General features: G+C 57.9%; 200 protein-coding genes, 2 tRNA genes, 8 pseudogenes and 2 riboswitches (1 of these 212 running past the window's edge). Of the genes and pseudogenes, 99 read left to right on the plus strand and 111 right to left on the minus strand.

The genetic code is table 11. From position 1 onward, the window contains the following. Nucleotides 1-1,056, minus strand: partial view of an MFS transporter gene (locus K3727_18150; protein UWQ90663.1) — the 5' portion only. Its footprint begins 141 nt before the window's first position; only the first 1,056 of its 1,197 coding nucleotides appear in the window; it begins with the start codon at nucleotides 1,054-1,056; the stop codon falls past the left edge of the window. Nucleotides 1,057-1,171: 115 nt separating this feature from the next. On the opposite strand from K3727_18150, the gene K3727_18155 reads away from it, so the two are divergent. Continuing rightward, on the plus strand, nucleotides 1,172-1,753 hold the full coding sequence (locus tag K3727_18155) for an XRE family transcriptional regulator (protein ID UWQ90664.1): 582 nt from the start codon (nucleotides 1,172-1,174) through the stop codon (nucleotides 1,751-1,753). A 13-nt stretch (nucleotides 1,754-1,766) separates the two neighbouring features. Here the strand turns inward: K3727_18155 and K3727_18160 are convergent, their stop codons facing one another. Continuing rightward, nucleotides 1,767-2,219: an Lrp/AsnC family transcriptional regulator gene (locus K3727_18160; GenBank protein ID UWQ90665.1), complete on the minus strand. Its 453-nt coding sequence runs from the start codon at nucleotides 2,217-2,219 to the stop codon at nucleotides 1,767-1,769. Further along, nucleotides 2,216-2,848 (minus strand): LysE family translocator, encoded by a 633-nt coding sequence (locus K3727_18165; GenBank protein ID UWQ90666.1) that lies wholly within the window; start codon nucleotides 2,846-2,848, stop codon nucleotides 2,216-2,218. Before K3727_18165 ends, K3727_18160 begins: the two co-directional genes overlap by 4 nt. A gap of 401 nt (nucleotides 2,849-3,249) precedes the next feature. On the opposite strand from K3727_18165, the gene K3727_18170 reads away from it, so the two are divergent. Next, nucleotides 3,250-4,824 carry a 2-isopropylmalate synthase gene (locus K3727_18170; GenBank protein UWQ90667.1) on the plus strand — a complete coding sequence of 525 codons (1,575 nt, stop codon included), beginning with the start codon at nucleotides 3,250-3,252 and terminating at the stop codon, nucleotides 4,822-4,824. Between the two features lie 77 nt (nucleotides 4,825-4,901). On the opposite strand, the gene rlmJ is transcribed toward K3727_18170, so the two are convergent. Continuing rightward, nucleotides 4,902-5,678: a 23S rRNA (adenine(2030)-N(6))-methyltransferase RlmJ gene (gene rlmJ / locus K3727_18175; GenBank protein ID UWQ90668.1), complete on the minus strand. Its 777-nt coding sequence runs from the start codon at nucleotides 5,676-5,678 to the stop codon at nucleotides 4,902-4,904. Between the two features lie 231 nt (nucleotides 5,679-5,909). Here rlmJ and K3727_18180 point away from each other — a divergent pair, with 231 nt between their 5' ends. Genes K3727_18180 through K3727_18205 form a run of 6 tightly spaced genes read left to right on the plus strand, consistent with a single transcriptional unit; the run spans nucleotide 5,910 to nucleotide 12,504 of the window. Then, the gene (locus K3727_18180; protein UWQ90669.1) at nucleotides 5,910-6,950 is read left to right on the plus strand and encodes a rod shape-determining protein; all 1,041 of its coding nucleotides are present in this window, start codon (nucleotides 5,910-5,912) and stop codon (nucleotides 6,948-6,950) included. 44 nt (nucleotides 6,951-6,994) lie between these two features. Continuing rightward, nucleotides 6,995-7,924 carry a rod shape-determining protein MreC gene (gene mreC / locus K3727_18185; GenBank protein UWQ90670.1) on the plus strand — a complete coding sequence of 310 codons (930 nt, stop codon included), beginning with the start codon at nucleotides 6,995-6,997 and terminating at the stop codon, nucleotides 7,922-7,924. Continuing rightward, nucleotides 7,917-8,456 carry a rod shape-determining protein MreD gene (locus K3727_18190; GenBank protein ID UWQ90671.1) on the plus strand — a complete coding sequence of 180 codons (540 nt, stop codon included), beginning with the start codon at nucleotides 7,917-7,919 and terminating at the stop codon, nucleotides 8,454-8,456. The genes mreC and K3727_18190 overlap by 8 nt, the downstream gene beginning before the upstream one ends. Nucleotides 8,457-8,466: 10 nt before the next feature. Further along, a complete protein-coding gene (gene mrdA, locus K3727_18195) occupies nucleotides 8,467-10,410 on the plus strand; it encodes a penicillin-binding protein 2 (GenBank protein ID UWQ90672.1) in 1,944 nt (647 codons plus the stop codon). Continuing rightward, nucleotides 10,407-11,546 carry a rod shape-determining protein RodA gene (gene rodA / locus K3727_18200; protein UWQ90673.1) on the plus strand — a complete coding sequence of 380 codons (1,140 nt, stop codon included), beginning with the start codon at nucleotides 10,407-10,409 and terminating at the stop codon, nucleotides 11,544-11,546. The genes mrdA and rodA overlap by 4 nt, the downstream gene beginning before the upstream one ends. A 25-nt stretch (nucleotides 11,547-11,571) precedes the next feature. Continuing rightward, nucleotides 11,572-12,504 carry a glyoxylate/hydroxypyruvate reductase A gene (locus tag K3727_18205; protein ID UWQ90674.1) on the plus strand — a complete coding sequence of 311 codons (933 nt, stop codon included), beginning with the start codon at nucleotides 11,572-11,574 and terminating at the stop codon, nucleotides 12,502-12,504. A 159-nt stretch (nucleotides 12,505-12,663) separates the two neighbouring features. On the opposite strand, the gene K3727_18210 is transcribed toward K3727_18205, so the two are convergent. Beyond that, nucleotides 12,664-14,676 (minus strand): M3 family metallopeptidase, encoded by a 2,013-nt coding sequence (locus tag K3727_18210; protein UWQ90675.1) that lies wholly within the window; start codon nucleotides 14,674-14,676, stop codon nucleotides 12,664-12,666. A 126-nt stretch (nucleotides 14,677-14,802) separates the two neighbouring features. Here K3727_18210 and K3727_18215 point away from each other — a divergent pair, with 126 nt between their 5' ends. Further along, the gene (locus K3727_18215) at nucleotides 14,803-16,011 is read left to right on the plus strand and encodes an aminotransferase class I/II-fold pyridoxal phosphate-dependent enzyme (protein UWQ90676.1); all 1,209 of its coding nucleotides are present in this window, start codon (nucleotides 14,803-14,805) and stop codon (nucleotides 16,009-16,011) included. A 147-nt stretch (nucleotides 16,012-16,158) separates the two neighbouring features. On the opposite strand, the gene K3727_18220 is transcribed toward K3727_18215, so the two are convergent. Next, the gene (locus K3727_18220; GenBank protein UWQ90677.1) at nucleotides 16,159-17,199 is read right to left on the minus strand and encodes a HesA/MoeB/ThiF family protein; all 1,041 of its coding nucleotides are present in this window, start codon (nucleotides 17,197-17,199) and stop codon (nucleotides 16,159-16,161) included. Between the two features lie 627 nt (nucleotides 17,200-17,826). Here K3727_18220 and K3727_18225 point away from each other — a divergent pair. The 4 genes from K3727_18225 to ccmI all read left to right on the plus strand — a co-directional run bounded on the left by K3727_18225 (nucleotide 17,827) and on the right by ccmI (nucleotide 22,487). Next, complete coding sequence (locus K3727_18225; GenBank protein ID UWQ90678.1) at nucleotides 17,827-18,411, plus strand: 3'-5' exonuclease; 585 nt, start codon at nucleotides 17,827-17,829, stop codon at nucleotides 18,409-18,411. A 202-nt stretch (nucleotides 18,412-18,613) separates the two neighbouring features. Further along, entirely contained in the window at nucleotides 18,614-20,605 is a 1,992-nt protein-coding gene (locus tag K3727_18230) for a heme lyase CcmF/NrfE family subunit (GenBank protein UWQ90679.1), read from the plus strand. Nucleotides 20,606-20,613: 8 nt separating this feature from the next. Continuing rightward, entirely contained in the window at nucleotides 20,614-21,081 is a 468-nt protein-coding gene (locus K3727_18235) for a cytochrome c-type biogenesis protein CcmH (protein ID UWQ90680.1), read from the plus strand. Continuing rightward, nucleotides 21,078-22,487 carry a c-type cytochrome biogenesis protein CcmI gene (gene ccmI, locus K3727_18240; GenBank protein ID UWQ90681.1) on the plus strand — a complete coding sequence of 470 codons (1,410 nt, stop codon included), beginning with the start codon at nucleotides 21,078-21,080 and terminating at the stop codon, nucleotides 22,485-22,487. The genes K3727_18235 and ccmI overlap by 4 nt, the downstream gene beginning before the upstream one ends. Before the next feature lie 129 nt (nucleotides 22,488-22,616). Here ccmI and K3727_18245 read toward each other — a convergent pair whose 3' ends face one another. The 4 genes from K3727_18245 to K3727_18260 all read right to left on the minus strand — a co-directional run bounded on the left by K3727_18245 (nucleotide 22,617) and on the right by K3727_18260 (nucleotide 27,370). Then, entirely contained in the window at nucleotides 22,617-23,885 is a 1,269-nt protein-coding gene (locus K3727_18245; GenBank protein ID UWQ90682.1) for an ABC transporter permease subunit, read from the minus strand. Then, complete coding sequence (locus K3727_18250; GenBank protein ID UWQ90683.1) at nucleotides 23,882-24,688, minus strand: ABC transporter ATP-binding protein; 807 nt, start codon at nucleotides 24,686-24,688, stop codon at nucleotides 23,882-23,884. The genes K3727_18245 and K3727_18250 overlap by 4 nt, the downstream gene beginning before the upstream one ends. Before the next feature lie 133 nt (nucleotides 24,689-24,821). Then, nucleotides 24,822-25,811, minus strand: coding sequence for an ABC transporter substrate-binding protein (locus tag K3727_18255; GenBank protein ID UWQ90684.1), 990 nt, complete (start codon nucleotides 25,809-25,811; stop codon nucleotides 24,822-24,824). 278 nt (nucleotides 25,812-26,089) lie between these two features. Further along, a complete protein-coding gene (locus K3727_18260) occupies nucleotides 26,090-27,370 on the minus strand; it encodes an FAD-binding oxidoreductase (protein UWQ90685.1) in 1,281 nt (426 codons plus the stop codon). Nucleotides 27,371-27,642: 272 nt separating this feature from the next. On the opposite strand from K3727_18260, the gene K3727_18265 reads away from it, so the two are divergent. Further along, nucleotides 27,643-29,040 (plus strand): aminotransferase class III-fold pyridoxal phosphate-dependent enzyme, encoded by a 1,398-nt coding sequence (locus K3727_18265; GenBank protein UWQ90686.1) that lies wholly within the window; start codon nucleotides 27,643-27,645, stop codon nucleotides 29,038-29,040. Between the two features lie 322 nt (nucleotides 29,041-29,362). Here the strand turns inward: K3727_18265 and K3727_18270 are convergent, their stop codons facing one another. Together K3727_18270 and K3727_18275 are read right to left on the minus strand one after the other, a co-directional pair. Further along, nucleotides 29,363-30,391 (minus strand): permease, encoded by a 1,029-nt coding sequence (locus K3727_18270; GenBank protein ID UWQ90687.1) that lies wholly within the window; start codon nucleotides 30,389-30,391, stop codon nucleotides 29,363-29,365. Further along, nucleotides 30,384-30,695, minus strand: a complete 312-nt coding sequence (locus K3727_18275; protein UWQ90688.1) for a metalloregulator ArsR/SmtB family transcription factor — start codon at nucleotides 30,693-30,695, stop codon at nucleotides 30,384-30,386. Before K3727_18275 ends, K3727_18270 begins: the two co-directional genes overlap by 8 nt. Before the next feature lie 174 nt (nucleotides 30,696-30,869). Here K3727_18275 and K3727_18280 point away from each other — a divergent pair, with 174 nt between their 5' ends. From K3727_18280 to K3727_18305, 6 genes are all read left to right on the plus strand, one after another. Further along, nucleotides 30,870-32,330, plus strand: coding sequence for a PLP-dependent aminotransferase family protein (locus K3727_18280; GenBank protein UWQ90689.1), 1,461 nt, complete (start codon nucleotides 30,870-30,872; stop codon nucleotides 32,328-32,330). 119 nt (nucleotides 32,331-32,449) lie between these two features. Continuing rightward, the gene (gene xsc, locus K3727_18285) at nucleotides 32,450-34,222 is read left to right on the plus strand and encodes a sulfoacetaldehyde acetyltransferase (protein ID UWQ90690.1); all 1,773 of its coding nucleotides are present in this window, start codon (nucleotides 32,450-32,452) and stop codon (nucleotides 34,220-34,222) included. 3 nt (nucleotides 34,223-34,225) lie between these two features. After that, entirely contained in the window at nucleotides 34,226-34,972 is a 747-nt protein-coding gene (locus K3727_18290; protein UWQ90691.1) for a TSUP family transporter, read from the plus strand. 254 nt (nucleotides 34,973-35,226) lie between these two features. Beyond that, nucleotides 35,227-38,061, plus strand: a complete 2,835-nt coding sequence (locus tag K3727_18295; protein ID UWQ90692.1) for a molybdopterin oxidoreductase family protein — start codon at nucleotides 35,227-35,229, stop codon at nucleotides 38,059-38,061. Between the two features lie 82 nt (nucleotides 38,062-38,143). Then, the gene (locus tag K3727_18300) at nucleotides 38,144-38,908 is read left to right on the plus strand and encodes a 4Fe-4S dicluster domain-containing protein (GenBank protein UWQ90693.1); all 765 of its coding nucleotides are present in this window, start codon (nucleotides 38,144-38,146) and stop codon (nucleotides 38,906-38,908) included. Next, entirely contained in the window at nucleotides 38,908-39,795 is an 888-nt protein-coding gene (locus K3727_18305) for a dimethyl sulfoxide reductase anchor subunit (GenBank protein UWQ90694.1), read from the plus strand. The genes K3727_18300 and K3727_18305 overlap by 1 nt, the downstream gene beginning before the upstream one ends. 134 nt (nucleotides 39,796-39,929) lie before the next feature. Here K3727_18305 and dapA read toward each other — a convergent pair whose 3' ends face one another. After that, on the minus strand, nucleotides 39,930-40,802 hold the full coding sequence (gene dapA / locus K3727_18310) for a 4-hydroxy-tetrahydrodipicolinate synthase (GenBank protein ID UWQ90695.1): 873 nt from the start codon (nucleotides 40,800-40,802) through the stop codon (nucleotides 39,930-39,932). A 144-nt stretch (nucleotides 40,803-40,946) separates the two neighbouring features. On the opposite strand from dapA, the gene K3727_18315 reads away from it, so the two are divergent. Continuing rightward, nucleotides 40,947-42,911 carry a lytic transglycosylase domain-containing protein gene (locus tag K3727_18315; protein ID UWQ90696.1) on the plus strand — a complete coding sequence of 655 codons (1,965 nt, stop codon included), beginning with the start codon at nucleotides 40,947-40,949 and terminating at the stop codon, nucleotides 42,909-42,911. Here K3727_18315 and K3727_18320 read toward each other — a convergent pair. Next, nucleotides 42,885-43,775 carry a DMT family transporter gene (locus K3727_18320; protein ID UWQ90697.1) on the minus strand — a complete coding sequence of 297 codons (891 nt, stop codon included), beginning with the start codon at nucleotides 43,773-43,775 and terminating at the stop codon, nucleotides 42,885-42,887. The genes K3727_18315 and K3727_18320 overlap by 27 nt on opposite strands. Further along, a complete protein-coding gene (gene mnmD / locus K3727_18325) occupies nucleotides 43,772-44,440 on the minus strand; it encodes a tRNA (5-methylaminomethyl-2-thiouridine)(34)-methyltransferase MnmD (protein ID UWQ90698.1) in 669 nt (222 codons plus the stop codon). The genes K3727_18320 and mnmD overlap by 4 nt, the downstream gene beginning before the upstream one ends. Nucleotides 44,441-44,498: 58 nt before the next feature. On the opposite strand from mnmD, the gene K3727_18330 reads away from it, so the two are divergent. Further along, nucleotides 44,499-45,539, plus strand: a complete 1,041-nt coding sequence (locus tag K3727_18330; GenBank protein ID UWQ90699.1) for an FAD-binding oxidoreductase — start codon at nucleotides 44,499-44,501, stop codon at nucleotides 45,537-45,539. A 72-nt stretch (nucleotides 45,540-45,611) separates the two neighbouring features. Here the strand turns inward: K3727_18330 and K3727_18335 are convergent, their stop codons facing one another. After that, on the minus strand, nucleotides 45,612-46,418 hold the full coding sequence (locus K3727_18335; protein UWQ90700.1) for an acyl dehydratase: 807 nt from the start codon (nucleotides 46,416-46,418) through the stop codon (nucleotides 45,612-45,614). A 51-nt stretch (nucleotides 46,419-46,469) separates the two neighbouring features. On the opposite strand from K3727_18335, the gene K3727_18340 reads away from it, so the two are divergent. Beyond that, a complete protein-coding gene (locus K3727_18340; protein ID UWQ90701.1) occupies nucleotides 46,470-46,871 on the plus strand; it encodes a VOC family protein in 402 nt (133 codons plus the stop codon). Between the two features lie 54 nt (nucleotides 46,872-46,925). Here the strand turns inward: K3727_18340 and K3727_18345 are convergent, their stop codons facing one another. From K3727_18345 to K3727_18355, 3 genes are all read right to left on the minus strand, one after another. Further along, nucleotides 46,926-47,468, minus strand: a complete 543-nt coding sequence (locus K3727_18345) for an NAD(P)H-dependent oxidoreductase (protein ID UWQ90702.1) — start codon at nucleotides 47,466-47,468, stop codon at nucleotides 46,926-46,928. A 223-nt stretch (nucleotides 47,469-47,691) separates the two neighbouring features. Next, nucleotides 47,692-48,354, minus strand: coding sequence for an OmpA family protein (locus K3727_18350; protein UWQ90703.1), 663 nt, complete (start codon nucleotides 48,352-48,354; stop codon nucleotides 47,692-47,694). A 139-nt stretch (nucleotides 48,355-48,493) separates the two neighbouring features. Further along, complete coding sequence (locus K3727_18355; protein ID UWQ90704.1) at nucleotides 48,494-49,189, minus strand: YafY family transcriptional regulator; 696 nt, start codon at nucleotides 49,187-49,189, stop codon at nucleotides 48,494-48,496. Between the two features lie 105 nt (nucleotides 49,190-49,294). Here K3727_18355 and K3727_18360 point away from each other — a divergent pair, with 105 nt between their 5' ends. Beyond that, a complete protein-coding gene (locus tag K3727_18360) occupies nucleotides 49,295-49,483 on the plus strand; it encodes a hypothetical protein (GenBank protein ID UWQ90705.1) in 189 nt (62 codons plus the stop codon). A gap of 12 nt (nucleotides 49,484-49,495) precedes the next feature. Here K3727_18360 and K3727_18365 read toward each other — a convergent pair whose 3' ends face one another. After that, nucleotides 49,496-50,350 carry a bifunctional helix-turn-helix domain-containing protein/methylated-DNA--[protein]-cysteine S-methyltransferase gene (locus tag K3727_18365; protein ID UWQ90706.1) on the minus strand — a complete coding sequence of 285 codons (855 nt, stop codon included), beginning with the start codon at nucleotides 50,348-50,350 and terminating at the stop codon, nucleotides 49,496-49,498. Nucleotides 50,351-50,496: 146 nt separating this feature from the next. Between K3727_18365 and nth the strand changes: the two genes are divergently transcribed. Continuing rightward, nucleotides 50,497-51,141: an endonuclease III gene (nth, locus tag K3727_18370; GenBank protein ID UWQ90707.1), complete on the plus strand. Its 645-nt coding sequence runs from the start codon at nucleotides 50,497-50,499 to the stop codon at nucleotides 51,139-51,141. Continuing rightward, nucleotides 51,138-52,127 (plus strand): adenosine kinase, encoded by a 990-nt coding sequence (locus tag K3727_18375; protein UWQ90708.1) that lies wholly within the window; start codon nucleotides 51,138-51,140, stop codon nucleotides 52,125-52,127. Before nth ends, K3727_18375 begins: the two co-directional genes overlap by 4 nt. A 219-nt stretch (nucleotides 52,128-52,346) precedes the next feature. Here K3727_18375 and K3727_18380 read toward each other — a convergent pair whose 3' ends face one another. After that, nucleotides 52,347-52,841 (minus strand): hypothetical protein, encoded by a 495-nt coding sequence (locus K3727_18380; GenBank protein ID UWQ90709.1) that lies wholly within the window; start codon nucleotides 52,839-52,841, stop codon nucleotides 52,347-52,349. Beyond that, the gene (locus tag K3727_18385) at nucleotides 52,838-53,323 is read right to left on the minus strand and encodes an RNA pyrophosphohydrolase (protein UWQ90710.1); all 486 of its coding nucleotides are present in this window, start codon (nucleotides 53,321-53,323) and stop codon (nucleotides 52,838-52,840) included. Before K3727_18385 ends, K3727_18380 begins: the two co-directional genes overlap by 4 nt. 130 nt (nucleotides 53,324-53,453) lie before the next feature. On the opposite strand from K3727_18385, the gene K3727_18390 reads away from it, so the two are divergent. Beyond that, nucleotides 53,454-55,481, plus strand: a complete 2,028-nt coding sequence (locus K3727_18390; GenBank protein ID UWQ90711.1) for an NADPH-dependent 2,4-dienoyl-CoA reductase — start codon at nucleotides 53,454-53,456, stop codon at nucleotides 55,479-55,481. A 39-nt stretch (nucleotides 55,482-55,520) separates the two neighbouring features. Here the strand turns inward: K3727_18390 and K3727_18395 are convergent, their stop codons facing one another. Further along, nucleotides 55,521-55,961 (minus strand): DUF4399 domain-containing protein, encoded by a 441-nt coding sequence (locus K3727_18395; GenBank protein UWQ90712.1) that lies wholly within the window; start codon nucleotides 55,959-55,961, stop codon nucleotides 55,521-55,523. A gap of 252 nt (nucleotides 55,962-56,213) precedes the next feature. On the opposite strand from K3727_18395, the gene K3727_18400 reads away from it, so the two are divergent. Then, nucleotides 56,214-57,119 carry a LysR family transcriptional regulator gene (locus tag K3727_18400; GenBank protein UWQ90713.1) on the plus strand — a complete coding sequence of 302 codons (906 nt, stop codon included), beginning with the start codon at nucleotides 56,214-56,216 and terminating at the stop codon, nucleotides 57,117-57,119. A gap of 103 nt (nucleotides 57,120-57,222) precedes the next feature. Here the strand turns inward: K3727_18400 and K3727_18405 are convergent, their stop codons facing one another. From K3727_18405 to K3727_18420, 4 genes are read right to left on the minus strand one after another with little or no spacing between them, the layout of a single operon-like run. Then, entirely contained in the window at nucleotides 57,223-58,146 is a 924-nt protein-coding gene (locus tag K3727_18405) for an OmpA family protein (protein ID UWQ90714.1), read from the minus strand. A 29-nt stretch (nucleotides 58,147-58,175) separates the two neighbouring features. After that, nucleotides 58,176-58,748 carry a peroxidase-related enzyme gene (locus K3727_18410; protein UWQ90715.1) on the minus strand — a complete coding sequence of 191 codons (573 nt, stop codon included), beginning with the start codon at nucleotides 58,746-58,748 and terminating at the stop codon, nucleotides 58,176-58,178. An 11-nt stretch (nucleotides 58,749-58,759) separates the two neighbouring features. Then, nucleotides 58,760-59,419, minus strand: coding sequence for a GNAT family N-acetyltransferase (locus tag K3727_18415; GenBank protein ID UWQ93449.1), 660 nt, complete (start codon nucleotides 59,417-59,419; stop codon nucleotides 58,760-58,762). Between the two features lie 59 nt (nucleotides 59,420-59,478). Then, on the minus strand, nucleotides 59,479-60,216 hold the full coding sequence (locus K3727_18420; GenBank protein UWQ93448.1) for a competence/damage-inducible protein A: 738 nt from the start codon (nucleotides 60,214-60,216) through the stop codon (nucleotides 59,479-59,481). A gap of 92 nt (nucleotides 60,217-60,308) precedes the next feature. Between K3727_18420 and sfsA the strand changes: the two genes are divergently transcribed. Next, entirely contained in the window at nucleotides 60,309-61,010 is a 702-nt protein-coding gene (sfsA, locus tag K3727_18425) for a DNA/RNA nuclease SfsA (GenBank protein ID UWQ90716.1), read from the plus strand. A gap of 102 nt (nucleotides 61,011-61,112) precedes the next feature. Continuing rightward, complete coding sequence (gene map, locus K3727_18430; GenBank protein UWQ90717.1) at nucleotides 61,113-61,937, plus strand: type I methionyl aminopeptidase; 825 nt, start codon at nucleotides 61,113-61,115, stop codon at nucleotides 61,935-61,937. Nucleotides 61,938-62,016: 79 nt separating this feature from the next. Here the strand turns inward: map and K3727_18435 are convergent, their stop codons facing one another. From K3727_18435 to K3727_18445, 3 genes are all read right to left on the minus strand, one after another. After that, nucleotides 62,017-62,676, minus strand: coding sequence for an HAD family phosphatase (locus K3727_18435; protein UWQ90718.1), 660 nt, complete (start codon nucleotides 62,674-62,676; stop codon nucleotides 62,017-62,019). A gap of 100 nt (nucleotides 62,677-62,776) precedes the next feature. Then, entirely contained in the window at nucleotides 62,777-63,337 is a 561-nt protein-coding gene (gene rsmD / locus K3727_18440; protein ID UWQ90719.1) for a 16S rRNA (guanine(966)-N(2))-methyltransferase RsmD, read from the minus strand. Further along, a complete protein-coding gene (locus K3727_18445; GenBank protein UWQ90720.1) occupies nucleotides 63,334-64,545 on the minus strand; it encodes an FAD-dependent oxidoreductase in 1,212 nt (403 codons plus the stop codon). Before K3727_18445 ends, rsmD begins: the two co-directional genes overlap by 4 nt. A 95-nt stretch (nucleotides 64,546-64,640) precedes the next feature. On the opposite strand from K3727_18445, the gene K3727_18450 reads away from it, so the two are divergent. Next, on the plus strand, nucleotides 64,641-65,126 hold the full coding sequence (locus K3727_18450; GenBank protein ID UWQ90721.1) for a peroxiredoxin: 486 nt from the start codon (nucleotides 64,641-64,643) through the stop codon (nucleotides 65,124-65,126). 126 nt (nucleotides 65,127-65,252) lie between these two features. Here K3727_18450 and K3727_18455 read toward each other — a convergent pair whose 3' ends face one another. The 6 genes from K3727_18455 to K3727_18480 form a co-directional block, all read right to left on the minus strand. Continuing rightward, entirely contained in the window at nucleotides 65,253-65,546 is a 294-nt protein-coding gene (locus tag K3727_18455; GenBank protein ID UWQ90722.1) for a 4a-hydroxytetrahydrobiopterin dehydratase, read from the minus strand. Continuing rightward, on the minus strand, nucleotides 65,543-66,730 hold the full coding sequence (locus K3727_18460; GenBank protein UWQ90723.1) for a GNAT family N-acetyltransferase: 1,188 nt from the start codon (nucleotides 66,728-66,730) through the stop codon (nucleotides 65,543-65,545). The genes K3727_18455 and K3727_18460 overlap by 4 nt, the downstream gene beginning before the upstream one ends. 48 nt (nucleotides 66,731-66,778) lie before the next feature. Beyond that, nucleotides 66,779-67,549 (minus strand): phosphodiesterase, encoded by a 771-nt coding sequence (locus K3727_18465; protein ID UWQ90724.1) that lies wholly within the window; start codon nucleotides 67,547-67,549, stop codon nucleotides 66,779-66,781. Further along, nucleotides 67,546-68,004: a RidA family protein gene (locus tag K3727_18470; protein ID UWQ90725.1), complete on the minus strand. Its 459-nt coding sequence runs from the start codon at nucleotides 68,002-68,004 to the stop codon at nucleotides 67,546-67,548. The genes K3727_18465 and K3727_18470 overlap by 4 nt, the downstream gene beginning before the upstream one ends. A 68-nt stretch (nucleotides 68,005-68,072) precedes the next feature. Continuing rightward, nucleotides 68,073-69,377, minus strand: coding sequence for an HlyD family type I secretion periplasmic adaptor subunit (locus K3727_18475; GenBank protein UWQ90726.1), 1,305 nt, complete (start codon nucleotides 69,375-69,377; stop codon nucleotides 68,073-68,075). After that, nucleotides 69,374-71,107, minus strand: a complete 1,734-nt coding sequence (locus tag K3727_18480; protein ID UWQ90727.1) for a type I secretion system permease/ATPase — start codon at nucleotides 71,105-71,107, stop codon at nucleotides 69,374-69,376. Before K3727_18480 ends, K3727_18475 begins: the two co-directional genes overlap by 4 nt. Nucleotides 71,108-71,299: 192 nt before the next feature. Here K3727_18480 and K3727_18485 point away from each other — a divergent pair, with 192 nt between their 5' ends. Together K3727_18485 and K3727_18490 are read left to right on the plus strand one after the other, a co-directional pair. Next, entirely contained in the window at nucleotides 71,300-72,061 is a 762-nt protein-coding gene (locus K3727_18485) for a VacJ family lipoprotein (GenBank protein UWQ90728.1), read from the plus strand. A 3-nt stretch (nucleotides 72,062-72,064) separates the two neighbouring features. Next, nucleotides 72,065-72,652 carry an ABC transporter substrate-binding protein gene (locus K3727_18490; GenBank protein ID UWQ90729.1) on the plus strand — a complete coding sequence of 196 codons (588 nt, stop codon included), beginning with the start codon at nucleotides 72,065-72,067 and terminating at the stop codon, nucleotides 72,650-72,652. A gap of 131 nt (nucleotides 72,653-72,783) precedes the next feature. Here the strand turns inward: K3727_18490 and K3727_18495 are convergent, their stop codons facing one another. Then, nucleotides 72,784-75,075 (minus strand): PBP1A family penicillin-binding protein, encoded by a 2,292-nt coding sequence (locus K3727_18495; GenBank protein UWQ90730.1) that lies wholly within the window; start codon nucleotides 75,073-75,075, stop codon nucleotides 72,784-72,786. Between the two features lie 268 nt (nucleotides 75,076-75,343). On the opposite strand from K3727_18495, the gene K3727_18500 reads away from it, so the two are divergent. Next, the gene (locus K3727_18500; protein ID UWQ90731.1) at nucleotides 75,344-75,682 is read left to right on the plus strand and encodes a P-II family nitrogen regulator; all 339 of its coding nucleotides are present in this window, start codon (nucleotides 75,344-75,346) and stop codon (nucleotides 75,680-75,682) included. Nucleotides 75,683-75,738: 56 nt separating this feature from the next. After that, complete coding sequence (locus tag K3727_18505; GenBank protein UWQ90732.1) at nucleotides 75,739-77,076, plus strand: ammonium transporter; 1,338 nt, start codon at nucleotides 75,739-75,741, stop codon at nucleotides 77,074-77,076. An 85-nt stretch (nucleotides 77,077-77,161) separates the two neighbouring features. Here the strand turns inward: K3727_18505 and K3727_18510 are convergent, their stop codons facing one another. The 5 genes from K3727_18510 to K3727_18530 form a co-directional block, all read right to left on the minus strand. Beyond that, complete coding sequence (locus K3727_18510; GenBank protein ID UWQ90733.1) at nucleotides 77,162-77,782, minus strand: MliC family protein; 621 nt, start codon at nucleotides 77,780-77,782, stop codon at nucleotides 77,162-77,164. Nucleotides 77,783-77,895: 113 nt separating this feature from the next. Further along, nucleotides 77,896-79,080 (minus strand): aspartate/tyrosine/aromatic aminotransferase, encoded by a 1,185-nt coding sequence (locus tag K3727_18515; protein ID UWQ90734.1) that lies wholly within the window; start codon nucleotides 79,078-79,080, stop codon nucleotides 77,896-77,898. Further along, on the minus strand, nucleotides 79,080-79,934 hold the full coding sequence (sseA, locus tag K3727_18520) for a 3-mercaptopyruvate sulfurtransferase (protein ID UWQ90735.1): 855 nt from the start codon (nucleotides 79,932-79,934) through the stop codon (nucleotides 79,080-79,082). The genes K3727_18515 and sseA overlap by 1 nt, the downstream gene beginning before the upstream one ends. Before the next feature lie 223 nt (nucleotides 79,935-80,157). Continuing rightward, complete coding sequence (smpB, locus tag K3727_18525; GenBank protein UWQ90736.1) at nucleotides 80,158-80,634, minus strand: SsrA-binding protein SmpB; 477 nt, start codon at nucleotides 80,632-80,634, stop codon at nucleotides 80,158-80,160. Nucleotides 80,635-80,697: 63 nt separating this feature from the next. Continuing rightward, nucleotides 80,698-81,261 (minus strand): XRE family transcriptional regulator, encoded by a 564-nt coding sequence (locus tag K3727_18530; protein UWQ90737.1) that lies wholly within the window; start codon nucleotides 81,259-81,261, stop codon nucleotides 80,698-80,700. A gap of 208 nt (nucleotides 81,262-81,469) precedes the next feature. On the opposite strand from K3727_18530, the gene ilvD reads away from it, so the two are divergent. Next, complete coding sequence (gene ilvD / locus K3727_18535) at nucleotides 81,470-83,302, plus strand: dihydroxy-acid dehydratase (protein ID UWQ93450.1); 1,833 nt, start codon at nucleotides 81,470-81,472, stop codon at nucleotides 83,300-83,302. 104 nt (nucleotides 83,303-83,406) lie between these two features. On the opposite strand, the gene K3727_18540 is transcribed toward ilvD, so the two are convergent. Then, on the minus strand, nucleotides 83,407-84,225 hold the full coding sequence (locus tag K3727_18540) for a sulfotransferase family protein (protein UWQ90738.1): 819 nt from the start codon (nucleotides 84,223-84,225) through the stop codon (nucleotides 83,407-83,409). A 147-nt stretch (nucleotides 84,226-84,372) separates the two neighbouring features. Between K3727_18540 and K3727_18545 the strand changes: the two genes are divergently transcribed. From K3727_18545 to K3727_18560, 4 genes are all read left to right on the plus strand, one after another. Further along, entirely contained in the window at nucleotides 84,373-85,950 is a 1,578-nt protein-coding gene (locus K3727_18545; protein UWQ90739.1) for a beta-1,6-N-acetylglucosaminyltransferase, read from the plus strand. Between the two features lie 173 nt (nucleotides 85,951-86,123). Then, nucleotides 86,124-86,329, plus strand: a riboswitch (cobalamin riboswitch). A 32-nt stretch (nucleotides 86,330-86,361) separates the two neighbouring features. Then, a complete protein-coding gene (locus tag K3727_18550; GenBank protein ID UWQ90740.1) occupies nucleotides 86,362-86,538 on the plus strand; it encodes a CbtB-domain containing protein in 177 nt (58 codons plus the stop codon). Nucleotides 86,539-86,542: 4 nt separating this feature from the next. Then, complete coding sequence (locus K3727_18555; protein UWQ90741.1) at nucleotides 86,543-87,244, plus strand: CbtA family protein; 702 nt, start codon at nucleotides 86,543-86,545, stop codon at nucleotides 87,242-87,244. Nucleotides 87,245-87,339: 95 nt separating this feature from the next. Then, complete coding sequence (locus K3727_18560; protein ID UWQ90742.1) at nucleotides 87,340-87,879, plus strand: hypothetical protein; 540 nt, start codon at nucleotides 87,340-87,342, stop codon at nucleotides 87,877-87,879. A gap of 171 nt (nucleotides 87,880-88,050) precedes the next feature. On the opposite strand, the gene K3727_18565 is transcribed toward K3727_18560, so the two are convergent. The 10 genes from K3727_18565 to K3727_18610 all read right to left on the minus strand — a co-directional run bounded on the left by K3727_18565 (nucleotide 88,051) and on the right by K3727_18610 (nucleotide 101,115). Beyond that, nucleotides 88,051-88,404: a DUF1636 family protein gene (locus K3727_18565; GenBank protein UWQ93451.1), complete on the minus strand. Its 354-nt coding sequence runs from the start codon at nucleotides 88,402-88,404 to the stop codon at nucleotides 88,051-88,053. 8 nt (nucleotides 88,405-88,412) lie between these two features. After that, nucleotides 88,413-89,057: a DUF1523 family protein gene (locus K3727_18570; protein ID UWQ90743.1), complete on the minus strand. Its 645-nt coding sequence runs from the start codon at nucleotides 89,055-89,057 to the stop codon at nucleotides 88,413-88,415. A gap of 12 nt (nucleotides 89,058-89,069) precedes the next feature. Beyond that, nucleotides 89,070-89,339: a hypothetical protein gene (locus K3727_18575; protein UWQ90744.1), complete on the minus strand. Its 270-nt coding sequence runs from the start codon at nucleotides 89,337-89,339 to the stop codon at nucleotides 89,070-89,072. A gap of 1 nt (nucleotide 89,340) precedes the next feature. Beyond that, on the minus strand, nucleotides 89,341-90,702 hold the full coding sequence (locus tag K3727_18580) for a hypothetical protein (protein ID UWQ90745.1): 1,362 nt from the start codon (nucleotides 90,700-90,702) through the stop codon (nucleotides 89,341-89,343). 466 nt (nucleotides 90,703-91,168) lie between these two features. Then, entirely contained in the window at nucleotides 91,169-95,113 is a 3,945-nt protein-coding gene (locus tag K3727_18585; GenBank protein UWQ90746.1) for a right-handed parallel beta-helix repeat-containing protein, read from the minus strand. A 312-nt stretch (nucleotides 95,114-95,425) separates the two neighbouring features. After that, nucleotides 95,426-96,334: a sulfotransferase gene (locus K3727_18590; protein ID UWQ90747.1), complete on the minus strand. Its 909-nt coding sequence runs from the start codon at nucleotides 96,332-96,334 to the stop codon at nucleotides 95,426-95,428. Between the two features lie 282 nt (nucleotides 96,335-96,616). After that, nucleotides 96,617-98,554: an ATP-binding protein gene (locus K3727_18595; protein ID UWQ90748.1), complete on the minus strand. Its 1,938-nt coding sequence runs from the start codon at nucleotides 98,552-98,554 to the stop codon at nucleotides 96,617-96,619. A 67-nt stretch (nucleotides 98,555-98,621) separates the two neighbouring features. Beyond that, complete coding sequence (locus K3727_18600; GenBank protein UWQ90749.1) at nucleotides 98,622-99,749, minus strand: hypothetical protein; 1,128 nt, start codon at nucleotides 99,747-99,749, stop codon at nucleotides 98,622-98,624. Continuing rightward, entirely contained in the window at nucleotides 99,746-100,030 is a 285-nt protein-coding gene (locus tag K3727_18605) for a hypothetical protein (GenBank protein ID UWQ90750.1), read from the minus strand. Before K3727_18605 ends, K3727_18600 begins: the two co-directional genes overlap by 4 nt. A 2-nt stretch (nucleotides 100,031-100,032) precedes the next feature. Continuing rightward, the gene (locus K3727_18610; GenBank protein ID UWQ90751.1) at nucleotides 100,033-101,115 is read right to left on the minus strand and encodes a hypothetical protein; all 1,083 of its coding nucleotides are present in this window, start codon (nucleotides 101,113-101,115) and stop codon (nucleotides 100,033-100,035) included. Nucleotides 101,116-101,357: 242 nt separating this feature from the next. Here K3727_18610 and K3727_18615 point away from each other — a divergent pair, with 242 nt between their 5' ends. Continuing rightward, the gene (locus tag K3727_18615) at nucleotides 101,358-102,173 is read left to right on the plus strand and encodes a cyclase family protein (GenBank protein ID UWQ90752.1); all 816 of its coding nucleotides are present in this window, start codon (nucleotides 101,358-101,360) and stop codon (nucleotides 102,171-102,173) included. Nucleotides 102,174-102,396: 223 nt separating this feature from the next. Beyond that, nucleotides 102,397-103,518, plus strand: a complete 1,122-nt coding sequence (locus K3727_18620; protein UWQ90753.1) for a serine/threonine protein kinase — start codon at nucleotides 102,397-102,399, stop codon at nucleotides 103,516-103,518. 135 nt (nucleotides 103,519-103,653) lie between these two features. Here the strand turns inward: K3727_18620 and K3727_18625 are convergent, their stop codons facing one another. Continuing rightward, nucleotides 103,654-104,898: an aminopeptidase P family protein gene (locus K3727_18625; GenBank protein ID UWQ90754.1), complete on the minus strand. Its 1,245-nt coding sequence runs from the start codon at nucleotides 104,896-104,898 to the stop codon at nucleotides 103,654-103,656. A 153-nt stretch (nucleotides 104,899-105,051) separates the two neighbouring features. Then, nucleotides 105,052-105,843, minus strand: a complete 792-nt coding sequence (locus K3727_18630) for an alpha/beta hydrolase (GenBank protein UWQ90755.1) — start codon at nucleotides 105,841-105,843, stop codon at nucleotides 105,052-105,054. 104 nt (nucleotides 105,844-105,947) lie between these two features. On the opposite strand from K3727_18630, the gene K3727_18635 reads away from it, so the two are divergent. Further along, nucleotides 105,948-107,420: an NAD-dependent succinate-semialdehyde dehydrogenase gene (locus tag K3727_18635; GenBank protein ID UWQ90756.1), complete on the plus strand. Its 1,473-nt coding sequence runs from the start codon at nucleotides 105,948-105,950 to the stop codon at nucleotides 107,418-107,420. A gap of 89 nt (nucleotides 107,421-107,509) precedes the next feature. On the opposite strand, the gene K3727_18640 is transcribed toward K3727_18635, so the two are convergent. The 8 genes from K3727_18640 to K3727_18675 form a co-directional block, all read right to left on the minus strand. Next, the gene (locus K3727_18640; protein ID UWQ90757.1) at nucleotides 107,510-107,914 is read right to left on the minus strand and encodes a globin domain protein; all 405 of its coding nucleotides are present in this window, start codon (nucleotides 107,912-107,914) and stop codon (nucleotides 107,510-107,512) included. Nucleotides 107,915-108,130: 216 nt separating this feature from the next. Continuing rightward, on the minus strand, nucleotides 108,131-108,595 hold the full coding sequence (locus tag K3727_18645; GenBank protein ID UWQ93452.1) for an Hsp20 family protein: 465 nt from the start codon (nucleotides 108,593-108,595) through the stop codon (nucleotides 108,131-108,133). Nucleotides 108,596-108,715: 120 nt separating this feature from the next. Then, complete coding sequence (locus tag K3727_18650; protein UWQ93453.1) at nucleotides 108,716-109,531, minus strand: trypsin-like serine protease; 816 nt, start codon at nucleotides 109,529-109,531, stop codon at nucleotides 108,716-108,718. Nucleotides 109,532-109,587: 56 nt separating this feature from the next. After that, the gene (locus tag K3727_18655) at nucleotides 109,588-110,334 is read right to left on the minus strand and encodes a trypsin-like serine protease (protein UWQ93454.1); all 747 of its coding nucleotides are present in this window, start codon (nucleotides 110,332-110,334) and stop codon (nucleotides 109,588-109,590) included. 256 nt (nucleotides 110,335-110,590) lie between these two features. After that, the gene (glcF, locus tag K3727_18660; GenBank protein ID UWQ90758.1) at nucleotides 110,591-111,913 is read right to left on the minus strand and encodes a glycolate oxidase subunit GlcF; all 1,323 of its coding nucleotides are present in this window, start codon (nucleotides 111,911-111,913) and stop codon (nucleotides 110,591-110,593) included. A 10-nt stretch (nucleotides 111,914-111,923) separates the two neighbouring features. Continuing rightward, nucleotides 111,924-112,274: a hypothetical protein gene (locus K3727_18665; GenBank protein UWQ90759.1), complete on the minus strand. Its 351-nt coding sequence runs from the start codon at nucleotides 112,272-112,274 to the stop codon at nucleotides 111,924-111,926. A gap of 6 nt (nucleotides 112,275-112,280) precedes the next feature. Then, a complete protein-coding gene (locus K3727_18670) occupies nucleotides 112,281-113,402 on the minus strand; it encodes an FAD-binding protein (GenBank protein ID UWQ90760.1) in 1,122 nt (373 codons plus the stop codon). 59 nt (nucleotides 113,403-113,461) lie between these two features. Then, nucleotides 113,462-114,910: an FAD-binding protein gene (locus tag K3727_18675; GenBank protein UWQ90761.1), complete on the minus strand. Its 1,449-nt coding sequence runs from the start codon at nucleotides 114,908-114,910 to the stop codon at nucleotides 113,462-113,464. A gap of 82 nt (nucleotides 114,911-114,992) precedes the next feature. On the opposite strand from K3727_18675, the gene K3727_18680 reads away from it, so the two are divergent. Beyond that, nucleotides 114,993-115,703 carry a DUF599 domain-containing protein gene (locus K3727_18680; protein ID UWQ90762.1) on the plus strand — a complete coding sequence of 237 codons (711 nt, stop codon included), beginning with the start codon at nucleotides 114,993-114,995 and terminating at the stop codon, nucleotides 115,701-115,703. Between the two features lie 37 nt (nucleotides 115,704-115,740). Beyond that, nucleotides 115,741-116,094: a hypothetical protein gene (locus K3727_18685; protein UWQ90763.1), complete on the plus strand. Its 354-nt coding sequence runs from the start codon at nucleotides 115,741-115,743 to the stop codon at nucleotides 116,092-116,094. Nucleotides 116,095-116,217: 123 nt separating this feature from the next. On the opposite strand, the gene rlmH is transcribed toward K3727_18685, so the two are convergent. The 3 genes from rlmH to K3727_18700 form a co-directional block, all read right to left on the minus strand. Further along, nucleotides 116,218-116,688 carry a 23S rRNA (pseudouridine(1915)-N(3))-methyltransferase RlmH gene (rlmH, locus tag K3727_18690; GenBank protein UWQ90764.1) on the minus strand — a complete coding sequence of 157 codons (471 nt, stop codon included), beginning with the start codon at nucleotides 116,686-116,688 and terminating at the stop codon, nucleotides 116,218-116,220. Between the two features lie 59 nt (nucleotides 116,689-116,747). Beyond that, nucleotides 116,748-117,107, minus strand: coding sequence for a ribosome silencing factor (gene rsfS / locus K3727_18695; GenBank protein ID UWQ90765.1), 360 nt, complete (start codon nucleotides 117,105-117,107; stop codon nucleotides 116,748-116,750). 225 nt (nucleotides 117,108-117,332) lie between these two features. After that, complete coding sequence (locus tag K3727_18700) at nucleotides 117,333-118,733, minus strand: mechanosensitive ion channel (GenBank protein UWQ90766.1); 1,401 nt, start codon at nucleotides 118,731-118,733, stop codon at nucleotides 117,333-117,335. 258 nt (nucleotides 118,734-118,991) lie between these two features. Here K3727_18700 and leuC point away from each other — a divergent pair, with 258 nt between their 5' ends. The 5 genes from leuC (at nucleotide 118,992) to K3727_18725 (ending at nucleotide 123,978) form a co-directional block, all read left to right on the plus strand. Further along, complete coding sequence (gene leuC, locus K3727_18705) at nucleotides 118,992-120,398, plus strand: 3-isopropylmalate dehydratase large subunit (GenBank protein ID UWQ90767.1); 1,407 nt, start codon at nucleotides 118,992-118,994, stop codon at nucleotides 120,396-120,398. A gap of 37 nt (nucleotides 120,399-120,435) precedes the next feature. Further along, the gene (locus tag K3727_18710) at nucleotides 120,436-120,978 is read left to right on the plus strand and encodes a DUF308 domain-containing protein (protein UWQ90768.1); all 543 of its coding nucleotides are present in this window, start codon (nucleotides 120,436-120,438) and stop codon (nucleotides 120,976-120,978) included. Between the two features lie 151 nt (nucleotides 120,979-121,129). Continuing rightward, nucleotides 121,130-121,735 (plus strand): 3-isopropylmalate dehydratase small subunit, encoded by a 606-nt coding sequence (gene leuD, locus K3727_18715; GenBank protein UWQ90769.1) that lies wholly within the window; start codon nucleotides 121,130-121,132, stop codon nucleotides 121,733-121,735. Nucleotides 121,736-122,059: 324 nt separating this feature from the next. Continuing rightward, nucleotides 122,060-122,893 (plus strand): hypothetical protein, encoded by an 834-nt coding sequence (locus K3727_18720; protein UWQ90770.1) that lies wholly within the window; start codon nucleotides 122,060-122,062, stop codon nucleotides 122,891-122,893. Then, complete coding sequence (locus K3727_18725) at nucleotides 122,890-123,978, plus strand: endonuclease/exonuclease/phosphatase family protein (protein UWQ90771.1); 1,089 nt, start codon at nucleotides 122,890-122,892, stop codon at nucleotides 123,976-123,978. Before K3727_18720 ends, K3727_18725 begins: the two co-directional genes overlap by 4 nt. On the opposite strand, the gene K3727_18730 is transcribed toward K3727_18725, so the two are convergent. Beyond that, complete coding sequence (locus K3727_18730) at nucleotides 123,975-124,880, minus strand: sugar nucleotide-binding protein (protein ID UWQ90772.1); 906 nt, start codon at nucleotides 124,878-124,880, stop codon at nucleotides 123,975-123,977. The genes K3727_18725 and K3727_18730 overlap by 4 nt on opposite strands. 96 nt (nucleotides 124,881-124,976) lie before the next feature. Between K3727_18730 and K3727_18735 the strand changes: the two genes are divergently transcribed. The 4 genes from K3727_18735 (at nucleotide 124,977) to K3727_18750 (ending at nucleotide 128,851) form a co-directional block, all read left to right on the plus strand. Next, a complete protein-coding gene (locus K3727_18735; protein UWQ90773.1) occupies nucleotides 124,977-125,882 on the plus strand; it encodes a LysR family transcriptional regulator in 906 nt (301 codons plus the stop codon). 142 nt (nucleotides 125,883-126,024) lie between these two features. Then, on the plus strand, nucleotides 126,025-127,128 hold the full coding sequence (gene leuB / locus K3727_18740) for a 3-isopropylmalate dehydrogenase (GenBank protein ID UWQ90774.1): 1,104 nt from the start codon (nucleotides 126,025-126,027) through the stop codon (nucleotides 127,126-127,128). Between the two features lie 339 nt (nucleotides 127,129-127,467). Next, nucleotides 127,468-127,544, plus strand: a tRNA-Pro gene (locus tag K3727_18745). Between the two features lie 458 nt (nucleotides 127,545-128,002). Beyond that, the gene (locus tag K3727_18750; GenBank protein UWQ90775.1) at nucleotides 128,003-128,851 is read left to right on the plus strand and encodes a hypothetical protein; all 849 of its coding nucleotides are present in this window, start codon (nucleotides 128,003-128,005) and stop codon (nucleotides 128,849-128,851) included. A gap of 114 nt (nucleotides 128,852-128,965) precedes the next feature. Here the strand turns inward: K3727_18750 and K3727_18755 are convergent, their stop codons facing one another. Next, nucleotides 128,966-129,085: a hypothetical protein gene (locus tag K3727_18755; GenBank protein ID UWQ90776.1), complete on the minus strand. Its 120-nt coding sequence runs from the start codon at nucleotides 129,083-129,085 to the stop codon at nucleotides 128,966-128,968. 535 nt (nucleotides 129,086-129,620) lie between these two features. Continuing rightward, complete coding sequence (locus K3727_18760) at nucleotides 129,621-130,181, minus strand: recombinase family protein (GenBank protein UWQ90777.1); 561 nt, start codon at nucleotides 130,179-130,181, stop codon at nucleotides 129,621-129,623. Between the two features lie 200 nt (nucleotides 130,182-130,381). Between K3727_18760 and K3727_18765 the strand changes: the two are divergent. Together K3727_18765 and K3727_18770 are read left to right on the plus strand one after the other, a co-directional pair. Then, nucleotides 130,382-131,166, plus strand: a pseudogene (locus K3727_18765) (hypothetical protein). Continuing rightward, nucleotides 131,151-131,315: a hypothetical protein gene (locus K3727_18770; protein ID UWQ90778.1), complete on the plus strand. Its 165-nt coding sequence runs from the start codon at nucleotides 131,151-131,153 to the stop codon at nucleotides 131,313-131,315. Before K3727_18765 ends, K3727_18770 begins: the two are co-directional and overlap by 16 nt. A gap of 78 nt (nucleotides 131,316-131,393) precedes the next feature. On the opposite strand, the pseudogene K3727_18775 reads toward K3727_18770, so the two are convergent. The 10 genes and pseudogenes from K3727_18775 to K3727_18820 form a co-directional block, all read right to left on the minus strand. Beyond that, nucleotides 131,394-132,421 (minus strand): annotated as a pseudogene (locus K3727_18775) (sulfatase-like hydrolase/transferase). 27 nt (nucleotides 132,422-132,448) lie between these two features. Next, on the minus strand, nucleotides 132,449-133,294 hold the full coding sequence (locus K3727_18780; GenBank protein UWQ90779.1) for an inositol monophosphatase: 846 nt from the start codon (nucleotides 133,292-133,294) through the stop codon (nucleotides 132,449-132,451). Then, entirely contained in the window at nucleotides 133,245-135,191 is a 1,947-nt protein-coding gene (locus K3727_18785; GenBank protein ID UWQ90780.1) for an ABC transporter ATP-binding protein, read from the minus strand. The genes K3727_18780 and K3727_18785 overlap by 50 nt, the downstream gene beginning before the upstream one ends. Continuing rightward, the gene (locus K3727_18790; protein ID UWQ90781.1) at nucleotides 135,191-136,354 is read right to left on the minus strand and encodes an ABC transporter permease; all 1,164 of its coding nucleotides are present in this window, start codon (nucleotides 136,352-136,354) and stop codon (nucleotides 135,191-135,193) included. The genes K3727_18785 and K3727_18790 overlap by 1 nt, the downstream gene beginning before the upstream one ends. Nucleotides 136,355-136,357: 3 nt before the next feature. Continuing rightward, nucleotides 136,358-137,359: pseudogene (locus tag K3727_18795) on the minus strand (ABC transporter permease). A 69-nt stretch (nucleotides 137,360-137,428) separates the two neighbouring features. Continuing rightward, entirely contained in the window at nucleotides 137,429-139,477 is a 2,049-nt protein-coding gene (locus tag K3727_18800) for an ABC transporter substrate-binding protein (protein ID UWQ93455.1), read from the minus strand. 117 nt (nucleotides 139,478-139,594) lie between these two features. Then, complete coding sequence (locus K3727_18805; GenBank protein UWQ90782.1) at nucleotides 139,595-140,476, minus strand: LysR family transcriptional regulator; 882 nt, start codon at nucleotides 140,474-140,476, stop codon at nucleotides 139,595-139,597. A 304-nt stretch (nucleotides 140,477-140,780) separates the two neighbouring features. Continuing rightward, a pseudogene (locus tag K3727_18810) lies at nucleotides 140,781-141,413 on the minus strand (tyrosine-type recombinase/integrase). A 354-nt stretch (nucleotides 141,414-141,767) separates the two neighbouring features. Further along, on the minus strand, nucleotides 141,768-141,995 hold the full coding sequence (locus tag K3727_18815) for a hypothetical protein (GenBank protein ID UWQ90783.1): 228 nt from the start codon (nucleotides 141,993-141,995) through the stop codon (nucleotides 141,768-141,770). Nucleotides 141,996-142,597: 602 nt separating this feature from the next. Continuing rightward, nucleotides 142,598-145,108, minus strand: coding sequence for a TIR domain-containing protein (locus K3727_18820; GenBank protein UWQ90784.1), 2,511 nt, complete (start codon nucleotides 145,106-145,108; stop codon nucleotides 142,598-142,600). A gap of 393 nt (nucleotides 145,109-145,501) precedes the next feature. On the opposite strand from K3727_18820, the pseudogene K3727_18825 reads away from it, so the two are divergent. Next, nucleotides 145,502-145,693: pseudogene (locus tag K3727_18825) on the plus strand (XRE family transcriptional regulator). 5 nt (nucleotides 145,694-145,698) lie between these two features. Further along, entirely contained in the window at nucleotides 145,699-145,845 is a 147-nt protein-coding gene (locus K3727_18830; protein ID UWQ93486.1) for a hypothetical protein, read from the plus strand. Between the two features lie 785 nt (nucleotides 145,846-146,630). On the opposite strand, the gene K3727_18835 is transcribed toward K3727_18830, so the two are convergent. Next, entirely contained in the window at nucleotides 146,631-147,464 is an 834-nt protein-coding gene (locus tag K3727_18835; GenBank protein UWQ90785.1) for a hypothetical protein, read from the minus strand. Between the two features lie 466 nt (nucleotides 147,465-147,930). Here K3727_18835 and K3727_18840 point away from each other — a divergent pair, with 466 nt between their 5' ends. From K3727_18840 to K3727_18875, 8 genes and pseudogenes are all read left to right on the plus strand, one after another. Beyond that, nucleotides 147,931-148,818, plus strand: a complete 888-nt coding sequence (locus tag K3727_18840) for a LysR family transcriptional regulator (protein UWQ90786.1) — start codon at nucleotides 147,931-147,933, stop codon at nucleotides 148,816-148,818. 107 nt (nucleotides 148,819-148,925) lie between these two features. Continuing rightward, a complete protein-coding gene (gene wrbA / locus K3727_18845; GenBank protein UWQ90787.1) occupies nucleotides 148,926-149,549 on the plus strand; it encodes an NAD(P)H:quinone oxidoreductase in 624 nt (207 codons plus the stop codon). Next, nucleotides 149,549-150,187, plus strand: coding sequence for a DsbA family protein (locus K3727_18850; protein ID UWQ90788.1), 639 nt, complete (start codon nucleotides 149,549-149,551; stop codon nucleotides 150,185-150,187). Before wrbA ends, K3727_18850 begins: the two co-directional genes overlap by 1 nt. 12 nt (nucleotides 150,188-150,199) lie before the next feature. After that, entirely contained in the window at nucleotides 150,200-150,343 is a 144-nt protein-coding gene (locus K3727_18855) for a hypothetical protein (GenBank protein ID UWQ90789.1), read from the plus strand. A gap of 22 nt (nucleotides 150,344-150,365) precedes the next feature. Then, the gene (locus K3727_18860; GenBank protein UWQ90790.1) at nucleotides 150,366-151,265 is read left to right on the plus strand and encodes a DMT family transporter; all 900 of its coding nucleotides are present in this window, start codon (nucleotides 150,366-150,368) and stop codon (nucleotides 151,263-151,265) included. A gap of 80 nt (nucleotides 151,266-151,345) precedes the next feature. Further along, nucleotides 151,346-151,977: pseudogene (locus K3727_18865) on the plus strand (DUF4386 domain-containing protein). Nucleotides 151,978-152,069: 92 nt separating this feature from the next. Continuing rightward, nucleotides 152,070-152,945, plus strand: coding sequence for a recombinase family protein (locus K3727_18870; GenBank protein UWQ90791.1), 876 nt, complete (start codon nucleotides 152,070-152,072; stop codon nucleotides 152,943-152,945). A gap of 145 nt (nucleotides 152,946-153,090) precedes the next feature. Continuing rightward, nucleotides 153,091-153,258 (plus strand): annotated as a pseudogene (locus K3727_18875) (transposase). Nucleotides 153,259-153,340: 82 nt separating this feature from the next. Here the strand turns inward: K3727_18875 and K3727_18880 are convergent. Beyond that, nucleotides 153,341-160,204 carry a VWD domain-containing protein gene (locus K3727_18880; GenBank protein UWQ90792.1) on the minus strand — a complete coding sequence of 2,288 codons (6,864 nt, stop codon included), beginning with the start codon at nucleotides 160,202-160,204 and terminating at the stop codon, nucleotides 153,341-153,343. 328 nt (nucleotides 160,205-160,532) lie between these two features. Beyond that, nucleotides 160,533-161,032: pseudogene (locus K3727_18885) on the minus strand (DUF2924 domain-containing protein). Here K3727_18885 and K3727_18890 point away from each other — a divergent pair. Then, nucleotides 161,022-161,375, plus strand: a complete 354-nt coding sequence (locus tag K3727_18890) for a hypothetical protein (protein UWQ90793.1) — start codon at nucleotides 161,022-161,024, stop codon at nucleotides 161,373-161,375. The pseudogene K3727_18885 and the gene K3727_18890 overlap by 11 nt on opposite strands. A 379-nt stretch (nucleotides 161,376-161,754) precedes the next feature. On the opposite strand, the gene K3727_18895 is transcribed toward K3727_18890, so the two are convergent. The 6 genes from K3727_18895 to K3727_18920 all read right to left on the minus strand — a co-directional run bounded on the left by K3727_18895 (nucleotide 161,755) and on the right by K3727_18920 (nucleotide 168,648). Further along, nucleotides 161,755-162,555, minus strand: a complete 801-nt coding sequence (locus K3727_18895) for a metallophosphoesterase (GenBank protein UWQ90794.1) — start codon at nucleotides 162,553-162,555, stop codon at nucleotides 161,755-161,757. Beyond that, nucleotides 162,552-163,184 carry an HAD-IA family hydrolase gene (locus K3727_18900; GenBank protein ID UWQ90795.1) on the minus strand — a complete coding sequence of 211 codons (633 nt, stop codon included), beginning with the start codon at nucleotides 163,182-163,184 and terminating at the stop codon, nucleotides 162,552-162,554. Before K3727_18900 ends, K3727_18895 begins: the two co-directional genes overlap by 4 nt. Before the next feature lie 16 nt (nucleotides 163,185-163,200). Next, nucleotides 163,201-165,252, minus strand: a complete 2,052-nt coding sequence (locus K3727_18905; protein UWQ90796.1) for an ABC transporter ATP-binding protein — start codon at nucleotides 165,250-165,252, stop codon at nucleotides 163,201-163,203. Nucleotides 165,253-165,262: 10 nt separating this feature from the next. Further along, nucleotides 165,263-166,105, minus strand: coding sequence for an ABC transporter permease (locus tag K3727_18910; protein UWQ90797.1), 843 nt, complete (start codon nucleotides 166,103-166,105; stop codon nucleotides 165,263-165,265). 1 nt (nucleotide 166,106) lies between these two features. Further along, entirely contained in the window at nucleotides 166,107-167,057 is a 951-nt protein-coding gene (locus K3727_18915) for an ABC transporter permease (GenBank protein ID UWQ90798.1), read from the minus strand. Nucleotides 167,058-167,151: 94 nt separating this feature from the next. Beyond that, complete coding sequence (locus tag K3727_18920; protein UWQ90799.1) at nucleotides 167,152-168,648, minus strand: ABC transporter substrate-binding protein; 1,497 nt, start codon at nucleotides 168,646-168,648, stop codon at nucleotides 167,152-167,154. Between the two features lie 705 nt (nucleotides 168,649-169,353). Here K3727_18920 and K3727_18925 point away from each other — a divergent pair. From K3727_18925 to K3727_18985, 13 genes are all read left to right on the plus strand, one after another. Beyond that, nucleotides 169,354-172,344 (plus strand): hypothetical protein, encoded by a 2,991-nt coding sequence (locus K3727_18925; protein UWQ90800.1) that lies wholly within the window; start codon nucleotides 169,354-169,356, stop codon nucleotides 172,342-172,344. Nucleotides 172,345-172,489: 145 nt separating this feature from the next. Continuing rightward, nucleotides 172,490-173,737, plus strand: coding sequence for a polysaccharide pyruvyl transferase family protein (locus K3727_18930; protein ID UWQ90801.1), 1,248 nt, complete (start codon nucleotides 172,490-172,492; stop codon nucleotides 173,735-173,737). A gap of 4 nt (nucleotides 173,738-173,741) precedes the next feature. Next, nucleotides 173,742-174,980: a lipopolysaccharide biosynthesis protein gene (locus tag K3727_18935; GenBank protein UWQ90802.1), complete on the plus strand. Its 1,239-nt coding sequence runs from the start codon at nucleotides 173,742-173,744 to the stop codon at nucleotides 174,978-174,980. After that, entirely contained in the window at nucleotides 174,977-176,236 is a 1,260-nt protein-coding gene (locus K3727_18940) for a Coenzyme F420 hydrogenase/dehydrogenase, beta subunit C-terminal domain (protein ID UWQ90803.1), read from the plus strand. Before K3727_18935 ends, K3727_18940 begins: the two co-directional genes overlap by 4 nt. Next, complete coding sequence (locus tag K3727_18945; GenBank protein UWQ90804.1) at nucleotides 176,233-177,210, plus strand: acyltransferase; 978 nt, start codon at nucleotides 176,233-176,235, stop codon at nucleotides 177,208-177,210. The genes K3727_18940 and K3727_18945 overlap by 4 nt, the downstream gene beginning before the upstream one ends. Before the next feature lie 75 nt (nucleotides 177,211-177,285). Next, complete coding sequence (locus K3727_18950) at nucleotides 177,286-178,521, plus strand: hypothetical protein (GenBank protein ID UWQ90805.1); 1,236 nt, start codon at nucleotides 177,286-177,288, stop codon at nucleotides 178,519-178,521. Between the two features lie 22 nt (nucleotides 178,522-178,543). Continuing rightward, nucleotides 178,544-179,479, plus strand: coding sequence for a glycosyltransferase family 2 protein (locus tag K3727_18955; GenBank protein UWQ90806.1), 936 nt, complete (start codon nucleotides 178,544-178,546; stop codon nucleotides 179,477-179,479). Continuing rightward, nucleotides 179,476-180,726, plus strand: coding sequence for a glycosyltransferase family 4 protein (locus tag K3727_18960; protein ID UWQ90807.1), 1,251 nt, complete (start codon nucleotides 179,476-179,478; stop codon nucleotides 180,724-180,726). The genes K3727_18955 and K3727_18960 overlap by 4 nt, the downstream gene beginning before the upstream one ends. A gap of 160 nt (nucleotides 180,727-180,886) precedes the next feature. Further along, a complete protein-coding gene (locus K3727_18965; GenBank protein ID UWQ90808.1) occupies nucleotides 180,887-181,285 on the plus strand; it encodes a UDP-N-acetylglucosamine--LPS N-acetylglucosamine transferase in 399 nt (132 codons plus the stop codon). A gap of 26 nt (nucleotides 181,286-181,311) precedes the next feature. Further along, a complete protein-coding gene (locus tag K3727_18970) occupies nucleotides 181,312-181,854 on the plus strand; it encodes a glycosyltransferase family 28 protein (protein UWQ90809.1) in 543 nt (180 codons plus the stop codon). Beyond that, nucleotides 181,851-182,696: a glycosyltransferase gene (locus tag K3727_18975; protein ID UWQ90810.1), complete on the plus strand. Its 846-nt coding sequence runs from the start codon at nucleotides 181,851-181,853 to the stop codon at nucleotides 182,694-182,696. Before K3727_18970 ends, K3727_18975 begins: the two co-directional genes overlap by 4 nt. A gap of 4 nt (nucleotides 182,697-182,700) precedes the next feature. Continuing rightward, nucleotides 182,701-184,758, plus strand: a complete 2,058-nt coding sequence (locus tag K3727_18980; GenBank protein UWQ90811.1) for a hypothetical protein — start codon at nucleotides 182,701-182,703, stop codon at nucleotides 184,756-184,758. Nucleotides 184,759-184,783: 25 nt separating this feature from the next. Next, nucleotides 184,784-185,428: a sugar transferase gene (locus K3727_18985; protein ID UWQ90812.1), complete on the plus strand. Its 645-nt coding sequence runs from the start codon at nucleotides 184,784-184,786 to the stop codon at nucleotides 185,426-185,428. Nucleotides 185,429-185,485: 57 nt separating this feature from the next. Here the strand turns inward: K3727_18985 and K3727_18990 are convergent, their stop codons facing one another. Beyond that, nucleotides 185,486-186,085 carry a response regulator transcription factor gene (locus tag K3727_18990; protein ID UWQ90813.1) on the minus strand — a complete coding sequence of 200 codons (600 nt, stop codon included), beginning with the start codon at nucleotides 186,083-186,085 and terminating at the stop codon, nucleotides 185,486-185,488. Nucleotides 186,086-186,383: 298 nt separating this feature from the next. Between K3727_18990 and K3727_18995 the strand changes: the two genes are divergently transcribed. Both K3727_18995 and K3727_19000 read left to right on the plus strand, forming a co-directional pair. Next, on the plus strand, nucleotides 186,384-186,875 hold the full coding sequence (locus tag K3727_18995; protein ID UWQ90814.1) for an oxidoreductase: 492 nt from the start codon (nucleotides 186,384-186,386) through the stop codon (nucleotides 186,873-186,875). A 38-nt stretch (nucleotides 186,876-186,913) separates the two neighbouring features. Further along, nucleotides 186,914-189,499, plus strand: a complete 2,586-nt coding sequence (locus K3727_19000) for a PAS domain S-box protein (protein ID UWQ90815.1) — start codon at nucleotides 186,914-186,916, stop codon at nucleotides 189,497-189,499. A 214-nt stretch (nucleotides 189,500-189,713) separates the two neighbouring features. Here K3727_19000 and K3727_19005 read toward each other — a convergent pair whose 3' ends face one another. From K3727_19005 to K3727_19015, 3 genes are read right to left on the minus strand one after another with little or no spacing between them, the layout of a single operon-like run. Beyond that, a complete protein-coding gene (locus K3727_19005; protein ID UWQ90816.1) occupies nucleotides 189,714-192,098 on the minus strand; it encodes a transketolase in 2,385 nt (794 codons plus the stop codon). 18 nt (nucleotides 192,099-192,116) lie between these two features. Further along, nucleotides 192,117-193,229 carry a glycine cleavage system protein T gene (locus K3727_19010; GenBank protein ID UWQ90817.1) on the minus strand — a complete coding sequence of 371 codons (1,113 nt, stop codon included), beginning with the start codon at nucleotides 193,227-193,229 and terminating at the stop codon, nucleotides 192,117-192,119. A gap of 52 nt (nucleotides 193,230-193,281) precedes the next feature. Continuing rightward, nucleotides 193,282-194,478 (minus strand): methionine gamma-lyase, encoded by a 1,197-nt coding sequence (locus tag K3727_19015; GenBank protein UWQ90818.1) that lies wholly within the window; start codon nucleotides 194,476-194,478, stop codon nucleotides 193,282-193,284. A gap of 90 nt (nucleotides 194,479-194,568) precedes the next feature. On the opposite strand from K3727_19015, the gene K3727_19020 reads away from it, so the two are divergent. Further along, the gene (locus K3727_19020; GenBank protein UWQ90819.1) at nucleotides 194,569-195,039 is read left to right on the plus strand and encodes an Lrp/AsnC family transcriptional regulator; all 471 of its coding nucleotides are present in this window, start codon (nucleotides 194,569-194,571) and stop codon (nucleotides 195,037-195,039) included. Between the two features lie 568 nt (nucleotides 195,040-195,607). On the opposite strand, the gene K3727_19025 is transcribed toward K3727_19020, so the two are convergent. Beyond that, nucleotides 195,608-196,474: an alpha/beta fold hydrolase gene (locus K3727_19025; GenBank protein UWQ90820.1), complete on the minus strand. Its 867-nt coding sequence runs from the start codon at nucleotides 196,472-196,474 to the stop codon at nucleotides 195,608-195,610. Nucleotides 196,475-196,554: 80 nt separating this feature from the next. Here K3727_19025 and K3727_19030 point away from each other — a divergent pair, with 80 nt between their 5' ends. Both K3727_19030 and K3727_19035 read left to right on the plus strand, forming a co-directional pair. Beyond that, on the plus strand, nucleotides 196,555-197,136 hold the full coding sequence (locus K3727_19030; protein ID UWQ90821.1) for a TetR/AcrR family transcriptional regulator: 582 nt from the start codon (nucleotides 196,555-196,557) through the stop codon (nucleotides 197,134-197,136). Between the two features lie 18 nt (nucleotides 197,137-197,154). Then, a riboswitch (cobalamin riboswitch) is annotated at nucleotides 197,155-197,371 on the plus strand. A gap of 102 nt (nucleotides 197,372-197,473) precedes the next feature. Next, on the plus strand, nucleotides 197,474-197,878 hold the full coding sequence (locus tag K3727_19035; GenBank protein UWQ90822.1) for a hypothetical protein: 405 nt from the start codon (nucleotides 197,474-197,476) through the stop codon (nucleotides 197,876-197,878). A gap of 6 nt (nucleotides 197,879-197,884) precedes the next feature. Here K3727_19035 and K3727_19040 read toward each other — a convergent pair whose 3' ends face one another. Continuing rightward, complete coding sequence (locus K3727_19040) at nucleotides 197,885-198,433, minus strand: protein phosphatase (GenBank protein ID UWQ90823.1); 549 nt, start codon at nucleotides 198,431-198,433, stop codon at nucleotides 197,885-197,887. Between the two features lie 177 nt (nucleotides 198,434-198,610). On the opposite strand from K3727_19040, the gene K3727_19045 reads away from it, so the two are divergent. The 4 genes from K3727_19045 (at nucleotide 198,611) to recR (ending at nucleotide 202,995) form a co-directional block, all read left to right on the plus strand. Continuing rightward, nucleotides 198,611-200,392 carry a DNA polymerase III subunit gamma/tau gene (locus K3727_19045; GenBank protein UWQ90824.1) on the plus strand — a complete coding sequence of 594 codons (1,782 nt, stop codon included), beginning with the start codon at nucleotides 198,611-198,613 and terminating at the stop codon, nucleotides 200,390-200,392. 108 nt (nucleotides 200,393-200,500) lie between these two features. Then, on the plus strand, nucleotides 200,501-201,370 hold the full coding sequence (locus K3727_19050; GenBank protein UWQ90825.1) for a TauD/TfdA family dioxygenase: 870 nt from the start codon (nucleotides 200,501-200,503) through the stop codon (nucleotides 201,368-201,370). A 208-nt stretch (nucleotides 201,371-201,578) separates the two neighbouring features. Continuing rightward, complete coding sequence (locus K3727_19055) at nucleotides 201,579-201,923, plus strand: YbaB/EbfC family nucleoid-associated protein (GenBank protein ID UWQ90826.1); 345 nt, start codon at nucleotides 201,579-201,581, stop codon at nucleotides 201,921-201,923. 475 nt (nucleotides 201,924-202,398) lie between these two features. Further along, on the plus strand, nucleotides 202,399-202,995 hold the full coding sequence (gene recR, locus K3727_19060) for a recombination mediator RecR (protein UWQ90827.1): 597 nt from the start codon (nucleotides 202,399-202,401) through the stop codon (nucleotides 202,993-202,995). Nucleotides 202,996-203,285: 290 nt separating this feature from the next. Here recR and ltaE read toward each other — a convergent pair whose 3' ends face one another. Then, nucleotides 203,286-204,338, minus strand: coding sequence for a low-specificity L-threonine aldolase (gene ltaE / locus K3727_19065; GenBank protein UWQ90828.1), 1,053 nt, complete (start codon nucleotides 204,336-204,338; stop codon nucleotides 203,286-203,288). Beyond that, on the minus strand, nucleotides 204,335-205,012 hold the full coding sequence (locus tag K3727_19070; protein ID UWQ90829.1) for a hypothetical protein: 678 nt from the start codon (nucleotides 205,010-205,012) through the stop codon (nucleotides 204,335-204,337). Before K3727_19070 ends, ltaE begins: the two co-directional genes overlap by 4 nt. Nucleotides 205,013-205,133: 121 nt before the next feature. Here K3727_19070 and K3727_19075 point away from each other — a divergent pair, with 121 nt between their 5' ends. Next, nucleotides 205,134-206,024: a LysR family transcriptional regulator gene (locus K3727_19075; protein ID UWQ90830.1), complete on the plus strand. Its 891-nt coding sequence runs from the start codon at nucleotides 205,134-205,136 to the stop codon at nucleotides 206,022-206,024. On the opposite strand, the gene K3727_19080 is transcribed toward K3727_19075, so the two are convergent. Further along, entirely contained in the window at nucleotides 206,019-206,576 is a 558-nt protein-coding gene (locus tag K3727_19080; protein ID UWQ93456.1) for a UbiX family flavin prenyltransferase, read from the minus strand. The two genes, K3727_19075 and K3727_19080, sit on opposite strands and share 6 nt — an antisense overlap. A 5-nt stretch (nucleotides 206,577-206,581) precedes the next feature. Beyond that, nucleotides 206,582-208,090: a UbiD family decarboxylase gene (locus K3727_19085; GenBank protein UWQ90831.1), complete on the minus strand. Its 1,509-nt coding sequence runs from the start codon at nucleotides 208,088-208,090 to the stop codon at nucleotides 206,582-206,584. 153 nt (nucleotides 208,091-208,243) lie between these two features. Between K3727_19085 and K3727_19090 the strand changes: the two genes are divergently transcribed. The 5 genes from K3727_19090 to K3727_19110 are packed head-to-tail and all read left to right on the plus strand — an operon-like array spanning nucleotide 208,244 to nucleotide 212,389. Continuing rightward, nucleotides 208,244-208,771 carry an SCP2 sterol-binding domain-containing protein gene (locus K3727_19090; GenBank protein ID UWQ93458.1) on the plus strand — a complete coding sequence of 176 codons (528 nt, stop codon included), beginning with the start codon at nucleotides 208,244-208,246 and terminating at the stop codon, nucleotides 208,769-208,771. Next, a complete protein-coding gene (locus tag K3727_19095; protein UWQ93457.1) occupies nucleotides 208,771-209,748 on the plus strand; it encodes a U32 family peptidase in 978 nt (325 codons plus the stop codon). The genes K3727_19090 and K3727_19095 overlap by 1 nt, the downstream gene beginning before the upstream one ends. Nucleotides 209,749-209,752: 4 nt before the next feature. Then, entirely contained in the window at nucleotides 209,753-210,649 is an 897-nt protein-coding gene (locus tag K3727_19100) for a U32 family peptidase (GenBank protein UWQ90832.1), read from the plus strand. 6 nt (nucleotides 210,650-210,655) lie between these two features. Then, nucleotides 210,656-211,879, plus strand: a complete 1,224-nt coding sequence (locus K3727_19105; GenBank protein UWQ90833.1) for an NnrS family protein — start codon at nucleotides 210,656-210,658, stop codon at nucleotides 211,877-211,879. A gap of 12 nt (nucleotides 211,880-211,891) precedes the next feature. Continuing rightward, entirely contained in the window at nucleotides 211,892-212,389 is a 498-nt protein-coding gene (locus K3727_19110; protein ID UWQ90834.1) for a DUF2478 domain-containing protein, read from the plus strand. 25 nt (nucleotides 212,390-212,414) lie between these two features. Here K3727_19110 and cadA read toward each other — a convergent pair whose 3' ends face one another. The 4 genes from cadA to gmd all read right to left on the minus strand — a co-directional run bounded on the left by cadA (nucleotide 212,415) and on the right by gmd (nucleotide 218,334). Beyond that, the gene (gene cadA / locus K3727_19115; protein ID UWQ90835.1) at nucleotides 212,415-214,661 is read right to left on the minus strand and encodes a cadmium-translocating P-type ATPase; all 2,247 of its coding nucleotides are present in this window, start codon (nucleotides 214,659-214,661) and stop codon (nucleotides 212,415-212,417) included. A gap of 159 nt (nucleotides 214,662-214,820) precedes the next feature. After that, nucleotides 214,821-216,143 carry a CoA transferase gene (locus K3727_19120; protein ID UWQ90836.1) on the minus strand — a complete coding sequence of 441 codons (1,323 nt, stop codon included), beginning with the start codon at nucleotides 216,141-216,143 and terminating at the stop codon, nucleotides 214,821-214,823. Between the two features lie 88 nt (nucleotides 216,144-216,231). Continuing rightward, entirely contained in the window at nucleotides 216,232-217,206 is a 975-nt protein-coding gene (locus tag K3727_19125; GenBank protein UWQ90837.1) for a GDP-L-fucose synthase, read from the minus strand. A 6-nt stretch (nucleotides 217,207-217,212) separates the two neighbouring features. After that, nucleotides 217,213-218,334 (minus strand): GDP-mannose 4,6-dehydratase, encoded by a 1,122-nt coding sequence (gmd, locus tag K3727_19130; protein ID UWQ90838.1) that lies wholly within the window; start codon nucleotides 218,332-218,334, stop codon nucleotides 217,213-217,215. A gap of 207 nt (nucleotides 218,335-218,541) precedes the next feature. On the opposite strand from gmd, the gene K3727_19135 reads away from it, so the two are divergent. Beyond that, nucleotides 218,542-218,688: a hypothetical protein gene (locus K3727_19135; protein UWQ90839.1), complete on the plus strand. Its 147-nt coding sequence runs from the start codon at nucleotides 218,542-218,544 to the stop codon at nucleotides 218,686-218,688. Between the two features lie 9 nt (nucleotides 218,689-218,697). Here K3727_19135 and trpA read toward each other — a convergent pair whose 3' ends face one another. Continuing rightward, a complete protein-coding gene (gene trpA, locus K3727_19140) occupies nucleotides 218,698-219,489 on the minus strand; it encodes a tryptophan synthase subunit alpha (GenBank protein ID UWQ90840.1) in 792 nt (263 codons plus the stop codon). A 232-nt stretch (nucleotides 219,490-219,721) separates the two neighbouring features. Here trpA and ychF point away from each other — a divergent pair, with 232 nt between their 5' ends. From ychF to K3727_19155, 3 genes are all read left to right on the plus strand, one after another. Next, entirely contained in the window at nucleotides 219,722-220,819 is a 1,098-nt protein-coding gene (gene ychF, locus K3727_19145) for a redox-regulated ATPase YchF (protein ID UWQ90841.1), read from the plus strand. A 54-nt stretch (nucleotides 220,820-220,873) separates the two neighbouring features. After that, nucleotides 220,874-221,749, plus strand: coding sequence for a nucleoside hydrolase (locus tag K3727_19150; protein ID UWQ93459.1), 876 nt, complete (start codon nucleotides 220,874-220,876; stop codon nucleotides 221,747-221,749). A gap of 550 nt (nucleotides 221,750-222,299) precedes the next feature. Then, nucleotides 222,300-222,389 (plus strand) — tRNA-Ser (locus K3727_19155). 229 nt (nucleotides 222,390-222,618) lie between these two features. Here the strand turns inward: K3727_19155 and K3727_19160 are convergent. The 8 genes from K3727_19160 to K3727_19195 form a co-directional block, all read right to left on the minus strand. Next, entirely contained in the window at nucleotides 222,619-223,494 is an 876-nt protein-coding gene (locus K3727_19160; protein UWQ90842.1) for a hypothetical protein, read from the minus strand. After that, the gene (locus K3727_19165; protein UWQ90843.1) at nucleotides 223,491-226,430 is read right to left on the minus strand and encodes a class I SAM-dependent DNA methyltransferase; all 2,940 of its coding nucleotides are present in this window, start codon (nucleotides 226,428-226,430) and stop codon (nucleotides 223,491-223,493) included. The genes K3727_19160 and K3727_19165 overlap by 4 nt, the downstream gene beginning before the upstream one ends. A 70-nt stretch (nucleotides 226,431-226,500) precedes the next feature. Then, complete coding sequence (locus tag K3727_19170) at nucleotides 226,501-227,160, minus strand: hypothetical protein (protein UWQ90844.1); 660 nt, start codon at nucleotides 227,158-227,160, stop codon at nucleotides 226,501-226,503. Nucleotides 227,161-227,288: 128 nt separating this feature from the next. After that, nucleotides 227,289-227,804 carry a helix-turn-helix domain-containing protein gene (locus tag K3727_19175; protein UWQ90845.1) on the minus strand — a complete coding sequence of 172 codons (516 nt, stop codon included), beginning with the start codon at nucleotides 227,802-227,804 and terminating at the stop codon, nucleotides 227,289-227,291. Between the two features lie 175 nt (nucleotides 227,805-227,979). Beyond that, nucleotides 227,980-228,216, minus strand: a complete 237-nt coding sequence (locus tag K3727_19180) for a helix-turn-helix domain-containing protein (protein UWQ90846.1) — start codon at nucleotides 228,214-228,216, stop codon at nucleotides 227,980-227,982. 97 nt (nucleotides 228,217-228,313) lie between these two features. Then, nucleotides 228,314-228,508, minus strand: a complete 195-nt coding sequence (locus K3727_19185; GenBank protein UWQ90847.1) for an AlpA family transcriptional regulator — start codon at nucleotides 228,506-228,508, stop codon at nucleotides 228,314-228,316. A gap of 97 nt (nucleotides 228,509-228,605) precedes the next feature. Beyond that, on the minus strand, nucleotides 228,606-229,295 hold the full coding sequence (locus K3727_19190; GenBank protein UWQ90848.1) for a hypothetical protein: 690 nt from the start codon (nucleotides 229,293-229,295) through the stop codon (nucleotides 228,606-228,608). Further along, complete coding sequence (locus K3727_19195; protein UWQ90849.1) at nucleotides 229,295-230,515, minus strand: tyrosine-type recombinase/integrase; 1,221 nt, start codon at nucleotides 230,513-230,515, stop codon at nucleotides 229,295-229,297. Before K3727_19195 ends, K3727_19190 begins: the two co-directional genes overlap by 1 nt. Nucleotides 230,516-230,686: the final 171 nt, after the last annotated feature.

Genomic DNA, 230,686 nt, shown 5'->3' on the forward strand with positions numbered 1-230,686 from the left:
CGCCAGCCCCCAAAACGCTGTCTGATCGACCGAGATCAGCAATGCCCGATCCGGCACCGGACTGTTTTCAAGGTAATGACCATAGACCATCGCCTTGCCCAACTTGACTCCGCCCATCAGCATCACGATCAGGCACATGGCGACAAAGCTGCCAACCAGACACAGTGCCGCCAACAGCAGCGCATAGGCAAACCACACCAGCAACGAAACCTGCCCGGGTCGCCGGGTCGTTCCCAAATAGCGGCGTGCCAGAGCCGTACAGGTGATTGCGCCGATCCAGCTGGAGACATTGATCAGAGCGATCAGATCTCCGTGTTCGGGAAACCGCTCTCGCAGGATCAAGGGCCACAGGATGTAACCCGCTGGCACCAGCAGCAGCCCCAGCATCGCGCTGGACAGCAGAATGTCAAAATTCTGCGGGCAGTCACGATAATGATGAACAAGCCGGCGCAGGGTCCGCCCCCGGACCCCATCCTGGTTCCTTGGGGCCGGGCCACGCCCGACGGGTGACGCACGCAGAAACAGGATCAGAAACACCACGCTCAGCGCCATCAGCCCACCATTCAGCCCAAACCCGCCGACAGCCAACACCACCGGAAGCAGCAACCCGGTCAGCGTGCCACACAATTTGGCAATGTTGTGGGCATTGGCAGCCAATAGGCTGTTTTGCTGAGCCGACAGCGGCGTCGCACCCGGGATAAAGGTATCAATGGCAGGGTTCGAAATTGCGCTCAGTATGCCGGCCGCCACACAATAAAGAAAAAACAGCTCTGGCACAAAACCGACGTGATGATCCACAGCCCCATAGCAGATCAGAACCGCCGCAAACACGGCCGTGGACACCACATAGCTGCGACCCGGCCCGATCCGATCGCTCAGCGCGCCGCCTGCGATGGCAAAGATCAGGAAAGGCGACAAAACCAACGCCTGATAGAACCCGATTTCGCTGGCTGACAGGTTGGCGTGAAAGGTCATGTACCAGGTGAACAACACCGTCTGCAGCCCCTCGCCCCAATGCCAAAAGGCATAGGATTGGAAATACCGGCTTCGCAACATGACAAAACTCCTGAATTCCCCGCCGAAACACCGAAACGGGGCTTTATCTGAAAACCAATGCAGAATACTCTCTTCATCTGAATTTCTGACGAAAAATTATGATGAGTCAAGCGAAATGGCACAACCCTCGGTCCGTGAGACCCAAACCATCGTTGGCGCCCGGATGCGCGAATTGCGCAAGGCGCGCAAACTGACTCTCAAAGGTCTGGCCGAAAGGACAGGATTGTCTGTGGGTTACCTGTCTCAACTGGAACGCCAGGACGCGGACCCGTCGATCCGGGCGCTGAATGTGATCGGCAAAGCGTTGGGTGTAGGTATCAACTGGTTCTTTCCCGCGCCCCCCGAACAGGACGACCCGGACGCCGATCTGGTGGTGCGCGCCGAACACCGCCGCGCTTTGCGGTTTGACTCAGGGCTCAAGGATGAACTGATCAGCCCCTCATTGTCCGGGCAACTGGAAATGGTGTTGACCACCTTTGAACCCGGCGCTGGATCCGGGGACGAGCTGTATTCCCACACCGGTGAAGAGGCGGGTTATATCGCCGAAGGACAGCTGGAGGTCACTGTTGGTGAACGTGTCATCCACCTTAGGGCAGGAGATACAGTGCAATTCCCGTCAACCGAACCGCATCGCTATTATAATCCTGGCCCGGGCAAGACAATCATGGTTTGGGCGGTGACACCGCCACACTACTAATCCTGCAGACGTCTCATACCGAAATCCGAACCGCTGACGTTTCCTTGAGCGTATCCAGAGAGATCAGAGTTTCGGTCCCGATCACTGCGGGCAACGGCTTTACGGTGTTCTTGAGAAACGCCTGAAACGCGGGCATGTCCCGCACGCGCAGCTTCATCAGATAGGAATGCGGGCCACTGATATGGTGCAACTCTTGCACCTCAGGGCAGGACCTTAGCGCCGCACAGGCCTGTTCCTCGCCTTCATACTTCATATCGATCAGTACAAAGATACAGACGCCTGCGCCAACCCGCGCAGGATCCAGAACGCCGCGCCATTCGGTAACGATACCAACAGTATGCAATCGTCGGATCCGGTCATTGGCAGTCGACACGGAAACACCAACGGCTTGGGCGACCTCGGCACTGGAAACGCGCCCATTGGTCTGCAAGATCTCAGCGATCTGTTGGTCGATCGCGTCCATCATGCAGCCCCCCGCCGCAGGGCCGCGACAGCGCCGCCCATCGCCACCAGAACACCGCCCCCAATCCGGGTCAGCCAAGGCAGGACCGCTGGGCGCACCAGCTTTTGCCGCAAGACATCCGCCAGAAATGCATAGGCCAACGCATTCAACGCAGCGAGCCCGACAAAGGTCGCGATCAGCACGCTGAATTGCGGCAGCAGCGGTACGGTTGTGTCGATGAACTGTGGGACAAAGGCAATAAAGAACACGATTGATTTGGGGTTCAACGCCGTCACCGCCGCCGCATGGCCAAAGATGCCCCGTGCAGGCAATACCGCCGCTTCCATAGGCTCCCCAAAGGTTGCAGAGGGCGCGCTGCGGAACAGCTTCACTCCCAGATAAACCAAATAGATCGCCCCGACCCATTTCAAAACAAGGAACATCTTGGCAGAGGTCAACACAACCGCGCCCAATCCCGCCAACGACGCCGACATAGCGATGAAATCACCCAAGGCAACCCCCGCCGCCGAAGCAACGGCCACCCGACGACCCTGGCTGAGCGCATAGCTTATGACCAACAGAATCGTGGGCCCCGGAATGATCAACAAGGCCATTGCAGCAGCAACAAACGCCAACCAAAGACTCAGATCCACCAGCTTCTCCCGGTTTGCAATACCACTTCAGCTATACCAACATTTTTGCGGGTTATAACACAAATATCTGCAATTTTTCCCTCCTATTTCCACATCTACAGGAAAAATCACAAATTCCCTGCAAAAATTGCACCCCTACCTTCCAGTCCATCACAAGGTCGCCAACCAACCCGACCCGGAAACCAGCCCAAATTCGCCCTTTCCATTCCCGCCAACGCATGTATAAATCCGCTCCATGATCACCTGCGCGCATATCCCTGCCACAAACGCCGCTATTCGCGGCGCGGCTTTGCGCGGCCTACTGATCCTAACCCGCCTCTGAGCGTGCCCTTTCGGCGCGCCCGCTCAGAGGAGACGCTCGCGCGCCAAGAGGTTTTAGGACAGCTACGAAAGACACCAAAATGACCAATTCAATTGAAAAAGATCGCGTCGTGATCTTCGATACCACCCTGCGTGACGGCGAACAAAGCCCGGGCGCAACCATGACCCATGACGAAAAGCTCGAAATTGCCGGGCTGCTCGATGACATGGGTGTGGACATTATCGAAGCGGGTTTCCCGATCGCCTCCGAAGGCGATTTCCGCGCGGTATCCGAGATCGCAGCACAAGCAGTACACAGCCGGATCTGTGGCCTGGCCCGCGCCAATATCGCCGACATTGATCGCTGCTGGGACGCGATAAAACACGCGGAAAAGAACCGCATTCATACCTTCATCGGCACCTCACCGCTGCACCGCGCCATTCCCAACCTGACCAAGGATGAGATGGCCGACAAAATCCACGAAACCGTAACCCATGCGCGCAACCTGTGTGAAAACGTGCAGTGGTCACCCATGGACGCGACCCGCACCGAATGGGATTACCTGTGCCGTGTGGTGGAAATCGCCATCAAGGCGGGTGCCAGCACCATCAACATCCCGGACACCGTCGGCTATACCGCCCCGGTCGAAAGCGCCGATCTGATCAAACGATTGATCGAAACCGTGCCTGGTGCCGACGACGTGATTTTTGCCACCCATTGTCACAACGACCTGGGCATGGCGACAGCGAATTCGCTGGCGGCCGTGGCCGGGGGCGCGCGTCAGATCGAATGCACCATCAACGGGCTTGGCGAACGCGCCGGCAATACCGCGCTCGAAGAGGTGGTGATGGCGCTGAAGGTCCGCAATGACATCATGCCGTGGCACACAAATATCGACACGCGCAAGATCATGCATATCTCGCGGCGAGTGGCGACCGTGTCCGGTTTCAACGTCCAGTTCAACAAGGCAATTGTGGGAAAGAATGCCTTTGCCCATGAATCCGGCATCCACCAGGACGGGATGCTGAAGAACCCCGAGAACTTTGAGATCATGCGCCCCGAGGACGTGGGCCTTTCGGGCACCTCGCTTCCGCTGGGCAAACATTCTGGACGCGCAGCGCTGCGCGACAAGCTGAACCATCTCGGATACGAGGTCGGCGACAACCAGCTCAAGGACGTGTTCATCCGGTTCAAAGAGCTGGCTGACCGAAAAAAGGAAGTGTTTGACGACGATATCATCGCTCTGATGCATTCGGGTGAAAACGCCGAAGCCGACAGGCTGCAAGTTGTGTCGATGAAAGTGGTCTGTGGCACTGGCGGTCCTGCCGAATCCACCGTGGAAATGGAAATTGACGGCGCAGATGTCACGGCAACCGCCCATGGTGACGGCCCGGTGGACGCGACCTTCAAGGCAATCCGCGAACTGCACCCGAACAAGGCGCGCCTGCAGCTGTACCAGGTACAGGCCGTCACCGAAGGCACCGACGCACAGGCCACCGTGTCTGTCCGGCTGGAAGAAGACGGCATGATCGCCACCGGACAATCCGCCAACACCGACACGGTCGTTGCGTCGGCCAAGGCCTATGTCAACGCATTGAACCGCCTGTTGGTGCGCCGGGAAAAGGCAGGTCCGGGTGCCGATACGCGTGAGATTTCCTACAAGGATGTCACCTGACGATCCTCGCAGATCTTGAAGCTAAAAGAGAGGCACCACTGGGTGCCTCTTTTGCATTTCGCCCAAACAGCAGGGACTTAGAGGGTTTTGAACAACCCTGACAGCCGCTTGGCCTCGGCCTCCAGCCCATAGGGGGCATTGACGACGAACAGCCCCGATCCCACCATCCGATGCCCATCGCGCGCCGGTGGAAAGCGGACCTGAGAATGCAGGACTTTGGGCAGGTTCAGCGCAGTGAGCGCATCGATCATCCCGTCATGTGCCGCAGAGGACAGCACAGGATACCACAAGGCGATAACACCCACATTCCATTTGCGATGCAGTTTCGCGATGATCCCCGGAATGCGATCATAGTCGCTTTTGATCTCGTAACTGGGGTCAATCAGCAAAACCCCACGACGCGGATCCGGGGGACAGATCGCGTGGGCCATGTCGAACCCGTCCTGCAAATGAACTTTGGCCTGGCGGGCCATCGCCCGGGTCAATGCTGCGTTTTCCCCGGGGTGCAATTCGGCCAGATGCAACCGGTCGATGTCACGCAACAGATACCGCGCCAACATCGGTGACCCAGGATAGGCAGCCTCTCCATGCGTCGCGCTCACCTGGGTCAATGCCCGTCGGTAGGGATGGTCAATATCGAACCAGTCGCGAACCGCAGCGATCCCGCCAGCAGCCTCGCCGGTTTTTAATGCCTCGGGCGCATCCAGAAAATACAAGCCCCGCCCCGCGTGGGTCTCGATATAGCTGAGAGGTTTGGGTTTGGCCGTCAGATACTGCAGCATCACGCACAACAGCGCATGTTTGTGCACATCTGCAAGATTTCCGGCATGGAAAATATGTTGATAACTCAGCATGGCCGCCCCGCTGTTCCGTCCTAACGGGGGTCATCGCCCGGGACTGGAGATGACGCAAGGGTGAAGATGTCCCTCGGGGCGAACAACCGGCCCGTTTTCCGGCGGATTGACGCCGATTTACGTCCGCCAAGGCCTTCCCCATTTCCCCTCTGGTGCCTATAAGGACGACGGACCGCTTCGTGGGGACAGAATCGCGGGCCCAAACCTAACATCTCTGGGATCGGAAACCTCATGCTGGGAAAACTGGGCGGTCTTTTTACGTCTGACATGGCCATTGACCTTGGGACTGCAAACACCCTCGTATATGTCAAAGGCCGGGGTATCATTCTGTCTGAACCATCGGTTGTTGCCTACCACGTCAAGGACGGCGTCAAAAAGGTTCTAGCTGTTGGTGAAGATGCCAAGATGATGCTGGGGCGCACCCCCGGTTCCATCGAAGCCATCCGCCCAATGCGCGAAGGTGTGATTGCCGATTTCGATACCGCCGAAGAGATGATCAAGCATTTCATTCGCAAGGTGCATAAACGGTCGACCTTTTCCAAACCTAAGATCATCGTCTGCGTCCCCCACGGCGCGACTCCCGTTGAAAAACGTGCAATCCGTCAATCGGTTCTCTCGGCAGGTGCGCGTCGCGCCGGTTTGATCGCAGAACCCATTGCTGCTGCAATTGGTGCCGGCATGCCAATCACCGATCCAACCGGTAACATGGTTGTAGATATCGGCGGCGGGACCACCGAAGTTGCGGTTCTGTCGCTGGGCGACATCGTTTACGCCCGGTCAGTCCGCGTTGGCGGCGACCGTATGGACGAAGCAATCATTTCCTATCTGCGCCGTCAACAGAACCTGTTGGTTGGGGAATCTACCGCCGAACGCATCAAGACCTCGATCGGCACCGCGCGGATGCCCGATGATGGCCGTGGCCAATCGATGCAGATCCGTGGCCGTGACCTGTTGAACGGCGTACCCAAGGAAATCGAAATTTCCCAGGCCCAGGTCGCCGAAGCGCTGGCCGAACCGGTTCAACAGATCTGCGAAGCCGTTATGACCGCGCTGGAAACCACACCGCCCGATCTGGCCGCCGACATCGTGGATCGCGGCGTCATGTTGACAGGCGGGGGCGCGTTGCTGGGGGATCTGGATCTGGCCCTGCGCGAGTCAACCGGTTTGGCCGTTTCGATTGCTGATGAATCGCTGAACTGTGTGGCGCTTGGCACTGGCAAAGCGCTGGAGTACGAAAAGCAGCTGCGCCACGCAATTGACTACGACAGCTAAGACGCGCACCCTTCGGGCTGACTGATCGCGTCGAAAGGAGCCTCGTGGCCAAGGACCGCTCACAGCGAGAAGACTATGCAACCCCGCTGCGCCGTTTGCTGATCGGGGTGCTTTGCTTGTGTCTTGCCGCGATCTTTGTCGTGTGGCGGATTGATAGCCCACGGGTTGAACGGTTCCGCGCACAGGTCATCGACACAGTCGTGCCCAATATGGATTGGGCCATGGCCCCGGTCACCGGGATCATAAATCTGATTCGTGATTTTCAGTCCTATCAACGGCTTGCCGAACAGAACCGCGAATTGCGGTCCGAGTTGCGTCAAATGCGGGCATGGAAAGAAGCGGCGCTTCAGTTGGAACAGGAAAACGCGCGCCTGCTGGATCTGAACAACGTGCGCCTGGATCCACGGCTGACATTTATCACCGGGGTGGTGATGGCCGACAGCGGCTCTCCCTTCCGTCAATCCGTTCTCCTGAACGTCGGGGCCCGCGATGGCATCCGGGATGGGTGGGCCGCGATGGATGGGATCGGGTTGGTTGGTCGGATTTCCGGCACAGGGCGCGATACGGCCAGGGTCGTATTGTTGACCGATGCAGCCAGCTCTGTTCCTGCGCTCATTCAGCCCTCCGGGCAAACAGCCTTGATCGCCGGGGACAATACTGCGGCACCAGTCATAGACTTCCTGGAAAACAAGGATCTGGTGCGCCCCGGTGACAGGGTCACGACATCAGGCGACGGTGATGTCTTTCCCGCCGGCCTTTTGATTGGCCAGGTGGCTGCCGATCCCTCAGGGCGGTTGCGGGTGCGCCTGTCGGCCGATTTCGAGCGGCTCGAATTCCTGCGCGTTCTGCGTCATCACGGTATCGAATCCGTCACCGACCCTGGCAATGTGGTTGCGCCTGACACCGCAGTTCCATCACCGGAGCAACGCCCTGAAACAACCGGTGATGCGCCCACGGGAACCGGAAATGGCTGAGCTGATGACATCACGCAACTGGCTGATGCAAAGCGTTTTTCTGACCCTGTGCATGTTGGTGATCTTCTTTCATCTGTTGCCTCTGACCACCCTGCCCGCCCGTTGGCCTGCACCTGATCTGCTGATCTGCCTGGTCTTTGCCTGGGGAATGCGGCGACCTGATTATGTGCCCGTTCTGCTCGTGGCTGGTGTGATGTTGATGGCCGACCTTTTGTTTCATCGCCCACCCGGCCTGTTGGCCATGCTGGTGGTGTTGGGCAGCGAATACCTGCGTCGTCAAACTGCGGGGCTGCGCGATGCCAGTTTTGTCGGCGAATGGCTGTCCGTGGCATTGGCTATCGCGGCGATCACCGTGCTCAACCGCCTGATCCTGACCTTAATGGGGGTGGATCAGGCCGCGTTGGGTCCTATTTTGATCCAGATGTTGATGAGTATCGCGGCCTATCCCGGCGTGGTTCTGTTCAGTCACTTCCTGTTGGGTGTTCGCAAGCTAAGCCCGTCGGAAACAGATGCTCAGGGCGGATTGAGATGAGAGGCCAGAGATGAAACGTAATCCCCGTGATCTGGAGCATTCTCACAAGATTCTGAATCGGCGCTCGCTGGTGCTGGGCGGCCTGCAATTGGCCTTTGTCGGTGGTCTGGCGGCACGGATGCGGCACCTGCAGGTGGATCAGGCCGACCAGTTTCGCCTGCTGGCCGAAGAGAACCGGATCAACATCCGGTTGATCCCTCCTGCGCGCGGCGAAATTTTCGACCGCAACGGAGCAGTGTTGGCGCAAAATACACCATCCTACAGGATCACCATGGTGCGCGAAGACGCCGGTGACGTTGAAAAGGTTATCGCCAATCTGCAAAAACTGGTGCCGCTGGACCCCGAAGATCTGGAACGGGCCATGGCCGAAATGCGTCGCAGCCCCCCGTTTCTGCCAATCACAATCGCAGACCAGATCGGCTGGCACGACATTTCCCGCGTCGCGGTCAATGCGCCAGCCCTGCCCGGGGTCACCCCCGAAGTCGGCCTGACACGGGTCTATCCGCAGATGGAAGATCTGGCACATGTGGTCGGCTATGTCGGCCCCGTATCCGATTACGATCTGTCCAAGATCGAAGACCCGGAACCGATCCTTCGCATCCCGCGGTTTCAGATCGGCAAGGTCGGGTTCGAAGCCAAGAGCGAAGACATGCTGCGCGGCAAGGCCGGTGCCAAACGGGTCGAGGTCAACGCCACCGGGCGGGTCATGCGCGAACTCGACCGCCGCGAAGGCCAGCCCGGTGCCGACATGCAGTTGACCATCGACACGGATTTGCAATTCTATCTTCAGGCCCGGTTGGGCAACGAAAGCGCCGCAGCCGTTGTCGTCGATTGCGAAAGCGGCGATTTGCGTGCCATTGCCTCTTCGCCCAGCTTTGATCCCAATCTGTTCGTACGCGGCATTTCTGTCGCTGACTACCGCGGCCTGACCGAAGACCCCTATCGCCCGTTGGCCAACAAGACGGTTCAGGGCACCTATCCACCCGGATCAACCTTTAAGATGATCACTGCGTTGGCCGCATTGGAGGCTGGCATCACAGGCACCGAAGAAACCGTTTGGTGTCCTGGCCACCTGGAGGTATCGGGCCGCAGGTTTCATTGCTGGAAGCGCGCCGGACATGGTCACGTTGACCTGTTGAACTCGCTCAAGCAAAGCTGTGATGTCTACTATTATGATCTTGCGCTCAGGGTCGGGATCGACAAGATTTCGGATATGGCCAAACGGTTCGGACTGGGCGTAAAGCACAACCTGCCGATGTCTGCCGTCGCGCGGGGGTTGGCCCCGAACAAAGCATGGAAAGAGCGTGTGCATGGTCAGGACTGGCTGATCGGGGATACCGCCAACGCGTCAATCGGACAGGGCTACATGCTGGCATCCCCCCTGCAGCTGGCCGTGATGACCGCGCGGCTCGCGACCGGGCGCAGTGTCACACCGCGTCTTGTGAAATCCATCAATGGCGTCGAACAACCAGACGGCGCAGGCGAATCTTTGGGGGTCAACGAAAACAACCTGCGCACCCTGCGTCGGGCCATGTATGCCGTCAGCAATGACCGACGTGGCACCGCCTATCGGTCACGCATCATTGCTGATGGTTTGCGCATGGCGGGCAAAACCGGCACCAGCCAGGTCCGCAACATCACGGCCGCCGAACGCGCCGCCGGGGTGATCCGGAACAAAGATCTGCCGTGGGAACGCCGGGACCACGCGCTCTTTGTCGGCTTTGCGCCGTTTGACGATCCGAAATACGCGGTCAGCGTGGTTGTCGAACATGGCGGCGGTGGATCCACGGCAGCCGCCCCCATTGCCCGCGATATCATGCTTCAGGCTTTGTACGGCGAAACCCCGCCCCTGTCAGCCTATCCCAAAAAGGACCGCAGCCACATTCAGGCGCAACAGGAACGCCTGCAACGCGAAAGCCCGCCGCGAAAAGCAGACGGAAGCGACCGCGCATGAGTTATCTCGAGTATAACGCCAAATATACACCCAGCGGGCTGCGCAAGATCCTGTATCTGAACTGGGCATTGCTGTTGTTGTTGGCTTCGGTGGCCGGTGTCGGTTTCCTGATGCTCTATTCCGTAGCTGGCGGTTCATTCAGCCCCTGGGTCGAGCCCCAAGTAAAACGGTTTGCATTGGGAATGTTCGTCATGCTGTTCGTGGCGATGATCCCGATCTGGTTTTGGCGCAATGTTTCAGTGGTGGCCTATCTGGGATCACTGCTTTTGCTGTTGGCTGTTGAATTCTTTGGCACAGTCGGCATGGGGGCCCAACGCTGGATCGACGTCGGTTTCATGCGATTGCAACCGTCTGAGTTGACCAAGATCACATTGGTGATGTTGCTGGCCGCCTATTACGATTGGCTCCCCCCGAACAAGACATCACGGCCGCTGTGGGTTCTGTTGCCGGTTCTGATGATCCTGCTACCGACCTTCATGGTGCTGCGCCAACCGGACCTGGGGACCTCGATCCTGTTGCTGGCGGCTGGCGGAGGGATCATGTTTCTGGCCGGGGTGCATTGGGCCTATTTCACGGCCGTTATCGGCGCGGGCATCGGGCTGATCACTGCCGTGTTCAAAAGCCGTGGCACCGATTGGCAGCTGCTCAAGGATTACCAATACCGCCGCATCGACACCTTTCTGGACCCCTCAACGGATCCTCTGGGTGCCGGCTATCACATCACCCAATCCAAGATCGCGCTGGGTTCAGGCGGCTGGACCGGGCGCGGGTTCATGCAAGGCACCCAATCGCGGCTGAACTTTCTCCCTGAAAAACACACGGACTTCATCTTTACCACCCTGGCCGAAGAATTCGGCTTTCTCGGCGGGATTTCCCTGTTGTCACTCTATACGCTGATTATCGTTTTCTGCGTCGCCGGTGCCCTGGCTGCGCGGGACCGGTTTTCGTCGCTGGTGACCTGGGGGGTGGCGATAACTTTTTTCCTTTTCTTTGCCGTGAATATGTCCATGGTCATGGGGCTGGCCCCAGTGGTTGGCGTGCCATTGCCAATGGTGTCCTATGGCGGGTCGGCAATGCTGGTTCTGCTTGCAGCCTTTGGACTGGTCCAAAGCGCGCATGTTCACCGTCCTCGCTGACCCTCACTTTCGGAGCAATCTCCCCATGACTGCCAACATCCTGTTCTCGGCGCGCGCCGCCCTCTGGCCCATTTATGAACCGCTGATCACCCGCTACCTGACCAAAGCCGGGATCTCTTTCAATCTCGCCACGGATTTTCCAGCCGACCAGGTCGATTACGTCATTTATGCGCCTGATGGGGGGATCGCGGACTTTACGCCATTCACCCGGCTCAAGGCTGTGCTCAGCCTTTGGGCCGGAGTGGAAAAGATCGTTGGCAACAAAACCCTGACCATGCCACTGGCTCGGATGGTCGATCACGGTCTTGCCGATGGCATGACGGAATGGGTTACCGGCCATGTGCTGCGCTATCATCTGGGGATGGATGCGCAAATCGTCAATCCGAACCACGATTGGGTCTTTGCCCCTGCACCCCTGGCAAAAGATCGCAAGATCGCCATCCTGGGCCTAGGTGCTCTGGGCGAAGCATCGGCCCGTGCCTTGCGGACACTAAATTTCCAGGTTTCGGGTTGGAGCCGCTCGCCAAAGGAGATTGAGGGTGTGACCTGCCATCATGGGGCCGACGGCCTGAGCCTGGCGTTGAACGGAGCGGACATCGTTGTTCTGCTGCTTCCCGATACACCGGCAACGGAAAACATTCTGAACGCTGACACTTTGGCATTGCTGCCCCGTGGCGCGCGGATCATCAACCCCGGGCGCGGCCCGCTGATCGACGACGACGCCCTCCTTGCGGCTTTGGAGAGTGGACAGGTCGGCCATGCGACGCTTGATGTCTTCCGGGTCGAACCGCTGCCTTCGGAACATCCGTACTGGGCACACCCCAATGTAACAGTGACACCCCATATTGCGTCGGAAACCCGCCCGGTCACTGCTGCACAAGTGATCTGCGAAAACATCCGGCGCGGCGAGAACGGCGAACCTTTTGTTCACCTTGTTGATCCCGATCTGGGCTACTGAGCCTCGACGGCGCGTGACAAGACCAGGGGCGTTGCCCCCTCTGGCCTTTCAGGCCATTCACCCCCAAGGTATTTTTACCAGAAAGAAGCAGCCGCGTGTTCCGCTTCTTTCTGGTTCAAAATACCTCCGCCGGAGGCAGCGCCCGAAACGGGCGCTTTTTCATGCGACCAAGCCACGCCCTTTGAGCAAGGCCTGAACACCGGGAAGACGGCCACGGAAGGCGACGTACAAGTCGGCAGGATCGCGTGATCCTCCAGTGGATAGAATGTTATTCTCCAGCGCTTGGGCCCGTTCCGCGTCAAATGGGCCACCGGCCTCTTCGAAGGCGGAAAAAGCATCGGCGTCCATCACTTCGGACCACATGTAGCTATAGTATCCCGAACTATAGCCATCCCCGGCAAAGACATGCGCGAAATGCGGGGTGGCGTGGCGCATTGTGATCGCATGAGGCATGCCAATCTCTCTGAGAACCTGAGCCTGTTTGAGCATTGGATCATCCGGCGCAGGTCCGCGATGAAAGGCCAGATCGACCAAGGCCGAGGCAACATATTCCACCGTCTGAAATCCCATATCAAACGTCGAAGCGCCCAGAACCTTGTCCAGCATGTCTTGTGGCATCGGCGCGCCTGTGACGGCATGGGTGGCGAATTCCCTCAGGACCTCCGGCACCTCCAGCCAATGTTCGTACAGTTGGCTGGGCAGCTCGACAAAATCACGCGCGACCGACGTTCCGGAAATGCTCTCGTAGGTCACATTCGAGAGCATTTGATGCAACGCGTGGCCAAATTCGTGAAACAGGGTGCGCGCATCATCATAGGAGAGCAACGCCGGTTCGCCCTTGGCAAAGTTGCACACGTTTATCACCACGGGCGTTTGCGGTTGCGGAAATTTGGCCTGTTGGCGCATTGCCGAACACCAGGCGCCGGACCTTTTCGAACCGCGTGCAAAATAGTCGCCTATAAAAACAGCCACGTGTTCACCATGGCGTGTCACCTCCCAGGCGCGGCAGTCGGCGTGATATAGAGACACGTCAAGTGGCGCAAATTCCAACCCAAAGAGCCGATTGGCGCACGCAAAACATGCCTCGATCATCCGATCGAGTTGCAGATAGGGTTTCAGTTCGGCTTCATCCAGATCATGTTCCGCCTTGCGCCGTTTTTCAGCGTAGTAGCGCCAATCCCAGGGTTCCAGTTCGCCGTTGATCCCATCGGCATGCATCATTTCGGTCAGGACCTGCGCATCCCGGTCGGCCTGCGTCTTGGCCGGGCCCCAGACATCCATCAACAGTTGCTCGACCGCCGACGGTGTCTTGGCCATTTCGGTTTCCAACTTGTAGTCTGCAAAGCTGTCATAACCCAGCAGTTGCGCCCGTTCCTGGCGCAAGGTCAGGATTTCTGCAGCAATCGCACGATTATCGGTCTTTCCCCCATTTGCCCCACGCGCAGCCCAGGCATTGTAGGCGGTTTCCCGCAGGTCCCGTCGGGATGAAAACTGTAGGAAGGGGGTGATCAGGGACCGAGACAAGGTGATCACAGGCCCGCCCACATCCTTGTCTGTTCCAGCTGCACGGGCTGCATCGACAACAAACTGCGGCAGACCTTCGAGATCGCTTTCCGACAACGCCATGAACCAATCACGCTCGTCTGCCAGCAAGTTTTGCGTGAACTCGGTGCCCAACGTCGCGAGTCGGCCCTTGATCTCTTGCATACGGGTGTCATCGTTTCCCGTCAGCGCCGCACCACCCCGGATAAAGCTGCGATGGGTCAGCATCAAAACCCGCTGCTGTTCGTCGGTCAGATCCAGTGTCCCACGCTGATCCCAAACCGCCTGAACCCGGGTGAACAGCGTCTTGTTTGCAGTGATCTCCGAAAAATGCGCCGCGAGTTTGGGGGAGAAGTCCCGTTGCAATGCTTGGCGGGCCGGGTTGCTGTCAGCCCCTGCAACCGTGAAAAATACCGACAGGGTCTGGTCCAGCCCCTGAGACGGAGTTTCCAGCGCTTCGATCACATTGGCAAAGGTTGGCGGTTCAGGATTCTCTGCAATGGCGGAAATCTGGATCTTGTGATCGGCAAGAGCCTGATCCAGCGCCGGGGCGAAATCATCATCTGAAATCTGGTCGAATGGAGCGATCTGAAATGGGGTGTCCCAGTCGGACAACAGCGGGTTGGTCATGCAGAAAAATCTCCTTTGGCCCCTGACATTGTGGGCGACGCTAACGGCAAAGGTGGGGGGTCGCAATCAGGCTTGCAAGGGTGATCAGAGATGACCAGTGTATCGCGAAATAGTGAGGAGGGTTTCATGGCCAAGGGCAACGTTTTTCAAGGCATTCAAACAACGGCGATTCACGCGGGTGAAGGCCCCGATCCGACGACTGGTGCTTCGGCACCTCCGCTGCATATGTCATCGACCTTTGTGACAGAAAATGTCGCTGGGTTTTCCGCCCATGACCTGGCGGAAGACAGTGCCTTTCTTTATGCCCGCTGGTCCAATCCGAATGTCGCGTCGCTGGAGGCAAAAATCGCCGCGCTTCAAGGAACTCAAGCCTGCCTTTGCACCGCGTCGGGCATGGCAGCAGCGACAGCGATTTTCCTGACCTTCCTGTCGGCCGGGGATCATGTGATCGTGTCGGATGTGTCCTATGCGGGCGTGGCCGAGCTGGCGCGCGATACCCTGCCCCGACTGGGCATTGAAGTGAGCACCGTGAACCTGTCAGATCTGGCTGCGGTCACGGCGGCGGTACGCCCAAACACGCGGCTCATTCATTCGGAATGCCCGGTGAACCCGATTCTGCGGCTGACTGATCTGGCCGCTGTGTCCAGGATTGCCCATTCGGCAGGGGCGTTGCATTCATGCGATGCGACCTTTGCCTCGCCGCTTGGTATGGATTCCCAAGCTCTGGGGATTGATTTGGTGATGCATTCGATCACCAAATACATCGGGGGTCATGGCGATGCAGTTGGCGGTGCGGTGGCAGGGTCCGCCGAGCTGATTGCAAAGATGCGGTTGGAATCAGCGATACACCACGGTGGTATCCTGTCCCCCTTTAACGCCTGGCTGATTGCCCGAGGGATGGCGACACTGCCGCTCAGGATGAAAGCCCACGCATCCGGCGCTCAGGCCGTGGCCGAATTTCTGGAAACACATCCCAAAGTAACCCAGGTCATGTATCCAGGCTTGTCCTCGCATCCTCAGGCTGAACTGGCCCAGGCGCAGATGTCAAACACCTCGGGTATGATCAGCTTTCAGGTTGGAAGTGCAGCCGTCGGCCGGGCCACTGCCCAGCGGATGATCGACGACCTGCAGGTGATCCACTATGCCGTATCATTGGGCCACCATCGGTCATTGGTGTTCTGGATGGAAACCGCAGGGCTGATGGAGACGTCCTTTCGTCTGGATCCAACCCAGGAGGAAAGCTATCGGAGTTTTGCTGGAGATGGTATTTTCAGGCTGTCCATTGGTCTCGAAGATGCCGAAGACCTGATCGCTGACCTTGACCGTGTTCTTTGAGAACCCAGCGTAGGGTGCGTGCTTGCACGCACCGATCAGACGATGGGCTCCCGCCCCCGGTCAGGCATCAAAGATGCCTTTCCCGGTGTTGGGCCACGCCGCGCGCCATCGGCGCGCGGTGCCAGTTCCGCCGTCAGCGCCCTCTTCTCAACCGCTGCCACATACAGGGCAATCCGCGCGCGGGGCCAGGCGGATCTTGCGGGTTTCTCCATACAGTCCGTCATAAATCAGCATCTCGGCCCTCAGCACCGCTCCTGCCCCTGTGATCTGCTTGATCGTCTCGACGGCCATCATCGACCCTATCACTCCGGGTAGTGGACCGATCACGCCTGCCTCGGAACAGGATGGTGCCAAACCGGGTGCCGGTGCTTCTGGGAAGATACATTGATAGCAGGGGCCGCCCGCACCGGGATGGAACACTGACAATTGCCCTTCCCACTGGGACAATGCCCCGGATATCAAAGGCTTACCCAAATTCACCGCTACCCTGTTCGCCAAATATCGGGTTTCGAAATTATCCGTCCCATCCAGAATCAGATCATACTCCGCAAACAGCTCTGCCGCGATCTCTTCACTCAGACGCCGGTGATAGGGTTTGACTTCCACATTTGGGTTTTGCGCTTCCATGGCGGCTTTTGCCGAAAACACCTTTGGTACGCCGATATCAGCGTCGCGATGAATGACCTGTCGTTGCAGGTTGGCGTTTTCGACCTCATCGTCGTCAATGACCCCAATGGTACCGACCCCGGCCGCAGCCAGATACTGCAAGGCTGGCGCGCCCAAACCACCTGCTCCGATCACCAAGACGCGCGCCTGTTTCAGCTTTTTCTGTCCCGGGCCGCCAATTTCGCGCAGCACGATATGGCGGGCATAACGGTTGAGCTCTGTTTCCGAAAAGGTGCCTGTTTTTTGTGTCACGGTCTGTTCCTTTGGCTGTGCCCGGGCCCTCAGCGCAGCAACCAGCCGCGCGTATCCGCCGGCCACAATGCCACAGCCCCCCAGGATCAGCCAGAGCGCTGCCGATCCCCCGGTGGCCTGACGCAAACCGCTTTCGGGCGGCAAAACCAGATGGATAGACACCACTGCAAAAAACAGCACGATCAACAGCAACACGCGCACAACCCGGCCAAAACCGGCAAAGGCTCCACCCCACCAGATCAGCGCAGCAGTCCCCAAAACCAGTATCATCGACGTCCTCCAGCCAAGCCGAAACCAGCCGCGATGTGCTCGGCACCCCCCGATATATCAGCCGCGTCGAACGGGGCCTGTTCGGCAGGGTATGCAATCAGCCCCGCACACCCATCTCCCTGTGCGATCCCACAGGTCTCGTGTTTGGCATTCGGTTCGATCCGCCCAGAACGAGCTGTATTACATGGCGACACCAGGAGATCTGCTGTGCGACTGATGGGGTAATCCACGTGGTTGCGCCTTTTCTGTCTGTTTCACTCCCGCACGACACGACTGTGCCCAATGCTGTCTAAACGGTCTGCTCCTTATCTAGAAGAGAACACATGGTATGCAACGTGCAAATATGGAGCCATTTGGAGAGGGCCGTGTCCTGCCACAAAAAGAGCTCCGCCCGGCATCGCAGCCCATCGCTCTTGTCAAAGGATCACAGCCATCAATCCATACAAGCAAGCAAGCTTTGAGCCTGCACGAACCGGATCTCCCTTTTGGTGCCCAACCTCGCTATTCGGGTCTTGTCTTTGTGGGCACCCAACGGCAGGCTTCTATCACCCTCAGCGCAAGGCAGGACATGTCCGGACCCGACGTACAACTTGGCCGCGCTATCGTGGCAGCAGCAAAGGCAATGCAATGACCACCCCGATTCCTGACGGCGACTTTCGGTTCATCGCGCTGGACGTGGAAACCTCCTGTGCGGACAGTGCCAGCATTTGTCAGATCGGGCTGGCCTGCGTCGGAGCGCTCGGGACCATCCAGAGCTATACGACCCTGGTCGACCCACAGCTGCCCTTTGCTCCGTTCAATGTCGAACTGCACGGAATCGGCGCAGACACGGTGTGCGGGGCACCGACCTTTGCCCAGATCTGGCCGCAGCTGCTGCCGCTCCTGACCCGTCATCCACTGGTTCAACACAGCCGATTTGACGAAAAGGCAATCGCGGCGGCCTGCAAGATGCACGGGCTGGCCAGCCCCCGCCTTCAGTGGAGCAACAGTGTGACCATTGCGCGAAAGGCCTGGCCCGAGCTCAAGGGCAGCGGTGGTCACGGGTTGGCCAACCTCAAAGAGGTTCTGGGTCTTGTGTTCAAACACCATGATGCCGGCGAAGATGCCCGCGCTGCGGCGCTGGTCACCCTGCAGGCCGAACAAAAAATTGGTCGGTCGTTTGCTGAAATCACCGGCCACCGGCATGGGTTTCAGCTGTCCTTTCAGTTTTGAGACCTGAAATCCCGGCGGCGCTTCCCATCCGATTTCCAGCGGCCTTGGGCACAGGAAAGACCTGAATCCTTCCCCGCTCGAATAAACAGGCGGCTTGACTCATCTCAAGGCCCCCTTTGCTCGCTCCAGATATGACCGCTGCCAACGAAGACCTCCGTCAGGCTGCGGCCGACGCATAATCTGACCATTCGGAGCAACGACCATGATCGTCGAATTTGGCCATTTTGCCCTGTGTGTGGCGTTGATCGCCGCCATCGTGCAATCGGTGATCCCCCTTTGGGGCGCACAACGGGGCAATACCGCAGCCATGCGGGTTGCCGACACTGCCGCCCAGATCCAATTTCTGGGCGTTGCCATTGCCTTTGGGGTTTTAACACACGCATTTGTGACGTCGGATTTCTCTGTCCTGACCACAGCGTTGAATTCCCATTCCGGCAAACCGATGCTGTACAAGATCACAGGTGTCTGGGCCAACCACGAAGGGTCGATGTTGCTGTGGGTGCTGATGCTGGCGCTGTTCGGTGTTCTTATTTCTGTCTTTGGGCGCATAATACCCGTGGCGATGCGCGCCACGGTTCTGGCGGTTCAGGCGATGATCGGTGTGGGGTTCTACGCGTTTATCCTGCTGACATCGAACCCGTTTGAACGCCTGCCTATGCCGCCGATGGATGGACAGGGGATGAATCCGTTGCTGCAGGATCCCGGCGTCGCTTTTCATCCGCCGCTTTTGTATCTGGGTTACGTTGGTTTCTCGACGGCCTTTTCCTTTGCCGTAGCTGCGCTGATCACCGGCCGGGTCGATCCGGCCTGGGCCCGTTGGATGCGGCCCTGGGTGTTGCTGGCCTGGTCCGGGCTGACCGCTGGCATCGCTCTGGGGTCCTGGTGGGCCTACTATGAACTCGGCTGGGGCGGGTTCTGGTTTTGGGACCCGGTCGAAAACGCATCCTTCATGCCGTGGCTGATCGGAACTGCTCTGTTGCATTCCGCCATCGTGGTGGAAAAGCGAAATGCCCTGCTGAAATGGACCATCTTGTTGGCCATCCTGACGTTTTCGCTGTCGTTGATCGGCACGTTCCTGGTGCGCTCGGGCATTTTGACCTCGGTTCATGCTTTTGCCACTGACCCCGAACGCGGTGTGTTCATCCTGTTGCTGCTGGCCATTGCCATCGGCGGCGCGCTCAGCCTGTTTGCCTGGCGCGCACCCGCGATGGAAGATGGCGGTGTCTTTGCCATCTGGTCGCGGGAAACCGGCCTGCTGGTCAACAATCTGCTTCTGTCGGCGGGCTGTGGCATCGTCTTTGTCGGGACCATGTACCCCCTGGTGCTGGAAGTGGTGACCGGCAACAAGATTTCGGTCGGGGCACCCTATTTCAATCAGGCATTCCTGCCGGTGTTCGGTGTCGTGATGCTGGGAGCAGGAATTGGGCCATTTTTGTCATGGAAACGGGCGCGAAAGCACGATGTTTTCCGTCGCGTTGCCATGACCACTGTCCTTTCGGCCGCTCTGACGGGTCTATTGGCCGTCGTTCTCGGTCTGTTGGACCCTGCAGGCCTGTTCGGTGCCTTTGTGGCGTTGTGGCTGGCTATTGCGACCTGTCAGGACCTCCTGCATCGTTCCGGCTTTCCCGGCGTGCCGCTCGGCATTCTGTTGCGCCGAATGATCGGATTGCCCCGTTCGGCCTGGGGAATGTACCTGGGGCATCTGGGGCTTGCCATAGCAGCAGCCGGTGTTGTTGCGGTGTCTGTGTGGAAGGTTGAAGTCATCCAATCAGTAGAACCCGGCGTGCCTATGCCTGTCGGAGCCTATGAATTCACCCTCCAAGGGGTCTCGGAAACCCTGGGACCGAATTATGAGGCGCTCACGGCCACGATTATCGTCACCCAAGACGGTGCTCCTGTCACCACTTTGCACCCGGAACGGCGCTGGTATCCGATTGAACAAAAGCCATCGACCGAGGCCGGAATTGTGACGCTTTGGCACGGTGACCTCTATGGTGTGCTGGGGGATCCCGACGGTCAGGGCGGTTGGGTCACACGGTACTATTATAATCCAGGGGTACCTTGGATGTGGTTGGGCGCTCTGCTGATCACCTTTGCCGCACTTGTGTCCCTGACCGACCGGCGGCTGCGTATCGGAGCTCCATCCGGCAAACGCAACCGGCCCGCCCCCCCTGCTGTACAACCTGCCGAATGAGGCCCGCAATGACCCGCTTTCTGACCTTCATTGCCCTGATACTGTCCCTCGCCACCGGCGCGCTGGCGCTGGATTCCGAGGAGATGTTCACCGACCCCGCACAAGAGGCCCGCGCCCGAGATATCGGTCGCCAGCTGCGGTGTCTGAAATGCCGGAACCAATCAATTTTTGACTCCAATGCCGGCCTGGCGCGGGACCTGCGCATCGTGGTGCGCGAACGGATGGATGCAGGGGACAGTGATCAACAGGTGCTGGATTACGTTCACGAACGCTTTGGTGACTTTGTGCTGCTGAATCCTCCGGTCTCGCCCAAGACATACGCGCTGTGGGCCGCGCCGGTGCTGTTGGTGCTGATGTCCATCGCCGGGGCCGCTGTCTACCTGCGCCAACGCCCGACACTGCGAACCTCTAGCGGGGCCTTGTCTGACGCAGACCGCGCCGAAGCCCGCAAGCTGTTGAAGGGGGATCAGGCATGATGTTCTGGATCGTCATTACCACGACTGCCATCGCCGCCGGGTTTTGGATCGCATGGCCATTTCTGCGCGCCAAGCCGGGCGAACTGTCTGGCGTGGACGGCGCGCTGTCGATCTATCGGGATCAGATGAAAGAAGTCGATCGAGATCGTGCGTCCGGCTTGATCAGCGCCACTGAGGCCGAAGCCGCAACATTGGAAATCGAACGCCGGGCGCTGCATGTGTCACGACAGAATGAACGAGCTCTGGTTGCGTCACGCGGCGCACCTATGGCAACGCTGGGCCTGACCGCCGTCACAGCGATTTTGGGCTTGGCGCTGTATGCCGGATTGGGCGCGCCCGACGCCCCCGACCAACCATTGGCGGCGCGGGCCGACGACATCCTGCACCAAAAAGCCGAAGCCGGCGACCTGCGCAGCAGCATTCAATTATTGGCGCAAAAGGCCGAACAGGATCCTGAGAATCTGGACGCCTGGGTTCTGTTGGCACAGTCCTATGCTGTGATCGGGGATTACGCCAAATCGCGCGACGCCTATGGCAAAGCTTCCGATCTCGCCACTGATCAACCCGAAATCCAATCGGCCTATGCCGAAGCCATCGTCTCTGCCAACAACGACGTGGTTTCCGCCGAGGCCAGGGAGCTGTTTTTGCAACTGGCCCAGGATTTCAACGACCCACGGGCCCATTATTATCTGTCTTTGGCCAAGGCACAGGCACAGGATTATCAGGGCGCATTGGTTGGCTGGGTCACCTTGCTCGACTCCTCTGATCCATCTGCACCCTGGGTGCCTTTGGTCCGTCGCGACATCGTTGATGTGGCCCGGACCATCGGAGCGGATCTGCGTCAGATCCTGCCCGATGCAACCCCTGCCGAAATCAAAACCGCCCAAAACAATGTGGCGTCCGGACCGGCTCTGAGTTCTTCGGCAGATATCGCCAATCTCGTGAACCGTCTTGCCAAAACCCCCAGGGATTTCAAAGGCTGGATCGAGCTCGCCCGCCTGTATGTCGACAGCAATGATCCGGATGCGGCCCGGGACGCGTTGAACACCGCACGGGTGGAATATGCCAATGCCCCGTTCGTCAGCCGCAAGATTGACGAGGCCGAGCAAGCCCTGGGTCTTGCACTTAACAAGGGGCCGGACGCAGCCGCAGTGGCTGCGATGTCAGAGTTGAGCCAGGGTGAACGTGATCAGATGATCGACGATATGGTCGCGGGGCTGGCCGACCGCTTGCAGGATGATCCCATGGATCTGGACGGTTGGGTCATGCTGGTGCGCTCCTATGCGACATTGGGTCGGGATGAACAGGCAAAACAGGCGTATAAAACCGCATTGGCTGTTTTCGAAACTGACACGGTTTCCCTGGCCACATTGAAAGAGGCTGCCGGACAGTTGGTCCAGCGCTGAATACGCAATCGGGGCCCGACACGTATCGAAAGTCAAATGTCATGCGCTTTGGCCGATCATGGGGCCAGGCGAAAAGTAAACAGGCCGGGGAAACCCCGGCCTGTTGTCATTTCTATGGTATAGCGGCTGTTACGCTTTGCCTTTCCACGGCACCATGAGACGCTCCATCCAGCGCATCAGCATATCGATGCCGAACCCGATGACACCAATCAGGATTATCCCCATGATGACGATATCGGTGTTCTGGAACTTGGAAGCGACCATGATCATCATGCCAGCCCCCTTTTCGGCGGCCACCAGTTCAGCAGCCACAACTGTCCCCCAACAAACGCCCATGGCGACGCGGGCTCCGGTAAAGATTTCCGGCAGCGAGTTTGGCATGATCACATAGCGCATGATCTGCACTTTGCTGGCACCCAGGCTATAGGCCGCGTGGACCTTGGAAATATTCACGCCGGACACACCCGAACGGGCAGCAATCGCCATGATCCACAATGCGGCCAGGAACAACAGGATGATCTTGCCCGCTTCACCGATCCCGGCCCAGATGATGACCAGCGGGATCAACGCAAGCGGTGGCACCGGGCGCATGAATTCGACGATCGGGTCGAACCATCCACGGAACCAATTGGACAACCCCATGGCATATCCCAATGGGATACCGACCAAAGCCCCCAGAACGAAACCCATCACAACGCGCATCAACGAAAAGCCGAGATGTTCCAGAAGGGTGGTATCGCGGAAACCCTCGGAGGCAATTTCAGCCAGCCGGACGGCCACGTCTTCGGGGGCCGGCAACCAGATCGGCTCCATTTGCCAGCCTTTGTTCGGTTCAAAGTTCAATGTCCCCTTGGGCGACATTCCAACCCGTCCAAAATCGGTTTCGACCGACCCACCCGGTGCAATTGGTGTTCCGTTGACAGCGACGACTTTTGCGCCTTCGCTGCGGCCAATTTCGTCATTCTTGTCGACCCGGATCAAACCACTGCGCCACATTCCAATGGTGGCACTGTCGTTCTTGGCCCAGCCGTCACCGGGGTCGACTTCGGGTTTGTCCACCTGCTGATCGACGGGATGCACCAACACCGTCACCGTGGCGGTGTCGCGGTCACCATTTTCTGCCTGCGCGGTATATTCAAAGGACGCTTCGCCCTCGAACGGACCCGGAGCATGCAAAAAGCCAGGCAGCAGGGTTGAGCCGGTAAAGATCCCCCACATGACAAAGATGGTCACGACCGAAATGACACTGGCCACCCGGTCAGAGACAACCGCGCTTTCATCACCAAAGGTCACGGTCTTGAGCGACGTGTAGTCGTGTTTGGCGGTGCGATGCACCAGGAACTTCACAATATAGAACGCACCGATAAAAATCGCAGCATAAAGGAGAAACGGTATCATTGTGCGGCCTCCGTGCGTCCCATGATTTCTTCTTCCATGTCCCAGATCATGCCCAGGATCTCATCGCGTTTGACGGCAAAATCAGGATGTTTCTTGACTTCACGCAGATCCTGCCCGACGCCCATATCAGCAAACGGCAGGTTATATTCCTTGTGAATGCGCCCCGGGCGTGGCGCCATGACCAACAGGCGTTCGCCCAACAACAGCGCCTCTTCGACCGAATGGGTGATCAGGATAATGGTCTTGCCGGTTTCCTTCCACAGTTTCAAAACGAGCGATTGCATCTTTTCCCGGGTCAGCGCATCCAATGCGCCCAACGGTTCGTCCATCAGGATCACATCGGGATCATTGGCCAGGCAACGCGCCAACGCCACCCGCTGCTGCATCCCGCCAGACAGTTCGTAAACGGCCTTTTCCTTGAAGTCCTGAAGCCCGACCACATCCAACAGGTGATCGACAATTTCGACCTTGTCGAGTTTCGGCATTCCCTTCATCGACGGGCCGAAACCCACGTTTTCACGCACGCTCATCCATTCAAACAGGGCACCTTTTTGAAACACCATGCCGCGTTCGGCATCCGGGCCGATCACGCGGTGGCCGTTCATGACGATCTGACCTTCGGTCGGTGCCAGGAAACCGGCCAGAATATTCAATAATGTCGTCTTGCCGCAGCCCGAAGGGCCGAGCACGCTCATCAATTCACCTTCTTTGAGATGCAGGGAGACATCTTTCAGCGCCTGAACCGATCCGCCATTGGGCAGATCGAAACGCATCGAGATGTTTTCTATGGAAAGTCCAGACATACGGGCGACCTCGCGCGTTGTATGTTATCATTTTCGGACAGCTGGGAACGGCGGTGTGCCCCGGCTGTGCAGGGAAGTGGTGACAAAAAGGGCGGGGTTCGTCGCGAACGCCCGCCCAATGTGCAATCAGCGATTACTGAGCCGCGCCCAGAGGACCGGCGTTCACAGCGTTTTCATAGCTATCCAGCGCCGAATCAATCGACCCGGCGGTCACGAACACGTCAGCCACACCCTTCATGAATGTCTGAGCGTTGCCACCCAGCCACGTCTGCGACAACTGCTCTTCGACGCCCGGGAATTTCATGGTCGAAATCGCGCTGCGCGCCGAGTCGATGTCCATGCCGGATTCCTTGGCAATCACGGCCAGCATCTCGTCGCCACCGGCACCCGAGTTCCACTTTTCGTTGGCAGCCGCTGTGACGCTGAGGAATGTGGAAACAACGTCGCTGCTTTCGGCGACAAACCCTGCAGGGGCCGATGTCACGTCAAACACCAGGATACCCAGTTCTTCTTTTTCCGCACCAGTCAAAAGCGTGTTGCCATGCTCCTTCATGCGGCCCAATCCGCCGCCATAGCCACAGGCAAAATCGACGGCACCCTGGGCCAGCGCAGCTGCGCCTTCTGGGGGTGCCATGTCAACGATGTCCAGCGACGCCAGATCAATTCCAAAGTGGTCCATCTGGCGCAGGAAGCCATAGTGGGCCGCAGTTCCCATTGGAACAGCCACTTTCTTGCCCGCCAGTTCGCTGGCCGAATCTTTATCCACTTCCAAATCGGCACGTACGACACAGTTGTCATTTTCCGAGTAAGACACCGCAACGTCGAGAACCTGGATGTCCTGACCAGCGCTGGCCGCGACGACGAAAGGCGGCACACCTTGGCTGACCGAAATCTGAACGTCGCCCGACGCCATGGCCGCGCTCATTGCTGTGCCGGTTTCAAAGCTGACCCAGTTCACTGTCATTCCCAGAGCTTCGTCATAGGATTTGTCGGCTTTTGCCGCCAGGAAAGGCATGGGCCATTCCAGGAAATACCCAACAGTCAGCTCTTCGGCGACGGCCGCCTGCGCCGTGACGGCTGCGGCGGCTGCAAATGCGAAGCTCTTGATTTTGTTTTTGATCATCTTTTTCTCCCAGTTGATCATTTTGGACAGCCCCTTTCGAGCCCTGCCCAGTCGTGTTTTTTAGGATTAAGACCCCGTGAGATCCAGTTCCCTTTATTTTTTTGACGGTTATCCCGCTCTTAGGCTGCGACACCCTGACTTTGGAGTCCAGAGACTTGATTGAATTCAAACTGCATGGCAGCTGCTCAATTTGCTCCGGGCCAAGGGTTGACCCAAACAATGTTCATGGTTGGGCTGCTACGATACTCCCAGTTTCACTCCCCGACTAAGTCCAGATTTCAATCTGCTTCCAGTTTATCCCGAACCCGCATCAATCCCATAGCCAAACCAGCGCCTCTGACCTGGATGTCACGGAACCGATAATTGCGCATGCCGGTAACCGGGAACGGCAGGCTTTCGGCACCTGCGCCCAACGCCCGCTGGGCAAGAACCTTGCCCATGACAAGAGACATCGCGACACCACGGCCATTATAGCCCAGCCCCGCAAAGATCCCCGGTTCCGGTTCGTGCAGATGCGGGACATGATCCGATGTCAGCGCAATTTCACCCCCCCAGCGATATGTCCATTTGACCCCCTTGAGGCTGGGAAAGATCCTGGGGGCATCTTGCAGCAGCCACCTGAAGCCGCCTGTGCCACCGAAAGGTTTACGAAACCCGATGCCCCCGAACACCATTTGGTTACCAGTTTCGCGACGGGCGTACATGATCAGACGCCGGGTATCGGAAATCGTATGTCCTTGGGCCAGAATCGGACCGATTTGATCGTCGCTCAAAGGTTCGGTCGCGATCTGAACCGGTGTCAGCGGCAGGATTGAACGTTTCAATCCCGGGATCAGATCATCGGTATACCCATTGGTTGCAACAATGATTGATTGCGCGCGCACCTGACCCTGATCAATATTGAGTACCCAATCAGCACCTTCACGGCGTGGCTGGCTGGCTCTGGCCCCCTCTATGATGCGCGCTCCGGCGGCAACGGCGGCGGCGGCAAGCCCGTATACCAGAGACAGCGGTTGGACTGCACCGCCTTTGGGTGACAACACAGCCGAGCCATATCCGGACGCTCCGGTCAGACGCTGTACATCCGTTTGCCCCAGAAATTCGAATCCAGCACCGAAAGCGTTCCACAAACGCGCGGCCTTTTCCCAGGCTGTTCGGGCCTTGTCGCAGTGATTACACCGAACCCATCCATTTTGGCGCGCATCACATGCAATTTGATATTTCCGCACCAGATCAAACAGATCATCAGCCGAGCGCAAAGACACGTCTGCCATCCGGTCAAAATAAACATCTCCCACGGCGCGGCGCAAATCTGCGGGATAGGTCACTGGCAACATCGGATTGACTTGCCCTCCGCTGCGCCCGGATGCACCATATCCCAAGGTTTCCGCCTCGAGCACGATCACATCGGTTCCGGCTTCGGCCAATTCCAACGCCGCGCGCAGACCTGTAAAGCCGCCACCAACAACCAGAACGTCACAGCACAGATCTCCACTGGCTCCCAGACCGATTGGGGGTTTGGGAGCCGTGACCCGCCACAGTGAATTGACGTCCATCATTCTCACCCTCATCGCAGTTTTATCTAACCTGTCGCCCGTTTGCTGGTCTGCCAAGCTCACACTCTGTCCAGGTGGTCATGAAATTTGATCATTTTTATCAAACCTATTTATTTTCAGCATCTTATGATTTTCCACCCTCGCTCTGGCGTTACGGGATTTGGGAATCTGGCCCTATATTCCACCACGGTTTCCATGTGTGGTGACTTATCGCAAATAGCCCCGGTCAGCGGGGGCGCGCGCAAAGCGTCTCATATAGAATGAAAGGACATGTCATGGACGGCACGTTCAACGAAAACGATCTTTCCCGCGTGGTCGAAGCCGACAAGGCTCACCTGTGGCACCACCTGTTCCAGCACAAGGCGCTGGAAACATCGGATCCCCGCATCATTGTCGAAGGCAAGGACATGCGCGTCTGGGATCAGAACGGCAAGGAATTCCTGGATGCCGTTTCAGGTGGCGTCTGGACCGTCAATGTTGGCTATGGCCGTGAATCCATTGCCAAGGCCGTCTACGAGCAATTGATGAAAGTGTGCTATTTCGCCAACTCGGCCGGTTCGATACCCGGATCGCTGTTTGCGCAAAAGCTGATCAGCAAAATGCCCGGCATGAGCCGCGTCTATTACACCAACTCCGGGTCCGAAGCGAACGAGAAGGTGTTCAAGATGGTGCGCCAGATCGCGCACAAGCGTTATGGCGGCAAGAAAACCAAGATCCTGTATCGCGACCGCGATTATCATGGTTCGACTCTGGCGACCATGTCGGCCGGTGGGCAGGACGAGCGCACCGCACAATATGGCCCGTTTGCGCCCGATTTCGTGCGCGTGCCCCACTGCATGGAATACCGCAAGCACGAATTGGGCCTGGAAGACCTATCCGGCGAAGCCTTTGGCCAGGCCTGTGCCGATGCCATCGAAGAGGTGATCCTGCGCGAAGGTCCGGAAACTGTCGGCCTGCTGTGTCTGGAACCGGTGACGGCCGGTGGTGGCGTGATCGAAGCGCCCGAAGGGTATTGGGAGCGGGTCCAGGAGATCTGCAAGAAGTACGACGTGCTGCTGCATATCGACGAAGTGGTCTGTGGTGTCGGCCGCACCGGCACTTGGTTTGGTTATCAACAGTACGGTATCAAACCCGACTTTGTGACCATGGCCAAAGGTGTGGCGTCCGGTTACGCCGCGATTGCCTGCATGACCACCACCGAAGACGTCTTTGACCTGTTCAAGGATGACGCCTCGGATCCGATGAACTACTTCCGTGACATCTCGACGTTTGGGGGCTGCACTGCCGGCCCTGCGGCTGCTTTGGAAAACATGCGCATCATCGAAGACGAAGACCTGTTGGGCAATTGTGCCAACATGGGTGATCGGATGATGGGCAATCTTCAGGCGCTCATGGAAAAGCACAAGGTGATCGGTGACGTGCGTGGCAAGGGCCTGTTCCTGGGGGCCGAGCTGGTCGCAGACCGGTCAACAAAAGAACCTGTCGCAGAAAAGCTGGCCCAGCAGGTTGTGGCCGAATGTGGTGCCCAAGGCGTCATCATCGGTGTGACCAACCGCTCGATCCCGAGCCGCAACAACACCCTGTGCTTCAGCCCCGCGCTGATCGCGACGGCTGATGACATCGACAAGATCACGGATTCCGTTGATGTCGCCCTGACCCGCGTCTTCGGGTAACCAAGACGTTGCCCTCACCCTGGTTTCTTCCCCTGGGGTGAGGGCGCTTCCGCGCCGCAAGCGCAAAAGAAAATTCACGAATTTTCTTACCAAAATTCTTTCTCCAAGAATTTTGCGCCCTTCAAACGCCGCAGCTTCAACCAGATACGGACGTCTTGCCAAAGGGCGAGTTGTGTCACCGCGCCGTTGACCAAACAGGTCCACCTACTTTCCGCCCGGCGACTGATCACAAAATAGCGGCACCGGTTCAGCACCGGCACCGCTTGTTCCGTCTGTGTTTGACCGCCCCTCACGCAAAGCCAGGCGACGCTGATGCGATCTGCTAGACCATCTGAAACAGGATCCCGCTGACAATTGCGCCAGCGATCCCCAGTCCCAGATAAGTAAAGAACACCTGCGGCTTCACCAGTGACCAGACGGCCGCCATCGCCGGGATCGAGCTGATCGCGCCAGCAACCATGAACGCCATTGCAGCACCAGCGCTCATGCCCTGCTCCATCAGCCCGGCCAACAGCGGCGGTGCAACGTAGGAGTTCAGATAGGCAGGCATCCCGACCAGGGCCGCAACTGCGATCGGAACAACCCCTTCGCCACCAACAGCCTGAGCAATCAGGTCTGCAGGGACATAATTCACCAGCAGCGCTTCCAGAACATACGCCAAGGCCAGCCACTTTAGCAAAAACAGACCATTGCTGACAAACTCGGCCTTGAACACTGCGCGACGCGGCTCTTCCTGCCAGAACGCCCAATGGGGTTTGGGGTCCTCCACCTTGGTGCCGCCGCAGCAACCAGATGGCTTGTACACCTTGAGCGGTGCCGCAAAGGCTCCATGCCCTTTCAACGCGCGAATGGCAAACCCGCCGAATAGGCCCAGGCCGACGGCCGCCACGGCCTTGCCAATGGCAAACGGCCACCCCAGAGCACCGGCCGTGATCAGCAATGTGGGTGGGTCAATCAACGGAGAGCTCAGCCAGAACGCCATGACTGCCGACAAAGGAGCCCCAAGCGCCAACAAACCGGCAATGAATGGGATGACTTCACAGGAACAGAACGGAGCCAGGCCTCCGAAAAGAGCCGCCAAAAGGATCATGCGGGTTTCGCGCCCCTCAAAGGCCCGCGCCACCAAAACTTCGGCCCCCGTCGCCTTGAGATACGCCAACAGCAAAACGGCAAACAGGATGTATCGGGCCGTATGGGCCAGAGCGGCCAGCGCAAATCCCACAACCTCCCGAACGTTGCCGGGATCCAAAACCGCAACCGCGATCAACAGCACGACACTCACGGTCCAGGGCGTTTTCACCCACCCCGTCCAATCCCGCCGCGCAGAGGTACTTTGTGCAATATCAGCCATCGTTTGCAGCCTTTTTATCTTCATCCTGACAGCATTCGTTCAAAATGAACCCCGCCAACGCTTCCAATTGTGTGAACCTGGCCCGATTGATGACCTGACGCCCGGATTTCTCCTGATCAACCAGATCCGCCCCGGACAGGAATTTGAGATGATGCGCCAATGTAGATGGCGCAATGCCTGTGCGGTCCTGAATCTCTCCGACGGTCAACCCCGCATGACCGGCGCGGATCAATGTGCGCAATACCTTGAGCCTTGCTTCGGACCCCATAGCCGCGAATCCCTGCGCTGCCATTTCCCATTGCATGTTGATTCTCCTAAAATCTATTAAACTAATTTTATAGTTTCTTTTGCGAAATTCAACCCACTTGTTCCACAAAAGCGGCCCGCCACACCGAACGCTCAAAGAAAAACGATCACTATTGGCTTTTTCCAATATGTCCAGATTGCACCTGGATTAAGTCCAAACTAGTCTGCCCTCATGGCAATCTCAGTCGATACCTTCTTTCTCAATCCCGACGTACAGGGCACCCTGCAATCCCAAATTCAGCAAATGATTGCTGAGGGGATTCTTTCAGGGCGGTTTCATGTCGGGGAAAAACTTCCCTCCTCACGCAAATTGGCGGCCCACTTGGGGATCAGCCGGATTACCGTGACCTTGGCCTATACGGAACTTTTGGCCAATGACTACATCACCTCGCGCGGCCGCTCGGGATATTATGTTTCCGAAAACGCACCGATTCCGCCCACCTATGCGCCGACGACCAGAACCCAGGATCGCGTTGATTGGTCCCGGGCCTTGGCCCGAACCTTCACCGGCGGAGACACGCCGCGCAAGCCGTTGGATTGGCATCAGCTGAAGTATCCGTTCATCTATGGTCAGGCCGATCCCACATTGTTTGATCACGCAAACTGGCGCCTGTGCGCCATGCGGGCTTTGGGGCACAAGGATTTCACCCCGATGACTGTCGATTATTTCGACCAGGACGATCCGTTGTTGGTGGAATACATCGCCCGACACACCTTGCCACGGCGCGGTGTCACCGCACGCCCCGAAGAGATTCTCATCACTTTGGGAGCCCAGAACGCGCTTTGGCTTGCTTCTCAGATTCTGCTGGGCCCGGATCGCAAGGCCGCCATCGAAGACCCTTGCTATTATTCGCTGCGCGATCTGTTGGTTCAATCGCGCTGTCAGCTGGACCCGATAGCCGTGGATCGCGATGGCCTGCGCCCCGAAGCGATTACAGCCAACACAGATGTCATCTTTACCACGCCCAGCCACCATGCACCTACGACCGCGACAATGCCGGTCGAGCGCAGAAAGCGTTTGTTGGAGCGCGCCAGGCAACTGGATGCTCTGATCGTCGAAGACGACTATGATTTCGAGATGGCATTTCTGGCCGCGCCATCGCCCGCTCTCAAATCCATGGATGAAGACGGGCGTGTCATCTATACGGGCAGCTTTTCGAAATCTTTGTTTCCCGGCTTGCGCCTTGGATATCTGGTGGGGTCCGAACCCTTTATTCGTCAGGCGCGCGCCCTGCGGGCCAGCGTCCTGCGCCACCCGCCTGGCCACGTCCAACGTACGGCGGCCTATTTTCTGTCATTGGGTCACTACGACGCTCAGATCAGGCGGACAGCCACGGCTTTACACGAACGCCGGCGAACTCTCGAAGATGCTGTCGCCAAACACAAGCTCACCATTGCCGGGCGCGGCGTCTATGGCGGGTCTTCCTTGTGGATGCAGGCTCCGGACCGGATCGACACCACCAAGCTGGCCGAAATCCTGCGCGAAGAGGACGTGTTGATCGAACCAGGCGCACCGTTTTTTCACGCATCGAACCGCAAACACAATTTCTATCGGCTCGGGTATTCGTCGATTGCGCCGTCTCGCATCGAACCCGGCGTCGAAAAAATAGCGAGCGCGATTCGCAAAATGTAGCATCTGGCGTTAACCGGCCAGTTAATCTGGCCCTAACCCCTTTTCCAGTGACTCCCTAAACCAGAAACATCCCGGCATCCCGCCGGCCGTTTTTGATTACCCATGGGGAGTGCTCGCACATGAAAATGACCACTGAAGAGGCGTTTGTCAAAACGTTGCAGTTGCATGGCATTGAACATGCCTTTGGGATCATCGGTTCTGCGATGATGCCGATTTCTGATATTTTTGAGCCTGCGGGTATCACTTTCTGGGATTGTGCCCACGAAGGGTCCGGTGGGATGATGGCGGATGGCTATACGCGCGCCACCGGCAAGATGTCGATGATGATCGCCCAGAACGGCCCCGGCATCACCAACTTTGTGACCGCCGTCAAAACCGCCTATTGGAACCACACACCGCTGCTGCTGGTCACCCCGCAGGCCGCCAACAAGACCATGGGTCAGGGTGGTTTCCAGGAAATGGAACAGATGCGCATGTTCGCCGACTGCGTCTGCTATCAGGAAGAGGTCCGCGACCCGACCCGCATGGCCGAAGTCCTGAACCGCGTCATCATGCAGGCGAAACGCAATTCGGCCCCCGCCCAGATCAACGTGCCGCGCGATTATTTCACCCAAGTGGTCGACATTGACCTGCCCGCAGTTGTCGACTTTGAACTGCCCGCAGGCGGTGCCGATGCCGTGAGCCAGGCCGCCGAGCTGCTGTCAGGTGCCAAATTCCCGGTCATCCTGAACGGTGCTGGTGTTGTCATCGGCGGCGCGATCCCGGCCTCGATGGCTCTGGCCGAACGCCTGGATGCGCCGGTCTGTGTTGGCTATCAGCACAACGACGCCTTCCCCGGGTCGCACCCGCTGTTTGCCGGTCCGCTGGGCTATAACGGCTCCAAGGCCGGAATGGAGCTGATCTCCAAGGCTGACGTCGTGCTGGCTCTGGGCACCCGTCTGAACCCGTTCTCGACCCTGCCCGGCTATGGCATCGACTATTGGCCGACGGATGCCAAAATCATCCAGGTCGACATCAACCCCGACCGTATCGGCCTGACCAAGAAAGTCAGCGTCGGCATCGTGGGCGACGCCAAGGCCGTGGCCAACACCATCCTGGAAAAGCTGGCTGACACGGCCGGTGACGAAGGCCGCGCCGCGCGCAAGGACCTGATCGCCACCACCAAATCGGCCTGGGCCCAGGAACTGTCGTCGATGGACAGCGAGCAGGACGATCCCGGCACCACCTGGAACCAGCGCGCCCGCGACGCCAAACCCGACTGGCTGTCCCCGCGCCGCGCATGGCGGGCGATCCAGGCCGCTCTGCCGGGCGATGCGATCATCTCTTCGGACATCGGCAACAACTGTGCCATCGGCAACGCCTACCCCAGCTTCGAAGACGGCCGCAAATACCTGGCCCCGGGCCTGTTCGGTCCCTGTGGCTATGGTCTGCCTGCGGTTGTTGGTGCGAAAATCGGCTGCCCGGACGTTCCGGTTGTCGGCTTCTCGGGGGATGGCGCATTTGGCATCGCCGTGACCGAACTGACCGCGATTGGCCGCGAAGAATGGCCCGCCGTGACCCAGGTGGTGTTCCGCAACTATCAGTGGGGCGCGGAAAAGCGCAACTCGACCCTGTGGTTTGACGACAACTTTGTCGGCACCGAGCTGGACACCCAGGTGTCCTATGCCGGCATCGCCAACGCCTGTGGTCTCAAAGGCGTGATCGCCCGCACCATGGACGAATTGACCGACGCCCTGCGCCAGGCCTGCGAAGACCAGAAAAAAGGCATCACCACCCTGATCGAAGCCATGATCAACCAGGAACTCGGTGAACCCTTCCGCCGCGACGCTATGAAAAAACCCGTCGCAGTCGCTGGTATCAGCAAAAACGACATGAAACCGCAGCAGGTTTGATAGGTGTCCTTGCCCTTTGACCTTACTACAGGCCAAGGGGCCTACCTGGCCGCCGCACTTGTTGCGGCGGCCTTTATCCGGGGCTTTTCCGGCTTTGGCTTTTCCGCCATTTTTATCATTCTGGCGGCGTTAACCACCAATCCGCTGCCACTGATCCCAGTGGTGTTCTCTTGTGAGATCGCCATGACCACCTTTCAGGCCCGAGGCATTCGCCCCCATATCGACTGGCGTCGTGCGATCTTTTTGCTGGTGGGTGCGGGGTTGGCCACCGTGCCTTCCATTGCAGTCATGTCCCAACTGGGAGAGAACGAAGCCCGTCTTGCCATTTCGTCAATGATCCTGGTGCTTTCTCTGGTTCTTCTCAGCGGGTGGAAGTTGCGCCAACCGGTGGTAGGCAAGGGCAATATTGGCATAGGCATGATCGCCGGGATCGCCAATAGCGCCGGTGTCGGCGGCCTGCCAGTGGCGGCGTTCCTGGCCGCTCAACCGATTCAGGCCGCTGTTTTTCGCGCCACGATGATCGTTTTTCTGACCGGAATCGATGTCATGGCACTGCCGGTGATGGCCGCCAATGGTTTGGTCAGGTCAGATACGTTTGTCGGAATTGTCCTGGCCTTTCCCTTGTTGGGACTGGGCATCTGGGCCGGGAGCAAACAGTTTGCCACCGCATCACCGGATCTGTTTCGCCGCGCCATTGTGCTCCTGTTGTGCGTGCTGTCCTGTCTGAACCTCGCAAAGGTCATGGCATGACCAATGCGCCCCGCCTGACCCACCGTCGCAGGTTTCTGTCGATCACAGAAACTTTGCGGTCGCGTAAAACGCCAATCAACATCTTGCACTACGTGCAAAACTAGGACCAAATCCCGATCACGACCTGACCCACGTAAAACTATCCCGAATTCTCGGGCAAAAAACAAAGAAACGACCGCATCTGTTTGCCCATCCGGCAGGAGGTGCATCCAACATTCCGACGCTCCGCGCGAACAACAACAAAGGAACAGGGAATGAGCTTCCAGCAACCCAAGATCGACCTTTCCCCAAAAGTGTCGTCAGAGGTCCGCCAGACCACCTGTTACATGTGCGCTTGCCGCTGCGGCATCAACGTGCACATGAAAGACGGCCCCGATGGCAAGAAACAGGTCGCCTATATCGAAGGCAATCGCGATCACCCGGTAAACAAGGGCGTTCTGTGCGCCAAGGGCAGCGCCGGCATCATGCAGGTCAATGCGCCGTCCCGGCTGCGGTCACCATTGAAACGCGTTGGACCCCGCGGATCGGGCCAATTCGAAGAGATCAGTTGGGACGAAGCGCTGGACATGGCCGTTGGCCTGCTCAAACCCATCCGCGAGAAAAACCCCGAAAAGCTGGCGTTCTTTACCGGTCGCGACCAGTCACAGTCCTTTACAGGGTTCTGGGCGCAGAATTTCGGCACGCCCAATTTCGCCGCGCATGGCGGATTTTGTTCGGTAAATATGGCCGCAGGTGGCATCTACACCATGGGCGGCGCGTTCTGGGAGTTCGGCCAACCCGATTGGGATTACACCAAACTGTTCATGCTGTTTGGCGTGGCCGAGGATCACGATTCCAATCCGATCAAGGCCGGCATTGGCAAGATCAAGGGCAGAGGTGCCCGCGTCATTGGGGTGAACCCGATCCGGTCCGGGTATAACGCGGTGGCCGACGATTGGGTCGGCATTACTCCAGGCACAGACGGGTTGTTCATCCTGGCGCTGATCCACGTGTTGATGAAAGCCGGCAGGATCGATCTGGATTATCTGTCGCGCTATACCAATGCGCCCGTGCTGGTGAACGCGGCCGAAGGTCCGGAGAAGGGTCTGTTCCTGCGGGATGCAAACGGCAAGGAATTGGTGATTGACCGCACTACCGGAAAACTCACTCCATTTGATCAGCCCGGTGTGCGCCCGGACCTGTCCGCCACCTACCACGCCGACGGTATCACCCACCGCCCCGTGTTCCACCAGATGGCTGAACGGTATCTGGCAGATGAATTCGCCCCCGAAGCCGTCGCTGACCGCTGTGGTATCCCGGCCAAACGTATTCGCGCCATTGCCGCCGAACTGGCCCGCGTCGCCTTTGACGAGGCGTTTGAGCTGGACCGGGAGTGGACTGATTTCCGTGGCGAAAAACACACCAAGATGATTGGCCGACCGGTGTCCTTCCATTCCATGCGCGGCGTCAGCGCCCATGCCAACGGGTTCCAGACCTGCCGGTCGCTACATGTGCTGCAGATCCTGTTGGGGACAGTCGAAGTCCCCGGTGGGTTCCGGTTCAAACCGCCCTACCCCAAGCCCGTCGAAGCGCACCCGGCACCACATGCCAAACCCACGCCCAATACGCCGCTGGAAGGTCCGCATCTGGGGTTCGTTCGTGGCCCTGAACACCTGGCGCTCAAGGAAGACGGTAGCCCGGCACGGATTGACAAGGCCTTTACCTGGGAAAACCCGATGAGCTCGCACGGGCTCATGCATATGGTGATCTCGAACGCACATGCCGGCGATCCCTACAAAATCGACACGTTGTTCATGTATATGGCGAACATGTCGTGGAACTCCTCCATGAACACCAAAGGTGTGATGGAGATGCTTACCGACACGGACGAAAACGGCGACTATGTGATCCCCAACATCATCTATTCGGATGCCTACAGCTCGGAAATGGTGGCCTATGCGGATCTGGTGCTGCCCGATACCACATATCTGGAACGTCACGATTGCATTTCACTGCTGGACCGCCCGATCTGCGAAGCGGATGCGGCGGCCGATGCAATCCGCTGGCCGGTGATCGAACCGGACCGCGAAGTCCGCGGGTTCCAGACCGTGCTGATCCAACTTGCCAACAAGCTGGGTATGCAAGGGTTCACCCATGAGGACGGGTCGGCCAAATGGGAAGATTATGCCGATTATATCGTCAATCATGAACGCAAACCCGGAATCGGCCCGCTCGCCGGGTTCCGTGGCGACGGCACCCAGGTCGGCCGCGGTGCCGTAAATCCCGAACAGCTTGATCGCTATATTGAAAATGGCGGGTTCTTTGTCGAACACATCCCGGTCGAAGCGAGCTATTACAAACCCTGGAACGCACAATATCAGGATTGGGCCGTGGGGATGGGGATTTATGACAGTCCACAACCCTATCTGTTCCAGCTTTATGTGGAACCAATGCGCAAATTCCAGCTTGCCGCCGAAGGTCATGGTGAGCGCCAACCACCCGAGCATCTACGCCAGCGGATCCTGGACACAATGGACCCTCTGCCGATCTGGTATGAAACCGATCAGCACGGCAACGAAGGGTTTACCATCAACGCCCTGACACAGCGCCCGATGGCGATGTATCACAGTTGGGGCACCCAAAACGCCTGGTTGCGCCAGTTGCACGGACGCAACCCACTGTATGTGCCGACCAAACTGATGCGCGAACACGGATTGAAAGATGGGGATTGGGCCAAGGTCACGTCGCCCCACGGCTCCATCACTGTGCCGGTCATGGAAATGGCGGCGCTGAACGAAAACACCATCTGGACCTGGAACGCCATCGGCAAACGCAAAGGCACCTGGGCGCTGGAAGAGGATGCTCCCGAGGCCACGAAAGGGTTCCTGTTGAACCATCTGATCCACGAACTTCTCCCTGCCAAGGGCGATGGCATGCGATGGGCCAATTCGGACCCGATTACCGGGCAAGCTGCCTGGTTTGACCTCAAGGTCAAAATCGAGAAAGCCGCGGGCCCGGATGCACAGACAGAATGCGACCCCAGCTTTGCGCCAATCACCTCTCCAGTGGGCACAGGCCCCAAGGAACTGAAGTGGAAGGTCGGCAAATGAGCGGGCAAAATTTTTGTGAAAAATTTTACCAAGACTTTTCCCAAAAGTCTTGGCTCGAGAACTCCAAGCGGAGGGCAAAGACATGACTGAACTTCCTGGATCAACCGACCGCAAAATGGGTCTGGTTATTGACCTGGACACCTGTGTGGGCTGCCATGCCTGTGTGATTTCCTGCAAAGGGTGGAACACGGAAAACTATGGGGCACCGCTGTCTGATCAAAATCCCTACGGTGCAGATCCGTCGGGCACCTTCCTGAACCGGGTACATTCGTTCGAAGTTCAGCCGGAAGACGGCCATGCCCAATTGGTCCACTTCCCCAAATCCTGTTTGCATTGCGAAGATGCGCCCTGTGTCACCGTCTGCCCGACGGGTGCGAGCTACAAGCGGGTCGAAGATGGCATTGTGCTGGTCAATGAAAGCAATTGCATCGGTTGCGGCCTGTGCGCCTGGTCCTGCCCCTATGGTGCACGCGAACTGGATCTGGCCGAGGGCGTGATGAAAAAATGCACGCTCTGCGTCGACCGGATCTACAATGAGAACCTGCCCGAGGTGGACCGCATCCCCTCGTGCGTGCGCACTTGCCCTGCCGGCGCGCGTCATTTCGGAGACCTGGGCGACCCCAACAGCGATGTTTCCCAGCTGGTCGCAGAACGCGGTGGCATGGACCTGATGCCTGAAATGGGCACCAAACCGGTCAACAAATATCTGCCACCACGGCCCAAGGACCAGATCGAAGATCAAATCGACATCCTCGCCCCCCTGCTCGCTCCGGTGTCCGAGACACCCCAGGGCTTTTTGGGGTGGCTCGACAAGGCGCTCGACAAACTGCCCGGAGGATCTGCCTGATGCATCCCGCACCTTCTGTTATCATTTTTACCACCCTGTCCGGGCTTGGCTTCGGGCTGTTGTTTTTCCTCGGACTGGGAAAACCCGACGTGACGGGCATGACCGCCTTTGTCTTTTATGCCATCGCGTATGGTCTGGCCTGTGGCGGGCTGCTGGCCTCGACCTTTCACCTGGGTCATCCTGAACGGGCCTGGCGTGCCTTTACCCAATGGAAAACCAGTTGGCTCAGCCGCGAAGGCGTCTGTGCCGTCCTGGCGCTGCTGGTTATGGGGCTGTACGCGATCGGCACCATTTTCCTGGATGCGCAATGGCGTGTTCTGGGTTTGGCAGGCAGCGCTTTGAGCCTGCTCACCGTCTTTACCACCTCGATGATCTACACCCAACTCAAGACCATCCCGCGTTGGCACACCGGACTGACCCCGGCGTTATTCCTGTCTCTGTCACTGGCTGGGGGGGCGTTGCTGGCCGGTCAGGTCCGGATAGCAACCTTGTTGCTGGTCGTCGCGGCCGTCATCCAATTGGCCTATTGGCATCAGGGCGACACCGCGTTGGAACGGTCAGGCACCAACCTGGGCACTGCCACAGGCCTGGGAGACCGCGGTAAGGTGCGCGCCTTTGAACCTCCCCACACGGGCACCAATTATCTGCTGCGGGAATTCGTGCATGTGGTCGGGCGCAAACATGCACAAAAACTGCGAATGATTGCCTTTGCATTTGGGTTCTTGTTGCCCTTCGTTCTGTTGCTCTACCCGTTCGAAAGCGTCGCGCTCAAACATATGGTCGCCGCATTGGCGGTCGCATCCCACCTCGCAGGTATCGCGACCTCGCGGTGGTTGTTCTTTGCACAGGCCGAACATGTGGTGGGGCTGTATTACGGCAAACGCTGACACACGGCGCAAGGCACCCAAAAATACTGGTGTCTTCCCGCAGAGACTTTTGCCCAAATTCAGGGCAGGTCCGGAACAATAAAAAAGGGCGGCACTCCAGATGGAGGCCGCCCTTTGTTTCTAGCGAGGATGCCTTACAGGATGCCTGCGTGGTCCATGGCCGCGTCAATCGCCGCTTTGGTGCTGTCTTCCAGCCCGGTCAAAGGCGACCGGACTTCTTCTGAACACATGCCCAGTTTGCTGAGCGCATATTTCGCGCCGACCAGACCTGGTTCGATAAAGATCGCCTCGTGCAGAGGCATCAGCTTGTCCTGATAGGCCAGCGCCTTGGCGTAATCTCCTGCCAAAGTCGCCTGCTGGAATTCGGCACACAGCTTTGGCGCGACATTGGCGGTCACGGAAATACAACCCACACCACCATGCGCATTAAAGCCCAGCGCCGTGGCGTCTTCGCCCGACAGCTGAATGAAATCGGCTCCGCAGGACCCGCGTTGCTGGCTGACCCGCGCCAAATCTCCGGTGGCATCCTTGACCCCCACAATGCGCGGGAGTTTTGCCAGCTCACCCATCGTGGCCGGTGTCATATCGACCACAGACCGGCCTGGGATATTGTAGATAAAGATCGGCAGGTCGGCGCAATCATGCAGCGCCGTAAAATGCGCCATCATGCCGCGCTGGGTCGGCTTGTTGTAATAGGGGGTTACCACCAGAGCAGCATCGGCACCGACACGCTGGGCGAATTCGACAAACCGAATCGCTTCGATGGTATTGTTGGATCCAGCTCCCGCAATGACCGGCACACGGCCAGCGGCTGTCTTGACCACTTCTTCGACCACGGTTTCGTGCTCTTCGTGGGTCAGGGTCGGGCTTTCGCCGGTGGTTCCGACCGGCACCAGACCGGTGGACCCTTCGGCGATATGCCACTCAACAAGACGTTTGAGCGTTTCCAGATCCAGCTCGCCGTTGCGGAACGGGGTGACGAGGGCAGGCATCGAGCCTTTGAACATGGGTACGCTCCCTTTGCAGTGCAGTTCATGTGACGGGCAGTCACCCGCCTGTTTTGCGACGTTGCCAGGAAATTGAGTTTGATCCCGACACGCCACGGACTATCGTCAAAGGCTCTAGCCCCTGATCCCAATGAATTGCAAGTGATGAGACGATTTCTGAGCCTGGTTGCCCTGATTTATTCGCTATGTGTGCTTCCTGTATCCGCCCAACCCGGCGTTACCATGGGCAAAGCCATGGATTTGATGCGCGCGGAGAAATGGAACGACGCCCTGCGTACCGCCGGGCGGCCCAACAGTGTTGGGCGCGACATCATCGAATGGCACCGCCTGCGGGCATCGATGGGATCCCCCGACGAAGTCCTGGATTTTTTGAAACGACGGCCGGATTGGCCTGGGTTGGCCTGGCTGCGCAAAAAAAGCGAAACCGCCATGGTCAACGCAGGCACCGCCGACGTTTTGCAGTTTTACGCCGATCACCCACCGCAAAGCGCGGAAGGCGCATTAAATCTGGGCAAGGCGCTGATTGCATCGGGGCAGCGCGGGGATGGCGAAGCGGGTCTGGTGATCGCATGGCGGACAATGCCGATGGGCGACGGGCTGCAACGCCTCTACCTGAAGGATTTCTCCAAGTTACTAAAACCCCATCATGTGGCCCGGCTGGACAGGATGCTGTGGGACGGACATCTGGTCAGTTCACGGCGCATGTTAAATCTGGTGCCCGAAGCCGAACGCAAGCTGGCCGAGGCACGGATCGCCCTGCAGGACAAAGCCCCTGGGGTTGATGCCAAAATCAAGGCCGTACCGGGATCGCTGCAGAACGCACCCGGATTGGCCTATGATCGATTCGTCTGGCGCGATCAAAAACGCCGCCGCGAAGACGCCATCACCCTAATGGCGGAACGCAGCGTGTCGGCCGATGCCCTGGGCGAACCAACGAATTGGGCCCGAAGGCGACGCGACCTGTCACGTCAGGACATGCGTGACGGCAACAACCGGCGCGCCTATCGGCTGGCCGCCAATCACTATCTGACACCCGAAGCAGGATATGCCTTTTCTGACCTGGAATGGATCGCCGGTTACATCGCGTTGCGCAAGCTGAACGACCCGGAACGGGCGGTGCAACACTTTGAACGGTTTAGTGCCTCGGTTGCGACACCGATCTCACTGGGGCGTGGCGGATACTGGTTGGGCCGGGCGTATGAAGCGTTGGGGGACGTCGACAAGGCCCATGCCGCATATGCGCGTGGCGCGGCGCATCAGACATCATTCTACGGAATTCTGGCGGCTGAAAAGATCGGGCGCCCCTTTGACCCTGCGCTGACGCAGCCACCGGATTTGCCGCCCTGGCGACAGGCACCTTTCATGAAATCCAGCGTCACCGAGGCCGGCTTGCTGTTGCTGGCGGCCGGAGAACTGGATCTGGCCGAACGTTTTCTGACCCATTTGGTGGAAACGCTGGATGACACCGCCGCAGCCCAATTGGGGAAAATGGCGGTCGACATGGACCGCCCGCATTTGGCCGTCATGATCTCCAAACGCGCGGCCCGCAGGGGACAGGTGCTGCATGATGCCTATTACCCGCTCCACCCGGTGGCTGGGCAAAAGTTGCCAATGGCCAAGGAAATGACCCTGGCAATCGCCCGACGCGAAAGCGAGTTTGACGCCAAGGTCATCAGTCATGCAGGCGCGCGCGGGTTGATGCAGGTCATGCCCGCCACCGCCCGTCTGGTGGCGGGGGATCTGGGTATCCTGACCAATCATTCTACCGGACGTCTGACGGCAGAATGGACATACAACGCCCGCCTTGGTGCCAATTATCTGGCCGGTCTGGCGGGTGAGTTTCAGGGCAATGTGGTGATGATGGCAGCGGGATATAATGCGGGTCCCAAACGTCCCATCGCCTGGATGGAGCGGTATGGCGATCCACGCAGCGGATCACCCGACATCATCGACTGGATCGAACACATCCCGTTCAACGAGACCCGCAATTACGTCATGCGTGTATCCGAAAGCCTGCCCGTCTATCGCGCCCGTTTGGGCAAGGATCCCCTGCCCGTCCCGTTCAGCCGTGAACTGGCCGGGTCAACGCTTCATGCGTTCGCGCCATAGGGTGAACAGGCCCGCGGCCATGATGATCCCCGCACCGATGGCGACATTGGTGCGGACCACTTCTCCGAACACCGCAATTCCCAGCATTGCCGCCCAGACCAGATGGAAATAGGCAAATGGCTGCACTGCGCTGGCTTCGGCCATCTCATAGCATTTGATCAGCAGCCAATGCCCGGAAACCCCCGACAGGCACAACAGGCCCATCCAGAACCAATCGGATTGGCTCATCGGTTCCCAATACCAGATACCGACCGCTGTCATGGCAACCGATCCGGCAATCCCGGTCCAGAAAAAGCTGGTGGCGGTGGTGTCGCGCCGCGCGGCATATCGTGTGAGCAACCCGTAGACCGCAAACATAAGAGCCGACAAAAAGGGAATGATGGCCACCGGATTGAACACACCCATACCCGGTTGCAGAATGATCAGCACTCCGATCAAACCGACACCAATCGCCACCCAGCGCCGCCAGCCAACACGTTCGCCCAGCACCGGCCCGCTCAACGCCGCAACCAGCAACGGGTAGACGATGAACACCGCCTGGCTTTCAATCAACCCAAGCAGGGTAAAGCCATAGACTGCGACACAGATTTCGGCCACCAACAGAACCCCACGGAAGATCTGTAGAAACGGCTGACTGGTGCGGGCCGTCGCGCGAATACCGCCCGCCGACCGTGTCGCCAGAAACACCACAAAGGCAGCAAAGAACCAGTAGCGGATCATCACCACCATATACGTGTTGTACGTCCCGGCCAGATGGCGGGAAATCCCATCCTGCAACGCAAAGACAACCGTGGCGGCAATCATCAGCAGAATGCCTGCGGACACATTGTTGGTTTGCGGCTGTACCGCTGTTGGCTGGGTCATGCCAGATGTGCCCTTGTCATATGCCGCTTGCGCCCGAAACCGGGGGTGCGGATCACGTCGAAACCAGCGGCCTGCAATCCTCGCCGCACGAACCCTGCCGCCGTATAGGTCGCAGCCGTTCCGCCCGGCGCCGTATGGCACGCCACCTGTTCCATGAGAGCCGGATCCCACAATTCTGGGTTCTTGGCCGGTGAAAACCCGTCCAGAAACCACGCGTCCGCCTGCCCCGTCCACTCTGGCAGCGACGTTCGGGCGTCGCCAATGACGACTTCGAGACGCAAATTCCCAAGATCACACGAACCGGCACCGGTCCAGACCTGCAGAAACCGGTCAGCCCAAGGGGTTACGGCCGGAAACGCCCGCAAGGCGCGCGCCATGTCTTCATGCGCCATGGGAAAGGCTTCAAAACTGGTGAAATGCAGGCATCCCTGTTGCCCGCTTTGCTCCCACGCGGCCCAGGTCGCCAGCATGTTCAACCCCGTGCCAAAGCCCAATTCGGCGATGTGAAACCCATCACGGAACCGTCCGGGCAGGTCGTTGCCTCCCAGAAACACATGGTTGGTCTCGGCCAACCCGTTTTCAAGCGAGAAATACGGGTCGTCAAATTGATCCGACACCGGGATGACGTCATCACGCCAACTCAGATGGGCCTGCTGGTCTGCCATGCTGTTTTCCCCTAAGTGCTACGGTAGCTTCCCGGATAAGTGGCGAAAGGCGGTCGAAATGACAATGGTGGATGTGACTGTACGCGGCGCAGGGGCCTTTGGCCTGTCTATTGCCTGGATCTGTGCCCGGCGCGGCGCACGGGTGCAGGTTGTAGATCCGTTTGGGCCAGGCGCAGGTTCCAGCGGCGGTCTGGTGGGCGCACTGGCCCCGCATGTGCCCGAAAACTGGAACCCGAAAAAGGCGTTCCAATTCGAAAGCCTGATCCTGGCAGAACCATTTTGGGCCGACGTCGAACAGATCGGTGGTGTCTCACCGGGGTATGGCCGCACCGGCCGATTACAGCCGATCCAGGACGACCGCACGCTGGCCTTGGCCCACGCGCGCGCCGAAACAGCCAAGGATCTGTGGCAGGGACAGGCAGAATGGCGGGTTCGCCCGATTGACGACGTTGGACCCTGGGCACCGCCCAGCGCCACCGGGTTTGTCATTCACGACACGCTCAGCGCCCGGATGCACCCGCGTCGGGCCTGTTCGGCCCTGGTTGCCGCGCTGGAGACGGTTGGCGTTCACGTTGTCAGCGAGGCACCGGATCGCGGTTTGGTTATCCACGCCACCGGCGCGGCAGGTCTGACAGAATTGGGGGCCGCTTTGGGCAAACCCATCGGCAACGGGGTCAAGGGACAGGCCGCTCTGTTGCGGTTTGACGCCGGAGACGTGCCTCAGCTGTTTGCCGACAGCCTGCATTTCATCCCCCATGCGGATGGCACGCTGGCCATCGGGTCGACGAGCGAACGCGAGTTCGAAACCGCGGATACCACCGATGATCAGCTGGACGACATTCTGGAGCGCGCCCGCATTGCAGTTCCCATCCTGCACAGCGCCGAAGTGATCGAACGCTGGGCCGGGGTGCGCCCCCGGGCGCGCACGCGGGCTCCCATGCTGGGGGCCTGGCCAAACCGCCCTGGTCATTTCATCGCCAATGGCGGGTTCAAGATCGGCTTTGGCGTAGCCCCCAAGATTGCCCATGTCATGGCTGATCTGGTGCTCGACAATCACGACACCATCCCCCAGGGGTTCCGGGTCCTTGATAATCTTTAGACACCAGTCACGGGTGCCAGCGAGACGCTTGCACACGCCTTGAACCGGTTACAGGCGGCTTCCACCGCTGTCTCAGAGGTCAGCTTTGATCTTGGCAACAGCGCTCATGCATTGTCGCCCGTCCGCTCCTCTGACCCACAAGTCATTGCCGTTCCGGCACAGGGTTGCGGTTTCAAAATGCATCAACGGAGAGGATGCTCTGAAACTGAACGTCTCCAATGGTCCCATCACATCTTCGGCCATCAACATCAGATGTTGCGCCAACAGCGGCCCATGGACCACCAACCCTGTATAGCCTTCGACGTCTTTGGCATAATCCAGATCATAGTGGATCCTGTGCCCGTTAAAGGTCAGTGCCGAATACCGAAACAGCAACGTCGAAGAAAACGCCACGTCGCGCCGGTCGGTTTCGTCCGACCGCGCATCAGGGGCAACGGGTCGGGGTGCGTCGGGAGCCGGGTCTTCGCGATAGACCAGATCCTGCCATTCGGTCAGACAGCGCACGCCCCCCTGCCAGATCTCGTGACGCAGCACCACAAATCCCAACGGCCCAGTCCGCCCGACCTTGCGGTCAGCACGCTCCAGCACGCTGCGTTTCTCTGCCTCTATTCCGGCCTTGAGCGGATGGTCGAACGCCAATCGCCCACCTGCCCACATCCGACGCGGAAGACCCAGGTCCGGGATCAACCCACCGCCGACTTTGGGGTGCCCGTCCCGTCCCAACGCCGAGGGCGGCAAAGGAGTCCAGAAATACAATTGATGGAAAAACGGCGGCAGATCCGATCCGCGCGTGATGTCTCCTGCCTGTCCCAGCGCCACCTGGAACGCTGCGGCACGAGCGGGATCCAGCCCATCACTTTGACATTCCATTTTGGACATATAAGTAATCTCCGGTTAGACTGCGCCGCATGACCAAAGGACACTGCAAAAATGACCTTGTCACTGACATCTCTTGATCACTTGGTTCTGACAGTCAAGGATATAGACCGCACGATTGCATTCTATACGGAAACGCTTGGTATGACTGCCGAAATCTTTCATCCTCTGGATGGAACCACCCGCCATGCGCTGCGGTTTGGCTCGCAAAAGATAAACCTGCACCCGCACCGGCATGAGTTCTCTCCTAAGGCTGCAACACCCTGCCCTGGCACCGCGGATTTGTGCTTTTTGTCTACAGCACCGTTGCAGGATTGGCTGGACCACCTCGCCAAGTTGGACATTTCCATCATCGAAGGCCCGGTGCCGCGGACCGGAGCCGCGGGCGGTTTGCAGTCGATCTATATCCGCGACCCCGACGGAAATCTTCTCGAAATCAGCAACCGTCGCTGCTGATCCGGTTGCTGATCCGGTCGGGACCACGTCGCAACAGAGCGGCGTTGAACGGCCTTACCCAGTCGCGTCGTCGCGCAGAATTTGCATCAACCGGGTCAGCGTTGCGGTGTATTGCGCGCTGATCAATTGGCCGTTGTCATCAAACTGGCTGGCAGCCCCCGCCAGATGAACCTGCGGGCCAGACACGAGCCGGGGTTGAAAGGGCACCATGAACCCGCGCAATACCGCCTGTGCCTGTTCACCGCCTGCGCGCCCCGCCGCCGACGACATCACGGCCACCGGCTTGCCCATCCAGGGCGAACCGTCTGTGCGGCTGACCCAATCCAGGGCGTTTTTCAGAACACCGGATGGTCCTTTGTTGTATTCAGGCGTCGACAGGATCACGGCATCCGCAGCTGCAATCTGATCGGCCAGAACCTGAACCTCAGACGGGATCCCGTCTGACGCTTCTGCGTCGCCGTCATACAAAGGCAGGCGCAGATCCGCTTCGTCATAGGTACACGGGCCAAACAAACGCGCCGCTTCGCGCAACAATTTCCGGTTTGTGGCCTGTGCCCGCAGCGACCCAGATACCCCCAGAAGAACAAAATCGGACATGGTGGCGCTCCCTTGTTTTCACCTCACCTGACCTGTCTAAGCCAAGCGTGAAACATGAAAAAGCCGACCACCGCGCATTGGCTGTTCGGGAATGCACCAAAGGAAGCGCACAGCCTCAGCAACCGGAAACCCGGCCGTGAACACTGATAGGAACACGGCGCACTGGTTGGCTCACCAGCGCGCCCATCATAGCCTGACGTGACCTGGATGATAGAATCTCAGATCAACTCTGGCTGGGAATCACCACGATTTCGACCCGGCGGTTGCGTGCCTTTCCCGCCTCGTCCAGATTTGAGGCAACGGGTTCATCCTCACCACGGCCAGAGGTGCGAATGCGCGTATAGGACACGCCACCGGCCTGCAGCTCGTCGGCAACTGCATTGGCGCGACGCTGGGACAAAGTCAGGTTGTACGATGCCTCGCCGTCACTATCTGTATGGCCAATCACCTGAACGGTCGAATTCGGGTATCTCTGCAGGTTGGCGGCAACCTTGGACAGATCCGTTTTCAACACAGGGCGCACCGCATAGCTGTCAGTGTCAAACGTCAGATCATTGGGCAGAGACACCACCAACCGGTCGCCTTCATTAACGACCGAAATCCCATCGTCCAGCTCCTGACGCAGCTCGGCCGCCTGCTTGTCCAGCTCATTGCCGATCAGACCACCCGCCGCTGCGCCCAGGATGGCGCTCCCGGCGATGGTCGCGCCCTTGTCATCATCCGAAGTCAGCGCCCCAATTCCGGCCCCCAGAAGGCCACCAATAAGCGCGCCCTGCTTGGCCTTGGAATGCGGGTCATCGGGGTCCAGATACGCTGGATTGGTACAGGCCCCCATCACCAGAATGGACCCCATGGCCAGAACCGAAGTTGCTTTTGCGAATGTCATGACTGTGCCTTTTCTGCTCGCCCCGGTGATACCTGCCGGGTTTTACCTGAATATATCGGTGTTGCGCTGCCTCGGCTCAAGCCTTTGATCCGGATAATCGGCAATTCCCCGCCCAAGCTCTTCCCTTTGGCCCACCGCATCAGCTGTGCGCCGGCGCGGTCTCCTCCCACCGGTTCAGATCCTGCCAGACCATGCGCAAGGCATTGCCTTGCCCAATGAACTGTTCCTCCATCGGCTCACATCCCCAGATCCTGTCCGTGCGAAAATGGCGAAAGCCCCCGCGCAGCTCACACCATGCTGCCAACATGGTGCACTCCAGATGGTAAATCACGGCAACCGGACGAACGATGCGCTGGCTTTCCTGCTCTTGCCCATTGCGATAGGTCAGGCGCAGCTTGCGTTCGTCTCGCACCGCGTCACGCAAGGCAGCGATCGACACACAGCCCCGCGCCGGGTCGTCCGGTGGTGCCCCCCAGGGCGCAACCTGCAACCAACTGCTATCCTCGTGCAGGGCTTCGATCTTGCGACAGATCCGGCTGGCGGCCTCTTGCAGGGCGCTGTCCCCCGTGCGCGCCAGCATCGACAACCCCACATGCAGGGCTTCGACCTCTTCGGAATCAAAATTCAACGGCGGCAGATCATAGCCACGCCGCATCATGTACCCAATCCCGGCCTCGCCTTCGATCGGGGTTCGCATGGCCTGAAGCGCCGAGATATCGCGGTAAATCGTGCGCGTCGAAACCTCCAGCCCTTCGGCCAGAGCATCCGCCGTCACCGGGCCGGGTGCCCCGCGCAGGATCTGGATGATTTCAAACAATCGGCTGGAACGGCGCATCTGATCCTCTGGTGCTGATTTCCTGCTGACACACTAGCACAGGCTCCTGACAACACCCTGTCAGGGGAGACCTGCGAGTGTCCTTTTATCAGAAAGGATCAAACCATGAGCTATTTCAACACCAAGACAATGATGAAACTGCAACTGGGCTGCTGGCAGGACGACCGCCCGCTGAAAGCCTATGAACGCGAACGTGAATTGCTCCGTCAGGTACACCAACCAAAGAGCAAACCGATGACTGTTGCACCAGCCGGGTGGCGGTTGTTTGGATGGCTGCGACGGCGGATGGCCTGACACCGCATGGGCTCAGGCCGCATCGGACCGACCATCGGCCTGCGCCGCCTCATAGGCCAGCATCGCCCGTTTCACCGGCAGCCCCCAATGATAGCCGCCCAAGGCACCGGATTTGCGCAGGGCCCGGTGACAGGGAATCAGGAAGCTGACCGGATTGCGCCCCACCGCAGTCCCAACCGCGCGCACCGCCTTGGGCGCTCCGACGGATTTGGCGATTTCGGAATAGGTGGTGACCTGCCCCGACGGGATCCGCAACAACGCTTCCCACACTTTGATCTGCATCGGTGCCCCGATCATGAACAGCGCCGTTTCGCCCCGCCCTGTGAACACCGCCTCGACCAGTGGGCGCAATTGATCTGGGGCCTGGACATACGTCGCCTTGGGCCATCGGGCAATCATATCGCCCCAGGTCGCTTCAGTCCCGGTCTCTTCGGCAAAGGCCAGACCACAGATGCCCTTGGTCGTGCCCATGGCCAGCGCCTGACCAAAGGGGCTGTCAAACCATCCCCAGTTGATCACCAACCCGTCGCCTTTGCGGGCAAAGTCACCGGGGCTCATGGCTTCCCACCGCACAAACAGATCATGCAACCGCCCACTACCGGACAGCCCGACCGAATGCGCCGTGTCCAATGTTGAAAAGTGATCACGCAACAGGGTTTTGGCATGGCCCAGGCGCAGATATTGCTGATAGCGTTTGGGCGACACCCCGACCCAGGCGGAGAACAAACGCTGGAAATGGGCCGGGCTCATCCCCATCTGATCTGCCAATTCTTCCAGAGACAAATCCTCTTCGCTCTGATCGATCAGGTCAATCGCACGTCGCATGACGCCATAATGATAGCTGTTTTCGCTGGTCTCGACAGTCATGGACGACCCTCTCAAATTCGGATGTCTCTACTTTACGCCCGGCCTCCCGGTGCAATCGACCCGAAACTTGCGACTTTTTCCTGCACCTTGGGTCAACCGGTTTTTACCCGTTGCGGGAACCTGCGCGGCACGGCATTAAAGCAGCCATGGCAAAGCAACTCGATTATCATACCTTGCGCGAGATTTTCACGCGGTTTCAGGCAGCAGAGCCAGAGCCCAAAGGGGAACTGGATCACGTCAATGTCTATACGCTGGTGGTGGCGGTCGCCCTGTCGGCACAGGCCACCGACGCAGGCGTCAACAAGGCAACCAAGGATCTGTTCCAAATCGCTGACACGCCGCAGAAGATGCTGGATCTGGGCGAAGAGGGATTGATCGAACACATCAAAACCATTGGCCTGTTCCGCCAAAAAGCCAAGAATGTGATCAAGCTGAGCCGCATTCTGGTCGAAGAACACGGCGGTGTCGTCCCCAATTCCCGCGCGGCGCTGCAGGCGCTGCCCGGCGTCGGGCGCAAGACTGCCAATGTGGTGCTGAACATGTGGTGGCATCATCCCGCACAGGCGGTGGACACCCATATCTTTCGCGTGGGCAACCGGTCCGGGATTTGTCCGGGCAAGGATGTAGACGCGGTCGAACGCGCCATCGAAGATCATATTCCGGTCGATTTCCAGCATCACGCCCATCATTGGCTGATCCTGCACGGCCGGTACCATTGCAAAGCGCGCAAACCCCAATGTGGCACCTGCCTGATCCGGGACCTGTGCAAATTCGAGGACAAGAACCTATGAAAACCTACCAGCTTGCCGGCATCGGAAATGCCGTTGTTGACGTCATCAGCCACGGCGATGACAGCTTTCTGGAACTGATGGGCATTGAAAAAGGCATCATGCAGCTGATTGACCAGGAGCGCGGCGAGCTGTTGTATGCGGCGATGAACGAACGCATCCAGACCCCGGGCGGGTCCGTGGCCAATACAATCGCTGGTGCCGGAGCGCTGGGACTGGATACGGCCTTCATCGGACGTGTGCACGATGATGCGCTGGGGCGTTTTTATGCGGATGCCATGAACGAGGATGGCGTGGATTTCGTCAACCCGCCTGTTGCGGGTGGAGAATTGCCGACCTCGCGGTCAATGATCTTTGTGTCGCCCGATGGCGAGCGGTCCATGAACACCTATCTGGGGATTTCCACCGGACTGACCTCGGCGGATGTGCCCGAGGATGTGGCGGGCAAGACCCAGATCATGTTTCTGGAGGGGTATCTGTTTGATCACGACGCAGGCAAAACTGCCTTTCGCAAGGCGGCGCGGGCCTGCAAGGTTGGAGGCGGCCGCCCTGGAATTTCGATCTCGGATCCTTTCTGCGTCGAGCGCCACCGCGCGGATTTCCTGTCTCTGATTGAAAACGAACTGGATTTTGTGATCGGTAACGAGGCCGAAATCAAATCCCTGTGGGAAACCGACGATCTGGATGACGCGCTGCACAAGACAGTCGCCATCTGTCCGCTGGTGGTCTGCACCCGATCCGGTGATGGGGTGACGGTGATGGGTGAAGGCACCCGTATCGACGTGGCCGTCGAAAAAATCGTGCCGGTGGATGCCACAGGCGCGGGTGACCAATTCGCCGCCGGGTTCCTGTTTGGGCTGGCCAGTGGCCGGGATCTTGAAACCTGTGCCAAAATCGGCGGTGTCTGTGCGGCTGAGGTCATCCGACATGTTGGCCCGCGCCCGGAGGTCAGCGTCATGGACCTGTTGCGCGACGCCGGATTGGTCTGAGCAAGAACGGCGTTCTCCCGCCCGTCGTCAAGGCCCCTGAACGGGGCCTTTCCTCCCGTTGGGCGTGGCAGCGCATCCGCGCTGCCTGCTTGGCTTTGGTTGAGCTTTTCCGAGGGTTGGGGCGCTGGTTTGAACGCTCCGAGCCTCCGGCGGGGATATTTCTGGCCAGATGAAGGCCGGATCCTGATCCTGCCCCACGGCGCGCCGACCTGGAGCGGGTCAGTTTCCCGCGCGCGGGGCGCAACGACCGCCCTGATGGCATTGCAGCACCTGTTTCGCTGCCTCGCCCTTGCCTGCGTCAAAGGCAAAACCACCGCATGGGTTGACCTGAAGCACATAGCCGTCGGGGCGTTGTTCGAGGAACATGACATATCGCGCCCCGTCCGTTGCCCCTGCACACCAGGGGCCATAACACAGCACTTCGAGGGTAATGTCTGAGGCAAACGGGGTCAGATAGCCAGCACGGCTGAGCGACTGGCCTTGGATACGGGCCGGAATGCGGCTTTGTTCCGGCGTTTGCTGCTGGTTCTCCCAGTCCGTTGTGGGCAGCAGGCTGTCATCAAAGGTCAGTTGCCCATCCACCACCACGAAATTGGATTTGGAGGCTGCGGCTTCGAGGTAAGCATCGGTTGCCCCCCAAGGCAGGCAGCTGAGCGCCACGGCCGGGCCGGCCAAAACCACACCAATCAATGCAGAAGACAACCGGCAGATCATGACAGGTGATCCTGAAAGGCCGCCAGAACCTGTTCATAGACCGCGCGTTTAAAGGGAACGATTTCGGCGACCAGACGATTGGGGTGTTGCCATTTCCAAGTGGTGAATTCCGGGTGTTCGGTGGCGATATTCACCTGATCATCCGTGCCGGTAAAGCGCATCAGGAACCATTTCTGCTCTTGCCCGCGAAATTGCCCGCCCCAGATCACTGGAACAATATCGTGGGGCAGATCATAGGGCAGCCAACCATCGGTTTCGGCGACAATTTCAACCAGATCGGCGCGCACTCCGGTTTCTTCCCACAACTCGCGCAGCGCTGCATCCCTGGGGGCTTCGCCCGGATCCACGCCGCCCTGAGGCATCTGCCAGGCCTCTGCATGGCGGTCATTGCGTTGCCCCACAAAAATCCCCCCTCCTGCGTTCATCAGCATCACACCGACACAGGGGCGATAGGGCAGGTTGGTGATCTCTTCGGGGGTCATCGCGGGCTCCTGGCATGGTTGCCTGTCCTGTGTAACGCTGCCCCGGCGTCGCGCAAGGGGGTGACGCTGCGTATGAGATGACAAGCCGCCGCAGTGCGGCAATTCTAATGGGCAAATCAGGGAGAGTAATATGACTGCGTACCCAAACATGCTGGCCCCGCTGGATCTGGGATTCACCACATTAAAAAACAGGGTTCTCATGGGGTCGATGCATACCGGTCTCGAAGAAACACGGGACTGGAACCGGGTCGCAGAATTTTATGCCGAACGGGCCCGCGGCGACGTCGGGCTGATGGTCACCGGCGGCATTGGCCCCAACCTGGAAGGATCGGTGCTTCCTGGCGCGTCGATGATGACCAATGACGACGATGTGGCAAACCATGCGATCGTCACCGACCGGGTACATGCGGCAGGCGGCAAGATCGCCATGCAAATTCTGCACGCAGGACGCTATGCCTATGGGCCAAAATGCGTCGCTCCCAGCCCGGTGAAGTCTCCGATTTCCCCGTTTCCGCCAGCAGAGTTGGACGAAGACGGAATCGAGAAACAGATCAGCGACATCGTCAATGCCGCGCAGCTGGCCCAAAAGGCGGGCTATGACGGGGTCGAAATCATGGGGTCCGAAGGGTATTTCCTGAACCAGTTTCTGGTGACCCATACAAACAAACGCACCGACCGTTGGGGCGGCTCCTACGAGAACCGGATGCGCCTGCCCATCGACGTGGTGCGACGCACCCGCGCGGCCGTGGGCAGCGATTTCATCATCATCTACCGCCTGTCGATGATTGACCTGGTGCCTAATGGCTCCACCCATGACGAGGTCGTTCAACTGGCGGTCGAAATCGAAAAGGCCGGTGCCACCATTCTGAACACCGGCATTGGCTGGCACGAGGCCCGCATTCCCACCATCGCCACATCGGTACCGCGCGCGGCATTCGCCTGGGTCACCAAGAAGCTGATGGGCAAAGTGTCGATTCCGATCATCACATCCAACCGGATCAACACGCCCGAGGTGGCTGAACAGGTGCTGGCCGATGGCTGTGCCGATATGGTGTCAATGGCCCGGCCCATGTTGGCCGACGCGCATTTCGTGAGAAAGGCGATGGAGGGCCGCGGGGATCGCATCGCCCCCTGCATCGCTTGCAACCAGGCCTGTCTGGACCACACGTTCAGCGGCAAGTTGACCACCTGTTTGGTGAACCCGCTGGCCTGCAACGAGACCGAATTGGTGATTGCCCCGGCGGACGCGCGTAAGTCGGTGGCCATTGTTGGTGCCGGACCGGCCGGGTTGGCTACGGCGCTCACGGCGGCGGATCGGGGTCATTCAGTCACATTGTTTGATCGGGCGGACGAGATTGGCGGCCAGCTGAACATGGCCAAACAGGTGCCCGGCAAGGAAGAATTCTGGGGGTTGGTCGATTGGTACCGTACCATGGTCGCGGATGCCGGCGTGGACGTGCGACTGGGAGCCGAAGTTGGTCCGGATGACCTGACCGGGTTTGACGAGGTGGTGATTGCCACCGGCGTCACCCCCCGCGATCCGCAGATCCCAGGGCAAGACCGCGACAATGTCCTGAATTATATCGATGTGCTGCGTCACAAGGCACCAGTGGGCAAACATGTGGCAGTGATCGGCGCTGGTGGGATCGGGTTCGATGTTTCCGAATTTCTGCTGCACGAAGGCACCAGCCTGACCGAAGACCTGCCTGCCTGGATGAAGGAGTGGGGCGTGACTGATCCCTCCGAACACCGATCTGGTCTGGCTCCCGAAGGACCACAACCCCACGCGCCCGCCCGCGCGGTCACATTGTTGCAACGAAAGACAAAGGCCCATGGCAAAGGGCTGGGCAAGACCACCGGGTGGATCCACCGGGCCGCGTTGAAGATGAAAGACGTAAATTTTGTCGGCGGGGTGAACTATGAACGCATTGACGATGATGGTCTGCATGTCTCGTTTGGAGAGGCGCGCGAAAACCCGACCGTGATCCCGGCGGACACGATCGTCCTGTGTTCGGGGCAGGTTTCGGAGCGATCACTGGCGGACGCGTTGGCGGATCGGGGCGTGACCCCACATGTCATCGGTGGCGCAGATGTCGCCGCCGAACTGGATGCCAAACGCGCGATCAATCAAGGCACGCGGCTGGCCGCTTCGTTCTGATCAAACAGATGGTGCCCGTGCAAAACGGGCACCAGGGGATCAATCCACCGTGATGGTGATCTGTTCGGAATAGATCGGATTGACGTGCGGGACATGGAACATATCCCCCACCAGCAATTGCAAGGTATGTGTCCCCTTGCTCAGATCCAATGTGACTTCGGTCTGCCCACCCCCAAAATGCTTGTGGTGATCATCCCCCGGGATCCCATCGTCGAATGTGTCCACAGTGTCCGCCCCGTAGGCCGTGGTATCAATCAACAAATGGTGGTGTCCGGTATTGTCCCGCTCGGTTCCGGCCGGGGCCACCCCCAACCCTCTCAGGCCAAATTGCACTGTGACCGGCGATGAAACAGTATCGCCATCCTTGAGTGTAACAAAATAGACGGCAGCCCCATCAGGTGCGGCGGTGTCCCGAGCCAGCGCTGGCACTGCGGTCGACAACATGACCAGGGTGGCAACAATCGTGGATCTGATCTTCATGAGCTTCGTGTCCCTCTGTACGCGTTACTAACAGAGGTTCAGAATGCAGGAAGACCGGGGCAAACCCCACCCCAAACAACGGCGTCCTCACCGGGAAGTGAAGCCGTGATAGCCCCAATGTATCACGCCACGCTTGTTTCCAAGTCGCAAACGATCCTCGACAAAACCTTTGTATTATCCAACCTGTGCCCCCTTCTTGCCCAGATTTGAGGTCAAACAAGACCCAGATCAGAAGAAATCGAGGACGTGCAGATGGACCGACTGACTGAAATGGAAGCCTTTGCCAATGTGGTGGACCAAGGTGGATTCACCGACGCGGCAAAAAAGATGGGGATTTCCAAATCCGCAGTCTCCAAACATGTGTCGTCACTCGAAGCTCGACTGGGTGCCCGCCTGCTGAACCGAACCACCCGCCGGGTAAGCCCGACTGAAATCGGTCTGGCCTATTATGACCGGGCGCGTCGGGTGTTGAACGACGCCGGAGAAGCAGATGCCCTGGTCACATCGATGCAATCCGCACCTTCGGGATTGTTGCGGATTTCGGTCGCCACCGACTTTGGTGTCAATCATCTGTCCCCGGTGCTGTCCGAATTCCTGTCAGACTTCCCCGATATTACCGTCAACATGGTATTGAACAATCGCTACGTCGAACTGATTTCCGAAGGGTTCGATATGGCTGTGCGGATCGGTGAGCTGGAAGACAGCTCGTTGAGAGCGCGCAAGCTGACAGAAACCAACAAACGGATGATCGCCAGCCCGGCCTATTTCGAAAAATACGGACGTCCACAAAAGATCGACGACCTGAATGAACACAAGCTTCTGCATTATTCGAACCAGTCCAGCGGCAACGTCTGGAAACTGACCGCCCCATCGGGCGAGAAACGCCAGGTTCGAACGGCCGGATGGCTTAGCGTCAACGACGGTCAATCGCTTCTCAACGCGGCGATTTCCGGCCTCGGGATCGCGTATCTGCCGAGCTATCTCTACGCCGACGCGCTGGAACAAGGGCTGGTTGAAGACGCAATGCCGTCTTTGCCGCTGGAGACCCAAGGGATCTATGCCGTGTACCCGCCGGGCCGGTTTACCCAGCCAAAGGTTCGCGCCTTTATCGATTTTCTCATACACGCTTTTGCCGAAAAGGGTCCGACCGATTGGTAAGGTCGCTCCCATCTGTTTCCCTCGGCAAACACCTGCCCCCGAATGCATGTTCGGGGGTTTTTTCTTGCCCGGCATTCACCAGGCCAAGGGCGTTCCAACGGCCTTATTGCTCCAACAGAACCGCTTCGACTCGGCGATTTGTCTTCTGCCCATCCGGAATCAGATTCGACGCCACCGGAGCCAGATAACCGACCCCTTCAGCTTCAAGCCGACCGTCATCAATCGCATATTGACGAACCAACCTGTCCTTGACCGCCGCCGCCCGCTTGCGGGACAAGACGATATTGTCCTGCAGGCTGCCGACATTGTCCGTATGTCCAACCAGATACAGACGGTACTGTTCATTCTCCTTCAGGAACGCAGCCAACAGCGACAGCGACGTCGGATTGCCGTCTGCCAATTGCGTCGCCCCGGTCCCAAAGTCCAGATCGTCCAGCACCACATGCCCGTCCGCCAACAAACGCGCGACCAGATCACCGATCTGCGCCTCGGGTTGCGGTGTGGTGTCCCCGGCGGATGGACCAGATTGGGCTGCGGTCTGAGTACCAACAGCGGGCTTTGCCACACTGTCCCGGTGGCGGGGGCCGACTTCTATGATCTGAACATAGTTCGACGACCCTGCCCGGCTGACCAGGATGGTAACAGTCTCCTCGTCACCCCGCGCTGCGGACACAAATCGATAATCGCCGATATCGACGATCATGTCCGGCGCTGGGATCACTTCGATTCCAAAACGGAAATCAAATCCGCCACAGGCCCGGTCCGCGCAGTCAAGAACAATGCGATACCCATCGGCCTGCAGCTGACGGCGCAACGGATCCAACAACTGCAACGTCGTGCTGGCCGCGCCATCCACCCGCCAACTGCGACGTTCAACGCGGCCTTCCAAAGTCCGGCTTGGCACCTGCCCGGATGCAAAGACATCAATCGGCAACGCGTAACTGTCAAAAACGCTGATCCGTTCGCTGACATCCTGTGCATTGTCCGGCAACATCCAGTCTGCCGCCAGAACAGGTCCGGCCAACATCACCGAACAGGCTATTCCCAGCGCGCCCCTCACCGGTGTTGGGCGTGATATTCGTCGTTGGGGACCATGGCTGTCGCGCTCGCCACCCGGTTCGACATGTTGTAGAAACCAGCCACATTCGCAATGTCCCAGATATCACGATCGCTGAACCCCACGTCGCGCAAACCCTGGCGATGGTGTTCTTCGATCTCGGCGCTGGCAACGGTCATTTTGGCGGCAAAATCCAACATCGCACGCTGGCGCGCATCCAGAGGCGCAACGCGGTAATTCATCACCAGCATTTCGCCCAGCTTGGGATCGCCTGACAATTGCCGCACAGCCGCCCCATGCGCCACAAGGCAATAAAAGCATTTGTTGATGGACGACACCACCACGGCGATCATCTCGCGCTCCAGCTTGCTCAACCCGCTGGGTGCCAGCATCAGGTCGTTGTACATCCCGGTAAAGGCGTTCAGCTTGGCAATATCAAACGCGTTCGCCTTGAGCACATTGGGCACCATGCCCAGCTTTTCCACGCAGATATCAAAATACTTTTGTGTCTCTTCGGGCAGCGGATCCACCATAGGCAGGTCCAGGGCAGTCGGCCGGGTCTGATCAGTCATCTTGGTCACTTTCAATTGGATTTATGACGATAGTGATACTGTCCCACGCAGGTCATCCCCAGGGAAGTGTAAAGCCCATTGGCCCCATCGTTACGTTTCGTACAAATCACCGACAGTGTCTGTGCGCCATTGTCCACAGCCCAAATGGCCGCCTGACGCATCATCCAGACCCCCATGCCCTGTCGGCGTTGATGCGGCAGGATTTCCAGAGCGTGCACCATCGCAATATCGCCATGAATGGCGCAAAACCCGGTCCCCGCCGGTTTGTCACGATGACGCCCCAGCAACGCGATCTTGGGGCCCTGGGCACGGTCCATGATTGCCTGACGTTCAGCGCCGATACCACCGCTGTTCCAGATTTCCCGACAGATCTGCAACGGCTCCCAGACCGCAAAGGTCGTGACCCGCGGAATCACGACATCGGTCAGCTGAGCGGCTGGGCAGGCCCAGATATTGACCGGATCAAGAACCGCATACCCCAGCGTCTCCAACTGTGTGTCAAACCCATCCTGACCGTCGCGGATCATGAACTTTGGGGATTGTCCCATGTCCCGCATGGCCTGTTCGGCCTCGGCAATCTCCTGGTCGCTCGCCTGTTCAGCCTCAAGCGTTGCCGCCGATACCCGTGAACCACCGCCCTGCCCTTCACGCAGGCGAAACGGGCCTGACATTGAAAACCTGGCTGCGGGCCATGTGGCATCTACCACTTCGTAATAACGCGGATCGGTGGTCACTGGTCGATCTCCTTGGCCAATTGGGTCATGGCGGCATCAATGCGGGTCCCATCCGTGCCGCGCACGACGATGTTCGCCCCATAGGCCCCGTCTTTCTGGAACGGGTAGCACCCAATGGAAAGGTCCGAAAACGTCGCGGCCAGCGCCGAAAGCGTTGCAGCAATATCCCCTTCGCCCCGCATCACGCGCAGCGTCTGGGACAGCACCGGTTGCCCCCCGGCCAATCCCGGCAACACACTGGCCACCATGGCCTGAAACACAGACGGCACTCCGGCCATGACATGCACATTGGCGATGGTGAACCCCGGAGCCGCCGAAACCGGGTTGTCGATCAGCACAGCCCCATCCGGAATGCGCGCCATGCGCAGACGGGCTTCGTTCAGCTCGGTGCCCATGGTGTCGTAATGGGCCTGAAGGATCGCGCGCGCATCGTCACGCACGTCAAGACGCGCATCAAAAGCCTGGGCAATACAATCGGCGGTAATGTCGTCATGGGTCGGCCCGATACCGCCGCTGGTAAAGACATGATTGTATCCCTGCGACAAGGCCCGCGTCGCCGCAATGATCGCCGCTGCGTCATCGCTGACAATCCGGACTTCCTTTAACTCGATACCGTGTTTGGTCAATTCGCCAGCCAAAAAATGCATATTGGCATCCCGGGTGCGCCCCGACAGGATTTCATCCCCGATAACCAACATGGCTGCGGTCGGGTTTGTCTCCGTCGGGTTTGTCATCATCGGGTTTGTCATCATCGCGTTTGTCATGGCAAAACTCCATTCAAATGCAGGTCTTGAACCCGCGTTTCAGCAGGTATAGGCCAGTGCACATGCGCTTTGAAACCCCTCTTGTCCCCGCCCGGCTGATCCGCCGCTATAAACGGTTTCTGGCCGATTGCACGCTGGAAGACGGGCGAGAGATCACCGCCCATTGTGCCAATCCCGGATCCATGATGGGGCTGGCCGCGCCGCACACCAAAGTATGGCTGGAACCCAATGACGACCCCAAGAAGAAGCTGAAATTCGGCTGGCGGCTGGTGGATCACGAAAACGGTCATTTTACCGGGGTCGATACATCCGTGCCCAACCGGGCACTCAAAGCTGCGTTGGAGGCGCGCCAAATTCCGACATTGGCCGCCTATCCCCATGTGCGGGCCGAGGTCAAATACGGAGAGAACAGCCGGATCGACTTTCTGCTGAGCGCCGATGGCCTGCCTGATTGTTATGTCGAAGTCAAAAGCGTCACCCTGTCGCGACAGCCCGGCCTGGCCGAATTTCCCGACAGCGTCACTGCGCGCGGCACCAAACACCTGGGCGAATTGGCGGCCATGGTGGACCAGGGCCACAGGGCCATGATGCTGTATCTGGTGCAGCGCACGGACTGCGAGCGCTTTGCTCTGGCCGCAGATATCGACCCGGCCTATGCGCGGGCGTTTGACACCGCGGCCTCGCACGGAGTCGAACGGCTGATCCACACCACCCGCATAACGCCCGAAGGTGTCGAGGTCGGTCCGGAACTGCCTGCGGCCTGACTTCGCGCTGGCCTCACCCCCTCTGGCCCTTTTGATCAAGACGCCTTACATATGGCCCGAAACACAACGCGAGCTTGACCCCCCGTGATCTTGACCCCAGTGATGGAGCGTATCTTGAAAAAAGCAGACCGTGGCCGCATGACCAAGGACGGCATCCGCATTTACGAGCAGGCCGATTTTGAAGGCATGCAAGTGGCGGGTGCCCTGGCGGCACAAATCCTGGATGACATTGCGCCGCATGTGTTTGTCGGACAAACCACGGGTGAAATCGACCGGATCATCACCCAGATGGTCGAGGACGCGGGTGCGACATCTGCCACCATCGGCTATAAAGGCTATCAACACGGCAGCTGCATTTCGCTCAACCATGTGGTTTGCCACGGCATTCCCGGCGAGAAAAAGCTGAAGGATGGCGACATTCTGAACATCGATGTCACCGTGATTGTCGATGGCTGGTTCGGCGATACCAGCCGCATGTATGTGGCAGGAAAGCTGCCGCGCAAAGCCGAACGGCTGATTCAGATCACCCATGATGCGCTGATGAAGGGCATCGAGGTGGTCAAGCCGGGCAACACCTTTGGCGACATTGGCCATGCGATCCAGGCCTATGTCGAATCGCATCGTATGAGCGTTGTCCGCGATTTCTGCGGCCACGGATTGGGTCGGGTGTTCCATGCCCCCCCCAATGTCCTGCATTATGGTCGGCCGGGCACCGGGCCGGTTCTGGAAGAGGGCATGTTCTTTACCATCGAACCGATGGTAAATCTGGGCCGTCCGGAAACCAAGGTTCTGGCCGACGACTGGACCGCTGTTACCCGCGACAAGTCTCTGTCAGCGCAGTTTGAACATTCGGTTGGCGTCACCAGCGATGGTGTCGACATCTTTACCCTGTCTCCAGGCGGGCGGTTTCATCCAACCTATGGGTGAAACCGGGTTGAGATCGCCGGGGGCGCTGCCCCCGGACCCCCGAGGTATTTTTGACCAGAAAGAAGCAGGAGACGTGGCGTTAAAGTCCGATGAGGCGCGCAACGTCTGACATGTCCCGGATCACTTCGGCCCCTTGGTCGCTGAGTGTTTCGGCCGGCGTGATCGCAGCATAGCCGAGACACCGCATCCCCGCGCGCGCCGCGGCCAGAGCGCCGGTCGGGCTGTCTTCGATCACCAGGCAGTCCCGCGCCTGAACATTGAAATGACTGGCCGCAGCAAGAAACAGACCTGGGTCCGGCTTGGACATGCCCAGCGCATGAGCCGAGAACATAGCGTGATGGAACCGCTGCCACAGACCATTCTGTCCCAGGGTGATCTGCATCTTGTGCTCGCTGCCATTGGACGCCACGCAAGTCGGTATACCGGCCCGGTCCAAGGTCTGAAGCAAGTCCACAATGCCCGGGATCAGATCGACGCCGTTTTCCAGTGCCGCATAGGTTTCCTGATAGACTTCGTCGATCCAACCGTCGTGCAGATCAGCACCAAGGTTTCTGGCCTTGTCCATCACCCCGGTCATTGTCGAGCCAACAAACAGGGACATGCAGCCAGCCAGATCAAGGTTCAGACCATACCGCGCCAAATTGTCAACAAGCGCCTGATTTGAAATGGTTTCGCTATCGACCAGCACCCCGTCACAGTCAAAGATCACCAGCGCAGGGGTCGGGGTGGTTTGTGGCATCGCGGAGGTGTCCTGAAGATGGGGTGATCGAAAAACCCAGCATGACATCAGCCCTGGTCAGACACAAACCCCGGATCGGCGGCCTGCCGCGCGCCACGTTTCAATCCGAAATAGTGCGCCACATCAGCGTGATATGGGTATCGCCATATTTACGGCTGTCATGCGGTTCGAACCCTGGAGGGGCAACCATCGGTGCGTTTTCCTCCCATACCACCAACGCGTCATCGCCGATCCAGCCCCCTGTCATTGCCGCTTGCAGGGCTTTTTGCCCCATCCCTTTGCCATAGGGGGGATCAAGGAAGACCAGATCATAGGACGCATCCGGATTCGGCCCCAGCCGGGTGGCATCCCTGCGGGCCAACTCTGTCTGATCGCCAGCGCGACAGACGTCGATATTCTTGCGGATCAATCCGGTTGCAGCCCGCCCATCATCGACAAAGGTGACTGATTCTGCCCCCCGCGACAACGCTTCGAGTCCAAGCGCCCCGGTTCCGGCAAACAGATCCAGAACCCGGGCACCGGGAATGGCCCCGGTGTGCATCAGCACGTTGAACAGGCTTTCGCGGACCCGGTCGGTGGTGGGACGCAGATGTGCACCTGCATCCCCCTTGCCCACCGAGGCCAACGCGCGGCCGCGGAACTGACCGGCAATGATCCTCACGCGCGCAGGAGCGGCTTTAGATCAGCCGAAGGGTCTGCGACCACGGTCTTGTCTGCGGTTTTACCAGTGTCGATCAGACGTTTGGCCACCATATAGGCGCGCGGATCGTTCATCGCATCCACAGCGACCAGCTTGTCCCCGGTGTAATACCAGAACGAAACCGTCTGACCTTCGCCCTGACGGGTGATCACATTGTCATAGCCGGTGTTCAGCCCCGCGATCTGCAGTTTGACGTCATACTGATCTGACCAGAACCAGGGAGTTGCAACATAGTCCTTGTCAGCACCCAGCATGTTGGCGGCCACGATTTCAGCCTGGTCGATGGCGTTGGGCACGCTCTCCAGACGGATCCGACCGCCCTGATATGGGAAAGATGCACAATCGCCGGCTGCCCAGATCGACGCATCCGAGGTCCGCCCCCGAGAATCCGTCTGAATGCCGTTTTCCAGCGTGACGCCAGCCAGTTCTGCCAGCTGTGTGGCCGGCATAATACCGACACCTGCAATGACAAAATCCACATCCAGCTCAGACCCGTCGCTCAGAACGGCACCCGTGACTTTGCCATCTGTGCCAACCAGATGGCCCAGCCCCACGCCTTCGCGGATGGTCACACCGCGGTCGCTGTGCAGCGCACGAAAGTAATCCGAGGTTTCAGGCGCGGCCACCCGCTGCAGAATGCGGTCAGCCATTTCCACCAACGTCACCTGCACGCCACGTTTGGCACAAACGGCGGCCGCTTCCAGTCCGATATAGCCGCCACCGACGATCAGCGCCCGGGCCCCTTCGGTCACGGCCGGGGCCATGGCATCGACATCCCCCAACCCGCGCACCACATGAACGCCGTTCAGATCGCCACCGATGGCTGCCGGCAGATGGCGCGGATCCGACCCGGTGGTCAGAGCCAGCTGATCATAGTTGATCACTTCGTCCCCGACGCTCACGGTTTTGGCAGCAGCGTCAATTGCGGTTACCGGCTGACCCAGCTTCAGAGTGATGTTGTTGTCGTCATAAAAGCTTTGCGGACGGAGATAGAGACGCTCGACCTCCATTTCGCCCAGCAGATACGCCTTGGACAACGGTGGTCGCTGATAGGGCAGCGCAGTTTCTGCTCCGATCAGGGTAATCTCTCCGTCAAATCCGTCTTTGCGCAGCTTGGCGACCAAAGAAGATCCTGCCTGCCCGGCTCCGATCACGACGATGTGGCTCATGTCCTTCTTGCCTCCCAACAAAAATGTGGTCACGGTTTCGCCGGACCCTATATGCGGCTTGTACCAAAACGCAATTGTTAGAAGGACGACATGCGATGATTTCTGTGGGAAACTCCCTTCCGGATGCCGAATTGACCGTAATGGGCAGCTCAGGCCCCGAGACGGTGCGGATTTCGGAAAAGACCAGCGGTAGAAAGGTGGCGATTTTCGCGGTCCCAGGTGCATTTACCCCCACCTGTCATTCCGCACATGTACCCAGTTTCATCAGAACCAAGGATCAATTTACCGCAAAGGGTGTGGACGAGATCATCTGTGTGTCGGTCAATGACCCCTTCGTTATGGCAACCTGGGGAGAGGTCACAGGCGCGACAGCCGCCGGAATCACCATGTTGGCGGACGCCGGCAGCAGTTTTACCGAAGCACTGGGTATGCGATTCGACGCACCGCCTGCCGGGTTGATCGGGCGGTCTCAGCGGTTTGCGATGCTGGTCGAGGACGGTGTCGTGACGGTGCTGAACATGGAGAAAGGCCCGGGTGTATGTGACCTGACCGCCGGAGAAGGCCTGTTGGACGCGATATAACCGGGACCGGGGTACTCCCGCCCGTTTTCAGTGCCCCTGACGGGACACGGAAACCCGTTGGGCCGGGCCGCGCGCGGGGTTCCCCCACGCGCGGGACGCCCTGGTTCCCGGTCAAGGCACAAGATCCTATCGCAGGCTGTCCATCTTGCGGGCCAGCTTGGCGTCCAGGGCGCTCAGCCCGTTTACGTCATGGGTGGTCAAAACCACATCGACCCGATTGTAGACATTGCTCCATTCCGGGTGGTGGTCCCATTTCTCGGACCAGATCGCCACTTTGGTCATCCAGGCGAAGGCGTCTACAAAACTCTTGAACTTGAACTGTTTCCAGAGCGCGTCCCGCCCATCAACCATGGCCCAGCCACTGTCAAAAAGTGGACCCAACAGGGGGCCACGGGTTTCTTCGCTTAGCCGTTCGGTCATTCCTGTTCCTCCACTTGCGCTTTTCTGAACGGACCATAGTCGGTCAGGATTTCGATCTCTTCGCTGACCGCGGCGGATTCCGCACGCAGGTATTCAGCGATGGCATCGGCAAATCCGGGGTCCCCGACCCAGTGCAGGCTGTGTGTCTGGGTTGGCAGGTACCCGCGCGCCAGCTTGTGTTCACCTTGCGCACCCGCCTCAACACGGCCCAACCCCAATCGGATCGCCAAATCTATGGCCTGATAATAGCACAATTCAAAGTGCAGGAAGGGATGATGTTCAATGCACCCCCAATATCGCCCAAACAGCGTCTCGCGCCCGATGAAATTCAACGCCCCCGCCACGTATTCTCCGTTGCGGCGCGCCAGTACCAACGCCATATTGTCCGCCATCGTCTCCTGAGCCAGATCAAAGAAATCCCGACTCAGATAGGGCGAGCCCCATTTGCGTGCGCCCGTGTCCTGATAGAACACCCAGAAAGCATCCCAATGTTCGGGGCGCAGATCAGCCCCGCTCAGCACCTGGATTTCACCACCAAACCCCTGTGCCTGGGCCCGTTCCTTGCGGATGTTCTTGCGCTTGCGCGACGACAGGCTGGCCAGGAAATCGTCAAAGTGATCATAGCCGTCGTTTAGCCAGTGAAACTGTTGGCTGATCCGATCCATCAACCCCATCTGCTGGCCGATCTCGGCCTCCTTGGGAGTGCAAAACGTGATGTGCAGCGAGGAGATACGGTTATCAGCAGCCAGCTGTACCGCCCCCTGTACCAGCGCCGACTGGCCAATACCTTCGTACCCCGGACGCACCAGGAACCGCCGCCCTGTCGCCGGGGTAAAGGGCACGGCAATTTGCAGCTTGGGATAATATCGCCCCCCGGCCCGCTCATAGGCATGGGCCCAGGAATGATCAAAAATATATTCCCCCTGGCTGTGGCTTTTGGCGTACATGGGCGCGCAGGCGATCAGCATCCCGTCCAGATAGGCCGTCAGATACTGTGGTTGCCAACCGGTGCCACGTCCCACGGATCCGCTGTTTTCCAACGCGCTCAGAAAACGATGGGTTGTGAACGGATCAAACGGACGCCCGCCATCGACGGTTTCGGGACAGGCACAGGCATCCCATTCATCGGCCGGGATCTGATCCAGCGATCCCAGTATCTGAATTTCGATCTGCGCCTGATCCATGTCTGCCCCTATGTGTTCCAAGAGTATCTGGGACCAATGCGGTCGGGATCAAGGGTGCTGTTGGGGCACATAGCCCTCAAATGTGATATTGTCGGCCCGTTGGCGCGCTGTGGCTTCGGCCGCAGGGGATTTGACTGTCCAGCACAGAATCGGCACACCGGCCCCGCGCAAGGTTTGAACCCGTTCACGGTCCAGATCCTCGACCTCGTGACTGATAAAACAGGCCCCGACCCGGTCGAAATCCGGGATCTGACGCAAATGATCACAGACCTCGGGTGACAGCGGCCAATCACCGGGGATATAGGCGCTGGTGACGATGCCGCGTGGCACATCCGGCAGCAGTTCGGCCATACATGCGACGCTGTGCGGGTTGAATGACATGACGGCCACATCCCCGTCATAGCCGCGCAGCGCGGCGGCCGTAGCGGCCTCCAGCGGGCCCACATCGGACCCCATGGCCCCATCCTGATCCTTGAGCTCGACCAGCAGGGGTACCTGACCAGAAACCAGTTCTAGCACTTCGTCAAAGCTGGGAATGCCTTCGCCGTCACCGCCAGAAAGGGCAATACGCGCGGCCTGTTCAGCCGTATGTTGGCGGATCACCCCATCAGCACCTGTCAGACGCCCCAGACCATAGTCATGAAAGACCATGGCCTGGTTGTCTGCAGTCAGCTGCAAATCAATCTCGATTCCATAGCCAGCCGCGATCGCCGCGCGGATGGCCGCGCGGCTGTTTTCAGGTCGCCCCTGCGCCACATCATAAAAGGCGCGATGCGCGATCGGAGCCGCCAGAAAAGACGCAGGGAGAACCTGGGTCATTTGACCTGGAACACACCGTCGATTTCAACAGCCACGCCCAACGGCAGTGACGGAGAACTGACCGCCGACCGCGCGTGACGGCCCGCGTCCCCAAGAGCTTCGACCAGAAAATCGGACGCCCCGTTGATCACCATAGGCTGTTGGGTGAAATCGGCCGTCGAGTTGACGAAACCACCCAGTTTGACCACCTTGACCAGCCGATCCAGATCGCCATCACAGGCGGCCTTGACCTGGGCCAGCAACGCAATGGCACAGCGCTTGGCCGCGGCGGCACCTGTCTGGACGTCCATGTCATCGCCCAACGTGCCGGTGATCAATCCGTTTTCGTCCGCGGAAATCTGACCAGAGACATAGACGGTATCCCCAACCTTGACCCACGGTACATAATTGGCCGCAGGTGCGGGCGCATCGGGCAATGTGACACCCAGTTCCTTCAGTTTCGCTTCAAAGCCCATAAGAGATCCTCCATCTCGCGTTTCGGCGCGGACGCTAACCGGGACATCACCCCGCGAAAAGCAAAAAATCAGCTCTCGCGGAATGCCTTGGTGAAATAATCCGCGAGCGGTTTGACCAGATAAGTGATCGGGGACCGGTCATCCGTGCGGATAAAGCTTTCAACCGGCATGCCCGGAATGAGCGTTGTTCCCTCGGGCAGGCGATTGACCTCGCCTTCGTTCAACACGATCTCAGCGCGATAAAACGACACCTGACTGGCCTGATCTTCGAACGCATCGGCCGAAACCTGTGTCACGGTACCGAACAGCTCGGGTGTCTCGCGCTGGTCCAGCGCCGAAAACCGCAGGCTGACCGTCTGCCCGACAAAGATCTTGTCGATATGGATCGGATCCACGCGTGACGCGATCACCAGCGGGCGATCCTGGGGCACGAGAAACAGAACCGGATCAGCGGGACGGATCACAGAGCGCGGCGTATGCACCTGCAACCCATAAACGATCCCCGACACCGGGGCCGTGATGTCCAGACGATCCAATCGCTCTTGTAAACTGCGGCGCTGTTCTGCCAGTTCCAGCTCGCGGTATTGCAGATCGCGCAGGCGCGTGATCGCATCTTCGCGCTGGCGCGTGCCGAGTTTCAGAATCTCAATCTCGATCTCTGTTATCCGCCCTTCGGCCTGGGCCTCGGACGCGGTCAGCTCTCCCAATGACCCATCCAGATTGGCCGCTGTCCGTCGCAAATTCAAAACCGTGGCCGCCTGTGCCAGACCGCGATCCAGCAGCGATTGCTGGTTTTCCAGTTCTTCGTTGATCAACTCCAACTGCACCACAAGTGACGCCTGCTGGGCCTTGATCCCGATAATCTGATCGGTGATCTGGCCCCGTCTCTTGCCCAATTGTTCGATTTCACGCGCGGTGGAATCCGCCCGCGCCTGAAACAGACGTTCCTGTCCCGCCACCAGCTCTGCGACCATGCCGCGTTCGGCGGCAATCGCAAGCAGTTCAAGGTCAAAGGCGATAAAGTCATTCCCATCCCGCTCGGCTTCGAGCCGACCCCGCCGGGCCATCAGTTCGAACAGCTGTCCTTCGACGATCAGCTTTTGCGATTGCAGCAAATTGGAATCCAACCGAATGAGCGGCTGCCCCAGTTCTACCGTGTCGCCTTCCTCGACCAGGATTTCAGCGACAACGCCGCCGTCCAGGTGTTGAACGATCTGGCGGTTTCGATCCACTTCCAGCCGGCCTGGCGCAATAATGGCCCCGGCAATCGTGGCCTGGACGGCCCAGAATCCGAACCCCCCGACCAGCGTGATCAGTGCCAGAACCCCGATAATAATCGGTCGCTTGGCGGACCATGCGCTTTGTTCGCTCATTGTACGCCTCCCATGGCAGCAGATTTCTTCAGTTCCTTGTGGTTGGCGACCATTTCGCGCATGACCTGATCCTTGGGACCAAAGGCCGAGCGCATGCCGCCCTCCAATACCAATAGGGTGTCACACTCCTGAATGGCCGCGGGTCTGTGGGCCATGATCAGCACCGATTTTCCCGCCTCCTTCAGGGCCCGGATCGCCGAGTTCAAAGCCTGCGACCCTTCGTTGTCGAGGTTCGAATTGGGTTCGTCCAGAATCACGATGACCGGGCTGTCGTACAACGCCCGCGCCAGGGCGATGCGCTGCATCTGTCCCCCGCTCAATCGTCCGCCACCGGCGCTGACACGGGTGTCGTAGCCATCAGGCAGTTTGACGATCATGTCATGGGCCGCGGCCAGTTTGGCGGCGGCCACGACCTTTTGCGCGTCCGGTTGTTGGGCCAGGCGGGCAATATTCTGGGCAATTGTGCCCTCAAACAGCTGAACCCGCTGTGGCAGATACCCAATGTGCCGCCCCAGAACATCTGGTGCATATTGATCCAATGCGGCCCCATCCAGACGGACGCTTCCGCCTGCCGGACGCCACACCCCGGTCAATGCCCGGGCCAATGTGGATTTTCCCGCCCCGGACGGGCCGATCACGCCAACAGCCTGACCGGGTTCGACCCGGAAACTGACGGTGCGCAGCTGGGCTCGGGTATCGCCGGGTGGCACCACGGTCAGCGACTGCACATCGAGTTTCGCCTTGGGTTTGGGCAGATCGGTTCGCGGATCTTCGGGTGGCATCTTGGACAGCAACTCTCCCAGCGAACTCCAACCTTTGGTCGCGCGCTGTACCATCGCCCACTGACCAATGGCCAACTCGATCGGGGCCAACGCCCGTCCCAACAGAATCGACCCTGCGATCATTGCACCAGGTGTGATTTCGTTCAGCAGCACCAGATAGGCACCCAACCCCAACATCGCAGATTGCAAAAGCATCCGCAGTGTTTTGGTCAATGACGTGAACGAGCCACCGACATCCGTCGCCGCCACAGTTTCCATCAACGACGCATCCCGCGCCAGCTTCCAGCGTTCAAAGGCCGCGCTGCGCATCCCCATGGCCTGGATCAGCTCGGCTTCGGTGCGAATTTCTTCGCTCATCAGGTTGGCATGGTGGGACGAAATATTCGCCTTGGTGGTGGGGCCACGCGACAGGGCCTGGTTCACAAAGGTGATCATGACCAGCAACACGCCGCCCGCGATCGCCAACATTCCCAACCAGGGGTGAAACAACGCAATTCCGGCCAAAAAGAACGGTGTCCACGGAATGTCGAACCCGGCCAGCAGAACCGGCGAGGAAATCAGGCGCTGAATCGATTCCAGATCGGCCAACCCGGTTTGGGCCGTTGGATCAGGTGCCTGGGACGATCGACGAATCATCGCATCAAAAACACGTTTGTCCAATGTGGCCTGAAACCGTGCGCCAACCCGCGCCATCACGCGCCCGCGTGTATAGTCCAGGACCCCCATGGTGCCATAAAGAAACACCACAAGCAGCGTCAACGCGACCAGAGTTTCCTCGGACCGGCTGCCCAGAACCCGATCATAGACTTGCAACATATATATAGGACCTGTGAGCATCAGCAGATTAGCAAAAAAGCTGAATACTCCCACGATCCAAAAAAGAGTGCGGCTTTGACGCCGTGCTGAACGTAATTCTTCCAGCCCTTTGTTTTGCAGATGCCCTGCCATTATTCTATTTCTTCCATCCTGCGTTTGAGCTAGTTCACCATAATATGGCTAGTAAACCGAGACTCGAATATCGCCTGTTTCCAAATTGCCACAACTTTATTAAGTCAGGGCCTCCGCACTGGGAAAAGCCCTCAATGCCTATAGATGTTGCCGATCTGCTGACAACACCTGAACAACTGGACTAATAGACCAATGAGTCTGACGCCGCGACCATTTTTGTTTATCTGCGCCACACTTCTGTGCGGTCTGTTGTCCGCCTGTGCAAAACCGACACCAGAGCAAAAAGCCTCGGGTGTGGTTTTTGATCCTTACGAAGAAACCAATCGGTCGCTGCACGAATTCAACCTTGGTGTGGACAAGGCGCTGTTTCGCCCCGCGTCCAAAGGATATGTGTCAATTGTCCCTGAACCTTTGGTCACGAGCTTCAGCTATTTTACTGAAAACCTGTCGATGCCCGGTCAGATGGTCAACGCGTTGCTGCAGGGGGATCTAAGAACTGCGGGCAGCGCCGTTTCCCGCTTTCTCATCAATACCACTGTGGGGTTTGCCGGGTTGGCAGATCCGGCCAGCGATTTTGAGATCCCCGAAGTAGACACCGATTTTGGCGAAACATTGCACGTCTGGGGGGCCGGAGAGGGCTTCTACCTAGAAATTCCCCTATATGGTCCTTCGACCTCGCGCGATGCGGTTGGGTTGGTTGTCGATCTCTTTACCAACCCGATGGGCTATGCCACGCATAATCCCGTCGACAACATCACGGTATACGCGGAAATCGTCCGACGGATGGGGGATCGCGGAAATTACTCGGATACGATCGACGCAATCCTGTATGAAAGCGCCGATAGCTATTCCCAGCTGCGCCTGCTCTATATGCAGAACCGCCGGTTTGAGCTGGGACAAACGGATGAAGCAAACGAGATCGACCCGTTCGAACTGGACACAGAGGGATTCTGAGACATGTACCGCCGCACTTTCCTGATGGGCCTTGGGGCCACCATTGCATCGGTTCCACAAAAACTGTGGGCTTTGAACGAAGCTGGTGCCCGCACGCTGATTGATACGCTGGTCAAAGACATCAACAAGGTGATCGCGTCAGGAAAATCCGAACCCGCCATGTATCGCGAGTTCGAGCGGATTTTCAAACGGTACAGCGACACATCCTATATTTCGGCCTATGCCATGGGCGTCGATGCCCGCCGGGCCTCCAGCTCCCAGAAACGGGCGTTCTCCAAAGCATTCCAAGGGTATATCGCCCGAAAATATGGACGTCGGTTTCGCGAATTCATTGGCGGCCGCCTGGAGGTTACAGGCGTGAAAAAGGTCAAGAAGTGGTACGAAGTCAGCACCATTGCCTATCTCCAGGGTGAATCTCCCTTTGAAGTCACATTCCTGGTGTCGGACAGATCTGGCAAGAACCTGTTCTTTAACATGTTCATCGAAGGCGTGAACCTGCTGTTGACCGAACGCACCGAAGTCGGCGCGCTGCTGGACAAACGAAAAGGCAATATTGATCAGATGATTTCGGACCTGTCAAAAGCCGGATAATCTGCGGTTTTTGTGTTTTGAGGATTGCGGGAAGACGCTTTGGGTGTCTTCCCGTTTTTGTTTTCGGCAGCGCCGGTGAGGCACCAAGCCCGTCAATACGGCCTTGGCACATGTGGTCTCACCAGGGTGGCTCAGTTACCAAAGATATCTTTCAGGATCTGATCCACAACCCCGCCAATACCCCCATTCTGCCCGCCGCTGCGCGATGGGCTACGCTTTGGTGTAAACTTGGGTGGCAAAGGTTTGGGAGCTTTCAAGGGCAGTGGAACCGGGGTTAACCCCTCATGAACCCGTGTCATGACCTCATTCCAGATTTCGGCTGGAAGCCCGCCGCCCGTGACACCGGTCAATGGTGTGTTGTCATCATATCCCATCCAGACGCCGGCCACATATTCCGCGGTGAACCCGATGAACCAGGCATCGCGCGCGGCCTGGGTTGTGCCTGTCTTGCCCGCGACCTGCCATCCCGGCAATTGGGCCCGGGCCCCGGTGCCTTCGGAAACGACTTTTTCCATCATCCACATCAGTTCCTGCGCGGCCTGTGTCTGGATCACGCGTTCGCCGATGCCGCCCTGAGATCCCATCAACGCCGTCTGATCCCCCTGCAACCGCAGTTCGATCAGACCATAGGGCGTCACCGAAGACCCGCCGTTCAGAATCCCGGCATAGGCACCGGTCATTTCGATCAGCGTGCTTTCTGATGCCCCCAGCGCCAAGGCCGGACCCAACGCCAGATCATTATCAATGCCAAATTCGCTGGCCACCCGCCGGACCTTGTCCCGCCCAACCGATTCCGACACTTTGATCGCCGGAATGTTCAGGGAATCCCGCAGTGCCTGCCACAACGGCACCTCACCCTGGAATTTTTTGGTATAGTTCTTTGGGCAGTATTCGCCGGACCCGGGGATGTTCATGCAATAGGGCGCATCCAGAACCAGATCATAAGGCGAATAGCCCAATTCCAATGCCGTCGCATAGACAAAGGGTTTAAACGACGACCCGGTCTGGCGTTTGGCCTGCGTTGCCCGATTGAACACGCCAGAGACCTGCGCCTTGCGCCCACCGACCATCGCCCGCACAGCTCCATCCGCGCTCATCACCACGATGGCGGCCTGCGCCTTGGATCCCTCGCGCACCTTTTCCTGAAAGATAAAGGCCAACGCCTCTTCGGCGGATTTTTGCAGCCGTTGGTCCAACGTCGTCCGGATGATCACGTCTTCGGTTGTGTTGGTGCCCAGAAAATCGGGCATGACATCCATCACCCAATCCGCAAAATACCCACCGGCCCGTGCCGAGGCCGCCTCGCTCAACTCTGCCGGATAATCCTGGGCCGCCTTGGCCTGGGCTGCGGTCAGATACTCCTGTTCTTCCATCAGACCGACGATCACATTGGCCCGGTTCTGCGCGCGGGTCAGGTTGTTGGTCGGGGCATAGCGCGTCGGCGCAACCAGCAGTCCGGCCAACATGGCCGCTTCGGACGGGTTCACCTCGGCTGCGGATTTGCCGAAATACCGCTGGCTGGCGGCTTCGAACCCACGGGCCCCAGCCCCCAGAAATGCCCGGTTCATATAAATGGTCAGGATTTCGTCCTTGGTGTATTTCACCTCCATCGCCATCGAGAAGATGGCTTCCTTGACCTTGCGCCACAGCGTGCCACGCCGACAGTCCGCTTCATATTCCCGTTCGCTCATCCCGGATTTGGGATTGTAAGGTTCGCCCAGACACAACAGCTTGGCCGTTTGCTGTGTGATGGTCGATCCACCGTGGCCGGACAAAGGCCCGCGGCCTTCACGCAGGTTGATGCGCACGGCGCTGGCCACACCGCGCGGCGAAATGCCAAAGTGGCTGTAGAACCGTTTGTCTTCGGTGGCGACAATCGCGTTTTTCAGATGCGGTGACACGCTTTGTGTCGTGACCACCCCCCCGAATTGATCACCGCGCCAGGCAAAAACCTGACCGTTGCGATCCAGCATGGTCACCGACCCGCGCGCCCGGCCATCCAACAGGGCGGTCACATCAGGCAACCCGATATAGATATAGCCGACAGCCATCGCGATCAGCAGGGCAACCACCATGCCCATGCGCCAGACAAATCCCCAGATCAACCCAAAGATCCAACCAAAGAATCTGGTGATCGCCCCCCGGATCCGGCCGGGTCCCCGCCCCTTGCCGCCGCCCTTGGTCCTGCGTGAGGAGGCCGGTTTGGAACTGGTTTTGGCGTTTGCCCGTTTCGGCTTGCTCCCGCCCCAGAATTTCAGCCGCGCCATTATCCCCGTGCGTTTGGTGCGCGAAGACCGCGTGCGCGCCGCTGGTTTGGGACGCGATTTGGGCTTGGGTTTGGCTTTTGCCTTGGGCTTTGACTGCCCGGATGGGTATCGCCGTTCCGCCACCAGGGGAGGTTTGCGCCGTGGAGAATCTGTCATGCTGGAACGCTGCTCGGTTTTTGTGTTTGCCACACAATACAGTGGTCGGGCCGCTTTGTTGAGGGGCGGTTGCCAGTGTTTTTCCCTTCTTATTGCGTCCAGTAATTAGGCATACCCGATGATTCCCGCCATTTTTGCGCGCAAATGCGGCAAACCCAGATCGGATTTGCACCGGAATTGTTCCCTTGCTGCACCGCAGCCGTTTTGCTGCAGGTGCGAAAAGAATGGCAAGACGCCTGACTTACTCGGCCAAAACTGGGGACATGACGTGAAACTCATCATTGCAACAATCAAACCGTTCAAGCTCGAAGAGGTGCGTCTCGCGCTGACCGATATTGGCATTCGCGGCTTGATGGTGACCGAAATCAAAGGGTTTGGATCACAGTCCGGACATACCGAAATCTACCGCGGTGCAGAATATGCGGTGAATTTCGTGCCCAAGATCAAGCTGGAGCTGGTCGTCGCCTCGGATCAGGTCGATCAGGTTCTCGAAGCAATCACCAAAAGCGCCCGTACCGGCAAGATCGGCGATGGCAAGATCTTTGTTCTGGACGTTCTCCAGGCCATGCGGGTGCGCACCGGCGAAACCGATCAGGACGCGCTGTAACACTGCCGCACCTGCGCGCCTCAACAGACAATCAAGGATAGACCAAGATGGACAACATGAAACTCATGCCCGCCCTGGGTGCGGTCGCAACGGTCGCGCTGCTGCCGGGGCTGGCCTTTGCCGAAGAAGCTGGCCCGACGGCTGGCGTAAACCCATCGACCGACACCGTTTTCATTCTCAATTCGCTGCTGTTTCTGGTCGGCGGCTTTCTGGTGTTCTTCATGGCCGCCGGATTTGCCATGCTCGAAGCCGGGCTGGTGCGGGCCAAGAATGTGACCATGCAGCTGACCAAGAACATGGCCCTGTTTTCCCTGGCCGCGATCTTTTATTGGCTGATCGGATACAACCTGATGTACCCACTGGGCAGCTGGTCGGTCGAAGGCGTTCTGTCGGGTGTATTCGGACCCGGCGTGCTCGAAGCTGTCGGGATCACCGCCGATCAGGCGGATGACTATTCCTATGCCTCGACTGGGTCGGACTTTTTCTTTCAGCTGATGTTCTGTGCGGCCACCGCATCGATCGTGTCGGGCACTGTGGCCGAACGGATCAAACTGTGGCCCTTCCTGATCTTTACCATTGTTCTGACAGCCGTAATCTACCCGCTGCAGGCATCGTGGAAATGGGGCGGAGGTTTTCTGGATCAGGCCGGGTTCCTGGATTTTGCCGGATCAACCGTTGTGCATTCGGTGGGCGGCTGGGCCGCGCTGACAGGTGCCATCATTCTGGGTCCGCGTCTGGGCAAATACAAAGACGGTCGCACCCATCCGATCCCGGGTTCAAATCTGGCGCTGGCCACATTGGGTACCTTTATCTTGTGGATGGGCTGGTTCGGGTTCAATGGCGGGTCGCAACTGGCCATGGGCTCCATTGGCGATGTTGCTGACGTGTCGCGCATCTTCTCGAACACCAATGCTGCCGCTGCCGGCGGGGCTGTTGCCGCGCTGATCCTGACCCAACTGCTGTTCAAGAAGCCGGACCTGACCATGATCCTGAACGGCGCATTGGCCGGTTTGGTGGCGATCACCGCCGAACCTCTGACTCCCGGTCTGGGCCTTGCCACATTGATCGGTGCCATTGGCGGTGTAATCGTGGTCTTTACCGTTCCCTTCCTGGACCGTCTGAAGATTGACGATGTTGTCGGTGCCATTCCTGTGCACCTGGTGTGCGGCATCTGGGGAACGATCGCCGTTGTCCTGTCCAACCCCGAAGCCAGCGTCATGACCCAGCTTTACGGGATCGCAGTGGTCGGTGCCTTTGTGATCGTGACATCGTCGGCTCTGTGGTACGTGCTCAAGATTACTCTGGGTATCCGCGTCAGCGAAGAAGAAGAGATCAACGGATTGGACATGGCCGAACTGGGCATGGAAGCGTATCCCGAGTTCTCGCGCAGCTAAGATCTGCCCGGCCCAGGCCGAGCATATTATGACGCCCTTCGCACTGCGGGGGGCGTTTTCCGTTGGGACAGGCTGATTGCTGCGATCAATTCATCGCGTCTTGTGTACAGGTCACCTCTTGCCCGTCCGCCTGGATCAATGTTGCGTCATCCCCCTGGACCCAGAACGTCGTGTTTGCATGGGTATACTTGCTGCCGGACCCCGCAGGCGTCCCGGTCAGAACGGCACCGCCACCCAGCCAAGTCAAACCGGCGATTGCTTCGGGAGCCGAGATAAAGACAACGCTCACAGGCACGTCCATGCCCTCACAGACGTAGGGAAACGGACCGGTCGAAGCTCCGTCTTCGCTGCGGGCATCTGCGAATTCCGTTCGGATTTCACCAATCCGCAGCACGTACTCTTGCAAAACACAATGCTCGACGCCCAAACTGGACTTCCAACAGTCGTTGCGACCCTTGACCCAACCGCGTTGAAACGCCCGCAGGTCGTGCACTCTGTCATCCGTCATATTGGGGCCTTTGACGGCCAGGCTGTACACACGCGTCAGCTCCCGGTCCAAAGCGCTGAGAGTTTCAGAAGCACAGACGGCATCTTCCGCGGTGCTGTCTGCCTTGGAGCAGTCAAAAGATGGCCCCTGCGCCCAGGCAGGGCCGATGCCAGCCCCAATCCATGCAAGGCTTGCAATCAAAGGTATCATCCGCGCCATTCAAACGTCCTTTCCGAACCAACTCCACTGTCTGAGCGATATAGGTCCAATCCCCAAAAAGAAAACGCGCGCCGGTTGTGGCGCGCGCTTCTATTCAGCAGTGATGGCTGGCTTCAGACGCCGGCATCGACAATCGCCTGGGCCAGGATCGGCACGGTCTTGGCATTCAGACCAGCAATATTCAGACGGCTGTCGCCGACCATGTAGATGCCGTTGTCTACCCGCATCTTCTCGACCAGATCCGGCGTGGTCCCAAGCAGCGAGAACATGCCGCGGTGCTGCGCAATAAAGCTGAAGCGGTCCGATCCGGTCAGGCGCTGCAGCTCATCGGCCAGACCCTGACGCAGTGTCAGCATCCCCAGCCGGGTCTCTTCCAGCTCGGCTGCCCAATCGGCCCGCAGGGCTTCGTCGTTCAGAATCATCGTCACCAGCCGGGCACCGTGATCCGGCGGGAAGGAATAGTTCTGGCGATTCAGGAACGCCAACGTCTGTTGGTTCAATGCCTGACCACCGGCGTCATTGGCCACGGCCATCAACAGACCCGTCCGTTCGCGATAGATGCCAAAGTTCTTCGAGCAGCTGGCCGCGATCAGCGTTTCGGGACAATTCGCAGCGACCAGACGCACGCCCAGCGCGTCCTCTTCCAGACCGTCGCCAAAGCCCTGATAGGCGATGTCGATCATCGGGATCAAACCGCGTTCGTTCAACAGGTTGATCACCTCCTGCCACTGAACCGCGTTCAGATTGGCACCGGTCGGATTGTGACAGCAGCCGTGCAACAGGATCACGTCACCCTTTTGCGCGGTCTTCAGATCTTCGATCATACCGTCAAAATTCACACCCCGGGTTTCCCGGTCGAAATACCGATACACGACTGTTTCGATGTTCAGGTAATTCAGGATCGACACATGGTTGGGCCAGGTCGGGTCGGACACGAACACGCGCGCATCGGGATTGGCCATCTTGATCAGCTCAAACGCCTGACGCACAGCACCGGTACCGCCGGGCGTGGCAGCTGCGGCCACATTGCCGCGTTCGACCGCATCGCCCAGAATCAGTTTGATCATCGCATCCGAATAGGCCGGGTCACCGGCCAGCCCCACATAGGCCTTGGTCGTTTGCTCTTCCCACAGCTTGTGCTCGGCTGCCTTGATGGCGCGCATCACCGGGGTGACGCCTTCGGCATTCTTGTAGACACCGACTCCCAGGTCGATCTTGTTCTCACGCGGGTCTTCGCGGAATGCCTGCATCAGCATCAGGATCTTGTCAGCAGGCTGGGATTTGAGATTTTCGAACATCAGTTCTCTCCGGTTGCAACGGGAAGTGTCGGGAAGGCACCCCATTCGGACCAGGACCCGTCATACAACGCATGATCGGTCTTGCCGATGCGCTCCATGGCGAGGCTGAGAATGGCAGCGGTGACACCCGATCCACAGGTGGTAATCGCGGGTTTGGACAGATCCACGCCAGCGGCATCAAAGGCCGCGCGGATACCGTCAGCATCCTTCATTGTGCCATCAGCGTTCAACACGTTCTGAAACGGCACATTCCGAGAACCGGGAATATGACCGCCGCGCAGCCCTTCGCGCGGTTCAGGATCAATCCCGGCAAAACGCCCGGCCGATCGGGCATCAATGATTTCGTGATCGCCCAGCTTGGTTGCGGCCGACACCTGCGTCACGTCCCGCACCATATGGTTCTGAACCCGGACCGTCATGTGGCGGTCGCGGACGATGGGCGGCATATCCTCGGTCGGATGACCTTCGGCCTGCCACTTTGGCAACCCACCATCCAGCACCGCGACGTTGGTCTGACCCATCAGGCGGAACAGCCACCACACGCGCGCTGCCGAACGCACCCCAGACCCATCATAAATCACCACCTGATGGCCATCTCCGACACCCATCGCGCGCAAACGGGACATGAATTTTTCGACCGGCGGGACCATGTGCGGCAATTCCGACCGATGATCGCTGATGTCGTCGATATCGAAAAAACGGGCACCGGGGATATGGGCCGCGTCATACTCGGCTTTGCCGTCTCGCCCCTCCTGGGGCAGATACCATGATCCATCCAGAAGCCGAAGATCCGGGTCCTTCAGGTGAGCAGCCAGCCAATCTGTGGATACCAATGTTTTCGGATCATCAAACATGCGAGCGTCCCCTTCCTATGCGCGTTCACAGGCCTACTACCGGCAGGCCAGAGTCGCAAGGGAAAGGGGCCGAAATCGGGCCAGATCGGGCTGTTCACTCCGATATGAGGATCACTTTCACCCTTGCCGCCCAGCCCCCTGGCCGCTCGTACCATATGCGGTTCGTGCCAACGCACAGCCGCCCCCAAAGAGATCGCCCAACCAACCGTCGGTCTGCCCGACCTTAACGCGCGTCCTTGAGCAACCGCTGCTTTTGGCGTCCCCAATCCCGTTTGGCTTCGGTTTCGCGTTTGTCGTGGTTCTTCTTGCCTTTGGCGATGCCGATCTTGAGTTTCACAAACCCCTTGTGATTGAAGTACATCACCAATGGCACCAGGGTCATCCCCTTGCGCTGGGTCGCATTCCACAGATTCGATAATTCCTTGCGCGAAACCAACAGCTTACGACGACGACGTTCTTCGTGTTTGAACATCTTGGCCTGCTCGTAAGGCGCGATATAGGAATTCACCAGCCACAGCTCACCGTCTTCCACCGCAGCATAGCTTTCTGCGATGTTCGAACCACCTTTGCGCAGGGATTTGACTTCCGACCCTTCGAGTATGATCCCACACTCGATATCGTCATCGATTGCGTAATCGTAACGTGCGCGGCGGTTCTCCGCGATGACTTTGTAATTCGGATCAGATTTCGTTTGGGCCATAGGGCGCAGATGTAAGCGCGTTATGGCCGCCTTGCAAGCCACCCGCTGGGCAATTCCCGACGCTCAGACATCGCCTGTGGGGGTCGTTTGCTGGGAATAGTGATGCATGTTCAAAAAAGCCGCCCCCGACTCGCCCGTGCGATATCCATGCGGCAGATCAGCAGCGAACCTCAGACCCTGCCCCGCCAGCAATGGCACCCATTCCCCGTTCTTCAACACATCGACCGCCCCCTGAAGCACAAACACCTCTTCTGTCACACCATTGGCGTGGGCGTCCGACTCGTAACTCTGCCCCGGACGCAATGCCACGTGAAAGGTCTCAGCCCCCAGCTGTGGGTCAAAGGGAAAGACAATCTTGACCTCGATACTGCCCGGAAAGGTCACCGTCTGAAAGACACCTGCGCGGGATCCGTCCACCGGGGTTGCCGTGCCTATCAATGCACTGAGCGGCAGTTGGAACCCTTTGGCGATCTTCCACAGCGTCGAAATGGTCGGGCTTGATTCGCCGCGCTCGATCTGGCCCAGCATGGCCTTGCTGACGCCGGTCTGCTCCGCCGCCTTGGACAGGCTCAGACCTGCCGCCGCGCGAACATCCCGAAGATTGAGCGTTATCTCGTCCGTTTCCATCCGTGTACCCTGCGAATTATCTTGTGCGTTATAACGCACATGATGTAGCGTGCGTTATAACGTCCGCAACCCTACCGCATGGTCAGACCGAGAGAAACCCGGATCTTGCGTTTGGACAGGACAGACCTGACAACCAGCAGAAACGGCCCTAATGTCGGCCGCAATCGACTCGACAACAGCCCGTCGCGGCCACAAGGGAACCAGCGAAATGCCAATGTACCGATCAAGAACCTCCACCCACGGCCGCAACATGGCCGGTGCGCGCGGCCTGTGGCGGGCCACCGGCATGAAGGATGACGACTTCGGCAAACCGATCATCGCCATCGTCAATTCGTTCACCCAATTCGTTCCGGGCCACGTGCACCTGAAGGATCTGGGCCAGATGGTCGCCCGCGAGGTCGAAGCCGCAGGCGGTGTCGCCAAGGAATTCAATACCATCGCCGTAGACGACGGTATCGCCATGGGCCACGACGGGATGCTCTACTCCCTGCCGTCGCGCGAAGTGATCGCGGATTCAGTCGAATACATGGTCAACGCCCATTGCGCTGACGCCATGGTCTGTATCTCGAACTGTGACAAGATCACGCCCGGAATGCTGATGGCTGCCATGCGCCTGAACATCCCGGCAATCTTTGTCTCCGGCGGCCCGATGGAAGCCGGCAAGATCGACATGGCTGATCTTGACCTGAAAAAAGTCGACCTGGTCGACGCCATGGTGGCCGCAGCCAGCGACACCTATACCGACGAACAGGTGCAACATATCGAAGAGAACGCCTGCCCGACCTGCGGGTCGTGCTCGGGCATGTTCACTGCGAACTCGATGAACTGCCTGGCCGAGGCGCTGGGTCTGGCGCTGCCCGGCAATGGCTCGACCCTGGCGACGCATTCCGATCGCAAGCATCTGTTCCTGGAAGCCGGTCGCAAGATCGTCGAGATCACCAAACGCCATTATGTGGGCGAAGAAAAAGGCCTGCTGCCGCGCGAGATCGCGACATTCGAAGCCTTTGAAAACGCCATGAGCCTGGACATCGCCATGGGCGGATCCACCAATACGGTTCTGCACCTTTTGGCCATCGCCCATGAAGGCGAAATTGATTTCACCATGACCGACATGGACCGACTGAGCCGCCAGGTCCCCTGCCTGTGCAAGGTCGCCCCCAATACCGCCAACGTCCATATGGAAGACGTGCACCGGGCGGGTGGCATCTTCTCGATCCTGGGCGAATTGTCCCGCGCTGGCCTGTTGCATGGAGATGTGCCCACGGTTCACACCAGCTCGATGGCCGAAGCGATTGCCAAATGGGACATCAAGGTCGCCAACAACCCCGAAGCCGAAGAGCTGTTCAAGGCAGCACCCGGCGGCGTGCGCACCACCCAGGCGTTCAGCCAATCCAACAGGTTCAAGGAATTGGACACCGATCGCGAAACCGGGATTATCCGAACCAAGGAACACGCGTTCAGCCAGGACGGCGGCCTCGCGGTACTGTTCGGCAATATCGCTTTGGACGGGTGCATCGTGAAAACAGCTGGCGTGGATGACAGCATTCTGAAATTCACCGGCACGGCGCATGTCTGCGAAAGTCAGGACGCCGCTGTCAGCGATATCCTCACTGGCAAGGTCAAGGAAGGCGCCGTGGTGGTCATCCGCTATGAAGGCCCCCGCGGCGGTCCCGGCATGCAGGAAATGCTGTATCCAACCAGCTACCTGAAATCCAAAGGCCTGGGCAAAGCCTGTGCCCTGTTGACCGACGGACGGTTCTCAGGTGGCACATCGGGGCTGTCGATTGGCCATGTGTCTCCCGAAGCGGCCGAAGGCGGTACAATCGGTCTCGTCGAGCAGGGCGATGTCATCGAAATCGACATTCCGAACCGGACAATTCATCTGGCTGTTGACGATGAAACGCTGGCCACCCGCCGGAGCGCACAGGACGCCAAAGGGTGGGAACCCGCCGAACCACGCAAACGCAAAGTGTCTACCGCGCTAAAGGCCTATGCCAAACTGGCCACCAGCGCCGCCAAAGGCGCTGTACGCCAAGTGTGACGCACGCACTCCGGCCCGTTTTCCAGCGGGCCGGAGCCGCCGGGCCAAAAACTTTTCGGGAAAAGTTTTGGCCAAAGTTTTGCTAAAACTTTGGCACCGCGGCATCAATCGCCGAGCTTTGCATGCACTTCGTTCAAATCGATTTCTCCTATCGGCATCTTGTTGCCAGGATTCTCGACATCATATTTGAACAGTTCAAAGTCCCGTTTGAAGATCTCATAAACCAGATGCATTGACAGATCGTCGAAATAATCTTCGACCGGGTGCAACCGCTTGGGCCCATGCCCCTCGCTTTCGTTGAACCGCGGAATATCTCCCAGATCGACCGGATGTTGGGTTTCGATCGAATCCAGAACCTCCTGCATGCCTTCATTGAACTGTTCGGTCCAAATGATCTTGTCATAGGTTCCGCCGTTCCAGATAAAGGTCGAGACATGCCCTGACATGGCCGACCAGTGGATATCAGGCTCCATCGGCCGGCGAAACCGAATGCTGTCGCGAACAAACAACAGAAACCGGCGAAAGCTCTTGATCTGGTCGAACTCCTGCTTGCCGTCGTCGCCGCCAACCTCGATCCCGTAATCATAAATCAGCTTGGGCACCAGATTGCCACGGTACCGTTTGCCGTTGCGTTGAATGCCACAGATCTTGTCGAAAAACGAACTCAGGATCCGGGTATAGGGGTTGCGCACACAGGTGAACGCATAGGACCGGTGCCCCTGTACGTTGCGGGTGATCGGCCCCTGGCTGCCTTCCAGCGCCCATTTGTGAAGCCCGGTCTTGGCATCATGAATATCGCCATCAAAAAAGACACCATGATCCGAATAATGCAGGATTTGTCCAATGGTGGAACAGGCACATTTGGGCACCACCCGATACACAACACTTTCGCTTTCGGTCATCCAGGTCCCGGGAAATCCCATATGCGCGCTCTCCTCTGATGCCCCTGCCCCATAACGTGGGGTCAATTGGGTTGCTTGTTTGTCTGACAAATTATCTTGTTTATTCAATCACTCTCAACCTTTATCAAGGTAAACAATGACAAGAAACCGGAGTGCTTCGTTTCCGAGATGGCAAAAATCGCCTATATCCTGCTTTGCCACAAGGACCCTGAGGCCATTGTGAAGCAAGCCGAACGCCTGACGGCGGCCGGTGACTACATGGCAATTCACTTCGATGCCCGTGCCAAACCCGAAGCTTACAAGCTGATCCGCGAGGCTCTGGCAGACAACCCCAATGTCACCTTTTCCCGCAAGCGGATCAAATGCGGCTGGGGGGCATGGTCCCTGGTTCAAGCGACGCTTTATGCCGTAGAGGCGGCCGTCGAGGAATTCCCCCGCGCGACCCATTTCTACATGTTGTCCGGCGATTGCATGGCAATCAAGACCGCTGAATATGCGCATCATTTTCTGGACAGCAACGATTACGACTTTATCGAGAGTTTCGATTTTTTCGAAAGCGACTGGATCAAGACCGGGATCAAGGAAGAACGGCTGACCTATCGCCATTACTTCAATGAACGCACGCACAAGAAACTGTTCTATGCCGCATTCAATCTGCAAAAACGGTTGGGTGTTTCGCGCGAGATCCCGCATGATATCCAGGTGCAAATCGGATCCCAATGGTGGTGCCTGCGTCGGCGCACGGTCGAATGGATTCTCGAATTCACCCGCACCAGAAAAGACGTCATGCGTTTCTTTCGCACAACCTGGATTCCGGATGAGACGTTTTTTCAGACGCTTGTACGCCATCTGGTACCAGAAACCGAAATCCAGGCGCGCACACTGACGTTCCTGATGTTCACCGACTATGGAATGCCGGTGAATTTCCATAATGATCACTATGACTTGCTGCTCAGCCAGGATTTCCTGTTCGCGCGCAAGATCAGCCCCGAAGCGGTCGAGCTCAAGGCCCGGCTCGGGCGGCTGTATGCGGCGCATGATGTCGATTTCCAGATTTCGAACGAAGGCCGCAGCCTGTATAAATTCCTGTCCGGCAAGGGGCGGATCGGACGCCGGTTTGCCATGCGGTTCTGGGAAACGGAAAGCACCCTTGGGCGTGAACGCGAACTGCTGATCGTCGTGTGCAAGAAATGGCATGTCTCAAAACGGATCCTGGAACAAATCCGTCATGTGACCAACATTCCCTGCATTGAATACCTTTTCAACGAAGAAGGCACCCCTCTCCCCGATCTTGGGGGTATCCAGTCGTCGCTGGAAAAACGGACCCGGCATCGGCGCGCCCTGATGCGCATGTTATTTGAATATTATGAAACTGATCGGTTGCTGGTCTGCATGGACCCGTCCAATCTGGACTTGCTGCACGACTTCTTTTCGGACCGCTCCGTCACCCGGATGCTGCACGTGGAATGTGAATTCACCGATGAATATCTGATCGGGCATGCGCACCGTGTGGGGTTGGCAGGCGAACGCACGCCGCAGGCCACGCTGGAACGGCTGCTTCCCACAATCCGCAATGACATCGTGCACGAGGCCGATCGCATCCGCGATGCCGGCTTTGCCCGCCATTATCGGGTTCACCAGTCCGACAGCCCGGAAGAGAATGCGGGCAAATTCCAGGACTTCCTGACCATCCCGCCCGATCAGGCCCTGCGCCTGGCCCAAACCGACCATTTGTTCGCGGATTGACCGGCGGATTTCTTGCCCGCGGGGGCAGAATCGCCCGCCCTCGCCCGCCGCAAAACCCGCTCCACGTCGCAAAACATCCGGCGGAATCGGCTTTGCGGCACGGCCAACAACCGCTTGGTCGCTTCCCGACCCGGAGTCTTCGCAATTGGACTTTGCAAGGGACAGGAGGATACGCTAACACTGAATGATCCGGCGCCGGATTTCGGCTGCCAAAGGGAATCCGGTGTCACGGCCGCAACGCTGTCATTCCGGAGCCGCCCCCGCGACTGTAAGCGGTGAGCGCCTGTCCAATTGCCACTTGATCCTTTTGGATCGGGGAAGGCGGGCAAAGCGCCATGATCCGCGAGCCAGGAGACCTGCCGGGTAACGAACGTACAACACCGTCGGGTGCGACGGCAAGGAGAAGACAAAATGAACGCGCAAGCGACCACCGTTTCCCAGTCCCACAGCAAAGCCGGTTTTGGCATTGCTGTTTTTGCAGCTCTGATCGGTTTGGCCATCGTGTCGATCACCGGCCACGTTCAGGCGTCGACCCTGCACGATGCAGCCCATGACGTGCGTCACGCGACCGGCTTCCCCTGCCACTAAGCTGATGTTCACACGGATTTTGACCAGCGCGTTGTTCGCTGGTGCTGCAGCAGGGCTGATAACCGCCCTGCTGCAGTTGTATTTTGTACAGCCTGTTCTGCTGCATGCCGAGCTGTACGAAGGGGGGGATCTGGTTCATTTCGGGTCGTCATCAACGGTGTCGGCGCATCAGGACGTGGGCGGTTTTGAGGCCGTGCGCGACGGGTTGAGCGTGGTCTTTACCATGCTTGTCTACTCCGGCTATGCAATGGTTCTGGTGGCGCTGATGTCCCAGGCCGAAGAGCGCGGTGCCACCATCAATGGGCGCACAGGTCTGATCTGGGGTGTCGCGGGCTTTGTCGCTGTGCATTTCGCACCCGGGTTTTCGCTTGCCCCAGAAGTTCCCGGTGTTGCCGCCGCCGACGTTGGTGACCGCCAGATCTGGTGGTTCGCCACGGTGCTGACTGCGACCCTGGCCATGTGGTTGATTGCCTTTGGCAAATCCTGGACCGCCTGGGGGGCTGCTGCGATCCTGTTGCTGGCACCGCATGTGATCGGCGCACCGGAACCTGCGGTGTTTACCGGTCCTGTCCCAACGGAAATCGGGGCCCATTTTGCCGCACGCGCCTTTGGCGTTGGCATGGTTGCCTGGGTTCTGCTCGGATGTCTGGCCGGATACTTCTGGCAACGCGAAGGCACAGGCTCGGCCAATGGTCAGGCCGCCTAAATCGCGGATTTGACCGTCGGTCCCTATCGCTCTGCGAGCGTCGCCACTCTTGGGGGCGCTCGTCTCATTTTTTCGGACCCCAAGGACCAGATACCATGGATCGCTCCATTCCCCTCCTGCTGATCGGCCTCGTTTTTGGTGGCGGCATCGGCTTCACCATTGCCGCCGGAAATGGGATCACTTTTGACGGCCACGACCATGGCGACCCCGGCCAGCACGGTGGCTCAACAGCACAACATGCCGACGCGACCTCTGGGCACGGGGCTGGGAACGGATCTGGGCACGGATCCGGCCACGACCACGACGAAATGGTGTCTGTCGCGGACGACGGCGCAGCACCAACGCTGACGCTCGCCGTGCACAAGGATCCTGCCGCTGGCTGGAATCTCAACATCCAGACAGAAAATTTCCGCTTTGCACCTGAAAACGCCTCGACCGCACATGTAGAGGGCGAAGGGCATGCCCACGTTTACATAAATGGCGTCAAACTGGGCCGCTATTACTCAGATTGGCTGCATCTGTCTGCCCTGCCCAAAGGCCAGGTCGAGGTCAAAGTGACCCTGAACAGCAATGATCACAAGATGCTTGCCGTGGGTGCCACACCTTTGAGCCAGGCGCTGACAATCGAGAACTGATCACTCCGCAACGCTGCCGCCCCTGTGCTGCTACCCCGTGCTGCCGTCTGTCGCGCGCGATCAGGCACCGCCTGGGCCGGTTTACCGGGTCAGGCGGTGCCTGGCCCAACGGGTCCTGGCGTATCTCTGATGCGTGTGGACCGGGCGGGAGCCCCCCGGGGCTGCCCAGTCTCAGCACAGGGCCGCGATCCGCCCCTTCAGGCAAAAGCGCAACCGACCACAAGGGCGCGCATCCTCGATCCACCCCTGGGGGGCGTCCAGATAGACCCCGACCGTTTCCAGAATATCCGACCGATCCGTCTCGGGCTGAACACCTGCAAAGAAATAGGTGGCCCGCCCTGCCCCCTGCAACGCCATCGTGGTCGGGTTGGCACATCCATTCAGACACGCCTGATCGCACAGCTGAACCTGTCCCGGCCAACGCAGGTCCAGCGCCGCCTGCAACCCGTCGCGAAACGACCGGTCCGCTGCCGACTTGCAGGTCGTGCACAGCACCAATTGCACCTGAGTTCGGATCTCTGTCATCGGGTTGCTTACTTCGACTTCCAGCTGTCCAGCCACCGACGGATCCGGCCCCGGCGTTCCGAAATCGCATCCCCCGCCGCATAAAGACTGTCTTCGACATCCTCGATCATCGGATCAATACGGGCCTGCCGGAACCGGCGCCACCGCACCCAGATCGCCCAGACAATGCCAGCGAGAATCGTCAGAAAGACGATATTGAACCAGTTGACCGGGCTGTGATCGGGCCCCGCCACAGGTTTGATCGAAATCGCATTCGGAAAGATCGACAGGAATTCATTGCGCCAGCCATAATGCATGACCGACACCCACTCGGGATCCGATTTGGTCGAAATCCGGTCATTCGCTTCGGTATACAGGTTGGCGGTGTCGAACTTGAAATAGAACGGCCAGCCCCACCCGGTATCTTCATTGCGATAGACAATTGCCCGGTTGCTGGGTCTCACCGCCTGAATGAATTGAACGTCGCGGCTGATCAGGTTCACCGACTGATCATCCGGAACCGCCCAAAACATCCGGGTCCAGTCGTTCAGCTCCTGTCGTTCTTCATAGGTATTGACGATCCGCACCGTGTCATGACTGGGCAGCGCATAATGCAGGACTGACCCGACGGTGCCCCAGAAGAGCAGAATGATCGCCCATTTGATATAGACCATGGTTTGAGGTCCTCACATAAAATTCCGAATATAGATCAAGGCCACGATACCCGCCCACGGCACGATATAGACCCCGAGAATAAGCTTGCGGCGAAACGAGGCATCATAGCGTTTCAACCCGCGTTCAACAAAGATATCCTTGTCGCCCTTCATGGCGTCCTTCTTGTCCCAATGCGCCTCAAGCTTGCCTTTGCGCACCGACCGGGAATAGAGCGACAACCCGATATAGGCAATCGTCTGAATGAACAGCAGGACAACAAGCAGGCGAAACAGCGCAAACATCTCAACGTCTCCTTACAGCACCCCAGGGACCGACGCGGTCGATCAGGTCATCGCGACGTCCCGGCTTTGGGGGCGGCTCCGGGGTGCGGCCGCTCATGTCGGGTTCATGTCCAAACAGTGCCGCGCGTGCCCCCGCCTTGTCCACCGCATATTCCGAGGCCAGAAACTCTGCAACATAGGCTTTCTTGGGCTCGGGCCAGGTGCTGTAGGATTCATAGAACAGGGGTTTGTGGCAAATGAACAATTGGCGGATGTCCAACGGACACAGCTCTGCCAAAAGCATATTGACCAGATCCCGATCCGGCGTGTCCGCAGCGCGTAACGTATAAAAATACCCGGGGTGATCCGAACTGACCCGCGGCCACCCGCCGCCGGTTTCCGCCCAACGAACCATGGCAGCCAACAGATCGTATTCGACCGGCAATTCCCCAACATGCGCCCGCGCCAGCCGCCGCAAATCCGATCGCGACCGCCCGGCCAGATCCAGGCCCTTGCGGCCCAGCGTATCCGCGACAATGAAATCCATCTTTTGGCGCAGGATCGCCGCACCATCCACACCGCGCGCCTTGACCACCGGTTCGGCCAACCCATTATAGTCCAGAAATTTGGCAATCCGGTTTCGGTCGCTCATGTCAAAGACGTATTTGATCGGCAGCTCCTCTGTCGGCCGTGGCCCGCTGGTGATCATCGCGGGGTGGTCCACCCCCTGGAACAGATAGATCCCGCCGAAATGCGCCGTCCAGAAATTGCGCTGCTCGAATGTTTCATGCTTCAGGTGCACAGGGTTGCGGGACACATCACCGGTCTGCTTGGCCGTTTCGATCATTTCGGCGATCAATACATCGTCAAACCAGCCATCCTCCTCGGTCTTGAACCGTTCGACCAGCCCGGCAAGGTGATCGGCCTGGGCAATGGTTCCCCTGGTCGTGTCGGCCTCGACCCGGATCTGACGGATGTCGAACAGGCGCGCAGGTGTCTCAACGCTGAACACCGAATTGACCAGTTCGCCCGCCACGGCATCTGTGGCGGTCAGGGCAAACAGCTGCGCCAGATTGCGCGCGATGAACTGCTGCAGGATATCCCGGCTGGTCGAAAATTTCGCGTCCAGCAGCGGCGCATTCTTCTGTTCGGGTGTGAGCAGAATGAACTGCCGATTGACCCCATTGGGATTGAGATACAGCGGATCGCCCAGCTCCTGCGCGATCTCGGGCGAAAACCCGGAGATGTCGATGTGAAAATCGCCAAGCCCGGTTTGCCTGCCAGACAAATGCTCCAGCGCCCGGTTGTAACGGTCAATCAGGGCAGGGCTTGAGACATGGATCAGGTTACCAAACATCAACCCGTTCTGGATGAGACGTTTCACTTTGCTTTCCCTTCAGAAATGTCCCTGTGCAGAATGATCACAGGCCTGTCCTCCAATTCAACCAGACCCTGAAAAGGGACCGCTGGTGTGCCCAATCTACCACCAGCCCAGTCTAAACGAACCACAGACCCAAATGATACATCACAGTCTGGCGCTCAATCCCAATTTTACACCACCCCAATTTTACACCACGCAAACCTTCTCAGAACGCGGCAACGCGGGTTGGACGTTCGGGGCAACATCTCTGTCCGGTCGCCGCATCTGACGTTTCATGTTCCTGAAATAAATGAATTCAAAGAGTGGATTACAAGGCAACGCATCTTTTCGCCGCAGGCTTTGCCCTATGGCTTGGCACTGCAGTTCCTGCTTTGCGCGCCGTATTGAGGCAAGGCAGCCCACCCAGGGACGCGCAGTGGTGGCGGTGGTGGGGTGAATTACTGGGGGCCAGAGGTGACAGGTTACATCCTCAGATCAACAGATCGAATGTGTCCGTTCCGATCTGGATGTTGATCGCGCTTTGGCCGCCGCCATCGACCAGCGCCCAGATGATCTGTTCGGTGGGTTTGTAGATCACGAACGCCTCTTGCACCGTGTCATCGCCTGACCGTTCGCCCACGTCATTGGCGGTATGGGCCAGGTTGACCTGGAAATCGCTGGCCGTGGCGGGGACACCGCCCCAAAACAGCACGTCGCCTTCGGTGGACAGGTAATCCTGCAGCCAGTCCGATCCGTGGCCCTCGACACCGGCATGGAAGAACTTGTCCGCGCCAGAGCCGCCATTGATCCGGTCGCTGCCAAAGCCGCCATTGACAAAATCATTGCCCGCACCGCCAAACACCAGATCGGAAAACGCCGAGCCGGTGATCACGTCGTCGCCGTCCTGACCCTGCAGGTCATCAACACCCGCGCCACCGGCGATGGTATCGTTGCCCGCCTGACCAAACACCTGGTCGTTGCCCGCGCCCGCGTCCACGCTGTCATCGCCCGCTCCGGCAAAGACCACATCGCGCAGGTCAGCATCCGTGGCCCCGCCCTGAATGGTGTCATTGCCTTCGCCACCGTTCAGCGTATCGGCGCCATCGCCCCCGTTGATGATGTCATTGCCGGCGTTCCCGACCAGACGGTCGTTGTCGCCCAGACCGGTGATCGTGTCGTTGCCTTCGGCCCCGATCAGAACATCGCGCCCCGGTGTCCCCGTCAGGTTCAACGCGCCTGGCGTGATCGGACCTGTGGCAGCGCTGGTGACGCTTTCATCCGTTCCAAAGGTGTCCGTATAGGTGAACACAACCGAAATCTGGCGGCCCACATCGTCGGATGTCAGGGTGTAGGTTTCATTGGTGGCACCCGCAATCGGGGTGCCATCCCGCAGCCATTGTCCGGCTTCGGTCGATTCGTTGATCCCGTCGGCATCCGCAACCCCCGACGTATCCGCAGTGAGCGTATCGCCGCTTTTGGTGCCACCCGAAATCGTCACGGCCCCGGTTGGCAGATCGTTGACATTGGCCACCGCAACCGTCGCCGCGCTGGTCACGGTTTCAGCCGTGCCCGCATTGTCGGTATAGCCAAAGCGGTACGACATCTGCGCCCCCACATCGGCCTGCGTCAGCGCATAGGTCGTCGACGTCGCACCAGCCACCGCGACACCATCGCGCAACCATTGACCCGACAGGGTCGCCGCATTGATCCCATCCGCATCGCTCACACCAGAAGGATCCGCCGTCAGCGTCCCCCCCTGCTCGGCCGTGCCGCTGATCACAACCGCTCCAACCGGCGCATCATTCACATCCGCAACAGCCGACGTCGGCGCGCTGGTCACGGTTTCATGGGCACCAAGGCTGTCCGTGAAGGTATAGACCACGGACAGGCGTGAACCGACGTCCTCCTGGGTCAGGACATGGCTGGATCCGGTGCTGCCGTCGATATCGACACCGTCGCGTTGCCATTGGAACCCTTCGGTGCCCGCCACGATCCCATCCGCATCGCGGACCGATGAAATGTCGGCCACAAGGGTCCGCCCCTGCACCGGGGGCAGACCGTCAATGACAACCCCACCTTCCGGCGCAGCGGACACCGCCTGCAGCTCATAGGCTCCCAGGTCGACGATACCGCCATTGTCCACATCGGGTAAATTGATGGCGCGCGGCGCGCCGGTGGCGTCGGTCTCCACGCCTTCGAATTGCCTGCCCAAATCCAGCGCCGGATTGGTGACACTGGGGTTCAACGCGACCGTCTGAACCGACCCGCCATTGTCGGCCAGGACACCACCGCCGTCGGGCCCCACGGCAGCAAACACCTGTTGTGCGTCCCCACCCACCAGGTTCTGGCCCTCCTGCGTGATGTCACCGGCAATTTCCGCGTCCGTGCCCGCAGAATTCCCCAGAACCAGAGACAACGTCAGAGTGGACGTCTTTGACGGCAGATTATAAATCCCGCCGCCGCTCTGCGTTGCCGAATTTCCGGTCACAGTGCTGTTTTGAAGCGTCAGGCTTCCCCGATTGTGAATTCCGCCACCATCGCCATCGGCAGCATTATCCGCAACCGTGGTATTCATGAGAAACAAACGCCCCAGATTATAGGCACCGCCGCCGCCCAAACCACCTTTGACGTTGGAGGACACGGTGCTGTCGGTCAGATAGACATAGGCGCTGCGATCGGTAAAAACACCGCCATTCTGGTTGCCTGACAACGTGCTGCCATCAAAGGACACCCGGGCGACTTGTCCGGCAAAAACACCGCTGCCACCATTGGACAGGCTTGAGACATTGGTCAATTGAACCGTTGCTCTTGTCGGGAAATACCCGGATCCAAAGTTCCCGTGGACGCTCAGCCCGTTGCCCTCGTTGTTTCTGCTGACAACATCGTTCACATGCAGATCGGTCGCCCCTCCATAGCCAAAGGAACTGAACACGGACAAACCCGCCCCGCCATTGTCGAACATCTCGCTGTTGCTGACGGTTGCCGTGTCGCAGTTGTACAGGCGCAAACCAGAATTGTCATTCCCGTACAGGGTCAGGTTTGAAAGGCTCAGGGTTTCAACACTGTTGAAAACCAGACCGTTTCCCGCACCGGTCACATTGATCGCGCTGACCGACACGACGTCGCCGCTGCTTTCAAGCGCCGTATAACCGCCATTGCCGTCCAACGTCAGATCGGCAGTGCCATCCCCGTCAAAATCCCCGCTAAGCGTGATGCTGGACGACGACACCAACGGCGTGCCATCCAAAACAATTGTCGTGTCATTTTCAAACGCTTCGCCGACCCCGGAGGCAAAAGAAATTACGCTGTGATCCGGGTCAAGATCAGCAAAGGCAAGCGCCTCTCGCAACGACGTCTGATTGTCAAAGGGGTCGACCACATCCAATGCGGTCGTAACCGTCAGGCTGCCCGGTTCGACAGGCGGAAAATCACCCTGTGCCTCGACAGCACCTGAATCGGCAACCCCACCGTTATCCACCCCAAAATAATCAATGACGCGCGGTGCACCCGTCGCGTCCAGGTCCAAACCCGTGATCGCGTCGCCAACATCTATGGCGGGATTGTCCGCCGTCTCCTTTAGGGCGACGGTCTGAACCGGCCCGCCATTATCGGCAAGCGCCCCGCCACCATTGGCGTCCAGAGACTGAAACACGTCCGATACGACACCCGAAACAATGGTGCCATCCCGGATTGCAAAGGCATCGCCATATGACTCGCTGCCAGTTGCCGCTGAATTTCCCAGAATGATGGTATTCGTCGCATCCGCACGACCCGAAACATAGGTCCCACCCGTATACAGGCCACCGCCAAAACCGGTTGCCGTGTTCCCGGTAATCGTTGTGTGGACCATCGACACAACGTCGGAATTGTAAATGCCGCCACCATCGCGCGCCGCATTGCCCTGTATCGTGGTATTGGTCAGGCTCAGCGTGCCGCTGTTGGAAATGCCGCCGCCCCCAAGGTCGGCTGTATTGCCCGAAACCGTGCTCGACTCGAGCGTCAAACTGCCCGAATTTCGAATCCCGCCGCCCGCAGTGACCGCAGTACTGTCGCGAACCGTGCTGTCCCTCAGGATCACGGTGGCGTCTTCGGAAATGGCAATGCCACCACCGGAGTCTGCATGCCCCCCAGCGACGGTCATTTCCGTCAACGTGACCGCGCCGCTGACGATATTCAAAACCCGGTCAGAGCCGCTGCCCTGCAAGGTGATATCGGCACCGGGAACGTCATTGAGTCCACCGTCCAGCGTCACATCCTGGGCAATGTCCAATTGCCCCAGAGACAACGTGATGGTTTCGCCGGCCAACAGCGCATCAAATTCGATCAGATCCGCCCCCGGTGACGTTTCCGCCTGCTGCACGGCCTCGCGCAGCGACGTCACCCCGTCTGTCGCGTCGATCGTATCCAGATGTGTTGTAACAACGAAAGAAGCCATTTGGTCTCCGATTTTTACGGGTCAAAACGAATTGCAAAAAATATTGGACGCGCGTTAATTCCGCTGTGCACCCCGCCGCAATTGAAAGGGCCGCATTCAATTCTGTCAACCAGCCGCGCATGTCCGGCCATTTGTTTTACAAACTATTTATGTACGCAGTCTCACCGACCCGTTTCAATCAGAAATATATCACTGTATCGGCAAATATAACAGCCTGCCCAGTGTCGCACTTCACCGTGATTTTCCCGCTGATATTGGCCGTTTAATCCCTTTGACGCCAGCCGCCTCCCGACGCGACCCCATCCAAAATCTCTATGGGTCAATGACGCCCGGACGGTCAGGAAAGACAGCAGTCCCAGCTTTCCGCCCTGTCTCCGCGGATGGCTCCCGGTTTTCGGGCGGATTCGAAACAATTCGAAACGCGCTGGATTTCTGCAAATCCTGCCAAAACGCCTGTTGCGAATATCGTTCGAATAAATCCGGGGGCAGAATGGTTTCGCGCGGGCGGGGTTTCACCTCAGGGTGGACACGATGCAGCCCATCCAGACCCAGGGTCTGGTCAAAGGTCGGAGCGTCAAAGTCTATGGCCTTGAAATCATGTTCAAACGGGTCTTCACCCAGAAATTCATAAATCAACTGAAAGACTTGGACCGGTTGATGCACAAGCAGGTCGTATTCAACGATCACCAAACGATCCGCAAATTCGGAATAACACGCCTCTCTCAGGGCGTGCCACGGATAGCCAACCAGACTGTTGGCCTGTGCCAGCGCGGCAGTCCGCGTATAAACGGTCGATCGCTCCCCCTCTGTCTGAAAAAGACGCGTGTGTTCAAATGCATTCTGGCGGAACTGCCGTTCCATCGAATCCATGATCCACGCCACATCCCGGACCAGACACACAACTTTTGCATTGGGAAAAACCTGCAACAGCGCGGGGAGCTTTGCGGTCCATGCCCGGTTGGTATCAAAAATCACCTCTTCTGTCTGCTCGGCATAATAGCTGTCGAACAGCCCGCGCAGCAATCTGGCCCGCTGGGCCTGGGTCACCATGGTGCTCAGCTCGGTTCCCGCCGAAACCTGCGCAATCATGCCGTCGAACAGGCTGGCAATCGGGCTTGTCATTCCGGCATGAAACCGTGGGTTCTGGCGCAAAATCGCAGCGGCCAATGTGGACCCCGAACGTGGCAATCCAGAAATAAAGTGAAACTGTCTATTGTCCATTTTTCTTCTCATTTCAACGGTGCCAAATTCAGATGTCACCGAAACCGAATTGGACCTGACCAATTGTCTGTTCATCGGTTCAACTCATTTTAAAAATCGTACATCGGACCGGATACAGTCGCAATTTCTTAGATCAAAAAGACCGGCGCATCCAAATTCGGCAATTGCCACGCGGCCCTATCCGTTTTGTTGACCCCGGCAGGTTTTATTCCTCCCCTTTGCTGCACCGCCTTTATGCAACGGCCCTGGCGCGCACGGGCCCGAAACAACAGCGGCAGCAGTTCAGGAGGTGCCCCCCAAATAGCGCCGCTTGGCCTCTGCCTGACGGCCAAAATCCCGCACCATCGACTCGATCGCAACCTCGTCTGATTTATCGGCATAACGGAATTCGCTATCGGCATAACGATTGATTTCCTGGATCACCATTTCGACAGTGATCGGAACCCGAAGCTCCGAAATCATGGCCATTTTGGTGTCATAGTCGCGGAATAGAAACAGTTCAGGGTTTTCCATCCACGCGTCCGGCAGCTCGAAATCCATCGCCCGGACCTTGACCGCATCGGTGATATTCTTGATCGCACGACCGGTAAATCGGTCGTCGGCGTCCTGAATGGCCTTGAGATAGGTTCCCAGCTTGGCAATCGTATCCAGGTCACCGATCTGATCATGAACCCTGTCAAAGACCGCCATCAGCCCGGCCTCCTGCGGTCTGGAATGGGCGGCAAAGCTGCGGGCGACGGCCTTTTTGATTTCCTGCGCGGCATAGGCGTCGTGTTCGCCCAGCGGGATGTTGTGGTTGCGGCCCATCAACAGGTTGAGGATGTCGATGTAATCCTCGCGCGTTTGCGGCCCATCAACCAGAAACCGTGCCCCGGCGCGCTGACGCAGGGCATCATCGACGTTTTCAGGATAATTCGAAAACATTCCGAACGTGCAATTGCCCCGCACTACGGTATTGGCCCCGGCAAAGCTCTCCATCAGAACGGCGGTGATTTCCAATTGCCCGGCCGATGACTGACGATCACCGCGTTTGCCGGCCAATTGGTCGATATCATCGATGGTGCCGAACCCGATCGCTGCGGGGTCAATGATCGTGTTGATGAACGCCTTGGCGTTCTGGCCGGATTTCCCCTGATAACTGTCGATGTTTTCGGTGCTCAGGTTCTGATAGCGGAACGGATAGCCTGCCACCTTGCAATACTCATTGATCAGCCCGGCCATCATCTGGATCAAGGTGGTCTTGCCCGTCCCCGGTTTGCCATCGCCCATAAAGGTGAAAATGAAGCCGCCCAGTTCGGCAAACGGGTTCATTCGACGGTCGAAATCATAGGCCATCAACATCTTGGCCAATCGCATGGCCTGATATTTGGCGATATGGTTGCCCACCACCTCGTGCGGTTTTTTGAACGTCATGGTCAACGTGGTGGATTTGGCCTTGGTTGCCGGTTCGAACCCGCGAAGGGTCAGATCATCCGCCTCGATCCGCCAGGCCGCCCCGGTAAACGGGACAAGACGCGGGGCGGTCTGTGCCCTCAGCGCGGCCTTTTCCATCACCTGTTCGCCATAGGCGGCCACGGTGGCGGCCATCTGGGCATCGTCCTGCGCATAAAACGCCAGCTTCTGGTCAACCTCCCACAGCGCCCCATGCAACGCGAGCTGGGCGTTATCCGTCAGAAACTCTTCGGCTTCCCCGGTTTCGACCTGCGTTTCTCCCAGATGCGGGGCCAGCAAAAACGCCACCGCATTGGCCCAGACATGGGCCACAACCAGCGCCTCGGCGCTGAGAAGATCACCGAACTCCGACTTGCGGTCCGCGGCCAGGGCACCGGACAAATTGGCCCGTTTCAGATCGCCCAGCCCAGAGGCATCGCAAAACTGTTCCCCCATCGCCAGAGCAATCGCCAACGCCCGGCGCAGGCTGTGCATGACCGTGGCCTGAAGCGGCGAGGTCAAGGGATCACCACCGTCCGCGGCCTCGATCCGCTCGATCAGATGGACCCCTTCGGGTCGGGCGGTCGACCGGGTGACCAGACCCGGTGTCGTGGATCGAAACCGACGCCGGGGGGCAATGCCGGAACTGCGTTGCTCGGCCTTGGCGGGCGTGCGCGCTTTGGCGCTGCGCGGCGTGTGATCAAAGCCATCCAACAGGGCGGCGGCGGCATCGTAATGCGCGCGAATGTCGTCTTCGCGCAATTCCATCTGATCGGATGTCAGGCTCATGAGGTAACGCCCCTCCTCTTCATCTCGCTCAAAAACTCCCGCCGGAGGCTTGGTCCGGCAGGACCAATCAATATCGCAACACCTGGCCTGCTGCGCTCACCACGTATTTGCGCACATCGGCAAAGCCCGGCGGGTTCAGGTCCACCAGCACCTGAAACGGGCGTTGCGGCACAATGATTGACCGCTGTGTGCGGGTCGCCCCGGTGTCCGCGCCGCGACCGCCAAACGGGTCCAACGCAAACACTTCGCGTTCCACGGTCGAAAACCACCCGGCGCGCTCTTCGTTCACCCGTTCGCTTTCCAGCTCTTCCAATGTCCACGCCAGGGCCCAATCCTGCCCCTCCGGGGCCTGCGCCTGTGCCAGAACCTGCCGCAGCGGTCCGCTTTGTTCGGTATAGGCCGAACTGTACATCGGTCCCACATGCAACCGGCGCAGCCGTTTGGGGTGCAGATCATCAAAATCGCCATCAAACCCCTTGGCAATCGTCACCAGCTTCAGCGCTCCCAGGGATTGCGCCATCAGATGCGCCTGGACTTCGGGCCAGCGGCGTTGATCTTTCGGCAGCGCCACCTTGCCGGAATCTTCCAGCTCCATCATGTAAATGACCGGCAGGTTGATCTGGCTGTCATAGACCGCCCAATGCAACAGGAACCGCCGCCTGTCCCCATCATTGCCCAACCATTCACAAACCGGATCATTGCGGGACCAGAACAGATCCGCCCTGAGCAGCTCCTGATAATAGAGCCGCTGCGACAGCGCGAATTGCAGCTTGGTCGGCAGCTCCCGGTCCGAAATGATGGTGCGCACCATCTGGTCCTTCAGATCGCTTTCCGACGGCATGTTCTCCAGATGCCGGGCCGCCTGTTGGGCATCATTGGCCATCGTCATCAGCTCTGTCACCACAGGAAAACCGCTGTCGCGTTTGTCCATCGCCAGCGACCCAAAAAACCGTCCCGTTTCGCGCCCCACCAGCAGGTATTTCATGCTGAGCGCCCGAAAGGTATAAGTCAGCGATGTCAGATACCCGGTCAGAACTTTGACGTCAGACTTGCTCAGCGCACCATCGGCCTGCATATACCCCGCCACCCGCGCCAGATGGCTCGTAATCGCCCCGAACTTGCGAAAATACCGGCGCGAGGCAAAGGTATCGGTCAGCCCGGCATGGTCCACAGACGTATGCGTGCGGTCTGTCATTGGGCGCGCTGGCAATAGGCCACGTCGATCTTGTCTTGATAGCGTTTGACCTCAAAGCACCTGAAATAGCTTCCCGCCATCTGCCCCTCCACGACACGCCAATGCGTCATGATCACTTCGCCGCGCTCGGTCTGGCCGATCGAAGATCCGACAAGATCCGCGCCAGCAACAGCGAGCTTGGCCGAAGACATGCCTTCCACCGTATTCCAGGATTGTTCAGCCATGCCCTGCCCAGCGCCCAGCGCTACGGCTGCGCTGAAAACCGTCAACAAACCGCGCATGTTCACCCCCCATACAGGTTCTTGTCGTGTTTCTCGACAATCTGCGAAAACCGGCGGGCGAACCGTTCGTCGGCCTTGGCTTTTTTCTCCAACACGTCGCGCGCGAACACCATATGGTCCTCATGCGCCTCCAGCATGTCGGCCATCTTCTGGTTGGTCGCGGTGCCGATGGCGGCCATGGCGGTTTGCGCCTCCTTGTCGGTCTGCACGCCGATTTCGTTGATGCGGTGCGCAATGTCCTGCTGCTGTGCGGTTTTCAGCGATTTGGTCAGCGCGTCATACAGCACCACCCGCTGGGCCGTGTCGGTCTGCAGCTTGTTGATCAGCACCAACTGGGTCGCCGCCTGATTTTGCAGCGAATCCACCCAGGTCTTGCCCTTTTCGATATAGCGTTCCAGCGTCTGGGATTTGGCCAATTTGACCTGCTCGTCCTGGACCAGGGTGTTGTATTGGGTATTCAACGCCGCCAATTCGGTTTCCAGCTTGGTCCGACTGGCCGCGTCCTGTTCCACGGAAATCTTGTTTTCCAGCTCAATGATTTTTGGGTCCATACCCAGAATGTCGGCCCGCACCTTTTCCAGCTCCGAAACGGTGACTTCGCGGTCATCCAACGTTGAACTCAGGTTGGTCTGCACCTTTTCCCGCTGCTCTTCGAGCACCGACAGCTGCCCTTGCAACAGCTGCACGATGACGTCGGACTTGGCGATCAGGTCCTGCAATTTGTCGTCGATATTCGCAGTGCGCATCCGCTCTTGGCGCAGCGAATCCGATTTGCCCTTGCTAAAGATGCCGACAAAGCTCTCCCACCCGGTTTTCGACCGCATTTCGTCGAAATCCTTGGAAAAGGCGCTGGTCACATCGTCCAGCCCCATGATCAGCTCCGCAATATTGGCGTTCATGACTTCGGTATGGGCGTGTACGTCTTCCAGCGTGGCATTTTCGATGTCGATACTGGCGTCTTCCCCCGCTTCGATCTTGGCGCGGGCGCTTTCGATCCGGCTGGTCAGACCTTCGATCTGCGCCTGTGATTCCCGCACCTTGCGCTGACTCTCTGCAATCATTGCCTCGAACTGGGCCCCGGCCATCAATCCCTCCTGTTACTGCGTGTGCCGCACTCTATGAGATAGGAAATGTTTATCCCCTTTACATCCCTCAGGCGGCTGAAATCTCGAAAACAAACTCGCAGATACTGTGGCAAACACAGATGAGAAAAGAAAGGGGAATGCGCGTGCGCCTCTGTCATGGCCCGGTCGTGCCCGTCTCACCCAAATTGCTTTTCTGTGTTAAGGTGTCCCTAGAAGTCATTTTAACAGGAGCTTGAAATTCAATGTGCGACATCTGTGTCATGAATGCTGTAAAAGACCGAATGATAACCCGCCGGACCTTGTTCACAGGTGCGGCCATGGCCGGTGTGGCCGCGACATTGGGCACCGCCCAGACCTCCCCGGCGCTCGCCATGGGCCATGGCAGCGCCCAGGATATGACCCATACGCTCAGCGCTGATTTTCCAACCTATTTCGGAACGCCCGGCATGTCGTCCGATCAGCCGTTCAATTTCAAGGAGCACGGCTTCAACGTGTTCAATCTTCAGATCAATGAACACACCGGCACCCACATCGATGCACCGCTGCATTTTTCCGCCGACGGGGCATCGGTCGATGAAATCCCGGTCAGCCAGCTGCTCGCACCGCTATGTGTCATCGACATCGCAGCCAAAGCCGCCGAAAACCCGGATGCTCAGGTCACACCCGACGACATCAAATCCTGGATCAGCACCCATGGCGACATTCCCGCCAATGCCTGCGTTGCCATGCATTCGGGGTGGGGCAGCAAAACCGACACCGACGCGTTCCGGGGGTTTGACGGGCAGGCCATGCATTTCCCGGGCTTTCACGTCGAAGCCGCCCAGATGTTGATGGATGAAACCGGCGCGACCTCGATGGCGGTGGATAGCCTGTCGTTGGATCACGGTCCCTCTGCCGATTTTGCGGTGCATTATGCCTGGTTGCCGTCCGGCCGGTTCGGCATCGAAAACCTGGCCAATCTGGACAAGGTCCCGGCAAGCGGCGCAACCCTGGTCATCGGCGCACCAAAACACAAAGGCGGCTCAGGCGGACCAGCCCGCATTCTGGCCCTGGTCTGACCCGCCAACACCGCGCACATGCGGCAGTCGAATGCGGCACGCTCAGGCCGCGGAATCGTCTTCCCCGTGCGCGGTGACGGTGCTATATCCTGTGCGGGCTCACAGGCGATGGCGTCGCCAAAGAGCACGACTCTTGCCCGCCCCCACGCTCCTGTACGCCGGGACTTTCAATCGGGAGATTGAGGGCCCCGCCTTTCGTCTCCCCCAATACAGGAGGCGCTCCATGGCCTGGTCGCCGGACAAAACCGAAGTCAAAAGCTGGAATGAATGGGACACGCTGCGCCACGTGATTGTGGGCCGCGCCGATGATTGCCACATCCCGCCCGAAGAACCCGCACTGGACGCCAAAGTCCCCGAAGACAGCGACATGCGTGGTCAATGGGGCCGCCGCCCGCAGGAAACCATCGATCGGGCCAACGAATTGCTGGACAATTTCGCCGATCAGCTGCGCAAGCGCGACATCAAGGTCGACCGCCCGGTCTCCATTGACCACGCCCAGCCGGTGACCACCCCCGACTTTCACACCGACAGCCAATTCGGCTGTATGCCGCCGCGCGACGTGTTGCTAACCGTGGGCCGCGAAATGCTGGAAGCAACGATGTCCTATCGCTGCCGGTGGTTCGAATACCTGAACTATCGTCCCCTGCTGAAGCAATATTGGGAGGAAGATCCCCGGTTCCGTCACGAAGCCGCGCCAAAACCGCGCCTGACGGATGCGGATTACCACCCCGATTATCTGAGCGAAAAAATCGGTGACGCCAAACGCCTGGAATGGGCCGCCGAAAAATTCTTTGTCACCACCGAAGAAGAACCCCTGTTCGACGCCGCCGACGTGCTGCGGTTCGGCAAGGACCTGGTGGTGCAGCACGGCTTTACCACCAACCTCAAAGGGATCGAATGGCTGCGCCGTCACTTCCCCGACCACCGTGTGCACACGGTGAACTTCCCCGGTGACCCCTACCCGATCCACATCGACGCGACATTCACGCCGCTGCGCCCCGGTCTGATCGTCAACAACCCCCAGCGTCGCCTGCCCGAAGACCAGCGCGAGATGTTCAACAAGAACGGCTGGGACATCGTCGATGCCGCCCAGCCCGCCCACAACACGCCACCGCCGCTGTGCTATTCGTCAACCTGGCTGTCGATGAACGTGTTGGTGCTGGATCCCAAAACCGTCTGTGTCGAAAAATCCGAAGTCTATCAGGCCGAACAGATGGACAAACTGGGCATGGAGGTCGTCGAGGTCGAGCTGCGTGACGCCTATGCGTTTGGCGGTGGTCTGCACTGCTGCACCGCGGATGTCTATCGCGATGGCGACTGCGAAGATTACTTCCCGAACCAGTAACGGCCCGGGTCAAAGACTGGAAAAGCCGCATCCCTGGATGCGGCTTTTTTTGTGCGCAACACCAACAACAGGCGGACCCAAGAAAATTAAAATTTTCTTGGCCAAGGGTTTTACTTAAAACCCTTGGTCCTGTGGTCAGCCGACCACGTTAAAGTCCGGGCCGTAGGGGTATTTGGTGATGTTTTCGTTGCCGTCTTCGGTGATCACCAGGATATCGTGTTCCCGATAGCCACCGGCACCGGGCTTGCCATCTGCGATGGTCAGCATCGGCTCCATCGAAATCACCATGCCCGGCTCCAGAACCGTGTCGATGTCCTCGCGCAGTTCCAAACCGGCTTCGCGCCCGTAATAGTGCGACAGCACACCGAACGAATGACCATAGCCGAATGTGCGATACTGCAACATGTCGCGCTCGGCGAAGAAGTCGTTGATCTTGTGGGTGATCTCGGCGCAGGACGCCCCAGGTTTCAGCAGCGACATGCCGTATTCATGGGCCCCGACATTGGCCTCCCAATAGCGCAGCGACTCCGCATCCACCTCTTTGACGAACATCGTGCGTTCCAGCGCGGTGTAATAGCCGGAAATCATCGGGAACGTGTTCAGCGACAGGATGTCACCGCGTTCCAGAACCCGACCTGTGACCGGGTTATGCGCCCCATCGGTGTTCAGACCCGACTGGAACCAGACCCAGCTGTCGCGGTATTCCGCATCCGGGAAACGCCGGGCAATCTCCAGCTCCATCGCGTCGCGCCCCGCCATGGCGACGTCGATCTCGCGCACGCCTTCCTTGACCGCATCACGGATTGCAAACCCGCCGACATCGGCCACCGCAGCACCCGCCCGGATCATGTCGATCTCGGCTGCGGATTTATGCATCCGCTGCACCATGGTCGGCGCATACAGATCGACGGTGTTTGACGGGTTCAGGAACGCATCCAGCTTGGCCTTTTGCATCAGGCTCAGATGGTCGCTTTCATAGCCGATCACCCGGCCCGAACCGGCCACGCTTTCGATCGCACGCCAATAGTTGTCGCGCTGCCAATCTGTATAGGTGATGTTGTCGCCATAACAGCGGCGCCACGGCTGGCCCGCATCAATCCCGGCCGAAATGGTGACACAGGCCGTGTCCGTCACGACCAGCGCATAGGGACGGCCAAAGGCACAATAGGTAAAGCCCGAATAATACGAGATATTGTGCATCGACGAAAAGACCGCAGCATCGACACCCTGGTCGATCATGATCTTGCGCAGACCCGCAACGCGGGCACCATATTCGTCTTGGGAAAACTGCAAAGGAGCCTTTTCACCGTTGTGAAAACGGTAAAAATCCGGGCGCGCAGCCGCAGCATTGAGATCTTGGTAGCGAGGAATAGCAGTCATTAGTGACCCTCCTTCGAAAAAAGAAAGGTCCCGGCGTTCAGGACTGTTTGGATATGGGCCGTAACAGGGCGACGCCATCGCCCGGGCCTGCCCGGAACATCGGTCGAAACGCGCGTTCGGGCAAGCTTTTTTTGCGCGGGTCTATCCCGGATTTCAGATTTCGCCCAAAAGCGTCCGCACAATGTCGCTTTCAGCATCTGCCAGCGGGTCGATCACATCGAAATGGTGCTTTCCCTGGGCCACGACATGCCCCACCCCCCAGGATTCGGCCAACCAACGCGCCTGATCCAGAAACGCCGGGCGTTCGTCACCGCCGACCCAAACCACCACGCGGGCGCCGTGCCGGTCGGTCATTTCCACCGGGCTTTCGGCCTGGGCTTCGGCCGCGTCCATCAGGAATTTCTCGTTCATGCCTGTCTGGATCAATGGGCGCAGGTCGGACAGGGGTGAAATCGGCATGTCCATCTGGATCCGCTGACCCACCTCTGCGTCCAAGATGGATGGATCCAGAATACGCGCCACCAGATGCCCCCCGGCGGAATGACCGGCCAGAGTTATCGGGCCTGCGATCTCCTGGGCAATCCTGCGCACGGCTTGGGCAATCTGCCGGGTGATGTCACCGATCCGAACGTCCGGGCACAAATCATAGGACGGCATCGCCACCGCCCAGCCATGCGCCAGCATCCCAGCGGCCAGATGCGACCACGACGATTTGTCGAACGCCATCCAATAGCCACCGTGCACAAAGATGAAAACGCCTTTTGGCGGGCCTTCGGGCAGGAACAGGTCAAACCGATGCCGCTCCCCTGCACCATACGGAATATCCAGCCTGGCACGCGCCCCCAACTGGTCGCGAAACGCTGCTGCCTCGGCTGCCCAGCGCGGCGGATAACTGGCCGCTTCGGGGATATAGGCTCCATTGGCATAGGCATCGCTCAGGTCCATGCGAATCTCCTTAACACGTTAAATTATTCTGGACTCATAGGTCGTACTGGACAACACTAACGCCAAATGCTTTGCATTCGCGAGACCAATTCCGGGAGGACCCCATGCTTGACGCAACAACCGATCTGAAATCGCTTTTGAAAGACCCCAGCCTGCTGGAAACGCGCGCCTATATCGGCGGCCAGTTCGTGGACGGTCAGGGCACATTTGACGTGACCAACCCGGCCCGTGGCGACGTGATTGCCCAGGTTGCCGATGTGTCGCGCGCCCAGGTGGCCGGAGCCATTGCCCAGGCAGACACCGCCCAAAAGGAATGGGCGAAATGGACCGGAAAAGAGCGCGCCAACGTGATGCGCAAATGGTTCGACCTGATGATGGAAAACCAGGACGACCTGGGCATTATCCTGACCGCCGAAATGGGCAAACCACTGGCCGAGGCCAAGGGTGAGATCGGCTATGGGGCCTCCTTCATCGAATTCTTTGGCGAAGAAGCCAAACGGATCTATGGCGAAACCATTCCGGGCCACCAGCGCGACAAACGCATCACCGTGCTGAAACAACCCATCGGTGTGGCGGCATCCATCACTCCCTGGAATTTCCCCAATGCCATGATCACGCGCAAGGCGGGTCCGGCGCTGGCCGCGGGCTGTGCCTTTGTTGCGCGCCCTGCTGCGGAAACCCCGCTGTCGGCCATCGTGCTGGCGGTTCTGGCAGACCGCGCCGGCATTCCCGCCGGCGTGTTCAATGTGGTGCCCTCGTCGCGGGCCAGCGACATTGGGCAGGAATTCTGTGAAAATGACGCGGTGCGCAAGCTGACCTTTACCGGCTCGACCGAAGTGGGCCGCATCCTGATGCGCCAGGCCGCCGACACCGTGATGAAATGTTCGATGGAATTGGGCGGCAACGCGCCATTCATCGTATTTGACGACGCCGATCTGGACGCCGCCGTCGAAGGCGCCATCCTGTGCAAATTCCGCAACAACGGTCAAACCTGCGTCTGTGCCAACCGGATCTACGTCCAGGCCGGTGTCTATGATGCCTTTGCCGAAAAACTGCGGGCCGCAGTCGAAAAGATGAATGTGGGCGACGGCCTGAACGACGGCATCCATTTTGGACCATTGATCAACGCGGAAGCGGTGGAAAAAGTGCAAGAGCACATCGCCGACGCCACGGCCAAGGGCGGCAACGTCATCCTGGGCGGCACCCCGTCCGAACTGGGCGGCACTTTCTTTCAGCCGACCATCATCACCGGCGCGACCCAGGACATGGCATTTGCCACGGACGAAACCTTTGGCCCGTTGGCGCCGCTGTTCAAATTCGAGAACGAAGACGAGGTCATTGCCATGGCCAATGACACGATCTTTGGCCTGGCGTCCTATTTCTATGCCAAGGACCTGAGCCGCGTGTACAAGGTGGCCGAAGCGCTGGAATATGGGATCGTGGGGGTGAACACCGGCATCATCTCGACCGAAGTCGCCCCGTTCGGCGGTGTCAAACAATCCGGCTTGGGCCGCGAAGGCAGCCATCACGGCATCGAAGACTACCTGGAAATGAAATACATCTGCATGGCGGTCTAAATCCCGGACCTTTGGCCCGACGCCACCCATCGGGGTCGGGCCAGACCCTCAGGGCCAGGCAGACATCATGCCTGCCTGGCCGATCTGCATCAGGCCCCTGGACCTGCCATTTGTGATGTCAATGTATCTATGGCCTGCGTCCAGGCGGCTTCTTCCTCGCGCGTCAAATCATCCCCCAACGTGTCTCGCAACGCCGCAATCAACGCGTTGGCGGCCGCATGATATTGCGCGGGTGCCACGCCAAAACGGGCATGGCTCACGGCCAGCCGGTCGCCCAGATCAGCAAAACTTTTCTGGTCGGACATGCTGCGAACCGTCGACGTCAGCATTGTCGTGAACATTTCTTTTTGATGAAAAAAATCCTTTTGAAACAACCCCCGTGCCTCGGGTACGCCCTGAAACAGGTGATGATAAAACCGGTCAGCCAATTCGGCCTTGCGCGCAAACGCCTTTGAAAAACTGTTTTGGACCAGTTGGATACTGGGGACATCCATTGCGATAAACCTCGTAAAATGCGCAGGTTATTCACTGCGTCATGGACCACCTGTATCGCAAATCCACCTTACCATTCATTTAACTTCGCCCCGGATGGCGCGACATTCAAACCCGCGCGCGCAACAAAAAACCCCGCAGGCGACAACCGGCTGCGGGGGGTGTTTGATCGTCATGTCGGATGGTGCGCCCATCCGACATGGGCAGGGGCAAACCTGTCAGTTCACCGCCTTGGCATCAACGACATCTGATGTTTCCTTGGCTGATGAAATCGCGATCCGGCGCGGCTTCAATGCTTCGGGCACTTCGCGCTGCAGGTCGATGTGCAACATGCCGTTTTCATGGCTGGCACCGGTGACACGCACATGATCGGCCAACGTAAACCGGCGCTCAAAGGCGCGGGTCGCAATCCCGCGGTGCAAATAGCTCCGGTCGGTGTCTTCATCGGATTTGCGCGCGGCGACGACCAGGGCGTTTTCCTTGACCTCGACCGACAGATCCTCTTCGCCAAACCCGGCGACCGCAATCGAAATCCGATAGGCATCAGCAGCGGTTTTTTCAATATTATAAGGGGGATAGCTGGGCTGTCGTGTATCCGCGCTCAGCGTTCGATCCATCAGGTCAGCGATCTGGTCAAAGCCAATAGATGCCCGGTGCAACGGGGCAAAATCAAAACTACGCATCATGTTCATCCTCATTCAGAGCGATTAAGTGCTGCCCTCCGCAACGGACGGGCAAGTCTGGATCCGAACCCCTGTCACAGGCGATCCGGTATCCTTCAGATAATCAGCAACAGCCCGGTTTCAAGAACCGTCCGCACGAATGAATTTGGCACCGGTCGAATTGCGCCCCGACCCAACCCCCAGACGTTTGACACGGCGGTCGGGCACGGCGGCCGGTGCCCGCCTCAGCATGGACTTGAGCTCGGCAACACGGGCCGGGAGCGCCATGCCCAGCGCAACTTTTTTGCCCTCGACCTGCGCCATCCCGGAAATGACGGACAAAATGCGCCCACGCGCCCCGACACGCGCAAACACAGGTGCCCCGGACGAGCCATAGGTCACGTCACAGTCAAACATCATCAGCTCGTCGCGGGCGGCCAGGATCTGGCACTGTCGCTGGCGCGACAACGCCTCTGCGCGCCCCATGCCATAAGAGGTCACGCTGACCGCAGCCCCCTGTGTTGCTCCATCGTGCAGAATGAACGGGTCGGCCTGGGCGCTGGTGATCGGGCGCGCCAGCCGGATCAGCGCCACGTCATGACGGACATTTGCCCATGTCATCGGGGCACCCGGCGCAAATCCACTGTGGGCGGCAATCTGCAAGGCCTGGCGGTCCGCTATGGATTGGCCCTCGCGCAAACCGGCGCGAAAGGTGACCTGATCGGCCTCCAACAACCTGTTGGTCTGTTTGCTGTACACACAATGGGCCGCCGTCAGCACCAGCTCGGGCGCGATCAAGGTCGCCGTGCAAAACCCCTTGCCCGCCAGATCCAACCGCCCGACGGCCTCCCAGCCCAGCAGATCGTCCCGATCAGACAGACGACGCAGACCCGTCGTGTCTGCTGCCACAAGGGGCGCAACAAGAACCAACACCAGAACCGCAGCCAGACGTTTCATGGCCGGGCCTGTCATGGCTGGACCTGTCATGGCTGAACCTGTCATGGCTGAACCTGTCATGGCTGGGTTGGCCGGATGAATTTTGCGCTTGTGTTGTTGCGCAGATGACCCACCACAACATTCCCGGCTCCCGGTGGGACCTTGGCCTGACCATAGGCCCCTTTGGACAGCAATTCGGCCTGCAGCAGCGTCAGCGCCTCTTCCAGAGCCGACCCCAAAGCCACACGTTGCCCCTGGATCTCTGCCTTGGCCGACACGACCGAGACAATCCGGGCGGTGCCGTCATCAAACGAAAAAATCGGGGCCCCGGATGACCCGAAATCCACATCACAGGACATCACCAACACGCCTTCCTGGCGGGCCATGACCCCACAGACTTCCTGCAAAGACGGCGCTTCGGAGCGGTCCTGAGCATAAGACACCACACCGACCTGATCCCCCCGGCTGGGCCGACCGGCGGTGGTAAAGGGCTGAATGGTGGTATTGCGGATCGGATGTTGCAACTGCAACAGAGCCACATCATTGCGGACCCTTTCGGACGAAACTTCGCCGTCATAGATATAATCCGGGTGGGCAACGGCACGGCGCACGCCTCGATAGGCCGACGCCCGCCCATTGCGCCATCCGGCGAGAAATTCCATGTCCGCGGGTTTGATCCTGCGTTTGCTGATCCGGTCATACAGGCAATGCGCTGCAGTCAGCACCAGATCCGGCGCGATCAATGCCCCGGTGCAAAACCCGGTTCCATTCACATCCAGGCGCCCGACGGCCTCCCACTGGCGCCCCGCATCGGTGGTGTCCATGCGGTGCAACCGCGTGTCCTGAGCCTGCGCGGCCAGCGGCAGCAAAGAGACCAAAATGTTCAATATCCAGCGCCGCACCGGGTTCTCCTGTTCAACCTTTTGGATTTTCTAGGAAGCCGATGGGGCGAAATTGCGGCAAACTGCGGGTATTGCGGTGCCCGACACGGTGGGCTCCCGCCCGGTGACCCTGCCCTGCCGGGCAGATCACCCGTTGGGCGTGGCATCGCCTGCGGCGATGCGGGCGGTCTGGGTCCGGTCAGCGCAAGACTGGAATCGCGGTTTCCTGTTGGCGCACCGGATCAAGAGCACCCGGGCGCGGTCCCCCCGTCGCCCAATCCAGCAATTCAACGGTATGGACGACGGGATGCGCCGTACCAGACCCGATCTGCATCATGCACCCAATGTTTCCGGCCGCGATCACATCGGGCTGTTTCGCCTCCAAAGCCGTGATCTTGCGCGCCTTGAGCTGCCCCGAAATGTCCGGCTGCATCAAATTATAGGTCCCGGCAGATCCACAGCACAGATGCGCATCCGCCGGTTCGACAACCCTGAACCCGACCCGCTTCAACAGGGTCTTGGGGTGCGATTTGACCTGTTGGCCGTGTTGCAGGGAACAGGCGGCGTGATAGGCGACGGTCATCTCCTTTTGCGCCCCTTCGGGCAGGTCCAACGTCATCAGAACTTCGCTGACATCCATGGCCAGCTTGGACACCTGCTCCGCGTCAGCGGCCAGCGGATCATTGCGGAACATGTGCCCGTAGTCCTTGATCGTGGTGCCACACCCGGAAGTATTGATGACAATGGCATCCAACCCCTGCCCCTGGATCTCGCGCATCCAGGCGCGAATATTGCGCGCCGCGGCGGCGTGGCTGTCGTCCTCGCGTCCCATGTGGTGGGTCAGCGCCCCACAGCACCCGGCCCCATCGGCCACCACGACTTCGCACCCCAACCGGGTCAACAGCCGGATCGTGGCATCGTTGATATCGGTATTCAGCGCCTTTTGCGCACACCCGGTCATCAGAGCCACCCGCATCCGCCGGGGCGCGTCGGGGGCAAAGCTCTGGGGATCGTCATTGCGGCTGACCGGCGGGATCTGGCGCGGTGCCATATCCAGCATGGCCCGCACCCGCGCATCGGGCACCCAGGCCCGGAACGGCCGGGCCAGCTTTGCCCCCAGCAAGGCCAGCCGGAACCGCCGCGGATAGGGCAGAACCTGCGACAGGACCCACCGCAGGGCCCGGTCCGTCAGCGGACGTTTGTAATGCTGTTGCACATAGGCCCGCGCATGATCAATCAGATGCATGTAATGCACGCCCGACGGACAGGTGGTCATGCAGGCCAGGCAACTCAGGCACCGGTCTATGTGTTTGACCGTCTTTTCATCCGGTACCCGGTTGTTCTCCAGCATATCCTTGATCAGGTAGATCCGCCCACGCGGGCTGTCCAATTCGTCGCCCAGCACCTGATACGTCGGGCAGGTCGCCGTACAGAACCCGCAATGCACACAAGAGCGCAGGATGTCGTTGGCTCTTTGTGTGCCCGGGTCCGTCAATTGTTCGGGGGTGAAATGTGTCTGCATGACCTGTGCCTTACCCGACCAACAAAAGAAAAAACGCCGCAGCCCCGATCAGGCCCGCGACAAAGACCAGCCCGCGCACCACCCATGGGCGGTCATCCAGACGCCATTGCCGGTGGATCAGCATGTAACCGCCCGCAAACAACAATCCCGACGCCAGGGAATAGAACCCGATGGCCCGAAATCCGCTGGCCATACCGTTGCCCGCGGCATCAGACCCGATGATCGCCGGCAACGACTCGTGCAGCGCAACAACCCCAAAGGCCGCCAGCACCGCCCCAACCCCCAGACCTCTGGACTTTGGGAAAAACGCCATGACGACGAACACAACCGGCCCCGGAAGGAAAAACAACAAAAGATCCATATCGCGCTATCCCATCACCCCTGGATTCAAAATTCCCCGCGGGTCAAACCGCTTCCGCAAATCCCCGGCAAGCGTTGACAATACCGGGGGCTGGGGATGGAACCGCCCAAATTTCAACAGATCATCTTGTGGAGCCCGGATCAGGGTCACATGCCCGTCCACCCCCGCCAACTGCGACCGCAGATCAACGCCCGGCGGCGCCAATGTCCAGATCAACCCGCCCCCCCAGTCGATCACATGTTCATAGTCCGCACAGGCGGTGACCCGTGTCATATCCGTGGGTTTGACCGACGTTTTCCACACCGACCCGGCCCGCCCGTGAAAGGGGGCGACATCGCGAACCGCCCGCCACAGCCGATCAGTGTCCGGCCCGCCCAACAGCAGATCATCGGGCTTCTGGTCCGCGAACAACTGGCACAACTCCTGCATCCGATATTCGACCGACGCCTCGAACCCTTCGACCCGGATCAACGTGCGCGCGGGGCTCTCGCCCTGCTGCGGCAGCCGCGCCGCGCCGGTCACGTCAAACGGCGATTTCAGGGCCGCACAGAACACCCGCAGCGACGCCTGAAAATCCAACCCGGACCAGACCAATGTGCCGCTGCATTGTGCGCGCGGCAAAACCTTCAGCGACACTTCGCTGAGAACTCCCAACGTGCCATGCGCTCCGGCCATCAGTTTGACCAGATCATATCCGGTCACATTCTTCATCACCCGGCCGCCGTTCTTGACCACCTGCCCGGCCCCATCGACAAAGCGCACCCCCAACAGATGATCCCGGGCCGCGCCCGACTGGACCCGCCGTGGCCCGGATGTATTGGCGGCAAAAACACCGCCGATCGTGGGCTCTCCCGTCGTTCCCATCAGGCCCCGATGATCCATCGGCTCGAACGCCAGCCTCTGGTTTTCACCGGCCAGCAGGGTCTCGATCTCGGCCACAGGCGTCCCGGCCCGCGCCACCAACGTCAATGCACCGGGTTCATACAGCGCGACCCCGCTCAACCCTGACACAGACAGAAGATCACCGGATACAGACAGGCCCCGGGTTCCTCCCCCCTGAATCCACAGCGGCCCGCGCGCCGCGGCCACCCTTTCGGCCAGCTCGGCCTCACTCTCGGGTCTGCTCATTTCATCTCGCTCCAAAACTCCGGGGGAGTCGCCAAAGGCGACGGGGGCAGCGCCCCCTCTTATTCTGCGGCAACCGGCACATCGCGCCGGTTTTTGGTCACGGACAGGGGAAACACCTTGGCCGGGTTCAGCAACCATTTGGGATCAAACACGTCCTTCACCATCAGCTGCGCCTCCAGATCCACCGGATCATATTGGTGCAGCATCAGATCGCGTTTCTCAACACCGACCCCATGTTCCCCCGTCAAACACCCCCCGGCTTCAACGCACAGCTTCAGGATCTCGGCCCCAAAGGCCTCGCAGGTTTCCAGATCGCCGGGTTTATTGGCATCAAACAGGATCAGCGGATGCATATTGCCGTCCCCTGCGTGGAACACATTGGCCACATCCAGACCAAAGTCGCGGGACATCTCGCCGATCCGACGCAGCACATAGGGCAAGGAAGACACCGGGATGGTGCCGTCCAGACACATATAATCGTTGATCTGCCCCATGGCCCCAAAGGCGGATTTCCGGCCCAGCCAAATCCGTCCGGCTTCCTCTGCATCGCGGGCTTCGCGCAGCGCGACCGGATTGTGACGCCGGGCAATCTCGGTGATCTGCTGCAACTGCCATTCGATTTCCCCGGGACTGCCCTCGACCTCGACAATCAACAGCGCCTCGCAATCGGGATAGCCGGCCTTGGCAAAGGCTTCGCAGGCGCGAATGCAGGGCCGATCCATGAATTCGATCGCCACAGGCAGGATCCCGGACTTGATGATATCGGACACACAGGCCCCGGCGACCTCGTTGCTGTCGAACCCCATCAGCACCGGACGCGCGCCTTCGGGTTTGCGCAGGATCCGCAGGGTGGCTTCGGTCACGACGCCCAACTGCCCTTCGCTGCCGCAGATCACCCCCAACAGATCCAGACCACCTGCGTCCAGATGCGCCCCACCGATATCGACAATGGTGCCATCCATCATCACCATGGTCACCCCCAACAGGTTGTTCGTGGTCACGCCGTATTTCAGACAATGGGCCCCGCCGGAGTTCATTGCGATATTGCCCGCAATGGCACAGGCGAGCTGCGAAGACGGGTCCGGCGCGTAGAAAAACGCCTCCTCTTCCACCGCCCCCGAGACGCTCAGATTGGTGCGCCCCGACTGCACTCGGATGATCCGGTTGTCGTAGTCCGTCTCCAACACCTGGTTCATCCGCGCCACGCCCAGGATCACGCTGTCCGCCGTGGGCAACGCCCCCCCGGCCAGCGACGTGCCCGATCCGCGCGGCACAACCGGCACGCCTTCGTCGTGGCAGATCCGCAACACGTCCGAAACCTGCTGTGTCGTTGACGGCAGCACCGCCAGCAAAGGCGGACAGCGATAGGCGGTCAGCGCGTCACATTCATAGGCGCGGGTTTCGATCTCATCGGTGATGATCGCATCATCTGACAGAACACGGGCCAATCGCGCGACCAAAGCGGGCTTGCGCGCCAGAATGGCGGGGTTGGGGGTGGGCATGTCCATCGGCGATCTCCAGATTTGGTAAAATCATATTACCAATTCATCCCATCTGGCAAGTTCTTTTCCAAGCCGCTAAGCTCCCCCCATGATTTGGATCGACCGCCTGAACAGCTTCTCGCCCTATGACTATGGTGCCTTGTCGCTCCTGGTGGTTGGCTGGTTCTGGATCGGGTGGCGCATCGAACATCCCCCGGCCCACAAACCCTCTGTTTCGTTGATCATGGCCGAATTCCGCCACGACTGGATGAAGCAGATGGTCACGCGCCAGCCGCGCATGTTCGATGCCCAACTGATCGGCAGCTTTCGCCAGGGAACGACCTTTCTGGCCTCTGCCGTCATGATCGCCATCGGCGGCGGACTGGCGCTGATCGGCAATCTTGAACCTCTGGAATCGGTCGCCAGCGATCTGACGCTCGAACATGTCCCGACGTTTGTCTGGGAAATCAAGATTCTGGTGGTGCTTCTGTTCCTGTCCAATGCCTTTCTCAAATACCTGTGGGCGCATCGCCTGTTCGGCTACAGTTCGGTGATGATGGCGGCGGTGCCGAATGAACCGGAGGAACCGCTCACCTATCCGCGCGCCGATCAGGCCGCCGACCTGTGCAACACGGCATCGCGCAGCTTTACCCGCGGGATGCGGGCCACCTATTTTGCACTGGCGGCTGTCGCCTGGCTTGCAGGGGCTGTGCCCTTGATCATCGCCACTCTGCTCACGATTGCCATGCTGTACCGACGCGAATTTGCGTCCCAATCCCGCACCACATTGCTCAAGGTGCCACCCGACACGGCATCGTGATTCCCCGACCGATCCAAATCGCATTAGGATCCCGGCCATGAGATATGCCCCGTTCCTGATCTGCCTCGCAGCAGCATCCCCCGCCCTTGCCGATTCGCCTGTGATCGAACGTGTGACCGCCACACAGACCGGCTCGGACTGGCGATTTGATGTCACCCTCAGCCACCCCGATACAGGGTGGGATCACTATGCCGACGGATGGCGGGTGCTGGACATGCAGGGCACAGAGCTGGGTCTTCGGGTGCTGGCCCATCCGCATGAACACGAACAGCCCTTTACCCGATCCCTGTCCGGGGTTCGGATCCCCAATGGCACCACCCAGGTCCAGATCCAGGCCCGGTGCATCGTCGATGGCTGGGGGGCCCAGACGGTGACGGTCACACTGCCCTGAGACCGGTTTCCCGGCCTGTGGGTTCCGACCCGTGGCTGTGGTTTGTGATCCGTGGTCTTTTTGGTGTTCCGTGACCCTGATCCGTGGCCCTGACCTGTGACCCTGATCCGCGGCTGTGGTCCGTCAGGCCCTGTGATAGGGGCTCCCGGCCAGAATGGTCGCCGCGCGATAGATTTGTTCCGACAGCATCACCCGCACCAACATGTGCGGCCAGACCATCTTGCCAAAGGATATGGACGCGTCCGCCTGGGCCCGCAGCGACGGGTCAATCCCGTCCGCACCGCCAATGATCAACGCCAGATCCTGACGCCCACTGTCGCGCCAGCGCCCCAGCTTGTTGGCAAATTCCGGCGATGTCAGCACCTTGCCCCGCTCGTCCAGCGTGCAAATGACCGCCCCCTTGGGCAGCGCCTTGCGCAGCAAATCAGCTTCGGCACCCTGACCGGCGTTTTTCTTGTCCTCGACTTCGACCACCCGCGCAGGCCCCAACCCCAACGCGCGGCCCGTCCGGTCAAACCGGGTCAGGTAATCGTCAATCAGGGATTTTTCCGGGCCGGCCCGCAGGCGGCCAACGGCACAAATGTGCACACGCATCGTGGCCTCGGTCGCTGGACCGCGCCGGGCGCGGTCCGATTGGCATCAGACGTGGTTGCTCAGCTGGTTTCGGACCCGTCTGTCGGCAACCACATTTTTTCCAGCTGATAAAACTCGCGCACTTCGGGACGAAAGATGTGAACGATCACGTCGCCGGTATCGATCAACACCCAATCACCGGTGTTCTTGCCTTCGATCTTGGCGGTGAAACCGAACTCACGCTTGAGCCGATCAACCAGCTTTTCGGACATGGCCGACACCTGGCGGGTCGACCGACCTGACGCAATCACCATATGATCGCCAATAGCTGTCTTGCCGCGCAGATCGATCTGCACGACATCTTCGGCCTTGTCGTCGTCAAGCGAGGAAAGAACACGCGCCAGCAACGCGTCGCTGGTGGGCAGAGAGTCGGCCGTCATCACGACCGTCTGTGTCTCGGCAGAGGCAGATGCCTCAGGATGGGATGACAGGACAAAGTCCTCCTTCTAGCGCGCCGTCCGCCCCCGGCGCCTGGGGTAATTCAAAGGTAACAACCCCTGATCCTATTTTCAACGTATGCGGCAGGACCCAGGGTCGAATCGACGTGACTATGTGCCTGATCTGCACAGTCTGTAAAAGCGAAAAATGACGTCTCGCCAGGAAAGTCACATCTCCGGGTCGCCTGCCTGCAAAACCGCCGGGGACGCCGCGCCCGACCCCAGAACACGCACTTCGCGCTGTGGGAAGGGGATCGAGATTCCGTTTTCCTTGAACGCATCCCACAGCGCCAGATACACCGCGCCCCGAATATTGGTCAGCCCTCCGGTCGGATCCTCGATCCAGAACCGCAGGATATAGTCCACCGAACTGTCGCCGAAACCGACAATGTGACACACGGGTGCCTTGGGTTTGCCCAGCACCCTGCCTATGCGCGACGTCGCTTCGACCGCAATACGGCGCACCACATGCGGGTCATCGCAATAGGCCGTGCCAAAGTAGATATCCAGACGCACGAAATCGTCGGAATGGGACCAGTTCACCACCTGCCCGGTGATCAGATCCTCGTTCGGGATCAGATATTCCCGCCCGTCCCGCGTCACCACGCTGACATATCGGGCTCCCAGCGAATTGATCCAACCAAAGGTTTCGCCCAGCGAAATCACGTCCCCCGGTTTGATCGACTTGTCCAACAGGATGATGACGCCGGACACCAGATTGGACACCACTTTGGCCAATCCGAACCCCAGACCGACACCGATGGCCCCCGACAACACGGCCAGCCCGGTCAGATCAAATCCGACAATCCGCAGCCCGATGACCAACGCAACCCCATACAGGATAACCTGCAGCACCTTGATCGCCAGTTCCTGCATCGAGGGGCTGATTTCGGGATTGCGCCGGATGCCGGCCGACATTGTCCGGGTCACGAACCGGGCCAACGCCAGGGTCACCCCCAACATCGCCACAGCCTGCAACACCATCCACATCGAAATCCGGGTCTCCCCCAGCTCCAACGCCAGCGAATTCAGCAACTGTTGGGTTTCTTCGGTCAGGTTCAACAGCGTCAGCGTGATCCAGATCCAGCCACAATAGCGCAATATGGCCCGCAAGGCGCCATTGTGGACCAGACGCGTGATCAGCGCGATTATCAACCAGGCAGCGGCCAGCTGCGCAGCGATCCCCAGGAAATACGACCGGCTGGGCCAGGTCACTTCGCGCATGACCCACACCGTGGTCCAGATCAGAATCACAAAGAACACCAGCGCCATGCGCCGCTGCACCAACAGAAGATAGCGATAACGCCACTTGGGCCACCCTTCGCGTGTGCGCATCCACTCGCGGAACCGCGGACCAAAATACCGCGACAGCACAAAGGACAGCACCACCAGCCCCAACAGGATCAGCGCCTGATAGGCCGTCCAGGGGCGCGCCACGCCGGTGATGAAATTCAGCCCCTGATCCCACAGGCTTAGCGCAATGTCCTGCGTGTCCTGTTCGACGATCTGCACAGCCGCTTCACCAGGGTCGCTGGTTTGTTCCAATGTCGTTGTTTCGGTCTCTGCCATCTGTGCCTTGCCTCATTGTTGCCAGCGTGGCACGGCCCGATCCGACAAAACAAGCCATTTCCCTTGCGAGACTCAGTCTGACCCGCTATCTGAACGCACATGAAACGCATTTTTGACATCGATGACCGCGCCTTTCTGCCCTGGCGCTTTTTTGGTCAGTCGAAATCCGTCAACGCCGCACTATAAGTGCGCCGCGCGCGATTCCGTGCGCCCGTTTTGCAGCTACACCGCCAATTCAAATCAGAACGGAGAGGACCCATGTCCCCCAAAACGCTCTATGACAAGATCTGGGATGCGCATGTCGCGCACGAAGCCGAAGACGGCACCTGCCTGCTGTATATCGACCGCCACCTGGTCCACGAAGTGACCAGCCCGCAGGCGTTCGAAGGTCTGCGCATGGCCGGTCGCAAGGTGCGCGCGCCAGAGAAAACCATCGCCGTGCCGGATCACAACGTGCCCACCACCGCCGGGCGCGATGACCCCGCACAGATGACCGAAGAAAGCCGCATTCAGGTTCAGGCGCTGGACACCAACGCCAAGGAATTTGGCGTGCATTATTATCCCGTCTCTGACGTCCGTCAGGGCATCGTGCACATTGTTGGCCCCGAACAGGGCTGGACCCTGCCCGGCATGACCGTGGTCTGCGGCGACAGCCACACCGCCACCCATGGCGCCTTCGGTTCGCTGGCTCATGGCATCGGCACCTCCGAAGTGGAGCATGTTCTGGCCACCCAGACGCTGATCCAGAAGAAATCCAAAAACATGAAGGTCGAGATCACCGGCAAACTGATGCCGGGCGTGACCGCCAAGGACATCACCCTGGCCGTGATCGGTGAAACCGGCACCGCGGGCGGCACCGGCTATGTCATCGAATATTGTGGCCAGGCAATCCGTGACCTGTCCATGGAAGGCCGCATGACCGTCTGCAACATGGCCATCGAAGGCGGTGCCCGCGCGGGTCTGATCGCGCCGGACGAAACGACATTCGAATACGTCAAAGGCCGCCCCCACGCCCCCAAGGCAGGCGCATGGGAACAGGCGCTGGAGTATTGGAAGACGCTCTACACCGACGACGGGGCCGCGTTCGACAAGATCGTCACCCTGAAAGGCGAAGACATCCAGCCGGTCGTCACCTGGGGCACCTCGCCCGAAGACGTCCTGCCGATCACTGGCGTTGTCCCCCACCCCGAAGACTTTGAAGGTGGCAAGATCGACGCGGCCCGCCGGTCCATCGAATACATGGGCCTGACACCGGGTCAGAAACTGACCGACATCGAAATCGACACCGTGTTCATTGGGTCCTGCACCAACGGGCGCATCGAAGATTTCCGCGCCGTGGCCGAAGTGGTCAAAGGCAAGAAAATCAAAGACGGCATGCGCGCCATGATCGTTCCCGGATCGGGTCTTGTCCGGGCCCAGGCCGAAGAAGAAGGTCTGGCCGACATCTTCCGCGAGGCTGGTTTTGAATGGCGTCTGGCCGGGTGTTCCATGTGTCTGGCGATGAACCCGGATCAGCTGTCCGAAGGCGAACGTTGCGCGGCCACCTCGAACCGGAACTTCGAAGGGCGTCAGGGCTACAAGGGTCGCACCCATCTGGTCAGCCCCGCGATGGCTGCCGCAGCGGCACTTACCGGAAAGCTAACGGACATCCGCGAACTGTTGTAAGCTCCGCTCAGAGTTGAATTTTGAGAGGAATTGAGAAATGAGTGACTGGCTTAAACTGCTTTTGTTGGGACTTGTGTCCATCGTCTTTGGTGTGTTCATTCTGGGTGCGCCGGTTGTGGCCTCGGTCGCCGTCACGGCGATCACCGGGTTTTTGCTGCTGATCAGCGGCGGCCTTCAGGTTGCAGGTGGCTTCACGGTCGACGGCACGGCGAACAAATTTCTCTCCATCCTGATGGGGGCAATCCTGTTGTTCCTGGGGTGGTCGTTCCTCTCAAACCCGCTTCAGGGCACCATCTCTTTGGCCACGTTGATTCTGATCCTGTTCATGGCAGGCGGGATCGCGCGCCTGATCTTGTCGTTTCAGATGCGTGGAACACGCTTTTTCTGGCCGACGCTGATCTCTGGCGTTTTGTCCATCATCCTGGCCGGGATCATCTGGTCCAATTCAGCAGCAGACCCCACATGGTTGCTCAGCTTGATTGGGATCCTTTTGGGCATCGAGATGCTGTTCAACGGCTTTGGGCTGACGTTTGCAGCGCTGTTCATGCGCAGCGCCGAAAAAGGAAACAGGGCGGCCTGATCCCGGGCCGGACCTCTGGTCCGACCCATGGGGCCGCTGAAATCGTCATCAGGGGGTGCACGGGTGGTGCACGTCCGGTGCACGGATATCACCCCCCGCCCTGTTGCGGGGTACCCCCCACATCTAGTGGGTCGAAATTAGGAGTCTGGTAATGGACAAATTTGAAAAACTGAACGGCATCGCGGCCCCCATGCCGCTGGTCAACATCGACACCGACATGATCATCCCCAAAGTGTTCCTGAAATCCATTCAGCGCACCGGCTTTGGCGTGAACCTGTTCGACGAGATGCGGTATAACCGTGACGGTTCGGAAATCGCTGATTTCGTGCTGAACAAACCCCAGTACCGCAAGGCCGAAATCCTGGTGGCCGGTGACAATTTTGGCTGTGGCTCGTCGCGCGAACATGCGCCCTGGGCGATTGCCGATTTTGGCATCAAATGCGTGATTTCCACTTCCTTTGCCGACATCTTCTTCAACAACTGCTTCAAGAACGGCATTCTGCCCATCGTTCTGCCCCAGGAGCAGGTCGACCTGCTGATGAAAGACGCGGAAAAGGGCGAAAACGCCCGCATGACCGTGGATCTCGAAACTCAGGAGATCACCACGTCGGATGGCGACGTCATTGCCTTTGACGTGGATGCATTCAAAAAGCATTGCTTGCTGGAAGGGCTGGATGACATCGGTCTAACCATGGAAAAAGCCGACGCCATCGATACATTCGAAGCCAAAGCCGCCGCCGCCCGCCCCTGGGCCTGACAGGCGTCCCAGTTGAAAAACGGCACCACAGCCGCGCCTCCGGGTGCGGCTGTTTCGTATTGGGCCTCTGCGGCGACGCACCACAATATCTTGTGGTTCGCTGCGCAAATCGTTGAATTTCCTACACTCATTGATGCAAAGCAGCACCAGTTATCCGCCCGCGAACCACAAAATTTACCACTTTACGACGCACCCTCTTGAGCGGTTTTCCCAAACGATGCACAAATAAGGCCAAAATGAGGCACCGGCCCAAAGACGGGTTGGATCAAGTTGGAACAAAGGCGCGGCAACGTATCGGCCTGTCCAGTTTGAAGGGAATGAGCAGTGGTTGCACGCATCTTAGGAGCCGTGTTGCGGGGCGTATTGGTGGCTTTGCTGATTGCAATGCCTTCGATATTTTTGCCCAGCCATACGATGCGATCCGGTGAGATCGTCGTTCTGTTGTCCTTGTTGGCAGCCGTGTTGACCATGGCCGAATACAGTTCGAATTATCCCAGCTTTGTCGAGTTCCGCGATGCGCCACCTCTCAACCGGCTGCGCTTTGTCTGCCTGGCATTGATCCTGTTGTGCCTGAGCATGATCACCAAACATTTGTTCGAACCGACCAATGGAACCGCGCTGTTTGCCGGGTTGGGTCAACTGGCCGGGAGCATACTGGATTTCCCGTACTCACCTGTGCGTCTCGTCCTGTTGGTCCTGCCCCCCGAAGTACCCGTTCATATGCTCAACGCCGCTCGGGCCGCAGCGGCTGTGGCCTATTTGATCGCATTGGGCACTGTGCTGGCCTTTGTCGTCACCATCAGAATCCTGAATTGGCCGGTGGCGAACGGGGCCTTTAACGTCTGGACCAATTTGCCACTGTTTGACCCCACAACAGGTGGTGATGTTGTCTATCGCCTGCACCGCGACGGGCGGATCAATGTCATGCTGGGCTTCTTGCTGCCCTTTGCCATTCCTGCCTTTGTCAAACTGGCCGCCGACATTGTTGATCCCAACCTGTTGATGCGCCCACACACCCTGATATGGACTCTCAGCGCCTGGGCTTTTCTACCTGCGTCCATGTTGATGCGTGGTATGGCAATGTTGCGCATTGCTGATCTGATCGAAGAAAAGCGCCGTCGTGCCTATGCCAATTCCGAGACGATGCGCACCGCATGAGGCGGTTGCTGGCAGGCGCGGCGCTGTTGTTGCTGGGCAGCCTGGCCTGTTCCGCCGACCCCTTGCGCCTTGCCACATTCAACACCGAATTATCCCGCAAGGGGCCGGGCCTTTTGCTCCGTGCGATCCAGCGTGGCGACGACCCCGCAGTCCGGGCCGTCATCCAGGTCATCGCGCGCAACAATCCTGACATCTTGGTCCTGCAAGGCGTGGACTGGGACCATGAAAACCGCGCCGTCCGGGCGCTGGTCAAGCAATTGGCCAAAATCGGCGTCGATTATCCGCACATGTTTTCAGCTCAGCCCAATGCAGGGCTGGCGACAGACCTGGACCTGAACGGTGATGGCCGGCTGGGGGGGCCCGAAGATGCTCAGGGCTTTGGTGCTTTTACCGGACAAAGTGGCATGGCGATTCTGTCGCGCCACCCCATCAAGACCGCCCAGATCGTGGATTACAGCGCGACCCTGTGGCTGGATCTGCCTGGTGCCATCCCGCCGACCCATCCAGATGGCAACCCTTTTCCGTCGGCCGAGGCGATGGAACGCCAGCGCTTGCCCAGTGTCGCCATCTGGGCAGTGCCCGTGACCCGCGCTGACGGATCGAATTTGACCGTCCTGGCCTTTCAGGCGGGGCCTCCGGTTTTTGACGGCCCCGAAGACCGCAACGGGCGGCGCAACCATGATGAGCTCCAATTGCTGCGCCAAATCGTACGTCAGGAATTTGGGCCCGCCCTGACGGGAGATATCGTGCTTGCAGGGGGGGCGAATCTGGATCCATGCGACAGCGATGGCAGAACTCAGGCAATCGTGGATCTGTTGGCTGAAACACGGTTGCAGGACCCTGCCCCCCGCAGTTCGGGTGCAGCTGCTGCGACGGCAGCACCCAGCGCCTGTTCGGATCCGGCCCTGGATACCGTGGATTGGCCGGGAATTGGGAAATTTCGCGTGGATTATATCCTGCCATCTGTCGGGATGAGAGTCGTGAACACAGGTGTTTTCTGGCCAACACCGGATCAGGCGGATGGCCAACTGGCACAACAGGCCAGCCGTCACCGGCTGGTCTGGGTGGACTTGGCAGCGGATTAGGCGACCGCCGTTTTCGCAAGAGGATGCGACGGTGGTGCCACCAATCCCGGCGGGATCGCCTGGGCCAGTGCCGTTTCGAATGGCGTCACGGCGAACCCCGGTAAATACTGTTCCAGCAGCGTTCCATCCAGAGTATGCCCGACCTGCCATAGATATCGCATTTCCAACAGACAGCGCGCCATTGGCCACACTGGCTTCAACAGACGAAGCGGAATCCACGACATCTGTGTCATCCTGACGGGCCGGGTGACAATTCGGTCCAGAGCAGTCGCCATTTCGGCCCCTGTTACTGTGTACCCGGGGAAAGAGATATCGCTGAACACAGGCAATTCCTCGCGCCTTTCTGCCAATTGCACCGCAGCACGCGCCAAGTCAGGCAGGAATGCCCACGCATGAGGAACATCAAGTGGTCCGGGGTATGAAAACCGCCCCGATGCGAGCCGCTTGGTCAAAACCGCGTCAAACCAGTTTCCAGACGCAACAGTGTCGATAAAATCCCCTGCCCTCAGCACAATGGTCCGAACGCCGGACTGGCGATAGGCCTGTTCCATGGCAATGCGAATCTGACCCAATGGGTTGCGTGCCTCTTGCGGGGTTTCCTGCCCCCATGGGGGCGTTGCCTGTGGCCCGTAGACATAGACGTTTCCCGGCACAATAACGGTAGCGCCCGCCGCTTTTGCCGCCGCGATCACCTGATCATGCAGCCGAGGCACCTGATCCGCCCAATCAGGGTATTGTGGGTTCCAGGCATTGACGATCACATCCGCGGCCCGGGCGGCCTGAACCAGATCATCAGTTCCCCGATCGAACCGCACCGTCGTCCACCCCGCAGTACAGAATGCGTGCTCAGCTGCGCGGCCGAAACGACCGGTCGGCCCCAGGATCAATACAGTAGGTTTCATGCTCCATGTCCTCGTCAATGGATGATGAAACAACTATATCCATGCATATATCAGCATAATATTGCAAAACTTTGCAGATATCCTATTCATTATTGAATGGATAAGATTTCCTCCCTCACCGATTGGACATTGATCCAAAGCTTTCTCGCTGTTGCTGAAACCGGCTCCTTGTCCGGTGCCGCCCGCCAGTTGAACCGCAGTCAGCCTACGCTTGGGCGTCACATCAAGACGCTGGAGCAGGAACTGGGGGCCGCTTTGTTCAACCGGCATCCCCGTGGGCTTTCGCTCAGTTCCACGGGCGTGCAAGTGTTCCCAATGGCACGCCAGGTGCAGGATCAGATGTATGCGATTTCGCTGACAGCGGCCGGTCAGTCGCAGGACTTGCAAGGCACCGTGCGGATCACCGCCAGCATTTTTGCGTCGCATCATGTCCTGCCCCCAATCCTTGCTGAAATCCGGCACCTGGAACCTGCGATCGAACTGGAGCTGGTTCCAAATGACAGTAGCGAAAATCTGTTGTTTCGTGCCGCAGATATCGCGGTGCGGATGTACCGCCCGACCCAGTTGGATATCGTCGCCCGCCACGTCACTGACCTGCAACTTGGGATCTTTGCAGCGCACAGCTATCTTGACCGTGCCGGACACCCCCAGACAGCCGAGGATCTTTGGCAGCATGATCTGGTCGGATACGACCAAAACGACCTGATTGTTCGCACCATACGCGATCTGGGCTGGGAGGTCAGCCACGCCAGCTTTGCCACCCGCTGTGATCATCAAAGCACCTATTGGGAGCTGGTTCGGGCCGGATGTGGGATCGGCTTTTCTCAAACATTGGTCGGGCGTGCTGACCCATTGGTGCAGGAATTGGACCTGGGCATTGGCATCCCGCCGTTGCCGGTTTGGCTGGCCGCCCACGGGACCCTGCGCCAGACCCCCCGCGTTTCGCGTGTCTGGGATCACCTGGCGCATAGGTTGCAGGCCTATGGTGGTGCCCAAACTTGAACAGCCTGGGCACCTGTTCAACGATACGGCCTGGATGCGTCGGTATGTTTCGCTGTTTTTCCCTTGTTTTCATGGACGCATCATTGACCCCTCCGTCTCCTCAAGGTACCCCACCTCAAAGCTGTTTCAAGGAGAGCCCCGCATGTCGAATCCATCCCTTCTGATCCTGCCCGGTGACGGTATCGGCCCCGAAGTCATGGCCCAGGTCCGCCGCATCATCACCTGGTATGGTGACAAGCGCGATCTGGCATTCGATGTGAGCGAAGATCTGGTCGGCGGTGCCGCCTATGACAAGCATGGTGTCCCGCTGGCCGACGAAACCATGGCCAAGGCACAAGAAGCCGACGCGGTTCTGTTGGGTGCCGTTGGCGGCCCGGCCTATGACGATCTGGATTTCAGCGTCAAACCCGAACGCGGCCTGTTGCGTCTGCGCAAAGAAATGGATTTGTTCTCGAACCTGCGCCCGGCCCAGTGCTTTGACGCTTTGGCTGACTTCTCGTCGCTGAAAAAGGACATCGTGGCCGGCCTGGACATCATGATCGTGCGCGAATTGACGTCGGGCGTGTATTTTGGCGAACCCCGTGGCATCTTTGAGGAAGGCAACGAACGCGTTGGCATCAACACTCAGCGCTATACGGAATCCGAAATCGAGCGCGCCGCACGGTCGGCGTTCGAGCTGGCCATGCGTCGCGGCAAAAAAGTCTGCTCGATGGAGAAGGCCAACGTGATGGAATCGGGCATCCTGTGGCGCGAAGTGGCCACCCGTGTGGGCAAGGAATACCCAGAAGTCGAACTGTCGCACATGTATGCCGACAACGGTGCCATGCAGCTGGTACGTGCACCCAAACAGTTTGACGTCATCCTGACCGACAACCTGTTCGGCGACATCCTGTCCGATTGCGCAGCCATGTTGACCGGAAGCCTTGGCATGCTGCCTTCGGCCTCCCTGGGCGCGCCCATGGCCAATGGTCGGCCCAAGGCGCTGTACGAACCCGTTCACGGCTCGGCCCCCGATATCACAGGCCAAGGCAAAGCCAACCCGATCGCCTGCATCCTGAGCTTTGCCATGGCGCTTCGCTACAGCTTTGATCAGGGCAGCGAAGCCGACCGCCTGGAAGCCGCTGTTGAACAGGTGCTGGCAGATGGTGTGCGCACCGCTGATCTTTTGGGCGAAGAAGGCGTCACCCCTGTTTCGACATCGGAAATGGGTGATGCGATTCTCGCGGCGTTGGACGCCAGCCTCTAATCCTACGATCCCACGACGACAGAACGCCCGCTGTATTTGGCGGGCGTTTTTTGTTGTCCGCCGCCTGGGGCGACTCCTTCAGGGTCGCGTGTGTTGCGCATTTTACCCCTGGCCAACATCACATTCCGCTCCTGCCCGCCAAGATCCTGCAGTCAGGCAACGGGGCGACACCGCGCATTTCCCAGCAGATGCGACCAGCCCAGAGCCCGGTCTCAGGTGCTCCCCCTTTTCTCAACGGAAACACGCAAGTAGCCAAATAAATCCTCAAGCGTTTATTTTTTACGGCGAAGAATTGGCCTTGCAAACACCCCGACACGGATATAAATCACGCGCCACGGTCGGAGTGTAGCTCAGCCTGGTAGAGCACTGTCTTCGGGAGGCAGGGGTCGGAGGTTCGAATCCTCTCACTCCGACCAATAGAATCAAGAACATACGCAAAACTGAAACCTGCAATTTATGCAACCTTGCATGAGTTGCGCAGTATCGCGAAAACCAAAAACAAGGAGAAGGCGCAGAAAAAGCTGGATGAATTCCAGCCCGATGCGGCACCCGCCGACCCCAACGCCCCCTATAACCGCACAAGAACGGACGGATACTGGGAGACAGTCAACAAGGACGGTAGCGGTAAGACCCGACGGCATTCTCACGGTAGGAAGGATGAAAAGGCTGCGTCAGCAGCACATGACAACTTCGTTAAGGAACTGGTTAGACCCTAAATTCCAGCTCGCCCTACAGTGGCTTGGATCCTGGACAAGTATTACGAATACATCTGTCGAGAGAAGGCAGAGTCCACTTCTGGCCCCATGGCAGCGAACGTGGAGCCGCTGAAAGAGCATCTGGGGCATATGTTCTGGGATGAAGTCGTCAAGATACCGTGGACGAATACACAGAATGGCGGATGACGAAACCCCGCTGGAAGGCGCATCAGGATTTCGAAGGGCAATATGGGACCACCAGACGGAACAACGCCTGCAAGGACCTGAGAGTCCTGCGGGCCGCGCTAACGCGCGCACGGAAGAACCGCTACACCACCTATCCTCCGGATTTCTCCATCACCGAAGGCGAGTCGGTGCGCGATACGAAAACATGGATCACTATGGAAGAAATGGAGCGCATGATAGCCGCCTGCGAACCACGCCCCATCGTCGTCAACGGGCTTGAAATTGACAGGGAACGAGACCGCTCGCATATCGAAGGATTTCTGTTGATCGCACTCGCCACTGGCGCGCGGAAGGAAGCTATTCTGTCGCTGACATGGGATCAGGTCTATATCCCCGAGGCCACATTGAAGAGCGTGACGGAAGTTAAACCAGAACCTGTTCTGGACCCAGAAGGAAATTGGGTCATGCCCAAGCGTGCGACCCAGCGCACCTATGAAAACCCGCCACTGAACTACGAGTCCGGCACAGTGGCTAAGGGAGCCTATATCGACTTCGGCGCGGGCAGCGGGAATAAGCGCCGCCCCCAGATTCCTATAGGCCAGAGTTGGAGGTTGATGAGCTACCTGATCTATGCAGATCGTTCGCAGCCCTACGTGATCACCTACAATGGCAAGCGCGTGAAGAGCTTGAAGAAAGGCCTTACGGAAGTCGCAAAAGAAGCGGGTTTGAACAAGTCGGTGACGCACCACACCATGAAGCGTACGGCGATCACCCATATGGTCCGGGCGGGCATTTCATTCAACATCATTGCTGACGCCGTAAACACCACTGAAAAGGTGTGAAAAAGCACTACAACATGCACCGTCCTGACATCGAAGAGGCGTTTGGGGATGCGCTGTCGGTTCGGTAGTCCGTTTTCGGGCAGGCTTACACCTATCAAGCCCGCACCGTGCGCTCTAAGGGTTGTAACGCGATTGTCCAGACAGATTCCGTGTGCCTTTGCAGTGTGGATACCCTGAGCACCCCCAAAACTGTTTCCCCGCATTTCGTCCACGTCTTGCGGTACGTTTCACCATTGATCTGCCGCAATAACGACAGTCGGGAACGCCTCCCACGTTGGAAGTGGCGCGGGGACGTCTAGATGTTGCCGCGCGTTGAGTCTTTGATGGTTGCGGGACCCGGCGCGGTGGCGACGTAACCACTAGAGTCACTATGGATGTCGGGATAGAAGCCCCCAGTTCGTTCAAATCACGTTCGGCCTGCGACCTCGCGTTAAGTGCCTCAGAGAGTTCCCGGTCGTTCTTTGCACGGGCAGGCAAACCGTCGAGCCAACCGACATAAATCAGCGTTCGCGCGCATCGATGACGGCACCAATGGCCAGTCGACTGTCAAAGAAAGCAAGAAAGTTAGAGAATTTTCAAAAATTTTTACCCTGTTTTACGATTCCGACATGGGGGGACTACAGCAGCCGAAAAGTACCCTAAAAAGTTAAGAGATCGCGTTACCAGTCCGCCGCGCCTTGCTCCAAGGAGTTCTTGTGGGGGCTGTTTGTGCTCGGTTTGGTAGCGCCTAGTATAGCCTTGGGTCCCTCGGTGCCCGCATTTAGCGGGTCTATGTGGTCGATTTAGATGCGTTAATAATGCGATAAACGGAAGTACGCCCGATATTCAAACTTCGTGCTATCTCGGTTGGGGTGATACCTTCACTTCTTAATTTCAGAACGCTCTGAGATTGAGCACGTGCGGTGGGTTTGCGACCCTTGTATTTGCCTTCGGACTTGGCCTTAGCAATACCCAGCTTCTGCCGTTCCAACATCATAGACCGCTCGAATTCCGAAACTGCGCCGAGCATGTTCAGCAAGAGCGTTCCCGTTGGCGTAGAAGTGTCGATGTCCATCGCCAGAATACGCAGGTTTGCGCCTTTGGACTTTATCGTGTGTACGACCTCACCAAGATGCAGGACTGAACGGGCAAGACGGTCGAGCTTGGTCACAATTAGAGTGTCACCTTCCCGTAGAAAGTCGAGTGCCGCCGCCAGACGCGGTCGATCTTCGACTGCTGAGACCTGTTCCACAAACATCTTTTCGCAACCAATTGCCTCAAGATCGCGCTTCTGCCCTTCAAAGCCAGCTTCCTGTTCCAACGTGCTTGTGCGAGCGTACCCGATCAGCAACTATTTCTCCGAATCTGTTCCACAAAGTCTTAAATATTTTTGGACATTTGTTCCAAAATGTCAGAACCATTCTATTGGCACACTCTCAAGGTGACCCACCGGTGTTCCACAGAAGCCTGCCGTGTGGTTTACGGCATCGCCACGCAACCCGCATGGCGATTGCACCCAATGTCACCTGATGCGCCTTGAGGAGCGTCGCGATGCCGTTTGATGCGCTCCACGACTTTTGCTCTCTGATCGAACGTGATCTCGATCCCGGCGCGGAAATGCTCCACTTCCTGCAACAGGAGGTGCCGACCGCCACGCATGTTGACCCTTGGCAGGTGGAGGCGATCACATCGGACGCGCAGACGGTCGCACTGCTCGTCTGCCGTCAGGCGGGTAAATCCTGCGTCCTCGCGACGCGCGGCGTTCGCGAATTGAAGCGTGGCGGCACAATCATCTGCGTTGCCCCCGCCGAACGTCAGACACGCGAAATCACCCGGAAAGTGCAAGCATACCTGCGCGCCACTGACCTCGTGGTCGAACGCGCGACGCAGACGGAAATCGAATGTTCGAATGGCGGACGCTTTATCGCTGTGCCTGTGTCGGGCGCAACGATACGTGGTTACACAGCCGACCTGCTTCTGGTGGACGAGATGGCATACTTACCGGGAACGAACGGCGGCGAGGATGTTGTCGTTTCTATCCTGCCCATGCTGCGCGACAACGGACAGACCTTCTACGCCAGCACCCCCGCTGGAAAAAACAGCCTTTTTGCATCGCTATTCCTTGAACCCAAGGACAACGTGCATCGATCAAGGTTCCCGGCACTTCGATCCCGCGCCTTGCATCCCGCGTTGAGCGCCTGCGGTCGCAATTGTCAGCCACGCGCTTTCGGCAGGAGGTCATGTGCGATTTTCTGTCTGACGGTCTGTCTTACTTCGACCTGTCCGCCATAGAGAACGCCACCAGCATGGAGAACGCAATATGTCCTCGGTTTTGAACCTCAACTACATGCCCGATGGTCGCGTGATCAACAAAACCGGACATGACCCCGCAATCGAGAGAGTGGCCGGATTTGTCAGATACTTCGTGGGCGCTGATTTGGGGCAAGCTAATGACTTCTCGTCTACGGTTGTGATCAAGGATTAGCAATTGCCCATTCATGACGGCACGCGCGTCAAACTCGGCCCCCGTGAACGCAAGGTTGTCTTTGCCAACAAGTTCAGCCTATGCCTCGTTTTCCGGCATCCGAATAATCAAAGTGCTGTGGAAGGCCGGGTCATACACGGACATTTTACCCAGCTGTGGTGATCGCCAAGCATCTCTCCGTGGTCAGCAGTCACGACAATCAATGTGTTCTCGTACTGCCCAGTGCCCTTCAAGAAGGACACGACCTGCCCAATATGGTGATCAACTTGGGTGGCCAAACCCAGATCGATCGAACGCAAGGTCTGTACGGTGGCATCCGTTAGGGGCAGGTCTGGCTGCCCATCCACAAAGTCGGCAACAGAGGTTGTGCGGATAGTTCCTTCAAAGAAGGGGTGTTCGGAAATTTCGTCCTCGGCACTGGCCAGGCGGTTGGGCAAAGGCAGTGTCGCGGGATCGTACATGCGATTATAAGGCGCAGGCGCAACCAATGGTGGGTGCGGCCTGATATAAGTCAGATGTGCGCACCAGTTAACCTCGGTGCTGTCTGCCATATAGTCCAGAAATCTATCTGTCAGATAGGCCGTGTCACTGTGCTCTTTCGCGTAAAGTGCGGGACCGTCGGGACGTAGATCCTCACCTTCGCGCTGCGGAATGAACACATCATTTAGACCATCAAACTGGTATCCCTGTTCACGTAGATGTTTTTGCCACCCGGTGGAGACTTTGAACCACATCTCTAGGGCTTCTTCAAAGCTCGCCATCGGCAGCTCGTAGGAAAAGAGCGCGGGATCGTCGGGGGCATCTACGCACGGATCCTGCGCGGTGTCCGTGTGGCCGAACAACAAAGGCGTATAGCCCGCCTTTCGCATTTCCGTACCCAGATTGGGAATGTCGTGCCGAAGGGGGGGGCCGTTGCGCACAGAGCGATGGTCCATCGCATATTGCCCGGTGAGCAGAGAGGCGCGTGACGGACCGCAGGGGTTGATGACCGAGTAATGGTTCCGGAATGTCATCCCATCTGCCATGAGCGCACGCAGGTTCGGCAAGTCCACATATTTGGCGAGCTCACCGAACACACAATCTGCGCGCAGCTGATCAATAGCGATGAAGAGGACGTTTTTTTGATTTGGAGGTTATTGCGACCATTCCGCTTGGATCAGATTCAAGACAGCCTCATGCATTGCCGGGGTTGCTGCGGAGACAACGTGCCCTTCGGATTGAAGCGTCAGCGTGTCACCATTCCAGTCGGTCATGACACCACCGGCCGCTTCTACCACTGCCAGTACAGGCAGATAGTCATAGGGTTGCAGATCATAATCGACCACCGCATCCACATGACCCATTGCCAAAAGCGCGTGCGGATAACAATCGTAGGACAACCGGCGGGTTTGTCCTGCGGTCATGAGTTTGTCAAATACTGCAGGGTGGTCGCGAAAAATTTTCTCGCCCTCATTGATGAACAGGACTGCCTCTGCCAGCTTTGATTGATCACTGACGGATATTGGTTTCCCATTCATGGTCGCGCCTTGACCTTTGACACCAATCAAAGTTTCTACCAGGGTCGGAACGCCAATCACGCCGATCTCGGGCTGGCCGAGTTTCAAGCGCCCCAAAAGAAAGCCAAAAAGCGGGTGCCCCGACAAAAAGGATCGTGTGCCATCGATTGGATCAACGATCCAGATTTGGTCACGATCTTTGCCCTGAAAACCTGCTTCTTCACCAAAAACGCCATCTTGTGGAAAATGCTCGGCAAGATAGCTGCGCACAATTTCCTCGACCCCTCTGTCGGCTTGAGTGACCGGGCTTTCGTCGGATTTGAAATCAACGCCAAGATTGCCTCGAAAATAGCCAAGCGCGGCTTTCGCGGCGATTGCTGCAATCTGTTCCGCGTGGTGCGTAATGTCAGAGTTCACTTGGTCCAATTCCCAGTCAGGCCATTTCCAAAACGGGCTGTTCAAAGGCAGGAGAAGGCAGCACATGGCACGCAACAAAATGGCCGTCGTCCAGTTCAACCAACTCGGTCGGATGCGCTGAGTGGTCAAACCCCGGAGGGGCTGCGACAACCCTGAACCCTTTATCATCGCGTTGCACGATCGGATGGTCTTGCACGCCTTCAAACTTTTCGGGGTTGAACGGTGCGTCCGGATCTGGATGAGGCACAGCGGTCAACAACGCACGCGTATAGGGGTGCTGCGGATTGAAAAAGATCTTCTCGGTCGGTCCGTATTCCATGAACTCACCGTGATACATCACCGCCACGCGGTGTGAGATCTGCGCGACTACAGCCAGGTCATGGGCAATGAACAGAAAGCTGATGCCCATTTCCCTTTGGATGTCACGCAGTAGGTCCACGATTTCAGCCTGGATCGACACATCCAATGCAGAAACACATTCATCACAGACCACGAATTTTGGCTTGGACACCAAGGCCCGTGCGATACAAATCCGTTGACGCTGTCCACCAGAGAAAGCATGCGGGAAGCGGCGCAGGTGTTCCAGGTCGATCTTGCAACGCTCTGCAATCTCGCGCACCCGGTTGTCGATCTTGTCCCGGTCAGTCATCAGGCCCGACGCCACCAGCGGTTCTGCGATGATGTCGCGTACTGTCATTCGGGGATTAAGCGATGAATATGGGTCCTGAAACACAAGGCTGACCTCGGGACGGAAGGCGCGCAGCATTTCACCCACCAGTGAGTTGATCTGCACCGGCCCTTCGGAAAAAGCCATGTTCATCTTGGAGCGCACCCTACGCAATTCACCGGGGGTGGCATGTGCCAGATCGATGTCGGCCTTATTCTTGCGGTGGAAAATCACCTCACCGTCGCTGGGATCGATCGCGCGCAAAATGGCGCGGCCTACGGTGGTCTTGCCTGATCCGGATTCGCCAACCAGCCCAACAGTTTCACCACGCAGAATATCAAAGGTGATGTCCCGCACGGCCCGCACGGTTTCTGTTTCGGTGCGGAAGAGCTTTTTCTTCTTGATCTCAAAATCGACAGAGAGGTTTTTGACGTCGATCAGCGACTGCCCCTTGCCTCCGGGCAGCGGTTTGGGAGGCACGACCTTATCCAGCCGCGGCACAGCGGCGAGCAGGCGTTTAGTATAGTCTTCTTGCGGGGTGTGTATCACCTCGCGCACGGTGCCCCGTTCAACAATCTCACCCTTGTACATGACCGCAATGTCATCTGCGACCTGCGCAACCACGCCCAGATCGTGGGTGATGAAGATCATGCTCATCTCAAGCTCGGTCTGCAGATCACGCATCAGCTTCAGAACCTGCGCCTGGATCGTGACGTCCAGGGCGGTGGTTGGTTCATCCGCGATCAGAAGCTGCGGACCGGCAGAGAGCGCCAGGGCAATCATCGCCCGCTGACGCATGCCACCGGACAATTCGTGCGGATACTGGTCCACGCGTTGCGCAGGATTGGTCAGGCCAACCTTGTCCAGCATTTCGGTTGCAATCTCGCGGGCATGGCGGCGTGAAACGCCACGATGCAGCATGATCGCTTCCATGATCTGATTGCCGATGGTGTAGACAGGGGAAAAACTGGCCATCGGCTCCTGAAAGATCATCCCGATCTCGCCACCGCGCAGCCGGTGCAGCCGTGGGTCATTGCGCCGGATCTTGGCAATGTCCATGGCCTTGCCGTCCTTGGTCACATAGTTGATCTGGCTGTCTTCCGCGATGCTGGCAATACCAGGCAAAAGCTGCATCACCGCTTTGGTGCTGACGGATTTCCCGGAACCGGACTCTCCGACGATACCAAGGGTTTTACCCTTCTCCAGCGAAAAGGACACGTTGCGCACGGGCGAGACTAGCCCTTCGTCGGTTCTGAAGTTCAGCGTCAGGTTTCGAACGTCGAGGATCGTGGACATTATTTCGCCTCCGCGTACGGATCGGCCGCGTCACGCAAACCGTCACCAATCACCGTGAAGGCCAGCACGGCCACGACAACAAAGACAGCTGGGATAAAGAGCCAAGGGGTTTGTTCAATCGCGCGTACAGATTGTGCCTGTTGCAGCAGAACACCCCAGGACACAGAGGGTGGGCGCAGGCCGAGGCCCACAAAGCTGAGCGCGGTTTCGCTGAGGATCATGTAGGGAAAGCTGATAACCAGATCGACGATGATAAAACTGGTGAAGCTGGGCAGCATGTGCTGGGAAATGATCCGCTTGGTGCGGGCACCGGCCAGACGCGCGGCGACCACGTAATCTTCGTTGCGGATCGACAAAAGCTGCGACCGGATACGGCGGGCAAGGGTCGGCCATCCAAACAAGCCCAATATCAACGTCATGGCGAAATAAACCTGCGTGGTAGACCACTCCTTGGGCATGGCGGCGGCCAGCCCCATGTAAAGCGGGATGATCGGAACCACGCGAATGACTTCGGTCACGCGTTGGATGACATTGTCAATCAGGCCACTAAAATACCCGGCGATCCCACCGATGGTGAGCGCAAGCACAAAGGAAATCAGAACCCCAAACACCCCGATGGAAAGCGACGTGCGGGTTGCGTAGATGGTACGGCTGAAAACATCCCGGCCCAGATCGTCGGTTCCCCAGAAGTGAATTTTCTGGTCCACATCCGCGCTGAGCCCGACAAGATGGCGATTGGTTGGGATGAAGCCCAGAACCTTGACCTCTTCGCCAGGAACAAAAAACTGAAGGTAGTAACGCACATCGGGGTCAGGTTTGGAAATGGCGCGCAGGGTGATAGGATCGCGCTCCGTTTTTGTCCCGTTAACAAATGGAACAATAGAACATCCGTATTCGTCACAGAATCTCGGGATCTGCGGCGGGCCTTCGATGTATGAAGTATCGCGCGTTACCGGCCCATAGGGTGCCACGAATTCAGCAAAAATCCCGGCCAGAGCCATCAACCCCAGCAAAGCCGAAGCCACCATGGCGGCGCGGTGGCGGCGAAAACGCCACCAAATCAGCGTCCATTGTGACGCCGAATAGTATTTGAGCAGGCGCTGGCGCTCTTTTTCCTCTGCTGCAGAGGGGGGTGAGTTCTGTGGATCAACTGTTTGAGTCATGTGTCAGGCGCCCAGCTTGATGCGCGGATCCAGCCAGGCGAGCAGCAGGTCCGAAACAAAGTTCATGAAAACGATGGCGAAGGTCAGCATGAGCAAGATCGCCCCCGCGACGTTCATGTCGAGGTCGAGATAGGCCTTGAGCAGCAGTTCACCCAATTCGGTCAGGCCAAGCACCACGGCAACGATGGGGAGTTCCGAGAAGATGCGGTTCACATCAAAGCCAATGGTGGACACGATCGGGTTGATCGCCAGCCGTGCCGGGTATTTCAACAAGAGCCGTCCTTCGGGAACGCCACGGGCACGGGCCGCCGTAACAGACAGCTTGTTAAGCTCGTCCGACATGGTCGCGCGGACTGTTTGGATCTGATAGGCGACCGCAGACCAAGCCAGCACCACGGCAGGCAGCCACAGATGCTTGAGCATGTCCCAGACCTTGGCCAGCGACCAGGCGGCGTCCTTATAGGCAGCAGAGAAAAGCCCCCCGATATCGGCACCGAACCACCGATTGGCGAAGTAAAGCATAACAAGCGCCAAAAGAAAGTTTGGCAAGGCGAGGCCCAGATAGGAGAGAACGGTCAACCCGTAATCCACAGCCGACCCACGGCGCACAGCGGCATAAATGCCAATTGGGATGGAAATGATATAGGTCAACAGCAGCGTGGCGAACAGGATGCCTGCGGTCAGCCAAACCTTGTCGCCAATCACGTTGGCCACGGAGGTTTCAAAAGCAAATGCCTGTCCGAAATCACCACGAAGCACGATGCCGCCGATCCAGTCGAAATAGCGAAAAAGCATGGGCTTATCGAGGCCCAGGTCAACGCGGATCGCCTGAATGTCTGCTTCGGTCACATTGACGCCTGTGCCGGAATACTTCCGAAAGGCGTAGCGATCGGCATAGTCACCAGGTGGAATTTCCATGATCAGGAAAACCATCAGTGATACCAGGGCCATCGTGATCAGCATTCCGATCACACGCTCTAAAGTGAATCTGAGCATTCAGACCATCCCCACCAGATTTAGAATCAAAAATAGACCCGAAGCGTAGTTTCACGCTTCGGGTCGGATTGGGTGAGCTTATTGCTCAAGCCACCACTGAGCGGGGCGATAAGGATAGGTCCAGTAGAAGTCATAGGTCTTGGACTTGATCGGCTTCACGTTCTGCAGGTCGTTGCGGTGGAGGAACGGTGCAACGATGTCGCCAACTGTACCAATTTTCAGCATGTTATCGGTGTGGATCTGAACAATCTCGGCGCCGATTCTGTTGCTTTCGTCGGACCCCATTTCGACTTGGATGAACTTCTCGCTGAGATCCCAGAGCTTCAGGATATCTGCAGGAGGTTCCACACCTTCCGCGCCATCTGTTTTCTTCCACGAAGCCCACAGCGCACCGGTGCCAGGGTTGAAGAAGTCGCCGAAGGGCGGAACAAACACGGTGGTGTCCTGGCTAATGGTCGGACCAGCATTGCCGTCGTATTTCCAGGTGGTCAGATCCAGATCGTTGTTGTTGCCGGAGGCGCGATACTCGTCCGATGTCACCTCTTTCAGGTCAACACGCACACCAACAGCGGACCAGTAGTCGCGTACCAGTTCCATCATTTTCACAGGAACGCCCTGCGAAGAATAAACTAGGCGTACAACCAGCGGCTTGCCATCGGGACGTTCGCGTGTGCCGTCACCATTGCTATCGGCCAGACCCATCTCGTCAAGCAGCGCGTTGGCTGTTGCTGTATCAAAGGCGATGTCGCGGTTCAGGACCTCGTCGGATACAAACGAAACGGTCTTTGGTTCCGCCGGAACACCCTGCATTGGTGTTCCCTGGCCCAGATAAACGATCTCGTTGATCTCATTACGATTCAAGGCCAGAGACATTGCGCGGTTAAAGCGCAGGTCGCCAAAGATTTCGCGCAGAACTTCGTCTTCGTGAGTGCGGTTGAACGAGAAGAACACGTTTTCCCCAAAGGTCGGTGCGAACTGGATGTTGTATCCGCCGCGACTTTCGTTTTCTTTCAGGAGTGGGAAATCTTCGAGGAAGACCGCCTGCTGTTTCCAGACCACTTCACCATTCATAATCTTGAGGTTCTGAACCTCTTTGTCGGCGACATAAGTTTCGACGATTTCGTTAATATAAGGCAGCTGGTTGCCCGCTGTGTCCACTTGGTGGAAAAAGGGATTTGCAACCAGTTTGCGACCCTCAGATGTTTCTTCGACGACGATGTAGCTTTCCAGAGTTGGCACGACGTGGCGACCAACGGCCTCGGCTTTTGCCGAGTCTTTCAGCAGTGGGGATGGCACGTCTTTCCAGTCAGAACCACCATAGTAGAAATCAACAGCTTCTGCACCATTGGCAAATCCAAGTGCCTGCGCCGCAGCGTCTGCGTCAGCATTGTGCTTTGGCATGAACTGGCCCAGAAAGTGCTTTGGCTGGAACGGTTGGCCATAATCAACTGCAAAGCGGTTCATAATGCCCGGTGTCGGAACTGGGAATGTGAACTGAACAGTCAGATCATCTTTGGCTTCGACTGTCACTGGCTCGCCTGCAAACAACCAGCGATCAGGTGTTTTCTCATATACATCTGAGTTCAGGATGATGTCGTTCATCCAGAATTCAACGTCAGCGGCAGTGAACGGTTCGCCATCGGACCATTTGTGGCCATCGCGTAGAGTGATAGTCAGCTGGGTGTAATCGTCATTCCAGGACCAGGCTTTTGCGACGTTTGGAACAACGGTCTGCAGGTCGTCAGAATAACGAACAAAGTTCACGTGGCGCACGGACAACAAGTCAGAGGTGCCCGATTCAGTGGCCTTGGACAGGCCGGTGATTGCACCCCCGTAAGAACCAATGGAGTCATAAGGCATAACAACCAGCGGCTCGGAAGGCAGGCGTGCTGCAACATCTGCAAGCTCGGCATTGCCGAAGATGCGGGCGTTCAGGTCGTTGATCGTTGGGTTCTGTGCAAATGCCATCGTGCAGGATGCAGCGCCCTGAAATTCCACCAGTTCAAATTGCTGCGGGTATTCAGAGTTCAGACCCATTGGGTCGGCAACGGTTGCTGCCGGGCAATTCGCCAGGGCTGGCGACGCTAGCAATGCAAGCGCAGAGCAGGAAAGAAGTGTGGTTCGGATGGTCATGATAGCCTCTTTGAGCAATTTGTGCTCAGCGCTAGAGGCCGTTCTTTACAGTTCTATGACACTTCCGCTGTCATTAGGAAATTCTATGACCTTTGGCACGATAAGAAACTGTCACATAAGCTCTTCGGTAACCCGCAGAAACTCGCTAACAGTTGCGGTGTAACGCATAGCCGGAAGGCAGGTTAAGTAATGGGTAACTTTCAGATTTTTGTCATCAATAGGCAGAAATACCAAACCTGCTTCGTTAACGAATTCTCGCTCGAATCCAACGCCAACGCCCAGACCCGAGCGGACCAAAGTCATGATCGACCCCCATGACCCAAGACCAAGCAAGGTATTGAGCTGCACCGAAACGATTCGCGCTGCGGCTTCGAAGGACCGGCGGGTCTCGGATGAAGGTTCTCTTTGAATCAACTCCAAACCCACGATGTCATTCCAGTTCAGCGTCTCTTTCTCGGCCAGCGGGTGATCAGCGGGGGCAATGATGCCAATTCGGGTGGGTGCAACCGGAACAAAGTGCAGATCTGTTGGCGGTTCATTGCGAGTAATGAACGCCACATCAAACGTGCCGTTGTTCAGCAGCGGCATCAAATCATTGGTCGCCATTGTGCGGGCAGTGACCTCGACCCCCGGAAATTGACGCACAAATTGTGAAACGATCGGCATGGCCAGCTGATGTGTTGTGTACCCAATATTCAAGGAACCGATATCGAGCGTCATTTTGCGGGCCAATTGATTTTCCAGCTCGGCCTGCAGCTGAACGATCGCATTCATTTTACCCCGTATCTCTTCAAGGGCTTGCGTTGGTACGATCTCATTGCCATTTCGTTCAAAGAACCGACACTTAAATTGCTTTTCGAGCGAACCAATCAAACTGGAAACGCTTGGCTGGGAAACGCGGAGGTGTTTTGCTGCGAGCGTAAAGCTTCCGTACCGCGTGACCGCTTCCAAAGCTTGCAGCTGTTTCAGACTGATGTTTGTGTCACGAGGCATGGAAGGCTCAACTTTCCGGGATTGATTGGCAGTCTCTACAAAACAGGAAACTAGTGTTGTCGTTTGTGTAATGCAAAACCTGTCTAAATTCGGCATCTGAAAGATGCCGCGACTTGAACAAATGGCGGCTTTGACCGTTACATGGCGGCATCGGAATCTTTGCTCTCGCCGCAGTTTTTATGCTGCGGGCCGACGCAGCCAGAATCCCGAATACACAGGCTGGTTTCGAGAGTGCTCCATCGCCGCATCAGGGGCGGACAACCGCTTTGACTTTGCGAACAGCAGGGCCGTTCGCCAAGGTAGTTCAGATGTCAATCCGCTCCGCGATGCTCAGAGCGTCTTCAAGCTCCACGCCGAGTAGCGCACAGTGCTGTCGACCTTCGTGTGACCGAGCAGCAGCAGCACCGCGCGGAGGTTGCCTGTCTTGCGATAAATCTCCGCAGCCTTTGTACGGCGAAGCGAATGCGTGCCGTAGCCGCTGGGTTCCAGACCGATCGCCGTTACCCAGTCGCGCACTAACCTTCCGTACTGGCGGGTTGAGATGTGCGGATGATCGTGAAACCGACTTGGGAACATGAACCGGCACGCGAACATCTCGGGTGTCTTGCCCCACGCCAAGACGGTTTCTCGCGTATTTTCCGTCAGTTCGAATTGAACAGGTCGCTTTGTCTTGCTCTGGATCACCGACACACCTTCGCGAACGTGATCATCCTTCACGAGATCAGACACCGCGAGTTTGATGAGATCACATCCACGCAACTTGCTGTCTATAGCGACGTTGAACAAGGCCAAGTCGTGAAGGCAACCCGCGAGTTCTAGCCGTGCCCGGATCGCCCAGACCTGTTTTGGCAAGAGTGGACGTTTTTGGGCCGATGATACGCGGCTTGTTCCATGCTCGGCGTTTCGGGGTAACGCCGGGTAGTTGGACACTTGGCATGATATGCCCTCCGATCCTCCCACCACGCCCAATCATCAGCACCGCGCCGGCTGGACACGTGTACCTGCAGGGTTGAACGCCCGTTTTGGAAAGCCATCTGAATGTGCATGTTCTGTGCGCGCATTGGTCTACAACGAGCCCTACCTGACCTAGATCTGCCCGTGGTATCTGCTCCCTGAATACATTCCTTGAAGGTATATTCGGTTGCGATTTTCGATCCTAGTTCTCCTGCTGATACTTGCGCTCACTGATGCAAAGGCGGGCAACCCGAAACGGTGACTCTCGAAGAGGGACGTCACATCGAAATGTCCCTCTCAGGCTTGATCAGTCGCCGATACGATTGGGAACGATACTTCACGATTTTCGAAAAGAAACAGAAAGTTCAAATTGAGCTTCTATCGGATACAGGTTGGTGGAGAGGATCGATTCTATATCTAAATAAATCAGTCGCTTACGTATTGAATGAAGGGCAAGGCGGCTGTGTGATTTTCCGATCATCCCCGCCCAAGATCCTTCATGGCTATTCGCATCTTTGCAATCGAACACCTGTTGATACAGAGCGATCCGGTCTGAATTTGTCATCTGACGGGTGCACTCCTTCTCGACACTATTCTGACCTTTGTTTTATGGGGCTTTTTTTGTAGCAGAAGGTGCCGAGAACATGCTGCAATTCAATTTGTCGGACACTCAGGATGAGCCTCTACTCCCCACTCCTCCGTGAAAAACATCCATGTGGCTTTGTTCGCGACCTGTGAATTCACGGTTTCAGACTTGCGGCGGCATGCACGAATGGCTGCAGTCTTCGCCGCGTTGCAGATAAGATTCTGATGCCAATGCGGCAATTTTAGTGCTGCGTGCGCGCGCAGCACTATATCATAATGACTGGGGCGGGCTCAGTGCTGCCTTGCGGCGGTGCAGCACCTGATCTTGCACCAAAAGGCCACCGCCAGTGGTCTGATCTGCCCCACCGGATGCCCGAAGTCAGCCCGTAGTGGACTTTGTTTTAGGGCGCCGCACGACCATGGGCCCCGGAACTAAGGGCAGAAGCGGAAGTTCGCTGTGCTATCTTCTAACGGCGGGGAGGCGCACTCGCACTGGTGTCTAAGACGGCCGCCAAGTTCGTGAAGCGGCCGGTCCCTGCTCAAGCCCCAAAGCCGCGAAAAGCAGCCTCTATGACTGGATCGCTACTTCTTTCCCCTATATGCCTTTATGAAATCAATTTCCTTTCTCAATGAGGCTCGATCATCATCTGAGAAAAATTTGGAATCCGCCAAAACCTTCTCGGCTGCGGGGAAATCCCCAATAGAGACATAATATTCAGATTCGAGCTGCAGATACGGTCTATGGTTGGCACGCAAGTCAGAGGACGATTTACCAAACGTGATGGATCGAACCAGATTTATCTGCTCTTTGGCGCGGGAGGGGTTTCCATCCTTTAGTAAGATTTTAGCGTAGAGTTGTAATGGTGCGAAAAGCCTCGGTGTTTCTTTAACGGCCTGCTGAATGAGCTTTAGTGCCTTCCTGTTGTCCCCATAAAGATATTCCATTTCCGCTAGTCTGGTGTCGTGAAAAGATTTCCTCTCTTCCTCATCAAGCAACTTAAGCTTATCCAAAAGCTCATTTACCTCCGGATCATTCACGCAGTCCTTGCCCTTGTTCTTAATCAGGCAGGAAATCAAGATATCGATAATGTAGGGATTGCTCTGAGCAGTCTCGTAGGCCTCTCTGGCGTAACCCTCAGCTTCACTTGGCAGGTCTAGGTTAAGGCAAACTGAAGCAAGTTCACGCGAAGTTGAACGGTTTCCACGCGCAAGCTCATAGGACCTAATTAAAGCGCTGCGGGCATCCTGAAGTTTCCCCTTCAGACGCAAATTGAAGCCTTCAAGGAAAAAGATGTTCGACTTTGACCAGTCGTCGTCTGCCACCTTCTTTAGTTCAGAAACGCCGTAGGAAAAATCTTTCTGATTGTTAATGCGGGCAGCCGATAGTCCAAGGTAGCGGCAGGCTGCCACGGCACCAGATCTGGACAGTCGAGCTCGCCCATCTATGGCTTCTTTAGCCATCCTTATACTCTCTTTCCATCGCTTCGCGTCGTAATGTCGCTTTGCCAGCCAGACACGGTGGGATGGTAAAATAAAGACTTCCATGAGTTTCCCAATAGGCTGCCCACTCTCTAGCGTAGCCAAGATCGCGGAATCTAGCAGTGCAACCGGTGCATCTCCTTCCTCTAACCGAAGAGCTAGGGAATCCGCCAAAGACTTCATAACCTTTGCGCGCTCAGCTCCTTTGAGCTCTGTTCTAGGATCGCGCTCAGATGCGATACGAAGCGCTGGCGAAATAGAAATATTGTCGTCTTCGATCTGAACGACATGGAGTTCTAGCATCTTCTGAATCGCCCCGCCAATCTTGGTTCTGTCTTCATCAACAACGCTCGCCAACGAAGAAAAATCCAATGACGGTGCGATCGAGAACACAGCGAGAATCTTCAAATCGAGATCCTCGAGCTGTGCCGACCTTAAGTACTCAGAAGTTTGCTTGTGCTTCCAATCAATAAAATCTCTTGGGTTCGACAAAAATACTTCTACAGATGACTGCTCAATCTCATCCATCATACGATAGGCGTTGAAGGGATGCTGATCAGCCATTTCCACGAGTTCTTCTAGCTGTTTTGCGTCAGCTCTTAGATCCCTCTCCTTAAGCAAACTTGAAATAAGTCGCTCAGCTTCCTCTCTCGAAAGAGTTGAAATGCTGCAATATGCGACATCTCGCGCCTGCCTTCGAAGTTTAAACGGAACCATTCTGGGGGAAATAAAAACTAGAGGAGGGTGTGGCTTGCTCGCGACGTAATCTAGAACTTTGCCAAATTCCGGTTGAAGCGCCCCATTGTCACGGAGCAGGCCGCCGCTATCAACAACGTAAAGGGCCTCCCTGTCCTCAAGTACACCGCTAATTTCAGTGGCTATTTCTTGCGCTTTCTCTTCTTGATCCATTGCCCCGAAAGCTAGAACTCGATCACGCAGCTCCAAGATAGAGATATTCGGCCTCAAGGCTGAAAGTACTGCCCGGAAGATATCATCGTATCCTTCAAAGTCATCGAGCTCAATTTGCGGTGGGAGCCCCCCCACCTCTGGGTACTGGTTCTGATAGAACTTCCTTGCCGTAGTTCTTCTCCCCGCCCCGGGGTTGCCAGATACATATAGCGCTTTGACACGAGGCGCATTCAAGTCATTCGCCTGCTTCTCTAGGTTTTTCAACTCATTCTCTCGCCCAACGAAGGGATGAGACTGCACTTCCTTCGTATGCCTAGAAGATAACAAAGTACCTTCAATCAAGCGAGCGGCACTATCTGCGCTTCTTGGTTTTCTTACCATATTGTAGTGTTTCACATAACCTTTCGTGTGTTCGAATGCCTCCTCGTCTAAACAGATGGTAAGCATTCGAGCGACCCCGCCACTCGCAATCATTTCTTTCCCAAAGGCAATTTCAAAGTCGACGTAAGAAGATTTTATCGAATTCCGTGAAAGGAATAGGCAAAACAAGTCCGATCTCTTGAGGGCCTTCAAAATCTCGTCGGCATTCAAGCCGCCTTCTTCAAATGTCTTGGCATCCAGCTCGTAGTGTCCGGGCCGAAGACTCTCCGCTACGGCCTCTACGTAGCCTTTATCTACCGAAGAATGTGAAAGAAATGCACGCATAAGTCCTCCTAAGTATCTAGTTTACGTTACGCGTGAAGGGCTATTTCCTGCAAGCATAGCGCTAGTGTTCTAAAGTATTTCGCGTGATCATAGGGCGCTCGCACCGCAAACTCCAGATACTGTCGACGATAGTCACCAAAATTGGATGAGAATGTTTGGCTACAAGGGTTCTGGTGCCTGTACATAGAGTAAGAGCCACGCCAGGTCGGCTATTCCGGCGTCATCTATTCCCATCCCCCTTGGTTTGGAAGTCAATGTCCGCTTCGGGAAAACTGCAGTGCGGCACCATGAACTTGGTTGAAGGTCCGCTTTGTGCTCCGTGCATCCTGGCGCAGCATCGCACTCTGAAGTTTGCAAAGATCGCAATCTGCGCATTTCTGCCTATGAGTCGGCTATCTGATGCGCCTCGCTCTGGAGCAGGCGATTGGCCGGACGGCAGCCGAGGCAGTCGTGGAGGTGTTCGGCGAGCCCGTCACCGCCAACGAGGTTGGCTGGCTTCAGGCGATCCGTGAAGCCTCTAGAAATACCGATCCCAGGCTGACCAGCAGGTCGCAAGTGGCGATCAAGACGTTCTTCGGGAGGTAGTCGACATGCGCGACCAGATGGACGACTTGACCCCCAACGAGCGCGCATGGCTGCGCTTCCTGCGCGAGGTGAGCAACGATAGCGACCCCAACCTACCTTGCACCGGGTGCAGCTCCTACGCCGTCTGTGCGCGCCTGAAAGGGCATGATTAAGTCAACAACCGGGATGGCGGCGAGGAATGGCTGGATCACTGCGTCTCGCCGGATCCCTGCGCAACGTTTACCTTGGGTTGACATAGGTTTACATCGGCACGATCGATGGAAACCCACTTGGCCCGACTTTGGGCAATTTTTCTTCGGCTCCAGGCTCTAAGGTTTACCCTAAGTTTACATTAAGTTGACAGATTGAGGGTGAAATCGTTGTTTTTCGAGGAGAATGTAAGCCTTCAGAACCCAGGAAAACATGTGGTTTTTGGATTGGTGCATTGGCTCTGGGCGGTGGAAACGCGCAGAGGACGTCAGAAGCAGGGGCAGACAGCACCTGACGCATGAGAGCGTGCAGATCACGTTCTACGACCAGCACTACTCGTCTCAAAGCGCAGTGTATATCAGTCGGTGTAGCGACATCACCGAAGCGAGCATATCTGGTCGAAAGCGTGACGTTGGTGCGAGCGGCTAAGTGGCGCGGCACAGAAGTCCGGAACCTGTGAAGTGAAGTGAATCGTCGAGTGGAGCCTCTAGACGCTCTGGCGCAAAGACATCCTGTTTGCTCCCCGGAATTGGAAGGCTCCTAAAGGTTTCCCCAGATGCAGCACCACAAATGCTATGCAGACCTTGCCTTGCCGCCGATGAGCGAACAGCACGGTGTATTCGGCAGCTATCTAGCTATCTCCCTTTCTAGCTATAATGGAGAATAGGCAAAATCAGCGAACAGAGCGCCCATTTGAGATTGTTCAGGCGACATCCCGTTGATGCCACCGGGTCGGACATGGCCGACTTCACAGAGTCACGAGATAACGTGCTTCCAATTCATCGATGTGACGAGAGATCCAAGGTGGTGCCTCTGCCCGCCATGACGACCAAAGCTCGGGATAGCTCGTTGCGAAAAAGAATGGCGTGGACCCAGCGACGCGATCGGCAAACTCCACGATTTCCGCCCGATGCTCGGCAAAGGCCGGGCTGCTTTCTGGATCGGCTGGCTCCCAGTAGAGGTAACATAGGGACACGGCTTTGCCCGTGAAGGTCTTCGCCAGGCCGAACCCGTGTTTGATGAGCTGCGCGGCATCAAGCCATTTGTAGTGGTTCGGCGCATTCATGAGGCGCTGCATCTCGCGAAAGTAACCCTGTTCCCGTCTCTCATCTCGGATCTGGTTGGTATAAGCGGCGGAGAACGTTGCAATATGCGGTCCGAGGTATTCCGTCAGCTTCGACTCGATCCCGATCACGGTGCTTTCGCTGGTTAATAGGACATCGAGATTGGGAGCTCTCCCACCACGAAGGCCCGTAGGGCATTTGCGCTCGAACTGCAAATCAGTGAAGTGCGATTGCTCGCACAGCCGCAGATCCGCAATGCGCGACCGGAATGGCGCAAAACTATTGACTGCAAGCGCCGAGGAGGAATGGGCCGCCCGGAACTTGGTGCCCAGCTCATTGCCGTCGCCTGCGCGCAAATCCAACTCGAAATCGTCTGGCGATACCTGAGACAGGAGATTGTCCCGGAATGCACCAGCATAGCCGCTCGCGTTGATCGGCACGTCAGGGCGCACACTGGCGAACGCCTCAATGAGCTTCCTGATCGCCTGTGTCTTGGTGTTGGTTGAGTTGCTCTTCATTGGGTGAGAATAGACCGGTCAAGACAAGCGGTAAATCGGCGAATGTGGTCGTGTCTAGGACGCGTGGGCGGCTGTTCCAGCTTATGTCGCCGTGTCTTCTTGCATCCAAGAAGACAGATGAGGAATGGCTTGACGTCCTCGTCGCCTCAGTTGGCGCCACTCATGGGAAGCGAAGTCCTAGGGTTTTTCGATGGAAACAATGGGGATGCATTCTGGCACCGCGACGTCTCTACCTCTGAATCCTCCCGTATGGTCTTCAGGTGTTTCGTTTTACGAGCCGGTTCGAACGTCCAAGGCACGCACTTCATCATCTACGCGCTTCCCCTTTACGAATGGTCCACAGTGCGCCCCGCGAGTGGCGCAAATGCTAGGCATGGATCCCCATTCGCGTGGACCCTGAGCTTGTGTTATCTGTTGATTCACGCGCTCGACCGGGTGGCACATAAACCAATCGGGACACTTGGAGATGGACAAGCTTTCCGTCATGCATGCTTTTCGCCGCATCGTCGAACGCGGCAGCTTTGCTCGTGCGGCGGAGGATCTTAACGTGTCGCCAGCGTTACTGAGCCGCGAGGTCAAGCTCTTGGAAGAAAGTCTTGGCTCTGTGCTCCTTACACGCACAACGCGGTCCATGTCCCTGACCGATGCTGGACGTCTCTATTATGAAGAAACCCTTAGCATTCTCGACGCGGTTACGGATGTCGAGAACCGCATACGCGACGGGGCGGGCGCGGTTCGTGGCCATCTTCGCGTGAACGCGTCAAGTTCATTTGGACAGGCGGTCATCTCGCCGGTTTTGCCAGATTTTCTGGCGGCCTATCCCGATCTGAGATTGACCCTGTCGATGGATGACCGTGTGGTGGACATGGTTGAAGGAGGGTTCGATGTTTCGATCCGCATCCGAGCCGCAATGCCGGACTCTGCTCTTGTGGCGCGCAAGATTGGAACCATGCGTCAGCGCGTCTTTGCCGCTTCCAGCTATCTGAAGCACTCTGGAGTGCCGGAACGACCGGAAGACATCGCTGACCATAAGGTGATCGGTTTCCTGCTCGCAAATCACCTGACAAGCTGGGCACTGTCCGGTCCAAACGGCCCCATTGTCGTAGATATTGATCCACCCGTGCGCGTGGGAAACAGCCTCGTCCTGCGAGATCTTCTGATCGCCGGGCAAGGGATCGGGACTTTGCCAGACTTCGTGTCAAACGGCCCCGAAGAACGCGGTGAGCTGGTGCGCGTATTGCCGGATTACGAACTTCCCGCGCCAGAAGTCTTCGCGGTGACGGCCTCTCGATTGGGGATGGATGCCAAGGTTTCGGCGTTCATCGACCATGTGCGCGCGGCGCTGAGGCACTGACATTATTTAATCCACGTAAAGAATGAAGTGAAAGCGCCGGGGTTATTCCGGCGACGCGCATTCCCCATCCTCTTAGGCACCGAAACATCTGTCTTGAGAGGTTCGAAATGACACGCGTTCTTGTTCTTTACTATTCCAGCTACGGCCATGTCCGCACCTTGGCGCAGGCAGAGGCAGAAGGTGCGCGGAGTATCGCGGGCACCTATGTCGATCTACGCCGCGTGCCGGAAACCGTTCCCGACGCCTTCCGTGAAAACGCGGGGTTTGCCGACGACGACACCCCTGTTGCGTCTCCGACCGATCTTGAACACTACGACGCCATCATCTTTGGCACACCGACGCTGTTTGGCATGATGGCAGGTCAGATGAAGTCCTTCCTCGACCAGGCGGGCGGCCTTTGGGCTCGCAATGCGTTGGTCGGCAAGGTGGCTGCGGTCTTTGCCTCAACCGGATCACAGCACGGCGGACACGAGGCGACGCTTCTGTCCACCCAAATCCCGCTCCAGCACTTCGGCATGCTGATAGCCGGTATGCCCTACAGCTATGCTGGTCAGAAAACTGCGGATGAAATCGTCGGCGGTGCGCCCTATGGCGCCGGCACCATTGCCGGCGCCGATGGATCTCGCAGCCCGACCGGAAAGGATCTGGCGGGTGCCCGGTTCCAAGGCGCGCATGTCGCACGGATCGCCGCACGGCTGGCCGGTGCCGATCTGCGCCAGGAGGCCGCGTAGTGCAGCCCTTGACCATCGATTTCTTCCATGACGTTGTGTGCTGCTGGTGCTTCAATATCTCTTCGCGGATGCGTGATCTCGCCACGGATTTCAAACTGGACATCCGCCACCACACCTTCGTCCTGCAATCGAGTCGCGCCGAGATGGCGGCACGCTGGGGGACACCCCGAATGGCACGAGAGACGATCCTTGGTCATTGGGAGGTCTGCCGGCAAGTCAGCGACCGGCCCGAAAATGTCGATATTGAAGCGATGCGTACAGCACCCTTCGACTATCCACACGGGCTGACCGCGGCAGTGGGCTGCAAGGCGGCAGAACGGATCGGCGGACAGACGGCTCATTGGGATATGTTTGACTGCCTTCAGCGGTTTCACCTGAGGGAGGCGCGCAACATTGCCGATCCTGCAGAGGTGCGTGGCGCCGCAACAGAGGTGGGGTTCGAGGACGCAGCCTTTGCCGAGGCCGTCAATGATCCCGCCACAACACGCGCGGTCCAAAGGGATCGTCACCGCGCCCGAGCGCTTCAGGTGCGATCTGTCCCGACACTCATTGTCCGAGAAACCGGTGCGCGCCTCGTCAACGGTCCACGCGATGACCTAGCGGCACAAATTCGCGCCGCTCAGTGGCTGGTGGCTTGAAAGGAGACTCACATGAAAACCCTGATTTATCGCTTGTTGCCCACTCGGTGCCTGCCGCGTCGCGTGCTTTGCGACCTGTCGCCGCATCTAAAGCGCGACATGGGCCTTGAGCCTTGTCCGAAAGACCCACGATTGCTGATCCATTCACTTTTGTGAACCGCCAACGAGGAGCGACGCCATGTCCCGCACAACCGACATCTTTCTGACCGCGCTAGCCCCCGCTGTCTGGGGCAGCACCTATCTGGTCACGACCCAAGCTCTGCCGGATGGCTACCCAATCACGCTGGCTGCTCTGCGCGCGCTGCCAGCCGGGCTGTTTCTGCTTGCGCTAACACGCTGCCTGCCGCCACGTTCTTGGTTGGGCCGGGCGTTTCTGCTCGGAACTTTTAACTTCGCGCTTTTCTGGGTGTTGCTCTTTGTTGCCGCGTATCGGCTTCCCGGTGGTGTTGCGGCGACACTGGGTTCGCTTCAGGCGATGTTGGTCATTGTCATGGCGCGCGGTTGGCTTGGAACGCCGATCCGGGTTGGGGCAGTGTGCGCCGCAGCGACCGGTGTGCTTGGTGTGGCGTTCTTGCTCATCAGTCCCGAGGCGCGCCTGGATCCAATTGGCATTGCCGCCGGGCTGGGTGGTGCGGCCTCGATGGCTGCTGGCACCGTGCTCAGTCGCAAATGGCAGCCACCCGTCTCGGCGCTCAGCTTCACCGCCTGGCAGCTGACGGCGGGTGGCCTGATCCTCATGCCGCTGGCGCTTATCGTTGAGCCACCCCTGCCGCCCCTCACGGTCACCAACCTTGCCGGTCTGGCATGGCTCGGTCTGATCGGCGCTGCTGCAACCTACGCGTTGTGGTTCAGGGGGGTGGCGCGGATCGAACCCGGTGCGGTCTCCATGCTGGGTATGATGAGCCCGGTGACAGCCGTGATCCTCGGCTGGGTCTGGCTTGGGCAATCCCTATCGCTGATCCAGTTCCTCGGAGCCGTGATTGTCCTCGGTTCAGTCTGGGCTGGCCAACGCGCAAACCGTCCGCGCGCCGTAACAATGTCGAAACCGTTTGCGCAGCCACACAAAACAGCCGTCTGAAATGATTTCGAAGTAGGGAAGCCGTCATGCCTGACCAAGTTATGTCCCTCATACTCATCCAATGAACGCGCCTCGCCGGGCTGCTTTACCTCATAATTATCGTTACCGATCTGAGTGCGGAGCTGGCCCTGCGCGGTCCGTTGGTCAACTTTGAAGATGCAGGCGCGAACGCAGCCGCGGTCCTTGGAGCGCCGGGGCAGTTCCGGCTGGCAATCGCCGCAGACCTTTGCATGGCGATCTGCGATGCTGGGTTGGCAATACTACTCTTTCTGATTTTCCGAACGTTCGCTCCGGCGTTGGCCCTGTCGGCCATGGTGTTCCGCCTGATTCAAACCGTGATCATCGCGGCCAACCTGATGGCACTGCAAACCGCGTGGGTGTTGTTGTCCCGCGAGATGGCGCAGCCGGCAGAGCAGGCGCAGTCACTTGCACTGCTGTTTCTTGAACTGCACACGCACGGTTACGACTTGGGCTCGTGTTCTTTGGGATCAATAGCCTGACAACTGGGGTACTCGTGTGACGATCGGGTCTTTTCGCGAAGTGGATAGGTGTCGGCCTGGCGGCGGCTGGCATTGTCTACTTCGTCGGCAGTTGCCCGCGGTTCTTCGCGCCAGACCTTTCCGCGCCATTTGCACCAGCGTATATGATCACCATCCTCGCCGAGATGTCCTTTTGTATCCGACTGCTGCTCGCAGAAAGTATGCATGGCTAAATCAATTGCTTTAGTAATGAACATATAGTAAACGCAACGAAACAAGGCACATATGCCCATTGCAGAACGCAAACGCACAAGAAGAAGACACCTTGCAGAACGTTGTTGGTTACATTCGTGTATCTACCCTTAGGCAGGCACTGGAAGGTGGCAGTCTGGACGAGCAAGGGTATATTGTCCGTGGATTTTGTAATGAGAAAGATCTGAACCTTCTGACAATAGAAGAAGATGATTGCTCGGCGGCCGGCGCGCAGGGACACTTGTATCGTCCTGGGTTGCGACGCGCCCTCAAGATCGCCAAGGAAAAGAACTCGGCGATCCTCGTGCCCAGTGTAGATCGTCTCGCGCGGCATCCGGCTGTTTTGGAGGACATCTTTGAAAGCAACGTGCCAGTGATCTCCATCGCACAGCGTCGCCGGGTTGGACGTAAGAGCCTGGAACGCCTGCTTCATGAGGCTCAGCGTGATCGTGATGAAATCGCCGGACGTGCGCGCAGCGGTATGGCACGTGCGAAAAAGCGTGGCGTCAAACTTGGGAACCGAACTAACCTGGAAGTCGCACAGCGCAAAGGTGCGATTTCCAATAGTGTTAGGTCTGACCGCAAGGTGCAGGAGCTTGCGGACTTTATCGAACACACACCCGGCTGGGATCAGATGACCCTCCAGAAGAAGGTGGAATTATTGAACCGCTCCGGACCTCACAACCTCATCAGTGAAAAACGTGATGAGCGCCGCCCCTGGACTATGAGCAGTATCAGGAAGCCTCTCAAGCGTGCGGAAGAAGAATTGGCATTGCGTCATGAAATGGGTGAAGTGCCGATGCTCATCGCGCCAAATTGGGCCTGTGAGTCGTCGCAGGATGGAGAACGTGATGTTCCGGAATGTGATGCCGAGAACGCATCACGGGTTGACGACGATTTACCAGCCAGCATCGCCTACAAGGATCATCCTGGTTTTGGTAGGTTCTGACCCCGGCGAGGCACGGCTTATTTGTGACGTCAATGGCAACAAGTCTAGCTCGTATCTTCGGTTGTCTGGGCGCTAACTATGCGCGACAAGAATTTGGGGCAGTAATGGGCAATACCGACATCAAAAGTCTGGGCAGTTTCGTCCAGGCTGTCCGCCGGTATTCTCCGATGCCGCGATCCAATTCTGCCTGATGGAAAAAATGCTATTCGGGCTGCCGCTCCGGCAGACGGCCCGGATGGCATTCAGCATTCTGCAGATGGCAGAGCTGGATTGGCCGGTTCCCGGCTTTTCTACCTTGAGCCGCAGCAAAAAATGAATTTCTGTGGGAATGTCGAGCCGCCGAGCGCCAGGTCCCATTTGATTTGACGACGGACAGTCAAACTACTTACAATTTCCTAAGTCAGCAGGTCGAATGTATCACCTCCGATTTGGAGGTTAATGCTGCTTTGTTCACCACCATCGACCAGCGCCCAGAGGATCTGTTCGGTTGGTTTGTAGATCACAAAGGCCTCTTGCACAGCATCATCACCCGAGCGCTCGCCCTCGGCATTGGCCGTATGGGCGAGATTGACCTGGAAGTCATCCGCTGTTGCCGGACCTCCGCCCCACAGGAGCACATCGCCATCAGCGGCTCTGTAATCCTGAACCCAGTCAGAACCGTGGCCCTCCACACCGACATGAAAGAACTTGTCGGCACCGCTGCCACCGTTGATCCGGTCGCTCCCAAAACCTCCGTTAACAAAGTCATCACCTGCGCCGCCGAAGACAAGATCGCTGAAAGCCGAGCCGGTTATCACATCATTGCCATCCTGCCCTTGCAGTTCGTCAACACCGAAACCGCCCGCAATCGTGTCATTGCCGCCCTGTCCAAAGACAAGGTCGTTTCCATGACCTGCATCGATGCTATCGTGCCCATCGCCGGCGTAGATAACATCTCTCAGGTCTGCTTCGGATGCACCACCTATGATCAAGTCATCGCCTTCACCGCCGTTGAGCGTGTCCGCGCCGTCCCGCCCGTGCAGCGTATCGTTACCGAGCCCCCCAACAAGCCGATCATTTCCGATACCGCCTGCAAGATAGTCCGAGCCGGCGTCTCCAAACAGAACATCGTCCCCACTGCCCCCACCGATCGTGTCATCGCCAGGACCACCCAGAACCTGGTCATTGCCGTCTTGCGCTTCAATCCGGTCTGCACCGCCACCGCCGAGGACCGTGTCGTCTCCGGCCCCGGCATTGACCGTGTCGTTCCCATCAATTGCGAGGATCGAGTCCACGTTTGCCGAACCTGTTATGAGTTCCGCATCATTTGTTCCAACGACGACGTTGACGCCTGGAATTTCGTCGACGACTTCGACCGGCGCAGTAGGAGTGCGTTCCCCTGGTTCGCGCAGGTCCGGAGAACCCGCGACCCCTTCGGCAAAGATGGTGTCCCCGGTCACGGCGATGTCGAGCACTGTCGTTTCGAACTCGAACGTGCCGGGCGTTAGTCCTGCTTCCAGAGCAGCGGCCTCGGCTGCCGCAACGGCGGCCGGGTCCAAATCGTCCAGATTGATCGTTTCAGTAGGAAAGGTCGGGTCTGAAAAGGTCTCGGTGGTTTCCTCTTCGGCGTATTCGAACAAGGATTCCTCGGGCCGGATGCGCCAGCTGTCCCCGAACACCTCGTACAGCATTTCATCGGACAAAGGCTGAGGCAGTACTGTGCCGTCTCGCGTGGTGAAATCGTTGTTGGAAACCCCATCCGCGTTGCCCATCAGGCCCGAGATCGTCTGACCGTCGCCGACGAAAGGCCGCAGATGGTTGGCACCGAAGTAAACGTTGACCCAGAACCCGTTGCCATTGCCATCGGTCAGGACGTAGACATCGAAATTACCCAGCTCGTCCGTGGCCCCAAAGAAGCCACGATAAACGGTGCCCTCGCCCACCGCGACGGTTTCGCCCCTTTCCAGAATGACCGAGGTACCGTTGATGACCAGCGGCACATCTTCTCGTGCATAGATGCCAACCACGTCATCGGTGCCAAAGTTCATCACCGTGGCGGTGTTGACTGAAACAAACTCATTGATGGCTTCCATCCGGGTCTGGATCTGGAAGTCTTCTCCCTTTGCCAGAACATATTCACCAACAGCCTGAAAGGAGTAACCGAGCCCGTCAAAGGTGGCGATATGGGGGTCACCGTCATTGCGCCCACTAGCTCCTGATGGACCAGCGGAACCACTACCTACAGCATCATCGCCGCTAAATATGTCACCAATTTTGTCGAATACATCCCGGACCGATATCGTTCCTGTGATACCAAAACCAACTCCTCCACCCAACCCGGGTCCAACGGAACCTGCGCTGCCGGTTTCTGGTGCTCTAGCGTTAAAGCCTCCGGGAGAAGGAACTAGGTCGAACTCTACCCCTGCTAGCCCGGCATCGAATTCTGCATACGGATTTGTTCCCGATAGTGCATCAATGCTGTCAAAATGACCGGCTTCTACACCGGCTGATGCCCCGCCTCCAATTCCAAGCTTACCACCTGCGTAAACTCCGTAATCACCATTTGAGGTATCATAGTAAACCCCTCCAGAAACACCGCCACCTCCAAACAGATAAGCGCTTGCAGCGCCACCAAGTGTAATTACTCTTAAGCCGCTGGGATCATTGAATTGAACAGGGTCGTTGAAGCCAAACCGATAGAAATTCGAGTCCCCGGAGCTCCACGTGAGCGGATCCTCACTCAGAAACCGTCCCAATTCCGCCGAATAGCTGCGGGCGCGCATGTAGGTGAGGTCTTCGGCGTCCTCCATAACACCCAGTGCACCGTTGAACTCAAAATCATTAGCGAGGGTTTCTGTCTCAAATAGTGATGTACCGAAGGGTGTATACCCATAGCGGTTGGCCACCACGCCACCATCGCCGGTGACAGCAGTGATCGAGCCCACGGCGTCAGCCTCGAAATAGGCATCGGTTCCACCCAGTTCGGCGGCAGCCAGCCCCAACCCGTGGACATAGCTGTTGCCGGAGCCACCCGTGGTTTCGGTCAGCACATCGCCCAGACCGGCCGGATCGACCAGATATTCAGTGCGAACGCCATCCTCAACCCGAGCAGTGCGGTTACCAAAGATGTCGTATTCAAAACTCAGTACCGTACCGTCACCTTCGGTCACGCTGATCAGACGGTTCTCGACATCATAAGTATAGGTTGTGGTCCCTGCATCATCAGTGCGACTGATCATGTTGCCATCATCGTCATAGGCAAAACTTGCATCGCCGACGCTGACATATTGGTTCAGCTCATTCGTCTCGTAGAGCGTTTCCACCCCATCCTCGACAACCCGTGTCCGATTGCCCGCGGCATCGTATTCATAGCTCAGAGCCTTGTTGGCGACACCCGCCGTGCTTGAGGTAAAGGTAGCTGCGGTCAGTTGACCGATTTCGTCATATTCATAGGTCCAGCCGCCATCTTGTGTGCCCACCTCTGTGCGTTGGCCAGCTGCGTCGTAGGTATAGCGATAGAATGACGAAACGCTGTCATCGGCAGCCCGATTTTCGATCAGGGTCAAACGGCCCGCTGTGTCATATTCAAAAACGCTGGTGGTACCGTTGCCGTTCTCTTCACGGGTCAGATTGCCTGCACCATCGTAGGTGTATTCCACAAGCTGGCTGTCCTCATCCCGCAGGCCGGTCAGCCGTCCGAGTGCATCGTAGTCATAAAAGACATTGTAGTCTCCGCCATCCGAGACAGAGGTACGCAGTCCGGCATCGTTGTACGCAAAGGAAAGCGATTCACCATCAGGATAGCCGATCTGGGTGATCCGATTTGCATCGTCATAAGCGACCGTGGTAGTGCCATGCGCGCTGGTAGCCGAAACCATGCGCCCAAGATCGTCATAAGAATAGCTGGTGGCACCTGAGGACGATGCGGATTCCGATAGCAGATTGCCCTCGGCATCATAGCTGTAGGACACATCTACGCCCCTGCGGTTGGTGTAACCGGTCAGATTGCCACCTGCGTCATACTCGAACTGAAGCTGCGTGCCGTCGGGCCAGGTCGCCGAGGACAGCTGCCCGTTGACGTCATAGTCAAAACTACGTGTGTTGCCGCCTGCATCTGTGAAGGAAGAAGGTTGGTTGCTTGCGCCGTCATAGGTAAAGACGAGCTCTGCGTCATTGGCATCGATGATCTTTACAAGACGCCCGAGATCATCGAATTCAAAGGCCGTCAGACTTCCGTCGGGAGCTCGCACCCCAGAGATCGACCCATCCGTTCCATAGACGAGCGTAGAGGCGTTCGCAGCCCCGTCAGTTGCGCTTGCAACGGCCCCGCCCGGCATCAGGATTGTGGTCGATGCATTGCCCGCCCCATCGGTTCGACTAAACCCACCCGCAGCGTCATAGGTGAAAGATTCGGTTTGCAAACCACCGCCATAATCGGCTTCGATCAGGCGCCCCAGAACATCGTAGTTGAACTCTGCTACGATTTCTCCAGGTGCCTCTGATCTGGCGAGGTCTCCATTGTCGGCATACTCAAAATTCGCTACCCCTCCGGGGCCAACTGCTACAATGAGCTGCCCGTCTTCGTAGGTTAAAGCGAAGCTTTGCCCATTCTCGTCGGCAACAGAAGTGACCAACCCGTCGGCGTTACGGTCGAAAACAAGGCTGTTGCCATTTGGGCCAGCCAAACTGGTAATTTGATCCGCATCATTGTGCGTGGGTGTGACGCGCTGGCCATTCGACAAGGTCGCAAACAAAAGCTTACCGTCAACATCGAAACTAAGGCTGCTACCATCGGCCAACGCAATGGCGTAACCAGACCCTGTTTTTGAGAGCTCGCCGTCATAATTTCCAATGCTTTGGTATTTTCCATCAAACTGCCTTACGAACTGAGGTAGCGAAGGGACAGCGCTGCTCAAGACGCCACCTGTCAGGTCGACCGATCGACCGGCCGAATTCGAAACCGCATACGCCGCGCTGCTTGCAAGGGACAATTCACGCAACGCGTCAGAGCCAGATAGGCCCGTAAGCCGAACATCCCCACCATCGATCTCAAGACGGATGTCTGCAATCGAAACAAAGCCTTTTCCAAACGCGCCGTCAAAGCTTCGCAGCTCCAGCCCGCCAAAATCACCAGCAGCTTCGATGGCAAATGACAGCGCGGAGGCCGCACTGTCTGCGTTAAGTGCAAAGCTTTCGAAACGCTCGGCAAAACTGGCCAGAGTTGAGGTGAGACTACCAACCGTGCCACCCAAAAGGTCATCAAGGTTATTAGCCAGCCGGGTTGAGAACTCTGTTGAATAGTAAGCAGGCAAACTCGAAACAAAATCAGTTGCGAAATCGGTTGCGGCATCTTCGTTGGCCAAACTTGCGGCCACTTCGATCGATGAGAATGGGCCACCTGAAACACGATAGGCGACAGGGATGCGCAAAGGTTCAGCAGTGGTTGGTGGGGTGGCGGGGTCTATCGTGACGAGAACGTAACTTGTTGCCGAGAACCCACCACCAAATGTGTCCGCAATGACGCCGCCCTGGGCCGAAAGTTCAAGAAGATATGATACCGGCCCCGACCCAGGTTCCCGAGCTTCGGGGTCAAAACCGGACACCACAATATTGAGTTCTCCTGTTTCACCAAGAGACAATGGGGGACCCACGTCGATTGCAATGCTGAAATCAGGAGTGGGTTCTACTGGATCCTCGGGATCGGCTACTTCGCCTTCTTCATCCGTTAGGTCGATCGGAGGAACAATCTCACCACCACCTTGAAAATCAATTTGGTCAAAAAAGCCGTTAATCGAACCATCACTGGAGTAGAAATTGTCCAGCGTTACAGAGTTGCTGCCAGACACGATCACCAAATCTCTCGGGTCCGTAGCCGCGCGTTCGAATCTCAGGCTCGCGCTGTCGATACCCTCGAAGAGAAGCGTCGCGCCCGAGGCTTCTCCTTCACCGTCGATAGTGTCATTGCCGAAGCCTGGGCCGAACACGTAGGTGTCTCTTCCAAGACCACCCACTAGCCTGTCATTCCCCGCAAGCCCTTCGAAGGTCTCGTCTTGACGGGTGCCGCCGAGCGTGTCGTCCCCGTCAGTGCCAACATAGGGGAAATTGGCGGTCAGCAGATCGACAGGGCTTTCGCCGGTATCAAAAGCGATCTGTTCGAAATAGCCATTGATCGCGCCATCGCTATCATAGAAGGCATCCAACCGCAGGCTGTTCTCGCCCACGATGACCACCAGATCGCGTGGATCATCAGCCGCCCGTTCAAAGCGCAGCTCGGAAGCCGAAATGCCGTTGAATTGGATGGTGGCACCAACAGTGCCTTCGCCACCGATGCCGCTGGCCTCAGTCTCACCGTCGATGGTGTCATTGCCGAAGCCTGCGCCGAACACGTAGGTATCATAGCCAGTGCTGCCGAGCAGCATGTCGTTCCCAGCCAGCCCTTCGAAGGTCTCGTCTTGACGGGTGCCGGTGAGCGTGTCGTTCCCGTCGGTGCCGACATAAGGGAAATTGGCGGTCAGCAGATCGACAGGGCTTTCGCCGGTATCAAAAGCGATCTGTTCGAAGTAGCCATTGATCGCGCCATCGCTATCATAGAAGGCATCCAACCGCAGGCTGTTCTCGCCCACGATGACCACCAGATCGCGTGGATCATCAGCCGCCCGTTCAAAGCGCAGCTCGGAAGCCGAAATGCCGTTGAACTGGATGGTGGCACCAACAGTGCCTTCGCCACCGATGCCGCTGGCCTCAGTCTCACCGTCGATGGTGTCATTGCCGAAGCCTGCGCCGAACACGTAGGTGTCCCTTCCAAGACCACCCACTAGCCTGTCATTCCCCGCAAGCCCTTCGAAGGTCTCGTCTTGCAGCGTGCCGCCGAGCGTGTCGTCCCCGTCAGTGCCAACATAGGGGAAATTGGCGGTCAGCAGATCGACAGGGCTTTCGCCGGTATCAAAAGCGATCTGTTCGAAATAGCCATTGATCGCGCCATCGCTATCATAGAAGGCATCCAACCGCAGGCTGTTCTCGCCCACGATGACCACCAGATCGCGTGGATCATCAGCCGCCCGTTCAAAGCGCAGCTCGGAAGCCGAAATGCCGTTGAATTGGATGGTGGCACCAACAGTGCCTTCGCCACCGATGCCGCTGGCCTCAGTCTCACCGTCGATGGTGTCATTGCCGAAGCCTGCGCCGAACACGTAGGTATCATAGCCAGTGCTGCCGAGCAGTTCCTCATCTGCTGAAGTGCTTGTCAGAACATCATTTCCGCTTCCACCAGTAATCACCATCTACAATTTCTTCCCAGCATTATTCGAGACTGACTCTCAAAATTGGTTTCCATAATTGCATTTCACAACAAATCTTCTTTTCGGCCTTTCAAACGCCAATTTAACAACTATTGAGCTGAGAATTCTCTTTGGCAATGGTATATTGAGCTATTCCCCAATCCTTGGACAGAATCTGACGTGATCGAATATGCTTTTTACACCTGCTGATCGGGGGCGTTGGTTTCGTTTCTCAGCCTATTAACCACGGCGAGCGGCCTGCCGCTAAGGGCGAAATGGGGGCGCTTAAGATTGCAGAACTCGGCCCACTTTCTGATCCCTACCTTGCCTTCTAATCCAGTCTCCCAGGCATGCAAGTAGGCCAAACAAGTGAAGGCTCTGCGTCGCTGATTTCTGAAGACACCGCTATCCGGATCCCGCGCTTGCGCGATGCCGCCACTTTGTCGCGGACCCGCTCACCGATGCGTTCGCGCAAGCCGAAGAAGCGATAGCCATTCCAGCGCGTTCCGGTGATGGCACGGGATTGCGCGGATCGGCAAACTGATTTTTGCGGCGTGCAACGCCTTCGACCTCATCGGAGAGCAGATCCAACATGCCGCGCGTTTCCCGGTAAGAGCCGCCGTAGGTCAGTTCCTGGGTGCGATAGGCGATGCGGATTGCGAGAAAGGCCCGGCTGTTGTTCGGCGCGGCGCTGCCGATGAGCTTTTCCCATTCGGCTTTCAGATCCTTGACCGACATGGCCTTCAAGGCGGCCAGGCGGGTCAAAACGGTTTGATCAACCGTTGGATCCAGGCCCGGTTTTGCGGGCGTTATCTTATTGTTGTGCTTCATCAATTCCTCCGATGCGGATACGGTTTGCACGACGACCACCGTTCTTTCGGGGCGAGGAGTCCACGAAACTGTCTCCGCCTTCCTGCGCTTCGAGCAGGCGAACCGCGAGATCCTCGACGGCGACATGATGCAGATGATCCAGAACAACCCAGCCGACGTTGCCTACACTGTGTTCTCACAGGCGTTTCTGCAGGGCATGATCCGGTTGTTTCAGAAGGACAACGAGATGAAGAGCGTCGTGCTCAGCGACAGTGAGGCGCGGGAGCAGGCGACTCGGCACTTTTTCCGGAGGGCGCAAAGGGCCGCGAGGGAGGGCGGCTGGAAACATGTTGTGGCGAAATAATGAAAATACTCCAAGTCAAAGCCTAATTGTGGCGACTTTGCTACACGAGCCGTTACGAATGCTGCTACAAAAACTTCCGCAGACCTCTTGTAAGCAATTGATTTAAAACCACTCTGGTGAGAGAATGAGATGTCCAGCCTCTCACCTTCATCCTCCCTAACCCGCTGAAACAAAATAATTCCCTTGCATCACAGGCTCTTTGCCCGTTTCGAGGTAACAACTCTGGTTTCAAGCGGGTTTGCCATGACAGGCAAAACAAACATGGAAAACCGCAAAGGGCGGTATCATGCCCAGCCAGTTGTGCCTAAAGACTTACGTAGAATCGTCGGAAAAATGAACTGTGCAATTTTCTGAGCAGTGGCAGATCTGCTGTACGGAACTACCCAGAAGCTGGTCCCATGTTTGCCTCCTCCACCGCTGCCGCAAAGTCGTGGTAATGCACAATTGTCCGATCATTGTGGGCCAGAACAACGGCGAATTGAGGTTCTTCGTAAATCGCGGAAACAAGCTCAATTTCAGATAAATTCAACGCGCATTGCAACATCATCGATCTGTGTGACGAGAATGGGACCCCCCGCCAAACCCCGGACATGGGCCTGTGATAATGCCCAAAGAACAGATGCTGGATGTTTCCGTGAGTGTCAAAAAGTTGCCCAAGAGCCTCTGCGCTTTTTGCCTCCAACCCGATTGTATCCATAGCCGCCAAGCCTGTCGCAAAAGGCGCATGGTGCATGAACACCCATACTGGACCGGGATTGGACGCAAGCCGATCGGCAATCCAGTCCAAGCGACGTTTGCACAGCTCTCCACCGTGGCCGATGGCTGCTTTGGTGTCCAACGTCAGGAACAGACCTTGGGACGTGCGAATTGCGCTTTGGAGAAACCCGTTTTCGTCCATGGAAACGGTCGACAGCGCATGATCGGCCATGTCCCTGTCGTCGTGATTGCCCAGCAGGCAATAGGTCGGCATCCGCAGCGTTGAAAGGAGCTCTTCTGCCAGACGGTATGCCGCCGGGTCAGGGTCGGCGACAATGTCGCCGGTTATGACACACAGCTCGGCATCGCCATGCATTCGGTTGATTTCTGCGATCGCTGCGCGGGTCTGTTCGACAGCACGGGCAAGGGGCTTTTCCTGCGCGCCCACACAGATATGCAGATCCGTCAAATGTATGAATTTCATGATTGTTCCCCTTGCGGGTTCAAGAGTTCCAAACACACCCGAGAGAGTTCCGCCGGAGTTTCAGCCATTGCATCAGGCGCAAAGGACATTAGGTGCCCTGGCGTCTGCCAACCCCAAGCAACCGCTATGACACTAATGCCGACGGTACGCGCCGCTTGAATGTCGCTGCTCGCATCGCCAACCATGATATGCGGACCATCTGATCGCGGCGCGATTAGTCTGGAGATTTTCTCAGGTTTTTGGCCGGGTGTATCGCCGCCAATTATTCGAGCCATCAGGAGGTCCAACCCCTGTGTCGCAAGAACAGTCCGGATGACGTCACTGTGGCTGGCACTGACCACAGCAAGATCGTGATCCTTGGCCAAAGTGGTTAGCGATTGCGCAACCCCGCCAAATAACGGCGACGGCTGCGCACAGCCAGATACTGTTTGCGCGACGTCCTGTGCAAATTGTACCGGTTCAAGGTTGTGTCGCTCGGCCAGCGCCTCGAAGGTCAACGGATCCAATGTGGCAAAGGCGTCCCTTGTCAGTTTCAGATCCACGCCTTGGGCATGTGCGGCTTTGGTGCAGGCTGCCAAACAGGTGGTCAGTGAATCCGCAAGCACGCCGTCAAAGTCAAAAATAATCATCAATCTTCTTCTTACGCTATCCGCATACCGGCTCGGGCTGCGCCAAAACATGTGTGCGGTCTGGCACATCGGGTTGAGGCATCAGGTCTCGTGTTTCCAAATGGCAGTGGATCACATGCCCAGCCGTCATCTCGCGCCGCGGAGGCACGGTGGTGTCACAGATTGATCCAACATGGCGTGGACACCGCCGTTTGAACGGGCAACCCGTCGCCGGAGGAGATTTTTCAGTCACGTCATCTGCCAGCAACGCAGGCGCTGCATCTGGATCGGGCTCTAGCACAGCGCCCATCAGCGTTTGCGTATAGGGATGATAGGGGGGAGCATAGACGTCGGCAGCGGGGCCAATTTCACAGATCCGTCCCTGATACAGCACAGCCACCCGATCCGACACGGCCCGCACCACCGCCAGATCATGGCTGACAAAAATATAGGAGGATCCGTTTTCTTTTTGCAATCGGGTCAACAGCGCCAGCGCGGCTGCCTGTACCGACACATCCAGAGCCGAGGTCACTTCGTCACACAGGGTTACTTCTGGATTGGCAGCAAAGGCCCGGGCCACACCAACACGCTGCTTTTCGCCCCCGGACAATTGTCCGGGAAACCGCGATATATATCGCGCAGGCAGGCGTACTGCTTCCAGAAGCGTTTCGGTCCGAGCTTGCGCTTCTGAACCTTTCACGCCGTGGTACAATCGCAACGGCGCCCCAAGGATTTCTCCAATGGTCTGACGTGGGTTCAGGGATGCATCCGCGTTCTGAAAAATCATCTGAACCCGCCGCAGAGTTTCGCGATCTCTTCTGGAGACTGATGACGTCAGATCCTGGCCATTGCCCAGCGTCACCGATCCTGCCTGGGTCCCGACCAGACCTGCGATGGCCCGCAGGATGGTGGATTTCCCAGAGCCACTTTCACCAACTAACCCAAGGGTTTCGCCCTTTTTGAGGTCAAAGTCCACACGCTCAACGGTCGGCGTTTTATGTGGGCGTTTGAATACCCGATCCAGCAGCCCTGGCTTGCTGTAGCTGATCGCCACATCCCGAAGCTGCAGCGCTGGCGCGTCTTGCACATCTGGTTCCCGGTGGGTCTGCGGACGTGGCCGATCTGGTTTGTCGGAATGCAGACAGCGGGCCTGAGACGACCCCATCTTTTGCAGATCCGGCATGCGTTGCCGACAATCATCACGCACCAACGCACAGCGGTCTGCAAAGGCACATTGCGTCAATGCGGATCCAACTGCAGGCGGTGTGCCCGGCATTGAGGCAGGAATTCCGGGATCACCCAATCGGGGGATCGAGGCCAGCAGACCGCGCGTGTAAGGATGCTTTGGCGCGCGCAAAACATCGCGCGTGGGCCCTTCTTCAGCCAATTGCCCCGCATACATCACCGCGACACGATCCGCGACGCGGGCAATCACGCCCATGTCGTGACTGACGTAAATCATCGCCACGCCCATCTCTTGGGCCAATGTGCGTAGGAATTCCAGGATATGCGCCTGGGTTGTCACGTCCAATCCTGTGGTCGGCTCGTCCAGCAACAACGCCTTGGCATTGCCCGCCAGCGCCATGGCAACGGCCGCGCGCTGTTGTTGCCCACCGGACAATTCGTGCGGGTACCGCTGCGCCATATCTGCGGGGCTGGGCAGGCGCACACGGGCCAGCAATTCAACCACGCGGTCTGCGCGTCCCGTTGCGTCCAGATCGGAATGCAGCCTCAGGGCCTCGTCAATTTGCTGACCAATCTTCAGCGTTGGCGTCAGCGCCTGTCCTGCGTTTTGTGGGATCAACGCAATCGCCCCACCGCGCAATTTGGCGCGCTCTTTTTCAGGCAAGGCAAACATGTCGTGGCCGTCAAACACGGCACGCCCGCGAAACACGGACAGGCCGGGTTTCAGATACCCCATCATCGCCAGCGCCACAGTCGATTTCCCCGATCCGCTTTCCCCCACAATCCCAAGGGTTTCCCCAGCGGCCAGTTCCAGCGACACACCGCGCAGAATGGGGGCTTCGCGACCGCCTTTGGCAACGAACCCCAGCGACAGATCCTCGATTTGGATCAATGATTTTGTCATATCACATCCCTCACACAGCAATGGCGGTTGCACGGTCAAGGCCCAGCGCCTTGCCCACAGCATCAGCCAGCAGATTGATCCCGATGATCAACGACGACAGGGCCAGGCAGGGCCAGAACACCCCCCACGGAGCCGTCGACAAAAGTCCGCGTTCCTGTGCAACCATCAGCCCCCAATCAGGCGTAGGAGGCGTGGCGCCAAACCCCAGAAACGACAGGGACGAGAACGCCAGCAACATCCAGCTCCATCGCATTGCTCCCTCGACCAGCAGGATGTCGGACAGGTTTGGGAACATCTCGCGGGTGATAATGGGCCACAGTTTTTCGCCCCGTGCCTTGGCAGCGGTGACAAAGTCCCGCGCCGCCACTTGCATCGCCGCCCCGCGCACCACGCGCAAAACCGCAACGCCATAGAAGAACCCCAGTGTCGGAATGATGGTCACCGGCCCTGCGCCACCAATCGAGATGATCAACAACAAAAACAGCAGCCATGGCATCGACAAAAATGCATCAACAATCCGCATCGAGTATTCATCTACGCGCCCGCCAACGGTGCCAAAAAAGATACCGGCGAACCCGCCCCAGAGCGTTGCAATGACAGCCGCCGCAAAGGTCACGGAAATCGCCAGTCGCCCACCATAGATCACACGGGAAAACACATCCCGGCCCAGCGTATCGGTGCCCATCCAATGGGCCGTAGAAGGGGCCAACAGAATTGCATCCGCATCCTGCATGGTGGGATCATAAGGGGCCAGAACAGGTGCCAACAGCGCCATACCCACATGAAACAGGGTGAGGATCAGGCCAATGGCCCCCGAAGGGCGCGCGGCCACGTTTTGAATGAGGCTCAGCATATCAATGTCCTTTGCGGCGCAAACGGGGATCCAAGGCCACCGCGGCAAGATCAGCCAGCAGGTTCACACCCACGTAAATAACCGAGAAAATCAGTGCGATGGCCTGCACCATTGGCAGATCGCGGTCGAAAATGGCCTGGATCATCAAGGTGCCAAGGCCGGGATAATTAAAGACTTTTTCGACCACCACGACTCCGGCCAACAACCAGGCGATGGTCAGAGCAATCACATTTAGGGCCGGGATCATCGCGTTCGGGACAACGTGTTTCCAGATGATTTGGCGTTCAGGCACCCCCTTCAAACGCGCCATCTGCACGTAGTCGCTGGTCATCACATCAATCACGCTGGCCCGCATCATCCGCATGATATGGGCGATCAAAACCGCGCTCAGAACGATCACGGGCAGCACGATATTGGGCAGCATCTGCATCAAACCCGCCCCGGGCGAGATGATGGTTACAGCCGGAAACCATTGCAGCGTGATGGCAAAAACATAGATCAGAGCGGTCGCGGTCACGAATTCGGGAACTGTCATTGCCAGCATTGCAGCCCCAGACAACGATAGATCCAGCGGTCTATCGCGTCGGACCCCCGCAGCAATCCCCAATATGATCGCCAGCGGAATCGCCAGCAGCGCAGCAAATCCGCCCAACAAGGCTGTATTGCGGAACCGCTCCCAGATCAGCTCGTTGATGGGTTTGCGTTTCTTCAGGGAATAGCCGAAATCGCCCTGTGCGGCCCCTGCCACCCATTCGCCATAGCGTACCACAGCCGGGCGGTTCAGGCCCTGTTGTTCAATACAGCGCTCTAACCGGGGGCCCTGTGCGAACCGTTGCAGGAAAGAGGTACACACGTTGCCGGGCAGCGCCTCGACGGCGAGAAACATGATGATCGAGACAAATGCAACGGTGAACGCAGCAAAACCAAAGCGGCGCAGAATGAGGGTTGGCATGAGCAGGCCCTGTTCAGGATATTGAAAAGCCAACGTGGCCTGTTTTTTGCAAAGCAGGCCACGCAGGGAAGTATGTCGGAAATGCTGATCCCGATCAGGAACCGGACGCCGATTTCACAACGTCTTCGTACCGGATCGAGAAGTCTTCGACCGGCTGGATGCCCGACAGTTTGGCACTAAAGGCCCGCACAGTGTTCAAGTGGACAGGGATGAAGGATCCGCCAGTTTCCCACAGTTCGTTCTGCAGCTCACCATACAGCGCCTTGCGCTTGTCAAAATCCAGCTCGCCGCGCGCGGCGTCCAGTTTGGTGTCAAACTCGGCACTGTTCCACCCGGTCTCGTTCCAGGTTGCGGTTGACCGATAGGCCTCATTGAGGATCTGATCGGTTGGGCGCTGGGACCAGCCTGTGGCAAAGAATGGCTCTTTCATCCAGACATCGCCCCAGTATCCATCTGAAGGGGCAGGAACCAGTTCGATGGTGATACCGGCGTCTTTGGCCTGGTTTTGCAAAACCTCGGCCATCTTCACAGCCCCTTCGGAAATATCCGAAACGAACAGCTCAACGGTCAAACCATCGGCATACCCGGCTTCGGCCAGCAACGCTTTGGCGCCTTCGATGTCGCGGGCGCATTCGATTTCGGCGCGGTACTGGTCGCCAGACCAGATAGGATGGTCACAAGAGGTGATATAGCCACCCTTACCATAAACCAGTTTGCCCAAAGCATCGCGATCAGCGGTCATGCGAATCGCCTTGCGGACACGTGGATCGTCGAACGGCGCTTCTTGGGTGTTCATCACCAGCCCAACCCAACGGCCGGTCGGAACAGATTGAACCGTGAAATTCGGGTTGTTTGCAAACAGCGGAACCTGTTCGGCCGACAATGCGTAGATAAAGTCAATCTGCCCCGCTTGCAGCGCCGCAACACGGGCATCCTGATCTGCAATCGCGATCAGTTCCATGTTCTCGGTACCAACAGTGCCGCCATAGTAGTTGTCAAAACGCTTCAGCGTCGTTGTGCCCAGCGGATCATAGCCCACCATCGCATAGGGACCAGTGCCGATACCGCTTTCGCACAATGCATCCAGATCATTGCCACAGGTCTCGGCGTCCAGCATCTTGATCCGGTAATCCATGACCAACAGCGGGAAATCGGCGTGGGTTTGTTTCAGAACCACTTTGGCGGTCAGCGCGTCGACGACCTCAACGTGGTCGATGACCTCCATCACGCCTTTGGTGGGGCTGTCGATCGTCTCAGACTGGGTGCGCATCAGAGAAAATGCCACGTCTTCGGCTGTAAAGGCGCTGCCATTGTGGAACGTCACATCGGGGCGCAGTTTAAAGGTCCACTCTTTGGCGTCTGGTGTTGGCTCCCAGCTCAGCGCCAGATCGGCAGAAGGGCGACCATCATCGCCCTGACGTACCAAACGCGAATATACGTTCTGGATAGCCTCGTAAAAACGCTGAGGCGAAATCGGGTCGATCGACTCAGATCCGCCATACCCCAATTCATGTGGAATACGCAGCGTTTCGGCGGAGGCTGCAGAGCCCAACAGCGCAACGGCTGCCGAAAGCAGGAGAGACTTTTTCATTTTGATACCTTCAGGTGAAAGTCTGAGAGAAGTTCCGAATGGATCGATCCACTCGTCTCGGCCCCACTATTGACTCATGGTAAACGCAAGATGTCAGCCAGATGAAACTCAGATGACAGAACCCATTCGCACCAACTTCGGGAGCACACCCTCTTCTCGGTAGCGGTGAATGACGGCTCACCGCACACCTTCAAAATCGTGCACGCAATTCAGCGCCTTGTTCGTGTCTACTTGGATCTGAAGGTGGCTCCCTCCCAGACGAAATGACGGCGCGGGATCTCATGGGCAATATCTGCAGCCGAGTGGATTTTTAAAAGTTGCGCTGTCGTGCTTTGGGCAGCGGTCGCCATTTTGAAGAGTGTCCGTCTCAGAATTGAAACCTTGCATAGCTCGATCGTCCTGGAAGCGACCATTTAGCATAGCGTTTCGCTACTGCATCGGTGCACGTTGACTGGTTCACTTTCAGTAAGGAAATACTCGACTGATTGAAAACAAGAGCTTCCAAAGATCGTCCTTCCTAATCAAAAGGCGCATCCCGCTTCAAATTTGAAAGCACCGAGAGTCCAAATTTACCAGCCATGGACCGTTTGCGCCGGTGCGCGCTGTTCGTAATGCGGGCAGCCTAAGGCGGCTTGGATGTGTGAGGGGCGATGTCCTATTCGCCCGACCACAGCGTATGTACCGTATTGGGGAAGGCGTTCGACGATGGATAATTTGTTACAAGACGTGGAAGAGCGGCTGACCTTTGACCAGTATGCCGTTTCAGATCATTGGGTTGGCGGAACTGGAGACGACGGAGTCGCCACATTGTCAACATCAGTCGAAACTGTCGCTGGCGTTCCATACGAGCTTGAATTCAATCTGGCGGCCAACCTTTCGGCAGACGTCGAAAGCGTTACCGTTGACGTCTTTTTCGGTGGCCTGAACGTCGGTGAATTTGTGCACACAGGGGGTATTTTCCAGACCTATGTCTTTGACTTGACCGGGACTGGCGGTACGGCCGAACTCTCCTTCCATATCTCCAGCAGTTCGCAAAGCGGACCTGACACCATCGACACATCCGGTGTGGTGCCCAGTTACTCTGTGGTCATGACTTTCATGGGTGCAGACGTGACGGTGGACGCCTTCGCACCGGGGCAAAATTTCGTGTATCAGGTCCTGAATGGGCAACTCGTAAAATTCGATTTGGAGACCAACAGTTATACCCAGGCGGAAACCCCCGCCGCGGTGAATGTGAACGCCATCGGCTTTTCCACCGAAGACAATCTGATTTACGGGATTGCAAGATCGAACGGTGTTGATGCGGCCGGTGCCGCCATTGCGCGAAACGACGTTGTCGCAATTGATGCAAGGGGGGCGACCTATGTGGTCTCGGATGGCGTCATGGGCTCCTATATCGGCGATCTTGATGATCAGGGAAACCTCTGGACTTTTAGCGGCAACCTAAGCCGGGCTGTGGTCTATGACCTTTCAGCTGCAAACACGGACGGGTCCCTGCCGCATCAGCAGATCGATTTGCCATCAATCGGGTTTGCGACTAGCGGTCTGGCCGACCTGGCATTCCATGCTCCTACCCAGACTTTTTATGGGGTGGCTCATTCCGGGGCTCTTGGGGAACCCGGCCTGCTGGTGGCCATCGATGTCACCGAAGTGGCCGTGGGGGGCGTGCCGTCCGTTACGACACAGACGATTTCGGGCACACTTGTTGACGGCGAAATGCGCCCCGGTATTCCAACCGGCGCATTTGGTGCCACAATCGTCGACGGGGACGGCAACGTCTATATCGGTGCCAACAACACCGATCACGATCTGGACAGTTCAACACCTGCCTCCGGCGGGTTCTATCGCGTTGTCACCGGCGATGATGGGGGTCTTTATTTGCAGCTGCTTGCTGACGCGCCGCGTGTCAGCAGCAACGATGGCGCAATGGACACCCGTGGCGTCGACCCATTTCTGGGGATCGACAGCTCGTCCACCGTGCTGCTTCGCGCACCCGTCCTGTCCGTGGCTGTTGCCGAAGACGATCTGGTTCAACTTGCCGCAAAAGGCGATGGCGTCACCATAGATTTGCTGGCCAATGATGATGTGTCACAGGGTGAGACCCTGACATTGACGCATCTGAATGGTCAGGTTGTCGAGATTGGGGACGAGGTGGTTCTGGCGAACGGTGAGGTCGTGACATACCTCGGCAATGGCCAGGTGTCGGTGACGCCGGGCAGCACACCAAGGGATGTTTCGGTTGAACTGACGTATAGCATCGTGAACCAGAGCGGCATCGCGGATACCGCAACGCTGACGATACAAACGTCGCCGGTGCAGGGCACGGCTGGTAATGACCATATGGTGGGTTTTGTCGATGCTGACGGCACCCATATCGACGGGCCCGATGGGCTGGATGATGTGATCCTTGGGTATGGGGGAAACGACAAGATCTTTGCCAGATCGGGCGATGATGACATCTATGGCGGTGAAGGGAATGACTTTATTCGCGCAGCGGCAGGAGATGACCTTATCTATGGTGAGGCGGGCCGCGATGTTTTGGACGGTGGCGCAGGACATGACCGGATGTTCGGCGGCGTGGGCAACGACATCTACTTTGTAGATAGCATTGGGGACCAGGTCTCGGAACAGGGGGGAGACGGAACCGATACCGTAAAGTCCAAAGTGGATTTCGTCCTGGGTGACGGGCTGGAGCATCTGTGGCTGGCCAAAGGGTCAGACGCAACGAATGGGACGGGAAATGCGGCCCGGAATATGATCGTCGGCAATCAAAATGACAATCTCCTGCGCGGTTTGTCAGGCAATGACAACATGATAGGCGGTGATGGCGACGATACCCTGTACGGCGGTGACGATCACGACAAGCTGCATGGCGGCGACGGTGCGGATATGCTTTACGGCGGCTCCGGAAATGACAAGCTGCACGGTGGTCAGGGCAACGATACCGCATTTGGTGGCGACGGAAACGACGTCCTTTGCCCCGGTGATGGCGATGACGTGATGTATGGGGGCGATGGCCGTGACCTGCTTTCCGGGAATGCGGGGGCGGATACAGCTTATGGTGGGCTTGGTGACGACACCTACAAGGTGACCGACGCCTTGGACACGATTATCGAATACGCCGACGAAGGCCACGACGTTGTTCATGCATTCGCGAGTCTTTCACTTTCCGCCAACGTCGAAGATCTGGTTCTGCTTGGCTCAGGTGATTTCCATGGAGCTGGGAATGACGGCGCGAACCGGATAACCGGCAATTCCAACAACAACGTCTTGGCCGGGAACGCCGGCAACGATCACCTTGATGGGGGGACAGGCGACGACGATATCTCCGGCGGTGCCGGTGCGGACAAGCTGTTGGGGCGCAGCGGCAACGATATCCTGGCAGGTGGCGCAGGCAACGACACCCTTGCCGGGGGTGACGGTGACGACGTCTTGTCCGGCGGGGCCGGAGACGACCTTATCTGCGGTGATTCAGGGGCTGATACTTTTGAGTTCAGCGCAAATCATGGACACGACGAAATCCGCGCCTTTGACGTTTCCGAGGACATCCTCCATTTCATTGGCATTCAGGCGGATTCGCTTTCCTTCTCTGAAGAAAGCCAGAGCGTTCGCCTGACGTTTGATGCCCAAAACAGTGTGCTGTTTTTGGGCGTGACGGCTCAAGAATTGGAAACCGCCAACATCGTTTTCCTTTAAATCTGGGCAAAATTGCCCCTGTTGCCCCTGCCCGCCATACTTTTGGATAGCGCGTGCTGTGCTTTCGCAATCTGCTTTCGGCCTATGCGCGCACCCTCGCCCTGAAAGAACCCGGTAAAACCAGTTTAAGAGAGTGAGGTCTATTATGATTACGTTATTGAACGCGGCCCCAGACACCGGAAACCAAGGTGTGAGCGCCCTGTGCCATTCGGTCGTATCCGGTTTGACGCAAAGAGGCGCAACATCTGTGACTGTTGCCGATCACGGGCGTGGTCGGCGGCGCGCTGATTGGGGCTACGCATCGGTTGATCTCGTGGGTTTGACGCACAATCGGCGGTTCTGGCGTGGGGATAGCCTTCGCACTGCACATGCATTGGTGCGTTCAGGTGGCGGTTTCAGCGCCTCGGCCCGGGCGGTTTCGCGCGCACGCGCAGTGCTGGATATTTCGGGCGGCGACAGCTTTACGGATATTTACGGCCCCAAACGCTTTGAGGCGATGGTCCTGACCAAAAAGATGGCGCTGGATGCAGGCGTTCCGTTGATCCTGCTGCCCCAGAAGCTGGGGCCGTTTCAATCGCCAAAACTGGCCAAGCAGGCCGCGGAAATCCTGCGCCGGTCCACGGCCGTTTGGGTCAGGGATGCGCAAAGCTTTGAGTATCTTCAAACCCAACTGGGTGCGGATTTTGATCCGTCAAAACACAAGCTTGGTGTTGATGTTGCTGTGGCTTTGCCTGCAAGAAAACCTGCCAATCTGGCGCAAGATCTGTGGGCTTGGCTGACCTCAACGCGGTCCTTTTCCCTCGCAGGGCTGAACGTGTCGGGGCTCTTGTGTAATGACGTGGAAAATGCGCGCAACGCGTTTGGCCTTGCAGCTTCGCACAGCGATCAGGTCGAAGCCATCGCGCGGGGCTTGCTGAGCGGTCACCCAAATCTGCGGCTTCTATTGATATCGCATGTCCACAAGCCGGAAACAGAGATGGAAAGCGATCTCGCCGCTGCCCGCATGCTGGTTCAAAGGCTGGGGCCTCTTGCCACGGGACGGGTGCGTATTGTCGAAGAACGCCTGAACGCGATGGAGCTGAAATGGGTTCTGGCGAAATTGGACTGGTTCGCCGGTGCACGGATGCACGCAAGTATCGGTGCGTTTTCATCCGGCGTGCCGACGTTAAGTCTCGGCTACACCGACAAGGCGCAAGGTGTTTTTGACGAGTGCGGCATAGGCCAAAATGTCGCCGACCTGCGGCGCTTGACACCGGGTGCCTTGGCCGACCGTGCCGTGGCCTCGTTTGCTGGTCGCCACGTGGTCCGGGAACAGCTCTCGATGCGACTTGGAAGCATTCACGCGCGTGCCACACGCGAGATGGACTGCATCGCAGCCCAGTCCGGGGTCTGAGCCAATGCAGCGCGTGTCGTTGACCGGCCGATCCCTGGCGTGGGCCGTGCCAATCGCGGCAGAGGCGGCTGCGCTGGGGCGCTCTATTGCGTTTGCATGGGCGATTGGAGCGGACGAGCTGGGACGCGCCATGATGCTGGTGCTGACCGTTCGACTGGTCGAAATGATCAGCGATGTGGGGGTGGATCGCCTGATCCTGCAAGCCCCGGACGGAGATGAGTTTAAGTTTCAATCTGCATTGCACGGTGTCGCGGTTTTACGTGGTCTGATTGGCGGAGCAGTCTTGTTGGCTTTGGCATCGCTGCTGGCAGCTGCCTTTTCCGACGGCCCTGACGCGGGCACCTATGCGACGCTGGCGATTATCCCGGTGTTTCGCGGTCTGGTGCATCTTGACTTCAGGCGCACGGAACGGTGGTTTTCTTATGCGCGCATGGCATGTGTCGAATGCGGAGCGACGGTTGTGATGGTTCTCTGCCTTGTTCCGGCTCTCTGGATTTTCGAAGACCATCGGGCGATGTCTGCCGTCCTGATCGCGCACGCCATGGCGTTTTCGGTGCTGTCCCACTTGGTGGCAACCCGGGTCTATCAGGTCCGTTTTTGTTTCCGTTTCCTGCGCCGTGCCTGGACCTTTGGCGCGCCCTTGATCCTGAATGCGGGATTGATGTTCCTGACCTTTTACGCGGACCGCCTGATCGTTGCGCACAGCTTTGACTGGAGTGTGCTGGCGCTTTACGGCGTCGCGCTTCAACTGGCGATGCTGCCCGCCCAGATCGTTGGCCGCGCAGCGGGTTCCCTGGTTTTGCCACGACTGCGGGACGCGCTCGCGGCTGATACCTTTGCGCGGATTTGGCCCCAAGCACTAGCGGCACATGTCGCCATTGCGATTTGCATGGTGGTTGGCTTTACAGCCTTTGCACCAACTCTCATCGCGCTGGTTTACGGCGGTGATTTTCGCCCGGGTCCAGGCCTGGCTTTGGCGCTCGCAATGGCCGGCGCATTTCGCATCCTGCGCACCCCGTATTCACAATTGGCGATCGCGGTTGGCCGCACCGCGGATCCGGCACGGGCCAACATCGTGCGGGTTTTGGCACTAATTCCGGCAACAATTTTTGCGGCGGCAGGGTTGCCATTGGTCATGATTGCCGCTTCGGCGGCACTGGGCGAAGCCGGGGCAACTTTGCGCGCGTATTTCCTGGCAACCGAAGCACGGCGTCCCACAACATCACACGAGGTTCTGGTATGAGCACGGATCCAATCACCTCCATCGTTCAACGCAACCTGTGTACGGGCTGCGGTGCCTGCGCGACCGGCCATGACAAGTTCATCAAAATGGTGGACGACCCTGAAAACGGTCGTCGTCCTGTTGTAGATCCATCTCCCGAAGGCGTGCGTGCATCGCACGCGGCAGTGAAACGCTGCGCCGGTATTGGAACGGATTGGGGGCAACTGGAGATCCAGGACAGTATCGATCAGGCATGGGGCCCCGTTCTGGCGGTCTGGGAGGGCTGCGCCCAGGATCCCGAGATCCGGCATCGCGGCTCTTCTGGTGGTGCTGTCACGGCCCTGGCAACACATGCGGTTGAAACCGGTCTGGCAGCAGGTGTCGTCCACATCGTCGGTCAAAAAGATGACCCGCGCCTGAATGAAACGGTGATCAGCCGGGATCGGGCCGGGCTGTTACGCGGGGCCGGGTCGCGATATGCACAAGCCAGTCCCGCCGAGGCGCTGAGTGAGATTTCCGCGCGCCCGGAGTCGGTGGTCTTTGTTGGGAAACCCTGCGATGTCGCGTCGGTTCACAAGGCTGCGTCACAGGACCAAGAGCTGGCAGGTCGCATTCCGCTGACCATCGCGATCTTCTGTGCTGGGGCACCTAATCTGGCCGCAACGGACCGGTTGCTGACACGTCTCGGAGTTCCCAAACAACACACACTCACGGACCTCAGGTATCGCGGAAACGGCTGGCCGGGTCTTATGCAAGCCAAGTGGAAAACGCCGCGCGGTGAACAGCACACCAGCGATGGTATTTCGTATGGCGAAGGCTGGGGCACAATCCTGCAAGCGAGCCGTCGCTGGCGATGCCGGATTTGCGCCGATCACACCGGTGCGTTTGCAGATATTTCCGTCGGCGACCCCTGGCACACGCCACCCGGCGGAGATACCGACGCCGGGCGTTCGCTGATCGTGGCGCGGACGGCGCGTGGTCGGCTTATTGTCGAGGCGGCGATCCGCGAGGGGGCGTTGATTGCCGCCCCTGCGAAACGTGACGTGATAGCGCGCGCGCAACCCAACCTGTTGGCGACGAATGGCGCGGTCTGGGGGCGCCGGGCGGCGATGCGGATGGTTGGCATGAGTACGCCAAATGACAAAGGCCAGAAGCTGTTTCCGTTCTGGATGAAACTGTCGACCAGGCAAAAAGCCCAGTCCATGCTGGGCACATGGAAGCGCGTGGTCAGAGAACGGCTTTGGCGGGTCGTTTCGATCTCGGATCGTATCCGATGACTTTGGGACAGGCGCTGCGATCCCCAAGCAGCGAAAATCTGACCCTCTTGCGCATCGTGCTGGCGGTTGCGGTAATCGTCAGCCACGCATGGCCACTTGCGCTGGGTGCGGGAACGGGAGAGCCGCTGGAGTATCTGACCGGGCGCTCGCTTGGTGGGTGGGCCGTGGGCGTGTTCTTCTTTCTGTCGGGCCTGCTCATCACGGGGAGCGCTGAGCGCAACGACGTTGCACGATTTTGGCAAGCCAGGGTATGCCGAATTTTTCCGGGGCTGGCGGTGGCACTGATAGTGACGGCAAGCCTTGCATTGGCCAGCGGCGCGAGTACGAACTTACAACAGCTCACCGAATGGTATCTGCGGGCGATCACCCTTGTTTCAATTGAACACCGCATACCGGGTGCCTTTGCACTGAACCCGTATCCCGAGGTCGTCAACGGGCCGCTATGGAGCCTTTTTCACGAGGTGGTCGCCTATGCGCTTTGCGCTGCGTTTGTTTTGGCAGGTGGGACACGTCGGATCACCCTGGTCATCGCCTTGGTCGTTGTGACGACTGCGTTGGCGTGGGGTCATAACGTTCTGCCGGGGCGCCTTTCAACATTCGCGCCACTGTTTGCCGCCTTCTCCTGGGGGATGGCAGCATATGTGTTTCGGGATCGGATCAGGGTGAACCTGTTTCTGGCGCTGGCTGGAATGACGCTGGCACTTGTTCTCCCGTGGACCATTGTGACCGGAGTTGTCGCAGGCGGTCTGGTGTTATTGGCCCTGCGCTGCCCCATTTTTCCGCCAATGAAAGACGTCTCTTACGGACTGTACATCTATGGCTGGCCCGTGGCACAGACTGTCGTCGCGCTTTTGCCGGGGCTTTCCCCCGAGGCGCTGGCCATCATCAGCGTAATTGCCACCTATCCATTGGCTTGGATCAGCTGGACATACGCCGAGAGCCCCGGCCTGACGTGGCGCAGGGTGGAGGTCTGAACATTGGCTGCCGTGCGTTCGATATCCAGATCGATTTGGGGCACACCTTTGCCTGTGGTTTGCCTATTGTTCGCAATGATGCTGCCAACAGCGGTGTCCCTGAACCTGGGCGGGTTGCGATTGTCGGCATATCGGTTGGTTTTGCTGGCCCTGTTTCTGCCAATGCTGTTTCAACTTCTGACCAATCAGCGAGGTCGCCTGCACCTGTTTGACGCATTGGTTCTGGTCCATTGCTTTTGGGCATTGCTGGCCTTGATCAAATGGGGTGGCCTTGTGCAGGGGATCGAGTCCGGCGGGATTTATGTGGTCGAATGCGCGGGGGCCTATTTGGTGGGGCGGCTCTTCATCCGGTCGTACGAAGACTTTGTGGCAATGGCGCGGGTCTATGTCGGGCTTGTTCTGGCAACCCTGGTGTTCACCGTGCCCGAGGCGCTGACGGGTATCCACTTTCTGCACGACAGTCTTGCCAGCGCTTTCGGGGGGCCAAAGGCCGCCTATATCGAGCCGCGCATGGGGATCGAACGCACCTTTGGGCCGTTTGATCATCCGATCCTTTATGGCGTGTTCAGCGCATCCGCCTTTTCGCTGGCCTATTTCGTTCTGGCCGAGCGTCAGCTGGGTAAATTCGGCAACTTTTCCAAGGTTGCAGGTGTCGGGATGGCGACGTTCATGTCAGCGTCCGGCGGCCCTTATGTGGTGCTCATGGTGCAGATGTTTGTCTGCGCATGGGAGCGGATTCTGGGCGCTGTTCAGGGACGGTGGGCCGCGTTGTTTACATTGTTCGCAATCGCCTATCTGGCCATCGATCTATTGTCGAACCGGACACCATTTCACGTGTTCGTCGAATATCTGACCTTCTCCAAACAGTCCGCTTACAACCGGATCTTGGTCTTTGAATACGGGTCCGCCGAAGTCGCACGGCATCCCCTTTTTGGTATCGGGCTGGGTGACTGGGTCCGCCCGGTCTGGATGTCTGACAGCATGGATAACTTTTGGCTGGTGACGGCCGTGCGGTATGGGCTGCCCGCTTTTTTTCTTCAGGTCGGGCTGGTGTTTGGGATCGTTTGGGCTGTGGGTCAAAGGCAGGGTTTCCCGCCCGCGTGGCGGCGGGCGCGGCACGCATGGGCCTTTACGCTGTTTGGCATTAGCGTCGCGGCCGCCACCGTGCATCTTTGGAACGCCCTGTTTGTTTTGTTTTTCTTTCTGATCGGGACAGGCACCTGGATGCTGGACGCATCGCCCACCCGGAGCCGCACCCTGCGGCGAACGCCCGCATTTTTGCACGCCATCCGTCCGGTACGGCTGTTTTGACCACTCACAAGGGGGAAATCCCATGGACCTGTCGATTATCATCGTAAACTGGAACACCAAGGCCCTATTGCGCGACTGCCTATGCACAGTCGAGCGGGGATTGGGACAATTGCACGCCGAGGTTCTCGTGGTCGACAATGCTTCGACAGACGGCTCGCCCCGGATGGTGAGGACCGAATTTCCATGGGTGCAGCTGATCGAAAGCAGCCGGAACATGGGCTTTGCGGGCGGCAACAACGCGGCACTGCGAAGCGCGAGCGGGCGCTATGTAATGCTGTTGAACACCGACACTTTGGTGCGTGGGACTGTCTTGGAAAACGCTGTTGCATGGATGGATGCACATCCCAACGCGGGCATCATGGGGCCGCGGGTTCTGAACGCCGACGGCAGCGTCCAGCCCTCGTGCAGTGCCTTTCCCAGCTTGCGAAACCTCGCAATGCAAACGGCGGGTCTGACGCGGTTTCGCCAATTTGACGGGTATCGGATGACGGGATGGGACCGGTGCCAAGAACGTCAGGTCGACGTGATTTCCGGGGCGGCGATGTTCGTGCGCAGGTCGGCAGTGCAAAACGTTGGCCTGTTGGACGAAGCGTTCTTCTTTTACGGCGAAGAAACCGATTGGTGCCGGCGGTTTCGGCACGAAGGTTGGGACGTGGTGTTTGCGCCCATTCCCGAGGTTACACATTTCGGAAACGGATCTGCCAACAAACTGAACCACCGGCGTGACGTGCTCATGACAGAGGGCACAACCCGGTTGCATCTGAAACATGGCGGCCTGGCGGCAGCCATGATTTGCTTTGTGATGCTGGCGGCACACAATGTCTCGCGCGCCGTCTTCTGGGCAGCGCTGGGGGTATTGGATAGGCCCGGAGCCCGTCAACGTGCCCGACACTTTTTGCGGGTGGTCGGCGATCTGCCGAAGGCGTGGCCAACAGCAAACCGGGAGGTACGTTCGTGAAAATCCTGTTGATCGCGCCCAACATTGACGCAACCGACGTGGGCGAAGCATTCGTGGCTTTTAAATGGGCCAACGCATTGTCCGAACGAGTGGATCTGACGGTTCTGGCGTTCCAGCGTCCCGGACGACCGGATCTGGCCACGCAACTGCCCAAGGCACGGGTCGTGACCTGGGCTGAACCAGCCTGGGTCCGCAAGCACGAGCGGCTGAATGCCATGCTGAAACCGGCCTGGCCGTATTTTGCGCGCTGCGTTGGGCATTGGCTTCGATCAGCGTTGAACAGGGGCGCGCATTTTGATCTGGCACATCAATTGATGCCGCAGGCCGCGCGTTATGCATCACCGCTGCGTCGCTTTGCGATACCATACCTGATAGGTCCTCTCGGGGGGGCTTTGGAAACGCCTGCGGGCTTTCGATCCGAAGCTGCCAGCGCGCCAGTTTTTACCCGTTTACGACAGTTGGATCGACTGCGGTTCAAATATGACCCTTTCTTGCGTGATACCTATCAACGCGCGGCCTGTGTTCTGGGGGTGGCCCCGTATGTACAGGACGTTCTGGGGGATATTCCTTTACAACGATTTGAACCGGTTCTGGAACTGGGCATCGATGATGTTGCACCGGTTCATCATCGCCCTATAAAAACCGGGCATTTGCGCGTATTGCACGTTGGACGGGGGGTGCGGACCAAGGGCCTGCGCGACACGGTGCGGGCACTGGGGCGGCTCAAGGAAATGCCAGGCATCACGTTGACCAGCGCAGGGGATGGCGAAGAAATCAACCTTTGCCGTGCCGAGGCGGCGCGTTTGGGTGTTACAGACCGTGTGCGTTTTCTTGGCAGGATCCCGCGCAGTGAGGTTGAGGCGCTCTATGCCTCTCACGACGTTTTTTGTTTCCCTTCATTCCGCGAACCTGCCGGTGGCGTGCTGTATGAAGCCATGCGGCACGGTTTGCCCACCGTCACCGCAAATCGGGGCGGACCTGGGTGGATCATTGATGATGCGACGGGCATCCGAATTCCGGTGAAAACACCAGATATGTTCGCGCAGGACATCGCAGAATCGCTGCGTACTTTGGCAGAAAACCCCGCGCTTCGAATTCAGCTGGGCGAGGGTGCGCGCCGCAAGGTTCTGCACGACGGGCTGTGGAACAACAAGGCAGACAAGCTGGTCGCGCTCTATGGGTCGGTTGTGCATCGCCCAAGGGTCACAGGTCTACCACTTAAGGATAGCTACGCATTTCCTTTGTGACCTCAATCAACACTTTTACACATTAACATCAAACATTTAAGTGGGGGTATTCTGTTTTCAGAACCAGTCGTCTGAAAGTGGAACATCCAATATGCCCTCCAAAAAAAGAACTGAACCCGTTGTCCTTGCCGTTTCGTCGGGCGGTGGTCACTGGACACAAATGCAACGTTTGGCGCCAGCGTTTTCCGGGGCCGAGATCCATTATGCCACAACTGACGCGTCTGCGTCCGAGCAGGTTGGCGGGCGAAACTTCCATGTTTTTCCGGATGCCAACAAGGACACGCCGGTGCGCCTGCTTCTGTGTGCACTTTCACTGGCATGGATCGTTGTGCGTGTGCGCCCGGACGTGATCGTTTCAACGGGTGCTGCGGGTGGATTTCTCGCGATCAGGATCGGGCGACTTCTCGGTGCACGCACCATGTTTATCGACTCGATCGCGAATGCGCGCAGCCTGTCGGTTTCCGCGCGATTGGCCCTGAACGTTGCCGATCGTGTGCTGTCCCAATGGCCTGGCGTCGCGTCCAAGGCCGGGGCCGAGTATCGCGGCGCGGTCATCTGATTTTCACGCAAACCTGGGGGAATGCCATGATCTTCGCCACTGTCGGAACACAGCTACCTTTTGATCGACTGCTAACTGGTCTGGACCGTTGGGCACAGCAGAACTCTCATGTGCCGGTGTTTGCCCAATGCGGGGAGAGCGCGGCCAAGGTCACGAGCATCGAAACGGCCAGCATGCTGGGCATGTCCGAATTTCACCGACGTTTTCAAGCCGCCTCTCTGATCGTTGCCCACGCCGGGATGGGTACCATCCTGACAGCGGCAGAGCTTGGCAAACCGGTGATCCTTATGCCTCGGCTCGCGCGTTTTGGCGAACATCGCAACAACCATCAGCAAGACACCGCACGCGAGATGTCGCGGTTGTCCAATGTCACGGTTGTTCAGGATCAGGACGGGCTACACAACGCCTTGGATCTCGCCATGTCAGGGCAAACAGGCGGCGCTCACTGCGCCGGGGCACCTCAAGCGGCCGAACTCGCCCCTCTGATCGAGGTCATTCGAGAATTTGTGTGGGCGGACGCCTCGGAGAAGGCGGTGGACACCTCTCAGCGAAGGAGGTCAGCGGCGTGACCGAAGCAACCATCCTTATCCCAGCCCATAACGAGGCGGCGGTCATCTGGCGCACCTTGCAGCACCTGTCGCGTGGTTTGCCGCTGGACAGGTTTCGTATTGTCGTCATTGCAAATGCTTGTACTGACGGCACTGTGGGTCGAGCCTTGTCAGCCCAACCACAAGCGACCGTTCTTGAAACCGATACGCCGGGTAAATGCAACGCACTCAATCTTGGCTATCAAGTTGCCGCCAAGGACATACCGGTTGTCTGCCTGGACGCCGATCTGGACGTGACCTCGGAAAGCCTGACGGCACTGGTCACCGCATTGAACGGTGATGCGATCCAGGCAGCCTGCGGACAAATGGAAGTTCAGGCCACCGAAGCCTCTGCGGTCGTGCGCGCCTATTACAAAGGCTGGCGGAAGAACCCCTATTTTGACAATGGGAAATTCGGTGGTCTGTTTGCTCTTTCATCACAAGCCGCAGCACAGATATTCCCCTTGCCCCACATCACGGCCGATGACGAATACATTCGTCGCAGTATCCCCAAACAAAACATCGCTTTTGTGCCGGAATGCCGGTTTACGGCGCGCGCGCCGAAGACTGTCCGCAGCCTGATCGCCGTTCGGCGGCGCAGCCTGCGCGGTGCCCGTGCGGTGACATCCATGGGCCTGCCAAGCCCCGAGACCGGAAGCCCCGGCACAGTGATCAAGCGGGCAGTCCGGAATCCTGCATTGGCGTTGCCGCTTTCTGTCTATGCCTGCGTCAATGTCTGGTCTCGGGTATCCATGTCATGGAGCAAAACAAGACCCGGTGCAGAACAGTGGGAGCGGGATCTGACAACCCGTTCAGCGGGGTGATGTAATGGTCAGCGTCGCCGCAATAAACTCTGATGAGGTGTTCGAAGCTCAGGCCGCTGTAACCGAAGAGCCGGTGCAGGCAAATCCCTTCGCAGCTGTCGCGCGCGCAATGCGTGGACGGTGGATCAAGACAGTTGCGCTCGGCGCGTTCCTGTCGCCTGCCCTTGCAATTATTGGCTACATTTCCGGTACGCAACTCTTTGAATCTCAAGCGATTTTGCGTGTCTACCCGCAAGAATCAAACATCCTCTATGCGACTGGAGAAGACTCGGTCCTGAAGATTTTTTCCAGCTTCGTAAAGGCCGAAACGACCTATGTGGCCTCGCATCCAGTCATGGAGCGGTCGGTTCAAAAGCTGTCGGTCACCCGCCCCGATTTGGCTGACGGGTTGACGGCAACCGATATGGCACGCTCGGTGAACATCAGACGATCCGACAGCCTGATTGTACTCAAGACGCTCAGCAAGGACCGTGTGTTTGCGGCCCAGAAGCTGGACGCGGTGATTGCCTCGTATCTGGCCCTGAAATCCGAGGCCGAAGAGGCACGCTCGATGGTGCGATTGTCCGAACTGCACGCGCGGGAAATGGATCTAATCGAACGGCTTGCGGCATTGCGCGCGAACCAACTGGAAACCGGCGGAGAGTTTGGGCTGAACGCCTTGGCCAAAGCGCATATTGAAAAGATCGCCCAGGTCGATGCACTGGCCGCCCGCAAGTCGGAAGTGACCGCCACGCTTGCAGCGCTTGAGACCGAAGACATATCTTCATCGGCGGATACGTCGGACCAGGAAATCATGCGCGCGACCCTGTTGGACCGGGCCATGGCCGACCTCAGCTTTGAGCGCGCAAAGCTCAAAAGCCACTTGGCCGGATTTCGCGCGGGCTATGGCGACAAGAGCAACCTGCGGTTCCAGCGCAAGATCGCGTCAAAAATCGACGAGATCGCGGTCATTGAACTGGCGATGTCAAATCGCCGCGACCAGATCCGTGTTCTGGGCCAAACCGGAGCCCTGACCGCAGCCAGCAACACTGGCGAAGACACCACACTTGCCGAAATCAGATCCCTGCTCGTAAAAGTATCCAAACAATTGGACAACGCCCGTCGGGAAGCCAGAGACCTCAATCGACGCCGTATCGACCTGGACGGGATCGAAACAGAGATCACCGCCGCCGAACGGCTTTTGGAAGAAACCCGTCGGGCGCTGGAGGTGATCCGGCTTGAATCCGGCCGTGCCCTACCGGGGTATGCAGTTGTGATGTCTCCGCCATCGCGCACTTTGGAGCCCGCAGAAGACACCCGAAAGATGATGATGGCCACCGGGTTTGCCGGCGGCATTGGGGTGGCGCTGGCTGTTATGCTCGTGCTTGGGTTCAGTGATCGAGGCGTGCGGTTCGCCGAGAGCCTCTTGCCTGTCAAAAAGCAGCTACCGGTTCGTCAAGTGTCGGATGCGGGTGCCGATGACTCCCATGCCGCCGATCTACTGCGCAACGAATTGCAGATGCAATGCCTGAGAAAACCACGGTTGGTGGGGGCGGCACCTGTCATCGCGGTCACCAGTGTTCATTCGGGCCCGTCGACGGACTGTGCACGCGCACTTGCGGAAAGCTTTGCGCGCGCTCGGATGAAGGTTCTGTTCATCGATGCGGATATTGCAAATGCAAGCAGGGGAGATGGAACAACAGGATGGCGTGACCTGTTGCTGGGCTCCAAGATCAAACTGCACAGGACCGACGACAAGCCAGGTCTGGTGTCTATTGGCAAGGGGTTTGCCGATCAGCTGGACGACACAGCCGTGTCGGTCACGATGGTTCGGTCCGCTTTAACCCGGGCAGCAAAACCGTTTGACGTTGTCGTTGTCTCGACCGGCGGAATGCAGGATTGCCTGTCCGCCCGGTTCGTCCTGTCAAATGCCGATGTTGGCGTTCTTTTCGTCACGCCCGACGTCACCCGCGCAACCGTTCTGAACCTGGTCGACCAGCTCGACCATTTACCTGCCAACGGCAGCATTGCGGTGATGCGTCACGCCTTGCCTGGTGATCCCTGGCTGGCGGTGCGCACCTGAGTTTTTCCCGTACGGAGGTTTCCCAATGACCATGATGACCGTGAATTCTGTCTGCTCGAAACCCAAAACACGCGGTTGGCGACACAAGCGACTGTTGGACCTCGTGTTGTGCGCGATTGCCCTACCGGCCTTGGTTCCGGTTCTGTTTTTCATCGGCCTTGCGGTAGTGGTCACATCGCGAGGACCTGCGTTCTTTGTGCAAACGCGGGTGGGGCTGGCGGGCGATACCTTTAAAATGTTGAAATTCAGGTCGATGTACGTGGATGCGGAAAGCCGTCGTAACGAGGTTGGGCACCTCAGCGACCGTCAGGGCATTTGCCTAAAAGTGAAGCACGACCCTCGGATCACGCCCATTGGTCGCTTCCTGCGCCGCTGGTCTTTGGACGAACTACCGCAGGTGATCAACGTCCTCAAGGGAGACATGTCGTTTGTGGGGCCGCGGCCGGGGTTACCCTGCGAGGTGGCGCAATATCCAGAGGCGGCGCATCAGCGTCACGATGTATTGCCGGGAATTACTGGGTTGTGGCAGGTTTCGGGGCGCGCTGAGATTGGATTTGACGAAATGATCGAGCTGGATTTGGAGTATGTTCGGCAGATTTCGCTGTGGATTGACCTGCGCATCCTATTTCGAACAGTGCGTGTGGTGATGGGCGGCCAGGGCGCATACTGAGAGCCATGGCCACTATGGAGCAAAGCAAATTAGGGCACCGATTCTGGCGTGTTGAAGTCAAAGCAGGTTCTGATCCCGCGCAATCATGGCCGCATGAGTACGGTTGCGCGCCTCGAGTTTCCGGCACAACGTCTTCACGTGAAGCTTGATCGTCGCCTCCTGCAAATCCAGATTGCGTGCGATCTCCTTGTTCGACAGCCCATCACATAAACCGCGCAACACTTCGGTTTCGCGTGTGCTTAGGTTGCCAGCTGCGGAATCCGGTTCTTGCATGAAATTGTAGGGCGCAAAAATCTCCCCCGCGATCATGAATTTCACCGCGTTGCTCAGAGACATTGAGGCGATGGTTTTGGGAACAAAACCGGCCGCGCCCTGGTTGATCGCATCCTGAACCGCAGCACGGGACATGTTGCCCGACAAAAGCGCAACAGGTTTGCCGTCGTTGGCAGCCTTCATTCTGGCCAACCCTTCCAGACCATTCATGCCGGGCATTTTGTAATCAAGAAGGACCAGATCGAATGCGCCGCGTTGTTCGACTTGTGCAATCGCTTCACCCAGATCCGAGACTGTTTCGACAGCTTCGAATCCTTCCTGCATCAACAAAGACGCAATCGCTTCTCGAACGAGATCGTGATCATCGGCAATAAGTACCCGCATCGTCAATTTACCTGATTGGCGCGCTTGAGACTGTACGCGTGGAGGGTTTTGAATTTGTAAATTATGCATAACCAGTCCTCTGCCAATTTGCACTCAATTGAGGTTTTTTAGAAATTTTTCTCAACAAAGGTGTAACAGATGTGATTTTCGCATTCTCCCGATCAAAAGGCGGCGATTTCGGCGATTTTGCCCTAGCTCCTATACCAAAGTAGAGTGTGAACCGACCTATGCGCCTGTGACCTGCACAGATGTCCATGGCATTTTCAGGGCCATCAAAAAATGGCCCAAGAGGTGAACAATGGGATATCTAACGCAATTTACAGCAGCCGTCGCGCTCCTGTTCTTTTCCACCATTCCTGCAATGGCAAGCGACACCGTTTTGACAGTGTCCGGGGTTTCAACATCCACTGAGACCACAGCCACGTATGAGTACGCATTTTCGGACCTTCGGGGTGACGGCGAGGTAACTTTTACCACGACGACACCGTGGACCGAAGGGGAACAGACATTCACGGGCGTCCCCTTGTCATCGTTTGTATCCTCGCTCGGCATCAAGACGGGTAAGTTGAGGGCGACGGCCGTCAACGACTACTCGGTCGAGATCCCGATCTCCGATGCTCTATTGGAAGGACCGATTATCGCGTTCCTGAGAAACGACGAACGCATGTCAGTGCGCGAAAAGGGACCTCTATGGATTGTATACCCCTACGATTCCAACGCCAAATTTCGCACCGAGATTGTGTATTCCCGCAGTATTTGGCAGCTTGATCGGATTGTGGTGAGCGAATAGGCACATTTGCCGCCCCCTGGTCAAAGGCGCATTGAAATTTGAAAAATACCCTTTCCACTCTTCCAATTCGCGGCCTCCAAGGCGCAGGTCTGTTTGCGTCGACCGTTGCTATTGCGGTCATTGGGATCATGATATTTGTTGTTGCGGGAAGCCTGAGACAGGAAATCGACGATCAGGCGACCGCCACTGCGGATACGACGCAATGGTCGCTTGCCCAAACCGAAGTTGACCTGCAGCGGCTTCAAAACGCCGTTTTGGTGGCATCGCGTGATGAAAACACCGGGCTACAGAACCTACGCAACCGTTTCGATATCTTTTACAGCCGGGTCCTCACAATCTCTGATGGCCAGCAATTCCAGGACATTCGCAAAAAGTCGGATGCACAGGCCGCGTTGGACGCACTGACCGATTTTTTGGACAGTTTTGCACCCGTATTTGATGGCGACGATGCGCAACTGCGCCAACGATTGCCTGACATCGAAGCGACCTTGATGGATATCGCACCAAAAGCACGGCAGTTTTCCCTGACCGGCATGGGCGAATTCGCAGCCGGTGCCGATGCACACAGAAACTCCGTTGGTTCCCTGCTGGGGCAGATCGCATTTTTGACCTTGGCGCTGGTGACGATCTTTTTTGTGGTGGTCCTTTTCCTACTCAAGCTCGTTCAACGGAGTTCATTGGCTGAGAATTCGGCCGCAGAGTCCCGCAATCTCATTCAGGAAGTCATCTCCACGTCGATCGATGGCATTCTAACCATCGACACGGAGGGGTGCATCATTGACTATAACGGGGCCGCTGAGCGGATCTTTGGCTACACCCGCCAAGAAGCCATTGGTCAGCTGATGAGCAGGCTTGTTGTTCCCGAACATTTGCAGGTTGCCCACGAAGCAGGAATGGCACGCTATCGTGAGACCGGAGAACATCGCGTAGTTGGGCAGGGTCTCTTGCTGCTGGAGGCCAAACGAAAGGACGGCACCGTTTTTCCCGTGGAATTGTCCATTTCATCAGCAACGGTAAATGGAAAAACGATTTTTGTGTCCTACCTGCGCGATATATCCAAGCGTTTTGAGGTCGAACAGGAATTGATTGAGGCACGGGACAAGGCGATAGCCGGAGAGAAAGCCAAGGCCGACCTGATCGCGGTGATGAGCCATGAAATGCGCACGCCGCTGAATGGGCTTGTCGGAACGATGGAGCTGATGGGCGGCACGCGTCTGGATGCCTCTCAAAGCAAATACCTGTCGGGAATGGAGACATCGGCCAACCTGCTATTGCACCACGTCAATGGCGTGCTGAGCATTTCACGTGCTGACTCCGGGCTTATGGAAATCGAAAATACAGAACTTGAACCCAGGGCCTTTTTGGAAGAGCTGGTCGAGAGCCAGCGCCCTGCATTTGAGGCAAATGGCAACACGATCAGATACGACGCCAAACATGCGCCCCTTCGAATTTGGGTCGATCGGGTCAAGCTTTTGCAAATTGTCCTGAACCTTGTTGCCAACGCGAACAAGTTCACAAAAAACGGAGAAATCTCAGTCGATTGTGATCAGATGTCTGACGGTGAAACCATCGAGTTCCGCGTGTCTGACACCGGCATTGGAATCGCGTCAGAGTATCACGACACCATATTCGAAGATTTTCGGACTCTGGATTCCAGCTATGGCCGGATTGCAGAAGGCAGCGGTCTTGGCCTTGGGATCGCACGGCGAATTGTCACCGCGATGGGCGGCACCATTGGGCTGGAAAGTGAAGAAGGGGTCGGCAGCATCTTTTGGATCAGATTGCCGGTTGGACACCCTATGTCCATAGAAGCGGATCAAAGAACCGATCAGGAAGATGTTTCGGAAGCTTCGCAAACAGATACCGACTTTTCTCCGCTGCAAATTCTGGTTGTAGAAGATAACGAGATAAATCGATTGGTCGTTATGGATATGCTTGAGAAAATTGGGCATTTTCCCAAAGTTGCCGTAGACGGGGCCGAGGGCGTGCGCATGGCAAACACACGCGCCTATGACCTTATCTTGATGGACATCAGTATGCCGGAGTTGGATGGATTAGAGGCAACTGGAATAATTCGCAGCGGTTCAGGGCCTAATCGCGGCACCCCCATACTCGCCTTAACGGCCCACGCGCTCCCACAAGATAAAGACCGGTTTAGGAGTGCGGGTATTTCGGAAACCGTTGTCAAACCGCTGACCTCCGACGTGTTAATGCGGGCAATCCAAACACATGCTGGTTCCGCATCCACGTCGAATGCGCGATCTACGCATGAGTTGAAAGCGGTGTTAGACGTCCTTTCGGCGAATAAGGGACCAGAGGCAGCCCGCGCACTTGTCACCGAATTTATCGCCAGTATGGATCTTGTACTTTCGAGGATTTCAAACCCGACGCTGACATCGCCAGAGCACGCTGAACTCGCGTCGCTCATACATAAATGTGCCGGCTCTGCCGCAATTCTTGGATGCGAAACAGTCTCACAAATACTTGGTCAACTGGAGGACGGCGTGCAGTCGGGATCATCTGACCTCAGCCAGCTGGGCCAGGAATTGGATTTCGAATGGGCAAGTGAAAAAATGCGGTTAGATCAACATTTGGCTGCTCCTGGAAAAACGGATTTGACCTAAGGCTTGGAAACCGGCGACTTTGCCACCGGCCCCTGCAACACGAAATAGGTTTTTGCGATCTTGTCCGTTGTCGCGCTATGCGGTGATATCCTGCTGCGACGGGGGTCGGCTCCACCTTCTGATGAAGGGGTAGAGCAGAGTTTCATTGGCGATCGCGGCGACATCCGCCGCGCAAACGTCCCCAAGAAAAACCATGCTGTGTCCTTTCAATTGATCAGACGACAGACTGCAAGGGAACACGCCGCCCCACCGTAAGCCCCTCCACAGCAGTCAGGATGCCCCGCCGATCGATGCCGTAGTGGCGATAGAGATCTTGGATCGACCCCGTCTGGCCGAAGTGTTCTACGCCGAGTGAGATGGCGCGGTGACCTGCAACAGACCCCAGCCAACCGAGCGTGGCAGGGTGACCGTCCATCACTGTGACAATCGAGCAGGAGTTCGGCAAATCCCCCAGCAAGGTTTCGATATGGGATTGCGCAGACGCGTTACCACGCGCCCGGTCTCGCTGCGCCGCCGTCCAACCCGCGTTCAGCCGGTCCGCAGACGTCACGGCCAGGACACCTACATCACGGCGCGCTTCAGACAATTGTCCAGCAGCTGCGATCGCCTCTAGGGCCACAGCCCCTTGATAGGCGATAACAACATCGCAACTCGGCCCCGGCCTGCGAAGCCAATAGGCCCCATCAACTGCCCCCTGCCGAAACGAGTCATCCACGCGTTTTCCAGGTTGTTCAAGCGGTGCGGTCGTCAAACGCAGATAGACAGAGCCGCCCGTTTCATCGCGCAGCCATGTGCGCTCATCGGGATCGCCGTCACCATCCCGCTGCATGTAATCGAATGCCCATTCCATGATGACCGCCAGTTCATCGGCAAACGCAGGCTCGAAACTGGCCAACCCATCTTGGGCCATGCCTGTCAGAGCCGTGCCGATGGATTGGTGCGCGCCACCCTCTGGTGCCAGGGTCACGCCCGATGGCGTACCAACGATCATGAACCGTGCATCCTGATAACAAGCATAGTTTAGCGCATCGAGGCCACGGTGAACAAAGGGGTCATAGACGGTACCAATGGGTATGATCCGCTTGCCAAACAGAGAATGGGACAGGCCCGCAGCCCCCAGCAACAGAAAGAGGTTCATCTCTGCGATGCCCAGTTCCACATGTTGGCCGTCGGGCGCAAAGTTCCATTTCGCGGTCGATGGGATGCGGTGTTCAATGAAGGCGTCTGCCTGTTCCGAACGTGAGAAGAGCTTGCGCCGATTCACCCAAGCCCCCAGACCCGTTGTGCCCGTGACATCCGGCGATGTGGTCATGATGCGGGCGGCCAGCGCACTGTCCACTTTGCCCAAATCATTTAGGATTTTTCCGAACGCGGCTTGGGTCGAAATCTCTCGATCAGCGGCAAAGTCGATCGTTGGAACCGGTAGTTTTGCGTCCGCATATCGCCGCGTTCCTTTGGCAAAGAAGGGGGTCTTGTCCAAAAAGGATTGCAAAGCGGATGTGTCTTTCACCGCCGCAAACGGTTCCCATTCCTGACCTTCGGGCACGCCCATTTGGGCCTGCCATCCCGCCATCTGCGCCTTGGTCATCAGACCACCGTGGTTGTCTTTGTGTCCGGCAATCGGCGTGCCCCAACCCTTGACGGTATAGGCAAGAAAACAAACCGGCTGATCATGGTCGATGCTGGCAAATGTCTCGGCCATCGTCTCAACACAGTTGCCACCGAGGTTTTCCATCAGCGCGGCAAGCTCATCATCGCTGCGTTTGTCCAAAAGCGCAGTCACAGAACCCTGATCGCCCAGATCATCCATCAGCCGTTGCCGCCAAACGGCACCGCCTTGATAGGTCAGCGCAGAATAATCCTGATTGGGGCAATCATCGATCCAACTGCGCAAGGCATCACCGCCAGGCTCATTAAAGGCCGCACGTTGCAAGGTGCCATGTTTGACCCGCACAACTTGCCAGCCGAAGGCGTCAAAGATCTTCTCTACCCGCTCGAACAGGCCGCCGCGCACGATCCCATCAAGGGATTGACGGTTGTAGTCAATGATCCACCAGCAATTGCGCAGATCATTTTTCCACCCTTCCTGCAGGGCCTCGTAGATATTGCCTTCGTCAAGTTCGGCATCCCCAACAAGCGCGACCATGCGGCCTTGGATGATATCCCTGCCCCACGCCTTGGCTGCGATATAGTCCTGCACCAGAGAAGCGAGCGAGGTGATTGCCACGCCCAGCCCGACAGAGCCGGTGGAGAAATCCACATCGTCAACATCCTTGGTGCGGCTTGGATAGCTCTGAACTCCGCCAAACCCACGGAAATTCTCCATTCGCTCGCGATCCATATTGCCCATCAGGTATTGGATCGCATGGAACACCGGGCTTGCATGGGGCTTGACCGCCACACGATCCTGGGGTTTGAGAGCCGAGAAATACAGCGCCGTCATGATCGATACCATCGACGCAGAACTGGCCTGATGTCCCCCCACCTTGATGCCATCTGCCTTGGGGCGGATGTGGTTGGCATTGTGGATCATCCAGTGCGACAGCCAAAGCAGCCGCTGTTCGATCGTTTTAAGGTGTTGTGCCTGAATATGTGCCATGTTGCTGGACCTTTCCGCTCAGACGAAGGGGAGTTCGGAGAGTTTGGCGGAGTATTCCATCGACCCCACGCCAACGCAGAGCGGTTGGTCGGTGCCTACCAGATCCGCGCGCATCAGGCCCACGCCGATAGTCGCGCCAAGCCGCTTGGAAAAGGCAAACTCACTGACGTAACCGACCTCATCCCCGTTCAGCCGGAGGGGCACTTGATGGCCCGGCGGTGTCGGATGGCCGTCGATGACCAGCCCTATTCGGGCGCGGACAACACCTTCTTCTGTAATCCGCGCCAGCGCGGCCTTGCCGACAAAATCGTGACCGCCAGTCAGATCAACCAACGCGCCCATCCCCATCTCGAACGGATTGGCACGATGTGTCTGCAAACGCATATCTGCACCATAGGAAATCAGACCGCTTTCCAGACGCTCGGTGTCATTCGGGGCTCCTGGGCCGATGTCGAATTCCCGACCCGCCTCTTTGACCTTGTCCCAAAGGGCGTTACCGTGCCGGCTGTCTTGCAGATACAGCTCGAACCCGCCCTGTTTCGACCACCCAGAGCGTGCCAGAACCAGCGGGATGCCGTCCAGCACTGTCTGGGCAAAGCCGAAATATTTGAAATCCCGGATGTGTGGGCCAAAAAGCTTGGCGGTCACATCCTCGGCCCGTGGTCCCTGTATCGCGAGCGGTGAAACATCGGGCTCGCTCACGTCGACATCCCATCCGCGCTCCCGCCCGATGGCGGCGGTCCAAAGATGAATGTCGCTGTCTGCCACAGACAACCAATAGAGATCTTCCTTCAGTTTCAGCAGGACCGGGTCGTTGATCAGCCACCCATCATGGTCGCAAAGCGGCACATAGCGACCCTGACCGATCTTTGTCTTGCTCAGTTTGCGTGGCGTCAGATACTGCGCCAGCTTACCCGCATCGGGCCCCTGCAGTTGCACCTGCCGTTGTGCCGCGACATCCCACATGGCGACGCCGTTCAACAGGCGGTCATATTCCGCTTCCGGATCACCAAAGTGACCCGGGATGAGCATGTGGTTGTAGACCGAAAAGCTGCGCACGCCATCGCGCACGGTCGCGTCAAAATACGCTGATTTGCGCAGGTTCGGGCCGATGCCGATGTGATGTGTCATAGGGGTCCTCCCGCAAGGGTGTTTTTCTCGGTAATTATGACGAAGAGCAGTATCAGACTGCCTTGGCCACGCGCCGCAAGGACAAGGCCTGATCCAGATCGTCGAGAATATCCTCGGGGTCTTCCAACCCAATGGACAGACGCACCAATCCGTCACTGATTCCATGAGCGCTGCGTTCTTCTGGTGAGTAGGTCGAGTGTGTCATTGATGCCGGATGCTGGATCAATGTCTCGGCATCCCCCAAAGATACCGCCCTCTGGATCATTGTAAGACCATTCATCAGGGCCCGCCCCGCTTCGATCCCGCCTTTCATCTCAAAAGCGATCATGCCACCGGGCAAGGACATCTGTTTTTGAGCAATGTTATGTTGCCCAAATGACGGCAGGCCCGGGTAGCTGACCACACCCACATCCGGGTGGCTTTCGAGCCAATTGGCAACCTGAATTGCCGTAGCCGAATGCCGTTCCATCCGCAGCGCCAGCGTCTTAAGACCGCGCTGGACCAGCAAGGCATTAAACGGTGCCATGACGGCCCCTGTCATATCCTTCATGCCAACCAAACGGATCTCGGAAATCTGCTCTGCTGTACCCACGACAAGTCCCGCCACCAGATCTCCGTGCCCGCCCAGATATTTGGTTGCCGAATGCAGCACAATATCCGCGCCGTGATCAATCGGGCGCGTGATGTAGGGCGTCGCATAGGTATTGTCGACGATCACGGTGGCGCCGCTGGCATGCGCGACTCTGGCAACAGTTTCAATGTCCACCAGCCGCATGTTGGGGTTGGCCGGCGTCTCGAAATAAACGATCCGGGTTTTGCTGCTGATGGCCTTGGTAAGGTTCTCCGGGTCGCTCAAATCCACATGGGTAACCTTGATCCCGAACTTGGCCAGCCCATGGTTCATGAATGCAAACGTGCAACCGTAAAGCGTCTTGTCGACGATCAATTCGTCACCGGGGCTGAGCAACGTCCAAAGCGTTGCCGTGATCGCACCCATGCCCGAGGCCAAGGCAAGCCCCGCTTCGGCCCCTTCAAGCGACGCGATGCGCTGTTCCAAAAGGTCAAGCGTAGGGTTCGAAATACGGGAGTAGAAATACCCCTCACGCGCTCCGGCGAAAATCTCGCCGCCTGCTTCGGCGGTCTCGAACGCAAAGGTCGAGGCCAGATGCAATGGGGGGGTCAACGCACCTTCGTTATCTTTTGGATCATATCCCAGGTGGATGGCACGGGTTGCAAATCCTTGAGTCATTTTGGCTCTCCTTTGTTCTGGTGACTTTACCAAGACGCAAAGAGCAAAAGTCGCCAAATATGGCTTGTTTTTCTCAATCTTTAGCAGATTATGCCAAGAATGAGCAATTTAGATAACAAAGATCGCCAGATTATCCGCGCCCTTCAAAGGAATGGCCGGATTACGAACCAAGATCTCGCCGAGGCGGTCAACCTCTCCCCATCGCCCTGTCTGCGGCGGGTGAAGAACCTTGAAAAGGCTGGAATTATCCGGGGATACAGTGCCCGGGTGGATGCCAAAGCCTATGGGCTTGCTGTGACGGCCTTTGTGAACGTCCGGCTTGAAAGGCACGACGAGGACACCGTTAATCGCTTTGAAGGCGAAGTCATGCGAATGGATGAAGTGCTCGACTGCCATGTCATGGCTGGCCAAGCGGATTATCAATTGCGCGTCGCCGTGGCCGATCTGGAGCGGTACGAGCACTTCGTCCGCGACAGGTTGCAGCGCATTGGCGGTCTGGCCTCTATCGATACGCGATTTGCCTATGGCGTTGTAAAAGAAGCAGCCGCATTTCCGATTTAGATGAAGCTCCCGAATAAGGTAGCTGTTGATCTACCATGCCACTGCAGCAAGGCTCGGCATTTGTCGAAGTGACACGAGCAACGCAATGGTCTTGCAGGATAGGTCGGCCCGCAAAAAAGAACGACCTCTTTAGTGTTATAATCTCTGGCTTAGCATCAGTGACTCTGCACCTACGACCATATGCTGCGTTAGCGATCGCGGCAGATGCACAAGTCCGCTTTGTCCGCATAGCAGGCTGTGGTTCAAATCACGGCGAACGGCCGGAGTCCGCCTTTTCTCAAAATCGTGCAGGCAATTCAGCGCTCTGGTCGTGTCTACTTGGGTTTGGGGGAGCGCCCCCTCCCAGTCGAAATGGCAGCAAGCGATCTCAAGACATGGCTCTCATCTCCAAATTGCAGCAAGGCTCTCAAAACCTGGGTCAGTTGAACAGCTTCTTGGAGACTTGTCGAAACGCAACCTCAGAAGGTCCATTCTTTGGCCGATAACACGGCGACAAATGTCCGCCCAATCTATTGTTTTAAAATATTTTACCGTTGTGCACGATCTGACATTGCGAACTGGTGATCCATCACGCCTGCGGAATCAACGTGGGCCACAGAGAAGCGGAAGCACGGGCAAAAGCCCCCATATGGCCGATTTTGGACAGACCAAAATCCGACGGCACAACGGTCGTACACTTGGTTTTTTCGGGGCCATATACATCCTGCAGGCGGGCAACACATTTCGGCGGAATCGTTTCGTCATCGTCAAAGGCAAATAGCGAGACCGGCGCACCTGACCGGGACCAATCAGCGACCGGCAACCCTTGCCCCATTTCTGGCAAGTAACTCTTGGGTTTCGTGCACCACCTGCGCCACTGCCAATAGACACCCGATGGAAGGTCCACGTTGAAACCGACCACCCGCCCCGGCAGGTACCCCAGCATCTTCACCAGCATTGGCGCATGTCCAAACCAGAACAACCGGGCAAACAGCTGATACGGCCAGGGGTGGTCCGTGTGGCGCACCAGGCCGCTGGCGACACCGATCATGCGCTGCACATCCTCAAGCCCGTCTTGCAAAGGCATCAGCATCGCCCCCAGTGAATGTCCCACCACCCAAATTGGCACGCCAGGCAGCAGATCGCGCATGGCATTCCGCGCCGCGGGTTGATCAACCAACGCCCAATCGGACATCGTCGCATCCGAATCTCGCGGATGCCGCGTGGCCGAAGCCCCAAAATCCGAGTAATCATATGTCAGACAGGCCATATTGCGGTCCGTAACCAACCAACGGGCAAAATGTCGATAAAAGCCATGCGGTGCGCCGGTCGCCGGGTTCAGGACAACGGCGGCAACAGGATCGCCCTTGGGGCGGAACAAGGTGCCGTGCAGGCGTTTTGAACCGGCATCAAAACTGACATCTTGTTCCATGACATCAGGTTGCAAATCTCGCATCTTCCACCCCGCTTTCGAACTAGACCGTTTGGTCTACTCACTCTCTGGACCAATCGGTCCAGTTCTGTCAAGCTGGCACCATGACTGACGTTACGCCGCCAAAACCGCTATCGACCAAAGATCGCCTGATCCGAGCTGCGGCCAATCTGTTCCGCAACAGGGGCTATCATGGCGTTGGATTGAATGAATTGCTGGTCGAAGCAAAGGCACCCAAGGGATCGCTGTATCACCACTTTCCCAACGGCAAGGCCGACTTGGCGTTGGCGTCGGCCACCTGGGCATCCGACCAGATGTTGCGGTTGATCGCCAGCAGTTTTGACCCTGCGGATACATTTGCAGCGGGGGCCACGACTCTGTGTCACAAGCTCGCCAAATTGTTTGATAGCGCCGGAAAGTGGAGCGGTTGCCCGGTCTCTGCAACCCTGTTCGAAGGGCCGGAAAACGAAGATTTTCACACCCACGCAGCACATCTGTTTCAGGGCTGGATTACCGAGGTCGAACAACACGCCCTGCGTCTGGGACAATCCCCCGAACAGGCGCACCGATCAGCTGAGAACCTGTATTTGCTGATGCAGGGTGGCTGGCAATTGGCTCGGGTCCAACGCGATTCGGATATCCTGCGCCGCCTCCCAGACCAGATGTGCCACTTCGAATCCGCTTGACGCTGCGGGGTCGCAGGCATTAGCGATGAACCCGATGGTTCCCGCGTTGCTCACGTGGCCGGGATGAAAAGGGAATGTGGTGCGGCCCCGAAAAGGGCCCAGTCCACGACTGCCCCCGCAACTGTAGGCGGCGAGCGACCCCGAATGATCACCACTGCGCCAGATCCGGCGTGGGAAGGATCGGGGAAGTTTTGACCCGCAAGTCAGGAGACCTGCCATCGGAACTGAAACTTGTACCTGGACGGGGTGTCTGGGCAGGGTTCGATGATGGCACAACGCGCCAATACCACATCGCAACACCTGTCAGGTCCACCCGTTCAACTGCGCGGAGGGCGCTATGATCTGGACTGACAAAACGTATTCTTATGCTGCAACCTTGTGCCAGCACACCGGACGCCCTTGTCCGGCAGCTGCGCGGATCGTCAAACGACTGACCCAGGCGGTACATCGCGCCGGAGCAGCCACATCGCCTGATTTTGAAATCGACGGTTCTGCGGATGTCCAAGGCTGCGATCGTGTCTGTACGGCACGTTTTGTGGCGACACAGGGCCAGATCCGGTTGTTTTGCGGGGTCTCGGGCGATACCGCGAACGCCACGCTTGATCGCTTTGCCGATGCATTGTTTGACATGACCGGTGCGATGGCCTCCCCCGGTGCGGCGCATACACCCTGCGCCATGCTTCAGGCGCGAACCCGACCGGCTCAACCCGCAACGCCCGCTCTCTCGGTGGCGGTTCCCTGACGCCTGTCAGGTCGGAGCGTGGGGCAACCTGCGCTCCCCATACGCCCAATTCATTTGCTCGGTGGTTTCCACCGCACACGGGCGCACTGCGCGCAGCCGGGCCAGTGCATGGGCCGGGACCTCTCCCGATTCAATCATCAACCGCAGTGCAACCATGCCGGACCGGCCGCACCCACCCTTGCAATGCACCAGCACGCGCCCCCCACCGACCAGCGCCTTGCGGGCCATATGGCTGATCTCGGGCCAGCGGGCCAGAAAACCGGGGCCCGGCGCACCGAAATCTTCGACCGGAAGATGCGCCCAGCGACTGGCTGCACGCTGCACGTCCTGCCCCAGGGCCGACGCCCCGACCGCCTCCATTTCCGTATAAGTGGTCATTGAAATCACCAGGCCCGGTCTCCATTCACGAATATGGTTCATATCGGTCTGGTAACACCCCGAAGCCCCTGGCAGCTGGGTGATCGCAAGAATCCCATCTGCGACCGAAATCGCATGGATGACCAGCCCTGTGTGGCCAGCATCCGGGGAACCGTCTTGACTGTCCTGTGCCTGCATGTGTCGCCTCAAGCCTGCTATCGCCTCCTTGGGAGCCAATAGTGCAGCAGCTTTGCGAGATCCCAAAGAGAAATCGGCGGACCGGGCATTTGGCCCCTATGACCGGTGGACGTCACGGGCCTACCGCCGTACCCTGAGCGGCGACCCTGACCTCACGAATCCCGGCGCGAGCATTGCATGACTGATCACACCGCCAGCCAGTACCAAGTGCTGGCCCGCAAATACCGCCCTGAAACCTTTGCCGACCTGGTCGGACAAAGCGCGATGGTGCGCACACTCAAGAATGCCTTTGCTGCGGACCGGATTGCCCAGGCATTCATCATGACCGGGATCCGGGGCACCGGCAAAACCACGACAGCACGGATCATCGCCAAGGGAATGAACTGTATCGGTCCCGATGGGACCGGCGGCCCGACAACCGAACCCTGCGGACAATGCGAACATTGCACGGCGATCATGGAAGGACGCCATGTCGACGTCATGGAAATGGACGCTGCCAGCCGCACCGGTGTGGGCGACATCCGTGAGATCATTGACTCGGTGCGGTATCGCGCGGCCTCGGCTCGCTACAAAATCTATATTATCGACGAAGTTCACATGCTGTCGACCAGCGCGTTCAACGCGCTGCTCAAGACGCTGGAAGAGCCCCCTGCGCATGTAAAGTTCATCTTTGCCACCACCGAAATCCGCAAAGTCCCCGTCACGGTGCTCTCGCGGTGTCAGCGGTTCGACCTGCGTCGCATCGAACCCGAAGACATGATCGCCCTGATGCGCAAGATCGCCGCCGCAGAAAAAGCCGAGATCGCAGAAGATGCGTTGGCGTTGATCACGCGGGCCGCCGAAGGTTCGGCCCGAGACGCGACATCGCTTCTGGATCAGGCCATTTCACATGGAGCTGGCGAAACCTCTGCCGATCAGGTCCGGGCCATGCTGGGGCTGGCCGACCGGGGCCGGGTGTTGGACCTGATGGATATGATCCTACGCGGCGATGCTGCCGGGGCGCTTACTGAACTGGGGTCGCAATACGCCGAAGGGGCCGACCCGTTGGCAGTGCTGCGGGATCTGGCCGAAATCACCCATTGGGTGTCTGTGGTCAAAATCACCCCAGATGCCGCCGAAGATCCCACGATCTCTCCCGACGAACGCGCCCGGGGCGGCCAGATGGCCGAAGCCCTGCCCATGCGGGTTCTTACACGGATGTGGCAGATGCTGCTCAAGGCCCTGGAGGAAGTCGCCGCTGCGCCGAACGCCATGATGGCAGCTGAAATGGCGGTGATCCGGCTGACCCATGTGGCCGACCTGCCCAGCCCCGAAGAGCTGATCCGCCGACTGCAGGACACGCCTCCGCCCCCGCCGAATCCAGGTGGCGGCATGGCTGCACCTGGGGGCAATGGCGGATATTCCTCCCCGTCTGCGATGGGCAACCTGCAGGCCGGCGGACCCGCAGCAACCGGTGGCACACCTGTCGCCTCTGGATTGGGCGCACCTACGGCGGAATTGGCGGGCGATCCGGCCTTGGCTCTGGCCCGCTATCCCACCTTCGAACATGTCATCGAATTGATCCGCAAACATCGAGATGGCGTATTGCTGGCCCAAGTCGAAAGCTATGTGCGTTTGGCCTCGTACCAGCCCGGCCGCGTAGAATTTCAACCTACCGAAGATGCCCCTGCTGATCTGTCACAAAGGCTCGGGGCACAGTTGCAACGATGGACTGGAAACCGCTGGGCTGTCATCGTGGTCAATCAGGGCGGTGGTGACACCATTCGCGAACGCGAAGACGCCGCTGAAAACGCGTTGCGCGCAGAAGCTGAAGAACACCCGCTAGTGCAGGCCGTTCTGGTCAACTTCCCCAAGGCCCGGATCAAGGAAATTCGATCCGCACAGGACATTCTGGCCGAAGTCGAAGCCGAAGCCCTGCCCGAAGTCGAAGACGAATGGGACCCCTTCGAGGACGGGTAATCACCCCCGCGCGCCTCTGGATCAGCCCATTCTGGCCTTGCCTCGAATTTGGGCTTGGTCGAATCGACGTCCTGGCGAATAGTTCTCGAAAAGACAGGGTTCAGAATCATGCATACCACGCCGCTTCATCCCCGTTTCGGGTTGGTTTTTCATGACGTCAATCTATCAGACGTTACCGCCGACCACCTGTTTCCAGAAATTCGCCAGGCCTTCGAAACCCATTCGGCCCTGCTGTTTCGTGGGCAGGATCTGTCAGACGCGGAACACACGCGGTTGGGGCACCTGTTTGGCCCGCTGGAAAACCGCGAGTCGATGGCCTTGGGTACAGATGTGGCTTTTGAGGTCTCGGCGCTATCAAACCGCACGGCCAAAGGCTTGCGCGAAGCTCACGACCTACGATTGCTGGATTTGCAGGCCAACATGTTGTGGCACACCGACAGCACTTTTTTGCCGATCCCATCGCTGGTCAATATCATCACCGCCAAAGTCGTCCCGGACACCGGTGGAGAGACCGAAATCGCTTCGACACGGGTTGCTTGGGCCGAGATGCCCGAAGAATTGAAAGCGCAATTGCGGGACGCCGTGATCTGGCACCGCCTATCGCATTCCCGATCGCGCATCTCTGAAAAGCTGGCAACCCTGCCCCGCATGACACGTTGGCCTGACCGCCCTTGGCGTGCCGTATGGCCAAACCCGGTGACCGGCGAAGAAGCCCTGCTCATCGCGAGCCACGCCTTTGCCATCGAAGGCTGTGGACTGGCACAAGGACAGGCGCTGATCGACAGGGCCATCGCCCATTGTACTCAGGCCGACTATGTTTACAGCCACAAATGGCAGGTCGGCGATGTCCTGATCTGGGACGAACGCGCGACGATGCATCGGGGCAGGCCCTGGGATTACGCGCAGGAACGCAGCCTCAAAAGCCTGTGTTGCTCTGCCACGGACGCCGACGGAGTCCCATCTGTGCGAGTAGTCTAGCTGCGCTTGTATGCGGCCAAGTTGAGCGGCTCGAACCACTTTCACCCCTGCACAAAATCGGCTTTGTCTTCCTCGGATATCGAACGATCGACGGGAGCCCAGCGCCGCCCAGCTTTGCCGACGTTCTGCCTGAGGACGCGCAGAACACTTGTACATCAGGCCGCCTGCCCGTATCTAATCGGCAACCTAATTTTGACGGAGTGACCCAATGCTAAAAGGTCTCGGTGGACTTGGCGACATGGCCAAGATGATGAAATCGGCCCAGGAGCTGCAAACCAAAATGGCCCAGATGCAGGATGAACTGCATAATGTCATGGTTGTCGGCGAAAGCGGCGCGGGGTTGGTCAAAGCGACAGCCAGCGCCAAAGGCGAGCTCAAAGGTCTGGACATTGATCCTTCGATCTTCAACGGCGACGACAAGGAGGTTGTCGAAGACCTGATCCTGGCCGCAATCAAAGACGCACAGTCAAAAGCGGCAGACAAAGCACAGGAAGAAATGACACGCCTGACCGAAAGCATGGGGCTGCCGAAGGACATCAAGCTTCCCTTCTGATCAAGGCTGACTTGTGCATTTGCAGGATTGAACGGCCCTGGCCCTGATGGGCCAGGCTGAAACCTGGAAGGCCAACCGCCCGTGTCTTCATGATTAGCGTTTTGGCCAATGTCGATGTCCGTGTCGACCAATTGCGCGGGATTGCGGTTGGATGACTTAGGGAGGGCCAAGCCTGCTACGCATGTTTCCCATTCAGAGACAGGCGCAGATCGGCTTTTGGCGGTTCTTCTGGACCCAGGCCGGGCCCAGGAAATCCCGGGAAATATTTGGACGGAAGCGCATCGCTCATCTGATCCGTCAGACGCTTCCCCAGGTGCGCGGCAATATCCGCCAGCGATACAAGCGTGGTATCATATCACCCAAGCCCCGATGATCCAGCGCAACCCATTTCCTTTGTCACGCAATCAAGCCATGATCAAAAAAGCCCAACCCGATCACGACGTGCGGTGATCGTCATGCCTCAGGAGACTTTTGGATGAGCGGTTCGACCGACGAGATCGAAAACCTGATTGCCCTGATGGCCAAGCTTCCCGGATTAGGCCCCCGATCAGCCCGGCGTGCGGTGCTTCATCTCATTCGAAAGCGCGCTTTGCTGCTAACACCGCTCGCAGACACCATGAGCCAAGTCGCAATCAGCGCGCGCGAGTGCCTGAATTGTGGAAACGTCGGGACTTCGGAAATTTGCGATATCTGCGAAGACCCCAAACGCGCAACGGGCGAACTCTGCGTCGTCGAAGATGTGGCCGACCTATGGGCCATGGAACGGTCCGGGGTATTCAAAGGTCGGTACCACGTGCTTGGTGGGACCCTGTCGGCACTGGATTCAGTCGGACCAAACGAACTGCGGATCCCCCGATTACTCGACCGGGTCATCTCCGAAGATATCTCCGAAGTGATCATGGCACTGAATGCAACCGTCGACGGACAGACCACGGCACACTACATCGCGGATCAACTGCAATCCCAGGTTCGCCTGACATCTCTGGCTCAGGGCGTGCCCATCGGCGGCGAGCTCGACTATCTGGACGATGGCACAATCACCGCAGCTCTCAGAGCCCGAAAAGAGATTTGACCTCAGCTGGGTTTGGTGCGCACCCATTGCCGGAAAACCTGTAACCTGCCCCCCGCCAACGCGCTCCCGCGCCCTGACGCAGCATCAAAGATGCGTCGTCGCTGGTCTTGGGCCACGCCGGGCGCTTTGCGGGGCTTGCCCCGCAAAGCGCCCGGCCCAACGGGAGGAGAGGTTCCGACAGGAACCCGACGACGGGCGGGAGCCCCAGTTTGCCAAATTTCCCGTCCAAATGATGCCTGGCACCACTTATACGTACCTTTCACACTGGCCATCAACCAGCGCATCCACGCCTATGCAAAAAATGCCCGCAGGCCGTCTTCGACCCGTTCCATTGCCACGTCGTCAATATCCTTGTGGAAAACCATACGAATTGCCCCGTTTGAACCACCTCCCAACACAACACCCTGCTTGGCCAGCTGCGCACGCAGTGGGTCGTTCGTACCGTCTGTCGGGGTGAAGAACACCATGTTCGTGGCCTGTGTCACAGTCCCGACCTTCAACTCTCGAAGTGTTTGAGCAATGCGATCGGCCCGCGCGTGATCCTCACTCAAACCTTCCACATTGTGTTTCAATGCATACAACCCCGCTGCCGCCAGAACACCGGCTTGGCGCATCCCGCCACCCAGCATCTTGCGCCAGCGACGCGCTTGCGCAATCAGATCCTGAGGCCCAACCAAAACGGATCCCGCCGGTGTGCCCAGACCTTTGGAGAGGCAGATTGACACGGTATCAACCAACCCGGCCAATTCCGTCTCACGACACCCAAGCTGCGCAATCGCATTGAAGAAACGGGCTCCGTCCAAATGCACTGACAATCCATGTGACCGTGCGGTTCGGGCTGACGCCGACATGTCGGCCAATGGGACAACCAAACCATTGTGCGTGTTTTCCAGGGACACCAAGCGACTGACCGCCAGATGGGAATCATCATCCCGGACTGCGCCGGAAATCACCGCGGGATCCAACGCCCCATCTGCCCGAACCGGCACCGGGCAAAGGGCAATCCCGCCCAGCACCGACGCCCCCGCGGCCTCGTAGGCATACACGTGGTACCCAGTGCCGACGATAATCTCCTCTCCCCGTGCGCAATGGGCCAGCAATCCAACCAAATTGCTCATCGTCCCGGTTGGCAGGAACAGACCGGCCTCCTTGCCCAGCCTTTCGGCCAACTCGGTTTCCAGCCGATTGACCTGCGGATCTTCGCCATAGACATCATCCCCGAGCTCGGCCTCGTACATGGCTTGACGCATCCCTGCATCCGGTTGTGTCACCGTATCACTGCGCAAGTCACAGACCGGTGCGTTGCCCCGGTCTGTTCGGGTCATTCCCGCGTATTGGTTCATTCCGTCACCTGATCATAAGCCAACGCCGCTACGATATGCACACGCTGGGTTTCACCACCATTCAGCGCGGTATGATAGCCGCGTGTGTCGGTAAAATACACGGACCCATCCGCTGGCAAATGCGTCACATGATGGTTGACGATGAACAGCGATCCAGGGTTCGAAATGATCGGGATGTGCAGGCGCGGTTCCGGGTCTCGATGCCAGGAATTGCAGTTGTACAACCCCTTTGACAGGATCCGGGTCCGCCCGATAGGAAAGCGTTTGCTCAGCTCCTGGTGAACGTGCTCGAAATAGGTTCCCGCAAATTTTGGATTGAACTCGGAAAAATCGATCTCGGGCACCAGATCCTCACGGGGCTCTTCGACATAGCGATCGTCTCCACGCAGCCAGTATCGCCCCGACAAATCATTGGTGGTCCATTCGGATTGCCCCGGGCGTTGGGTCAGCGGCAGGGCAGCAAATCCCTGATCCTGCATATGCCCCATCATCGCCTCGCGCCTCTGACATTCCTCCAGCGCACCGCGCAACTTTTCGATATCGAATTTCAGCTCCAGCCGCTCGATCCCGGGGCCAGGTTTGAAATGGGCAACCGATTGGGTTCCCGGCATGGTGGACATTTGGCTGGCGATCATGTCGACATCAGCGTCGCGAATTGTGGGAACAAAAGTCATGCTTAAAGGCTCCGGCCCTTTGGGTTTTGCGTTACATGACAAAATACTCACAAATAATGTGGAAAAAAGTCGAGAATTTGCATAACTTATTGCAACAAACGCAACAACTGACCGAATTCCCATGCGACGCAAAATCCCACCTATCACCGCGTTGCTGTGTTTCGAAACAGCAGCCCGCACGGAAAGCTTTACCCAGGCAGCCCAGATGTTGAACCTGTCGCAAAGCGCGCTGGGGCGACAAATCCAGTCGCTTGAGGCGCAGGTGGGCCAAACCCTGTTTCATAGGGTGCGCCAGCGGGTCAGCCTGACAGATGCCGGTCAAATGCTGCTGGGCGAATTGTCGCCTCAGCTCGAAGCTTTGGAAGCCACGTTCTATCGACTGCGCACGCGGGACAACCCGGACGGCGCATTGAACATCGGCACCTACCCGACTCTGGGCAGCCGCTGGTTGATGCCGCGCCTTGCCGGTTTGGCGCAAACCCAACCGCGACTGACCGTCAACACGATCACTTATCTGAACAACGCCGGAGTGGATGCAGGCGTTGTCGATCTTGCCATCGTGCAGGGCGATCCGCCCTGGCCAGGGTTCCGGGTGGATTTCCTGATGTCAGAAAGCCTGATTGCGGTGGCCGCCCCCAGCCTGCTGTCAGCCCCGGCAAAAGACCCCTTTGATCTCTTGCATTTCCCGGCACTGTTGCACCGCACGCGCCCGTTAAGCTGGGATATCTGGTTCAGGGACCAGGGAACCGAATTGCCTGCTCCGCCGACCGGCCCCCTGTTCAGCCAGTTCGAGATGTTGATCGACGCGGCCTGTTACGGGCATGGTGTCGCAATCCTGCCGGAAATCCTGGTCCGGCGAGAGTTGGACACCGGACAGCTCCATCGTGTTCACCCCCATGTCAGCCACCCCGCTAGCGCGTATTACCTATTGACCCCACAGGCCAAGGTCGGGATCAACCGGATCGAAAAGACCCGGAGCTGGCTGCTGGCGCAGGGATCCGAAACGTCATGAGCCCCAGCTGCGCGCCAAAGGCGGGGCCAGCCCCAACAGGTCGATGGCACGCGCTGCGATCTGGTCCGTTATCTCCTGCACCGATAGCGGACCCAGATAATAGGCCGGGACCGGCGGCAGAATGATAGACCCCAGTTCGGTTGCCGACGTCATGTTGCGCAGATGTGCCAGGGTCAGCGGTGCCTCGCGTGTCAACAGGATCAGGCGACGCCGCTCCTTCAGTTGCACCCCGGCGGCGCGTGTCAAAAGGTTATCGTCCAACCCATTCGCAATGGCGGCCAGACTGCGCATTGAACACGGGGCCACGATCATCCCGGCGACCGGAACTGAACCCGAGGCGATCGACGCCCCTACATCGCCCGCAGGATGCAGCCGGGCGACGCAGTCTCGCAATTTTTCAAAACTTCCGTCCCCACATTCCAGAGCAATTGTGCGCCTGCCAGCCGGGCTGATCACCAGCTCAGTTTCTACATCCAGCCCCGCCAGTTGTCGGGCAACAGAGAGACCCAGCGCCGCCCCCGACGCACCAGAAATGCCCAGAACAACCCGTATTGCTGTCATGATCCGATCCCCGGCAAAACGCGTGCCACCAAATCGGCGGCAAAATTCGCATCGCCATCGCCAGTTTTCATTACCCTGCCCCAGACCCGGTTGGTTTCACTGCCGATCTTGGTCGTGGCATCAATGCCCATCTTGCCGGCCAACCCCGGCTGCGGAGACGCAAAATCGAGGTAATCCATAGGGGTGCGCTCCAACAGGGTGACATCCTGTCCTGGATCCATCCGCGTGGCCAACGCCCAGGCCACGTCCTCCCAATCGGTCGGGTCGATATCTGCATCCACCACGATGATCATCTTGGTATAGCTGAACTGTGGCAACATTCCCCACAACGCCATCATCACCCGTTGCGCCTGACCGGGATATCGTTTGTCGATACTGACAATCGCCATGCGATAGGAACAAGCAGCAGGCGGCAACCACAGTTTGCGGACCTCTGGGATCTGCGCCTGTATGGTGGGCAATGCCAACGTGTTGAACACTTCGCCAATGATCGCGGGTTCATCTGGCGGGCGCCCCGTATAGGTGGACAGGTATAACGCGTCCTTGCGGTGCGTGATTGCCGTCACCTGCATAACCGGGAAAGGTTCGGCCGGATTGTAATAACCGGTATGATCGCCAAAGGGGCCTTCGGGGGCGGTTTCCGTAGGGGAAACCCAGCCCTCCAAAACGATCTCGGCCTCTGCCGGGACCAGCAACGGAACCGTCTTGGCCGGGACCAGGCGGGGCCGACACCCGCTGAACGCACCACTGAAGGACAGTTCCGACACGGTTTCCGGTAATGGCAACGCCGCTGACAGCAGGGTCGCCGGATCAGCCCCCAAAACGATGGCCACCGGGGTCGGTTCATTCGCCCGGGTCCAACTGTGATGGTGTTTGGCACCACCACGATGCGGCAACCAACGCATGATGATCCGGTTCTCGTCCCAAACCTGCGCCCGGTAGACACCAGCATTATAAGTCCCCACATCTTGCGCCTGGGTCCCATGCGGGCGTGTGATCACAACAGGCCAGGTGATCAACGGCCCTGCGTCACCAGGCCAATGAGTCTGGACCGGGAGTGCGCTCAGGTCGACCTGATCACCGTCATGCACCACCTGTTGCACCGGTGCGCTGGAAACGATCTTGGGCCGGGTGGTTAATGCCGCCTTGAGCATCGGCCAGCGCGACAGCGCATCCCGCACGCCTTCGGGGGGAGAGGGTGATCGCAGGTCTGCCAGAAAGGCCCCAAGATCCTCCAGCCTGTCAAATGTCACCCCCAACCCGGCGGCCACCCGTTCCTTGGTTCCAAACAGGTTGGCAATCACCGGAACGTCGGCGCGCGCGCCACCGTCCAGCACCGGGTGCGCGAATTCCAGAACAGGGCCCGATTTTTCCAATACCGCCCGATGCACCGCTGTCATCTGATGACGCACCGAAACAGGTTCATCAATCATGCAGAATTGCCCACTCTCGCGACACCAGTCGAGATAGCTGCGCAGGCTGGGAAAAGCAGGATAGTCGCGCATAGAGACCACTCCAAAAGTTTTCCAGCGCCTATCAGCAATTTCCGCCAGCCTAATTGACGATCGTCAATTCCGGACGGTGCGGACCTGCTTAAGACCAATGATGGAACGCGCAGCTCCCGCGACCCGAAAGGATTCGTATTGCCAGACCCCGCCATGCCGATTCCGGTCTTTCCGCAATTGCCCAGCCGGGTGTTGCGATTGCTGCCGCTTGCCCCGCTGTCGCTGTCTCTGACCGCCTATGCCAAATCTGTGGCCAAACATCACCCCGGTCTGTTTCGCCGTCTGGGAGAGCACGCCAACGCGCGGTTTTTGCTGGACCCAACGGATCTGCCCTTTGCCATCTTGCTGGAACCACGACAGGGCAGCCCCAAGGTCACCGTAACCCGGAAATCCGGGGGAGAGGATGCAAAGATCGCCGGGCCAATGGCGGCCCTGCTGGGGTTGGTCCACGGGGCCTATGATGGGGACGCTTTGTTCTTTTCACGGGACCTCGTGGTCCAGGGCGATACCGCTGCCGCGTTGGCGCTGCGCAATGCGGTCGACGATGCAGAATTGGACATGACCCAGGAGCTGTCCAATCTGCCCCGCCCCCTTGCCCAGCCTTTGAAACAATTGGCGGCCTTTGCTGAACGACGCACCGGCGTTTGCCTGTCCCGCCCCGAGGAGAGTCTGGCATGGTGATGGAAATCGTCTGTCCGGCGGGAACCCCAGCCGCCCTGCGCGCCGCGGTCAAGGCAGGCGCACACACAATCTATTGCGGCTTTGCGGATGAAACCAATGCACGCAACTTTCCAGGACTGAATTTTGATCACGCCGAGATGCGCGAAGGGGTGGCCTTTGCCCATGGGCACGGGGCCAAGGTGTTGGTGGCGATCAACACCTACCCCCGCGCAGGTGCCGAACAGATCTGGCACGCCGCCGTCGCCGATGCCGAATCCTGCGATGCAGATGCCGTGATCCTGGCCGATGTGGGCCTGTTGGATCACGCTGCGCGCAATCATCCGAACCTGCGACGGCATCTGTCGGTTCAGGCAGCAGCGGCCAATGCTGACATCATAAACTTTTACGCGGACACATTCGGCGTCAAACGGGTGGTCCTGCCCCGCGTTTTGTCAGTGCAGGAAATCAAGGCCATCAATGCCGAAACCAAAGTCGAAACCGAAGTCTTTGTCTTTGGTGGGCTGTGCGTGATGGCCGAGGGGCGTTGTTCTTTGTCCTCCTATGCCACCGGGTTGTCCCCAAACATGAATGGCGTGTGTTCCCCTGCCAGCCACGTGGAATACCACGAAAAGGCCGGCGTGCTGGACGCCGAGCTGGGCGGATACACCATCCACCGTGTCGGCAAAGACGAACCCGCGCCCTACCCGACACTGTGCAAGGGCTGTTTCAGTGCAGGCGAAAAGACCGGTCACCTGTTCGAAGACCCGGTCAGCCTGAACGCCGAACATCTGATCCCTCAACTGCAAAAGGCAGGGGTTACAGCGTTGAAAATCGAAGGCCGACAAAGGTCACGGTCCTATGTGGCGCAGGTTGTGCGCAATTTCCGTCAGGCTGTGGATGCGCTGGACGCGGGCCTGCCCCTGCCAGAAGGCATGTTGGCACGCCTGTCAGAAGGCCAGGCCACCACGGCCGGTGCTTATAAAAAGACTTGGAGATAGCGGCATGGAATTGACTGTCGGACCCATTCAATACTTTTGGAAGGCGGACCATTGGTCTGAATTCTATCAGGGCCTTGCCGGGGCTCCGGTTGACCGCGTCGTCCTGGGCGAATTGGTCTGCTCCAAGCGGCTACCCTATTTTCAAGACCGGATCGAAAACGCGATCACCATCCTGTTTGAGGCGGGCAAGAAGGTATCTCTGACCAGCTTGGCCCTGATCACCCTGAAACGTGAACGCAAATTGATGGCCGATCTGGTCGACATGGGCATCGAAATCGAAGTCAATGACCTGACCGCTCTGGCCTATATACCGCAGGGGATCGATTTTGCCGTCGGCCCATTGGTCAATGTCTACAACGAAGGCACCCTCGCCTGGCTGGCATCGCGTGGCGCAACTCAGATCTGTCTACCGCCCGAACTTCCCCTGGGTTCGGTTCAGGCGTTGTGTGATGCGGCCCAGAAACTGGGTGTGACGGTTGAGATTTGGGGACATGGCCGATTGCCGCTGGCCATATCCGGCCGTTGCTATCACGCCCGCCTGCATGGGCGGACCAAGGACAACTGCCAATTCGCCTGCGAAGATGACCCAGACGGACTGGACGTCAAGACGCTGGATCACAAACCATTTCTGACCATGAACGGGGTGCAGACCTTGTCCGACACCTACGCCTGTACCGCCCACCAGATCGAGACGCTGAAGCAAGCCGGGGTCAGTGCTTTGCGCCTGTCACCACAGTCCAAAGGGTTCGCCGACCTGTGCCGGCTCTATCGGCAACGGGTCGATGGTCAGATCGAGGCCGATGCCCTGATTGCCTCGGTTCGCTCTGTCGATCCAGGCATTCGATTGAGCGATGGGTTTTTGACGGGTGCCACCGGTGTGGAATTCTCTGGATCCAGTTAAACGGTTATGACACGCGATCCTGCCCAAATCGGTCCATTCAAACACTTTTGGGCTGCGCCGCACCGCCCCTTGTTTCTCGCCGGGATTATTTGGGCCCTGATCGCCATCATCTGGTGGCCCTTGCTGCAAGCCCCCGTCGGGTTGGCGACACCATCGCTGTGGCACGCCCACGAGATGCTCATCGGGTTTGGCGGGGCCGCGGTCGCCGGATACCTGTTGACCGCGCTGCCCAATTGGACCGGCACAGAACCGTTGCAAGGTCGCCCCTTGCAGGCCCTTTTGATCCTCTGGGTGTTGGGGCGCCTGTCCACGACACTTGCAATCCCACCCGTGCTCCAAGTCGTGGTGAACTCGGCTTTCTTCCTCTATCTTGCAATGCTCATCGGCCTGCCAATTCTGGCCGCCCGAAGCTTTCACAAGCTGGGTTTTGTGGCAGCAATACTGGTTTTTGGTCTGGGGGATGCAATATTTCTAAGCAGAATGGCCACAGCGGATCTGTGGGAAGGGAAGATCGCCGCACAGGCAGGGGCAATTGCCTTTGCGTTGCTGATCACGACCATTGCCAGCCGCGCCATTCCGGGCTTTACTCGGAACGCATTGCGGAAACGGGGCAACAGTCTTTCTGACGATGACTTGACCTCACGCTGTTGGCGGCCGGCACAGGTCTCGTTGGCCGCATCGCTGTCGTTCCAGATTTTTGAGTTGCCCAACTGCGCCGGGGCTCTGTTGGGCCTGTCTGCTCTCCTGATGCTGGGCGGGATTCATCAATGGCGAACCCGCGAAACCCTTCACGACCCCTTGCTTCTCATGCTGCATGTGAACTTTTTCTGGGTTCCGCTGGGGTGCGCGATTGTGGGCTTTGCCCTGTTGGATCTAACCCCATACCCCATCGCCGATGGCCTGCATGTTCTGACCGTTGGTGCAATGTCCGGTTTGATCATGGCCATCTCGGCCCGTGCCGCTGCAACACTGCGCGACGATCGGCTGAGCGTTGGTCGCTGGTTCTTGATTGCTTTTGCGTCGCTGTGGGCCACGCTTGTTGTCCGGCTCCTGGCCCCGCTTGCTCCAGATCAATACATGGCGTTCATTGCTCTGTCAGGATTGCTCTGGTGTCTCAGCTGGGCAGTGTTCATTTTTGGATTTCGCGCGGCCCTGACCGGACCACCGCGGCGTCCGGTTCTGAGTGGGCGCAAAACAAATCCGGCCCAAATTCTGCGCCCGAAAGTTTGAAAGGAGATCCTCATGAAACTCGCATGTGTCAGCGCCGAAGGTCGCGGAGAAACCGACCGCATTCTGGCCCAAACGGCTGCGTTGCTCGAACGGGACGGGATCCGCACCTCTGGGATCGTCAAGGTTCTGGACCACGAAAGCGCCTTTGCCAACGGCTGTGACATGGTGGTGCGGGTCCTGCCGGACGGCCCTCAGATCAAGATCACCCAGTCCCTCGGAGAAGGGTCTGACGCCTGTCGGTTGGACCCTGGTGCAATTGCCCAGGCGGTTTCCACTGTCGAGAACGCCGAACTGGACGAAGCCAGCGTTTTCATTCTGAACAAATTCGGCCCTGAAGAGGCGGCAGGACGTGGATTCTGTGCAGTCATCGGCAAGGCCTTGGAACGCGGCATCCCTGTTCTGGTCGGCGTCGGTGCCAGCCGGGCGAATTTTGACAGTTTTGCCAGCGGACTGGCCACCGATCTACCGGCCGACCCGAATGCAATCCGCGCCTGGTGTCGCGGGGATTGACCGGAACAGGTCCACCCGGTTTCCATCAGGCCCTGAGCAATCGCAGCGCATTGGCCACCACGGCCAATGACACACCGACATCAGCCGCGATCGCACCCCACATCGACGCCAAACCCAAGGCCGTCAGACCAACAAAGATGGCCTTGGTCACCAAGGCAACACCAATATTCTGGTGAATGATCGCCATTGTGTGGCGCGAATGATTCACCAACCACGGCAGTTTGGTGATGTCATCGCTCATCAACGCAATGTCAGCAGTTTCAATGGCCGCATCCGACCCGACTGCACCCATGGCAATGGCAAAATGCGCGCGCGCCATCGCCGGGGCATCATTGACTCCGTCCCCGATCATCGCCACCACGTCATGCCCGGCGGTCAGCTCTTCAATGGCCGCGACCTTATCCTGCGGCAGCAATTCGGCACGCACCTCGTCTATGCCGATCTGATCTGCAACAGCCTGGGCGGTGCGCGCATTGTCGCCGGTCAGCATAACGATCTTGTCGATGCCTTGCGCGTGCAGTCGAGCCACGACTGCTTTTGCATCTGGACGGACCCGGTCCCGCAACTCCAGAATTCCCAACAGGCGGTCTCCTGTGCCAACAGCAACCAAGGTGCTGCCCGCCTTTTCAATTCCGTCGCGCACATCGATCGGCAAAGTCGCCCGTTTTTCTGTAGCAAACCGATCCGACCCCAGCCAGACAGCTTGACCATCGACCAGACCCTCGACCCCTCGACCCGGAACGATACATGTTTCCTTGGCTGCGGGAACATGGCCTGCTCGGGCCAGGATGGCCCGCGCCAGCGGGTGGGAGGAACGCGCCTCCAGCGCTGCCGCCACAGTCAACAGGGAACTTTCGTCGGTCCCCAGCGGGAAAATGTTTGCGACTTCGGGCTCACCTTCGGTCAGCGTGCCGGTTTTATCCATGGCCAAAGCGGTCAGCCGACCTGGAATTTCGACATAGGCCCCGCCTTTGATCAGCACCCCATTGCGGGCAGAGGACGCCAAGGCAGCCACGATCGAAACCGGTGTGGAGATAACCAACGCACAGGGACAGGCGATCACCAGCAATACCAGTGCGTTATAGATCCAATTCGCCCATTCCCCCCCAAACAGGATCGGGGGAACCACCGCGATCAAAATCGCCAATCCCATGATAGCCGGAGTATAGATGCGGGCGAACCGAGTTACCCATTGTTCAACCTCGGCCCGACGGGAATGGGCTTCACTGACCATGCGGATGATGCGGGACAGCACCGTATCGGTTGACGGTTTGGTTGCGCGAACGATCAAGGTTCCCTCTCCATTGATCGTCCCTGCAAACACGTCGTCTCCAGGCTCTTTGGCGACCAGCGCGCTTTCCCCTGTGATCGGAGCCTGATCAACCGCCCCTGCCCCGTCAACAACCTGGCCGTCCAGCGGAATACGATCGCCACCACGCACCACGAAACGATCCCCCACACCGACCTGCACAGCAGGTACATCCTGTTCTGCGTCGTCCGGTCCGATCACACGCGCCGTCGGGGGGGCAAGATCCAATAACGCCGACACGGCAGTGCGCGCGCGCCCGACACTCCAGCTTTCAAGCGTCAGAGACAGAGCAAAGAAGAACGCAACGGTTGCAGCCTCGAAATATTCGCCCAGAACAATGGCTCCGATCACGGCGACAATCATCAACAGGTTCATGTCCGGCGACAGACGCCGCGCAGCAGACCACGCCTTGGGTGCCACCAACCAGGCCCCAAAAACAACCGCCAACAGGAACGCCCCGATTTCGGGCAGAGGCATGGGGGTGTTGCCATGGCCCGAAAAAATCCCCACCACCCCGGACACCCCGGTTTCGACAACATGGTACCCAAATCCAAACGCCCAAAACGCGGCGGACAGTCCGGTGAACCATTTCTGACGCGCCAAATGCGCGGCGTGATCTGCCTCGGCGCTGGTGGCATCCCACAGTTTGGCTGACAGCCCTGTTGTCGCCACCAACCGCAAGACGTCTGTATCCGTCATTGGCTCAGCGCTGTCGAGAATGGTCATTCGGGCGTTCAGAACATCAAAAGTCAGGTGTTCTTCTCCGCCCAATCGCGGTACCAGGACCTTGTTCAGAACCGCGACTTCTTCGGCGCAATCCAACCCGTTCACCCGAAAGCTGCGGCCAGTTCCAAGCGGCGGGGCCTGATTGGTGACCGGAGCAGCAGTGCCACAACACCCACCAGCTGCCGACTGGGTTGCATGGGGCTGCGGCGGGGTTTGTAAACTCGTGTCGTGCGGCATTGCGTGGGCTCCGGTTTCTGAGACACGCCCAAGATAGGATCTACAGTTCCTGTAGCTTCAAGAGGTATTTTCGATTTTTTTCAACCCAGACGCTCAGCTCCTGTTGCGCCTTAAGCGCCCACCGAAATGGCGTTGTTTTCAGGGCCCCAATAGGGGCTCTTATTCCCAGGTTGCGCCATCTCGGCGCAACGGGCCGGCCGGGTATCGCCATGTTGGCCCCACACCCGCCACCGTCAGCGGAAATTTCACCCGGTATGCCGTGCCCCAACCGGTGTATTCGACATCCTGGCTCAGATCGGCGTCCATCTCCGCTCCAATCGTATCCGTGCTGAACGTTCGCGCGCCCGTCCCGGTCAACAAACCCGCCGTCCGAGCCAGTGACAGCCGCGCCGACGCGCCACCCCGGCCGTGATTGCGCCAGCTCAACGCTCTTAACCCGGCTGCGGCCATCAAATACCCGGTGGCGTGGTCAAGCGCCTGAACAGGGAGCGGAACAGGGCGCTCAGCACCCGCTCGCATCATACCTTCGGCTGCGATGCCGCTGCTCATCTGAACCAGGCTATCAAACCCACGCCGCCCCGCCATTGGCCCGGTCCAGCCATAGGCGCACAGGCTGACGTCGATCAGCCCCGGCGACAACCGCTGCAAATCCAGCGTATCATAGCCCAGCCGGGCGAGCGCACCAGGACGATAACCGTGGATCAAAATATCCGCCTGGCCCAGCAGTCTTTCAAACGTCGTGCGATCATTCCTGTCCCGCAGTTCCAGTCCGGCGCAGCGCTTGCCCAGGGTAACTTCCGGTTCAACCCCTGGTTCGCCCCAGGACGGGGGATCAATTCTCAGCACTTGCGCACCAAAACCGGCCAGAAACCGGGTGGCAACCGGGCCTGCCAACACCCGTGTCAGATCGAGCACTTTGACATCTGACAAGTCGGCCACGGCCGCCCGTCCGTGTTCATGCGTCTCCCACGCAACCAAAGGTTCCCTGGCAACGGCCTGTCCCTGCGGATGGGCCACCCAGTGATCCAAGGTATGCATGGCCGCGCTGCACCCGCCCGCAACTGCCACAGCCTGTTCCAGATCAGCCTTGTCCCAGCACAACACCGCCCGAGCCACAGAATCCCGGTCTGGTGCGCACCCCAAAACCTCCAAGGCCGCATCCCGGTGATGAGGTGCATTCGTGTGCAGGCGAACCCAGCCATCAGCTGCCTGATAGTCCCCGGCAATCGGATCCCACGCGCTTGGTATTGTCCACCCGGACGGGCGCAAAGTCATATCAAACCATTTCAACGCCAACCGTCTGTCGATTTCGACACCGGATACACCGGTCAAAGCCGCCAAAGCGCGGGCGGCGGCAGACAGCGACTCGAGGGCGAGTTCATCGGTTGCAAAACAGGAGGCGAATGCCGCTTCACCCCGCATCTGCACTGCGATCCGATCCGGTACGGGGCCTCTCAAGTTCTGGTCGATTTCAACTCTCACTTGCGATCCCCTCTTCCCGCTCAGCTTGTGCTTTATACCAGTCTTGCAATCTACAATCTGGCGCGAATGCAAATGCGGCGCCTCTCGGTCACTTCGCTCTGAGGTCCTGCAAATTTTGTGCCTTGAACCACTCGTATGTTTCACGAACACCTGTTTCGAGCGGTGTTTGGGCGGTCCAGCCAAGGCGAGCGAGGCGCGAAACGTCCATCAATTTGCGCGGGGCTCCGTCGGGCTTGCTGGCATCAAAGGACAGTTGTCCCTGGTAGCCGGTCACACGGGCCACAATTTCAGCCAGTTCGCGGATGCTGACATCTGTGCCCGAACCGACATTGATGTGACTCAGCATTTCCTGGGTTTCGCGTTGATAGGTTTCGGTATCCAGACCCAGCACAAACAGCGATGCCGCCGCCATGTCATCGACATGCAGGAATTCGCGCATCGGCGTACCGGTACCCCAGATCACCACTTCGGAGACCTCGTCCTGTACTGCCTGATGGAACCGGCGGATCAACGCCGGCAACACGTGGCTGTTTTCCGGGTGAAAGTTATCTCCCGGCCCATACAGGTTGGTCGGCATGACCGAACGATAGTCGGTGCCATACTGCCGGTTATAGCTTTCACACAGCTTGATCCCGGCAATTTTTGCCACCGCATAGGGTTCATTGGTCGGCTCTAGCGTGCCGGTCAACAGCGCGTCTTCGCGCATCGGCTGGTCCGCCAACTTGGGATAGATGCAAGAACTGCCCAGCTGCAGCAGTTTCCGCACACCCGCGTCAAACGCCTGATGGATCACATTGCATTCGATCATCAGGTTTTCATAGATGAACTGCGCCGGATAGCTGTTATTGGCGACGATGCCACCCACTTTGGCCGCAGCCAAAATCACCTGATCGGGCTGTTCGGCCTGCATGAACATCCGCACCGCAGTCTGGTCGGTCAGGTCCAGTTCGGCACTGGTTCTGGTGATCAGCTCCAGATTCTCGCCCGCATCCCGGCGCGCCTGCAATTGGCGCAGGATAGCACCGCCGACCATGCCCCGATGACCTGCCACATAGATCTTCATCGTCTGTTACCCTTCGACCGAAACCGGTAAATCCATGCCGTGATCCTTGAGCAGCGCATGGCGTTTGGCTGTCTTGAGATCCTCGATCACCATTTCGGCACACATTTCCTGAACAGTGATCTCGGGTGTCCAACCCAGTTTGTTCTTGGCTTTGGATGGATCCCCCAACAGGGTTTCCACTTCGGCAGGGCGGAAATAGCGCGCATCAATACGCATAACCACGTCGCCGACCTTCAGCGCTGGGGCCTTGTCCCCGTCGATTGCGGCGACGGTGGCAATTTCGTTCACACCTTCACCGGTGAATTCCAATGTCACACCCAGTTCTGCCGCCGACCAGGTGATGAACTGTCGAACGGAATATTGCACCCCGGTCGCGATCACGAAATCCTCGGCCGCGTCCTGTTGCAGCATCATCCACTGCATACGGACATAGTCCTTGGCGTGGCCCCAATCGCGCAAGGCATCTATGTTGCCCATATACAGGCAATCCTCGAGCCCAAGGGCAATATTGGCCAGACCCCGAGTGATCTTGCGCGTAACGAAAGTTTCGCCGCGGCGTGGGCTTTCGTGATTGAACAGGATCCCGTTGCAGGCATAAATTCCATAGGCTTCACGATAGTTCACCGTGATCCAATAGGAATAAAGCTTGGCCACCGCATAAGGGGAACGCGGGTAAAACGGTGTCGTTTCCTTCTGTGGTGTCTCCTGCACCAGGCCATAAAGCTCGGATGTTGACGCCTGATAAAAACGGGTCTTTTTCTCCAGCCCCAGGAACCGGATCGCTTCAAGCAGGCGCAGGGTGCCCATCCCGTCCACATCCGCCGTGTACTCCGGGCTCTCAAAGCTCACCGCCACATGGGATTGCGCACCGAGATTATAGACCTCGTCTGGCTGAACTTCCTGAATAATCCGGGTCAGGTTCGAACTGTCTGTCAGATCCCCATAATGCAGCTTGAACCGGGCATTGTCTGTGTGCGGGTCTTCGTAAATATGGTCCACCCGCTGGGTATTGAACAGCGATGACCGGCGTTTGATACCATGAACCTCATACCCCTTTTCCAGCAGAAATTCCGCCAGATAAGATCCATCCTGACCGGTCACCCCGGTGATCAATGCGCGCTTTGTCATGTTAAGGCTTTAATCCTTGTCCAATATTCGCCCCTCTTGAAAAAAGGGTCTGCCCCGTTCGAGCTTCTTTCACTCGCTCAAACTCGTATCATGTTGGCCCAGATATAGACCCATCACAGCCATTTGCCCAGATTGCGCGGGCCATCTCGCGGCAAATCCTGATGTGTGCCATGCCAAAGGCATTTGTTCCAGGGAAGGGATCAAACTTTGCATGGCCCCGGACACGGGCCCAAAGGCAGCGTTCTGGTCCCTGTGCCGGATGTCTGGTCTGATGAACGGGTGGGCACCATCTCGGCACATGGTACGACATCGGACAGCCATTGGGCTGCCCGGTCGGAAATTGCAGTTGTCTGAAACCTGGCCTCAGGCGGAGTGCGCACCGTCCGCCAGAGTTTTCACAAAGCTCAGCACATCTGCGACGCTATCCCCAGCGCCGATCTTGGCGACGATGGCCGATCCGACAACGGCACCATCGGACACGCTGGCGATGCCACGGGATTTTTCGGGAGTGTTGATGCCAAATCCGACGATGACAGGCAGATCGGTTTGCGATTTGATTCGGGAAACTTCGGGGCCGACATCGGTGGCTTCCGCTTCGGCAGCGCCGGTGATGCCTGTGATCGAAACATAATAAACAAAGCCTGACGTGTTCTGAAGCACGCGCGGCAAGCGTTTGTCATCCGTAGTCGGGGTTGCGAGGCGGATAAAATTCAACCCCGCATTTTGGGCTGGAATGCAAAGTTCATCATCTTCTTCGGGCGGCAGATCCACGACGATCAGCCCGTCAATCCCGGCGGCCTTGGCATCCGACAGGAAGGTTTCTACGCCACGGTTGTAGATCGGATTGTAATAGCCCATCAGCACAATCGGGGTCGTGTCATCGGTTTTGCGAAATTCGGTCGCCAGCTCCAAAGTGCGGCTGAGCGTCATCCCCGCTTCGAGCGCACGCTGACCGGCCAGCTGGATGGTCGGACCGTCGGCCATTGGGTCGGTAAACGGAAGCCCCAGTTCGATAATGTCGACACCGGCAGCGGGCAAACCTTTGACAATGTCCAATGAGGTTTCGAAATCCGGATCGCCGGCCATCACATAGGACACAAATGCCTTTTTGTTGGCTGTTTTCAACTCGGCAAACTTTGCATCGATACGGGTCATGGTCGGGTCTCTCCTGTGATCCGCCTTGGTGTGCCGAAACTTGGACCGGAAATCAATCCCGGCCGAACGGCGGATCGGGTCTTTACAGCAAAATTCGGGATTCTTCACGTTCGCAAGATACCCCCAGACCGCATGACCCGTCACAGCAGGGCATGTCAGCACCGGTGTCGGCGCTTGCGTCAGCGGCAATTGCTGCCTAGAAGCGGCCTCTGATAGGCATCAGGAGGCCGAGATGGGCTTTAAAATGGGAATCGTGGGCCTGCCCAATGTGGGTAAGTCGACCTTGTTCAACGCATTGACCAGAACCGCAGCTGCGCAGGCTGCGAATTTTCCGTTCTGCACGATCGAACCCAATGTGGGCGAAGTCGGGGTTCCGGACGCGCGTCTGGACAAGCTGGCCGCGATTGCAAGCTCCAAGCAGATCATCCCGACGCGCATGACATTCGTCGACATCGCCGGTCTGGTCAAAGGTGCCTCCAAGGGCGAAGGGCTGGGCAACCAGTTCCTGGCCAACATTCGCGAAACCGACGCCATTGCCCATGTGTTGCGCTGTTTCGAAGATGGCGACGTGACCCATGTCGATGGGCGTGTTGACCCGGTGGCAGATGCTGAAACCATCGAAACCGAGCTGATGCTGGCCGATCTGGAAAGTATTGAAAAACGACGTGCGAACCTGGTGCGCAAACTCAAGGGCAACGACAAGGAAGCCCAACAGCAGGACCGTTTGCTGGCAGCAGCGCAGGCGGTGCTGGAAGATGGCAAACCCGCACGCCTGGTCGAGATCGATGACGAAGACGCCAAAGCCTGGAAGCTGTTGCAACTGCTGAGCACCAAGCCTGTCCTCTATGTCTGCAACGTGGGCGAAGCCGAAGCTGCCGACGGGAATGAGCATTCTGCCAAGGTGGCGGAAATGGCCGCAAGCCAGGGCAACAGCCACGTCATCATTTCAGCCCAGATAGAAGAAGAGATCAGCCAGCTGGAAGACGAAGAGGCCGAAATGTTTCTCTCTGAAATGGGGTTGGAAGAAGCGGGTCTCGACCGGTTGATCCAGGCTGGCTATGAGCTGTTGCATCTGGAGACTTACTTCACGGTCGGCCCCAAAGAAGCCCGCGCCTGGACCATTCGCCAGGGCACGGCAGCACCACAGGCTGCCGGAGTGATCCACGGTGACTTCGAAAAGGGGTTTATCCGGGCCGAAACCATCGCCTATGACGACTACATTGCGTGCAATGGGGAACAAGGGGCCAAAGAAGCGGGTAAAATGCGCGCCGAAGGCAAAACGTATCTGGTCAAGGACGGTGATGTTCTGCACTTCCTGTTCAACACCTGATCGGGTGCCGTCGTGAAGCTGGTCATTGATACAGATCCCGGCATCGACGATGCAATGGCCATTTTCTATGCCGCTGCCGCGCCGGAGATAGACCTGATTGGTCTGACCACAGTGTTCGGCAATGTCACGACGCCAATCGCGACCCGGAATGCGTTGCGGTTGGTCGAGGCGGCTGGGTTGAATATTCCGGTTGCCGCAGGCGCAGATCAACCTTTGATGCTCCCTCCGTTTCCCCCTTCTTCTCAGGTACATGGAGATCAGGGGTTTGGTGCCATTCCCGCAGCTGACCCTCGGGGAACACCTGTGGCGCAAAATGCTGTGGACTTTCTCAGCCAGGTAACACGAGAACACCCGGGCGAGATCACGGTTTGCGCCATTGGACCGCTAACAAATATCGCCATGGTCCTGCAAAAGGACCCGGATTTCGCGCGGAACGTATCCCAGATCGTGATCATGGGCGGGTCCATCGAAGAAGGTGGTAATATTACACCCGATGCCGAGGCGAATATCTATCACGACCCCCATGCTGCGGACGTCGTGATGGCTTCGGGCGCAAATGTGGTGCTCGTAGGTTTGGATGTCACGCATATGATTCTGTGCACGCCGCGCGATTTCGCTGCGATTGCGGATCGTGCACCTCGCCTGGGCGGGATGTTGGGCGATATGGCCGAATTCTATCTTGCGTTTTACAAAAGCGTCGGGAAATTCGATGGGTGCTCATTGCATGATCCAGCCGCGGTGATCGCCTGCACCCATCCGGAATTGTTCGACATCCGTGATATGGTCATTTCAGTGGATTGCGAGGGATCCACCGCAGGCCGCACGATCACAGCACAAAATCTGGACCGATCCGCCATTCAGGTTTGCATGGATGTGAAATCTGACGCGGTCAAACAGCTCTTTTTGGACCGTTTGGCGTTGCTGGACTGACTGTCCGACTGGTGTCTTCAGGACCACGGTCACATTTCGCCGTGGCTCCGAAGACGTCGGTCTCACACCGGTCACACCAATTTCATCCTGCCTCGATCGCTGACTGGAACTGCACGCGATCCAGAACCTGGGCGTTTTTGTTTTCCCCGCAAAATTTCTCTTCCTCTGGCAACGGGTGGTGCGACAGCATCAAGCCCACAGAGATATGTTCGCGAAGTATCGCAGGAAGGCCTTTTGGGAAGACTGTGTGCATTGATGGTTCGGCACTTGGCCTCGGGCTTTCGGCCAGAAAGGGCCTGGCATCGTGCAAGTCTGAATGGCGACGTGTGACCAGCTATCCTGTCCCTGCATTGCACAAAGGCGACTCGGTAATTGCAGGCACCACGGCGTGCCAAGTCGGTGCAAAAACATGTCCGTGACTTATTCGGGATCGCTCTCTGTCTATCCGGTTTTGAGTAATTTCAGGAGGTTCTGCGTTCTCAAAGAAAAATCAAAATCCCTAGAGAATCGACCTTGTCTTTCCGTTGCTTGCGAGGATATACCCGTCAGCGGAGCTGTGGCCGAGTGGTCGAAGGCGCTCCCCTGCTAAGGGAGTAGGCGAGGAATCGTCTCGAGGGTTCGAATCCCTTCGGCTCCGCCAGAAATCCTAAATTTTCTCAACCAATACAGATATTTGGGGCTTCTTGCCGTCTTTACATCCCCCAATTTGACCCCCAGTTTGACTTTGATGACTCGCTAGTTTGATGCGAAGCCTTTGAAACGGGCTGTTCTCGAAATTATAAATAGCCGCTTCGATCTTTTCCCGTCTCAGAAAGGCACGCGGGCCAGCGCATTGGCTTGCGTCTTTGGTTATTGTCGATGTGGCGTCTCTATCCGACTCGTGCAATCCGCGCACGTTCGGTAAGGTCGCGGAACAAGTCTTGGTGCGCCTTAAAGTCTTTGTCGGTAAAGCGAATGCGGTACATGCCCCAGCGCGAATTGTATTCCAACGCATCTACGCCTGCGTCTTCGAGCAAGACATCGACCTCATCAGTGCGCGGCAACTTTGGTTCAAAAAGAACAAACGACTTTTTGGGGCGAAAGGTGACGTAGTTGTGGGCGCGTCCATCTTTGATAAGACCAACGTAGAACTTATTGTACTTGAGTTCGCTTGTCGGGTCGCTCTCCTTCACAATCTCAAACATGCGGTCCATGAGGCCAACAGTCTTAGGCGTCCCCTTGTCCGTCTCCCAATAGGCGCGGTCGGTTGGTGCGCTGATGGCGTCTTCGTCTTCATCCACAAGGCCCCGTTGAACCTCGTCCAGTACCTTGGTGAAAACAAGCGTGACGTGTTCACCGACTTGAAAGGCCTGCATCTGGATGGCGACAATCGGCAATGCACCGTTGAACAAGGACACGACGTTTAGAAAACGGCTGGTGATATTCTCGGCCACAATAACAGCGCAATGCTCATATTGGGGATAGCGCTTGCGCTCAATGTCCCAGTATTCAATTGTGCGGATGATGTGGGTCTCGTCCGTTGCCCCTAGCTGCAACTCGACCTCATAGCGCTTGTAGGTGTCGGGGTCTTGCAGCAGCAGGTCCAACCGCCCAGCGCGGACTTGGACACGTTCGCGGTCGCGCAGGACAAGGTCGCCAAGCCCCAGAACGGAGGGGTCTTCTGCGATGATGTCCTGAACCCAGTTCTCTGAGAGGGTCGGATGGTTTTTGAGCGAGATTGGCTTTGGGCGTGTGTATGCGGTCATTTCTTCGCCTTTGTTTTCTTTTTGGGCTTTTTAGCTTTTTCGGCCACTTTAGCCTCTGCCATTGCCCGCTCTTGGTTGAGCTTGAACAGGCGGGACAGGATTTCATCCTCTGATAGCGTGCCTGCGCGCCAATCATCGCCCCAGCCGTAGGCCTCTGCCACAGCTTCATCCAGCGCCTTGTGGGCGTGGTCGAGCCATGCGGGGCGGGCGTTGTAGAGGTTGGTGAGGGTGCGTTTCTTGAGTTCCTTGGCGGCGGTATCGTCTTTTGGCAGGATGCGGTCGGGGTAGCCTTCGACCACTTCGGGGACACGGGTGACAAGGTCGGCGGGGTTGAGCCAGTTTTCCCGCAGCTCATTCAGACGCGCGGCGGCGGTGGCGATTTTGATCGCGCGCGGGTCGGTGGCATAGTCGGCGGCGGGGATGTTGGGGGTGAGACCTTCGGGGAAAGGAAAAGTCGCGAATACACTTCCCGCATTGTAAACTGGATCGTTGCCAGCCCCGTGCCAAGAGCATGTTTTTGACGTCCATAATTCATGGAATTTGGATGAGAGCATCCCAAATGATGTGTCGTCGTCACGGCAAATAATCATAAGTCTTTGGTCTGGAAGAACGCTTACAGGCATCCAGCAAAATAGCCTATGCTTAGAAACCATTGGCGTCACTAATACACGCTCCATAGAAGCCATGGACTTTCGGAGTGCTGGCACCGTTTCTCCGTGTTTCCACCAACGCTCCCGCCTTATTGCCCGACGGTTTGTGTCTCGTATAGGTTTGACCAGCCGAAAAATATGTTCATACGGAACGTCAAAAAATGCTGCTTCCCGTTCAGACATATCAGCAAAATCTACAATCCACCTGTCGCTCGGTCTCCGAACGATGTCGTTGGCAATCCATAGTGGCCGTAAGACGTTCGAGTTCGGTTCTCCATTTGGATTTAGGGGTAATTTGAGCCAAGCACGGGCTGTCTCGCCTTCGATGTCAAATGGGCCAATTTTTGGTGGCCCTCGGAAAATGACATCGGCTTGTCCTTGCAGCTTTGCTGCATCGAATGATTGAGCTGTCAGTGAAGGGGAAATTTCGTCAACTGGATTACCATCCAATTGCTTCTGTATTGAGGCTGATTGCCCTGCACAGAAGATTGAGACTCTTACGGCTGCACCCTCGACAACCCATGGCAAATCAGACCAAGCGTTAAAGATTGGGAAGCGACTACTTAGCGTTGAGAATGGAATATTACTTGAAGAAGACCGAATCGAATTTGTGGCAACTAGACCGACCCGTCTAAGGCTTTTTCCCTGCAGAAATGCTTGAGCAAACCAATAGGTCACTAGGTCTGCGCTTTCAGGCACGCTTCCCTTATAAGCCGCACGCAGTTGGATTGTATATTCGTCACCAAGTTCCCTAAGGTGTCGCCCTGCACCCAAAAACGGCGGGTTCCCAATCACTACATCCGCTTTAGGCCACTTCGACCGCGTTCCATCCGGCGCAAGCACCGCATCCCTGTTGTCGATTGTGTCTACGCCGTCTGCGTCTTTCAGAGTCCGCAAAATCGGGTTCTTGGCCGCTTCAAATCCATTCCGCCGCATCCATTGGATTTCGCCGATCCAGACAGATACCCGCGCCAGTTCCGCCGCATAGGAGGACAGCTCAATCCCCAGCACCACCTCAGGTCCCAGTTGCGGAAAGCCGCGTGGCAGGCCCAGCGCCTCTGCCTCTAGGTTGACGCGGTGTTCGATGTTTTTTAGCTCTAACAAGGCGATATAGAGGAAGTTGCCAGACCCGCAGGCCGGGTCCAGCGCACGAAACGCTTTGAGCCGCTCGACAAAGCCAAGGTGCAGCTTTTCCGCCTTAACCAGCGCGCGGGTAGCAGCCGATTTTTCTTTGGTGCTGAGCAGCTTTGTCTTGGTGGCCTTGGGTGCTTTGTCCAGCTGCACCTCAATCTGGGCTTTCACCTCTGCCCATTCCGCCAACAGCGGCTCCACAATCACCGGGTTGACGATTTGCATGATTTTTTCGCGGTCGGTGTAATGCGCGCCAAGCTGGCTGCGTTTGGCAGGGTCCAAGCCGCGTTCAAACAAGGTGCCAAGGATAGAGGGGTCAATATCGGACCAATCCAGCGTGGCGGCGCGAATGAGGTCGTCAATATCTTCCCATTCCAGAGGCAACACATCGTCACTGTCAAACAAGCCGCCGTTGAACCATTCAACCGTTTCAAAACCCACCAAGCCGCCCGTTTTCATCGCACCAAACAGCGCCTTGGCATGGATGGCGAACGTCTCGGGCTTGGGGCGGGCGGTCTTAATCATCCGCTCAAACATCTTGTTCGGCAGCAACTCCACATCCTCAGCGAACATGCAAAACACCAAGCGGTTGATGAAGTGCGCCACCTCTTGCGGGTCGTGGCCGCGTTCGCGTAGGCGCTGAGCCATATTGGCAAAGTTTTGCGCGGCCTCTTCAGTGACCAGTTGGCGGGTCTTGGTCGGCTTGAGCTTGTCAGGATCAAGGAAGGCATTGCGCAACAAATCGCGGTTTGCCGCATCCGTCAGGTCGTCCAAGTGGATTGTGTGGACGTTCTGGACGGTGTTAGTCCAGTTGGTGTGGATGCGGATTACATCCATATCCGACACAATGAGGAGCGGCGGGTTTTCCAGCGCGATTGCATATTGCAAAAGCTGGTCAAACGCCTTGTCAAGGTTGGCGCGCTTGCCCTTATACTCCCAAGCAAAGCAATTTTTTCGCCAAACGTCCGCCCAACCGTCACCACCGCTGGTCTTTGACGCGCCTTTCTCGAAAGTGAACCATTCGCCCTTACTATCCGCAGTGGTCGGGTCTTCAATGTCCAACAATTTACAAAGGTCGATGAAATGGGACTGAGAGGCAGATCGCTCTTTGAGTTCGTTATTTTGCCACTTTTTAATAAATGCTTGGGGCGTCATGATAATTCCTAGGCGTACCATTTTCCAGCAATAGAGGCGGTTGATTGGGCAAGGTCAACTGTCGGTCGTGCTAGTGGTCCTGATTTAACTGTTCACCGAAATACATTTCGCGTTCTCCTAAGCTGAGAAGATGGGCATATTTTGCTATGAAAAGCTGATTTGCATTGTCCTCGCACCACTCAATCTCAAACCGTTTTCGCTGGTAGGTCCGTTGCCACATGCCTTTGGGCTTAGGCGCTATCCAATGGGCTGAACCCGGTTCGCCGCCCAGCGCCATGCGCAGCTTGTTGGCGCGGCGCAACATGCGGTCGTAGCGGGGTTCTGACTGGCTGGTGTAGGCGACGCTGTAGCAATGGCGGCATAGAAAGTATCGCCCGCCTGCGTACAGTTTCGCCACACGCCGCCCGCAGTGCTGGCCATTCACGATGCCAGGGCAGCGAAAATACGGGCGTTGGCCACCGTAGTAGCAGCTAGTATGTTCTAACGGCACCCGCTGAGTTACAGGCTCCCAGTCGCCCCCATATTGGCTGATGCGATAGCTTAGAACTATGCGCCCTGTTTCCGAACGAAAGCCAATTCGTGCAACTTCTTCACCGTCACGAGACCAAGTCCAATTCCCCCGCCAGCCATTGTTTAGGCATCCTTCACGGTGCATTCGGTTCACATCTAAAGTGCGGCAACCCTCGGCCTTCTGTTTGTGGCTGGGCCTTCCTGATCCATACCCCCCCATCAGAACCACCCCGGATTTTTTCCGAAATCATTAGGCAAGTCTTGGGTCCGCCGGTTCTTCGAGGTTGGCTGTTCCATTGTTCTGATTGGTCTCTGCATTCTGCATTCCTTCCGTGTGAGTGGTTATTATTAGTGTCCCGCCTGAGTACCCAAAGGCGTGCCAGAAACGTCTCTGACGGGTTCTGTGGTGGACCCAGATCGAGCGTTTGGGTTTCCGAGTGGACCCATCGGCGCGGGTGATGGGTACTCTGATGGACCGCTTTTTGATTTTGCCCGCCAGTGCCGCCAATCATTGGTCGCAACCTCTGCCCCCTTGGCGGTCTGCATCCGTTTTGTTGTCAGCCGCCATTCATGGGCGCGCCGGTTATACCAGTTGCCGGGGTTGTGCAGCGCAACGAAACCCTTCTCCTCCAGTTCAACAAAGGCGCGCTGGGCGGTGCCTTTTGATATGCCCAGCGCCTTGACCGCTTCATTCATCGACAGGCGCACATTGCCGTTGTTGCCGCCGTTGAACCGCGTGTGAAGTTCCAGCCAGACTTTGACAGCGGCCCCAGATAGGGACCGCCATGCTTCTGATTTGAGTTGGGCATAAGGCAGCGTCACATACTGACCTTCTGCGTCGCGCCGTTTTCCTTTTGACGCCATCAGCGATGCCCCTTGCGCAGTTCGTTGTTTGTGCGAAGCCAATGGTCCGGCAGGCTGTGTTTGCGTCTCAGGTGACGTTCAAATGGGCTGGGCGGGTTTATCTGGGCTTTGGGGTTGGCAGTCACTGTTTTTCCTCCCCATTACTGTGGCCCAGCACAACGGAACTCCGCAGCCGTTATCTGGCGTGATAGCCGGGATATGCGCCGCCATGCGGCTCGATTTCGGTGTCAATCTCAAAGCCCATTTCGCGCAGGGAATGGATATGAGCGGCAAGACGGATTGCTGGGTTCTCTAGCGAGGTGATACCTTGCCGCTTTGCTTGCATCAGATGATGCATGGTTTGGCCGATGCGCCCCGATAGAGTGAACATAGGGGGGCATTCGCCGCCCAGTAGGGTGACGTTCAGTTTCATTTTGACCTCATTGATTTGAGAGGCGCGAAGCGATAGGTCTGTAGTTGCTTAGACTACCCAGCGCCCGCACCGGTTTCATTGCCGTGTGGGCGTTGTCTTATCCAGCCAGCGGTTTGGTGGTTGGTCTATTGGAAAGCCAATCTGCGATTGCGCTTTCGGGCCAAGCAACGGCACGCTTGCCGATCCGGACAGGTCGGGGGAAGTCCCCCTTATCCATCATATAGTAGATGCTTGAGCGACTGAGGCCAGTGACGGCTTCAACAGCTGGGCGGCGCAGGTGATGTTGGGGCATATCGTTTCCCTTTGGATCAGTAAGTAACGACTGAGAACCTAACGGGATATGGCCTTTGAAATAGGTGTCACGAATAAGAAACCGTTTCGATTCAGTGTCACGATTTCGGCTTTTTCGGTTTTCGTCCGGGTTTGGAAATGTCTGGCCTTCGCTCCCGAGCAAGGTTCCAAGCAAAACGAAAGCCGCGCACACTCACTTCGTCACCTAGTAGAGATTTCGCATCTTGAAACTTCGGCAAGGCACCTAGATCAACTAACCTGACTATTTCATCAGACAGGGCCTTGGGTGACTTAGCTTTTTCCGGAGGAGAGTCGTTTGCTCCTTGAGAGCGCTGATCGACATCAGCAGTGTTTTGCGTGCGGGGCGTTAGAAACGCTGGAACATCGGCTTCTAGTTCATTCAAGAAATCAATGAAATCATCGTGTGGGAATATCAGCGGCAGGTGAAGAAAGGGCCCGTATCGTCGCTGAAGCTCTCGCTCGTCGGGAGGCTCATTCAAGTGATTTGGCGACAGTGCAGAGCCGACAGTTCCAACCATGATGTCGATATGGTCGTTGAGATTGTCATACGGGTCAAATGTGAAAGTTAGAAAGCGTGATGCAGGTAAAGCCTCACCATTAGCTAAACAAACCGCGACCTCACTACTTTCTTGCATATACAGCCAAGTGACTTCGAAGTTCTCATCGCCAAAAAATTCTATGTCACCTATGCGGCCTTCCTCGTCAAAGATGGCAGATATCGAGAGGAAAATCTCATTTAGGCTAATCCAACCTTTTGGAGCAAACACTAGGCAAGCCTCACAATTTCAGAATCAAGTTCGCAAATGAATTTTCCCCACCCATCCATCAACGTCCTACGCTTGTCAAAGAAGTCCGACCGAGCATAGGCCGCCTCTGCCTTATCCTTCACGGTATGTGCCAACGCTGCCTCAGATACATCACGCGGGGAGTTGGTGCGTTCCTGCGCCCAAGTCTTGAACGAGGTGCGGAACCCGTGCACGTCCACATCATAGCCCAGCGCCTTGACCAACTTTGAAAGGGTCATGTCAGACAATGGCTTCCCCTGTTTGGTGCCGGGGAAAACCAGCCCTTGGCCAACGTCTAGTTTCCGGGCCTCTGATAGCACCTCCAGAGCGCGGGACGACAACGGGACGCGATGCTCTTTCTTGGCCTTCATGCGCAGCGCTGGGCGGGTCCAGACAGCGTTTTCTAGATCAAACTCCGACCATTCAGCCAAACGCACTTCTCCAGACCGAGACGCAGTCAGGATAAGCAATTCCAGCGCCAGTTTAGTAGCAGTTCCAGCATTTGAAGATTTCAGGCTCTCAAGAAAGTCGGGAACCTTGTTATAAGGTAACGCCTTACGGTGGGTTTGGGTTTTTTCCTGTTTGGGTAGCGCGGATGAAATCGTTTCAGCAGGATTGTCCTGTCGCCAGCCATTCGCTACCGCCCATTTCATCACAGTACCGATGCGCTGCCGAACGCGCCGCGCAGTTTCGGGTTTTTCCAGCCAAATGGGCTGCAACACTGCCAGCACATCAGCCGTAGTGACTTCGGATACCTTTAGTTTGCCAATACGGGGGAAGGTGTAGGTTGCGAGCGTAGAAATGAACTGTGCGGCGTGTTTCTTGTTGCGCCACGTTGGTTCGTGGATCTTGTGAACCTTTCGCGCGGCCTCTTCAAACGTGAGCAAAGCCTCAGCGGTGCGTTTGGCTTGCAGTGGGTCGCCGCCAGCCCTCGCCAGCTTTCGGTTCTCTAACGCGGCTTCACGGGCCTCTGCTAAGCTCACAAGGGATGCAGATCCCAAGCCAATCTCAGTACGCTTGCCGCGAATAACAATACGCTGAACCCAGCGACGTGCACCTGATGTATCCACCTTAAGGAGCAAGCCGTGCCCATCGAAATATTTTCCGGGTTTAGATGCCGTTCGAACAAACGCCGCCGAAAGCGCTTTTTCTTGGCGCTTGCGCGGTACGTTGTCGTTGATGCCGCTTTTTTCGTCCGCCATTCCGTCCCCCATTGATAACAGGAATATGGGGGACGACATTGGAACGTTCAAGAACTTAAAGGTGATTAACTGTCTGTTTTATAGCACTTTATGGAACATTTCGGAATCTAGGCAGGCGGACTTCGGCTCCGCCACCACCCATTGATATCATTGGGAAAAATTGGCAAATAA

This window comes from Rhodobacteraceae bacterium M382, from assembly GCA_025141015.1.
Lineage (GTDB): Bacteria > Pseudomonadota > Alphaproteobacteria > Rhodobacterales > Rhodobacteraceae > Aliisedimentitalea > Aliisedimentitalea scapharcae.

What these genes read in the sequence shown, in the direction of transcription:
- K3727_19150 (UWQ93459.1), top strand. Translation starts at nt 220,874, where the DNA reads ATGGCCATTTTCTATGCCGCTGCCGCGCCGGAGATAGACCTGATTGGT.
- K3727_18555 (UWQ90741.1), top strand. Translation starts at nt 86,543, where the DNA reads ATGTTCACACGGATTTTGACCAGCGCGTTGTTCGCTGGTGCTGCAGCA.
- K3727_18675 (UWQ90761.1), bottom strand. Translation starts at nt 114,910, where the DNA reads ATGGACATGCCCACCCCCAACCCCGCCATTCTGGCGCGCAAGCCCGCT.
- ychF (UWQ90841.1), top strand. Translation starts at nt 219,722, where the DNA reads ATGGGCTTTAAAATGGGAATCGTGGGCCTGCCCAATGTGGGTAAGTCG.
- K3727_19085 (UWQ90831.1), bottom strand. Translation starts at nt 208,090, where the DNA reads ATGCGCGACTATCCTGCTTTTCCCAGCCTGCGCAGCTATCTCGACTGG.
- wrbA (UWQ90787.1), top strand. Translation starts at nt 148,926, where the DNA reads ATGACACGCGTTCTTGTTCTTTACTATTCCAGCTACGGCCATGTCCGC.
- K3727_19160 (UWQ90842.1), bottom strand. Translation starts at nt 223,494, where the DNA reads ATGACCGCATACACACGCCCAAAGCCAATCTCGCTCAAAAACCATCCG.
- ltaE (UWQ90828.1), bottom strand. Translation starts at nt 204,338, where the DNA reads ATGAACCAATACGCGGGAATGACCCGAACAGACCGGGGCAACGCACCG.
- K3727_18905 (UWQ90796.1), bottom strand. Translation starts at nt 165,252, where the DNA reads ATGACAAAATCATTGATCCAAATCGAGGATCTGTCGCTGGGGTTCGTT.
- K3727_18985 (UWQ90812.1), top strand. Translation starts at nt 184,784, where the DNA reads ATGACCATGATGACCGTGAATTCTGTCTGCTCGAAACCCAAAACACGC.
- rlmJ (UWQ90668.1), bottom strand. Translation starts at nt 5,678, where the DNA reads ATGCTGAGTTATCAACATATTTTCCATGCCGGAAATCTTGCAGATGTG.
- K3727_18790 (UWQ90781.1), bottom strand. Translation starts at nt 136,354, where the DNA reads ATGACTCAAACAGTTGATCCACAGAACTCACCCCCCTCTGCAGCAGAG.
- K3727_18635 (UWQ90756.1), top strand. Translation starts at nt 105,948, where the DNA reads ATGCTTGACGCAACAACCGATCTGAAATCGCTTTTGAAAGACCCCAGC.
- K3727_18645 (UWQ93452.1), bottom strand. Translation starts at nt 108,595, where the DNA reads ATGCGTAGTTTTGATTTTGCCCCGTTGCACCGGGCATCTATTGGCTTT.
- K3727_18230 (UWQ90679.1), top strand. Translation starts at nt 18,614, where the DNA reads ATGATCGTCGAATTTGGCCATTTTGCCCTGTGTGTGGCGTTGATCGCC.
- K3727_18605 (UWQ90750.1), bottom strand. Translation starts at nt 100,030, where the DNA reads ATGCGCGGTTTGTTGACGGTTTTCAGCGCAGCCGTAGCGCTGGGCGCT.
- K3727_18610 (UWQ90751.1), bottom strand. Translation starts at nt 101,115, where the DNA reads ATGGCCGGGGCCCAGTTCGAGGCAATGATTGCAGAGAGTCAGCGCAAG.
- K3727_18235 (UWQ90680.1), top strand. Translation starts at nt 20,614, where the DNA reads ATGACCCGCTTTCTGACCTTCATTGCCCTGATACTGTCCCTCGCCACC.
- K3727_18930 (UWQ90801.1), top strand. Translation starts at nt 172,490, where the DNA reads ATGATTACGTTATTGAACGCGGCCCCAGACACCGGAAACCAAGGTGTG.
- K3727_18450 (UWQ90721.1), top strand. Translation starts at nt 64,641, where the DNA reads ATGATTTCTGTGGGAAACTCCCTTCCGGATGCCGAATTGACCGTAATG.
- leuB (UWQ90774.1), top strand. Translation starts at nt 126,025, where the DNA reads ATGTCGAATCCATCCCTTCTGATCCTGCCCGGTGACGGTATCGGCCCC.
- K3727_18670 (UWQ90760.1), bottom strand. Translation starts at nt 113,402, where the DNA reads ATGAGCAGACCCGAGAGTGAGGCCGAGCTGGCCGAAAGGGTGGCCGCG.
- K3727_18380 (UWQ90709.1), bottom strand. Translation starts at nt 52,841, where the DNA reads ATGATCTGCCGGTTGTCTTCTGCATTGATTGGTGTGGTTTTGGCCGGC.
- K3727_18545 (UWQ90739.1), top strand. Translation starts at nt 84,373, where the DNA reads ATGGCAAAAATCGCCTATATCCTGCTTTGCCACAAGGACCCTGAGGCC.
- rlmH (UWQ90764.1), bottom strand. Translation starts at nt 116,688, where the DNA reads ATGCGTGTGCACATTTGTGCCGTTGGCCGCCTGCGGGCCGGCCCGGAA.
- K3727_18655 (UWQ93454.1), bottom strand. Translation starts at nt 110,334, where the DNA reads ATGGACACCACCGATGCGGGGCGCCAGTGGGAGGCCGTCGGGCGCCTG.
- mnmD (UWQ90698.1), bottom strand. Translation starts at nt 44,440, where the DNA reads ATGGCAGACCAGCAGGCCCATCTGAGTTGGCGTGATGACGTCATCCCG.
- K3727_18400 (UWQ90713.1), top strand. Translation starts at nt 56,214, where the DNA reads ATGGACCGACTGACTGAAATGGAAGCCTTTGCCAATGTGGTGGACCAA.
- gmd (UWQ90838.1), bottom strand. Translation starts at nt 218,334, where the DNA reads ATGACAAAGCGCGCATTGATCACCGGGGTGACCGGTCAGGATGGATCT.
- K3727_18575 (UWQ90744.1), bottom strand. Translation starts at nt 89,339, where the DNA reads ATGTTTGCGCTGTTTCGCCTGCTTGTTGTCCTGCTGTTCATTCAGACG.
- K3727_18625 (UWQ90754.1), bottom strand. Translation starts at nt 104,898, where the DNA reads ATGACTGCTATTCCTCGCTACCAAGATCTCAATGCTGCGGCTGCGCGC.
- map (UWQ90717.1), top strand. Translation starts at nt 61,113, where the DNA reads ATGGAGCGTATCTTGAAAAAAGCAGACCGTGGCCGCATGACCAAGGAC.
- K3727_18355 (UWQ90704.1), bottom strand. Translation starts at nt 49,189, where the DNA reads ATGCGCCGTTCCAGCCGATTGTTTGAAATCATCCAGATCCTGCGCGGG.
- dapA (UWQ90695.1), bottom strand. Translation starts at nt 40,802, where the DNA reads ATGTTCAAAGGCTCGATGCCTGCCCTCGTCACCCCGTTCCGCAACGGC.
- K3727_18415 (UWQ93449.1), bottom strand. Translation starts at nt 59,419, where the DNA reads ATGTCAGGCCCGTTTCGCCTGCGTGAAGGGCAGGGCGGTGGTTCACGG.
- K3727_18685 (UWQ90763.1), top strand. Translation starts at nt 115,741, where the DNA reads ATGAGATATGCCCCGTTCCTGATCTGCCTCGCAGCAGCATCCCCCGCC.
- K3727_18940 (UWQ90803.1), top strand. Translation starts at nt 174,977, where the DNA reads ATGAGCACGGATCCAATCACCTCCATCGTTCAACGCAACCTGTGTACG.
- K3727_18515 (UWQ90734.1), bottom strand. Translation starts at nt 79,080, where the DNA reads ATGTTCGAAAATCTCAAATCCCAGCCTGCTGACAAGATCCTGATGCTG.
- K3727_18340 (UWQ90701.1), top strand. Translation starts at nt 46,470, where the DNA reads ATGACCTTGTCACTGACATCTCTTGATCACTTGGTTCTGACAGTCAAG.
- K3727_19100 (UWQ90832.1), top strand. Translation starts at nt 209,753, where the DNA reads ATGGAATTGACTGTCGGACCCATTCAATACTTTTGGAAGGCGGACCAT.
- K3727_18245 (UWQ90682.1), bottom strand. Translation starts at nt 23,885, where the DNA reads ATGATACCGTTTCTCCTTTATGCTGCGATTTTTATCGGTGCGTTCTAT.
- K3727_18615 (UWQ90752.1), top strand. Translation starts at nt 101,358, where the DNA reads ATGTGCGACATCTGTGTCATGAATGCTGTAAAAGACCGAATGATAACC.
- K3727_19010 (UWQ90817.1), bottom strand. Translation starts at nt 193,229, where the DNA reads ATGACACATCACATCGGCATCGGCCCGAACCTGCGCAAATCAGCGTAT.
- K3727_18275 (UWQ90688.1), bottom strand. Translation starts at nt 30,695, where the DNA reads ATGCAATGGGAAATGGCAGCGCAGGGATTCGCGGCTATGGGGTCCGAA.
- K3727_18330 (UWQ90699.1), top strand. Translation starts at nt 44,499, where the DNA reads ATGACAATGGTGGATGTGACTGTACGCGGCGCAGGGGCCTTTGGCCTG.
- K3727_19165 (UWQ90843.1), bottom strand. Translation starts at nt 226,430, where the DNA reads ATGACGCCCCAAGCATTTATTAAAAAGTGGCAAAATAACGAACTCAAA.
- K3727_18375 (UWQ90708.1), top strand. Translation starts at nt 51,138, where the DNA reads ATGAAAACCTACCAGCTTGCCGGCATCGGAAATGCCGTTGTTGACGTC.
- K3727_18935 (UWQ90802.1), top strand. Translation starts at nt 173,742, where the DNA reads ATGCAGCGCGTGTCGTTGACCGGCCGATCCCTGGCGTGGGCCGTGCCA.
- K3727_19055 (UWQ90826.1), top strand. Translation starts at nt 201,579, where the DNA reads ATGCTAAAAGGTCTCGGTGGACTTGGCGACATGGCCAAGATGATGAAA.
- K3727_18445 (UWQ90720.1), bottom strand. Translation starts at nt 64,545, where the DNA reads ATGAGCCACATCGTCGTGATCGGAGCCGGGCAGGCAGGATCTTCTTTG.
- K3727_19045 (UWQ90824.1), top strand. Translation starts at nt 198,611, where the DNA reads ATGACTGATCACACCGCCAGCCAGTACCAAGTGCTGGCCCGCAAATAC.
- K3727_18255 (UWQ90684.1), bottom strand. Translation starts at nt 25,811, where the DNA reads ATGATCAAAAACAAAATCAAGAGCTTCGCATTTGCAGCCGCCGCAGCC.
- K3727_18955 (UWQ90806.1), top strand. Translation starts at nt 178,544, where the DNA reads ATGGACCTGTCGATTATCATCGTAAACTGGAACACCAAGGCCCTATTG.
- K3727_18220 (UWQ90677.1), bottom strand. Translation starts at nt 17,199, where the DNA reads ATGATACTGGTTTTGGGGACTGCTGCGCTGATCTGGTGGGGTGGAGCC.
- K3727_19095 (UWQ93457.1), top strand. Translation starts at nt 208,771, where the DNA reads ATGGAAATCGTCTGTCCGGCGGGAACCCCAGCCGCCCTGCGCGCCGCG.
- K3727_18725 (UWQ90771.1), top strand. Translation starts at nt 122,890, where the DNA reads ATGAGGCGGTTGCTGGCAGGCGCGGCGCTGTTGTTGCTGGGCAGCCTG.
- K3727_18900 (UWQ90795.1), bottom strand. Translation starts at nt 163,184, where the DNA reads ATGATTATTTTTGACTTTGACGGCGTGCTTGCGGATTCACTGACCACC.
- K3727_18665 (UWQ90759.1), bottom strand. Translation starts at nt 112,274, where the DNA reads ATGGATCTTTTGTTGTTTTTCCTTCCGGGGCCGGTTGTGTTCGTCGTC.
- ccmI (UWQ90681.1), top strand. Translation starts at nt 21,078, where the DNA reads ATGATGTTCTGGATCGTCATTACCACGACTGCCATCGCCGCCGGGTTT.
- K3727_18395 (UWQ90712.1), bottom strand. Translation starts at nt 55,961, where the DNA reads ATGAAGATCAGATCCACGATTGTTGCCACCCTGGTCATGTTGTCGACC.
- K3727_18250 (UWQ90683.1), bottom strand. Translation starts at nt 24,688, where the DNA reads ATGTCTGGACTTTCCATAGAAAACATCTCGATGCGTTTCGATCTGCCC.
- K3727_19180 (UWQ90846.1), bottom strand. Translation starts at nt 228,216, where the DNA reads ATGAAACTGAACGTCACCCTACTGGGCGGCGAATGCCCCCCTATGTTC.
- K3727_18770 (UWQ90778.1), top strand. Translation starts at nt 131,151, where the DNA reads ATGTCCTCGGTTTTGAACCTCAACTACATGCCCGATGGTCGCGTGATC.
- K3727_18280 (UWQ90689.1), top strand. Translation starts at nt 30,870, where the DNA reads ATGGCAATCTCAGTCGATACCTTCTTTCTCAATCCCGACGTACAGGGC.
- K3727_19105 (UWQ90833.1), top strand. Translation starts at nt 210,656, where the DNA reads ATGACACGCGATCCTGCCCAAATCGGTCCATTCAAACACTTTTGGGCT.
- K3727_18820 (UWQ90784.1), bottom strand. Translation starts at nt 145,108, where the DNA reads ATGCGTGCATTTCTTTCACATTCTTCGGTAGATAAAGGCTACGTAGAG.
- K3727_18805 (UWQ90782.1), bottom strand. Translation starts at nt 140,476, where the DNA reads ATGCCTCGTGACACAAACATCAGTCTGAAACAGCTGCAAGCTTTGGAA.
- K3727_18970 (UWQ90809.1), top strand. Translation starts at nt 181,312, where the DNA reads ATGATCTTCGCCACTGTCGGAACACAGCTACCTTTTGATCGACTGCTA.
- K3727_18980 (UWQ90811.1), top strand. Translation starts at nt 182,701, where the DNA reads ATGGTCAGCGTCGCCGCAATAAACTCTGATGAGGTGTTCGAAGCTCAG.
- K3727_19030 (UWQ90821.1), top strand. Translation starts at nt 196,555, where the DNA reads ATGACTGACGTTACGCCGCCAAAACCGCTATCGACCAAAGATCGCCTG.
- K3727_18335 (UWQ90700.1), bottom strand. Translation starts at nt 46,418, where the DNA reads ATGTCCAAAATGGAATGTCAAAGTGATGGGCTGGATCCCGCTCGTGCC.
- nth (UWQ90707.1), top strand. Translation starts at nt 50,497, where the DNA reads ATGGCAAAGCAACTCGATTATCATACCTTGCGCGAGATTTTCACGCGG.
- K3727_18295 (UWQ90692.1), top strand. Translation starts at nt 35,227, where the DNA reads ATGAGCTTCCAGCAACCCAAGATCGACCTTTCCCCAAAAGTGTCGTCA.
- K3727_19125 (UWQ90837.1), bottom strand. Translation starts at nt 217,206, where the DNA reads ATGAAGATCTATGTGGCAGGTCATCGGGGCATGGTCGGCGGTGCTATC.
- K3727_19005 (UWQ90816.1), bottom strand. Translation starts at nt 192,098, where the DNA reads ATGGCACATATTCAGGCACAACACCTTAAAACGATCGAACAGCGGCTG.
- K3727_19185 (UWQ90847.1), bottom strand. Translation starts at nt 228,508, where the DNA reads ATGCCCCAACATCACCTGCGCCGCCCAGCTGTTGAAGCCGTCACTGGC.
- K3727_18780 (UWQ90779.1), bottom strand. Translation starts at nt 133,294, where the DNA reads ATGTGCTGCCTTCTCCTGCCTTTGAACAGCCCGTTTTGGAAATGGCCT.
- K3727_18405 (UWQ90714.1), bottom strand. Translation starts at nt 58,146, where the DNA reads ATGTTGGCCGGACCTGTTCTGGCGGCAGACTGGATGTTGCCGGACAAT.
- K3727_18880 (UWQ90792.1), bottom strand. Translation starts at nt 160,204, where the DNA reads ATGGTGATTACTGGTGGAAGCGGAAATGATGTTCTGACAAGCACTTCA.
- K3727_18300 (UWQ90693.1), top strand. Translation starts at nt 38,144, where the DNA reads ATGACTGAACTTCCTGGATCAACCGACCGCAAAATGGGTCTGGTTATT.
- K3727_18345 (UWQ90702.1), bottom strand. Translation starts at nt 47,468, where the DNA reads ATGTCCGATTTTGTTCTTCTGGGGGTATCTGGGTCGCTGCGGGCACAG.
- mrdA (UWQ90672.1), top strand. Translation starts at nt 8,467, where the DNA reads ATGAAACGTAATCCCCGTGATCTGGAGCATTCTCACAAGATTCTGAAT.
- K3727_18190 (UWQ90671.1), top strand. Translation starts at nt 7,917, where the DNA reads ATGGCTGAGCTGATGACATCACGCAACTGGCTGATGCAAAGCGTTTTT.
- K3727_19170 (UWQ90844.1), bottom strand. Translation starts at nt 227,160, where the DNA reads ATGGGGGGGTATGGATCAGGAAGGCCCAGCCACAAACAGAAGGCCGAG.
- K3727_18315 (UWQ90696.1), top strand. Translation starts at nt 40,947, where the DNA reads ATGAGACGATTTCTGAGCCTGGTTGCCCTGATTTATTCGCTATGTGTG.
- K3727_18420 (UWQ93448.1), bottom strand. Translation starts at nt 60,216, where the DNA reads ATGACAAACCCGACGGAGACAAACCCGACCGCAGCCATGTTGGTTATC.
- K3727_18475 (UWQ90726.1), bottom strand. Translation starts at nt 69,377, where the DNA reads ATGAGCGAACAAAGCGCATGGTCCGCCAAGCGACCGATTATTATCGGG.
- K3727_18920 (UWQ90799.1), bottom strand. Translation starts at nt 168,648, where the DNA reads ATGAAAAAGTCTCTCCTGCTTTCGGCAGCCGTTGCGCTGTTGGGCTCT.
- recR (UWQ90827.1), top strand. Translation starts at nt 202,399, where the DNA reads ATGAGCGGTTCGACCGACGAGATCGAAAACCTGATTGCCCTGATGGCC.
- K3727_18925 (UWQ90800.1), top strand. Translation starts at nt 169,354, where the DNA reads ATGGATAATTTGTTACAAGACGTGGAAGAGCGGCTGACCTTTGACCAG.
- K3727_19090 (UWQ93458.1), top strand. Translation starts at nt 208,244, where the DNA reads ATGCCGATTCCGGTCTTTCCGCAATTGCCCAGCCGGGTGTTGCGATTG.
- K3727_18505 (UWQ90732.1), top strand. Translation starts at nt 75,739, where the DNA reads ATGAAACTCATGCCCGCCCTGGGTGCGGTCGCAACGGTCGCGCTGCTG.
- rodA (UWQ90673.1), top strand. Translation starts at nt 10,407, where the DNA reads ATGAGTTATCTCGAGTATAACGCCAAATATACACCCAGCGGGCTGCGC.
- K3727_18595 (UWQ90748.1), bottom strand. Translation starts at nt 98,554, where the DNA reads ATGAGCCTGACATCCGATCAGATGGAATTGCGCGAAGACGACATTCGC.
- K3727_18155 (UWQ90664.1), top strand. Translation starts at nt 1,172, where the DNA reads ATGGCACAACCCTCGGTCCGTGAGACCCAAACCATCGTTGGCGCCCGG.
- K3727_18855 (UWQ90789.1), top strand. Translation starts at nt 150,200, where the DNA reads ATGAAAACCCTGATTTATCGCTTGTTGCCCACTCGGTGCCTGCCGCGT.
- K3727_18540 (UWQ90738.1), bottom strand. Translation starts at nt 84,225, where the DNA reads ATGGGATTTCCCGGGACCTGGATGACCGAAAGCGAAAGTGTTGTGTAT.
- K3727_18390 (UWQ90711.1), top strand. Translation starts at nt 53,454, where the DNA reads ATGACTGCGTACCCAAACATGCTGGCCCCGCTGGATCTGGGATTCACC.
- K3727_18160 (UWQ90665.1), bottom strand. Translation starts at nt 2,219, where the DNA reads ATGATGGACGCGATCGACCAACAGATCGCTGAGATCTTGCAGACCAAT.
- K3727_18365 (UWQ90706.1), bottom strand. Translation starts at nt 50,350, where the DNA reads ATGACTGTCGAGACCAGCGAAAACAGCTATCATTATGGCGTCATGCGA.
- K3727_19035 (UWQ90822.1), top strand. Translation starts at nt 197,474, where the DNA reads ATGATCTGGACTGACAAAACGTATTCTTATGCTGCAACCTTGTGCCAG.
- K3727_18455 (UWQ90722.1), bottom strand. Translation starts at nt 65,546, where the DNA reads ATGACCGAACGGCTAAGCGAAGAAACCCGTGGCCCCCTGTTGGGTCCA.
- K3727_18435 (UWQ90718.1), bottom strand. Translation starts at nt 62,676, where the DNA reads ATGCCACAAACCACCCCGACCCCTGCGCTGGTGATCTTTGACTGTGAC.
- glcF (UWQ90758.1), bottom strand. Translation starts at nt 111,913, where the DNA reads ATGCAGACACATTTCACCCCCGAACAATTGACGGACCCGGGCACACAA.
- K3727_18180 (UWQ90669.1), top strand. Translation starts at nt 5,910, where the DNA reads ATGCTGGGAAAACTGGGCGGTCTTTTTACGTCTGACATGGCCATTGAC.
- K3727_19070 (UWQ90829.1), bottom strand. Translation starts at nt 205,012, where the DNA reads ATGACTTTTGTTCCCACAATTCGCGACGCTGATGTCGACATGATCGCC.
- K3727_18350 (UWQ90703.1), bottom strand. Translation starts at nt 48,354, where the DNA reads ATGACATTCGCAAAAGCAACTTCGGTTCTGGCCATGGGGTCCATTCTG.
- K3727_18385 (UWQ90710.1), bottom strand. Translation starts at nt 53,323, where the DNA reads ATGACCCCCGAAGAGATCACCAACCTGCCCTATCGCCCCTGTGTCGGT.
- K3727_18480 (UWQ90727.1), bottom strand. Translation starts at nt 71,107, where the DNA reads ATGGCAGGGCATCTGCAAAACAAAGGGCTGGAAGAATTACGTTCAGCA.
- K3727_18210 (UWQ90675.1), bottom strand. Translation starts at nt 14,676, where the DNA reads ATGACCAACCCGCTGTTGTCCGACTGGGACACCCCATTTCAGATCGCT.
- K3727_19110 (UWQ90834.1), top strand. Translation starts at nt 211,892, where the DNA reads ATGAAACTCGCATGTGTCAGCGCCGAAGGTCGCGGAGAAACCGACCGC.
- K3727_18510 (UWQ90733.1), bottom strand. Translation starts at nt 77,782, where the DNA reads ATGGCGCGGATGATACCTTTGATTGCAAGCCTTGCATGGATTGGGGCT.
- leuD (UWQ90769.1), top strand. Translation starts at nt 121,130, where the DNA reads ATGGACAAATTTGAAAAACTGAACGGCATCGCGGCCCCCATGCCGCTG.
- K3727_18460 (UWQ90723.1), bottom strand. Translation starts at nt 66,730, where the DNA reads ATGGATCAGGCGCAGATCGAAATTCAGATACTGGGATCGCTGGATCAG.
- K3727_18755 (UWQ90776.1), bottom strand. Translation starts at nt 129,085, where the DNA reads ATGGTGAAACGTACCGCAAGACGTGGACGAAATGCGGGGAAACAGTTT.
- cadA (UWQ90835.1), bottom strand. Translation starts at nt 214,661, where the DNA reads ATGCCGCACGACACGAGTTTACAAACCCCGCCGCAGCCCCATGCAACC.
- K3727_18785 (UWQ90780.1), bottom strand. Translation starts at nt 135,191, where the DNA reads ATGTCCACGATCCTCGACGTTCGAAACCTGACGCTGAACTTCAGAACC.
- K3727_18170 (UWQ90667.1), top strand. Translation starts at nt 3,250, where the DNA reads ATGACCAATTCAATTGAAAAAGATCGCGTCGTGATCTTCGATACCACC.
- sseA (UWQ90735.1), bottom strand. Translation starts at nt 79,934, where the DNA reads ATGTTTGATGATCCGAAAACATTGGTATCCACAGATTGGCTGGCTGCT.
- K3727_18225 (UWQ90678.1), top strand. Translation starts at nt 17,827, where the DNA reads ATGACCACCCCGATTCCTGACGGCGACTTTCGGTTCATCGCGCTGGAC.
- K3727_18650 (UWQ93453.1), bottom strand. Translation starts at nt 109,531, where the DNA reads ATGAAACGTCTGGCTGCGGTTCTGGTGTTGGTTCTTGTTGCGCCCCTT.
- K3727_18560 (UWQ90742.1), top strand. Translation starts at nt 87,340, where the DNA reads ATGGATCGCTCCATTCCCCTCCTGCTGATCGGCCTCGTTTTTGGTGGC.
- K3727_18320 (UWQ90697.1), bottom strand. Translation starts at nt 43,775, where the DNA reads ATGACCCAGCCAACAGCGGTACAGCCGCAAACCAACAATGTGTCCGCA.
- K3727_18730 (UWQ90772.1), bottom strand. Translation starts at nt 124,880, where the DNA reads ATGAAACCTACTGTATTGATCCTGGGGCCGACCGGTCGTTTCGGCCGC.
- trpA (UWQ90840.1), bottom strand. Translation starts at nt 219,489, where the DNA reads ATGACCCGTATCGATGCAAAGTTTGCCGAGTTGAAAACAGCCAACAAA.
- K3727_18680 (UWQ90762.1), top strand. Translation starts at nt 114,993, where the DNA reads ATGATTTGGATCGACCGCCTGAACAGCTTCTCGCCCTATGACTATGGT.
- K3727_18530 (UWQ90737.1), bottom strand. Translation starts at nt 81,261, where the DNA reads ATGGAAACGGACGAGATAACGCTCAATCTTCGGGATGTTCGCGCGGCG.
- K3727_18815 (UWQ90783.1), bottom strand. Translation starts at nt 141,995, where the DNA reads ATGACAAATTCAGACCGGATCGCTCTGTATCAACAGGTGTTCGATTGC.
- K3727_18550 (UWQ90740.1), top strand. Translation starts at nt 86,362, where the DNA reads ATGAACGCGCAAGCGACCACCGTTTCCCAGTCCCACAGCAAAGCCGGT.
- K3727_18710 (UWQ90768.1), top strand. Translation starts at nt 120,436, where the DNA reads ATGAGTGACTGGCTTAAACTGCTTTTGTTGGGACTTGTGTCCATCGTC.
- K3727_18265 (UWQ90686.1), top strand. Translation starts at nt 27,643, where the DNA reads ATGGACGGCACGTTCAACGAAAACGATCTTTCCCGCGTGGTCGAAGCC.
- K3727_19020 (UWQ90819.1), top strand. Translation starts at nt 194,569, where the DNA reads ATGCCAAGAATGAGCAATTTAGATAACAAAGATCGCCAGATTATCCGC.
- K3727_18860 (UWQ90790.1), top strand. Translation starts at nt 150,366, where the DNA reads ATGTCCCGCACAACCGACATCTTTCTGACCGCGCTAGCCCCCGCTGTC.
- K3727_18570 (UWQ90743.1), bottom strand. Translation starts at nt 89,057, where the DNA reads ATGGTCTATATCAAATGGGCGATCATTCTGCTCTTCTGGGGCACCGTC.
- ilvD (UWQ93450.1), top strand. Translation starts at nt 81,470, where the DNA reads ATGCCAATGTACCGATCAAGAACCTCCACCCACGGCCGCAACATGGCC.
- K3727_19015 (UWQ90818.1), bottom strand. Translation starts at nt 194,478, where the DNA reads ATGACTCAAGGATTTGCAACCCGTGCCATCCACCTGGGATATGATCCA.
- K3727_18895 (UWQ90794.1), bottom strand. Translation starts at nt 162,555, where the DNA reads ATGAAATTCATACATTTGACGGATCTGCATATCTGTGTGGGCGCGCAG.
- sfsA (UWQ90716.1), top strand. Translation starts at nt 60,309, where the DNA reads ATGCGCTTTGAAACCCCTCTTGTCCCCGCCCGGCTGATCCGCCGCTAT.
- K3727_18735 (UWQ90773.1), top strand. Translation starts at nt 124,977, where the DNA reads ATGGATAAGATTTCCTCCCTCACCGATTGGACATTGATCCAAAGCTTT.
- K3727_18590 (UWQ90747.1), bottom strand. Translation starts at nt 96,334, where the DNA reads ATGGACAATAGACAGTTTCACTTTATTTCTGGATTGCCACGTTCGGGG.
- smpB (UWQ90736.1), bottom strand. Translation starts at nt 80,634, where the DNA reads ATGGCCCAAACGAAATCTGATCCGAATTACAAAGTCATCGCGGAGAAC.
- K3727_18410 (UWQ90715.1), bottom strand. Translation starts at nt 58,748, where the DNA reads ATGACTGATCAGACCCGGCCGACTGCCCTGGACCTGCCTATGGTGGAT.
- K3727_18260 (UWQ90685.1), bottom strand. Translation starts at nt 27,370, where the DNA reads ATGATGGACGTCAATTCACTGTGGCGGGTCACGGCTCCCAAACCCCCA.
- rsfS (UWQ90765.1), bottom strand. Translation starts at nt 117,107, where the DNA reads ATGACGGCCGACTCTCTGCCCACCAGCGACGCGTTGCTGGCGCGTGTT.
- K3727_18470 (UWQ90725.1), bottom strand. Translation starts at nt 68,004, where the DNA reads ATGGGCTTTGAAGCGAAACTGAAGGAACTGGGTGTCACATTGCCCGAT.
- K3727_18565 (UWQ93451.1), bottom strand. Translation starts at nt 88,404, where the DNA reads ATGACAGAGATCCGAACTCAGGTGCAATTGGTGCTGTGCACGACCTGC.
- K3727_18700 (UWQ90766.1), bottom strand. Translation starts at nt 118,733, where the DNA reads ATGGCAGAGACCGAAACAACGACATTGGAACAAACCAGCGACCCTGGT.
- K3727_18215 (UWQ90676.1), top strand. Translation starts at nt 14,803, where the DNA reads ATGGCCAAGGGCAACGTTTTTCAAGGCATTCAAACAACGGCGATTCAC.
- K3727_19025 (UWQ90820.1), bottom strand. Translation starts at nt 196,474, where the DNA reads ATGCGAGATTTGCAACCTGATGTCATGGAACAAGATGTCAGTTTTGAT.
- K3727_18205 (UWQ90674.1), top strand. Translation starts at nt 11,572, where the DNA reads ATGACTGCCAACATCCTGTTCTCGGCGCGCGCCGCCCTCTGGCCCATT.
- K3727_18915 (UWQ90798.1), bottom strand. Translation starts at nt 167,057, where the DNA reads ATGCCAACCCTCATTCTGCGCCGCTTTGGTTTTGCTGCGTTCACCGTT.
- K3727_18620 (UWQ90753.1), top strand. Translation starts at nt 102,397, where the DNA reads ATGGCCTGGTCGCCGGACAAAACCGAAGTCAAAAGCTGGAATGAATGG.
- leuC (UWQ90767.1), top strand. Translation starts at nt 118,992, where the DNA reads ATGTCCCCCAAAACGCTCTATGACAAGATCTGGGATGCGCATGTCGCG.
- K3727_19195 (UWQ90849.1), bottom strand. Translation starts at nt 230,515, where the DNA reads ATGGCGGACGAAAAAAGCGGCATCAACGACAACGTACCGCGCAAGCGC.
- K3727_18630 (UWQ90755.1), bottom strand. Translation starts at nt 105,843, where the DNA reads ATGGACCTGAGCGATGCCTATGCCAATGGAGCCTATATCCCCGAAGCG.
- K3727_18945 (UWQ90804.1), top strand. Translation starts at nt 176,233, where the DNA reads ATGACTTTGGGACAGGCGCTGCGATCCCCAAGCAGCGAAAATCTGACC.
- K3727_18995 (UWQ90814.1), top strand. Translation starts at nt 186,384, where the DNA reads ATGGGATATCTAACGCAATTTACAGCAGCCGTCGCGCTCCTGTTCTTT.
- xsc (UWQ90690.1), top strand. Translation starts at nt 32,450, where the DNA reads ATGAAAATGACCACTGAAGAGGCGTTTGTCAAAACGTTGCAGTTGCAT.
- K3727_18585 (UWQ90746.1), bottom strand. Translation starts at nt 95,113, where the DNA reads ATGGCTTCTTTCGTTGTTACAACACATCTGGATACGATCGACGCGACA.
- K3727_19050 (UWQ90825.1), top strand. Translation starts at nt 200,501, where the DNA reads ATGCATACCACGCCGCTTCATCCCCGTTTCGGGTTGGTTTTTCATGAC.
- K3727_18640 (UWQ90757.1), bottom strand. Translation starts at nt 107,914, where the DNA reads ATGGATGTCCCCAGTATCCAACTGGTCCAAAACAGTTTTTCAAAGGCG.
- K3727_19175 (UWQ90845.1), bottom strand. Translation starts at nt 227,804, where the DNA reads ATGGCGTCAAAAGGAAAACGGCGCGACGCAGAAGGTCAGTATGTGACG.
- K3727_19040 (UWQ90823.1), bottom strand. Translation starts at nt 198,433, where the DNA reads ATGCAGGCACAGGACAGTCAAGACGGTTCCCCGGATGCTGGCCACACA.
- K3727_18495 (UWQ90730.1), bottom strand. Translation starts at nt 75,075, where the DNA reads ATGACAGATTCTCCACGGCGCAAACCTCCCCTGGTGGCGGAACGGCGA.
- K3727_18270 (UWQ90687.1), bottom strand. Translation starts at nt 30,391, where the DNA reads ATGGCTGATATTGCACAAAGTACCTCTGCGCGGCGGGATTGGACGGGG.
- K3727_18830 (UWQ93486.1), top strand. Translation starts at nt 145,699, where the DNA reads ATGCGCGACCAGATGGACGACTTGACCCCCAACGAGCGCGCATGGCTG.
- K3727_18485 (UWQ90728.1), top strand. Translation starts at nt 71,300, where the DNA reads ATGAGTCTGACGCCGCGACCATTTTTGTTTATCTGCGCCACACTTCTG.
- K3727_18490 (UWQ90729.1), top strand. Translation starts at nt 72,065, where the DNA reads ATGTACCGCCGCACTTTCCTGATGGGCCTTGGGGCCACCATTGCATCG.
- K3727_19075 (UWQ90830.1), top strand. Translation starts at nt 205,134, where the DNA reads ATGCGACGCAAAATCCCACCTATCACCGCGTTGCTGTGTTTCGAAACA.
- K3727_18840 (UWQ90786.1), top strand. Translation starts at nt 147,931, where the DNA reads ATGGACAAGCTTTCCGTCATGCATGCTTTTCGCCGCATCGTCGAACGC.
- K3727_18465 (UWQ90724.1), bottom strand. Translation starts at nt 67,549, where the DNA reads ATGACCCAGGTTCTCCCTGCGTCTTTTCTGGCGGCTCCGATCGCGCAT.
- K3727_18950 (UWQ90805.1), top strand. Translation starts at nt 177,286, where the DNA reads ATGATGCTGCCAACAGCGGTGTCCCTGAACCTGGGCGGGTTGCGATTG.
- K3727_18990 (UWQ90813.1), bottom strand. Translation starts at nt 186,085, where the DNA reads ATGCGGGTACTTATTGCCGATGATCACGATCTCGTTCGAGAAGCGATT.
- K3727_18910 (UWQ90797.1), bottom strand. Translation starts at nt 166,105, where the DNA reads ATGCTGAGCCTCATTCAAAACGTGGCCGCGCGCCCTTCGGGGGCCATT.
- K3727_18835 (UWQ90785.1), bottom strand. Translation starts at nt 147,464, where the DNA reads ATGAAGAGCAACTCAACCAACACCAAGACACAGGCGATCAGGAAGCTC.
- K3727_18360 (UWQ90705.1), top strand. Translation starts at nt 49,295, where the DNA reads ATGAGCTATTTCAACACCAAGACAATGATGAAACTGCAACTGGGCTGC.
- K3727_18305 (UWQ90694.1), top strand. Translation starts at nt 38,908, where the DNA reads ATGCATCCCGCACCTTCTGTTATCATTTTTACCACCCTGTCCGGGCTT.
- K3727_18965 (UWQ90808.1), top strand. Translation starts at nt 180,887, where the DNA reads ATGCAACGTTTGGCGCCAGCGTTTTCCGGGGCCGAGATCCATTATGCC.
- K3727_18600 (UWQ90749.1), bottom strand. Translation starts at nt 99,749, where the DNA reads ATGACAGACCGCACGCATACGTCTGTGGACCATGCCGGGCTGACCGAT.